The sequence below is a fragment of the Xenophilus azovorans DSM 13620 genome, assembly GCF_000745855.1.
Classification (GTDB): domain Bacteria; phylum Pseudomonadota; class Gammaproteobacteria; order Burkholderiales; family Burkholderiaceae_C; genus Xenophilus; species Xenophilus azovorans.
Genome location: NZ_KN050766.1, coordinates 217,567 through 438,036, shown reverse-complemented (window position 1 = coordinate 438,036; position 220,470 = coordinate 217,567). Strand labels below are relative to the sequence as shown.

The 220,470-nt window shown below is 70.9% G+C and carries 221 protein-coding genes (1 of these 221 only partly in view); 96 read left to right on the top strand and 125 right to left on the bottom strand.

Annotated elements, in window-relative coordinates; genetic code table 11:
- Nucleotides 1-59 carry the beginning of a membrane-bound PQQ-dependent dehydrogenase, glucose/quinate/shikimate family gene (locus Q392_RS28530; RefSeq protein WP_038216754.1) on the bottom strand. The gene continues 2,407 nt to the left of window position 1, outside the view, so 59 of the gene's 2,466 nt are visible here — the first part of the coding sequence; it begins with the start codon at nucleotides 57-59; its stop codon lies beyond the left edge, outside the window.
- Between the two features lie 309 nt (nucleotides 60-368).
- On the opposite strand from Q392_RS28530, the gene Q392_RS34100 reads away from it, so the two are divergent.
- Both Q392_RS34100 and Q392_RS28525 read left to right on the top strand, forming a co-directional pair.
- Complete coding sequence (locus tag Q392_RS34100; RefSeq protein WP_281173476.1) at nucleotides 369-494, top strand: hypothetical protein; 126 nt, start codon at nucleotides 369-371, stop codon at nucleotides 492-494.
- A 30-nt stretch (nucleotides 495-524) separates the two neighbouring features.
- Nucleotides 525-704 carry a hypothetical protein gene (locus Q392_RS28525; protein ID WP_038216751.1) on the top strand — a complete coding sequence of 60 codons (180 nt, stop codon included), beginning with the start codon at nucleotides 525-527 and terminating at the stop codon, nucleotides 702-704.
- A gap of 5 nt (nucleotides 705-709) precedes the next feature.
- On the opposite strand, the gene Q392_RS28520 is transcribed toward Q392_RS28525, so the two are convergent.
- The 4 genes from Q392_RS28520 to Q392_RS28505 are packed head-to-tail and all read right to left on the bottom strand — an operon-like array spanning nucleotide 710 to nucleotide 5,527.
- Entirely contained in the window at nucleotides 710-1,885 is a 1,176-nt protein-coding gene (locus Q392_RS28520; protein ID WP_051954047.1) for a CaiB/BaiF CoA transferase family protein, read from the bottom strand.
- Nucleotides 1,869-3,044: a mandelate racemase/muconate lactonizing enzyme family protein gene (locus Q392_RS28515; RefSeq protein WP_038216749.1), complete on the bottom strand. Its 1,176-nt coding sequence runs from the start codon at nucleotides 3,042-3,044 to the stop codon at nucleotides 1,869-1,871. Before Q392_RS28515 ends, Q392_RS28520 begins: the two co-directional genes overlap by 17 nt.
- A gap of 5 nt (nucleotides 3,045-3,049) precedes the next feature.
- On the bottom strand, nucleotides 3,050-4,033 hold the full coding sequence (locus Q392_RS28510; RefSeq protein WP_051954046.1) for a tripartite tricarboxylate transporter substrate-binding protein: 984 nt from the start codon (nucleotides 4,031-4,033) through the stop codon (nucleotides 3,050-3,052).
- Between the two features lie 30 nt (nucleotides 4,034-4,063).
- A complete protein-coding gene (locus tag Q392_RS28505; RefSeq protein ID WP_038216746.1) occupies nucleotides 4,064-5,527 on the bottom strand; it encodes a benzaldehyde dehydrogenase in 1,464 nt (487 codons plus the stop codon).
- 143 nt (nucleotides 5,528-5,670) lie between these two features.
- Here Q392_RS28505 and Q392_RS28500 point away from each other — a divergent pair, with 143 nt between their 5' ends.
- On the top strand, nucleotides 5,671-6,828 hold the full coding sequence (locus Q392_RS28500) for an acyl-CoA dehydrogenase family protein (protein WP_211260331.1): 1,158 nt from the start codon (nucleotides 5,671-5,673) through the stop codon (nucleotides 6,826-6,828).
- A 24-nt stretch (nucleotides 6,829-6,852) separates the two neighbouring features.
- Here Q392_RS28500 and Q392_RS28495 read toward each other — a convergent pair whose 3' ends face one another.
- Together Q392_RS28495 and Q392_RS28490 are read right to left on the bottom strand one after the other, a co-directional pair.
- On the bottom strand, nucleotides 6,853-7,533 hold the full coding sequence (locus Q392_RS28495) for a TetR/AcrR family transcriptional regulator (protein WP_051954044.1): 681 nt from the start codon (nucleotides 7,531-7,533) through the stop codon (nucleotides 6,853-6,855).
- A gap of 9 nt (nucleotides 7,534-7,542) precedes the next feature.
- Nucleotides 7,543-8,760 (bottom strand): CaiB/BaiF CoA transferase family protein, encoded by a 1,218-nt coding sequence (locus tag Q392_RS28490; RefSeq protein WP_084217479.1) that lies wholly within the window; start codon nucleotides 8,758-8,760, stop codon nucleotides 7,543-7,545.
- Nucleotides 8,761-9,038: 278 nt separating this feature from the next.
- Here Q392_RS28490 and Q392_RS28485 point away from each other — a divergent pair, with 278 nt between their 5' ends.
- The 10 genes from Q392_RS28485 to Q392_RS28440 all read left to right on the top strand — a co-directional run bounded on the left by Q392_RS28485 (nucleotide 9,039) and on the right by Q392_RS28440 (nucleotide 18,330).
- Nucleotides 9,039-10,172 (top strand): ABC transporter substrate-binding protein, encoded by a 1,134-nt coding sequence (locus Q392_RS28485; protein WP_084217464.1) that lies wholly within the window; start codon nucleotides 9,039-9,041, stop codon nucleotides 10,170-10,172.
- 34 nt (nucleotides 10,173-10,206) lie between these two features.
- Nucleotides 10,207-11,079: a branched-chain amino acid ABC transporter permease gene (locus Q392_RS28480; RefSeq protein WP_038216734.1), complete on the top strand. Its 873-nt coding sequence runs from the start codon at nucleotides 10,207-10,209 to the stop codon at nucleotides 11,077-11,079.
- Nucleotides 11,076-12,068: a branched-chain amino acid ABC transporter permease gene (locus tag Q392_RS28475; RefSeq protein WP_038216731.1), complete on the top strand. Its 993-nt coding sequence runs from the start codon at nucleotides 11,076-11,078 to the stop codon at nucleotides 12,066-12,068. The genes Q392_RS28480 and Q392_RS28475 overlap by 4 nt, the downstream gene beginning before the upstream one ends.
- Nucleotides 12,065-12,862: an ABC transporter ATP-binding protein gene (locus tag Q392_RS28470; RefSeq protein ID WP_051954043.1), complete on the top strand. Its 798-nt coding sequence runs from the start codon at nucleotides 12,065-12,067 to the stop codon at nucleotides 12,860-12,862. Before Q392_RS28475 ends, Q392_RS28470 begins: the two co-directional genes overlap by 4 nt.
- Entirely contained in the window at nucleotides 12,859-13,632 is a 774-nt protein-coding gene (locus Q392_RS28465) for an ABC transporter ATP-binding protein (RefSeq protein ID WP_084217463.1), read from the top strand. Before Q392_RS28470 ends, Q392_RS28465 begins: the two co-directional genes overlap by 4 nt.
- Nucleotides 13,633-13,747: 115 nt before the next feature.
- On the top strand, nucleotides 13,748-14,983 hold the full coding sequence (locus tag Q392_RS28460; protein ID WP_038216728.1) for an FAD-dependent monooxygenase: 1,236 nt from the start codon (nucleotides 13,748-13,750) through the stop codon (nucleotides 14,981-14,983).
- Between the two features lie 16 nt (nucleotides 14,984-14,999).
- Complete coding sequence (locus Q392_RS28455) at nucleotides 15,000-15,779, top strand: maleate cis-trans isomerase family protein (RefSeq protein ID WP_038217471.1); 780 nt, start codon at nucleotides 15,000-15,002, stop codon at nucleotides 15,777-15,779.
- A complete protein-coding gene (locus Q392_RS28450) occupies nucleotides 15,776-16,609 on the top strand; it encodes an alpha/beta fold hydrolase (RefSeq protein ID WP_038216726.1) in 834 nt (277 codons plus the stop codon). Before Q392_RS28455 ends, Q392_RS28450 begins: the two co-directional genes overlap by 4 nt.
- 25 nt (nucleotides 16,610-16,634) lie before the next feature.
- Nucleotides 16,635-17,717: a 2,5-dihydroxypyridine 5,6-dioxygenase NicX family protein gene (locus tag Q392_RS28445; protein WP_038216722.1), complete on the top strand. Its 1,083-nt coding sequence runs from the start codon at nucleotides 16,635-16,637 to the stop codon at nucleotides 17,715-17,717.
- Entirely contained in the window at nucleotides 17,710-18,330 is a 621-nt protein-coding gene (locus Q392_RS28440; protein WP_038216719.1) for an N-carbamoylsarcosine amidohydrolase, read from the top strand. Before Q392_RS28445 ends, Q392_RS28440 begins: the two co-directional genes overlap by 8 nt.
- A gap of 28 nt (nucleotides 18,331-18,358) precedes the next feature.
- On the opposite strand, the gene Q392_RS28435 is transcribed toward Q392_RS28440, so the two are convergent.
- Nucleotides 18,359-19,045, bottom strand: a complete 687-nt coding sequence (locus Q392_RS28435) for a TetR/AcrR family transcriptional regulator (RefSeq protein WP_038216716.1) — start codon at nucleotides 19,043-19,045, stop codon at nucleotides 18,359-18,361.
- Between the two features lie 191 nt (nucleotides 19,046-19,236).
- Between Q392_RS28435 and Q392_RS28430 the strand changes: the two genes are divergently transcribed.
- The 11 genes from Q392_RS28430 (at nucleotide 19,237) to Q392_RS28380 (ending at nucleotide 31,407) form a co-directional block, all read left to right on the top strand.
- Complete coding sequence (locus Q392_RS28430; RefSeq protein ID WP_038216713.1) at nucleotides 19,237-19,566, top strand: non-heme iron oxygenase ferredoxin subunit; 330 nt, start codon at nucleotides 19,237-19,239, stop codon at nucleotides 19,564-19,566.
- Between the two features lie 107 nt (nucleotides 19,567-19,673).
- Nucleotides 19,674-20,984: a sugar ABC transporter substrate-binding protein gene (locus Q392_RS28425; protein WP_051954042.1), complete on the top strand. Its 1,311-nt coding sequence runs from the start codon at nucleotides 19,674-19,676 to the stop codon at nucleotides 20,982-20,984.
- Between the two features lie 41 nt (nucleotides 20,985-21,025).
- Complete coding sequence (locus Q392_RS28420) at nucleotides 21,026-22,027, top strand: ABC transporter permease (RefSeq protein WP_051954041.1); 1,002 nt, start codon at nucleotides 21,026-21,028, stop codon at nucleotides 22,025-22,027.
- Nucleotides 22,024-23,058, top strand: a complete 1,035-nt coding sequence (locus Q392_RS28415; protein WP_051954040.1) for an ABC transporter permease — start codon at nucleotides 22,024-22,026, stop codon at nucleotides 23,056-23,058. The genes Q392_RS28420 and Q392_RS28415 overlap by 4 nt, the downstream gene beginning before the upstream one ends.
- Nucleotides 23,059-23,089: 31 nt before the next feature.
- On the top strand, nucleotides 23,090-24,649 hold the full coding sequence (locus Q392_RS28410) for a xylulokinase (RefSeq protein ID WP_038216710.1): 1,560 nt from the start codon (nucleotides 23,090-23,092) through the stop codon (nucleotides 24,647-24,649).
- A gap of 2 nt (nucleotides 24,650-24,651) precedes the next feature.
- Nucleotides 24,652-26,157 carry a sugar ABC transporter ATP-binding protein gene (locus Q392_RS28405; RefSeq protein WP_038216707.1) on the top strand — a complete coding sequence of 502 codons (1,506 nt, stop codon included), beginning with the start codon at nucleotides 24,652-24,654 and terminating at the stop codon, nucleotides 26,155-26,157.
- A gap of 166 nt (nucleotides 26,158-26,323) precedes the next feature.
- The gene (locus tag Q392_RS28400) at nucleotides 26,324-27,301 is read left to right on the top strand and encodes a fatty acid desaturase (protein WP_051954039.1); all 978 of its coding nucleotides are present in this window, start codon (nucleotides 26,324-26,326) and stop codon (nucleotides 27,299-27,301) included.
- A complete protein-coding gene (locus Q392_RS28395; protein WP_038216704.1) occupies nucleotides 27,298-28,512 on the top strand; it encodes an NAD(P)/FAD-dependent oxidoreductase in 1,215 nt (404 codons plus the stop codon). Before Q392_RS28400 ends, Q392_RS28395 begins: the two co-directional genes overlap by 4 nt.
- Nucleotides 28,512-29,618, top strand: coding sequence for an alcohol dehydrogenase catalytic domain-containing protein (locus tag Q392_RS28390; protein ID WP_051954072.1), 1,107 nt, complete (start codon nucleotides 28,512-28,514; stop codon nucleotides 29,616-29,618). Before Q392_RS28395 ends, Q392_RS28390 begins: the two co-directional genes overlap by 1 nt.
- Nucleotides 29,619-29,656: 38 nt before the next feature.
- The gene (locus Q392_RS28385; protein WP_038216702.1) at nucleotides 29,657-30,499 is read left to right on the top strand and encodes an alpha/beta hydrolase; all 843 of its coding nucleotides are present in this window, start codon (nucleotides 29,657-29,659) and stop codon (nucleotides 30,497-30,499) included.
- On the top strand, nucleotides 30,496-31,407 hold the full coding sequence (locus Q392_RS28380; RefSeq protein ID WP_157008403.1) for a LysR substrate-binding domain-containing protein: 912 nt from the start codon (nucleotides 30,496-30,498) through the stop codon (nucleotides 31,405-31,407). The genes Q392_RS28385 and Q392_RS28380 overlap by 4 nt, the downstream gene beginning before the upstream one ends.
- Before the next feature lie 66 nt (nucleotides 31,408-31,473).
- On the opposite strand, the gene Q392_RS28375 is transcribed toward Q392_RS28380, so the two are convergent.
- The 10 genes from Q392_RS28375 to Q392_RS28330 form a co-directional block, all read right to left on the bottom strand.
- Complete coding sequence (locus tag Q392_RS28375; protein ID WP_038216699.1) at nucleotides 31,474-31,668, bottom strand: hypothetical protein; 195 nt, start codon at nucleotides 31,666-31,668, stop codon at nucleotides 31,474-31,476.
- Entirely contained in the window at nucleotides 31,665-32,846 is a 1,182-nt protein-coding gene (locus tag Q392_RS28370) for a PepSY-associated TM helix domain-containing protein (RefSeq protein ID WP_051954037.1), read from the bottom strand. The genes Q392_RS28375 and Q392_RS28370 overlap by 4 nt, the downstream gene beginning before the upstream one ends.
- 10 nt (nucleotides 32,847-32,856) lie before the next feature.
- On the bottom strand, nucleotides 32,857-35,016 hold the full coding sequence (locus tag Q392_RS28365; protein ID WP_051954036.1) for a TonB-dependent receptor: 2,160 nt from the start codon (nucleotides 35,014-35,016) through the stop codon (nucleotides 32,857-32,859).
- A 167-nt stretch (nucleotides 35,017-35,183) separates the two neighbouring features.
- On the bottom strand, nucleotides 35,184-36,476 hold the full coding sequence (locus tag Q392_RS28360) for a TRAP transporter large permease (protein WP_038216697.1): 1,293 nt from the start codon (nucleotides 36,474-36,476) through the stop codon (nucleotides 35,184-35,186).
- A 13-nt stretch (nucleotides 36,477-36,489) separates the two neighbouring features.
- Nucleotides 36,490-36,984: a TRAP transporter small permease gene (locus Q392_RS28355; RefSeq protein WP_038216695.1), complete on the bottom strand. Its 495-nt coding sequence runs from the start codon at nucleotides 36,982-36,984 to the stop codon at nucleotides 36,490-36,492.
- Nucleotides 36,981-38,015, bottom strand: a complete 1,035-nt coding sequence (locus tag Q392_RS28350; RefSeq protein ID WP_038216694.1) for a DctP family TRAP transporter solute-binding subunit — start codon at nucleotides 38,013-38,015, stop codon at nucleotides 36,981-36,983. The genes Q392_RS28355 and Q392_RS28350 overlap by 4 nt, the downstream gene beginning before the upstream one ends.
- 33 nt (nucleotides 38,016-38,048) lie before the next feature.
- Nucleotides 38,049-39,041, bottom strand: a complete 993-nt coding sequence (locus Q392_RS28345; protein ID WP_038217426.1) for an alpha-ketoacid dehydrogenase subunit beta — start codon at nucleotides 39,039-39,041, stop codon at nucleotides 38,049-38,051.
- On the bottom strand, nucleotides 39,038-40,039 hold the full coding sequence (locus Q392_RS28340) for a thiamine pyrophosphate-dependent dehydrogenase E1 component subunit alpha (protein WP_038216693.1): 1,002 nt from the start codon (nucleotides 40,037-40,039) through the stop codon (nucleotides 39,038-39,040). Before Q392_RS28340 ends, Q392_RS28345 begins: the two co-directional genes overlap by 4 nt.
- A gap of 203 nt (nucleotides 40,040-40,242) precedes the next feature.
- Nucleotides 40,243-40,644, bottom strand: a complete 402-nt coding sequence (locus Q392_RS28335; RefSeq protein ID WP_038216690.1) for a SirB2 family protein — start codon at nucleotides 40,642-40,644, stop codon at nucleotides 40,243-40,245.
- 22 nt (nucleotides 40,645-40,666) lie between these two features.
- The gene (locus tag Q392_RS28330) at nucleotides 40,667-41,473 is read right to left on the bottom strand and encodes a cbb3-type cytochrome c oxidase subunit I (RefSeq protein WP_038216687.1); all 807 of its coding nucleotides are present in this window, start codon (nucleotides 41,471-41,473) and stop codon (nucleotides 40,667-40,669) included.
- Nucleotides 41,474-41,741: 268 nt separating this feature from the next.
- Here Q392_RS28330 and Q392_RS28325 point away from each other — a divergent pair, with 268 nt between their 5' ends.
- The 14 genes from Q392_RS28325 (at nucleotide 41,742) to Q392_RS28270 (ending at nucleotide 49,810) form a co-directional block, all read left to right on the top strand.
- Nucleotides 41,742-42,233, top strand: coding sequence for an RrF2 family transcriptional regulator (locus Q392_RS28325; RefSeq protein WP_084217459.1), 492 nt, complete (start codon nucleotides 41,742-41,744; stop codon nucleotides 42,231-42,233).
- Entirely contained in the window at nucleotides 42,199-42,639 is a 441-nt protein-coding gene (gene sdhC / locus Q392_RS28320; protein ID WP_084217458.1) for a succinate dehydrogenase, cytochrome b556 subunit, read from the top strand. The genes Q392_RS28325 and sdhC overlap by 35 nt, the downstream gene beginning before the upstream one ends.
- Nucleotides 42,636-42,977: a succinate dehydrogenase, hydrophobic membrane anchor protein gene (gene sdhD, locus Q392_RS28315; RefSeq protein WP_038216684.1), complete on the top strand. Its 342-nt coding sequence runs from the start codon at nucleotides 42,636-42,638 to the stop codon at nucleotides 42,975-42,977. The genes sdhC and sdhD overlap by 4 nt, the downstream gene beginning before the upstream one ends.
- 16 nt (nucleotides 42,978-42,993) lie before the next feature.
- Nucleotides 42,994-43,692 carry a succinate dehydrogenase iron-sulfur subunit gene (locus Q392_RS28310; RefSeq protein ID WP_211260335.1) on the top strand — a complete coding sequence of 233 codons (699 nt, stop codon included), beginning with the start codon at nucleotides 42,994-42,996 and terminating at the stop codon, nucleotides 43,690-43,692.
- A 552-nt stretch (nucleotides 43,693-44,244) separates the two neighbouring features.
- The gene (locus Q392_RS28300) at nucleotides 44,245-44,556 is read left to right on the top strand and encodes a single-stranded DNA-binding protein (RefSeq protein WP_038216675.1); all 312 of its coding nucleotides are present in this window, start codon (nucleotides 44,245-44,247) and stop codon (nucleotides 44,554-44,556) included.
- 11 nt (nucleotides 44,557-44,567) lie between these two features.
- Nucleotides 44,568-44,759 carry a hypothetical protein gene (locus tag Q392_RS28295; RefSeq protein WP_038216672.1) on the top strand — a complete coding sequence of 64 codons (192 nt, stop codon included), beginning with the start codon at nucleotides 44,568-44,570 and terminating at the stop codon, nucleotides 44,757-44,759.
- A gap of 175 nt (nucleotides 44,760-44,934) precedes the next feature.
- Nucleotides 44,935-45,159 (top strand): hypothetical protein, encoded by a 225-nt coding sequence (locus tag Q392_RS33250; protein ID WP_157008401.1) that lies wholly within the window; start codon nucleotides 44,935-44,937, stop codon nucleotides 45,157-45,159.
- Nucleotides 45,156-45,308, top strand: a complete 153-nt coding sequence (locus Q392_RS33245; protein WP_169748363.1) for a hypothetical protein — start codon at nucleotides 45,156-45,158, stop codon at nucleotides 45,306-45,308. The genes Q392_RS33250 and Q392_RS33245 overlap by 4 nt, the downstream gene beginning before the upstream one ends.
- A 99-nt stretch (nucleotides 45,309-45,407) precedes the next feature.
- Nucleotides 45,408-45,635, top strand: coding sequence for a hypothetical protein (locus Q392_RS28290; RefSeq protein ID WP_157008397.1), 228 nt, complete (start codon nucleotides 45,408-45,410; stop codon nucleotides 45,633-45,635).
- A complete protein-coding gene (locus Q392_RS32480; RefSeq protein ID WP_245610849.1) occupies nucleotides 45,632-46,531 on the top strand; it encodes a rolling circle replication-associated protein in 900 nt (299 codons plus the stop codon). Before Q392_RS28290 ends, Q392_RS32480 begins: the two co-directional genes overlap by 4 nt.
- Nucleotides 46,532-47,023: 492 nt before the next feature.
- Entirely contained in the window at nucleotides 47,024-47,263 is a 240-nt protein-coding gene (locus tag Q392_RS28285) for a hypothetical protein (protein ID WP_038216666.1), read from the top strand.
- A 2-nt stretch (nucleotides 47,264-47,265) separates the two neighbouring features.
- A complete protein-coding gene (locus tag Q392_RS33240; protein WP_157008395.1) occupies nucleotides 47,266-48,639 on the top strand; it encodes a hypothetical protein in 1,374 nt (457 codons plus the stop codon).
- Nucleotides 48,639-48,959, top strand: a complete 321-nt coding sequence (locus Q392_RS28275) for a hypothetical protein (protein ID WP_038216660.1) — start codon at nucleotides 48,639-48,641, stop codon at nucleotides 48,957-48,959. Before Q392_RS33240 ends, Q392_RS28275 begins: the two co-directional genes overlap by 1 nt.
- Nucleotides 48,959-49,810: a zonular occludens toxin domain-containing protein gene (locus Q392_RS28270; protein WP_051954035.1), complete on the top strand. Its 852-nt coding sequence runs from the start codon at nucleotides 48,959-48,961 to the stop codon at nucleotides 49,808-49,810. The genes Q392_RS28275 and Q392_RS28270 overlap by 1 nt, the downstream gene beginning before the upstream one ends.
- A gap of 321 nt (nucleotides 49,811-50,131) precedes the next feature.
- Here Q392_RS28270 and Q392_RS31565 read toward each other — a convergent pair whose 3' ends face one another.
- The 7 genes from Q392_RS31565 to mltG form a co-directional block, all read right to left on the bottom strand.
- On the bottom strand, nucleotides 50,132-50,581 hold the full coding sequence (locus Q392_RS31565; RefSeq protein WP_051954034.1) for a helix-turn-helix domain-containing protein: 450 nt from the start codon (nucleotides 50,579-50,581) through the stop codon (nucleotides 50,132-50,134).
- Nucleotides 50,582-50,681: 100 nt separating this feature from the next.
- Entirely contained in the window at nucleotides 50,682-51,362 is a 681-nt protein-coding gene (locus tag Q392_RS28260; RefSeq protein WP_038216657.1) for an ankyrin repeat domain-containing protein, read from the bottom strand.
- Nucleotides 51,359-52,165, bottom strand: coding sequence for a TatD family hydrolase (locus tag Q392_RS28255; protein WP_038216653.1), 807 nt, complete (start codon nucleotides 52,163-52,165; stop codon nucleotides 51,359-51,361). The genes Q392_RS28260 and Q392_RS28255 overlap by 4 nt, the downstream gene beginning before the upstream one ends.
- 96 nt (nucleotides 52,166-52,261) lie before the next feature.
- Entirely contained in the window at nucleotides 52,262-52,633 is a 372-nt protein-coding gene (locus Q392_RS28250) for a PilZ domain-containing protein (RefSeq protein WP_038216650.1), read from the bottom strand.
- Complete coding sequence (locus Q392_RS28245; protein ID WP_038217414.1) at nucleotides 52,630-53,649, bottom strand: DNA polymerase; 1,020 nt, start codon at nucleotides 53,647-53,649, stop codon at nucleotides 52,630-52,632. Before Q392_RS28245 ends, Q392_RS28250 begins: the two co-directional genes overlap by 4 nt.
- Nucleotides 53,646-54,287, bottom strand: coding sequence for a dTMP kinase (gene tmk / locus Q392_RS28240; protein WP_038216646.1), 642 nt, complete (start codon nucleotides 54,285-54,287; stop codon nucleotides 53,646-53,648). The genes Q392_RS28245 and tmk overlap by 4 nt, the downstream gene beginning before the upstream one ends.
- 2 nt (nucleotides 54,288-54,289) lie before the next feature.
- The gene (gene mltG, locus Q392_RS28235; protein WP_038216641.1) at nucleotides 54,290-55,285 is read right to left on the bottom strand and encodes an endolytic transglycosylase MltG; all 996 of its coding nucleotides are present in this window, start codon (nucleotides 55,283-55,285) and stop codon (nucleotides 54,290-54,292) included.
- Between the two features lie 82 nt (nucleotides 55,286-55,367).
- On the opposite strand from mltG, the gene ygfZ reads away from it, so the two are divergent.
- Both ygfZ and Q392_RS28225 read left to right on the top strand, forming a co-directional pair.
- The gene (gene ygfZ / locus Q392_RS28230) at nucleotides 55,368-56,309 is read left to right on the top strand and encodes a CAF17-like 4Fe-4S cluster assembly/insertion protein YgfZ (RefSeq protein WP_038216636.1); all 942 of its coding nucleotides are present in this window, start codon (nucleotides 55,368-55,370) and stop codon (nucleotides 56,307-56,309) included.
- A gap of 101 nt (nucleotides 56,310-56,410) precedes the next feature.
- A complete protein-coding gene (locus Q392_RS28225) occupies nucleotides 56,411-57,238 on the top strand; it encodes a hypothetical protein (RefSeq protein WP_038216633.1) in 828 nt (275 codons plus the stop codon).
- Between the two features lie 16 nt (nucleotides 57,239-57,254).
- Here Q392_RS28225 and Q392_RS28220 read toward each other — a convergent pair whose 3' ends face one another.
- The 3 genes from Q392_RS28220 to Q392_RS28210 are packed head-to-tail and all read right to left on the bottom strand — an operon-like array spanning nucleotide 57,255 to nucleotide 59,961.
- Entirely contained in the window at nucleotides 57,255-58,133 is an 879-nt protein-coding gene (locus tag Q392_RS28220) for a YbgC/FadM family acyl-CoA thioesterase (RefSeq protein ID WP_038216628.1), read from the bottom strand.
- Entirely contained in the window at nucleotides 58,130-59,047 is a 918-nt protein-coding gene (locus Q392_RS28215; RefSeq protein WP_084217475.1) for an alpha/beta hydrolase, read from the bottom strand. The genes Q392_RS28220 and Q392_RS28215 overlap by 4 nt, the downstream gene beginning before the upstream one ends.
- 26 nt (nucleotides 59,048-59,073) lie before the next feature.
- Nucleotides 59,074-59,961, bottom strand: a complete 888-nt coding sequence (locus tag Q392_RS28210; protein ID WP_038216608.1) for a 2-keto-4-pentenoate hydratase — start codon at nucleotides 59,959-59,961, stop codon at nucleotides 59,074-59,076.
- A 69-nt stretch (nucleotides 59,962-60,030) separates the two neighbouring features.
- Here Q392_RS28210 and Q392_RS28205 point away from each other — a divergent pair, with 69 nt between their 5' ends.
- A complete protein-coding gene (locus tag Q392_RS28205) occupies nucleotides 60,031-61,167 on the top strand; it encodes an iron-containing alcohol dehydrogenase (RefSeq protein WP_038216605.1) in 1,137 nt (378 codons plus the stop codon).
- Here Q392_RS28205 and Q392_RS28200 read toward each other — a convergent pair whose 3' ends face one another.
- The 9 genes from Q392_RS28200 to Q392_RS28160 form a co-directional block, all read right to left on the bottom strand.
- Nucleotides 61,168-62,574 (bottom strand): glycosyltransferase family protein, encoded by a 1,407-nt coding sequence (locus Q392_RS28200; protein WP_038216602.1) that lies wholly within the window; start codon nucleotides 62,572-62,574, stop codon nucleotides 61,168-61,170.
- A gap of 109 nt (nucleotides 62,575-62,683) precedes the next feature.
- Entirely contained in the window at nucleotides 62,684-63,364 is a 681-nt protein-coding gene (locus Q392_RS28195; RefSeq protein ID WP_038216600.1) for a hypothetical protein, read from the bottom strand.
- 33 nt (nucleotides 63,365-63,397) lie between these two features.
- Nucleotides 63,398-64,090 carry an EthD family reductase gene (locus Q392_RS28190; protein WP_038216597.1) on the bottom strand — a complete coding sequence of 231 codons (693 nt, stop codon included), beginning with the start codon at nucleotides 64,088-64,090 and terminating at the stop codon, nucleotides 63,398-63,400.
- Nucleotides 64,087-65,145, bottom strand: a complete 1,059-nt coding sequence (locus Q392_RS28185) for an SDR family oxidoreductase (RefSeq protein WP_038216583.1) — start codon at nucleotides 65,143-65,145, stop codon at nucleotides 64,087-64,089. The genes Q392_RS28190 and Q392_RS28185 overlap by 4 nt, the downstream gene beginning before the upstream one ends.
- Nucleotides 65,142-65,654 carry a nuclear transport factor 2 family protein gene (locus Q392_RS28180; RefSeq protein ID WP_051954033.1) on the bottom strand — a complete coding sequence of 171 codons (513 nt, stop codon included), beginning with the start codon at nucleotides 65,652-65,654 and terminating at the stop codon, nucleotides 65,142-65,144. Before Q392_RS28180 ends, Q392_RS28185 begins: the two co-directional genes overlap by 4 nt.
- The gene (locus Q392_RS28175; protein WP_038216581.1) at nucleotides 65,654-66,517 is read right to left on the bottom strand and encodes an IclR family transcriptional regulator; all 864 of its coding nucleotides are present in this window, start codon (nucleotides 66,515-66,517) and stop codon (nucleotides 65,654-65,656) included. The genes Q392_RS28180 and Q392_RS28175 overlap by 1 nt, the downstream gene beginning before the upstream one ends.
- 60 nt (nucleotides 66,518-66,577) lie before the next feature.
- A complete protein-coding gene (locus Q392_RS28170; RefSeq protein WP_038216579.1) occupies nucleotides 66,578-67,858 on the bottom strand; it encodes a TRAP transporter large permease in 1,281 nt (426 codons plus the stop codon).
- On the bottom strand, nucleotides 67,855-68,403 hold the full coding sequence (locus Q392_RS28165) for a TRAP transporter small permease (protein WP_038216576.1): 549 nt from the start codon (nucleotides 68,401-68,403) through the stop codon (nucleotides 67,855-67,857). The genes Q392_RS28170 and Q392_RS28165 overlap by 4 nt, the downstream gene beginning before the upstream one ends.
- Before the next feature lie 16 nt (nucleotides 68,404-68,419).
- Nucleotides 68,420-69,430 carry a TRAP transporter substrate-binding protein gene (locus tag Q392_RS28160; protein WP_038216573.1) on the bottom strand — a complete coding sequence of 337 codons (1,011 nt, stop codon included), beginning with the start codon at nucleotides 69,428-69,430 and terminating at the stop codon, nucleotides 68,420-68,422.
- 209 nt (nucleotides 69,431-69,639) lie between these two features.
- On the opposite strand from Q392_RS28160, the gene Q392_RS28155 reads away from it, so the two are divergent.
- Genes Q392_RS28155 through Q392_RS28135 form a run of 5 tightly spaced genes read left to right on the top strand, consistent with a single transcriptional unit; the run spans nucleotide 69,640 to nucleotide 72,950 of the window.
- Nucleotides 69,640-70,470 carry an SDR family NAD(P)-dependent oxidoreductase gene (locus Q392_RS28155; protein WP_051954032.1) on the top strand — a complete coding sequence of 277 codons (831 nt, stop codon included), beginning with the start codon at nucleotides 69,640-69,642 and terminating at the stop codon, nucleotides 70,468-70,470.
- A 31-nt stretch (nucleotides 70,471-70,501) separates the two neighbouring features.
- The gene (locus tag Q392_RS28150) at nucleotides 70,502-70,900 is read left to right on the top strand and encodes a cupin domain-containing protein (RefSeq protein ID WP_038216569.1); all 399 of its coding nucleotides are present in this window, start codon (nucleotides 70,502-70,504) and stop codon (nucleotides 70,898-70,900) included.
- Nucleotides 70,901-70,910: 10 nt separating this feature from the next.
- A complete protein-coding gene (locus tag Q392_RS28145; protein WP_038216566.1) occupies nucleotides 70,911-71,231 on the top strand; it encodes an NIPSNAP family protein in 321 nt (106 codons plus the stop codon).
- Nucleotides 71,232-71,256: 25 nt separating this feature from the next.
- Complete coding sequence (locus tag Q392_RS28140) at nucleotides 71,257-72,096, top strand: hypothetical protein (protein ID WP_038216563.1); 840 nt, start codon at nucleotides 71,257-71,259, stop codon at nucleotides 72,094-72,096.
- 5 nt (nucleotides 72,097-72,101) lie between these two features.
- Entirely contained in the window at nucleotides 72,102-72,950 is an 849-nt protein-coding gene (locus Q392_RS28135; RefSeq protein WP_051954071.1) for a fumarylacetoacetate hydrolase family protein, read from the top strand.
- Here the strand turns inward: Q392_RS28135 and Q392_RS28130 are convergent.
- The 6 genes from Q392_RS28130 to Q392_RS28105 form a co-directional block, all read right to left on the bottom strand.
- Nucleotides 72,947-73,168 (bottom strand): hypothetical protein, encoded by a 222-nt coding sequence (locus tag Q392_RS28130; RefSeq protein WP_038216560.1) that lies wholly within the window; start codon nucleotides 73,166-73,168, stop codon nucleotides 72,947-72,949. The genes Q392_RS28135 and Q392_RS28130 overlap by 4 nt on opposite strands.
- A gap of 65 nt (nucleotides 73,169-73,233) precedes the next feature.
- Nucleotides 73,234-74,304 carry a patatin-like phospholipase family protein gene (locus tag Q392_RS28125; RefSeq protein WP_038216557.1) on the bottom strand — a complete coding sequence of 357 codons (1,071 nt, stop codon included), beginning with the start codon at nucleotides 74,302-74,304 and terminating at the stop codon, nucleotides 73,234-73,236.
- Between the two features lie 14 nt (nucleotides 74,305-74,318).
- Nucleotides 74,319-75,707: a type II toxin-antitoxin system HipA family toxin YjjJ gene (gene yjjJ, locus Q392_RS28120; protein WP_084217455.1), complete on the bottom strand. Its 1,389-nt coding sequence runs from the start codon at nucleotides 75,705-75,707 to the stop codon at nucleotides 74,319-74,321.
- Nucleotides 75,708-75,810: 103 nt separating this feature from the next.
- A complete protein-coding gene (locus tag Q392_RS28115) occupies nucleotides 75,811-78,183 on the bottom strand; it encodes a Tex family protein (protein WP_038216551.1) in 2,373 nt (790 codons plus the stop codon).
- Between the two features lie 58 nt (nucleotides 78,184-78,241).
- Entirely contained in the window at nucleotides 78,242-78,931 is a 690-nt protein-coding gene (locus Q392_RS28110; protein ID WP_051954031.1) for a sensor histidine kinase, read from the bottom strand.
- Between the two features lie 20 nt (nucleotides 78,932-78,951).
- Nucleotides 78,952-79,725 carry a LuxR C-terminal-related transcriptional regulator gene (locus Q392_RS28105; RefSeq protein ID WP_084217454.1) on the bottom strand — a complete coding sequence of 258 codons (774 nt, stop codon included), beginning with the start codon at nucleotides 79,723-79,725 and terminating at the stop codon, nucleotides 78,952-78,954.
- Nucleotides 79,726-80,091: 366 nt separating this feature from the next.
- On the opposite strand from Q392_RS28105, the gene Q392_RS28100 reads away from it, so the two are divergent.
- The 4 genes from Q392_RS28100 (at nucleotide 80,092) to Q392_RS28085 (ending at nucleotide 83,885) form a co-directional block, all read left to right on the top strand.
- A complete protein-coding gene (locus tag Q392_RS28100) occupies nucleotides 80,092-80,568 on the top strand; it encodes a hypothetical protein (protein WP_051954030.1) in 477 nt (158 codons plus the stop codon).
- Nucleotides 80,569-80,645: 77 nt separating this feature from the next.
- Nucleotides 80,646-81,050 (top strand): hypothetical protein, encoded by a 405-nt coding sequence (locus Q392_RS28095; RefSeq protein ID WP_038216548.1) that lies wholly within the window; start codon nucleotides 80,646-80,648, stop codon nucleotides 81,048-81,050.
- A 38-nt stretch (nucleotides 81,051-81,088) separates the two neighbouring features.
- Complete coding sequence (locus Q392_RS28090; RefSeq protein ID WP_051954029.1) at nucleotides 81,089-82,780, top strand: DUF4384 domain-containing protein; 1,692 nt, start codon at nucleotides 81,089-81,091, stop codon at nucleotides 82,778-82,780.
- A 7-nt stretch (nucleotides 82,781-82,787) separates the two neighbouring features.
- A complete protein-coding gene (locus Q392_RS28085; RefSeq protein ID WP_051954028.1) occupies nucleotides 82,788-83,885 on the top strand; it encodes an SEL1-like repeat protein in 1,098 nt (365 codons plus the stop codon).
- A gap of 15 nt (nucleotides 83,886-83,900) precedes the next feature.
- Here Q392_RS28085 and Q392_RS28080 read toward each other — a convergent pair whose 3' ends face one another.
- From Q392_RS28080 to Q392_RS28065, 4 genes are read right to left on the bottom strand one after another with little or no spacing between them, the layout of a single operon-like run.
- Nucleotides 83,901-84,515: a PqiC family protein gene (locus Q392_RS28080; RefSeq protein WP_038216545.1), complete on the bottom strand. Its 615-nt coding sequence runs from the start codon at nucleotides 84,513-84,515 to the stop codon at nucleotides 83,901-83,903.
- Nucleotides 84,512-86,155: a PqiB family protein gene (locus tag Q392_RS28075; RefSeq protein WP_038216542.1), complete on the bottom strand. Its 1,644-nt coding sequence runs from the start codon at nucleotides 86,153-86,155 to the stop codon at nucleotides 84,512-84,514. The genes Q392_RS28080 and Q392_RS28075 overlap by 4 nt, the downstream gene beginning before the upstream one ends.
- Nucleotides 86,152-86,868: a paraquat-inducible protein A gene (locus Q392_RS28070; protein ID WP_245610848.1), complete on the bottom strand. Its 717-nt coding sequence runs from the start codon at nucleotides 86,866-86,868 to the stop codon at nucleotides 86,152-86,154. The genes Q392_RS28075 and Q392_RS28070 overlap by 4 nt, the downstream gene beginning before the upstream one ends.
- Nucleotides 86,865-87,488 carry a paraquat-inducible protein A gene (locus Q392_RS28065; RefSeq protein ID WP_038216527.1) on the bottom strand — a complete coding sequence of 208 codons (624 nt, stop codon included), beginning with the start codon at nucleotides 87,486-87,488 and terminating at the stop codon, nucleotides 86,865-86,867. Before Q392_RS28065 ends, Q392_RS28070 begins: the two co-directional genes overlap by 4 nt.
- A 66-nt stretch (nucleotides 87,489-87,554) precedes the next feature.
- Between Q392_RS28065 and Q392_RS28060 the strand changes: the two genes are divergently transcribed.
- The 5 genes from Q392_RS28060 to Q392_RS28045 all read left to right on the top strand — a co-directional run bounded on the left by Q392_RS28060 (nucleotide 87,555) and on the right by Q392_RS28045 (nucleotide 91,246).
- Nucleotides 87,555-88,106: a DUF2239 family protein gene (locus Q392_RS28060; RefSeq protein WP_051954027.1), complete on the top strand. Its 552-nt coding sequence runs from the start codon at nucleotides 87,555-87,557 to the stop codon at nucleotides 88,104-88,106.
- Nucleotides 88,107-88,310: 204 nt separating this feature from the next.
- The gene (locus tag Q392_RS28055) at nucleotides 88,311-89,609 is read left to right on the top strand and encodes an MATE family efflux transporter (protein WP_051954025.1); all 1,299 of its coding nucleotides are present in this window, start codon (nucleotides 88,311-88,313) and stop codon (nucleotides 89,607-89,609) included.
- 13 nt (nucleotides 89,610-89,622) lie between these two features.
- A complete protein-coding gene (locus Q392_RS34275; protein ID WP_245610847.1) occupies nucleotides 89,623-89,802 on the top strand; it encodes a cation:proton antiporter in 180 nt (59 codons plus the stop codon).
- A 27-nt stretch (nucleotides 89,803-89,829) separates the two neighbouring features.
- Nucleotides 89,830-90,888 (top strand): cation:proton antiporter, encoded by a 1,059-nt coding sequence (locus tag Q392_RS28050; protein WP_245610846.1) that lies wholly within the window; start codon nucleotides 89,830-89,832, stop codon nucleotides 90,886-90,888.
- A gap of 106 nt (nucleotides 90,889-90,994) precedes the next feature.
- A complete protein-coding gene (locus Q392_RS28045; RefSeq protein ID WP_157008389.1) occupies nucleotides 90,995-91,246 on the top strand; it encodes a hypothetical protein in 252 nt (83 codons plus the stop codon).
- A gap of 15 nt (nucleotides 91,247-91,261) precedes the next feature.
- On the opposite strand, the gene Q392_RS28040 is transcribed toward Q392_RS28045, so the two are convergent.
- The 4 genes from Q392_RS28040 to Q392_RS28025 all read right to left on the bottom strand — a co-directional run bounded on the left by Q392_RS28040 (nucleotide 91,262) and on the right by Q392_RS28025 (nucleotide 94,881).
- Entirely contained in the window at nucleotides 91,262-92,647 is a 1,386-nt protein-coding gene (locus Q392_RS28040; RefSeq protein WP_038217370.1) for an MFS transporter, read from the bottom strand.
- Nucleotides 92,648-92,802: 155 nt separating this feature from the next.
- Entirely contained in the window at nucleotides 92,803-93,210 is a 408-nt protein-coding gene (locus Q392_RS28035; RefSeq protein ID WP_038216520.1) for a BAR domain-containing protein, read from the bottom strand.
- A 142-nt stretch (nucleotides 93,211-93,352) separates the two neighbouring features.
- Nucleotides 93,353-93,928, bottom strand: coding sequence for a methylated-DNA--[protein]-cysteine S-methyltransferase (locus Q392_RS28030; RefSeq protein ID WP_245610845.1), 576 nt, complete (start codon nucleotides 93,926-93,928; stop codon nucleotides 93,353-93,355).
- A complete protein-coding gene (locus tag Q392_RS28025) occupies nucleotides 93,925-94,881 on the bottom strand; it encodes a LysR family transcriptional regulator (RefSeq protein ID WP_038216517.1) in 957 nt (318 codons plus the stop codon). Before Q392_RS28025 ends, Q392_RS28030 begins: the two co-directional genes overlap by 4 nt.
- A 92-nt stretch (nucleotides 94,882-94,973) precedes the next feature.
- On the opposite strand from Q392_RS28025, the gene Q392_RS28020 reads away from it, so the two are divergent.
- Together Q392_RS28020 and Q392_RS28015 are read left to right on the top strand one after the other, a co-directional pair.
- Nucleotides 94,974-96,164 (top strand): MFS transporter, encoded by a 1,191-nt coding sequence (locus Q392_RS28020; RefSeq protein WP_038216514.1) that lies wholly within the window; start codon nucleotides 94,974-94,976, stop codon nucleotides 96,162-96,164.
- A gap of 29 nt (nucleotides 96,165-96,193) precedes the next feature.
- Nucleotides 96,194-97,237, top strand: coding sequence for an aldo/keto reductase (locus Q392_RS28015; protein ID WP_038216511.1), 1,044 nt, complete (start codon nucleotides 96,194-96,196; stop codon nucleotides 97,235-97,237).
- On the opposite strand, the gene Q392_RS28010 is transcribed toward Q392_RS28015, so the two are convergent.
- Nucleotides 97,197-98,120 carry a LysR substrate-binding domain-containing protein gene (locus Q392_RS28010; RefSeq protein ID WP_038216508.1) on the bottom strand — a complete coding sequence of 308 codons (924 nt, stop codon included), beginning with the start codon at nucleotides 98,118-98,120 and terminating at the stop codon, nucleotides 97,197-97,199. The two genes, Q392_RS28015 and Q392_RS28010, sit on opposite strands and share 41 nt — an antisense overlap.
- A gap of 127 nt (nucleotides 98,121-98,247) precedes the next feature.
- Between Q392_RS28010 and Q392_RS28005 the strand changes: the two genes are divergently transcribed.
- Nucleotides 98,248-98,970, top strand: coding sequence for an FMN-dependent NADH-azoreductase (locus Q392_RS28005; RefSeq protein WP_038216505.1), 723 nt, complete (start codon nucleotides 98,248-98,250; stop codon nucleotides 98,968-98,970).
- A gap of 5 nt (nucleotides 98,971-98,975) precedes the next feature.
- Here Q392_RS28005 and Q392_RS28000 read toward each other — a convergent pair whose 3' ends face one another.
- The 5 genes from Q392_RS28000 to Q392_RS27980 all read right to left on the bottom strand — a co-directional run bounded on the left by Q392_RS28000 (nucleotide 98,976) and on the right by Q392_RS27980 (nucleotide 103,984).
- The gene (locus Q392_RS28000) at nucleotides 98,976-99,383 is read right to left on the bottom strand and encodes an SRPBCC family protein (protein ID WP_038216503.1); all 408 of its coding nucleotides are present in this window, start codon (nucleotides 99,381-99,383) and stop codon (nucleotides 98,976-98,978) included.
- 12 nt (nucleotides 99,384-99,395) lie between these two features.
- Nucleotides 99,396-100,310: an SDR family oxidoreductase gene (locus Q392_RS27995; protein ID WP_038216499.1), complete on the bottom strand. Its 915-nt coding sequence runs from the start codon at nucleotides 100,308-100,310 to the stop codon at nucleotides 99,396-99,398.
- 137 nt (nucleotides 100,311-100,447) lie between these two features.
- Nucleotides 100,448-102,238 carry an FAD-binding oxidoreductase gene (locus Q392_RS27990; RefSeq protein WP_038216498.1) on the bottom strand — a complete coding sequence of 597 codons (1,791 nt, stop codon included), beginning with the start codon at nucleotides 102,236-102,238 and terminating at the stop codon, nucleotides 100,448-100,450.
- 32 nt (nucleotides 102,239-102,270) lie between these two features.
- Nucleotides 102,271-103,209 carry a glutathione S-transferase family protein gene (locus Q392_RS27985; RefSeq protein WP_038216496.1) on the bottom strand — a complete coding sequence of 313 codons (939 nt, stop codon included), beginning with the start codon at nucleotides 103,207-103,209 and terminating at the stop codon, nucleotides 102,271-102,273.
- 43 nt (nucleotides 103,210-103,252) lie between these two features.
- Nucleotides 103,253-103,984, bottom strand: a complete 732-nt coding sequence (locus tag Q392_RS27980) for an FCD domain-containing protein (protein WP_051954024.1) — start codon at nucleotides 103,982-103,984, stop codon at nucleotides 103,253-103,255.
- Nucleotides 103,985-104,114: 130 nt separating this feature from the next.
- Here Q392_RS27980 and Q392_RS27975 point away from each other — a divergent pair, with 130 nt between their 5' ends.
- From Q392_RS27975 to Q392_RS27950, 6 genes are read left to right on the top strand one after another with little or no spacing between them, the layout of a single operon-like run.
- The gene (locus tag Q392_RS27975; protein ID WP_051954068.1) at nucleotides 104,115-105,164 is read left to right on the top strand and encodes a porin; all 1,050 of its coding nucleotides are present in this window, start codon (nucleotides 104,115-104,117) and stop codon (nucleotides 105,162-105,164) included.
- A 31-nt stretch (nucleotides 105,165-105,195) separates the two neighbouring features.
- The gene (locus Q392_RS27970; RefSeq protein ID WP_051954023.1) at nucleotides 105,196-106,185 is read left to right on the top strand and encodes a Bug family tripartite tricarboxylate transporter substrate binding protein; all 990 of its coding nucleotides are present in this window, start codon (nucleotides 105,196-105,198) and stop codon (nucleotides 106,183-106,185) included.
- A gap of 11 nt (nucleotides 106,186-106,196) precedes the next feature.
- Nucleotides 106,197-107,186: an NAD-dependent epimerase/dehydratase family protein gene (locus tag Q392_RS27965; protein WP_038216494.1), complete on the top strand. Its 990-nt coding sequence runs from the start codon at nucleotides 106,197-106,199 to the stop codon at nucleotides 107,184-107,186.
- Nucleotides 107,183-108,058, top strand: a complete 876-nt coding sequence (locus Q392_RS31555; protein ID WP_051954022.1) for an alpha/beta hydrolase — start codon at nucleotides 107,183-107,185, stop codon at nucleotides 108,056-108,058. Before Q392_RS27965 ends, Q392_RS31555 begins: the two co-directional genes overlap by 4 nt.
- 48 nt (nucleotides 108,059-108,106) lie before the next feature.
- The gene (locus tag Q392_RS27955) at nucleotides 108,107-108,838 is read left to right on the top strand and encodes an SDR family NAD(P)-dependent oxidoreductase (protein WP_038216491.1); all 732 of its coding nucleotides are present in this window, start codon (nucleotides 108,107-108,109) and stop codon (nucleotides 108,836-108,838) included.
- Nucleotides 108,835-109,182: a putative quinol monooxygenase gene (locus Q392_RS27950; RefSeq protein WP_038216488.1), complete on the top strand. Its 348-nt coding sequence runs from the start codon at nucleotides 108,835-108,837 to the stop codon at nucleotides 109,180-109,182. The genes Q392_RS27955 and Q392_RS27950 overlap by 4 nt, the downstream gene beginning before the upstream one ends.
- A 5-nt stretch (nucleotides 109,183-109,187) precedes the next feature.
- Here the strand turns inward: Q392_RS27950 and Q392_RS27945 are convergent, their stop codons facing one another.
- The 17 genes from Q392_RS27945 to Q392_RS27865 form a co-directional block, all read right to left on the bottom strand.
- Nucleotides 109,188-110,918, bottom strand: coding sequence for an acyl-CoA dehydrogenase family protein (locus Q392_RS27945; RefSeq protein ID WP_038216483.1), 1,731 nt, complete (start codon nucleotides 110,916-110,918; stop codon nucleotides 109,188-109,190).
- Between the two features lie 21 nt (nucleotides 110,919-110,939).
- The gene (locus Q392_RS27940) at nucleotides 110,940-111,956 is read right to left on the bottom strand and encodes an NADP-dependent oxidoreductase (protein ID WP_038216482.1); all 1,017 of its coding nucleotides are present in this window, start codon (nucleotides 111,954-111,956) and stop codon (nucleotides 110,940-110,942) included.
- Between the two features lie 15 nt (nucleotides 111,957-111,971).
- A complete protein-coding gene (locus Q392_RS27935) occupies nucleotides 111,972-112,406 on the bottom strand; it encodes a PaaI family thioesterase (protein ID WP_038216479.1) in 435 nt (144 codons plus the stop codon).
- Nucleotides 112,407-112,422: 16 nt separating this feature from the next.
- A complete protein-coding gene (locus Q392_RS27930) occupies nucleotides 112,423-113,217 on the bottom strand; it encodes an SDR family oxidoreductase (RefSeq protein WP_038216475.1) in 795 nt (264 codons plus the stop codon).
- Between the two features lie 30 nt (nucleotides 113,218-113,247).
- The gene (locus Q392_RS27925) at nucleotides 113,248-113,469 is read right to left on the bottom strand and encodes a hypothetical protein (protein ID WP_038216472.1); all 222 of its coding nucleotides are present in this window, start codon (nucleotides 113,467-113,469) and stop codon (nucleotides 113,248-113,250) included.
- Between the two features lie 85 nt (nucleotides 113,470-113,554).
- Nucleotides 113,555-115,384, bottom strand: a complete 1,830-nt coding sequence (locus Q392_RS27920; RefSeq protein ID WP_038216468.1) for an acyl-CoA dehydrogenase — start codon at nucleotides 115,382-115,384, stop codon at nucleotides 113,555-113,557.
- A complete protein-coding gene (locus Q392_RS27915; protein WP_038216466.1) occupies nucleotides 115,381-115,830 on the bottom strand; it encodes a PaaI family thioesterase in 450 nt (149 codons plus the stop codon). Before Q392_RS27915 ends, Q392_RS27920 begins: the two co-directional genes overlap by 4 nt.
- Before the next feature lie 31 nt (nucleotides 115,831-115,861).
- A complete protein-coding gene (locus tag Q392_RS27910; protein ID WP_038216462.1) occupies nucleotides 115,862-117,037 on the bottom strand; it encodes an acetyl-CoA C-acyltransferase in 1,176 nt (391 codons plus the stop codon).
- 35 nt (nucleotides 117,038-117,072) lie between these two features.
- Complete coding sequence (locus Q392_RS27905; protein WP_038216459.1) at nucleotides 117,073-118,542, bottom strand: M20 family peptidase; 1,470 nt, start codon at nucleotides 118,540-118,542, stop codon at nucleotides 117,073-117,075.
- A 16-nt stretch (nucleotides 118,543-118,558) separates the two neighbouring features.
- Nucleotides 118,559-120,673, bottom strand: a complete 2,115-nt coding sequence (locus Q392_RS27900; RefSeq protein ID WP_038216456.1) for a 3-hydroxyacyl-CoA dehydrogenase NAD-binding domain-containing protein — start codon at nucleotides 120,671-120,673, stop codon at nucleotides 118,559-118,561.
- A gap of 197 nt (nucleotides 120,674-120,870) precedes the next feature.
- The gene (locus tag Q392_RS27895) at nucleotides 120,871-121,566 is read right to left on the bottom strand and encodes an ABC transporter ATP-binding protein (protein WP_038216454.1); all 696 of its coding nucleotides are present in this window, start codon (nucleotides 121,564-121,566) and stop codon (nucleotides 120,871-120,873) included.
- Nucleotides 121,566-122,336, bottom strand: coding sequence for an ABC transporter ATP-binding protein (locus Q392_RS27890; RefSeq protein ID WP_038216451.1), 771 nt, complete (start codon nucleotides 122,334-122,336; stop codon nucleotides 121,566-121,568). The genes Q392_RS27895 and Q392_RS27890 overlap by 1 nt, the downstream gene beginning before the upstream one ends.
- Complete coding sequence (locus Q392_RS27885; RefSeq protein WP_038216448.1) at nucleotides 122,333-123,661, bottom strand: branched-chain amino acid ABC transporter permease; 1,329 nt, start codon at nucleotides 123,659-123,661, stop codon at nucleotides 122,333-122,335. Before Q392_RS27885 ends, Q392_RS27890 begins: the two co-directional genes overlap by 4 nt.
- A 4-nt stretch (nucleotides 123,662-123,665) precedes the next feature.
- Complete coding sequence (locus Q392_RS27880; RefSeq protein ID WP_211260329.1) at nucleotides 123,666-124,613, bottom strand: branched-chain amino acid ABC transporter permease; 948 nt, start codon at nucleotides 124,611-124,613, stop codon at nucleotides 123,666-123,668.
- A 171-nt stretch (nucleotides 124,614-124,784) separates the two neighbouring features.
- Nucleotides 124,785-126,017, bottom strand: a complete 1,233-nt coding sequence (locus tag Q392_RS27875; RefSeq protein WP_038216440.1) for a branched-chain amino acid ABC transporter substrate-binding protein — start codon at nucleotides 126,015-126,017, stop codon at nucleotides 124,785-124,787.
- Nucleotides 126,018-126,236: 219 nt separating this feature from the next.
- Nucleotides 126,237-127,883 carry a 3-(methylthio)propionyl-CoA ligase gene (locus Q392_RS27870; protein WP_038216437.1) on the bottom strand — a complete coding sequence of 549 codons (1,647 nt, stop codon included), beginning with the start codon at nucleotides 127,881-127,883 and terminating at the stop codon, nucleotides 126,237-126,239.
- Nucleotides 127,884-128,019: 136 nt separating this feature from the next.
- The gene (locus Q392_RS27865; protein ID WP_051954021.1) at nucleotides 128,020-129,798 is read right to left on the bottom strand and encodes a carboxylesterase/lipase family protein; all 1,779 of its coding nucleotides are present in this window, start codon (nucleotides 129,796-129,798) and stop codon (nucleotides 128,020-128,022) included.
- A gap of 193 nt (nucleotides 129,799-129,991) precedes the next feature.
- Here Q392_RS27865 and Q392_RS27860 point away from each other — a divergent pair, with 193 nt between their 5' ends.
- The 6 genes from Q392_RS27860 to Q392_RS27835 all read left to right on the top strand — a co-directional run bounded on the left by Q392_RS27860 (nucleotide 129,992) and on the right by Q392_RS27835 (nucleotide 134,766).
- Complete coding sequence (locus Q392_RS27860) at nucleotides 129,992-131,026, top strand: AraC family transcriptional regulator (RefSeq protein ID WP_038216434.1); 1,035 nt, start codon at nucleotides 129,992-129,994, stop codon at nucleotides 131,024-131,026.
- A 60-nt stretch (nucleotides 131,027-131,086) separates the two neighbouring features.
- Complete coding sequence (locus Q392_RS27855) at nucleotides 131,087-132,565, top strand: protein adenylyltransferase SelO (RefSeq protein WP_038216432.1); 1,479 nt, start codon at nucleotides 131,087-131,089, stop codon at nucleotides 132,563-132,565.
- Complete coding sequence (gene msrB / locus Q392_RS27850; RefSeq protein WP_038216429.1) at nucleotides 132,562-132,984, top strand: peptide-methionine (R)-S-oxide reductase MsrB; 423 nt, start codon at nucleotides 132,562-132,564, stop codon at nucleotides 132,982-132,984. Before Q392_RS27855 ends, msrB begins: the two co-directional genes overlap by 4 nt.
- 79 nt (nucleotides 132,985-133,063) lie before the next feature.
- Entirely contained in the window at nucleotides 133,064-133,603 is a 540-nt protein-coding gene (locus tag Q392_RS27845) for a septation protein A (RefSeq protein ID WP_038216426.1), read from the top strand.
- Nucleotides 133,600-133,884: a BolA family protein gene (locus tag Q392_RS27840; RefSeq protein ID WP_038216423.1), complete on the top strand. Its 285-nt coding sequence runs from the start codon at nucleotides 133,600-133,602 to the stop codon at nucleotides 133,882-133,884. The genes Q392_RS27845 and Q392_RS27840 overlap by 4 nt, the downstream gene beginning before the upstream one ends.
- 102 nt (nucleotides 133,885-133,986) lie before the next feature.
- A complete protein-coding gene (locus tag Q392_RS27835) occupies nucleotides 133,987-134,766 on the top strand; it encodes a peptidylprolyl isomerase (protein WP_038216419.1) in 780 nt (259 codons plus the stop codon).
- Between the two features lie 76 nt (nucleotides 134,767-134,842).
- Here Q392_RS27835 and Q392_RS27830 read toward each other — a convergent pair whose 3' ends face one another.
- Together Q392_RS27830 and purL are read right to left on the bottom strand one after the other, a co-directional pair.
- Nucleotides 134,843-135,766 (bottom strand): universal stress protein, encoded by a 924-nt coding sequence (locus Q392_RS27830; protein WP_038216417.1) that lies wholly within the window; start codon nucleotides 135,764-135,766, stop codon nucleotides 134,843-134,845.
- A gap of 332 nt (nucleotides 135,767-136,098) precedes the next feature.
- Nucleotides 136,099-140,118, bottom strand: coding sequence for a phosphoribosylformylglycinamidine synthase (gene purL / locus Q392_RS27825; RefSeq protein ID WP_245610844.1), 4,020 nt, complete (start codon nucleotides 140,116-140,118; stop codon nucleotides 136,099-136,101).
- 115 nt (nucleotides 140,119-140,233) lie between these two features.
- Between purL and map the strand changes: the two genes are divergently transcribed.
- From map to Q392_RS27810, 3 genes are all read left to right on the top strand, one after another.
- Nucleotides 140,234-141,052 (top strand): type I methionyl aminopeptidase, encoded by an 819-nt coding sequence (map, locus tag Q392_RS27820; RefSeq protein ID WP_038216414.1) that lies wholly within the window; start codon nucleotides 140,234-140,236, stop codon nucleotides 141,050-141,052.
- Between the two features lie 13 nt (nucleotides 141,053-141,065).
- Nucleotides 141,066-143,672, top strand: coding sequence for a [protein-PII] uridylyltransferase (locus Q392_RS27815; RefSeq protein WP_038216412.1), 2,607 nt, complete (start codon nucleotides 141,066-141,068; stop codon nucleotides 143,670-143,672).
- A gap of 86 nt (nucleotides 143,673-143,758) precedes the next feature.
- Complete coding sequence (locus tag Q392_RS27810) at nucleotides 143,759-144,154, top strand: DoxX family protein (RefSeq protein ID WP_038216409.1); 396 nt, start codon at nucleotides 143,759-143,761, stop codon at nucleotides 144,152-144,154.
- A gap of 6 nt (nucleotides 144,155-144,160) precedes the next feature.
- Here the strand turns inward: Q392_RS27810 and def are convergent, their stop codons facing one another.
- The 5 genes from def to smc form a co-directional block, all read right to left on the bottom strand.
- Nucleotides 144,161-144,700: a peptide deformylase gene (gene def / locus Q392_RS27805; protein WP_038216407.1), complete on the bottom strand. Its 540-nt coding sequence runs from the start codon at nucleotides 144,698-144,700 to the stop codon at nucleotides 144,161-144,163.
- Nucleotides 144,701-144,739: 39 nt separating this feature from the next.
- Complete coding sequence (locus Q392_RS27800) at nucleotides 144,740-145,174, bottom strand: hypothetical protein (protein WP_051954020.1); 435 nt, start codon at nucleotides 145,172-145,174, stop codon at nucleotides 144,740-144,742.
- Nucleotides 145,175-145,292: 118 nt separating this feature from the next.
- Complete coding sequence (gene ligA, locus Q392_RS27795) at nucleotides 145,293-147,320, bottom strand: NAD-dependent DNA ligase LigA (RefSeq protein ID WP_038216404.1); 2,028 nt, start codon at nucleotides 147,318-147,320, stop codon at nucleotides 145,293-145,295.
- Between the two features lie 89 nt (nucleotides 147,321-147,409).
- On the bottom strand, nucleotides 147,410-148,522 hold the full coding sequence (locus Q392_RS27790) for a cell division protein ZipA C-terminal FtsZ-binding domain-containing protein (RefSeq protein ID WP_038216401.1): 1,113 nt from the start codon (nucleotides 148,520-148,522) through the stop codon (nucleotides 147,410-147,412).
- A 7-nt stretch (nucleotides 148,523-148,529) separates the two neighbouring features.
- Nucleotides 148,530-152,048, bottom strand: coding sequence for a chromosome segregation protein SMC (gene smc, locus Q392_RS27785; protein WP_038216398.1), 3,519 nt, complete (start codon nucleotides 152,046-152,048; stop codon nucleotides 148,530-148,532).
- A 93-nt stretch (nucleotides 152,049-152,141) separates the two neighbouring features.
- On the opposite strand from smc, the gene Q392_RS27780 reads away from it, so the two are divergent.
- The 4 genes from Q392_RS27780 to Q392_RS27765 all read left to right on the top strand — a co-directional run bounded on the left by Q392_RS27780 (nucleotide 152,142) and on the right by Q392_RS27765 (nucleotide 155,363).
- Nucleotides 152,142-152,906, top strand: a complete 765-nt coding sequence (locus tag Q392_RS27780) for a hypothetical protein (protein WP_051954019.1) — start codon at nucleotides 152,142-152,144, stop codon at nucleotides 152,904-152,906.
- Between the two features lie 42 nt (nucleotides 152,907-152,948).
- On the top strand, nucleotides 152,949-153,272 hold the full coding sequence (locus tag Q392_RS27775; RefSeq protein ID WP_038216395.1) for a helix-turn-helix domain-containing protein: 324 nt from the start codon (nucleotides 152,949-152,951) through the stop codon (nucleotides 153,270-153,272).
- A complete protein-coding gene (locus tag Q392_RS27770; protein ID WP_038216393.1) occupies nucleotides 153,269-154,573 on the top strand; it encodes a type II toxin-antitoxin system HipA family toxin in 1,305 nt (434 codons plus the stop codon). The genes Q392_RS27775 and Q392_RS27770 overlap by 4 nt, the downstream gene beginning before the upstream one ends.
- 97 nt (nucleotides 154,574-154,670) lie before the next feature.
- Nucleotides 154,671-155,363 carry a P-loop NTPase family protein gene (locus Q392_RS27765; protein ID WP_038216390.1) on the top strand — a complete coding sequence of 231 codons (693 nt, stop codon included), beginning with the start codon at nucleotides 154,671-154,673 and terminating at the stop codon, nucleotides 155,361-155,363.
- Nucleotides 155,364-155,423: 60 nt separating this feature from the next.
- Here Q392_RS27765 and Q392_RS27760 read toward each other — a convergent pair whose 3' ends face one another.
- From Q392_RS27760 to Q392_RS27720, 9 genes are all read right to left on the bottom strand, one after another.
- Nucleotides 155,424-155,945: a disulfide bond formation protein B gene (locus Q392_RS27760; RefSeq protein WP_038216387.1), complete on the bottom strand. Its 522-nt coding sequence runs from the start codon at nucleotides 155,943-155,945 to the stop codon at nucleotides 155,424-155,426.
- Nucleotides 155,942-157,045 (bottom strand): sulfate/molybdate ABC transporter ATP-binding protein, encoded by a 1,104-nt coding sequence (locus Q392_RS27755; RefSeq protein WP_038216385.1) that lies wholly within the window; start codon nucleotides 157,043-157,045, stop codon nucleotides 155,942-155,944. The genes Q392_RS27760 and Q392_RS27755 overlap by 4 nt, the downstream gene beginning before the upstream one ends.
- On the bottom strand, nucleotides 157,042-157,941 hold the full coding sequence (cysW, locus tag Q392_RS27750; RefSeq protein ID WP_425425206.1) for a sulfate ABC transporter permease subunit CysW: 900 nt from the start codon (nucleotides 157,939-157,941) through the stop codon (nucleotides 157,042-157,044). The genes Q392_RS27755 and cysW overlap by 4 nt, the downstream gene beginning before the upstream one ends.
- Before the next feature lie 79 nt (nucleotides 157,942-158,020).
- Nucleotides 158,021-158,908 (bottom strand): sulfate ABC transporter permease subunit CysT, encoded by an 888-nt coding sequence (cysT, locus tag Q392_RS27745; protein WP_038216380.1) that lies wholly within the window; start codon nucleotides 158,906-158,908, stop codon nucleotides 158,021-158,023.
- A 4-nt stretch (nucleotides 158,909-158,912) separates the two neighbouring features.
- Nucleotides 158,913-159,926 (bottom strand): sulfate ABC transporter substrate-binding protein, encoded by a 1,014-nt coding sequence (locus Q392_RS27740; protein ID WP_038216377.1) that lies wholly within the window; start codon nucleotides 159,924-159,926, stop codon nucleotides 158,913-158,915.
- Nucleotides 159,923-160,498 carry an RBBP9/YdeN family alpha/beta hydrolase gene (locus tag Q392_RS27735; RefSeq protein ID WP_038216376.1) on the bottom strand — a complete coding sequence of 192 codons (576 nt, stop codon included), beginning with the start codon at nucleotides 160,496-160,498 and terminating at the stop codon, nucleotides 159,923-159,925. The genes Q392_RS27740 and Q392_RS27735 overlap by 4 nt, the downstream gene beginning before the upstream one ends.
- Nucleotides 160,499-160,514: 16 nt before the next feature.
- Nucleotides 160,515-161,156 (bottom strand): peroxiredoxin, encoded by a 642-nt coding sequence (locus Q392_RS27730; protein ID WP_038216372.1) that lies wholly within the window; start codon nucleotides 161,154-161,156, stop codon nucleotides 160,515-160,517.
- A 114-nt stretch (nucleotides 161,157-161,270) separates the two neighbouring features.
- The gene (locus Q392_RS27725) at nucleotides 161,271-163,745 is read right to left on the bottom strand and encodes an adenosylcobalamin-dependent ribonucleoside-diphosphate reductase (protein ID WP_038216370.1); all 2,475 of its coding nucleotides are present in this window, start codon (nucleotides 163,743-163,745) and stop codon (nucleotides 161,271-161,273) included.
- Nucleotides 163,746-163,906: 161 nt separating this feature from the next.
- Nucleotides 163,907-164,839 (bottom strand): LysR family transcriptional regulator, encoded by a 933-nt coding sequence (locus Q392_RS27720; RefSeq protein ID WP_051954065.1) that lies wholly within the window; start codon nucleotides 164,837-164,839, stop codon nucleotides 163,907-163,909.
- A 133-nt stretch (nucleotides 164,840-164,972) separates the two neighbouring features.
- On the opposite strand from Q392_RS27720, the gene Q392_RS27715 reads away from it, so the two are divergent.
- The gene (locus Q392_RS27715; protein WP_038216368.1) at nucleotides 164,973-165,623 is read left to right on the top strand and encodes an FMN-dependent NADH-azoreductase; all 651 of its coding nucleotides are present in this window, start codon (nucleotides 164,973-164,975) and stop codon (nucleotides 165,621-165,623) included.
- Nucleotides 165,624-165,632: 9 nt separating this feature from the next.
- On the opposite strand, the gene Q392_RS27710 is transcribed toward Q392_RS27715, so the two are convergent.
- From Q392_RS27710 to Q392_RS27685, 6 genes are all read right to left on the bottom strand, one after another.
- Entirely contained in the window at nucleotides 165,633-166,523 is an 891-nt protein-coding gene (locus Q392_RS27710) for an HpcH/HpaI aldolase/citrate lyase family protein (protein ID WP_425425205.1), read from the bottom strand.
- Entirely contained in the window at nucleotides 166,520-167,524 is a 1,005-nt protein-coding gene (locus Q392_RS27705; RefSeq protein ID WP_051954018.1) for a tripartite tricarboxylate transporter substrate-binding protein, read from the bottom strand. The genes Q392_RS27710 and Q392_RS27705 overlap by 4 nt, the downstream gene beginning before the upstream one ends.
- 111 nt (nucleotides 167,525-167,635) lie before the next feature.
- Entirely contained in the window at nucleotides 167,636-169,012 is a 1,377-nt protein-coding gene (locus tag Q392_RS27700) for an MmgE/PrpD family protein (RefSeq protein WP_038216367.1), read from the bottom strand.
- Complete coding sequence (locus Q392_RS27695) at nucleotides 169,009-170,214, bottom strand: CaiB/BaiF CoA transferase family protein (RefSeq protein ID WP_038216365.1); 1,206 nt, start codon at nucleotides 170,212-170,214, stop codon at nucleotides 169,009-169,011. Before Q392_RS27695 ends, Q392_RS27700 begins: the two co-directional genes overlap by 4 nt.
- A 183-nt stretch (nucleotides 170,215-170,397) precedes the next feature.
- The gene (locus tag Q392_RS27690) at nucleotides 170,398-171,564 is read right to left on the bottom strand and encodes an acyl-CoA dehydrogenase family protein (RefSeq protein ID WP_038216363.1); all 1,167 of its coding nucleotides are present in this window, start codon (nucleotides 171,562-171,564) and stop codon (nucleotides 170,398-170,400) included.
- Nucleotides 171,565-171,581: 17 nt separating this feature from the next.
- Nucleotides 171,582-172,487 carry an HTD2 family dehydratase gene (locus tag Q392_RS27685; RefSeq protein ID WP_038216362.1) on the bottom strand — a complete coding sequence of 302 codons (906 nt, stop codon included), beginning with the start codon at nucleotides 172,485-172,487 and terminating at the stop codon, nucleotides 171,582-171,584.
- Nucleotides 172,488-172,667: 180 nt separating this feature from the next.
- On the opposite strand from Q392_RS27685, the gene Q392_RS27680 reads away from it, so the two are divergent.
- From Q392_RS27680 to Q392_RS27650, 7 genes are all read left to right on the top strand, one after another.
- Nucleotides 172,668-173,588 (top strand): SDR family NAD(P)-dependent oxidoreductase, encoded by a 921-nt coding sequence (locus Q392_RS27680; protein ID WP_038216359.1) that lies wholly within the window; start codon nucleotides 172,668-172,670, stop codon nucleotides 173,586-173,588.
- Nucleotides 173,589-173,734: 146 nt separating this feature from the next.
- The gene (locus tag Q392_RS27675) at nucleotides 173,735-174,724 is read left to right on the top strand and encodes a Bug family tripartite tricarboxylate transporter substrate binding protein (protein ID WP_038216355.1); all 990 of its coding nucleotides are present in this window, start codon (nucleotides 173,735-173,737) and stop codon (nucleotides 174,722-174,724) included.
- A 10-nt stretch (nucleotides 174,725-174,734) separates the two neighbouring features.
- Entirely contained in the window at nucleotides 174,735-176,258 is a 1,524-nt protein-coding gene (locus Q392_RS27670) for a class I adenylate-forming enzyme family protein (protein ID WP_038216352.1), read from the top strand.
- 11 nt (nucleotides 176,259-176,269) lie between these two features.
- The gene (locus Q392_RS27665) at nucleotides 176,270-177,262 is read left to right on the top strand and encodes a tripartite tricarboxylate transporter substrate binding protein (protein WP_038217334.1); all 993 of its coding nucleotides are present in this window, start codon (nucleotides 176,270-176,272) and stop codon (nucleotides 177,260-177,262) included.
- 28 nt (nucleotides 177,263-177,290) lie between these two features.
- A complete protein-coding gene (locus Q392_RS27660; protein WP_038216349.1) occupies nucleotides 177,291-177,680 on the top strand; it encodes a Zn-ribbon domain-containing OB-fold protein in 390 nt (129 codons plus the stop codon).
- Nucleotides 177,677-178,879, top strand: coding sequence for an acetyl-CoA acetyltransferase (locus tag Q392_RS27655; protein WP_038216346.1), 1,203 nt, complete (start codon nucleotides 177,677-177,679; stop codon nucleotides 178,877-178,879). The genes Q392_RS27660 and Q392_RS27655 overlap by 4 nt, the downstream gene beginning before the upstream one ends.
- 12 nt (nucleotides 178,880-178,891) lie before the next feature.
- Nucleotides 178,892-180,049, top strand: a complete 1,158-nt coding sequence (locus Q392_RS27650) for an acyl-CoA dehydrogenase family protein (protein ID WP_038216343.1) — start codon at nucleotides 178,892-178,894, stop codon at nucleotides 180,047-180,049.
- 251 nt (nucleotides 180,050-180,300) lie between these two features.
- Here Q392_RS27650 and Q392_RS27645 read toward each other — a convergent pair whose 3' ends face one another.
- Together Q392_RS27645 and Q392_RS27640 are read right to left on the bottom strand one after the other, a co-directional pair.
- Nucleotides 180,301-181,215 carry a LysR substrate-binding domain-containing protein gene (locus Q392_RS27645; protein WP_038216341.1) on the bottom strand — a complete coding sequence of 305 codons (915 nt, stop codon included), beginning with the start codon at nucleotides 181,213-181,215 and terminating at the stop codon, nucleotides 180,301-180,303.
- 10 nt (nucleotides 181,216-181,225) lie between these two features.
- Nucleotides 181,226-182,569 (bottom strand): NAD(P)/FAD-dependent oxidoreductase, encoded by a 1,344-nt coding sequence (locus Q392_RS27640; RefSeq protein WP_038216338.1) that lies wholly within the window; start codon nucleotides 182,567-182,569, stop codon nucleotides 181,226-181,228.
- 72 nt (nucleotides 182,570-182,641) lie between these two features.
- On the opposite strand from Q392_RS27640, the gene Q392_RS27635 reads away from it, so the two are divergent.
- Complete coding sequence (locus tag Q392_RS27635) at nucleotides 182,642-184,474, top strand: hypothetical protein (RefSeq protein WP_038216335.1); 1,833 nt, start codon at nucleotides 182,642-182,644, stop codon at nucleotides 184,472-184,474.
- Between the two features lie 17 nt (nucleotides 184,475-184,491).
- On the opposite strand, the gene Q392_RS27630 is transcribed toward Q392_RS27635, so the two are convergent.
- The 3 genes from Q392_RS27630 to Q392_RS27620 form a co-directional block, all read right to left on the bottom strand.
- Nucleotides 184,492-185,046, bottom strand: coding sequence for an NADPH-dependent FMN reductase (locus Q392_RS27630; protein WP_038216332.1), 555 nt, complete (start codon nucleotides 185,044-185,046; stop codon nucleotides 184,492-184,494).
- Nucleotides 185,047-185,143: 97 nt separating this feature from the next.
- Entirely contained in the window at nucleotides 185,144-186,064 is a 921-nt protein-coding gene (epsC, locus tag Q392_RS27625) for a serine O-acetyltransferase EpsC (RefSeq protein ID WP_038216330.1), read from the bottom strand.
- Between the two features lie 63 nt (nucleotides 186,065-186,127).
- A complete protein-coding gene (locus tag Q392_RS27620) occupies nucleotides 186,128-187,027 on the bottom strand; it encodes an EamA family transporter (RefSeq protein WP_038216327.1) in 900 nt (299 codons plus the stop codon).
- 171 nt (nucleotides 187,028-187,198) lie between these two features.
- Between Q392_RS27620 and Q392_RS33980 the strand changes: the two genes are divergently transcribed.
- Genes Q392_RS33980 through Q392_RS27605 form a run of 3 tightly spaced genes read left to right on the top strand, consistent with a single transcriptional unit; the run spans nucleotide 187,199 to nucleotide 190,265 of the window.
- Nucleotides 187,199-188,236: an amino acid ABC transporter substrate-binding protein gene (locus Q392_RS33980; RefSeq protein WP_038217331.1), complete on the top strand. Its 1,038-nt coding sequence runs from the start codon at nucleotides 187,199-187,201 to the stop codon at nucleotides 188,234-188,236.
- Complete coding sequence (locus Q392_RS27610; RefSeq protein ID WP_245610843.1) at nucleotides 188,233-189,225, top strand: ABC transporter permease subunit; 993 nt, start codon at nucleotides 188,233-188,235, stop codon at nucleotides 189,223-189,225. Before Q392_RS33980 ends, Q392_RS27610 begins: the two co-directional genes overlap by 4 nt.
- Nucleotides 189,222-190,265, top strand: a complete 1,044-nt coding sequence (locus Q392_RS27605; RefSeq protein WP_245610842.1) for an amino acid ABC transporter permease — start codon at nucleotides 189,222-189,224, stop codon at nucleotides 190,263-190,265. Before Q392_RS27610 ends, Q392_RS27605 begins: the two co-directional genes overlap by 4 nt.
- 6 nt (nucleotides 190,266-190,271) lie before the next feature.
- Here Q392_RS27605 and Q392_RS27600 read toward each other — a convergent pair whose 3' ends face one another.
- The 18 genes from Q392_RS27600 to Q392_RS27515 form a co-directional block, all read right to left on the bottom strand.
- Complete coding sequence (locus Q392_RS27600) at nucleotides 190,272-191,360, bottom strand: RNA methyltransferase (RefSeq protein WP_051954017.1); 1,089 nt, start codon at nucleotides 191,358-191,360, stop codon at nucleotides 190,272-190,274.
- 53 nt (nucleotides 191,361-191,413) lie between these two features.
- Nucleotides 191,414-191,761, bottom strand: a complete 348-nt coding sequence (locus tag Q392_RS27595; RefSeq protein WP_084217446.1) for a DUF1090 family protein — start codon at nucleotides 191,759-191,761, stop codon at nucleotides 191,414-191,416.
- Between the two features lie 140 nt (nucleotides 191,762-191,901).
- A complete protein-coding gene (locus tag Q392_RS27590; RefSeq protein ID WP_245610857.1) occupies nucleotides 191,902-192,927 on the bottom strand; it encodes an alpha/beta hydrolase in 1,026 nt (341 codons plus the stop codon).
- Between the two features lie 70 nt (nucleotides 192,928-192,997).
- Nucleotides 192,998-194,167, bottom strand: a complete 1,170-nt coding sequence (locus tag Q392_RS27585; protein WP_245610841.1) for an aldo/keto reductase — start codon at nucleotides 194,165-194,167, stop codon at nucleotides 192,998-193,000.
- 25 nt (nucleotides 194,168-194,192) lie between these two features.
- Complete coding sequence (locus Q392_RS27580; protein WP_038216306.1) at nucleotides 194,193-195,257, bottom strand: alpha/beta hydrolase; 1,065 nt, start codon at nucleotides 195,255-195,257, stop codon at nucleotides 194,193-194,195.
- Nucleotides 195,258-195,259: 2 nt separating this feature from the next.
- Nucleotides 195,260-196,036: a carboxymuconolactone decarboxylase family protein gene (locus Q392_RS27575; RefSeq protein ID WP_038216304.1), complete on the bottom strand. Its 777-nt coding sequence runs from the start codon at nucleotides 196,034-196,036 to the stop codon at nucleotides 195,260-195,262.
- Nucleotides 196,014-196,484, bottom strand: a complete 471-nt coding sequence (locus Q392_RS27570) for a (R)-mandelonitrile lyase (RefSeq protein WP_038216302.1) — start codon at nucleotides 196,482-196,484, stop codon at nucleotides 196,014-196,016. The genes Q392_RS27575 and Q392_RS27570 overlap by 23 nt, the downstream gene beginning before the upstream one ends.
- A 165-nt stretch (nucleotides 196,485-196,649) precedes the next feature.
- Nucleotides 196,650-197,594, bottom strand: a complete 945-nt coding sequence (locus tag Q392_RS27565) for a LysR family transcriptional regulator (protein WP_038216301.1) — start codon at nucleotides 197,592-197,594, stop codon at nucleotides 196,650-196,652.
- Nucleotides 197,595-197,755: 161 nt separating this feature from the next.
- Nucleotides 197,756-197,971 carry a TOBE domain-containing protein gene (locus Q392_RS27560; RefSeq protein WP_038216298.1) on the bottom strand — a complete coding sequence of 72 codons (216 nt, stop codon included), beginning with the start codon at nucleotides 197,969-197,971 and terminating at the stop codon, nucleotides 197,756-197,758.
- Nucleotides 197,972-198,003: 32 nt separating this feature from the next.
- A complete protein-coding gene (locus Q392_RS27555) occupies nucleotides 198,004-198,822 on the bottom strand; it encodes an ATP-binding cassette domain-containing protein (protein ID WP_038216295.1) in 819 nt (272 codons plus the stop codon).
- Nucleotides 198,823-198,825: 3 nt separating this feature from the next.
- Nucleotides 198,826-199,803, bottom strand: coding sequence for an aliphatic sulfonate ABC transporter substrate-binding protein (locus Q392_RS27550; protein WP_245610840.1), 978 nt, complete (start codon nucleotides 199,801-199,803; stop codon nucleotides 198,826-198,828).
- Between the two features lie 8 nt (nucleotides 199,804-199,811).
- On the bottom strand, nucleotides 199,812-200,648 hold the full coding sequence (gene ssuC, locus Q392_RS27545) for an aliphatic sulfonate ABC transporter permease SsuC (protein ID WP_038216290.1): 837 nt from the start codon (nucleotides 200,646-200,648) through the stop codon (nucleotides 199,812-199,814).
- 9 nt (nucleotides 200,649-200,657) lie between these two features.
- The gene (ssuD, locus tag Q392_RS27540; RefSeq protein WP_038216287.1) at nucleotides 200,658-201,833 is read right to left on the bottom strand and encodes an FMNH2-dependent alkanesulfonate monooxygenase; all 1,176 of its coding nucleotides are present in this window, start codon (nucleotides 201,831-201,833) and stop codon (nucleotides 200,658-200,660) included.
- A gap of 14 nt (nucleotides 201,834-201,847) precedes the next feature.
- Nucleotides 201,848-202,063, bottom strand: coding sequence for a hypothetical protein (locus Q392_RS27535; protein WP_038216285.1), 216 nt, complete (start codon nucleotides 202,061-202,063; stop codon nucleotides 201,848-201,850).
- Between the two features lie 10 nt (nucleotides 202,064-202,073).
- Nucleotides 202,074-203,027 carry a sulfonate ABC transporter substrate-binding protein gene (locus tag Q392_RS27530; protein ID WP_038216283.1) on the bottom strand — a complete coding sequence of 318 codons (954 nt, stop codon included), beginning with the start codon at nucleotides 203,025-203,027 and terminating at the stop codon, nucleotides 202,074-202,076.
- An 18-nt stretch (nucleotides 203,028-203,045) separates the two neighbouring features.
- A complete protein-coding gene (locus tag Q392_RS27525; RefSeq protein ID WP_084217445.1) occupies nucleotides 203,046-204,095 on the bottom strand; it encodes a sulfonate ABC transporter substrate-binding protein in 1,050 nt (349 codons plus the stop codon).
- A 118-nt stretch (nucleotides 204,096-204,213) separates the two neighbouring features.
- Nucleotides 204,214-204,810 carry an NADPH-dependent FMN reductase gene (gene ssuE / locus Q392_RS27520; protein ID WP_038216266.1) on the bottom strand — a complete coding sequence of 199 codons (597 nt, stop codon included), beginning with the start codon at nucleotides 204,808-204,810 and terminating at the stop codon, nucleotides 204,214-204,216.
- Between the two features lie 14 nt (nucleotides 204,811-204,824).
- Nucleotides 204,825-205,871 carry a sulfate ABC transporter substrate-binding protein gene (locus tag Q392_RS27515; RefSeq protein WP_038216263.1) on the bottom strand — a complete coding sequence of 349 codons (1,047 nt, stop codon included), beginning with the start codon at nucleotides 205,869-205,871 and terminating at the stop codon, nucleotides 204,825-204,827.
- A gap of 177 nt (nucleotides 205,872-206,048) precedes the next feature.
- Between Q392_RS27515 and Q392_RS27510 the strand changes: the two genes are divergently transcribed.
- A complete protein-coding gene (locus Q392_RS27510; protein WP_038216260.1) occupies nucleotides 206,049-206,321 on the top strand; it encodes an oxidative damage protection protein in 273 nt (90 codons plus the stop codon).
- Between the two features lie 33 nt (nucleotides 206,322-206,354).
- Here Q392_RS27510 and Q392_RS27505 read toward each other — a convergent pair whose 3' ends face one another.
- Entirely contained in the window at nucleotides 206,355-206,912 is a 558-nt protein-coding gene (locus Q392_RS27505; protein ID WP_157008385.1) for a DUF4019 domain-containing protein, read from the bottom strand.
- Between the two features lie 72 nt (nucleotides 206,913-206,984).
- On the opposite strand from Q392_RS27505, the gene mnmC reads away from it, so the two are divergent.
- Nucleotides 206,985-208,835, top strand: coding sequence for a bifunctional tRNA (5-methylaminomethyl-2-thiouridine)(34)-methyltransferase MnmC2/FAD-dependent 5-carboxymethylaminomethyl-2-thiouridine(34) oxidoreductase MnmC1 (gene mnmC, locus Q392_RS27500; protein ID WP_038216259.1), 1,851 nt, complete (start codon nucleotides 206,985-206,987; stop codon nucleotides 208,833-208,835).
- 43 nt (nucleotides 208,836-208,878) lie between these two features.
- The gene (locus Q392_RS27495) at nucleotides 208,879-209,775 is read left to right on the top strand and encodes a transglutaminase family protein (RefSeq protein WP_038216257.1); all 897 of its coding nucleotides are present in this window, start codon (nucleotides 208,879-208,881) and stop codon (nucleotides 209,773-209,775) included.
- Here the strand turns inward: Q392_RS27495 and Q392_RS27490 are convergent.
- The 5 genes from Q392_RS27490 to Q392_RS27470 all read right to left on the bottom strand — a co-directional run bounded on the left by Q392_RS27490 (nucleotide 209,727) and on the right by Q392_RS27470 (nucleotide 215,460).
- On the bottom strand, nucleotides 209,727-210,713 hold the full coding sequence (locus tag Q392_RS27490; RefSeq protein ID WP_051954015.1) for a crotonase/enoyl-CoA hydratase family protein: 987 nt from the start codon (nucleotides 210,711-210,713) through the stop codon (nucleotides 209,727-209,729). The two genes, Q392_RS27495 and Q392_RS27490, sit on opposite strands and share 49 nt — an antisense overlap.
- A gap of 80 nt (nucleotides 210,714-210,793) precedes the next feature.
- Nucleotides 210,794-212,206: a serine/threonine-protein kinase gene (locus Q392_RS27485; RefSeq protein WP_038216254.1), complete on the bottom strand. Its 1,413-nt coding sequence runs from the start codon at nucleotides 212,204-212,206 to the stop codon at nucleotides 210,794-210,796.
- 4 nt (nucleotides 212,207-212,210) lie between these two features.
- Nucleotides 212,211-213,083: a Tll0287-like domain-containing protein gene (locus tag Q392_RS27480; protein WP_038216251.1), complete on the bottom strand. Its 873-nt coding sequence runs from the start codon at nucleotides 213,081-213,083 to the stop codon at nucleotides 212,211-212,213.
- A gap of 24 nt (nucleotides 213,084-213,107) precedes the next feature.
- Nucleotides 213,108-214,037 carry a FecR family protein gene (locus tag Q392_RS27475; protein WP_157008383.1) on the bottom strand — a complete coding sequence of 310 codons (930 nt, stop codon included), beginning with the start codon at nucleotides 214,035-214,037 and terminating at the stop codon, nucleotides 213,108-213,110.
- A 121-nt stretch (nucleotides 214,038-214,158) separates the two neighbouring features.
- Nucleotides 214,159-215,460 carry a D-amino acid dehydrogenase gene (locus tag Q392_RS27470; protein ID WP_038216243.1) on the bottom strand — a complete coding sequence of 434 codons (1,302 nt, stop codon included), beginning with the start codon at nucleotides 215,458-215,460 and terminating at the stop codon, nucleotides 214,159-214,161.
- A gap of 149 nt (nucleotides 215,461-215,609) precedes the next feature.
- Here Q392_RS27470 and Q392_RS27465 point away from each other — a divergent pair, with 149 nt between their 5' ends.
- The 4 genes from Q392_RS27465 to Q392_RS27450 all read left to right on the top strand — a co-directional run bounded on the left by Q392_RS27465 (nucleotide 215,610) and on the right by Q392_RS27450 (nucleotide 220,149).
- Nucleotides 215,610-216,083 (top strand): winged helix-turn-helix transcriptional regulator, encoded by a 474-nt coding sequence (locus tag Q392_RS27465; protein ID WP_038216240.1) that lies wholly within the window; start codon nucleotides 215,610-215,612, stop codon nucleotides 216,081-216,083.
- A gap of 60 nt (nucleotides 216,084-216,143) precedes the next feature.
- Nucleotides 216,144-217,751 carry an MFS transporter gene (locus Q392_RS27460; RefSeq protein WP_038216237.1) on the top strand — a complete coding sequence of 536 codons (1,608 nt, stop codon included), beginning with the start codon at nucleotides 216,144-216,146 and terminating at the stop codon, nucleotides 217,749-217,751.
- A 212-nt stretch (nucleotides 217,752-217,963) separates the two neighbouring features.
- The gene (locus Q392_RS27455; protein WP_038216234.1) at nucleotides 217,964-219,745 is read left to right on the top strand and encodes a nitrite/sulfite reductase; all 1,782 of its coding nucleotides are present in this window, start codon (nucleotides 217,964-217,966) and stop codon (nucleotides 219,743-219,745) included.
- Complete coding sequence (locus Q392_RS27450) at nucleotides 219,742-220,149, top strand: DUF934 domain-containing protein (RefSeq protein WP_211260327.1); 408 nt, start codon at nucleotides 219,742-219,744, stop codon at nucleotides 220,147-220,149. Before Q392_RS27455 ends, Q392_RS27450 begins: the two co-directional genes overlap by 4 nt.
- The last annotated feature ends 321 nt before the right edge of the window (nucleotides 220,150-220,470 follow it).

Genomic DNA, 220,470 nt, shown 5'->3' with positions numbered 1-220,470 from the left:
CCCGCCGCGGCCAGGATCAGGCCCAACAGGACGAGGATGCCGCCGGTGATGCGTGCCATGGAATGCTGCTCCGGTGAACTGCGCGCCCGCCCTCCGGCATGTGCGGCAGGGCGGAGGGATCGCAGCGGATGGCGAATGGCCACAGGCTGCGACCGGATCGGCCGCGCGAGCGTCAGCCGGCATCCTCCGGCGCTGTCAGCCGGCCGGGACCATCGCAGGGGCCATGCCCGGCGCGGGGGCTTCCTGCGCGCGGGGTGCGGCCGGTCCTACATCGCTGCGGCGCAGGAGGCGCAGCATGGATGAACGCCGTGCGGCCTTCGCTGAACGTGGGCCGTGCGGCCCGTCGAACCCCACAGGAGCAACCATCCATGAAGGCAATGAAGAAGGGCCCGGACGACAAGGAAGACCACCGCGTGATGCTGTGGGCCGCGCTGATCGCGGTCGTGGTCGCGCTCGGCGCCCTGGCGCTCAACGCCTATTTCCGTATCGGCTGACGCCGCCGGACCGACGAAGGAGTCCAAGCCATGTCCAATTCGCAGAACGGCCGTCCCGGCCACACCGAACACAACGCTGCGGGCCGCCAGCCGCCCACGCAGCGCAACGAGGCCCGGCGCACGCCGCGCAGCCGCAGCGACCGCGAGGACCATCGCGGCGGGTACAACCAGGGTCTGGCGCGCCGCGGTCCGCCGCCGCGCCAGCCCTGAGGGGATCAGGGAGAAGTTCGCCCGGAAGCCGAAGCGCCGGCTGCCAGATCGGCCAGCACGGCCGCCACGTCGCCGGTGCGCGGACGCACCGGGTGGCACGGCGCAGGAGGAAAGGCACTGAAGCGCGGCGCGGGCGCCGGCTGCACGATGCCGTCCACCTCGGCGAAGGCGCCGCGTGCGCGGTGGTGCGGATGCGTGGGTGCCTCGTCCAGGTCCAGCACCGGCGCGAAGCACACGTCCGTACCTTCCAGCAGCTCGCACCACGCCTCCCGGGTGCGCGTGCGGAAGACCTGCGCCACCTTCTCCTTGAGCGCCGGCCAGCGGGCCGCGTCCCACTGCGCGTCGAAGTCCGGGTCGTCCAGGCCGCACCTGGCGCGCAGCAGCGCGTAGAACTGGGGCTCCATCGAGCCGATGCTGATGTACCTGCCGTCCGCGCAGGCGTAGACGTCGTAGAAGTGCGCCCCGCCGTCGCCGTTGTTGGTGCCGGCCTCGGCCCGCCACAGGCCCGCCGAGCGCCAGCCGTAGATCAGGGAAGACAGCAGCGCCGCGCCTTCGCAGATAGACGCGTCGACGACCTGGCCCTGGCCCGTCCGCTGCGCGTGGGCCTGCGCCGCGAGCACGCCGAAGGCCAGCAGCATGCCGCCGCCGCCGAAGTCGCCGATGAGGCCCGGCGTCGGTGTCGGCGGCTGGCCGCGGCGGGCGCTGGAGTGCAGGGCGCCTGACAGCGCCACGTAGTTGATGTCGTGGCCCGCGGCGCGGGCCAGCGGCCCGTCCTGCCCCCAGCCCGTGACCCGGCCGTAGACCAGTGCCGGCCGGCGCGCCAGGCAGACCTCGGGCCCGAGGCCGAGCGACTCCATCACGCCGGGCCGGAAGCCCTCGATGAGCACGTCGGCATGGTCGATCAGCGCCAGCGCCGCCTGCCGGCCGGCGTCGGACTTCAGGTCCAGCGCCACGCACTCGCGCCCGCGCGCGAGCACGTCGCTGCGCCGGGCCGTCAGCGCGGCCATGCCGCCCTGCGCCCGGCCCGACGCGAAGCGCTCGATGCGGATGACGCGGGCGCCATGGTCGGCCAGCATCATCCCGGCGAAGGGCGCCGGGCCCAGCCCGGCGAACTCCACCACGGTCAGGTGGGCGAGCGGGCCCCGGCGGCCTTCGGCGGCCGGGTCAGAGCCCGACGACACGCGACAGCCTTTCCGGCGTGGCATGGCCGGCGATGAAGGCCTCGTTCAGCTCCACGCCGAAGCCCGGGCCCTCGTTGGGGTAGCACAGCCCGCCCTCGAATCGGGGGATGTTCAGGGCGATGTCGGTGCCGGGCGCGATGTCCCTGCTCTCCATCGTGCCGTGGATCATCAGCGGGCCGATCGACTCGTTGAGCCCCTGGGTCGCCCACTCGTTGCTGGTCCACAGGTGGGCCGAGGGGCTGTGCTCCAGGCCGGAGCCGATCATGCAGCCGCAGTGCACCGGCAGGCCGGCCAGGCGCGCCAGCGTCAGCCAGCGCTGCGACTTGACGATGCCGCCGGCCTTCTGCAGCTTGAGGAACAGGCCATCGGCCGCGCGGCGGTCGATGATCTCCTTCAGGTTGTGCAGCTCCTGCGCCGACTCGTCGGCGTAGATGGGCGTCTTCACGGCGGCGCGCAGGCGTGCCATGCCCTCGATGTCCCAGTGCGCCAGCGGCTGCTCGATCAGGTCCAGCCCGGCGGAGTCGATCCTGCGGATGATGTGCAGCGCCTTCTCGTAGCTCCAGAAGCCGTTGGCGTCGATGGTCAGGTAGGCGTCGGGGCCGACGGTCTCGCGCACGGCGTGCACCATGTCGATGTCGTCCTGCAGGCTGCCGTAGCCGATCTTCATCTTGAACAGGTGGAAGCCGACGTCCTTGGCCTTCTTCGCTTCCGCCGCCACGTCGTCGGGCCTGCCGGCAGACAGCACCCAGCCCTGGCGCGCGGCCTCCAGCGTGCGCCCGCCCAGCAGCTCGTACACCGGCACGCCCAGCAGCTTGCCCTTGAGGTCGTGCAGCGCGAAGTCGACCGTGGCCTTGGCCTGGTTGTTGTCGCGCACCAGCAGGTCCATCTTCGCCACGATCTTCTCGATGTGGCGCGGGTCCTCGCCCAGCAGGATGCGCGGCGCGATCACGTTGGCGATCATGGCGATGATCGATTCCTGCAGCTCGCCGCGGTACCACGAGGAGGTGTCGCCGGAGTCGGAGAAGCCCACCGTGCCGTCGTCCGCGGTGATCTTCAGGACCACGCTGTCGATCGAGGTGATCCGCGTGTTGGGCATGATCACCGGCTTCTTCAGCGGCGTGGAGACGGGCAGGCATTCCACCTGGATGATCTTGGTCATGATGACTACTGGGCCTGGAAGTTGGATTTGCGGACCTGCTCCGACCAGAAGGCGGTGGCGGTGTCGACGAAGCGGGCCAGCTCCTCGGGGCCGGCGTAGGCCGGCTCCATGTTGGTCGAGGCGAAGCGGGCGACCAGCTTCGGGTCGTCGAACATGCCGCGCGTCGCGTCGGTGATGCGCTGGCGCAGCTCGGGCCGGAGGGTGGTGGAGGCGTAGACGCCGAGGAAGGCGTCGGCGGGCATCTGCAGCCCCATCTCGGCGAAGGTGGGCACGTCGGGCATGGCGCCGTAGCGCTTGGCGGCGGCCATCGCCAGCACCCGGACCTTGCCCGCCTTGCGGTACTCGATGAGGCCGTCGCACGGCACGATGGCGGCCGGCACCTGGCCGCCGACCAGGTCGGTGATGGCGGGGGCCGCCCCGCGGTAGGCCACCGGCGTCATCGTGACCTTGTAGTGCTGGCCCATCACGTAGCCGACGAACTGCGCCTGCGAACCCGGCGCGGGGATGCCGAAGCCGCCCTGGTCGGGGCTCCTGCGCACCAGCTCCAGGTACTCCTGGAAGCTCTTCGCCGGCGAGGCCGAAGGCACGGCCAGGCAGGTGTAGAAGTTGACGATGCGCGCCACCGGCAGCATGTCCTTCTTCACGTCGAAGCCGGGCGTCTTGTTGATCAGCGGCACCATGACCACCTGGTGGTCCACCACGAACATGATGGAGTTGCTCTCCGGCGTGGCCTGCTTGAGCGCCTGCGCGGCGATCTGGCCGCCGGCGCCGGGCTTGTTGTCGACCACCACGGTGGCGTTCAGCCGCTCGCCCAGCGCCTCGGCGTAGATGCGGGCCAGCGTGTCGGTGCCGGCGCCGGGCGGGAAGCCCACCAGCACGCGGATGACGGGCTTGTCCTGCGCGGCCAGGGGGAGGGCGGTGCCGGCCAGCACGGCCGCCGCCAGCCCCAGCCCGCAGGCGCGGGACAGCAGTGTGCGGATCGATGTCATGTCGTGTCTCCTGTCGGAAGGTGCTGAGGATCAGAGCGGATAGGCCGGCGGCGTGGCGCGTACCGTCATCCACTGCCATTGCGTGAATTCGTCCCAGTTGGCGGGCCCGCCGTGGCGCGAGCCGTTGCCCGAGGCGCCGCGGCCGCCCATGGGCATGGTCCCGTCGTCGTTGACGGTCTGGTCGTTGACGTGCACCAGGCCCACGTGCAGCTGCTGCGCGAGTTCCATGGCGCGGCCGACGTCGCGGGCGTAGATGCCGGCGGACAGGCCGTACTCGGTGTCGTTGGCCAGGGCGACGGCCTCGGCGTCGCTGCCGAAGCGCGTGATCGAGACCACCGGGCCGAAGATCTCCTCGCGGAAGGCGGGCATCTGCGGCGTGACGTCGGCCAGCACGGTGGCGGCGTAGAAGGGCCCCTCGTGCGTGCCGCCGGCCAGCAGCCGCGCGCCCATGGCCACCGATTCGTCGACGATGCGCTTCACCCGCTGCAGCTGCGCCTCGGTGATGACGGGGCCCAGCGCCACCTGCTGGCGGTGCGGGTCGCCGGCGGGCAGCGCACGGGCCTTGGCGGCCATGCGCTGCGCGTAGTCCTCGGCGATGGATTCGTGCACCAGGTGCCGCCCGGCGCTCATGCAGATCTGCCCCTGGTGCAGCCACGAGGCCCAGGCGCCGCCCATGACGGCCGCGTCCAGGTCGGCGTCGGCCAGGAGGATCAGGGCGTTCTTGCCGCCCAGTTCCAGCGCCACCTTCTTGAGGTGCCTGCCGGCGAGCTCGCCCACGCGGCAGCCGACGGCGGTGGAGCCGGTGAAGGAGACCATCGCGACGTCGGGATCGGTCGCCAGCGCCTCGCCGGCCTCGGCCCCACCCGGCAGCATGTGCAGCACCGACGGAGGCAGCCCGGCGGCCTGCAGCAGCACCGCCAGCAGCACGCCGCCGCTGACGGGCGTGCGCGGGTCGGGCTTGAGCACCACGGCGTTGCCCGCAGCCAGCGCCGGCAGCACGGCCCGGCTCGACAGCAGGAAGGGGAAGTTGAACGGAGAGATCACGCCGACCACGCCATGCGGCACCCGGCGCGCGATGCTGGACACGCCCGGCTGGCTGGGCAGCACCAGGCCGGAAGGCTGGGTCAGCATGGCGGCCGCCTCGTGGCACAGGTGCAGCACGGAGTCGATCTCGAACATCGCCTTGGGGGGAATGCCGCCGGTCTCGCGCACGATCCATTCGGCGTATTCGGCGCGGTGCGCTTCCAGCAGCGCCGCGGCCCGGCGGAAGACCCCGGCCCGCTCGCCGTAGGGCGCCCGGGCCCAGGCGCCCTGGGCCTGGCGCGCCGCCGCGGCGCTGGCCCTGACGTCCGGGGCGAGCGCGCAGGAAACTCTACTCATCGGTTGGCCCGTCGCGGGCTCGACCACGTCGATCGTTCCGCCGGAAAGCGGTTTCCAGCTTTCGGCCAGTCCGCAGCCTGTCCATTCGTAATCTGCCAGCAAGCTCACACTCATGTCGTCTCCGTGGAGGGGGTTGGGGGGCGTTGAGGCGGACTTTATTTCGCCATCCTAAAAAAGTCAACCAAACGGTGGGTTGACTTTTTGAAGGGTCGTTTCCACAATCGCCGCATTCCGCTTCAAGCATGGAGATGACCCCCGTGAACGTTCCCTACCGATCCCCCTGGATGACCGACGAGCTGGACATGCTCCGGTCCACGGCCAGACGCTTCTTCGAAGACGAGGTGGCACCCAAGGCCGACAAGTTCCGCAGCCAGCACTGCATCGACCGCGAGGTGTGGGAGCGCGCCGGCGAGCTGGGCCTGCTGTGCATGAGCATTCCCGAGGAGTTCGGCGGGCAGGGGGCCAGCTTCGCGCACGAAGTGGTCATGATCGAAGAGCAGGCGCGCATCTGCGACACGACCTTCCCGTTCATCCCCGGCGCGCTCAACAGCCCCGGCTTCTTCCACGGCACGGCCTCGCCCGAGCAGCTGCGCAAGTGGATGCCCGACATCGCCGCCGGCAGGAAGATGATCGCCGTGGCCATCACCGAGCCGGACGCCGGCACCGACGTGAAGGCGCTGCGCACCACCGCCCGCCGCGAGGGCGACGAGTACGTGCTCAACGGCAACAAGATCTTCTGCACCCTGGGCCAGCAGGCCGATCTGGTGCTGGTGGCGGCGCGCACCGGCGGCGCCGGTTCGGGGGCGCGCGGCATTTCGCTGTTCCTGGTCGAGAAGGCCGACTGCCCGGGCTTCAAGGTCAACAAGATCATCGACAAGATCGGCCAGAACGCGCTGAACACGGCGGAGATCTTCCTGGAAGACGCACGCGTGCCGGCCGGGAACCTGATCGGCGGCGAGGAGGGCAAGGGCTTCTTCCAGTTGATGGACGTGTTCACGCGTGAGCGGCTGTCCATCGGGCTGGTCGGCATCAGCTGCGCCGAGCGCGCCATCGAGCTGACGCTGGCGCACGCCAAGGACCGCAGGATGCTGGGCCAGACGCTGTGGGACTTCCAGAACACCAGGTTCACGCTGGCCGAATGCCTGACCGAAGCGCGCATCGGCCGCGTCTTCCTGGACCAGATCGTCAAGGACATCGTCGACGGCAAGCCCCTGCAGCCCAACGACGCCCTGATGGCCAAGTGGTGGGGCAGCGAGAAGCAGTGCCAGATCATCGACCGCTGCCTGCAGCTGTTCGGCGGCTACGGCTACTGCACCGAGTACCCGATCGCCCAGCTCTACATGGACGCCCGCGTGGCGAAGATCTACGGCGGGTCGAACGAGACGCTCAAGGACGTGATCGCGCGCTCGATGTGAGCGGGCAGGGCGGCCGGCAGGCGCTCAGCGCCGCTGGGCCGCGATGCCGTCGATCAGCGTGTCCATGAAGTTGTCGGCCACCTGCGGGATCGACAGCTTGCCGCTCTCGCTGTACCAGCGCGGCACCCAGTTCAGGGCGCCGAACAGCAGCGCAGAGAACATCCCCGGATCGCAGGGGCGGACGCTGCCGTCGGCGATGCCCTCGGTGACGAGGGCGCGCACGGTACTGTCCAGCCGGCGCTGGAACTGGCGGATGTCGCCGTCGCTGCCGCTGCTCATCTCCAGCGGCCGCTGGCCGACCAGCACCAGGCAGCGGCCGAAGTCGCTGTTCTGCGCCACCGCCAGGCTGCGCACGAAGTCGCGCAGGCGCTGCAGCACGGGCACGCTGCGGTCGCGGGTCTTCTCGATCACGTTGTCCAGGTCGCTGAACGAGAGCATCTGGCACTGGTAGAGGATGCTCTCCTTGTTGGCGACGTAGTGGTAGAGCGTCGCCTTGTGCATGCCGAGCCGTTCGGCGATGTTGTCCAGCGAGGTCGACTCGTAGCCTCTCTCGGCGAACAGTTGCGCCGCCGTGCGCAGGATGGCGATCCGCTTGTCGTCGTGCTTGGTGCCCATCCCCGTCTTCTTGCGGCCCGTGGCGGGGCGCGCGCTGGCGGGCGTGCGGCTGGCGGCCGCCGGGGGCAGGCTGAGGGCCTTCGATTTCATGGCCTGCGATTATCCGGAAACCACCCGTGCCGCCACGAGTTCGTCGATCTTCGCCGCCGACAGCCCGATCCGGCCGAGGATCTCGCGCGTGTGCTCGCCCAGCAGCGGTGCGCGGTGGCGCACCGCGCCGGGCGTGGACGAGAGCTTGACCGGCACGCCCGGCACCACGGCGGGGCGTGCGCTGCCGGGCTGCTCGACCTCGGGCAGCATCTGGCGGGCCGCGAAGTGCGGGTCGGCGAAGATGTCCTCGGCCGTGTAGATCGGGCTGAAGGGGATGCGGTTGCCGAACAGCTCGCGCAGCTCGGCCTTGGTGCGCGCGGTGGTGAAGCGCTCGATCTCCTCCATCAGCGCGGCGCGGTGCGTCCAGCGCGATTCCTCGTCGGCGAAGCGCGGGTCCTGCGGCAGCTCGGGCCGGCCGATGAGCGCGGCCAGTTCGCGGAACTGCGGATCGTGCGGCGCGGCCAGCGCGATCACGCCGTCCTTGACGCGGACGGTGTCGAAGGGCGCCATGCCGGGGATGCCGTTGCCGACGGGCACGGGCGACACGCCGCGGAAGCTGTACTGGCTCACGACCAGCTCGGACAGGGCGAGGATGCTGTCGGTCATGGCCACGTCGACGTACTGGCCCTGGCCGGTCGCGCGGGCGTGCCACAGCGCGGCCATGGTGCCGAAGGCCGCGAACAGGCCCGAGACGGTGTCGCCGGCGCCGCCGCCCACCTTGACCGGGTGCTCGGGGTCGGTGCCCGTGATGCCCATCCATCCGCCCATCGCCTGCGCGACGATGTCGAAGGCGGGCCAGTCCATGTAGGGGCTGGCGCCGCCCACGCGGTCGCCGAAGCCGCGCACGGAGGTATAGACCAGGGCCGGGTTGATGCTGCGCAGCTGCTCGTAGCCCAGCCCCAGCTTCTCCAGCACGCCGGCGCGGTAGTTCTCCACCAGGGCGTCCGCCGTACCGGCCAACTGCCTGAGCAGCGCCTGGCCTTCCGGGTGCTTGAGGTTCAGCGCCAGGGACTGCTTGTTGCGGTTGCATGCCTGGAACAGGCCGCCGAGTTGCCGCTGGCGGTCGTCGTCCCGGAAAGGGCCCATCCTGCGGAAGAAGTCGCCGTCCAGCGGCTCGACCTTGATGACGTCGGCACCGTGGTCGGCCAGGACCTGCGAGCAGAAGGGCCCGGCGAGCGCGTGTGTGAGATCGAGGACTCGCAGACCTTTGAGGGCACCAGTGGGCATCATGCTTTTCAAAATATCAACCAAACGGTGGGTTGATTATTCCACTGGGCGGCGGCGAGGTAAAGCGGCGCGGAGGAGGGGCAATCGCGCGCCGCGCTGGCATCGAAGTTGCTTATCAGTCGATCAATTAATTTCTCAAGGGTTAACCCCAGCGTGTGATCGAAGTCAAGGCACTATTCTTTCGCTAGAAATTAATTGATCGTTTAATTTATTAGAGCCGACGCGCAGCGCCCACGGTGGCCGCGCCTCGGGTGGGTCTCGTTCAACTGGAGAATGAAATGCACAAGTGGTCCCAAGTGATGTCCCTGGCCGGCCTGTTCGCCGTGTCGGCGCTGGCAAGCGCACAGGAGACGGTGAAGATCGGCGTGATCGAGCCGCTGACCGGCTCGGTCGCCTACAACGGCCTGGCCTCGGTCAACGGCGCCAAGCTGGCGGTGGAGCAGCGCAACGCCGCCGGCGGCGTGCTCGGCCGCAAGGTCGAGCTGGTGATCGAGGACGGCCAGTGCCGGCCCGCCAACTCGGTGAACGCCGCCGAGAAGCTGGTCCAGCGCGACAAGGTGGTGGCGCTGTCGGGCGCCTTCTGCAGCTCGGCCACCGCGGCGGTGATGCCGGTGGCGGAGAAGTACAAGGTGCCGTTCCTGAGCGGCGTGTCGTCCAAGGCCGACCTCACGGAGAAGGGCATGCAGTACTTCTTCCGCTCGGCCGAGACCGACCGGCTCATGTCCAGGACCTTCAGCAAGATCCTCGCGGACAAGCTGCAGCTCAAGTCGGTGGCCTACATCGGCGTCAACGACGACTGGGGCCGCGGCGGCGTGGAGGACTTCTCCAAGGACCTGGAGGCGCTCGGCGTGAAGACCGTGATGAAGGAGTATTTCGACCACGGCGCCACCGACTTCTACACGCTGCTGACCAAGCTGCGCGCGAGCAAGGCCGACGGCGTGTTCGTGGCCGCCGAGACGCAGGACGGCTCCATCCTGGTCAAGCAGTTCAAGGAGTTCGGCCTGAAGACCAAGATCTTCGGGGTGGGTTCCTGGGCCACCGCCGACTTCATCGGCCTGACCGGCGACGCCTCGGAAGGCATCTACGCCGCCGTGCCCTATGCCTCCAGCCTGCCCAGCGAGCGCAACAAGGCCTTCGTCGAGCTCTACAGCAAGGCCTACAAGGAGAAGCCGGGCAAGTACGGCGCCGCCGGCTACAACGCCATGAACATCCTGCTCGACGCCGTCGCGCGGGCCGGCAAGGCCGAGCCGGAGGCCATCCGCGACGCGCTGCGCAAGACCGACTACGCCGCGCCCAACGGCCGCTACCGCTTCACCGACAAGGGCGAGGGCTACGGCTTCGACGTGGTGCTGGTGCAGATCAGCAACCGCGAGCCGAACGTGGTCGCGCAGTCGGCCACCGAGAAGCCCTGAGCCACGGAGCCACTGAAAAACGGGACATCCGACGATGGAACTACTCCCACAGTACCTCGCCAACGGCCTGGTGACCGGTTCGTTCTATGCGCTCTCGGCGCTGGGGCTGACCCTCATCCTCGGCCTGATGCGCGTGGTCAACTTCGCCCACGGCGAGCTCTACATGCTCGGCGGCGTGATGGGCTGGTGGGCCACCACCCGGCTCGGCCTGGACTTCTTCACCGGCCTGGTGCTGGTGGCCGTGGTCATGGGCGCCTTCGGCTGGCTGGTCGACCGCTTCCTGATCGAGCGCATCCGCCACCAGGGCGAGGAGCCCGGCATCCTGCTGACCATCGGCCTGTCGATCTTCCTGGCCAACACGGCCCTGCTGGCCGTGGGCACCGCGCCGCTGAAGGTGGAGGCGCCGATCTCCGCCGGCCCGATGTTCCTCGGCCCGGTGGTGCTCACCAAGCTGCGCGTGTTCGCGGTGCTGGTGTGCGCGCTGCTGATCGTGGCGGCCTGGGTGGTCATCCACAAGACGCGCCTGGGCCGCGCGATGCGCGCGACCTTCCAGGACCCGATGGCGGCGCAGCTGGCGGGCGTGCGCACCGCCAACGTGTACGCGGCGACCTTCGCCATGGGCACGGTGATCGCCTCGATGGCCGGCATGCTGCTCGGCTCCATCTACTCGGCGCAGGTCGCCATCGGCGGCCTGGTCAGCATGAAGGCCTTCGTGGTGGTGATCCTCGGCGGCATGGGCAGCTTCGCCGGCGCCGTCGCGGGCGGCCTGCTGCTGGGCGTGGTCGAGGCGCTGTGGGGCGGCTACGTGGCCACCGGGTGGGTGGACATCATCGGCTTCGCGCTGGTGATCCTCACGCTGGTCTTCCGGCCCTACGGGCTCTTTTCGAAGCGGGCGGAGCGGGCATGAAGTTCGAGAAACACTGTCTCTGGGGCCTGATGGCGCTGGCCGCGCTGCTCCCCCTGCTGGTGCGCGACCAGTACGTGCTGCACATCGCCATCATGGTGCTGTTCTACGCGGTGCTGGCGAGCAGCCTGAACCTGGTGGTCGGCTACGTGGGCGAGTTCTCGCTGGGGCACACGGCCTTCCTCGGCACCGGCGCCTACACGGCGGCGATCCTTTCCACGCAGTACGGCTGGCCGATGTGGGCCACCGTGCCGGCGGCGGGGCTGCTGGCCATGCTCGTGGGCGTGGTGATCGGCGGCATCACGCTGCGGCTGCAGGGCCCGTTCTTCGTGATCGTGACGCTCTCGTTCGCCGAGGTGCTGCGCCTGGCGGCCGACAACTGGATCGCCCTGACCAACGGCCCGATGGGCATCGCAGGCGTCCCGCAGCCTGCGCTGCTGGCCGAGGCGGGCAACCTGGGCGCCAAGCAGTTCTACTACACGGTGGCGTGGCTGCTGCTGGCGCTCACGCTCTACCTGAGCTTCCGCTTCGTGTACTCGAACGCCGGCCGCGCGGCGGTGGCGGTGCGCGAGAACCGCTACGTGGCGCAGTCCATCGGCATCCAGCCGCTGCACTACTCGATGCTCGCGCTGGTGCTGGGCGCCCTGTTGTCGGGCATGGCCGGCGGCTTCTATGCCCACTACATCTCCTTCGTCGGGCCCGAAGTGTTCCGCTTCGCCTTCATGGTGAGCATGATCATCATGGTGCTCGTCGGCGGCAAGGGCACGCTGGTGGGGCCGCTGATCGGCGCGCTGCTGGTGACCTTCCTGGAGGAATACCTGCGCGAGGCCAAGGAGCTGCGCCTGTCGATCTTCGGCCTGGCCGTGATCGCGATCGTGCTGTTCCTGCCGCGCGGGCTGATGGGCTTCGTCGTCCAGTGGCGCGCGTCGCGCAGGGCCGACGCGCCCAAGGTCGCGGTGGCGCCTTCGCAGGCCGAGAGGAGGGTGGCATGAACGCGATCCAGGCCAGGAAGACGCCGCGCGCGCTCGAAGTGCGCGGCCTGGGCAAGTCCTTCGGCGGCATCCATGCGGTCAGGGACATCAGCTTCGAGGTGCAGCCCGGCGAGATCGTCGGCCTGATCGGCCCCAACGGCGCCGGCAAGACCACCTGCTTCAACCTGATCACCGGCTTCTACGCGCCCAGCGCCGGCCGCGTGCGCTTCGGCGGCACGGACGTGACGGGCCGCAAGCCCTACCACATGGCCCGGATGGGCATCGTGCGCAGCTTCCAGAAGACCAACATCCTGAAGTCGCTCACGGTGTTCGAGAACGTGCTCACCGGGCACTACATGGAGGCGCGCCAGCCGCTGTGGCGCACCTTCTTCCCGGGCCGCGCGGTGCGCGCCGCGGAAGCGGCGGCGCGCGAGAGCGCCGAGCACATCGTGCGCACCATGGGCCTGGCGCACCGCATGGACGCGCCGGCCTCGGTGCTGTCGTGCGGCGAGCTGCGCCTGCTCGAGGTGGCGCTGGCGCTGGCCGCCAAACCCGAGATCCTGATGCTCGACGAGCCGGCGGCCGGCCTGAACAGCCAGGAGGCGCGCCTGTTCGGCGAGATCCTGAAGACGGTGCGCGGCACGCTGGTGGAGTCGATCCTGATCGTGGAGCACAACATGGGGCTGGTGATGGGCGTGTCGGACCGGGTGGTGGTGATGCATTTCGGCCAGAAGCTGGCCGAGGGAACGCCGGCCCAGGTGCAGTCCGACAGCAAGGTGGTCGAGGCGTATCTCGGCGGAGGAAGGAAGGCATGAACGCGGTCCTCGAGCAACGTGAAGCGCACGTCAGCAACTTGACGGCCGGCGAGCCGGGATCGCCCGTGCTGGAGTTGCGCGACCTGCACGTGAGCTACGGCAGGACCGCGGCGCTGCACGGCGTGAACCTGCGCGTGATGCCCGGCGAGGTGGTGGCCCTGATCGGCGCCAACGGCGCCGGCAAGAGCACCACGCTGAGGGCCATCTCGGGCCTGCTCAAGCCCACGCGCGGCGAGATCGTGTTCCAGGGCCGCAGCATCGGCGGCCTGGCCGCCGACCGCGTGGTGGCGCAGGGCATTGCCCAGTCTCCGGAGGAGCGGCACGTGTGGCCGGCCATGACGGTGGACGAGAACCTCTCGATGGGCGCCTACCTGTGCAAGGGCAAGGCGGAGGTCCAGCGGCGCATGGGCCTGGTCTACGAGCGCTTTCCGCGCCTGAAGGAGCGCCACAGGCAGCTGGCGGGGACCCTCAGCGGCGGCGAGCAGCAGATGCTGGCCATCGGCCGCGCGCTCATGTCCGAGCCGCGCCTGCTGCTGCTGGACGAGCCCAGCCTGGGCCTGAGCCCGCGCATGGCCGAGGAGGTGTTCGAGTTCGTGCGCGAGATCAACGCCCACGGCGTGACGGTGATGCTGGTGGAGCAGAACGTGCACAACGCGCTGTCGGTCGCCACGCGCGCCTACGTCTACGAGACCGGCCGCGTGGTGGCCGAGCGCGAGGCCTCGCGCCTGCTGGAAGACCCTGAACTGCTCAGTGCCTACCTGGGCGGCTGAGCGATGGAGGAGGGTGCTTGTGCACCCTTTTCCTGAGCCTCTCAATTAATTGAACAGTTATTTAACAAACAGGCCGAGCGAACTGCCGGCCCCCGAATCAAGGAGTAGCAAGGACATGACCAAGACAATGCGAGTGGGGATCGTCGGCGGCGGCATCGGCGGCGTGGCCCTGGCGCGCGCGCTGCGCCTGCGCGGCATCGACGCCTGGGTGTTCGAGCGTGCGGGCGCCTTCGGCGAGATCGGTGCGGGCGTGCAGATGACGCCCAATGCCGCCAAGGTGTTGCGGGCACTGGGCCTGGGCGACGCGCTGGCGCGCATCGGCTTCCTGCCCGAGGCCATGGTCGGCCGCAACTGGGACGACGCGCGCGAGCTGTTCCGCACGCCGCTGCGCGAGGTGTGCCCGAACCTGTTCGGCGCCGACTTCTGGCACGTGCACCGCGCGGACCTGCATGCCATCCTCTGCGAGGGCATCCCGGCCGACCGTGTGCGCTTCGATGTGTCGTGCACCGGCGTGACGCAGGACGCCGGCAAGGCCGTGGCGCACTTCGACGACGGCACGCGCTTCGAGGCCGACCTCATCGTGGGCGCCGACGGCATCCACTCGGCGGTGCGCGACGCGCTGTGGGGCAGGACGGCGTCGCAGTACACCGGCCACATGTGCTGGCGCGCGCTGGTGCCGGTCGAGCAGCATCCCTTGCCCTTCGTGAGCCCCGACGCCTCGTTCTGGATGGGCCCCAAGGCGCACATCGTCACCTACTACGTGAAAGGCGGCGCCGCGGTGAACATCGTCGCCGTCAACGAGAGCGCCGACTGGGTGACCGAGTCGTGGACCGAGCCCAGCACGCGCGAGGAGCTGCTGGCCGCCTACGAGGGCTGGCACGAGAACATCGTGCGCCTGTTCGAGAAGACCGACGCGCAGCAGATCTTCAAGTGGGGCCTGTTCGACCGCGACCCGATGGCGCAGTGGTCGCAGGGCCGCGTCACGCTGCTGGGCGACGCCGCGCACCCGATGCTGCCCTTCCTGTCGCAGGGCGCCGCCATGGCCATCGAGGACGCCTACGTGCTGGCCGCCGCGCTGTCGCACTTCGGCGGCGACCTGGACGGCGCCCTGCGCGCCTACGAGTCCGAGCGCCGCCCCCGCACCGCCCGCGTGCAGCTGGAGGCGCGCGAGCGCGGCCGCACCTACCACCTCTCGACGCCGGAGGAGCAGAAGAAGCGCGACGAGGAATTCCAGAAAGCCCAGGCCAAGGACCCGAACGCGGTCGGCATCAAGGCCGAATGGGTCTATTCCTACGACGCCACCCGCTGCATCGAGCGCTTCGACGAAAGCGCGGAACCGGCGGTGGCCTGAGCCCGGGAGCATGGACATGACGAGCAGGACCTACTTCCGCATCGGGCAGATCGTGCCCAGTTCCAACACGACGATGGAGACCGAGATTCCCGCCATGCTGCGCCTGCGCGAGCAGGTGCGGCCCGAGCGCTTCACCTTCCACTCGGCGCGCATGCGCATGAAGCACGTCAACAAGGAGGAGCTGGCGGCGATGGACGCCGAGTCCGACCGCTGCGCGCTGGAACTGAGCGACGCGCGCGTGGACGTGCTGGGCTACGCCTGCCTGGTGGCCATCATGGCCATGGGCCGGGGCTACCACCGCCAGTCGCAGTCGCGCCTGAGCGCCGCCACCGCGGGCAACCAGGGCGAGGCGCCGGTCATCACCAGCGCCGGCGCGCTGGTCGATGCGCTCAAGGCGATGGGCGTGAAGCGCATCGCGCTGGTGGCGCCCTACATGGTGCCGCTGACCCGGCTGGTGATCGACTACATCGAGCACGAGGGCTTCGAGGTGGCCGACTGGCGCGCGCTGGAGATCCCCGACAACCTGGAGGTCGGCCGCCACGACCCGGCGAAGCTGCCCGGCATCGTCGCCGGGATGAAGACCGGCGACGTGGACGCCATCGTGCTGTCGGCCTGCGTGCAGATGCCCTCGCTGCCGGCCATCGCGCAGGTCGAGGCGGCCACCGGCAAGCCGGTCGTCACCGCGGCGGTGGCCACCACCTACGCCATGCTCACCGCCCTGGGGCTCGAGCCGGTGGTGCCAGGCGCCGGCGCACTGCTGTCGGGCGCGTATCCGAAGAAAGGAGGCACGGCATGAGCGGTGCCAGCACTTTCCTCTACGGCGCGCACGTGCATGCCAACGGTATCCGCCAGCACTACCTGCGCTTCTGCCCCGGCGAGGCGGCGGTGCCGGGCCGCGACGCCATCGTCCTGATCCCGGGCATCACCAGCCCGGCGGTCACCTGGGGCTTCGTGGCCGAGCGCTTCGGGCGCCACTTCGACACCTACGTGCTCGACATCCGCGGCCGCGGGCTGAGCGAGGCCTCCGACGCGCTGGACTACAGCCTCGACGCGCAGGCAGCCGACCTCAACGCCTTCGCCGGCGCGCTGGGCCTTCACCGCTACGCCTTCGTCGGCCACTCGATGGGCGGGCGCATCGCGATCCGCGCGGCATCGAGGCAGCCGGCCGGCCTGACCCGGCTGGTGGCGGTCGACCCGCCGGTCTCCGGCCCGGGCCGCCGCCCCTACCCGGCACAACTGCCGTGGTACGTGGACTCGATCCGCCAGGCCCGCCGCGGCATCAGCCTGGAGCAGATGCGCGCGTTCTGCCCCACCTGGACCGAGGCGCAACTGCGCCTGCGCGCCCAGTGGCTGCACACCTGCGACGAACGCGCCATCGTCACCAGCTTCGATGCCTTCCAGACGGACGACATCCATGCCGACCTGCCGCGCATCGCGGTGCCGCTGATGCTGATGAGCGCCGAGCGCGGCGATGTGGTCCGCGAGGAGGACGTGCGCGAGATCCGCGCCCTGGTGCCCGGCCTGCACGAGCACCGCGTGGCCGGCGCCGGCCACATGATTCCCTGGGACAACGAGGAGGGCTTCTACCGGGCCTTCGGCGACTTCCTCGGCGCCCCCCTGACCTGAACCCGTCACGCTGGAGATTTTTGCCATGGCCATCTGCGATACCGAACTGATCCGCGCCTGGACCCAGGTGCTCACGCTGTCCAGGCTCGAGGCCGGCGACGCCGTCACCGTGCTGACCAGCGACCACACGCACCCGCAGACGCTGCGCTGCGCGATCACCGCCGCCACCATGATGGGCGCCTGCGTGAGCCGGCTGGACCTGCCGCCGGTCAACGGCGAGAAGGCGCTCAGCCGCGACACGCTCGCCTACCTGGGCACCACGCCGCTCACCGGCAACCGCGCCGCCATCGCGGCGCTCAAGGCCAGCGACCTGGTGCTGGACCTGATGACGCTGCTGTTCTCGCCCGAGCAGCACGAGATCCTGGCCTCCGGCACCAGGATCCTGCTGGCGATGGAGCCGCCCGAGGTGCTGGCGCGCATGGTGCCCACCATGGAGGACTATCACCGCGTGCAGGCCGGCGTCGCGCTGCTCGAGGGCAGGCGCGAGATGCACGTGACCTCCGCCGCCGGCACCGACCTGCGCCTGCCGCTGGGCGAGTACCCGGTGACGGCCGAGTACGGCTTCGTCGACCAGCCGGGCCGATGGGACCACTGGCCCAGCGGTTTCGCCTTCACCTGGCCGAACGAGGGCGGGGCGCAGGGCCGCATCGTGCTGGCCAAGGGCGACGTGCTGCTGCCGATGAAGAACTACGTGGGCGAGCCCATCACGCTCACGGTGAAGGACGGCTTCGTCACCGCCATCGAGGGCGACGCCGAGGCCGAGCTGCTGCGCGAGTACATCGAGTCCTTCGCCGACCCCGAGGCCTATGCCATCTCGCACGTGGGCTGGGGCCTGCAGAAGCGCGCCTTCTGGTCCACCCTCGGCCTGTACGACCGCGAGGCCACGCTGGGCATGGACGCGCGCGCCGTCAGCGGCAACTTCCTGTTCTCGCTCGGCCCCAACAACGAGGCCGGCGGCAGCCGCACCACGGCGTGCCACATCGACATCCCGATGCGGCGTTGCAACGTCTTCGTCGACGGCCTGCAGGTGGTGAACGACGGCAAGGTGGTGGAGTCGCTGATGCAGCCGCAGAAGGCGCCGGCGCAGGAGGAGCCCGCCCATGCGTGACGAGTCGCAGGTCTACCGGCGCCAGGGCTTCGGCGCCGGGCTGGGCGTGCAGCCGCCCATCGGCCTCCTGGTCGTGGACTTCGTGAACGGCTTCACCGACCCCGGCACCTTCGGCGGCGGCAACATCCCGGCCGCGATCGACCGCACCGTGGGCCTGCTGGCGACCGCGCGCGAGCGCGGGTGGCCGGTGGCGCACAGCCGCATCGTCTACGCCGACGACGACAGCGACGCCAACATCTTCAGCGCCAAGGTGCCCGGCATGCTGGGCCTGAAGGAGCATTCGCCCGCGAGCGCCATCGTCGATGCGCTCGCGCCCGCGGCGGGCGAGCGGGTGGTGCGCAAGAACGTGCCCTCGGCCTTCTTCGGCACCGACCTGGCGCCCTGGCTCACGCAGCGCGGCGTGCGCACGCTGCTGGTGGCGGGCTGCGTCACCAGCGGCTGCGTGCGCGCCAGCGTGGTCGACGCCATGTGCTGGGGCTTCCGCCCGGTGGTGGTGGAGGACTGCGTGGGCGACCGCGCCATCGGCCCGCACGAGGCCAGCCTGTTCGACATGCGGCAGAAGTACGCGGACGTGCTGGGCCTGGAGGCGCTGCGCGGGCTGCTGCCCGCCTAGCTGCGCGGCAGGGGGCGGGGAGGGTGCCTCAGCGCGCCTGGAAGCCGCCCACCACGAAGCGGCTCACCTGGTCGATCAGCGCCTCGGTGTCCTCGGGGTCGTACAGCCCCTTGGGCGTCATCTCCTCCATGCGATGCGTGTCCGAGAAGGCGTAGAGGTAGGTGCCGACCATCAGCGTCACGCGCCAGTAGGCGTCCAGCTCGCCCAGTTGCGGCAGCGCCAGCCGGAAGGCATCCACGTAGCGCTGCGTCGACGAGCCGTAGGCGTGCGTGCGCAGCTTGTACGAGATCTCCGGCGGCTCGGTGTGCAGCCGGGCCTGCAGGCGCAGGAAGGCCCGGCCCTGCGGCGTGGAGCGCAGGGCCAGCGTGGGCGAGAGGAAGGCGTGCACGATCTCGCGCACCGTGGGCTTGCCCTTGCGGGCCAGCAGCGCCTCCAGCAGCTCGGTCCGCTGACGCGAGATGACCTGGCCGCGGCGCAGGAAGGTTTCCTCGAACAGCCCGTACTTCGAGCCGAAGTAGTAGCTGATCAGCGCCTGCGTCACGTTGGTGGCCGCGGCGACCTCGCGCAGCGTGGTGCCGGCATAGCCCAGCTCCGCGAACTGCGCCTCGGCGGCGTCCATGATCTCGTCGCGGACGGCGCTCGTTCCCCCCGGCCGGCCCGGTCCTCTTTGCTTGACGCGCGTTGCGCGGTTGGGAGTGTCCGTCGTCGTCGCCATGAAATTAATCGGTTGACCAATAACAACGAGTATATGGCTGCCCCACGGCAGCGGGCGGCCGGGCACCAGCATGGGTAGAAACCCTCGATCTTTCGCGGCCGTGTCAATGCGGGCATTGAAACAATGAAATCGACCCCGCCGATGCGGCTTCCTACGATCGGTCCATCGCATCAATCAATGCATGGAGACACATGTCGAAGCCGGAGACCCAACGCTGGATCGCGATCGCGCGCACAGGTGACGTGGAGCCGTCTGACGTGCGTCGCTGCGAGGTGGAGGACCGGTGCATCGCGCTCTTCAACCTCGACGGCCGGCTGTACGCGACGGCCGACATCTGCACGCACGCCCACGCCCACCTGTCGGACGGCTACGTCGACGGCGACACGGTCGAGTGCCCGCTGCACCAGGGCCTGTTCCACATCCCCACCGGCCGCGCCATGTCGCCGCCCGTGACGGAGGACCTGAAGACCTATCCGTTGCGCATCGAGGACGGACAGGTGCTGATCGCGCTCGACGCATAGCGTTAACAGGCCCCAGCCTGCGGCCGGGCGCGGCCCGGCCTTTCCCGAGCGTGCGCCGCCGCATCTTCGCGGCGGCGTGAATGCAAGCCCATCAACCGGAGACAAGAATGAACCTCAAGCCCATGGTGCGCATGGCCAGCCTCGTCCATGCGTTGTCCGCCGCCGCCCTGGCCGGCGTGGCGGCCGGCGCAGCCGCGCAGACTTCCGTGCACGAGCAGCTCAACACGGTGATCGCCAAGTACGCGAAGGTCGACGAGAAGTCGATGACCAATCCCGCCGTCAAGGCCATCTTCGCCAAGGACGGCTTCGCGCAGGAGCTCGAGGCCTACCCGGTGGGCAAGCTCGCCGACGGCTTCGTGTGGAAGCCCGGCATGGGCGCTTCCTTCGTCGGGCCCTACAGCAAGCTGCCGATCAAGGCACCGTTCACCGACTACCTGCCGCTGCCGGACGGCCCGGTGCTCGATCCGAAGAAGACCTACCGCATCGGCTTCGTCTTCCACGGCTTCAACCACTCGTGGCTGGTCAGTCTCGCCGACACCGCCGCGTGGGAGGCCGCGCGCCACCCCAACGTGCAGATCGACGTCATCGACGCCCAGTACGACGACAACAAGATGGCGCAGGTCATCGACACCTGGGTCACCAAGAAGTACGACGGCATCGTCCTGTGGCCGCAGCGCGAGGCGCCGATGGGGCCGCCGGTGGACCGCGCGATCGCGGCCGGCATCCCGGTGGTGAGCGTCGACCGCCGCACCTCCTCCGACAAGGTCAGCTCCGAGGTCACGGGCAACTTCTACGCCAACGGCGTGCAGCAGGGCATGTACCTGAACGAGGTGCTGAAGGGGCAGGGCAACCTGGTGCTGACGCGCAAGGACCTGGGCAGCACCGCCGACTCGATCCGCGCCGGCGGCTTCCTGCAGGTGATCGGCGGCAGCCCCGGCTACAAGATCCTGGGCTCCTACCACGTCAACAGCGACCGCACGCTGACCTTCAAGACCACGGCCGACGCGATGCAGGCCTTCAAGGAGGTCAGCGCGGTCTACACGGCGGGCGGCGAGGAGGCGATGGGCGCGCTCGACGCCATCCGCGAGGCCAAGCGCCTGAACAGCGCGCCCGGCGGCAAGAAGATCGTGATCGTCGCGGACGACGATTCCAAGGAGATCATGCGCGAGGTCAAGGCCGGCAACATCGACATGGTGGCGCCCTACACGCCGCTGATCGGCGACCTCGGCGTGCGCGCGGTCATCCGCCACATCGGCTTCAAGGCCGGCCTGCTGAAGGAGGCGCCGCCGAAGCTGATCCTCACGCCCAACCTGCCGATGATTACGAAGACGAAGATGACGATCGAGGGCGTGCAGACGCTGACGCCGGACGAGTGGCCCTACGCCTTCGGCCCGGACAAGCCCGCGGCCGGACAGTAAGCGGGTCCGTGTTCCACCCAGCCACACCGGAAGAAGCCAGGATGGAAACCACCGTACCGGCCGACCGCCTGCCCGCCGCCGCGGCGCAGGCCGGGGCATCGCCCCGGCAGCGCCTGAGCCTCGATGCCGTCGCGGGCCGCGTCGCGCTGCTGGTCCTGCTCGTCGCGGCCGCCTCGGTGTTCCAGCCGGCGTTCGCGACGGCCGAGAACGCCCGCACCGTGCTGCTCGCCGTCTCGACGGTGGGCGTGATGGCGCTCGGCATGGCGCTGGTCCTGCTGGCCGGCGAGCTGGACCTGTCGATCGGCGGCGTCGCGGTGATCTCGGGCGTGGTCGGCGGCATGCTGCTGCCGAGCGGCTCGGTGGCGCTGGTCGTCGCCGGCGTGCTGGCGACCGGCGTGGCGTGCGGCCTGGTCAACGGGCTGCTCGTGACCCGGCTGCGCGTGCCTTCGCTGATCGTCACCCTGGGCATGCTCGGCGTGCTGCGCGCGCTGGCCAACATCCTGTCCGGCGGGCAGGCGATCTACCCGGAGGGCAGCGCGGGCTACCTGTGGTTCGGCCGCGGCGCGGTGCTGGGCATCCCGGTGCCGGTGTGGGTGTTCTCGATCGCCGCCGCGGCGGCGATCGTGCTGACCCGCCACGCGCGGTTCGGCCGCGCGCTGTACGCGGTCGGCGGCAACGCCACGGCGGCGGGGCTGTCGGGCATCCGTGTCGACCGCGTGCGGCTGCTGGTGTTCGTCGCCAGCGGCGTGGCGGCCGCGCTGGCCGGGCTGCTGGAGACGGCGCGCCTGGCCTACATCGGGCCGGCCGGCTTCACCGGCATCGAACTCAGCGTGATCGCGGTGGCGACGCTCGGCGGCGTGTCGCTCGCCGGCGGGCGCGGCACCATCGAGGGGACCCTGCTCGCGGCGCTGATCATCGGCGTGGTGAACAACGCGCTGAACATCGCCGGCGTGAGCAGCTACGTCCAGCAGATCGTCACCGCCGCCGTGATCCTGCTCGTGGTGCTGCCCGACAGCCTGCAGCGCAAGGAGCGGGAAGCATGAGCGCACTGCCGTTGACCCGGCCCGAATCCGGCAGCGACGCGCATGCGGGCTCCGCGGCCGCCGCGGTGCTGCGCCAGCCGATGCTGTGGCTGCTCGTCGCGTTGCTGGCTGCCGGCGCGCTCAGCTCGCCGTACTTCCTGAGCGCCGACAACATGGCGAACCTGCTGCGGCAGGTGGCGGTGTTCGGCCTGCTCGCGCTGGGCATGAACCTCGTCATGCTGACGGGCCGCATCGACCTGTCGGTCGGCGCGACGATGGTCTTCAGCGTGATCGCCGCGGTGGAGATCATGGTCGTGGCCGGCGGCATGCTCGACGTGCGCATGATGGGCCGCGGCAACACCTACGTCGGCCCCGTGGCGCCGGTGGCGGCGCTGACGCTGGCCGTCGGCGCGCTGGTGGGGCTGTTCAACGGGCTGGGTGTGGCCTGCGGGCGCGTCGCGCCGTTCATCATGACGCTGGTGACGCTCAGCGCGCTGCGCGGCCTGAGCTACGTGCTCTCCAACGGCCGCCCGTACTACCTGCGCAGCGACGCCTACCGCTGGCTCGGCGAGGCCCGGGTCGGACCGGTGCCGGTGGCGGCGCTCGTGCTGCTCGCGGTGTTCGTGGTGTTCGCCTGGCTGCTGCATGCCCATCTCGCCGGCAAGCGGATCTACGCCATCGGCGGCGACGAGAAGACGGCGCGCTTCGCGGGCGTGCGCGTGGGCCGGTGGCTGGTGGCCGTCTACGTCGCGAGCGGGCTGTGCGCCGCGCTGGCCGGGCTGATCCTGACCTCGCGCGCCAACTCGGTCGATGCGCCCATGGCCACCGGCTACGAGCTCAGCGCGATCGCCATCGCGGTGCTCGGCGGCACCAGCCTGATGGGCGGGCACGGGTCGCCCTGGCGGACGCTGTGCGCCGCGTTCGTCTTCGCGGCCGGCCTGAACCTGCTGACGCTGCACGATGTGAGCGCGTGGTACCAGGACCTGATCATCGGCGTCGTGCTGATCGCCGCCGTCGCGGCGGCCTCGGCGATGCAGCGCCGCGGCGCATGAAGAGAAAACCCCCATCCAAGGAGACGAAGACATGGCCCGCACCCTGATGCTCGGCATCGACATCGGCACCACCAACGTGAAGGCGGTGGTGCTGGACACGCAGACGAACAAGGTGGTCGCCACCGGTTCGCGCGAGCACCCGCTCTTCCACCCGCAGCCGGGCTGGGCCGAGCAGGACCCGAACAACTACTGGAAGGCGGTGGTCGCGTCGATCCGCCAGTGCCTGGACAAGGGCCAGTTCGCCGATGCGATCGGCGGCGTGGCGATCTCGGGCCTGGTGGGCGTGACGCTGCCGGTGGATCAGGCGGGCCGGCCGCTGCGCGACGCGATGATCTGGATGGACGCGCGTTCCGAGCGCGAGTGCACCGAGATCCGCGAGCGCGTGGGGGAAGACACGATCAACCGCATCAACGGCAACCGCGTCGCGCCCTGGTTCATCGAGCCGAAGGCGCTGTGGATCAAGAACCACCAGCCGCACGTCTTCAACGCGACGCACAAGTTCCTCTCGCCCGCGGGGTACTGCACCTTCCGCATGACGGGGACCTTCTCGATCAACACCGGCGACGCCGGCCTGTTCTATCCCTACGAGTACAAGAAGTACCGCTGGAACGAGACCGTGGCCGACGCCATCGGCGTGCCCATCGACAAGTACCCGCGCATCTACCAGTCGCACGAGGTGGTCGGCGAGATCACGCGCCTGGCCTCGGAGGAGACGGGGCTGCCGGTCGGCATCCCGGTGGTTGCGGGCGGCACCGACATCAGCTCGGCGGCGCTGGGCGCCGGCGTCACCCAGGCGGGGCAGGCCTACTATTCGATGGGCACCGGCTCCAACCTCGGGATCATGATCCCGACCGAGCAGGACGTGGACGAGTTCCGCATCCTGAAGTGGCCGCACGTGCTGCCCGGCCTCACGATGTTCGATGCCCCGATGGCCTTCACCGGCGCCTCGCTCAAGTGGTTCCGCGACAACTTCGGCTCCGTCGAGTGGCAGGTGGCCGAACGCGTCGGCCAGAACGTGTTCGACCTGTTCACCGCCGAGGCGGAGCGGGTCGCGCCCAACGCCGACGGCCTGCTGTACCTGCCGTACCTCGGCAATTCGCTGGCGCCCAACTGGAACTCGAACGCCTGCGGCACCTTCTTCGGCGTGCGCGCCGGCACCACGCGGGCGCACTTCATCCGCGCGCTGGTCGAGGGCGTGGCCTTCGACCTCTATTCGAACGTCCGCATCGCCCAGTCGGCGGGCGTGAAGCTCGACCGGCTGATCCTCAACGGCGGCCCGACCAAGAGCCGCTTCTGGAACCAGATCACCGCCAACGTGGTGAACCTGCCGCTGGACATCCCCGACGTCAACGAGGCGGCGCCGCTGGGCGACGCGATCCTCGCCGGCGTGGGCGCGGGCATCTACCGTGACCCCTGCGAGCCGGTGCCGCAGATCGCGACCATCAAGCAGACCATCGAGCCCGACGCAGCGATGCACCAGCGCTACGCCGAGTTCTTCGCGCTGTGGCAGGCGGTGTTCCAGGACCTGCAGGGCGCGATGGACCGGCAGCACGCGCTGCTCGACCGCTACCGCCTGGGCCAGGGCGCCTGACGATGACGGCCATCGGGGCGGCGACCCCGCTGCTGGAGGTGCGCGGCATCGGCAAGCGCTTCGGCGCCGTGGCCGCGCTGCAGGACGTGAGCTTCGACGTGCGGCCCGGCGAGGTGCATGCGCTGGTGGGCGAGAACGGCGCCGGCAAGTCGACGCTGCTGGCCATCGTCAACGGCCTGCAGCAGCCCGACGAGGGCGAGCTCTTCCTGCTCGGGCGGCCGACCCGGCTGGCCCGCCCGCTGCAGGCGCGCCGCAGCGGCCTCGCGCTGGTGCACCAGGAGTTGGCCCTGTGCCCGAACATGACGGTGGCCGAGAACCTGTTCCTCGGCCAGGAGCCGCGCAACGCGCTCGGCCGCGTCGACGGCGCGCTGATGCACCGGCGCAGCGCGGAGCTGCTGCAGCGCCTCGGCGCGCGGATCTCGCCGCAGCAGCGCGCCGCGACGCTGTCGCTCAGCGAACGGCAGCTCGTCGAGATCGGCAAGGCGCTGGCCAGCCAGCCGCGGGTGCTGGTGCTCGACGAGCCCACCGCCTCGCTGACCGACGAGCACGTCGCGCTGCTGCTGCAGACGGTGGAGCGGCTGCGCGCCGAAGGCCTCGGCATCGTCTACGTCTCGCACCGGCTGGAGGAGGTGCTTCGCATCGCCGACCGCATCACGGTGCTGCGCGACGGCCGGGTCGCCGCGCGCTTCGGCGCCGGCGAGGCGAACGAGCAGAAGCTGATCCGCGCGATGGTGGGGCGCGAGCTGGGCGAGCGCTTCCCGCCGCGCCAGGCGCCGGTGCGCGGCGCGAAGCTCATCGAGGCCGTGGGCCTCGGGCTGCGCGGCCGCTACCGCGGCATCGACCTGGCCGTGCATGCCGGCGAGATCGTCGGCATCGCGGGTCTGATGGGCTGCGAGCGCGAGAGCGTGATCCGCACGCTGTTCGGGCTGCACGCGCCCGACGAGGGCGAGCTGCGGGTGCGCGGGCGGCCGATGCGCTTCGCCGGCGTGGGCGATGCCATCGAGGCCGGCATCGCCTACCTGCCGGCCGACCGCAAGGCCGAGGGGCTGGTGCTCGGCATGTCGGTGTACGACAACCTCACGCTCGGCACGCTGGCGCCGCTCTCGCGCCTGGGCCTGGTGTCCCGGCAGCGGCAGCAGCGCCGGGGCGGGGCGCTGATCGAGCAGTTGCGGATCAAGGCGCCGGCGCCGCACCGCGGCGTGGTCAACCTGTCGGGCGGCAACCAGCAGAAGGTGGTGCTCGGCAAGTGGATGGCGCGCGGCGCCGACGTCTGGATCGTCGAGGAGCCGACGCGCGGCGTCGACGTCGGCGGCAAGCAGCACATCTGGGAGGCGCTGCACGGGCTCTCGGCCGAAGGCAAGGCGATCCTGGTGGTCTCCAGCGAGCTGCCCGAGCTGATGGGGCTGTGCGACCGCATCGCGGTCATGAGCCGCGGCCGGATCACGGGCGAGTTCGAGCGCGCGGCCTTCGACGCCGACGCCATCGCCCGCTGCGCCGTGGCGGCCTGACAGGGCAGGGCGGCCGGCGAGGCGCCGCCGATCAATGGGCACGTTCACACAATGAATTGGCCGCCGGCGGGCGCGCCTCCTAGCATCGATCCAGTCTGCCGGCGAGGCGCCGCGCAGGGCCATGGCGCCCCGGAAGACGAGTCCACCACTTTGAGGAAGACATTCGATGAGCGACACCACGTTCGGCCGCATGGGGACACAGGAATGGTCCCTGACCGGGCCGGAGAAGATTCCCCGCCAGACGCTCAAGGCGCTGCGGGAGCGCAGCAACGGCCCGGGCCTCGCGCACCTGGCGATCCACGCGCTGGCGCTGCTGGCCACCGGCACGCTCGTGTACCTGGCGAAGGACGTCTGGTGGACCTGGCTGCTGGCGTCCTTCGTGCACGGCACGGTGATCGTGCTGCTGTTCGCGCCGCTGCACGAGTGCTCGCACGGCACGGCCTTCCGCACGCGCTGGCTGAACACCGCCGTCGGCATGCTGGCCGGCCTGATCAGCATGCGGCCCTTCCTGTACTTCAAGTACCGCCACACGGCCCACCACACCTACACCCAGCACGACGCGCTGGACCCGGACATCGTGCCCTTCCCGGACTCGATGCGCGCCTACTTCGCGATGATCCTCGGCGCCTCGTTCTGGCCGAAGATGCTGGGCACCCTCTGGCGCGGGACGACGGGGCGCTTCAGCGCGCTGGAGCTGTCGTTCATCCCGGCCAGCGACGTGCGCCGCGTGAGCTGGGAGATCCGGGGTGCGGTGCTGGTGTACCTGCTGGTCGCGGCCGCTTCGATCGCGCTGCATTCGTGGGCGGCGGTGCTCTACTGGCTCTTCCCGCGCTTCATCGGCGAGCCGGTGCTGCGCGCCATCCGCATGGCCGAGCACACGGGTGCCGAGGAAAGCCCGAACCTGCTCGCCAACACGCGCACCACGCTGGCCAACCCCGTGTTCAGGACGCTGTACTGGAACATGCCCTACCACGCGGAGCATCACGTCGCGTCGTCGGTGCCCTTCCATGCGCTCGGCCGCCTGCACCGCGAGCTGAGGCCGCACCTGGGCTGCCTTTCGACGAGCTATTGGCAGGTGCACCGCGAGATCGTCGGCCAGGTGCTGCGCGGCCGGCGCGGGCAACGCGAGGCCGTGCGGCCGTGAACGGGCGCGTGCTCATCGTCGGCGCCGGCCAGGCGGGCGGGCGCACCGCGCAGGCGCTGCGGCGGCTCGGCCATGCCGGTCCGGTCATGCTCGTGGGCGACGAGGCGCTGCCGCCCTACGAGCGGCCGCCGCTGTCGAAGGAAGTGCTGCTCGGCCGCGCCGAGCCCGCATCGCTGCTGCTGATGCAGGAGGCGGGCTGGAGCGAGCTCGGCGTCGAACTGCGCCGTTCGGCGCGAGCCGTGGCGATCGAGCGCGGGGCGCGCCGGGTGCGGCTGGACGACGGCAGCACGCTGGACTACGACCACCTCGTCCTGGCGACCGGCGCGCGGCCGCGCGTGTTCCCGGGGCCGGTCGAGCCGGGCGCCGAACTGCTGTACCTGCGCACCGTCGACGATGCCCTGCGGCTCGCGCCGCGCCTGTCGCCGGGGCAGCGCGTCGGCATCGTCGGCGCGGGGTTCATCGGGCTGGAACTCGCCGCCACGGCGCGCACGCTCGGCGCCGAGGTGACGCTGGTCGAGGCGGCGCCGCGGCCGCTGGCGCGGCTGCTGCCCGCGGCCTTCGCGTTCGAGCAGATCGAGCTGCACCGCGCGCGGGGCGTGCAGGTGCTGCTCGGCCACGCGGTCGAGCGCATCGCTCCCGGCCGCATCCGCCTCGCGGATGGCGGCTGCATCGACGTCGACACGATCGTCGTCGGCATCGGCGCATGCGCCAACGACGAACTGGCCGCCGCCGCGGGGCTGGCGGTGCGCGACGGCATCGTCGTCGATGCCGCGGGCCGCAGCAGCGACCCGGCGATCCATGCCGTCGGCGACGCGGCCCGGCACGTGGACGCCGGCGCGGGGCTCGACCACCGCCTCGAATCCTGGCGCAACGCCGAGGACGGCGCCCAGGCGGCGGCGGCCTCGATCCTGGGCCTGCCGCCGCCGCGCCCGCCGGTGCCCTGGTTCTGGACGGACCAGTACGGCCGCAACATCCAGATCGCCGGCCGGCCGGACGACGGCCACCGCTGCGTCGTCCTGGACACGCCGGACGACGGCCCGCGCCTGGCCTGCTACCTGGACGGATCGGCGCGCCTGCGCGGCGCGATCGGCATCGACTGCGCCCGCGAGCTGCGCCGCGCGATGAAGCTGATCGAGCGCGGCGAGCCGGTGGAGGACGGCGCGCTGCCCGTGCCGCGTGCGCGTGCCCTGTCCGAGGCGGTGGCCACGTGATCGCGAGCCGAGCCGCCATCCTCACGGCGCCGGGCAACCCCTTCGTCGTCGACACGGTCGAGGTCGCGCCGCCGCGCCCCGGCGAGGTGCTGGTGGAGATCGCCGCGAGCGGCCTGTGCCACACCGACCTGACCGCGATCGAGGGCAGCAACGCGAGCTGCGTCTACCCGGCGATCCTCGGCCACGAGGGCGCGGGCCGCGTGGTCGAGGTCGGCCCCGAGGTGCGCGGCCTCGCGGTGGGCGACCACGTGATCCCGCTCTACGGGCCGGAGTGCGGCGCCTGCCGCATGTGCCTGAGCCGGCGCACCAACCTCTGCTGGTCGATCAAGCCCACGCGCGACCGCGGCGTGATGCCCGACGGCACCTCGCGCTTCCGCTGGCGCGGCGAGGTGGCGCACCACTTCATGGGCACCTCGACCTTCTCGCGCTACACCGTGGTGCCCGAGATCGCGCTGGCGAAGATCCGCCAGGACGCGCCGCTCGACCGCGTCTGCCTGCTCGGCTGCGGCGTGACCACCGGCGTCGGCGCGGCGCTCGACGACGTGCGCGAGGGCGACACGGTGGTGATCTTCGGGCTCGGCGGCATCGGCGTGAACATCGTCCAGGGCGCCCGCATCGCCGGCGCCGGCCGCATCATCGGCGTGGACCTGCATGCCTCGAAGGAGCTTCTGGCGCGGCGCTTCGGGCTGACCGACTTCATCGACGCCTCGCGCGAGCCGGGGCGCGTGACCGAGCAGGTCCGCGCGCTCGGCGGGGGCGGCGTGGACGTGGCCTTCGAGTGCACCGGCCACACCGGCGTGATGCGCCAGGCGCTGGACGTGTGCCAGGTGGGCTGGGGCACCTGCGTGCTGCTCGGCGTGGAGCCCGCGGGGGCGGAGATGGCGGTGCCGCCGGTCGCGGTGCGCTACGGCCGGACCTTGAAGGGCAGTTACTTCGGCGGCGTGAAGGGGCGCAGCGGCCTGGGCCGCTTTGTCGACCTCTACATGGATGGCAAACTCGAACTCGACCCGTTGATCACGCACCGGCTCGACCTGGCCGACATCGACGAGGGCTTCCGCCGCATGCAGGACGGCAGCGCGCTGCGCAGCGTCATCCACTTCGAATAGCTGCGGGGCCACGACAAGACAAGCAAGGAGACGACACGATGGAGATCGATCCGCCGATCGAGCGGCAGTATGTGTTTTCGGATCGGTACCCGTCGCGCACGGCGGTCTATGCCGAGATCGCCGCGGCCAGCGCGGCCGCCCGCGCGCAGCCGCCGGCATGGCTGGACCAGCCCTACGGCCCGCACCCGCGCGAATGCATCGACCTCTTCCCGGGGCGCGACGGGTGCCCGCTGCTGGTCTTCGTGCACGGCGGCTACTGGCGCAGCCAGCGCAAGGACGACTACGCCTTCGTCGTCGGCGCGCTCCGGCAGCACGGCTTCTCGGTGGCGGTGATCGGCTATCCGCTGGCGCCGCAATGTCCGATGCCGGACATCGTGCAGAGCCTGCGTGCGGCGATGGGCTGGCTGCACGGGCCGGGCAGCACGCTGCTGCCGGCCTGGCGCGGCACCGTCGTCGCGGGCCATTCGGCCGGCGGCCATCTGGCGGCGATGCTCGCCTCGGACCCGGACTGGCGCGATCGGATCGCCGGCTGCCTGGCGCTGAGCGGCCTGTTCGACCTCGCGCCGCTGGCGCGCACCTCGATCGGCGCGGACGTGGGCATCGACGATGCACTCGCCGGCCGGCTGAGCCCCCTGGCGCGGCCCGCGGGCGCCGGCTGGCTCCTCGCCGCCGTCGGCGCCGAGGAGACGCCCGCGTTCCACGACCAGGCGCGCCGCTACGTGGCGCACTGGTCGGCGGGAGAGGGCGGCGCCGACGCGGCGCAGATGCTCGTCGTGCCCGGGGCGGACCACTACTCGATCCTGCGCCAGATGGCCGGCCCGGACGGGCCCGTCATGCGCGCGCTGCTGGCCCGGACCCGCGCCACGGTGGAGGCGTCGTGAAAGTGGTGGAGCGGGACATCGAACGCAGCCTGCCCTTCGTCAACTTCAACCAGCTGCGTTCCTTCTACGCGGTGGCGCAGGAGATGAGCTTCACGAAGGCGGCGAAGCTGCTGCACGTCGGCCAGCCGACGCTGACCGTGCAGGTGCGCGCGCTCGAGGAGCGCTACGGGGTCGAGCTGTTCCTGCGCTCGGCGCGGGGCCTGCAGATGAGCACCACCGGCGAGGCGCTGTTCGCCATCGCCAAGCAGATCTTCCTGCACGAGGAGCAGGCGGTCGAGCTGCTGCGCTCGGTCAACGGCGAGGTCGCCGGGCAGCTTCGCGTCGGCACGGTGGGCCCCAGCTTCGTGATGAAGCTGGTGTCGCAGTTCCGGCAGGCCTTTCCGCTCGTCCAGGTGCGGCTGGACAGCGACAACTCGCAGGGCGTGATGCGCAAGATCCTCGACGCCGTCACCGACGTCGCGATCACCGGCAACCCCGGCGACGACCCCCGGCTCTATTCGGTGCGCCTCGGCTCCCACGAGGTCCAGATCTTCGTGAACCGCGATCACCCATGGGCGCAGTTCGAATCGGTGAAGCTGCGCCAGCTCGACGGCCAGCCGATGATCATGCGGGAGGCCGGATCGATGACGCGCGATGCGATCGAGGCGACGATGGCCGAGCACGGCGTGCGCCCGCTGGTGGTCATGGACGTGCCGCGCGAAGCGGTGCGCGAGGCCGTGCGCGAGGGGCTGGGCATCGGCATCGTGTCGGAGGCCGAGATCCGGGAGCACCCGGACCTGCATCCGCTGCGCATCTCGGACTTCCCGAGCTACACGCAAAGCCACGTGATCTGCCTGCGCGCGCGGCAGTTCTCGCGGCCGATCGCCGCCTTCCTCGACCTCGCGGAAGCGCAGGCGCGCGGCCGCTGAGACGTGGGGAAGCGTCCCGCGGCTGCCCGTCGCCCCGGGGATGTGCCCGATCGACGAAAGGCGGCTTCAGCTGCGCCGCCGCCAGGCCAGGGCCACCGCGGCGATCGGTGCCAGGATGGCGAGCCAGGACAGCGCATCCCACGGACCGTCGCCCAGCAGTGCCGACACCAGGCCGACGACCGTGGCCAGGCCCAGCAGCACGGGCACGCGGAATACCTCGCCGGCCGACTGCGGGTGGGCCGTGCGGGGCGAGCGGTTCACGACGTCACCTCGCTCGCGCCGCCGTGGCGCAGCGCGTGGGCCGGCACCGGGCCCGCGTCGGCCAGGTCGTCGGAAGCGGGGTCCGGCGCCGTGGCGCCCTTGGGCTTGCGCAGCCACAGGTACAGCCCGCTGCCCAGCACGGCGATGGCGAACAGGTCGAGCAGCGCCCACAGCAGTTTCAGCGGCAGGCCGCCGTAGTCGCCGAAGTGCAGCGGCTGCGACAGGAACAGCGTCTTCACGTACCACGGCATGTCGCGCGAATCGGTGAGCCGGCCGGTGCCGGCATCGACCAGCGCGGGCTTGAGCAGGCGCGAGGTGACCGGCGTGCCGCCCCTCAGGAAGAAGGTGTAGTGGTGCGGACTGGAGAACATCGTGCCCGGGAAGGCCACCAGCCGCACCTCCATGTCGGGCACGGCCTCGCGCGCGGCGCGGATGGACGCCTCCAGATGCGCCGGCCGGGTGACCGGCGGCAGGCCCTTGTACGGCGCCGTCATCTCGGCCATCTGGTCCATCTGCCAGATGCCCAGGATGATGCGGTTGAGCGTGTTGATGGTGCCCGTCAGGCCGACGATGCAAAGCCAGACGACGGTGACGATGCCCAGCAGGTTGTGCCAGTCGAGCCACTTGATGCGTGCGCTGCGCTGCGTGCGCAGCGCGCCGAACTTCAGCCGCCGCATGAAGGGGTGGTAGAGCACCACGCCCGACACGATCGCCACCACCATCAGCAGCCCCATGAAGCCCAGGAACAGCATGCCCGGCAGGCCGGCGAACATGTCCACGTGGAGCTTGAGCATGACGTACATGAAGCCCTCGTTCGTCTTCGGCTCGTCCAGCACCCTGGCGGTGCGCGAGTCGACGATGACGGCGTTGTTCTCCTCCGGCGGCGCGTCGACCGAGCGGGCCATCGACACGTAGGTGATGTCGGGGTGCTCGTCCTGCTCCCAGAACATGTAGCGGATCACCTCGCCGGGGCGCCGCTCCAGCGCCGCCTGCGCGATCCGGTCGAGGCTGGCGTTTGGCGTGCCCTCGGACATGGGCGGCGCCTCGACCACGCCGCTCAGGTGCTCGATCTCCTCGTGGAAGATCAGCGGCAGCCCCGTCAGGCACAGCAGCAGCATGAACAGCGTGCAGACCAGGCTGCTCCACTTGTGGACCCAGGTCCAGGCGCGGGTGGACATCGCCTTCGCCTCAGAGATCGACGCTGGCCGACAGGCTGAAGGTGCGCGGCGAACCCACGAACAGGTAGCCTGCCGTCGCGGTGCCCCAGTAGTTCTTGTCCAGCAGGTTCTCCACGTTCAGGCGCAGGGTGACGGGCTTGCCGCCGACCTTCATCGCATAGCGCACCCCGGCGTCGATCCGGTTCCAGGCCGGGATCGACAGCGTGTTGGTCGCGTTCACGGCGGTGCTGGCGGTGTGGATCACGCGCCCCGTCAGCGTCAGGCCGGGCACGAACGGCGTGTCCCATTCCGCGCCCAGGTTCAGTTGCCACTCCGGCACGCCGATCGGCTTCTTGCCTTCGAGCTGCGCGGTCGCGGCCTTGGTGATCTTGCCGTCCATGTAGGTGACGCCGCCCAGCAGGCGCACGCCGCGCGCGACCTCGCCGGCCAGGGTGGCCTCGACGCCGCGGTTGCGCTGCTCGCCGAACACGCCGAAGGTCGAGCCGGAGATGCCGGCGCTGGGCTTGGTCAGCTCGAACAGGCTGACCGTCGCCATCATGCGGTTGTCCAGGTCGAACTTGGCGCCGATCTCCTTCTGCTTGGAGATGTACGGCGGCAGGACCTCGCCCGGGTTGGTGATGGCCGCGCTGGTGGGCGCGGTCTCGCCTTGCGACAGGCCCTCGACATAGCTGGCGTAGAGCGAGATGTCGGGTCGCAGCTTGAACACGACGCCGGCGAAGGGCGTGGTCTCGCTCTCGTCGTAACGCGCCCCGCTGGGCAGGCCGGTGGTGAAGTTGTAGCTCTGCCCCTCCACCTTCTGGCGGCGCAGGCCCAGGGTCACCAGCAACCGGTCGTTCATGAACGACAGGGTGTCCGCCAGCGCCACGCTGCTCAGCTTGCTGTCGTTCATCGGGCGCAGCGGGTTGTGGATGCCGGCGATCGAGGGGGTGACGGGCAGCAGGCCTGCGTACAGGTTGGACGTGCCGGGCGGGAAGCCGGTGTAGAAGCCCAGTTGCTGCTCCAGGTCGAGCCGGGTGACGCCGAGCGCGAGGCTGTGGCCCACCGGGCCGGTCGAGAAGGCGGCGCGCAGCCCCGCGTCCAGCGACTCGCTTTCCACCGTCATCCGCTGCCAGCCGCCGAAGTACGAATAGTCCCCGGCCGTGTTCAGGATGACCGGGTTGGCCGCCACCGCGCCCCAGTTCAGCTTGCGCCGGCCGTAGGCAGCGTAGGCGGTGACGTGGTCGGTGATGTCGTATTCGACCTTGGCCAGGGCCGAGCCGTGGCGCCCGTCGGACCAGCCGTAGCCGGGGTAGGGCAGGGTGTTGTCCGGCGCGCGGGGGATGGCGGTGAGCGTCGGGCCCGCCTGGAACTGGCGCACCACGTTGTCGATGCGCTCCTTCTGCCACAGCAGGTCCAGCGAGGCGCGCAGCGCCCGCCCGCGGTAGTCCAGCCCGACGGAGCCCAGGCTCTCGCGCGTCGACTGGCCCCTGATCCGCGTGTCGCCCTCCCGGTGCATCGCGTTCACCCGTATGCCGAAGGCGTCGTCCGGCCCGAAGCGCCGGCCGATGTCGACATGCCCGCCGAGGACGGACTTCGACGACATGCTGGCCGTGATGCGCGTGACCGGTTCGCTGCCCGTGCGCTTGGGCACGAGGTTGACCACGCCGCCGACGCTGCCGGACGGCGTCATGCCGAACAGGGCCGCGGAAGGGCCCTTGATGATCTCCACCCGCTCCACCGCCTCCAGCGGCGCGCGCCAGTAGGGCGTCAGGCCGAACACGCCGTTCAGCGCGAAGTCGCCGCTGGGCACCTGGAAGCCGCGGATGATGATGTCCTCGTTGATGTTGGAGCGTGCGCTGGCCATGCGCACGGAAGGGTCCATAGCCACCACGTCGGCCACCGAGCGGGCCTGGTCGTTCTCGATGGCCTGGGCGGTGTAGCTGGTCACGCTGAAGGGCGTGTCCATGACCGGGGCGTTGCCCAGGATGCCCATGCGCGCGCCGCTGCCCACCTGGCCGCCCGGGGCAGGGGGCGGCGCCTCGTCCACGGCGCCGCGGTGGTCGGTGACGGTGACCGAGGGCAGCGTCTCGGCAGCCGCGGGCTCGCCGGGCGCCGTCGCCGCGCCGTTCGCGGCCTGCGCCAGCGCCGCGCCGCCGTACATCGCCGCGCTGGCGGCGAACGCCAGTTCCATCGCGGTCGCCAGGCGCGATCTCGCGCGCTTTCCGTGTCCGTTGCCAAATGCCCTGCGCGTCATAAACCCTCTTTCAATGAACAGCACATGATAATGATTTGCATTTAATTCGTGAAGAGATCGTGTCCAAATGAACTCGGGCTGCCCCTGCCCGGAAGGGCACGGCGTCAATAGCCCAGTGCCCGCGGCAGCCACAGCACCACCTGCGGCGCAAAAGTGCACAGCAGCAGCACCGCGAGCATGGCCAGCACCAGCGCGAAGGCCCAGTAGGTGGTCGACTCGATCGAGGTGCCGGCGAGCCGGCAGGTGACCACCAGGTTCAGGCCCACCGGCGGATGGAACTGGCCCACCGCGATGTTCAGCGTCATCAGCACGCCGAACCACACCGGGTCCCACTGGTAGTGCTGCATGATGGGCAGGAACAGCGGCAGGAACACGAAGATGAGGGAGATGCCGTCCACGAACATGCCGGCCACCAGCATGATGAGGTTGAGCACCAGCAGCATCAGCGCCTCGGAGGACACGGACGACACCATCCACTGCGCCATGTGCTCGAAGGTGCCCAGCGCATTGCTGGCGACGGCGAACACCGAGGCCAGCGCCAGGATGGTCAGGATCACGGCGGAGATCTGGCAGGCCTCGACCAGCACCTCGTACATGACGCGCAGCGTCAGCGTCCGGTAGACCAGGACGCCGACCACGAATCCGTAGGCAACGGCCAGCACGGCGGCTTCCGTCGGCGTGACCACCCCGGTGCGCAGGCTGCCGAGGATCACCACCGGCGCCATCAAGGCCCATACCGCCTCGCGCAGGCTGGACCAGAAGGGCGGCCGCGGATCGTCGGCCTCGTTGCCCACGCGGTGGCGGCGTGCAAGCCAGACGGCGCCGCCGATCAGCGCCAAGCCGGCCAGGACGCCCGGCACCATGCCGGCGGCGAACAGGGCAGGGACGCTGGCGGCCGGCACCAGCATGCTGTAGACCACGAAGGCGATGGACGGCGGGATCAGGATGTCGGTGGAGCCCCCCGCTGCCACCACGCTGGCGGCGAAGCCGCGCGGGTAGCCTGCCTTGAGCATCTGCGGGATCATCACCGCGCCCACTGCCGAGGAGGCCGCCGGGCCCGAGCCGGAGATGCCGCCCAGAATCATGGCCACCACGATGGCAGTGGCCGCCAGGCCGCCGCGGCGCGGCCCCACGATCGAGGCGGCGAAGCGCACCATCGAGCCGGCGATGCCGGCACGCTCGAACACCACGCCGGCCAGCACGAACATCGGGATGGCCAGCAGGGGGTACTTGGTGATGCTGTTGTACACGTTCATCGGCACCGACGGCATGCCGAGGTCGGCCGACACCACGACGGCCGTTCCGGCCAGCCCGAGGGTCACGGCCAGCGGGACGCCGGCGGCGAGCAGGGCGACGAACAGGAACAGCAGCACGCCGCCGAGGGCGTCATAGCTCATGCGGCGCTCCCCGTCAGCCGCCGGGGCGGGCGATGCGCTGCAGCAGCCGCACGACGATCAGCGCCGAGAGCACGGGCACCGCGGCGGTGTACCACCACTGCGGCACGCCGAGGCCCGGCGAGGTCAGGCCGCTCTGGAAGTCGTCCCACCACATCAGCCCGCCCCACCAGACGAGCACGCCGAACATGACGACGCCGCAGCCGAGCGCGAACACCCGCTGGACGGCGCGGCCGCGCGCCGGCAGCCGGTCGACCAGGAAGGTGATGGCCAGGTGATGGCCCCGCGCGAAGGCGCCGGCCGCACCGACGAAGGTCATCACCACCACGAGGTAGACCGACACTTCCTCGGTGAAGGCGAAGGATGCGTTGGTGAAATAGCGCGTGAGCACGTTGACCAGCGTGATCACGCACAGCACGGCCATGATCAGCGCCGCCAGTGCGTCCTCCAGCCGCAGCGCGGGGCGCTCCACCCGCGGCGGCGGCGCGGCGCCACCCTCCGGCGCGCTCATTTGCGGCGGCTGGCCGCCACCTCGGCCTCGGCCTTCTTCACCAGCGCGGAGCCGATGGAGGCGGCCCATTTGTCCACCACCGGCCGCGTGGCGACGGCGAACGCATGCTGCTCCGCGGGGGTGAGCACGGTCACCTTGGTGCCCGCCGCCTCGGCCTGTCTGATCAGGGCGTCATCGCCGGGCGAAACGCCCTTGCGCGTGTCGGCGATCTCGGCACCGGCGGCCTCGATCGCAGCCTGGCGCACGATCTCCCGGTCCGCCGGCGTCCAGCTTTCCCAGGCCTTGGCGGAGACCGCGAACACCAGCGGGTCGTTCACGTAGTTCCACTTGGTGAGGTATTTCTGGTTGAGCGTCCACATCTTGGCGCCCACGAACAGGGAGATCGGGTTCTCCTGCCCGTCCACCGCGCCGCTCTGCAGGGCAGGCTGTGCGTCGGCAAAGGTCATCTGCGTGGGGTTGGCGCCCAGCGCGGAGTAGATGTCGTTGAAGATGGGCGAGCCCACCACGCGGAACTTCAGGCCCTTGAGGTCCTCGGGCCTGCGGATCTCGTGCTTGGAATTGCTGATCTCGCGCGCCCCGTTTTCGCCCCAGGCGAGCGGGACAACGCCCCGCTTCTCGACGATGGCGAACAGTTCCTTGCCGACCTCGCCGCGGATCAGCGCGTCGAAGGCGGCCTCGTCGGGCACCAGGAAGGGCAGCAGGAACAGGTTCAGCTCCTTCACGTGCGGCGACCAGTTGATGACCGAGGAGACGTTGAAGTCGATCGTTCCCTGGCGCAGCGCGGTGAACTCGCGCGTGGTCTCGCCGCCGACCAGCGACGAGCCGGGATACCACTTCACGTTGATGCGGCCCTGCGTGCGCTCCTTCACCAGGCGGGCCCATGCCTCGGCGCCGCGGCCCAGGGGAAAGGCATTGTTGACGTTGGTCGAGAGGCGGTACTCCGGCTTGTACGCAGCCTGGGCGAAGGCAGCGCCGCCGGCGGCCAGGCCGAGGACGAGGGGGAGGAGGGAGGTGAGCAGGTTCTTCTTCATGATGCGTGTGCGTGCGTTGTGCGGATCGGGATTTCAGCGTTGCAGGAGCCTGCGTGCGGCGTCTACCACCTTGCCGGCGGTGATGCGGGCTTCGTCTTCGAGGACGGCGGCGTAGCCCACCGGGATGCGCGGCGCGCCGAGCCGCGCCACGCGGGCCGGGCTGTGCTCGGCCACCGTGGCGGCGACTTCGGCGCCGAAGCCAGCCACCTGCACAGCCTCGTGCACCACCAGCACTCGGCGGGTGCGCTCGGCCGAGCCCAGTACCGCCTCCCGATCCCAGGGCCACAGCGTGCGCAGGTCGATCACCTCGGCGCCGATGCTTTCGCGCGCCAGTGCTTCGGCGGCGGCCACGCAGGCATGCACCTGCCGGGACCAGGAGACGATGGTCAGGTCGTTGCCCGGATGGGCCAGGCGTGCCTTGCCCAGCGGGACGTGCGCACCCGGTGCCACAGCGCCGGCCACACCCCACAGTTCCTTGTGCTCCATGTAGATCACCGGATCGCCGCAGGCGAGCGCGGCATGCAGCAGCCCGTAGTTGTCCGCCGGCGTGGCGGGAGCGGCCACCACCAGGCCGGGGATGTGCGCGAACCAGGCTTCCAGGGACTGAGAGTGCTGCGCCGCGGAGTTGCCCCACAGCCCGATCGGCATGCGCGCCACCAGCGGCACCCGTCCCTGGCCACCGAACATGAAGCGGTTCTTGGCGGCCTGGTTCACCAGCTCGTCGATGGCGCACAGCGCGAAGTCCACCACGCGCAGTTCCACCACCGGCCGCACGCCCGCCAGGGCCATGCCCACGGCAGCCCCGACGATGGTGGATTCGGAGATCGGCGTGTCGACGATGCGGTGCCCGCCGAAGCGCCGGGCCAGCGGCGCGCCGTCGGGATCGCGGTATTGCCCGAACACGCCACCACGTCCCAGGTCCTCGCCGAGGGCCACGACGTTCGGATCGGCTTCCATCGCCTCGGCCAGAGCCAGCGCAGCCGCCTGCGCGTAGCTCAGGTCCAGGGTGTCCACCACGCGGTTCATGCCCACACTCCCGCTCCGGTGTCGATCACGTCCTCGTAGGCGTCGGCAGCGGTGGGCGCAGGCGCCTGCTCGGCGGCGTGCAGCGCCGCCTGGATCTCCGCCTCCGCCTCGCGCTCCACGGCGTCGGCTTCGGCCGCACGGCCCTGGTTGTCCAGCCTCGCGCGGGCGCGCGGAATCGGATCGCGCAGCAACGCCAGGCGCACGTCCTCGGGATCGCGATAGGCCGCCGGGTCCACGGACACGTGCCCCTTGTGGCGGTAGGTCAGCGCGTGCAGCAGGCGCGGCCCCTGGCCGGCGCGCACCTGCGCCACCAGCGCGGCCGCGGCGGCGTCGACCGCCTCGACGTCGTTGCCATCCACCTGCGTGGCCGGGATGTCCAGCGCCTCGGCGCGCACGCTCGCGCCGGCGCCGGCCGTCATCGGGCCCGACGCGGTGGTGGCCGAGATCAGGTTGTCCTCGCACACGAAGAGGACCGGCAGCCCGTACACGACGGCCCAGTTCAGCGACTCGAAGAAAGGGCCGCGATTGATCGCGCCGTCGCCGAAGAAGGCCACGGCGATCGCTGCCTCGCCGCGCAGGCGCAGCGCATGGGCCGCGCCGACCGCGATCGGCAGGCCAGCTGCGACCACGCCGTTGGCGCCCAGCATGCCGACGGAGAAGTCGGCGATGTGCATCGAACCGCCCTTGCCCTTGTTGTAGCCCGTCGCGCGTCCGAACAGCTCGCACATCATGCGCGTGCTGTCGGCACCCTTGGCCAGCGTGTGTCCGTGGCCGCGATGGGTGGAGGTGAGCAGGTCCGCCGGCCGCAGGTGGGCGCACACGCCAGCCGGAATGGCCTCCTGGCCTGTGGACAGGTGCAGCGGGCCGCGCACCAGCGCCGGCTTGGTGGAGGCAGACAGTCCCCAGGCCTGCACGCCTCCCTGGCTCGCGGTCTCGGCCGCGTTCTCGAAGGCCCTGATCCGGACCATGGTCCGGTAGAGCGACAGAAGATCGGTCATGGATGTCGGCGGGGCGGCCTGGGCAACCGGGTTGAACTGGTCGCCCGGCGCGCTTGTGTGCCGTGGATGCGATGAAGAGCGGCGAGCGTAGTCGCTGGCCGGGCCGGCTCCAACGACCCTTTTCGCATTTGCTTACTGCGCAAAGAGCTGAAGCGGCGCAGCGCTCCGTGGCGGCCAATGCGCCTGCGTGCCGCCGGTGCCCGTCAGCCCCACCACCTGGCCAGCAGGCCGAGCGGATGGTGCGCACGCGCGATGCTGTAGACCATGCCGAACGCCAGCAGTGCCGCCAGGTAGCACCATGCCCGTGCACGCCGGCTGCGGGCGCGCCGCAGCGCCAGTACGCCCAGGACGATGTACAGCGCGAGGAACGCCAGCTTGCTGTAGAGCCAGCCGTTCGCGAACATGGCGCCGGGGAGCATCGAGGCCAGCATCAGCGCAGCGGTGAGCAGGGCGGTGTCGATGCCGTAGCTCGCGATGCGCACGGCGGCGTGGCGGGGCCAGCCCATGCCGGCCAGCACGCCGGCGCCGCGCGCCGCGAACAGGGTGCCGCTGGCCAGGGCCAGCCCGATGTGGATCAGCTTGATCTGGGGATAGAACTCGAACATCCGCTGCCCGGTCGCTCGCCGTTCAGCGGCTTGCCGCACCCGCGCCGGATGCCACGGGCTGGCGGGAGCGTGGGTGCACCCACAGCCTCAGCACGAACCAGGCAAGCGCCAGCGCGCCGATGCTGAAGACGACGTCGCCCGGCACGCGCATCCAGACCAGCAGGTCGACGATGGGCTTCTGCATGAACTCCGCCGAGCGCGCATACCAGTAGCCGTGCTCGATGGCGGCCAGCAGCTGCAGCGTGCCCAGCGGGAGCAGCGTGAGCACGGCCATCAGCGCCAGCCCGATGTTCAGCGCCCAGAAGCTCAGGCGCAGGGTCTTCTCGTTCCAGGCCTCCTGCGGCCGCAGGCCGCGCACGCAGAACAGCACGAGCGCGATGCCCAGCATGCCGTAGACGCCGAACAGCGCCGTGTGCCCGTGCAGCGGCGTCAGGTTCAGGCCCTGCATGTAGTACAGCGACAGCGGCGGGTTGATCAGGAAGCCGAACAGCCCGGCGCCGACCAGGTTCCAGAACGACACGGCCAGGAAGAAGTAGATCGGCCAGCGGTAGCGCTGCATCCACGGCGTCGAATGCCCGAGCCGGTAGGTGTGGTAGGCCTCGAAGCCGAGGTAGGCCAGCGGCACCACCTCCAGGGCGCTGAAGCTCGCGCCCAGCGCCACCACGGCCGTGGGGCTGCCGACGAAGTACAGGTGGTGCAGGGTGCCGAGCACGCCGCCCGTCATGAGTGCGGCGTTGCGCTGGATCTGCGCGCCGGACCACAGCAGCACGGAGAACGAGACGATGAGCAGCGCGCCGAGAGCCACCCACAACCTGCGGGTGTTGTTCACGGCAAGTCTCCTTGGGATGTCGATGGCAGGCTGTCCGCCTGGATGCGCACCACGGTCACCAGAAGGGTGCAGGCTTCATGTGCGCGCACGGCATGGGGTTCGGCAGCCGGCAGTGCGACGAGCTGGCCGGGCGCCAGGACAGCGCCTTGGTCATCGTGGGCGCGCGGAATAAAATGGATCCTAAATACATCTTATAAACAATGGAAGCCGGCGCAGGTCCCATGGAGCCGCCGGCTTGCGCCGACGCGAGGCAGCCGGGAAGAGTGCGATGCAATTGACGCGTATGACGGATCTGGCGATGCGGCTGCTGGTCTATGTGGCGAGGCATCCGCGGCGCCTGTGCACGATCAAGGAGGTCGCGGACGCCTATGGCGTCTCCGGGGCGCACCTGATGAAAGTCACGCACCAGCTCGGCCGGCACGGATGGATCGAGACCACGCGCGGCAAGGGCGGCGGCATGCGCCTTGCACATGCGCCGCGCGAGATCAACCTGGGCGCCGTGGTGCGCTCGATCGAACCCGACTTCAACCTCGTGGAGTGCTTCGCGGGCGGCAGCGACTGCACGCTGAGCGGGCGCTGCGGCCTGGCGGGCATCCTCGAAGGGGCGCTGCGCAGTTTTCTCGAGCACCTCGACCGGTTCACGCTGGAAGATGCGCTGGCAGGCATGAGCGCGCGCGCGGACCGCGACTGGAAGCCGCTCGCCTGGCTGGTCCTGGGAGAAGGCATTGGACGCACAAACACGCTGGCGCAGCAAGGATGACCGGGCTGCCGCCTCGCATCGCGCCGGCACGGCCGGGCGACCGCGGTTCCTGAACCTGGCGGCGATCCGCTTTCCGATCGGGGCGATCGTGTCCATCGGGCACCGGCTGTCCGGCCTGGCGCTGGCGGCGCTGCTGCCCTTCGTGCCGGCCGCGCTGGCCACTTCGCTGCGCAGCGAGCAGGGCTACGAGGCCCTGTGGTCCGCCTGGAACTCGCCGTGGGCGCTGCCGGCCGAGTTCATCGTCGTGTGGGCATTCCTGCACCACGTGCTGGCCGGCATGCGCCATCTGCTGATGGACATCGGCATCGGCGCGCGACTGCCGCAGGCGCGCGCCAGTGCCTTCGGCGTCCTGTCCACCGCCTTCCTTCTGGCACTGGCCCTGGTCGCGCTGCGGAGGCTCGGATGAGGCAGTGGAGCGGCCAGCGGGCGTGGCTGCTGCAGCGCATCAGCGCGCTCGTGCTGCTGGCGGCCGTGCTTGCGGGCGGCTGCTGGCTGCTGCTCGGCGGCGCCCGGCCCGGCTGGCCGTCGTGGCGTGCGTTCGCGGCCCATCCTGCGGGCGCGTCCGTGCTGCTTCTGGTGGCGGGTGCGCTCGTGGTCCACGCCTGGGTCGGCGTGCGCGACGTGCTGCTCGACTACGTGCACCGGCCAGGGTTGCGCCTGTCGCTGCTCGCGCTGCTCGGCGTGGGGCTGGCGTTCGTGTGGGTGCGCACGCTGCTCGTCCTCGCCGTGCCGATGTGGAGATGACCGAGGAGGAGGGCGCATCGTGAAGTTCCAGATCTACCGTTTCGATCCGGACGCGGGCCTTCGCCCCAGGATGCAGGATTACGAGCTGGAGGCCAGCCCCGCGGACCGCATGCTGCTGGATGCACTCATGCGGCTCAAGCAGCAGGACCCGACGCTGTCCTTCCGGCGCTCGTGCCGCGAAGGGGTGTGCGGTTCCGACGCCATGAACATCAACGGGCGCAACGGGCTGGCCTGCATCCAGCCGCTGCGCGACCTGAAGGAGCCGGTCGTGCTGCGGCCGCTGCCGGGCTTTCCCGTGATCCGCGACCTGATCGTCGATATGACGCAGTTCTTCGCCCACTACCGGGAGGTGCGGCCGTACCTGATCAACGACGCGCCGCCGCCCGAGCGCGAGCGGCTGCAGTCGCCGCAGGAGCGGGACACGTTGAACGGGCTGTACGAATGCATCCTGTGCGCCTGCTGCAGCGGCTTCTGTCCGTCCTACTGGTGGAACCCCGACAAGTTCATCGGTCCCGCGGGGCTGCTGCAGGCCTACCGCTTCATCGCCGACAGCAGGGACACCGCCACGGCAGAGCGGCTGGACTACCTGGACGACGTCTACCGGCTCTATCGCTGCCGCACGATCATGAACTGCACCGAGGTGTGCCCGAAGGGGCTCAGCCCGTCGCGGGCCATCGAGAAGATCCGTCTGTCGTTGGCGCGGCACTCGGTGTGAGCTGAGCGGCAGGGCGAGGGAGCGGCCCCGGGAGCCGGGCCGAGGATCGCGTCAGGTTTTGACCAATCTTTGATTTGACATAATACACAGGCTGTCCGGGGTCAATAGGGGCAAACCCGGCAGCAGCAGGGGAGGGGGCAATCAGGCTCACCGCCCCCACGGCGCCGACCACACAGGCCGCTGCCGCGCGCCCGATGAAGCGCCGCACCATGCGCGTCTTGCACGCGCTCTCCCGCTCCGATTCGAGCGCCGCCAGGACGATCCACGGCTGTGGGTCTTCGCCCATTTCCTCGGCCAGGGCGCCCGCGATGGCCGGGCTGATGTGGCCGCGCATGCGAGCGGTGTGGAGGGCATTCCGGCTCAGGTTCAACCGCTCGTGCCAGTAGGGCGCAGGCTGCTTTGACAGCGCGCGGTCTAGCAGGTCCATCGTGCTTTTGATAGCCATGTTCGATTAGACTCCTTGCACACATAGTGTTTGCACAATTGCAAACACACTGAATGCATCATATGGTGCGCTCCGCAAACAAGGTGTTTGCATTCATAGGAGCCACCATGATCCGAGTCAGCATCACCAGCACCGCCGTCCGCGAGCAAAGCGGCACGTCCAAAGTCAACGGCAAGCCCTACCACATGGCGTTCCAGACCGCGTGGTTCTGGCTGACCGACCGTGACGGCAAGCCCGACCCGCACCCGACGAAGGTCGAAATCATCCTGCCCAAGGATAAGAGCGACGGCGCGGCCGTGTTCTACCCCGAGGGCGAATACCAGTTGGCCCCTTCCAGCATCTACGTGGACTCGCGCGGAAACGTTGCGGTGGCTCCGCGTCTGGTGCCGCTCCGAGCGCCTGCGAAGTCTGCTGCGTAAGGGGCCATCCCATGCTGTCGCTTGAAGCGAGGCGGGCGGCGAAGCTGGCGCTCTTGGAGGGCGCCATCGCCGGGCTGTTGCGCGATGCCGATGAGATCGGCGTCGATGGCCTGACCATCAACGCCGAGGCCGACGCGGGGCAGATCGTCATCGATCTGACCTACACGTCGAAGGGTATGCCGGTGTCGGGAGAGTCGCTGTGAGGCGCGGCACGTTCCTTTGCCTGCTGCCGCGTGTGGCGGGTCATCCGCCCGCGTGGTTCCGTCTGTGCCGCGCGCAGCCGCTGCATGTCTGCCGGACGCTCGAAGGTGCGAGCGCACGCGCGAACCAGCCGGAGGCCTGGCTGTGACCGCCGCGCAGCACACGCCAGGCCGCGTCATGAGCATTGACGACGCCATGACCGCATTGACTTGTGCCCTCACATCCAAGGATCGGCTTTTGGCGGCGGAGGCCCTTGCCGCCGCAGCTAATCGTGAAGCCGAGCGGATTCGCGCCGCCATGAATGTCTCGCTCTATTGCTGCTATCAGTGCTTCCGCTCTGTGCCGTATCTGTTCGACGATTCCAGGTGCTCTCGTTGCACGCGAGTTTTGCCGGAGGCGTGACTGTGACTGTCGCGCCCGTGTTCCGTGTGTGGCCGGATCGAGCAGGGCAGGGCGCCGACAAGCGCACCGGCCCGCGCGTGGTGCCCTACCGCGCCATCATCTTCCGCCGCTCGTTCTGGCTGGAACGCCAGTTGGAGTTGCCGCTGTGAAGGGCGATGCTGTGTTCGGCGTCTTGCTGCTGCTGTTCATCGTCGGCGTGACTGCGGCTGTGCTGTGGTTGGAGTGGTCGCTGTGATTGGCGTGCTGCTGTGGCTGTTCTGCACGGCGATTGCGTTTGCGTCGTGGTTGGGGTGGCCGCTGTGATCCGCCTGACAAAGTGGATCGCGCTGCTGTTCGCGTGGTTCGCGTCCTTCCTGGCGCTGGGCGCGCTCAGTGAGTGGCGTTGGTGGATGTTCGTCGGCCCCGTCCTCGCGGCGGTTGTGCTGCTGCTGGTGTCGGTGACGGCGGCGGCTGTTGAAGCGGAGCGCAAGGCATGAACGTCGCCGCCGTCGCCACCCTTCGGGCCTCATCGCAGGCCCGTTTCCTCGCGGCCTGGGAGTCGCACGAGGCGCGCGCAGCGCGCGGGCTTGTCTCAGTATCAACAAGTGGTCTTGCGGCCCTTCCGACCGCGATGCAGTGGGCGGAAGGGTGCATCACTATCGACCGCGCGGCAGCGCGCGTTACCCGTCTGCGCAAGGCGGTCGGCGTTGCGAGCAAGTGCCACCTGAATCTCAGCGAGGGCACCGGCGAAAACAACGTCATGGTGACCCTCACCTACCGGGGCAATAACGACGACTGGCAACCGCGCCACGTCAGCGACTACATCCGCAAGGTGCGGCTGTGGTTCAAGGATCGGTGCCCCGGCCAGAAGCTGCGCTACGTGTGGGTGGCCGAGTTGCAGCAGCGCGGCGTCATCCACTACCACGCCGTGTTCTTCCTCCCCGCTGGCGTGCGCATGCCCCATGCCGACCGCAAAGGCTGGTGGCCCCACGGCAGCACGAACACGCTCAAGGCGACGGCGCCCGTCGCCTATCTCATGAAGTACGCCTCGAAGGTCCAGACGAAGAACGTAGGAGGGTTCCCCCGTGGAGCACGCATACACGGTTGCGGCGGGCTTGATGCTGTGGGCGCTGCTATTCGGCGCTGGTGTCTGTGGCCTGCGTATGTGCAGGGCAATGCTGCGGTGGGAGACGCCTTCAAGCCTGCGCAGGGAGGCGGCTATCTCAATGCTGACACCGGGGAGCTTCTCCGGTCTGAGTGGGCGCCAACGGGTGGCGGTTACAGCTGCTTTATTCGAGTCCGTGAATGCCCGCGACGTGTTGACGCATCGGGGCCTTTTTCGTGGCTCCCGGGTGTAGGGGAGGGCGATGCATGCGCACGCGTCCTTCACTGATCGACTGGCCCGACGCGCGCGCGCTGCGCACGCGTAGCGGGTGCTGCGCGTGGAAGGAGGGCAGGGCATGAGCGGTCAGGGCTGGTGGGCATTCGCGTTCTTCATCGCGGCGCTGTGGGGTTGCTCGCAAACGCCCCCCGTTGCGTCAGCGCAGTGGTGGCATGACCGGAACTTGGAGGCTGCGAAGTGGCCTCCGCACGAATGGAGGCCGCGATGAGCATGGATTGGAGCAACGCGGCAGACGTGGTGCAAGCCATCTACTGGACGGTGCTTTTCATCGTCTTCTGCGTCGGTTACGGCCAAGGCAACAGGATGGTGTGATGTTCGACGTTGCTGTGATTCTCAAGTTAATCGGCGCTGCTGCCGGCATGTATGTCACGGGCTTTGCGGCTGGCAAGGCTGCAGCGTGGGTGCGTGCCATCGGCAACGTCCTCTGAGTCGGCATATCGCCGCACCGTGGCCGGGTCGGTTCACCCGGTAGGAGAAGTGAAGATGATCGAGAAGACCCGCGCCGTTGTGCGCAAGTATGGCCCGCAGGTGACCACGGCTGTGATGACCCTGCCGTTGGCCCTGGCGGCGCGCGCCCAGGCCACCGATCCTTTCGATGCGGCGGTGGACACCATCACGACGAAGGTGGAAGCCTACGGCGGCGCCCTGGTCGGCCTCGCCGCCGTCGCCGTGGTGTTCTTGGTGGGCGTGAAGTACGTCAAGAAGATTCCGCGCGCGAGCTAAGCATGCGGGCCACCGAACAGCACATCCGCGCCCTGCTGCGCATCGTCGCGGCGGTGCTGTTCGTGTGGGCGATGCCGGCGCATGCGTTGATCCCTCCGTTGACGAATGCCTACTATGTAGATCAGCACACGTTTTTGGGGCTCACGTCGCCCCGCACGGGCTACCACTCCACGAACGTTGACGCCTGTAGTGAGTGGATGGATATCGCTCAAGGCACGTGGAGCGGCTATCCGACGCGGGACGGTGTTGTTGGTGGCGGCAACTATGGGACGTGTCGGATATCTACGGTTGGTGGATCGAGCGTCTATAAGGTCATCAGCCGCGCGTCGTCGGTATGCCCGGCGAACAGCACGGCGGTATCGGGCGGCTGTCAGTGCAACGCCGGCTATGCAGAGCAGGGCGGGCAGTGCGTGGCGAGTCAATGCAATTCGACCATTGGGAAGACCATTGAGATAACGTCAACCACGGGGTGGACGCGGACGCCCAACGATAACGATTTCAATTGGATTGGCGGGGGTCCTGAATATTCATTCGGCAAGACGTTGTGTGAGGCTGGGTGCGGCTATGAGGTCGGCTATGACGTTGTGGACGCGTCCATTTCGCAGACACCGAATGCGCAGGGCCTGTATAGGAATTCGACCACGTACAAAGCTACGGGTAACGGTGCGGCTTGTACGCTGGGGCCGGAAGATGCGAATAACCCAGCGGCACCCGAGCCTGATTGTCCGGGCTATGTAGGTGAGGTGGGCGGCGTTGCTGGATGCTACGGGACTGCTCAGAAGCCGGTTGATACGGTGAGTGTGCCGAGGAGCGATGGCACGCCGAGGGCGGGCAATCCGCCTTCTGGCAAAGTGCCGGATCAGGATGTGGGCAAGTCGCCTGGGGAGCGTACGCCGTCAACAGGCAACGGCGGTAACGCGGGCGGACCATCGGGTGCCGCCCAGGGCGGTCGCGGCGGCGGCGCTGGCGGCGCGTCGAGCGGCACCGGCAACACGAACAAGCCCGGCGAGGGCGAAGAACAGGAAGCATGCGGAGCGCCGGGTCAGCCCGAGTGCACGGTGAAGATCAACGAGAAAGGCACGCCCGGCGATCCGAAGAACAAGCAACTCGAAGACGGCGTGAACGAGTTAAAGCAAGCGCAGCAGGATGCACTCAACAATGCCGAGAACACGGCCAAGGGCTGGTTCAGCGGCTGGGGCTTCGGCTTCTCGCTGCCGTCAGGCTGCACGCCGCTCGATATGGACGGCTACGAGTTCTCGGTCAACTTCTGCCGGTGGCAGAGTGTCATCCACGACATCATGAGCATTGTGTGGCTCATGGTCACTGCCTGGGCCTGTATCGGCATGGTCGGGCGCACGGTGAGAGGAGGTAGCTGATGCCGTTACTCGCGCAACTGTTCATGGGCCTGTTCGGCTCGCTGCTCGGCGGGCTGGCGAAGGACGCCACGCGCAAAGCCGTCACGTTGGCCGCGACGATCACATCATTCGGGGTTGCGGCTGCTACGCTGATGCTGGCGTTTCAGAGCATCGTGTCGCCCATGCTCTCGGCGATGTTCTCCACCGGCTACGGTCAGGCGCTCGGGCTGGCATTCCCGCCTGTCGCGGGCGATTGCCTTGCGAGCTACGTCCTATGCTGGCTGGCGTGTGCCGCGTATCGCGCGCACCTGCGCATCACCGAAGCCACCGCGAGCGCCTGATGCCCGTCTACAGCGTCGAGGGCAAGTTGGGCACCGGGAAGACCAAATTCGCCGTGTGGCGCGCGCAGCAAGCCCTATTCGAGGGCCGCAGGGTCGCCAGCAACGTCGATCTGAAATGCGAGGTGCTGAACCCGTTCGGTCGCAGCAACTACGTTCGCATCCCGGACAAGCCGTCATCGCTGGACCTCGAAGCCATCGGCCACGGCAACCCGGACAGCTACGATGAAGACCGTAACGGGGTGCTCATCCTCGATGAGTTGGGCACTTGGCTCAACGCGCGCAGCTTTCAGGACAAGGACCGCGCGCACGTGCTGGACTGGCTTATCCATGCGCGTAAGCTGGGGTGGGACGTCTACCTGATCGTGCAGGACGCCGGCATGATCGACAAGCAGGTGCGCGAAGCCCTGATCGAGTATCAGGTCCGGTGCATGCGTGGCGACCGCATCAAAATCCCGATCCTCGGCCACGTCCTGGGCGTGTTCAACAAGCGATGGGCCTACCTGCCCAAGTTCCACATGGCGACGGCGCGTGTCGGCTACGGGGCCGGGGCCATCGTCGCGGAGCGGTGGCAGTATGTGGGCAAGGGCCTGCACGCGGCCTATGACACGCGGCAGGTGTTCTCACCCAGCTACCCGCACGGCGCGCACTGCGTCCTGCCGCCGTGGGACTGGAAGCCCATCGAAGCCGGCTGGATGGCGGGCCTCCGGCGCATCCTGGGTGTCAAGAAGCCCGAACCCAGGCCCAGGCCCCAGCCGCTGCCCAAGAAGCCGCTGGCGGTGATTCTGGCGCGTCTGCCGGCCCATGAATCGGTGCGCTGGACGCGGTACTGCATCGCGCGGGGCTTCCTGTAGGCCGGGGTTCGGGGTATGGGGCAGCGCCCCATGCTGGCCGGTCCAAGATGGCGAGTCTCCCGGTTAGTGGCTGGAAGCTTCGACCGGTAGGCAAGGCGAAAGCTGGACATGCAGGCCGGGCGCATCGAGGCCGATGCAAGCCAGGATGAATCACCGCGAGGCAGGACAGCGGCAAGCCACGGAAGGCGATTCGTGCTTGCAGAACAGACCGCCGAAGGCGCGGGGGCCTCGCATACCATCGCCGCATGCGATGGCTCCCGCTCGTTCTCTCCCTGGCCCCGGTCCTGGCGTCCGCGCAGTCCTACATGGGGCAGGACCGGATCAACCAGCTTTGCGCGGAAAAGGCAGTGAATACGTGTACGGGCAGGCGCTTCGGCCCGTGCCCTGGGGAGCCTGGATATCGGCCGAGTCCGAATCATCCCAGCGAGGTTCGTCCCCCAGGAACGGAGAGTTGGCCGCAGGGTCCGATCGTTCTGCCTCCATCAAAGCGATCATGCGCCAAGCTTGATGCAGCTCGCGCTGCCGCATCGCAGCGAGCGCGTGATAGTGCGCGATGAGGTTGCCGCGCTCGGCCTCGAGCGCCGACATGCCGAACCGTGATTCCCAGTACAGGGCCAGATGTGCCGCCCGGGGCGCGCCTCGATGCCGCCAGCGCCGTAGCGTGCGCTCGGTGACGCCGAGGTAGCGGGCGATCTTGGCGGGCGGCAGGCCCAGGTCCTGGCACATCAGGTCAAAGGGCGGCAGGTGTGCCGGCGAGGGGGCGCGGAACATGGCACAAAGCCGCCATGATCGCGCGGCGCAGGCGTCTCAGCCATTTGACATAATACACATTGTATTTCTCATCGATGTGTATTCGTCAGCCCGGCAGCCGCTACCAGCGGCCACCGCCTGCCGGCTTCGCCGCCCTCGGCGCCCTGGCCGCCGCGGCACTCAGCAGCTCGATCGCGTCGGGCCGGTTGCCGCGCCGGGCGAAGTCCAGCGCCGTCATGCCTTGCTGGTTCTTCATCGTGATGTCCGCGCCTTCGTCCAGCAGCAGCTTCACGGCCTCGGCCGAGCCGTACATGGCGGCCATCATCAGCGGCGTGGTGCCGTTGGGCGACTGGGCGTCGATGAAGGCGTAGCGCTCCAGCAGCAGTTTCATGATCTCGACCTGGCCGGAGGTCGCCGCGTAGTGCAGCGGCGCCCAGCCGGTCTTGTTGACGGCCGCATCGCGCGCCAGCAGCTGGTCGACGAACTCCTTGCGGCCTTTCAGCGCAGCCATCATCAGCGGCGTCTCGTCGCTGCCGTTGGCGGCATCGACGTCGGTCTTCGGCGAGGCGATCAGCACCTTGGCCACGCGCGGCGACGGCTCCCGCAGGGCAATGACCAGGCCGCGCTGCTGCTTGGCGTCCGGCGTGTTGGGGTCGAATCCGCGCTCGATCAGGCGCTCGACGGCGCCCGGGTTGTCGCTGATCACGGCACGGAAGAAGTCGTCCGCCGGTGTGGCATGAGCCGAGAGATAAATTCCTGATGCCAGAATGAGATATGCGAATTTCTTGAAGTGAATTCTCATGAATGGATGTCCCTGAAGAGCGTCTCGAAGTTGAGGCTGGTGGCCTCGGCCACGGCCTCCACCGGCATGCCGCGCAGCGTGGCGATCTGCGCGGCGACGTAGGGCACGTAGGCCGGCGTGTTGGTCTTGCCGCGGTACGGCACGGGAGCCAGGTAGGGGCTGTCGGTCTCGATCAGGATGCGGTCCATGGGCACGAAGGCCGCCACCTGACGCAGTTCCTCGGCCTTCTTGAAGGTCAGGATGCCGGAAAAGGAGATGTAGAAGCCCAGGTCCAGCGCCGCCCGCGCCACCTCGGCCGTCTCGGTGAAGCAGTGGAACACCCCGCCGGCCGCCCTGCTCCCGCCGTCCTCGCCCTCCTCGCGCAGGATGCGCAGCGTGTCGGCGGAGGCTTCGCGCGTATGGATCACCAGCGGCTTGCGCACCTGCTGCGCGGCGCGGATGTGGGTGCGGAAGCGCTCGCGCTGCCACTCGAGGTCGGCGACGCTGCGGCCGCCCTTGCGCTCGTCCATCTGGTAGTAGTCCAAACCGGTCTCGCCGATGGCGATCACCTTGGGCCGGGCAGCGCGCTCGACCAGGTCGTCGATGGTCGGCTCCTGAACGCCCTCGTTGTCCGGATGGACGCCAATGGAGGCCCAGAAGTTGTCGTAATCGGACGCCAACCGATGGACGTCGTCGAATTCCTCGAGCGTGGTGCAGATGCACAGGGCCCGGTCGACGCCGGCGGCGGCCATGTCGGCGCGGATGCGTGGCAGGTCCTGCAGCAACTCGGGAAAGCTCAGGTGGCAGTGGGAGTCGGTGAACATCGGAGGAGGAATGGCAGGCGGCCGGCGCACCAGGCCGGCGCCGGCGGCATGAGCGTCATTGTCGAGGCGCCGCGGCCGGGCCGCGTGCCGGCGGGCTCAGATGGTCTGTGTCGGCCGGTCGGAGGCCATGCTGCCGCCCAGCGCCTCCTCGATGCGCGCCTTGAGCTGACGCGACTTCTCGTCGGAGGGGAAGCGGATGCCGACGCCCGGCGACCGGTTGCCCGCGGCGCGCTGCGGCGTGATCCAGGCGACCTTGCCGGCCACCGGATAACGCTGCGGATCGTCCGGCAGCGTGATCAGCACGTAGACGTCGTCGCCCAGCCGGTACTCGCGCGAGGTCGGGATGAACACGCCGCCCTCGGCGAACAGCGGGATGTAGGCCGCGTAGAGCGCGCCCTTCTCCTTGATCGCCAACTGGATGACGCTGGGACGGGGGGGATGGGCTGCGGGGGCGGCGGGCGTGTTCATGGTCTGGGGCGTGCGGCGCGCGCCGAGTTTAGGGCGGCCTGGGCCTCGCTCACAAGGAACTCCGTCATGAGACCGGCGTTGAATGGATGCTCTGCCGTGCGCGCCGCGCGCGCCAGCGACTGCCACCAGCGCGCCAACGGCGCCGCCGGCGGAGCGGGCGGCAGGTCCTGAAGGTCGAAGAAGCGCGGCACCGCGCCGGCGCGCACGGCCATCAGGTCGTGGCAAAGCTTCTGCAGCACCTCGATGGCGGCGGACGGTGCCTGGCCGGCCAGCGCCGCGGCCTCGCCGCGCAGCAGGGCCTTGGGCAGCAGCCGCCACGCCTGGGGCGCCGGGCCGTTGCGGGCCAGGCGCAGGGCGGCATCGGGGCGGCCGCCGGCGGCGCGCAGCAGGGCCTCGGCCTCGCCGGCCGCGATGCCCTGCCCCTCCAGCCAGGTGCGCGCCTCGTCGGGCGCGGGCCAGGCCAGCGCGTAGCCCAGGCAGCGGCTGCGGATCGTCGGCAGCAACTGCCAGGCGGCCTCGCTGGCCAGCACGAAGCGCACGTCGCCGGCCGGCTCCTCCAGCGTCTTGAGCAGGGCGTTGGCGGTGACGGCGTTCATCCGCTCGGCCGGATAGACCAGCACCGCCTTGCCGCGCCCGCGCGCACTGGTGCGCTGGGCGAAGCCGACCGCATCGCGCATCGCCTCGACGCGGATCTCGCGGCTGGGCTTGCGCTTCTTGTCGTCGATGTCGGCCTGGGCCTTCTCGCCCAGCGGCCAGCCCAGCTCGAGCATGTCGACCTCGGGCATCAGCACCGCCAGGTCGGCATGGGTGCGCACGGCGATGGCGTGGCAGCTCGGGCAGTGGCCGCAGGCGCCGTGCGGCGCGGGCTGCTCGCACAGCCAGGCGGCCGCCAGGGCCAGTCCCAGTTCGTACTGGCCGAGGCCGGAAGGACCGTGCAGCAGCCAGGCATGGCCGCGCTGGCGCAGCAGTTCGTCGCAGGCGCGGGCCAGCCAGGGGGCCAGGGGCGCAACGCTCACGCCAGCCACCCGCGGCGGCGCACGGCCGCTGCTACCTGCGTGCGGACCGCCTCGCGCGGCGCGTCGGCGCCGATGCGCTCGAAGCGCGCCGCATCGGCCGCGGCGCGGTCGGCATAGCCCCGGGCCACGCGGCGGAAGAACTCGACCGGCTGCGCCTCGAACTTGTCCGGCAGCCGCGCGCCGGCCAGCCGCTCGGCGGCGATCTCCGGCGCCAGGTCGAACCACAGCGTCAGGTCGGGCTGCAGCAGGGCGCCGCCCTGCCCTTGCCCGCCCTGCACCCAGCCCTCCAGCGTCGCCAGTACGCCGGTGTCGAAGCCGCGCCCCGCGCCCTGGTAGGCGAAGGTGGCGTCGGTGAAGCGGTCGCACAGCACCACCTCGCCGCGCGCCAGGGCCGGTGCGATCACCTGCACCACATGCTCGCGCCGCGCCGCGAAGACGAGCAGCGACTCGGTCAGCGGGTCCATCGGTTCCGACAGCACCAGCGTGCGCAGCGTCTCGGCCAGCGGCGTGCCGCCGGGTTCGCGCGTGCGGCGCACGGTGCGGCCGGCGGCCTCGAACAGGCCGGCCAGCGCGTCGATGTGGCTGGACTTGCCGGCGCCGTCGATGCCTTCGAGCGATATGAACAGGCCGCGCGTCATCCTCATTGCCCCCGCTGGTACTTGTTGACGGCCCGGTTGTGCTGGTCCAGCGACTCGCTGAAGTGGCTGGTGCCGTCGCCGCGCGCCACGAAGTACAGCGAGCGGTGGCGCGCCGGCTGCACAGCGGCCAGCAGCGCCGCCTTGCCCGGCATGGCGATCGGCGTGGGCGGCAGGCCGGGCCGGGTGTAGGTGTTCCAGGGCGTGTCGGCCTGCAGGTCGCGCCGGCGCAGGTTGCCGTCGAACTTCTCGCCCAGGCCGTAGATGACGCTGGGGTCAGTCTGCAGCGGCATGCCGATGCGCAGGCGGTTGGCGAAGACGCCGGCGATCTCGGCGCGGTCGGCGGCGCGGCCGGTCTCCTTCTCGACGATGCTGGCCAGGATCAGCGCCTCGTCGGCGGACTTCAGCGGCAGGTCGTCGGCCCGGGCGGCCCAGGCCGCCTCCAGCTTGCGGTCCATGGCGCGCATGGCGCGCTGCAGCAGGGCGACGTCGCTGGAGTTCTTGGAGTAGGTGTAGGTGTCGGGGAAGAAGCGGCCCTCGGGCGCGACGCCGGGCCGGCCGAGCTGCTGCATGAGCTGCTCGTCCGGGAGGCCGGCGCTGTCGGGTCGCAGCATCTCGGCCTTGGCGAGCGCGGCGCGCACCTGGCGGAAGTTCCAGCCCTCCACCAGCACGATGCTGCGCGTGGCCTCCTCGCCGCGCACCAGCACGGCCAGCAGGGTGCGCGGGGTCAGGCCGGCTTCGAGTTCGTAGCTGCCGGCGCGGATCTGCCGGTCCTGGCCCGAGAAGCGGAACCACCAGTACAGCAGTTGCGGATGCACGCCGGCGCCCGTCGCGGCCACGGCCTGCGCCACGCCGCGCGGCGTGGTGCCGGGCTCGATCGAGAGATCGACCTGCGGCGCCGGCAGCGCGATCGGCCGGTGCACCCACCACAGCGCCGCCGCGCCGGCGGCGAGCACGGCCAGCGAGGCGAGCAGGAACAGGGTGAGGAAGAAGCGGCGCACGGCAGGCGGGTCGGCGATCGGCAGGCAGCCCGGGAAGGCCCTGCGGCGCCTGCTGGAAGGAGCCGGTCATGATAATTCAGCGATGACCGCCGCCTCCCCGAACCCCGTGATGCTGCAGGGTGTGACGCCTCCCCTCGACACCCTGGGCGTGATCCGCGCCGAGGGCCCCGATGCCGCCGGCTTCCTGCATGGCCAGCTGACCCAGGACTTCGTGCTGCTCAAGCCCGGCGAGGCCCGCCTGGCCGCCTTGTGCAGCCCCAAGGGCCGCATGCTGGCCAGCTTCATCGGCATCAGGCCGGTGCCGGAGCAGGTGCTGCTGGTGTGCAGCCGCGACCTGCTCGCGCCGACGCTCAAGCGCCTGTCGATGTACGTGCTGCGCGCCAAGGCCAGGCTCAGCGACGCCAGCGCCGAATTCGCCGTGCGCGGGCTGGCCGGCGCCGCCATCTCTTCGGCCGGCGCCGATCCGCTGGCCGCGCCGGGCACCTGCACAGCCGCCGGCCCGGCCCACGTCATCGCCCTGTACCCGGCCGACGGCGTGCCGCGCGCGCTGTGGCTCGCGCCCGAGGGCACGCCCGCCCCGCAGGCGCCGGCGCTCGACGCAGGCCTGTGGGCCTGGAGCGAGGTGCGCAGCGGCGTGGCCACGCTGAGCGCGCCGGTGGTCGAGGCCTTCGTGCCGCAGATGCTCAACTACGAATCGGTCGGCGGCGTGAACTTCAAGAAGGGCTGCTACCCCGGCCAGGAGGTGGTGGCGCGCAGCCAGTTCCGCGGCACGCTCAAGCGCCGCGCCTACCTGGTCGAGGCCGATGCGCCGCTGGCCGCCGGGCAGGAGGTGTTCGCCGAGGCGGACCCGCAGCAGCCCGTGGGCACCGTGGTCCAGGCCGCGGCCGGCCCGGGCGGCGGCTGGTCGGCGCTGGTGTCGATGCAGACCTCGGCGCTGGAGGCCGGCGCGCTGCATGCCGCGTCGCCGCAGGGCCCGGTGCTCCGGCTGGAGCCGCTGCCCTATCCGTTGCTGCAGGACATCTGACCCGGCAGGCGGCGGCGCACTTTTTTCGACGATCCCGAACCCCTTTCGCAGGGCTGCGCCGTGCAAGGCACATCCCTCCCTCAACGCGAAAGGACCGTTCCATGCATCGCCGCCTTCTTCTCGGCACCCTGGCGCTGGCCGCCGGCGCCGCCGCCCTGCCCGCCCACGCCCTGCGCATGCCGGCGCCGGACACCCGCGCCGGCCGGTGGCTGCAGATGAGCGTGGTCGACCGCGCCACCGGGCGCGAACTTCCCCTTTACCGCCACGGCGGCGAGCTATGGGTGGCCGGCCGGCCCGGCGTCCGCTATGCGATCCGCGTGCACAACCGCCAGGGCGAGCGCCTGATGGCCGTGATATCGGTCGACGGCGTGAACATCCTCAGCGGCGAGACGGCCGGCGTGCAGCAGACGGGCTACGTCCTCGACGCCGGGCAGCGCGCCGACATCGTCGGCTGGCGCAAGAGCGACTCGGAGATCGCCGCCTTCGAGTTCACCGCCGTCGCGCGCTCCTATGCCAGTCGCACCGGCCGGCCGGACCACGTGGGGGTGATCGGCGTCGCCGTGTTCCGCGAACGGCCGCAGCCGGTGGCCGTGCCGGCCCCGCCGCCCGCGCTGCAGCGCGAGCAGCGTGCCGAAGCCGAGGCGCCGCCTGCGCCGGAAGCCGGCGCGGCGGCCGATGCGATGGCCTCGCGCAAGGCGGCGCCCGGCCTGGGCACCGGCCACGGCCGGCGCGAGACGTCGTGGGTGACGCACACGGAATTCGAGCGCCGCAGCGACCGGCCCGACGAGCTGCTGCGCATCCGCTACGACAGCCGGGGGAACCTGGTGGCGGCGGGCATCATCCCGGCGCCGGTGCCGCGCCCTTCGCCGACGCCCTTGCCTTTTCCTGCATCCCCGGCCGGCTACGTGCCGGACCCGCCGCGATACTGATGACGGCCGGCGGCGCTCACAGCGCCTTGCGCATCTCGATGTGCGGGATGCCCACTTCCTCGAAGGGCTCGCCCGCCGGCGCGTAGCCCGAGCGCGCATAGAAGCGCTCGGCGTCGCGCTGGGCGCTCAGGGTGACGGCGCGGTCGCCGCGGGCGCGGGCGGCGTTCTCCAGCGCGTGCAGCACCGCCTCGCCGTGGCCGCCGTTGCGCAGCACGCGGTGCACGGCCATGCGGCCGACGCGGCCCACGCCGTCCTCGGCCGGCAGCAGGCGCCCGGTGGCGATCGCCTGGCCGAGCCGGTTGCGCGCCACGGCGTGCACGGCCGTGGCGTCCGCGGCGTCCCACTCCTCGGCCGCCGGGATGCCCTGCTCCTCGATGAAGACCTGCCGGCGCAGCGCCGAGGCGCCCTCGCCCAGCGCGGCCCAGTCGCCGGTCAGCACCTCGGTCATCGGCTCGCCGGCCTCGTAGCCCTGCAGCACAGCGCGCAGCGCATCCGGCACGGGCCGGGAGGTCTGCGTCGCCGGGTCGGCGAAGACGTACAGCAGCTCGCAGCCCACCAGGTACTGGTTGCGCCGGAACAGCACGCCCTCGAACAGCATCGACGAGTTGCCGATGCGCGCGCACTTCATCCCCACGTCCAGCACCTCGTCCAGCCGGGCCGAGGCGCGGAAGTCCACGGTCGCCTTGCGCACGAAGATATCGCCGCCGAGCTGGTGCATGGCCTCCTCGTAGGGCATTGCCAGCGCGCGCCAGTAGTCGGCCACCGCGGTGTCGAAGTACATCAGGTAGTGGGCGTTGAAGACGATCTTCTGCATGTCCACCTCGGCCCAGCGCACGCGCAGGCGGTGGAAGAAGCGGAAGTCGGCGCGGGTGGGGTCGGGTCGTGGGTCGGTCATGGGTGAAGAAGAGCGGATTGCAGTGCGCGCGCGGCGTCGGCCTGCGCGCTCAGGGCCTCGGGAACGGCGCGGCCCATCTTGAGGAACTCGTGGATCACGCCGCGGTAGATCTCCAGGTCGACCGGCACGCCGGCCAGGCGCAGCTTGTCGGCGTAGGCGATGCCCTCGTCGACCACCGGGTCGCACTCGGCCAGGCCGATCCAGGCCGGCGCTACGCCTTCCACGTCGTCGGCCAGCAGCGGCGCGAAGCGCCAGTCCTCGCGCTGGGCGTCGTCGATGTACTGCGCGAAGAACCAGTCGACCAGGCGGCGGGTGAGCACCGGCCCGTCGGCGAAGCGGCGGTACGAGTCGGTGTCGGCCCAGGCGCCGGTGCCGGGATAGAACAGCAGCTGCAGCGCGACGGGCAGGCCGGCGTCGCGGGCCAGGATGGCGCACACCGCCGCCAGCGTGCCGCCGGCGCTGTCGCCGCCGAAGGCCAGCCGTGCGGTGTCCAGGCCCAGCGTGCTGCCGCCCTGCCCCGCGATGAACTGCACGGCGTCCCAGGCGTCGTGCACGGCGGTCGGGAAGCGGTGCGCCGGCGCCAGTCGGTAGTCCACCGACGCCACCGCGCAGCCGGACTGCGCGGCCAGCACGCGGCACAGCGTGTCGTGCGTGGCGATGCTGCCGACGGTGAAGCCGCCGCCGTGGAAGTACAGCAGCAGCGGCAGGCGCCCGGCCGACGGTGCATACAGGCGCGCCGGCAGCGCGGCGCCGTCGCGGGCGGGGATGGCGAAGTCCTCGACGCGCGCCAGCGGCGGCTTCGGCACTTCGAGCACGCCGGCGCCTTTCTCGTAGGCCCGCTTGGCCTCGTCGGGCGACAGCGCATCCAGCGGCGGGTGGCCGGCGCGCGCCATGCGCTCGACCACGCCGGCCATGCGGGCCGTGAGCCCGGCGCCCGCGCTCACGGCCGGGCAGGCGCGAAGTTCACGACCACCGGCTGCGCGCCGGGCAGCCCGTCGTAGGTGGCCAGCACGCTCAGGCCCGGCTGGGGCGGCAGCAGCGGCGAGAAGGAGCCCAGGCTGATCAGGTCGCCCGGCTTCATCGAGAGGCCTTCCCTGCCCAGCGCCTCGGCCAGCCAGGCCACGGCGTTGAGCGGGTGGTCGAGGATGTCGCTGCCCTTGCCGCGGGCCAGTTCCTTGCCGTCCCGGCCGTCGTTCAGGCGCACGGTCATGCCCTGCAGCGCATCGAGCATGGCGGCGCGGCCGGCCTCGTCCTGCGGCACCGCCACCGGCACGCCCTTGACGCCCAGCCGCGCGCCGACGTTGATGGCCGCCACGCCGGGCCCGTTGAGCTTGGGCGGCGCCTGCACCGCGAGGTCCGGCAGCTCGATGAAGGGGATGACCTGGTCGATGGCCGACAGCACCTCGGCCGGCGTCCTGGCCTGGTTGACGGCCTCGCTCTTCACGCGCACCAGCATGTCGGCCTCGTACAGCGGGCGGGCGCCGAAGGCCGGATCGACCACCGCGCCCGTGTCCAGCAGCATGTCCTGGTAGAGCACGCCCCACACCGGCTTGTCGTAGTTGAAGCGCTTCTGCACGGCGGCATTGGTCAGGCCCGCCTTGTAGCCGGCGACGGCGCCGTGGCGCGCGGCCAGGCGCCGGTTCAGCGCGGCACGGGTGCAGGCGGCGTCGGCCTCCGAGAGGCCCTCGGGCGTGTCGGCGGGCGTCTTCGCGGCGATGGCCCCGGCCAGCGCGTCGACTTCCGCGTCGCTCAGGCAGGCCGCGGCGGCCGGCAGTGCGGCGAAGGCTGTAGCCAGCGCGACAACGGCGAGGGTTTGGGCGGGGCGCATGGAAAGCTCCTCTTTGTTAGATTGGGCGGCTCGCATCGTATCGCCTCATCTTTTCGACCGCCCTGCCCCATGGCCCTCATCAACTACCTCACCCAGATCCAGTTCGAGTTCGGCGCGCTGCGCCTGCTGGCCGACGAATGCCGGCGCGTGGGCATCGCGCGCCCGCTGGTGGTCACCGACGCCGGCGTGCGCGCCGCCGGGCTGCTCGACAGGACGCTCGCGGCCCTCGGCGGGCTCGAAGCGGCCGTGTTCGACCAGACGCCCTCCAACCCCACCGAGGCGGCCGTGCGCGCCGCAGTGGAGGTCTACCGCGGCGGCCGCTGCGACGGCCTGATCGCCGTGGGCGGCGGCTCGGCCATCGACTGCGCCAAGGGCGTGGCCATCGCCGCCACGCACGAGGGGCCGCTCAAGACCTACGCCACCATCGAGGGCGGCTCGCCGAAGATCACCGACCGCGTCGCGCCGCTGATCGCCGTGCCCACCACCGCCGGCACCGGCAGCGAGGTGGCGCGCGGCGCCATCGTCATCGTGGACGACCACCGCAAGCTGGGCTTCCATAGCTGGTTCCTGATGCCCAAGGCCGCCATCTGCGACCCGGAGCTCACGCTGGGCCTGCCGCCGCGGCTGACGGCCGCCACCGGCATGGACGCCATCGCGCACTGCATGGAGACCTTCATGTCGGCCGCCTTCAACCCACCGGCCGACGGCATCGCGCTCGACGGCCTGGAGCGCGCCTGGGGCCACATCGAGCGGGCGACCCAGGACGGCAGCGACCGCGAGGCGCGCCTGAACCTGATGAGCGCCAGCATGCAGGGCGCGATGGCTTTCCAGAAGGGGCTGGGCTGCGTGCACAGCCTGAGCCACAGCCTGGGCGGCATCGATCCGCGGCTGCACCACGGCACGCTCAACGCCCTGTTCCTGCCGGCGGTGGTGCGCTTCAACGCGGGCGCCGAGTCGGTGCAGAAGGAGCAGCGCCTGCAGCGCATGGCGCGCGCCATGCACCTGGACCAGCCGGGCGACATCGCCGAGGCGATCCGCGACATGAACGCCCGCCTGGGCCTGCCCCGCGGCCTGGCGGAAGTGGGCGTGACCGACGCCATGTTCGAGAAGATCATCGACGGCGCGATGGCCGACCACTGCCACACGACCAACCCGCGGCTGGCCTCGCGCGAGGACTACCGGGAGATGCTGGCCAGCTCGATGTGATCAGGCGGCGGCGGGGCCGTCGCCGCAGGCGCGCGTGCTCCAGCGGTCCCACACGGCCATGGTGACGGCGCGGTAGTGGTTGAGCTGCGCCGGGAAGTGCACGAAGCGGTGCGAGCGCGTCGCGTAGATCGGCGACACGCCCAGCGTCATCGCGTCGACGACATGGCGCGCGTCGATCATGCTGAACTCCATCAGGGTCTCCATGATCAACTGCTGGTCGCCGCCGCTGGCATAGACCGAGGAACGGTCCGGCGTCGATTCGATGCGCTCGCACATCCTGTCGGCCAGATGCTGCATCGCCGGCGTGCGGCGCAGGCCGAACATGCAGCTGTTGACGGGCCAGGCGCAGTGGTCCGTGCCGATGATGAACTCGCGGTCCGCGACGAGCGGCTCGACCGGCTGGGCCTGGTCGACGGCCAGGATGTCGGCGTCGATCCAGAACACGAACTCGTGCTGCGGCAGGTGGTGCCGCACGAGGTGCGCCTTGGCCCAGTTGCCGGCGCTGGCGCGCAGGTCGCCGGGCAGGAAGCCGGGCGCTTCCCGATAGGCGTGGTACGCGTACCCGTGCCGGCGGCAGTAGGCCGACAGGCTGCGCTCGTGCAGGTCGGCGTAGCCCGCGATGTGGTGCGTGTGCAGGGTCACGAAGGCGATTTGCGCACCCTCGTTGAGGTGCAGCGCGGGCGCGCGTTCGGCACGGGCAGCCGCCTCCGACGCCTGGGCCGGACGCAGCGGGGTGCCGCTGGCACGCGCCGAAGCCTCTTCCAGCAGCGCCTGCACGTAGCGGAAGTCGTAGCTCGGCGAGGGGCGCCACAGCCCGTCGCGCCGTTCCCACTCGGGTGCGTTGTGCGCGACCAGGGGCGCGGCGTCGTGCAGGCTGTCCAGGGCGCTGCCGTTCTGCCAGACGGTCTGCACCGAGGCGAAGTGCCCGCTGCGCAGCCGCTCGTGGAATGGGTGGACCGGGAACGCCTGGCCGAGCAGTTCGACCTCGGCCATGGCGGTGCAATCGGGCAGGTACATCGCCCAGCGCGACAGGCGCAGCACCAGTGCGCGCACCCGTTCGCGGATCTCCGGCGTGGCGCGCAGGATCATCCCGCTGGGCGTCGGCAGCGCGACTTCCTGGCCCTGGCTGCTGACGACTGCGTCGTGGCCCTGCGCCACGGCCGCCAGGTCGTGCGGGGCGTACACGACCGAGAACGCGTCGAGCACCAGCAGCAGGCCGCCGTCGGGCAGGCGCAGGAGTTGCTGGTAGATGGCGTGATAGCGGTGCAGCACGCCCTGCCGCTCGCCGAAGACGCCCGTGCCGTCGACGACCACGTGCTCGTAGCCGTGGGCCTGCGCATAGCCGGCATGGTTGCGCTCCAGGCCCTCGACGGGCCGCGTCGAGAAGAAGGACAGGACGATGTGCATGGATCTTCCGGTGCCCATGCCGGCAGGCGTGGCCGGTCAGTGCGATGTTGCGGAAAAGGCTTGCATCGATTCTGCATGACCTCCGTGCGCAGGCCTGCCCGCTTCCCGGCTACGTCATCTCCGGCGGCGTGGCGGCCTGTGCCAGCGTGTACAGCGCCCGCACCGCGCCGGCGGCCGCGCCGATCTCCGCAAGCGCCTGCTCCGACAGCCTCGACGCGGACAGCGCCTCGAGGGCCTGCGCGTCGTAGCCGCACGTCACCAGCACCCAGTCGGCCACGGCGTCGCCACCGCGGATCTTCTGCTCCTGCGTCGCCGCGATGGCCGGCGCCTCGTGCCGCAGCAGGTGCATGCCGACGATGCCTGGCGCCAGCATGGCCTCGCCCGCCAGCAGCGCGAGGGCCGGGCGCAGGCGGTCGGCCTGCCCGGCGGCGGGCGACAGGCGGATCGTGAGCGCGTGCCGCGCCACGGCGCCGCCGCGGCTTTCCAGCACGTGGCACTGGCTGCGCACCATGTCACGGTGGTGCGGCATCAGCCGCGTGGACCAGGGCGTGGGTGCGTTGAGCCGCTCGAGGTACGGCGCCGACGACAGCACGTCATGGTCGCGCAGTTCGTACATCACGAAGATGCCTTCGCCGCCGTCGGCCGCGGTCCAGCGCGCGGCGCGCAGGAAGCCGGGGATGCCCAGCCGCTCCGGGAAATGCTCGTGCGCGTGCCAGTGCTCGAACTCCGCACGCATCTCCGGCGCCATGCTCCACCACATGGCCAGCGCCGCTCGACCCAGAACCGACATGGATGTGTCTCCTTGCCCCGGCTGCGCCGGGCTTCAAATGATGTGGATTTCCTCGATGCGGTAGACCGCGATCGGTGCCAGCAGCGGGTCGGCGTGGACCAGGCGCTGACCGGCCGGCGAGGCCAGCCCGGCGCGCAGCGCTTCGACGTCGTCGAACCACAGCTCCGAGAGCGCTTCCACCGCGTCGGCGCTGCCGGCGGGCACGCCCGCGTGCACCGGGTGGCTGCGGTCTACCACGAAGTTCTGCACCTGGCGGCGCGCGCCGGGCACGGCCACGCCGGCCGCCGCCGACTCGCGCAGCCAGCGCGCCTGCAGGCCGTCGGCCGGCACGCCCGCTCGGCGGGTGGACAGCCACAGCAGCTTGGCCGGGTGCTGGCCGCGCTCGAGGCGCTCGCTGCCGAACAGCCGCTCGGCCTGCAGCACGAGGATGGTGATGCCGCCCTGGAACAGCGGAATGTCGGCCTTCACCCTGGCGTACTCTGGCGAGGCGTCGGAGACCTCCATCGCCGCGATGCTGCCGAAGGCGAGCTGCGAAATGCCGTCGATGGCTTGCACCGGCACGTCGCCGGCCTCGTGGAAGCGCTCGGCGATGTGGTTCTGGCGGTAGGTGCCGACGCCGGGCAGATGCGAGGCGAGTTCGCCGTGGATGCGGATCCAGTGGTCGCGGAACCGAGCTTCGCTCAGGCCCTCGCGGCGGCTGATCAGGGCGCTGCGGTAGATCGTCATCGGGACCGGGGGATGAGGCGCTGCTGCCGCAATTCCTCGAAGCGGCCCAGCAGTGCCGCCTCGGAGTCGAGGCAGCCGCCGAAGCCGGCGCGGCGGATCTTGCCGAGCTCGAACAGCACGTCATTGGAGAAGGCGGTCTTGAACATGTAGTCGGCCCATTGCCAGTCGACCAAGGCATGCAGGTCGGGCTGGCGCAGGTCCTCGCGTTCGGCGATGCGCCGCCACAGCGGCGCGAGTTCCGCCGCCACCTGCGTCAGCGGCACGGGCATCGGCTCGCCCGCCGCCAGGTCGAAGTGGCCCGCGACCACAGGCCAGCTGTTGCGCCAGCGGCCGGGGTCGCCGTTGGCGATGTTGAAGATTTCGTTGGCCGCCGTCGCACCGGTGGCGCACCACGCGGCGGCAGCGGCGATCTGGTCCGCGTCGGCCAGGTGGTGCAGTGCGTTCCACGAAGCCGCGGGGCCGGGAAAGCGCAGCGGCAGGCCCTGCTCGCGCGACAGCGTCGCCAGCACCCCGATCGCCATCACCAGGTTCATGGGCGCGCGTTCGGAGAAGCCCGTGACGTAGGGTGGAATCAGGTGCGACCAGGTCCAGCCCGCGGCCGCCGCGCGCTCGGCCAGGTGGTCCTGCTGCGCGTAGTAGAAGTTGGGCCCCAGGTGGCGCGGGTCCGTCTCGCGGGCCGGCGTCTTGATGGCGCCCCACTGCAGGCCGTAGTACTTGCCGCCTGTGACGAGCACGAAGCGCTGCAGGGCGCCGGGCTGCGCTTCGCCGAGGTCGATGGCGTGGCGCAGCATGGCCAGGTTGGGCGCCACCTCCTCGGTGCGCGTGGGCCGGTGCTGGTAGGCCGCGTAGAACACGTGCGTGACCGGCGCCAGCGCCGCGGCCGCCGAGCGCACCGAGGCAGGGTCGAGCAGATCGACCGCGAGGCCCTGGGCGCCGGCGGGCGCCGAACCGCCCCGGGTGGCGCAGGTGACGCGCCAGTCGCCGGCGCGCGCAAGGTGGCGGGCGATGGCGCCGCCGATCACGCCGGTCGAGCCGACGACGAGGGCGTGCTTCATGCCCGGGCGTCCAGCCAGTCGGGCGCGGCGCGACGCAGCCCGGCGGTGTCCGGGAAGGCGCCGCCGACGGGCAGCGGGTCGATGCGCAGGCGTGTGAGCCGCAGGAAGTCCATCTTCCAGGCGCCGTCCTCGCGGACATACGCTTCCTCGTAGTGGCCCCAGCCGGTGAAGCCCCGGGCCTCGGGCGCCTCCTTCAGGCGGATCGGCTGCGGCCATTCGAGGTGGTCCTGCATGGCCCAGACAGCGCGGGCGCGCTCCGGCGACAGGAACACGATCTCCGGCGTGTGGCAGTGGTGGACGGAAACGGCATCGGCCAGGCGCGCGGACACGCCGGCCACGAAGGCGTCGGCGTCCGCGCCCTCGGGCGCCGAGCCGAAGCCTTCGAAGCGCGCACCGGCGCTGAACAGCCCGCGCAGGCGCTCCCACTGCTTGGTGTCGATGTAGCGGCAGTACCGCGCCTTCAGCGACCGGATGTCCTCCAGCGCCTCGAACTTCTCTCGCATGTCCATCACGTCTGCGTGTCCTTCTTCTTTCTTGACGCGGCCCGGCGGCGGGCCGCGGGTGCCGGCTTGTCGGCCGGCGGGGGATCGGCCTTTGCCGGCATCTCCCCGCCCTCGCCGCCCGACTTCTGCCGGGCGATGGTCTCGGTGATCTGCTGCGCGGTCTCCACGATCGAGCGGCGCAGGCGGTCGAAGTCGGTGGCCTCCCAGCGGCTTTCCGCCACCACGAAGGTGATGCTGCCCAGCACCTTGCCCTCGGGGTCGAAGATCGGCGCCGAGATGCCGCCGGTGCCAGCCACCATCTCGGCGCGGGTGATGGCGTAGCCCTGGCGCGCCAGCTGCGCCATCTGGGTGCGGAACTCGGCCCAGTTGTTGCCCAGCCCGGCGGCGCGGATCTCGTCCGCGTGGTGCAGCGCCATGTTGCGCAACTGGTAGGGCGAGAGGTGCGCCAGGATGATCTTGGCCATGGCGCCGCGGAACAGCGACATGGGCCGCCCGCGCTCGAAGTGCCTGGCGATGGAGGCATCGGGCCAGGCGATGTCCACGCACATGATGCTGTCGCGGTAGAAGCTCGCCAGCATCATGTTGAGCTTGCGCCGCGCGGCCACCTCGTGCATGAGCTTGCTGCTGGCGGTGAGCAGCGGGTCGCTGATGCGCATCAGGCGGTCCAGCTCGACGATGCGCGGCCCCAGCACGTACACCCCGCCCGCCATGGATGCCAGTAGCCCGGCATCGCACAGCGTGCCGAGGTAGCGGTAGGTGGTCGCGCGCGATGTGCCGAGCGCCTCGACGAGGTCGTCGAGGTGCGCGCTGATGCGTCCTTCCCGGAAGTAGTCCAGGATACTCAGGCCTTTGGCGAAGCTGCTGTTCACGGTCTGCTCACGTCCGGTTCATGGGGAGGGCGAAGAGGCCGGGCATGGGGCTCCGGCGCCTCATCCGCCGAACCAGCGCGCCGGCACCGTCACCAGCCACGGGCAGAACACGAGCAGCAGCAGCAGTCCGAACTGGGCGATCATGAAGGGCATCACCCCCATGGTGATCCTGTCCATGGACATGCGCCCCACCCCGGCCACGACGTTGAGCACTGTACCAACAGGCGGCGTGACCAGGCCGATGGCGTTGTTCATGATGAACAGCACGCCGAAGTACACCGGGTCGATGCCGGCGGCGTTGACCACGGGCATGAGCACGGGCGTGAGGATCAGCACCGTCGGCGTCATGTCCATGGCGGTGCCCACCGCCATCACCAGCAGCATCATGGCCAGCATCAGCAGCGTCGGATGCTGCAGCAGCGGCTCCAGCATGCGCGTGACCTCGCCCGGGATGTCGGCGACGGTAATCAGCCAGGCCGAGACCATGGCGGCGGCGATGAGGAACATCACCACGGCGGTCGTCTTGGCCGCCGACACGAACACCCGGTACAGCGCGCGCAGGTCGAGCTCGCGGTAGACCACGGTCGCCACGAACAGCGAGTACACCGCCGCCACGGCCGCGGCCTCGGTCGGCGTGAAGACGCCCATCTTCAGGCCCACGAGCACGATGAGCGGCAGCGCCAGCGCCCACAGCGAACCGCGCAGCGCGCGAAGCTGGTCGGCGCGCGAGGCGCGCGGCGGCAAGGTGACCTGCTCGCGGCGGCTGACCCACGCCCAGGTGCCGGCCACCGCCACCCCCATCAGCAGGCCGGGCACGATGCCGGCCATGAACAGCTTGCCGATGGACACGTTGCCGGCGACGCCGAAGATGATGAAGGCGATCGACGGCGGGATGACGGGCGCGATGACGCTGGAGGCCGAGATGAGCCCGCCGGCGCGCGCCGGGTCGTGCCCCGCGCGCACCATCATGGGCAGCAGCAGCGCCGACAGCGCCGCCGCGTCGGCGACGGCGGAGCCCGAGAGCGCCGCCATCAGGCACGCGGCGATGACGGTGACATAGCCCAGGCCGCCGCGCTTGTGCCCCACCAGGGTCATGGCCAGGTTGACGATGCGCTGCGACAGGCCGCCCACGTTCATGATCTCGCCGGCCAGCATGAACAGCGGCACCGCCAGCAGCGGGAAGCTGTCGGCACCGTTGATCACGTTCTGCGCCAGGATCTGGGCGTCGAACATGTCCAGGTGCCACATGAGTGCGACACCGGAAGCCAGCAGCGAATAGGCGATCGGGATGCCGATGGCCATGGCGGCCAGCAGCGCGCCGAGGAAGATGACGACGGTCATCGGGAAGACTCCGCAGGGGCGCTTTGGTAGGTGTGGGGCTCGTCTTCGGACTCGCGCACCATGACGGTCTCGGCGTCGCTGAGCCGGCCGCCGAGCAGGCGCAACAGCGCGTAGGCCAGCAAGGCGATGGCCGACATGCCGAAGACGATGCCCGAGGCGTAGAACACCGCCACCGGGATGCCGCTCACGGGCGCGCTCACGTCCAGGTTGAGTTCGGCCTGGGTGTAGCTGCCGGACAGCAGCAGCCAGGACACGTACAGCATGATCACGTGCGCGACGCCGAAGCAGGCCAGCCGCGCCGGCCGGGCCAGCCGGCTGACCACCATGTCGGTGCCCAGGTGCGCACGCTCGTGCAACGCCACGATGGCGCCGAGGAAGGTGAGCCAGACGAAAAGCCAGCGCGACAGTTCCTCGGAGATCAGGATGCCGGCGTTGAAGCCGTAGCGCAGCACCACGTTGCCGAACACGAGCACGAGGATGGCGGCCAGCAGCGCGGCGTTGAGCACGTCGAGCAGCCGGCAGTACAGGTCGATCAGGCGCTTCATCCGGTCGTCCCGGCGATCAGTGCACCGTCTCGTGGATCTTCTTCATCTCGGCGCGATACAGCTCCACCAGCGCCGGGTCGTAGGTGGCGGCGAACTTGTCGGCCACCGGCTTGGTGACCTCGCGCATCCTGGCGATGGTTTCCTTGGGCACGTCGTTGATCTGCATGCCCTTGGCCAGCAGGGCCTTGCGGTCCTTCTCGGCGGCCTCGCGGCTGAGCGCGCGGTGGTAGGCCCCGGCCTCGCGGGCGGCATCGCGCAGGATCTTCTGCTCGGCGGGCGACAGCCGGTCCCAGAACTTCTTGCTCACCAGCACGGGGTTGGCGGTGTACACGTGGTTGGTCACGCTCATGTACTTCTGCACCTCGTAGAACTTGCTGGTCAGCACGATGCTGTAGGGGTTCTCCTGTGCGTCGAGCGCATGCGACTCCAGCGCGCCGTAGAGCTCGCCGAAGGCCATGGGGACGGGGTTGGTGCCCAGTGCCGAGAAGGACTCCAGGAACAGCGGGTTGCCCATCACGCGGATCTTCAGGCCCTTGACGTCCTCGGGGGTCGTCACCGGCTTGCGGCTGTTGGTGACGTTGCGAAAGCCCGTCTCCCAGTAGTCCAGGCCGACCAGGCCCTTGTCTTCCAGCTTCTTCAGCATGGCCTGGCCGAAGGGACCCTGCAGCAGGGCGTCCACCTGCTTTGCATTGCTGAAGGAGAACGGCGTGTCGATGAGGCTCATCTCCTTGACCAGCGAGGCCACGGAGGTGGTGGCCGGGGCGAACATCTCCTGCACCCCGCCCTGGAGCGCACCGACCTGCTGGGTCTCGCTGCCCAGCACGGAGGCGCCGTACTCGCGCACCTTCATCTTGCCGCCGCTCTTGCTGGCCACCAGCTCGGCGAACTTCTCGGTGCCCAGGGCGATGGGGTGGCCCGGCTGCACGAGGTGGCCGAACTTGATCACGCGGTCGCGCACGTCCTGCGCCAGTGCGCCGGCGGATGCCGCGACCAGGGTGGCGACGAGTGCGAGATGACGAAGCTTCATGGGGGAGTCTCCTGTGTCGGGGTGAGTGGATGGGCGCGGGCTCGCCATGCGGGCCTGAACGGGGCCGGAGGATAGTCGCGACGAGCATGTCGAAGTCTAGTGAATTTCCCGTATTAGTATAAAAATCAAAAGTCGCATATGATGGTATTTATCTTTTAGTGAGACTTGATTCCATCCACGCCCGGCCGTTTCCGGGAAGGGAGACAGCCATGAACGACCACACGGACGCGCCCGCGGAGCGCCACCGTCTCGACGGCCGCGTCGCGGTCGTGACCGGCGCCGCCGGCGGCATCGGCACCGCCATCGCGCAGCGGCTCGCCGCGCTGGGCGCCGCCGTCGCGCTGCTCGATCTGCCGCGCGCGGCGGCCGAGCTGGAGTACCTGCGCCGGAGCCTGCCGACGCGCGGCCTGGCCGGCGTCTGCGACATCGCCGACCCGGACTCGGTGGCGGCCGCGGCGGAACGGGTGCACGCGCAGCTCGGCGGCTGCGACATCCTGGTGAACAACGCGGGCGTGCTGGGCCGGCATGCCGCGCTCGACGGCATGGACCTGGCGGACTGGGACCGCCTGATGGCCGTCAACCTGCGCGGCCCCTTCCTCTGCACACGCGCGTTCGGCGCGCTGATGCTGGCGCGCGGGCGCGGCAGCATCGTCAACATCGGCTCCATCGCCGCCGGCAAGCCCAACGCCTCGCCCGCCTACAGCGTGAGCAAGGCCGGCGTGCTGGCGCTCACGCGGCACACCGCCGTGGAATGGGGCCCGCGCGGCATACGCGCCAACGCGGTCAGCCCCGGCTTCATCCGCACGCCGCTGTCGGCCGTGCACTACGCCAGCGACGAGATGCTGCAATGGCGCACCGGCCTGGTCCCGGTGCGTCGGCTCGGCACGACCGGCGACATCGCCGACGCGGTGGCCTACCTGGCGAGCGACGCCGCCGGCTTCGTCAACGGCCAGGACCTGGTCGTCGACGGCGGCTTCCTCGAGACCCCGCTCATGCACGCCCAGCCGAAGGCCGACCAGTACGGCGGCCACGGGCACTGACTCCCCTCTCACACAAAGAAAGGTGCACACCATGGCCACCACCCCCGGCCTCGCCGGCGAGCAGGCGCTCGCCCCCCTCGATTCGCGCTACGTCAATGTGGACGCGCTGCCCTGGAAGCCCACGCCCACGCCCGGCATCGACATGAAGGTGCTGATGGAGGACGTGCAGAGCGGCCTGCTCACCGCGCTGTTCCGCTGGCAGCCGGGCACGGCGCTGCCGCTGCACGAGCACGTGGAGATCGAGCAGACCTACGTGATCTCCGGCAGCATCGTCGACGACGAGGGCGAGGTGCGCGAGGGCGACTACGTCTGGCGGCCCAAGGGCAACCGCCACGTCGCGCGTTCGCCCGGAGGTGCATTGGTGCTCTCCTTCTTTCTCAAGCCCAACAGGTTTCTCGTGGGCGAATTGGCGGGTCAGGAATTGAAGTGACCACGTGACCATGCTGATCGAAGAACGCTGCTACGTGCTGCACGCAGAGCACACTCCCGCCATGTACCTGGATCTCTATCGCCGCAGCGGCGCCCTGGACCTGCAGGTGAAGACCCTGGGCAGGCTCCTGGGCTACTTCGTCACGGAGATCGGTGAGCTCAACGCCGTCGTGCACCTGTGGGGCTACGACAGCTTCGAGGAGCGCGTGCGCCGCCGCGCCGCGCTCGCTGGCGAGCCCCTGTGGCAGGACTACCTGGTGAAGATCCGCCCCATGCTCAAGTCGATGAACAACCGGCTGCTCGTGCCGGCCGACTTCTCCCCCATCCGCTGACCTCCTCTTCAACGACCGCACACCCATGGCACTGCACCTTCCCACCCTGCACGAAACCGCCGCCGGCCGCACGCTGGTGTTCGACTCGGCCACGCACGTCGAGGCCTACGTGGCCGCGCACCCCTGCCAGGGCGACGTGGTGGTCAACGCGTCCTACTCCGGCGTGCTCTGCGCGCGCATGGTGATGTCGGCGCGGCCGCGCGCCGTGGTCGGCCTGGACTGCGCCATCGGCAAGGACGGCGCGGGCATCGCCGGCCTGTGGTACTACGAGGCCCTGGGCGTGCCCGCCGCCGCGACCGACACCATGACCGCCGAGATGGGCAACGGCCGGGACCTGTACGAGAACGGCGTCATCAGCCGCGTGAACGACAGCGCGCAGCGCCTGGGCATCGCGCCGGGCATGCAGGTGCGCGAGGTGGCCGAGGCCTTCAAGACCGGTGCGCTCAAGCCCGCCTCCTTCGATCCCGCGCGCCGCCTCGTGGTCCACACCGGCGAGCACGGCCGCAGCATCGTCTGCACGGACTCCATCGCCTTCGCGCTGCCCGAGGACCGCGAGCGCAACGTGCTGTGCACCGCCGGGCACACCGGCCGCAGCGTGGTCGAGTACTTCCGCCAGTTCCGCCCCTGGGCCTTCATCTGCTCCGACGGCGGCATCGGCAAGAACCAGTCGGGCATCTCCGCGCTGCAGGACGTGGAGGCCGACGGCATCGCCGGTGCCTCGGTCGACGCGCTGACCGCGCGCATGGGCGACGGCCAGAGCACCTACTTCGACGGCGTGATCAGCGCCGCCAACAGCGTGGCGCAGGCCAAGGGCGTGCGCGTCGGCCAGACGGCGCGCGAGGCGGCGGCCCTGCTGCTGAAGTGAGCGCCGTGGCATTCGTCAACCTCATCCACGAAGGCGCCGCGCGCGCGGCCGTCACCGACGGCGACCACTACCGCCTGCTGCCGGCCGCCGACGATCCGTCGGCCGAACTTGGCGAGCGCATCATGCGCGGCGAGGACCTGGCGCAGCGCGCCCGCTCGCCCGGCGAACGCATCCCCGCCGAGACCGCGCGCTTCGCGCCGCTGCTGACGCGGCCGGGCAAGATCATCTGCCTGGGCCTGAACTATTTCGATCACGCCAAGGAAGGGGGCCGCGAGAGGCCCACATACCCCTGGTTCTTCCTGCGCGCGCCGAGCTCGCTGCTGGCGCACGGCGAACCGGCGCCGCTGCCCGCGGTGTCGTCGCAGTACGACTACGAGGCCGAGCTGGCGGTGGTCATCGGCCGGCGCGGCAAGCAGGTGCCGCGCGAGCGGGCGCTGGACCTGGTGCTGGGCTACACCTGCTTCAACGACCTGTCGGTGCGCGACTACCAGAAGAAGACGCCGCAGTGGACCATCGGCAAGAACTTCGACGCCAGCGGACCCTTCGGCCCGGCGCTGGTGCTGGCGAGCGAACTGCCGCCCGGCGGACGCGATCTGCGCATCCAGTGCCGCGTCAACGGCCGGGTCATGCAGGACGCCAACACCTCCTCGATGATCTTCGGCGTGGCCGAGACCATCGAGATCCTCACGCAGTGCATGACCCTGGAGCCCGGCGACGTCATCGTCATGGGCACGCCGGCCGGCGTGGGCTTCGCGCGGCAGCCTCCCGTGTGGCTCAGGGAGGGGGATCAGGTGGACGTCGAGATCGAGCGGATCGGCTGCCTGTCGAACCGCATCGGCCGCCTGCCGGGCTAACCCCGCTTGCCGCCCAGCAGCACCAGCGCGCCGCCGACCACGATGGCCGCCACGCCGGCCCAGGTCGGCACGTTGACCGTCTCCTTCTCCTTCACCGACAGCTCGAGCGGGCCGATCTTGGCCTGGTGCGTCTCCTTGGTGAAGCTGAAGCCGCCGAGGGACAGCGCGACGATGCCGGCGACGATGAGCACGATGCCGATGATGCGGGTGGCGTTCATGGTGGGATTCCGTCCGTCCGTGAAGTGGTCGAGGGCCCGAGTATCCACGCCGGCCGTGCCGTGCATCACAGCGGCCGCACGGCCGCCGGATCGGGCCGGCGCAGCCACTCGGCCCATTCGTCCGCCAGGCGCTGCGCCTCGCGCGTGGCCCTTGCCCAGGCGGCGATGCGTGCCTCGGTGTCGCCGCCGTAGCCGGTGAAGTCGGTGCGGTCCGGCAGCTTGCCGCCGGGCAGCGTGCGCACCCATTCCGGATCCGGCGCCAGGACCACCATGCGGTCGAGGAAGGGCGTGGCCCGGTGCCGCCACTTCAGGCCCTTGTCGAGCCAGCCGGGCACCACGCTTTGCTGGAAGTGTGGGTAGAGCACGATGCCCTCGGCGGCGCGGTACTGCAGGTGCAGGTGGTAGTCGGTGATGCCGCCGTCCCAGTAGGCGCCGGGCGGCGCGCCCGGGATGTCGTGCACCGCCTGCAGCACGAAGGGGATGGAGCACGAGGCCTGCAGCGCCGGCTGGAAGTTGGCCTCATCCAGCGCCACGCGGCGCGTGCGGAAGTCCAGCGTGTCGAAGGGCAGCGCCGCGCCGGGCACGGAGAACACGCAGCGCTCCAGCCAGGCGCCCAGGCTGCGCCGACTCAGGCTGTTGCTGGCGAAGGCGCCCAGGTAGCCGGCGACGGTGCGCGCCCTGCCCTCGCGCCCGAGGATGTGCCGCCCGCGTGCCGTGACGACGTGCAGCCGATAGCGCGGATGCGAAAGCACCTCACCGGCGCGGCCGCCGAAGAAGCCCTGCAGGTTGCGGCTGAAATCGGCGCTCACCTGCGCGGCCGTCAGGCGCTTCTGGCCGGCCGGGATGTCGAAGCGCTGGTGCACGTAGTCGTGCTCGAAGCGGGCGAAGGCCCCGGCCGGGTCGCGCAGGCAGGCCGTGGCGAGCCGCCAGGCGCCGATCGAGGCGCCCACCAGGTCGATGGGCTGCGACGACTGCGGCAGCCATTCGCCGAACAGGAAGCGGTCCAGCGGCCCGAGGATCAGCCCCTTGGGCCCGCCGGCGGCGCCCGGGATGACCTTCACGTGGGCGGGCGCGAGCCCGTGCCCGGCGATGTGGGCCCGGGCCGCCGGGCCGGCGTGGATGCGGAGCGCTTTCATGTTGCGTCGGCAGGTCAGGCCCGTTCGCGCAACCGCTCGAGTGCGTCCCGTTGCGCCAGGCACACGGCGCGGAAGCCGCTGCTGATGCGCGCGTCGGTTGCCGCACTGTCCCAGAACGCCAGCGCGACGGCACAGGCCTCGAACCAGGCGGTCCGCTGATCGGGCAGAGGAAGCGCGAACTCGGGTTCCGGTGTCGGCACTTCTCCTCCTGCCAGCGGTGCATAGCGCATGGGCAGCATGTCATAGGCAGGTGCCAGGGAGAACCGCCCGCCTCCATCGGGTTCGAGCGCGAGATTGCCCAGATGCATGTCGGTGTTGGCGATCAGCCGGCCGTACCACCAGAGCCGGGTGGCTGCGGACAGCAAGGCGCCGTCCACGACATCGAGCTCCAGCAGGCCCGCAACGACCTTGGTCCAGTCGGTCGAGCCGCTTCCGACAAATGCGGCGTCCACCACATCCAAGGCGCACAGCGGGCTGCGTCCGGCATCTCCATGCCGGTCGAAGCGTTCCACTTCCAGAAAGACGCGCCCACCGCCATGCAGGATCCGGCTGCGTGCCGCCTTGATGCCCGGCAAGGCGGTGATGTGCTGAAGCGCCAGATGCTCGCACACCAGCAGGTCCGACCAGCGCTGCACGCTGGCGGATTCATCAGCCCCCGAGAATTTGACGATGACGTGGGGCGTCGAGGCGCCGTCCAGGGCGCGACGCGCCGTGAACTTCGGAAACTCGCCTGCCGCACTGGAGCCGGGAACGCCTGCGGCCACCGCGCGCTGCGCCAACTGCTCGTAGTGCAGCACCGTCTCATTCGCGCTGACGGGGCCGGCCTCCTGCGCCCGCTCCCGCAGCCACAACTCGCACGCCGGCTCTCCCACGATGAGGTCGCCGCTGAGGTCGCTGCCGGCCTGGCACATGGCAAACAGGACATCGTCATCGCTCCAGGCCGATACGTCCTGGGGCAAGGCGAGCCGCAGATGCTCGGCGCGCGCAAACTGCCGGCCCATGTAGCCCTGGGGACGCATCTGATAGAGCGGATAGGGAAGCCCAGGCCACCAGCCATCCCGGGCGTCCTCCGGAACGGGCCATCCGAGCGGCGCCAGCGGCATCCAGCTTCCCGTCAGATGCAGCAGTGCCAGAGACCCTGCGTTCTCAAGCCTTCCATTCCTGTCCACACGAAAGGCCGGGAACACCGCACTTCCGCCGCGCAGGGTCCGGCTCAGCGCATAGCGTGCACGGCGAGCCTTGCCGGCAGTGACCAACTCGCCCGCAGGCAGGCGAGCCAGCAACCGGTGCACCGTGGGAACGCTTACCCCCAGCGTGCGGGCCAGCTCGGCCGCTGCTGCCACCGGCCGTATGGCCAACAGGCGGCGCAACTGCTCAACGCTTGCGAGAGCCGGAGGAGGCATGTTTCAGAGAAGATTCTCAGAGTGATTTTTCCGAATAAAATTCAATGAAATCAATGAGTTGAATATTTTATCCGGCACTCTATCGATCAGATAGTTTGAAGGATTATCGACGCAATCCCTGCAGCTTGGCAAAGGCCGCCGCCATCTGGCCGCCGGGCTGCGGCGCGCTGTCGCGGCGGCCGCCCTGCCCGCGCGGCGCGCCCTCGAAGCGGTTCTCGCGCGGGCCGTCGCGCCGTGCGCCGGTGGGCGCGTCCAGCTTCATGGTCAGGCCGATGCGCTTGCGCGCCACGTCCACTTCCATCACCTTGACCTTCACGATGTCGCCGGTCTTCACGACCTCGCGCGCGTCGTTGACGAACTTGTAGGAGAGCTGGCTCACGTGCACCAGCCCGTCCTGGTGCACGCCCAGGTCCACGAAGGCGCCGAACTGTGCGACGTTGCTCACCGTGCCTTCGAGCACCATGCCTTCCTTCAGGTCGGCGATGTCCTCCACACCCTCGTTGAAGCGCGCCACCTTGAAGTCGGGGCGCGGGTCGCGGCCGGGCTTCTCCAGCTCGGTCAGGATGTCCTTGACGGTGATGACGCCGAACTGCCCGCCCGCGAACAGTTCGGGCTTGAGCGTCTTGAGCATCTCGGCGCGGCCCATCAGCTCGGCCACCGGCTTGCCGGTCTTCTCGATGATCTTCTCGACCAGCGGGTAGGTCTCGGGGTGCACGCCGGTCATGTCCAGCGGGTCGGCGCCGCCGCGGATGCGCAGGAAGCCCGCGCTCTGCTCGAAAGCCTTGGGGCCGAAGCCCGTCACCTCCATCAGCTGGCGGCGGGTGGAGAAGGCGCCGTGCGACTCGCGCCAGCGCACCACGGCCTTGGCCACGCTGGGCGTGAGGCCCGACACGCGGCTGAGCAGCGGCACGCTGGCGGTGTTCAGGTCCACGCCGACGGCGTTCACGCAGTCCTCCACCACCGCGCCCAGGGTGCGTGCCAGCTCGCTCTGGTTCACGTCGTGCTGGTACTGGCCGACGCCGATGCTCTTGGGGTCGATCTTCACCAGCTCGGCCAGCGGGTCCTGCACGCGGCGCGCGATGCTGGCGGCGCCGCGCAGGCTGACGTCCACGTCGGGCATCTCCTGGCTGGCGTACTCGCTGGCGCTGTAGACCGAGGCGCCGGCCTCGCTGACCACCACCTTCTCGACCTTCGGCGCGGGCGCGCCGGCCTGCTCGCTCATCTTCGCCAGCAGCTTGATGAGGTCGGCCGCCAGCTTGTCGGTCTCGCGGCTGGCGGTGCCGTTGCCGATGGCGATGAGGTTGACGCCGTGCTTGGCGGCGAGCTTGCCCAGGGTGTGCAGCGAGCCTTCCCAGTCCTTGCGCGGCTCGTGCGGATAGACGGTGGCGGTGTCGACCAGCTTGCCGGTGGCGTCCACCACGGCCACCTTCACGCCGGTGCGGATGCCGGGGTCCAGGCCCATCACCACGCGCTCGCCGGCGGGCGCGGCCAGCAGCAGGTCGCGCAGGTTGTCGGCGAAGACCTTGATGGCGACCTTCTCGGCGTCTTCGCGCAGGCGGGTGAACAGGTCGCGCTCGCTCGACAGGCTGAGCTTGACGCGCCACGTCCAGGCCACGCACTTGCGGATCAGGTCGTCGGCCTTGCGGCCCTGGTGGCTCCAGCCCAGGTGCAGCGCGATGCGGCCTTCGGCGATGCTGGGCTTGCCCGGCTCGGGCTCGACCGGCAGCACCAGCTTGGCATCCAGCACTTCCAGCTGCCGCCCGCGGAACACCGCCAGCGCGCGGTGCGAGGGCACGCGGCCGATCGGCTCGTCGTAGTCGAAGTAGTCGCGGAACTTGGCGACCTCGGGGTCGTTCTCGTTCTTGCCGGCCACCAGCGAGGACTTGAGCAGCCCCTCGGCCCACAGCCATTCGCGCAGCGACTGCACCAGCGCCGCGTCCTCGGCCCAGCGCTCGGAGAGGATGTCGCGCACGCCGTCGAGCACGGCCTGCACGGTGGAGAAGTCCGGGCCGGGCTTGCCGTCATCGAGCGTGGTGGCCGGCTTCAGGAAGGCCTGCGCTTCCACCGCCGGGTCCAGCGTCGGATCAGCCAGCAACTTGTCCGCCAAGGGCTCGATGCCGAACTCGCGCGCGATCTGCCCCTTGGTGCGCCGCTTCTGCTTGTAGGGCAGGTAGATGTCCTCCAGCTCCTGCTTGGTCGGCGCCGTGGCGATGGCGACGCGCAGCGCGTCCGTCAGCTTGCCCTGCTCGTCGATGGCCTTGAGCACCACCGCGCGGCGTTCCTCCAGCTCGCGCAGGTAGGTCAGGCGCACTTCCAGCTCGCGCAACTGCGCATCGTCCAGGCCGCCGGTGGCCTCCTTGCGGTAGCGGGCGATGAACGGCACCGTGGCGCCGCCGTCCAGCAGGTCGGTCGCGGCCTGGACCTGGTGCTCGCCCACCTTCAGTTCGGCGGCGATCTGGCGAATGATCTTCTGCATCTTTTGCGGGTCTGCCCTGGGGGAAAAGCGCGGGAGTTTGCCATAGGGCCCGCGCCGCTCAGCCGGGGCCGGCGGGCAGCCGCAGCAGCACCGCGGTGCCGTGCGGCGCCAGCGGCATCGCCTGCAGTTCGCCGCCGATGCGCTGTGCGCGGCGGCCCATGCCGGCCAGCCCGCGGCCGGGCGCCCGGGCGGGCGGCGCCAGGCCGACGCCGTCGTCCACCACCTGCAGCGTGGGACGGCCGCGCGCGTCCGCGCCCCAGCGGAACGCCACCTTGGTGGCCTGCGCGTGGCGCAGCACGTTCGACAGCGCCTCCTGCGCGATGCGTCCCACCTCGCGCGCCCGCACGCCGCCCACGCCCAGGCCGTCGGGCGAGACCTGCCACTCCAGCCGGATGCCCAGGCGGTCCAGCGCCGGCTGCATGCGGTGGCGCAGCCGGCCCAGGCGCTCGGGCACGGCCTCGCCGTCGAAGACGTCGATGTCGTCCACCGCCATCTGCAGCTCCAGCAGGCAGTCGTGCAGCGCCAGGCACAGCGGCCGCTGCGCGGCGTCGTGCGGATCGAGCGCGGCCAGCAGCGCGCCGAGCCGGGCGCCCACGCCGTCGTGCAGGTCGGCCGCCAGGCGCTGCAGGGCCGCCTCGTCGTCGTCGACCTCCGGGCGGGGCGCCCGCAGCGCCCGCGCGCCGATCAGTGCGGCGGCGAGCAGCGCACCCGCGGCAAGCCAACGCCGCCGTCCCGCCGAGCAAGGCATGGCGCGCGTCCGGTCCGGGCTCAGAGCAGCCCGCGCTGGCCTGCCAGGCCGACGGCCTGGGCGCGCGTGTGCACGCGCAGCTTGCGGTAGATGCTCTTGAGGTGCGAGTGCACCGTCTGCGCGCTGATGTCCAGTTCCCTCGCCACCTCGTCGTTGACGTGGCCGGCCGCCACCAGCCGCAGGATCTCGCACTCGCGCGACGACAGCGTGCCCGACGGCGCCGGCGGCGGCGCCAGGGCGCCGGTGCGCGGCTCGGCTCGCGGCAGCCGCGACAGCAGGCGCCGCGCCAGGCTGGGCGTGATCGCCGCGCCGCCGTTGGCCACCTCCAGCACGGCCCGCGCGTAGTCCTGGAACCAGCAGTGCTTGAGCAGGTAGCCGGTGGCGCCCAGCTCGAAGGCGCGCAGCACCCGGCGCTCGTCCTCCAGCGCCGAGACGACGATGCACTCGGCCTCGCTGCGGCCGCGCTGCACCGCCTCGACCAGCTCCAGCCCGCAGCCGTCGCCCAGGCGCAGGTCGATCAGCGCGACGTCGAAGGCGCAGCGCGCCAGCAGGCGCCGCCCCTCCGCCAGGCTGGCGGCCTCGCCTTCCAGCGACACGCGTTCGTCGCGCACCAGCGACTGGGCGATGAGCCGGCGCGCGCCGGCGTCGTCGTCGACCACCACCACGCGCACCGGCCGGGCCGCCTGGCCCGTCAGGTGCGCCGGCCAGGCCGGGCCCGCCCTGCGCGGGTCCTCATCGATCACGATGCCGCGGCAAAGGACGGCGGCGGCATCCTGCTGAGCCCATGCATCCACTCCGGTCTCCTTCTCGACCGCCGTCGGGCGGCCGTCTCCAGGCCGTGCCGGCCGCTTTTCGATTGCTCGCGGCACTTGCACTTCGTAACTCCCCCGTTTCGCCAAGTATTTCCTTGACGACACCTTTTTTCTACGCCTGGCACTTCACTCTGTAAATCGTTCGTTCATCGAAGATGCTGACCTGCGGGGGGTAGTCCGTCGGCCATACCCACGGACTGCCCCGGCCAGGGCATTTGCGCCCCCGCGGCGGCTGCCCAGACTCGGTCCCGGTGCTGCAAGGACATGGGCCTTGCGGCGCTGGCGACCGGGGTGGCAGCCACGCCTGCCGGGCGTCTTCATCCAACTCTTTCCTTCGAGGGAACGATCATGAAGAAGCTTCTTGTCATTGCCGCCGTGCTGGCCTCCGGGACGGCACTCGCCACCGGCCCGTCCACCGGCATCAACATCGACGGCACGTCGACCCAGATCGCGGTGCTGAAGAACACGTCGGTGTCGAACAAGTCGAACGCCGACACCTTCGCCAACCAGAACCTGGCCAGCAACGCGGGCAACGTGCAGGTCGAGAGCCGCGCCCAGTCGCTGCAGGTCGTGGCGACCAAGAACAGCTCGTTCACGAACGAAGCCAAGGGCCACGACGCCATCGCCAGCCAGAACGTCTCGTCCAACCTGGGCGACGTGACGATCGCCGGCAAGTCCACGCAGATCACGCTGGGCGACGGCGCGCATGTGAGCAACCTGGCCGACGGCGCCAAGTCGCTGGCGATCCAGAACATCGCCTCCAACAACGCCTGCGTGACCTGCACGGGCGTGTACGAGCGCCGCGCCGACAAGCACGGCCGCTGACGAGCCCGCTCCGGCCCGCGCGCCCCGGCGTGCGCGCGGCCGGGGCCCCTTCCTCCCGCGCCCCCGAGGAGTCCGTCATGAGAGCCTCCCGCCTTCCCGCCGCCTGGCTGGCCCTGGCCGCACCCGCCCTCGCCTGGGCCGCTCCCGGCGAGGACCCCGTCGTCCTGACGCAGAAGCAGAACGTGAACATGCTGCCGACCGCGCCGGCGCCGCGCTCGTCCGACGCCGTGCTCACCGACGGCATGCCGAGCTGGCTGCGCGCCCGCGTGGTGCGCTTCGAGTCCAAGGCCATGGGCAACCCGGCCGGCATGCGCACCGACAAGGACCTGACGACGCAGGCCGCCAGCGAAGGCATGAACAAGACCTGCATCCAGGACCTGGGCGCCGCCGCGCCGGCCGGCAACGGCTTCAGCCAGTACGGCCCCAAGGGCCAGGACCAGGTCGTCGTGCTGCGCGGCGACGTGGTCAACGTCTGCCGCTAGCAGGCAGCCACCTTTTTCCTGCCGCAGGGAGACATGCCATGAACCACCGACCACCGCGTCCGGCGGGCCTCGCGCACCTGGGCGTACTGGGCCTGGCCGCCGTCGTCCTGCTGGCGGGCTGCGCCATGCCGATGGATGCGCGGCGCGACAAGGCCTTCCAGTCGCACGCGCACGTCGCCGACCGGCCCAACAACCGGCCGGTGCGCTCGGTGTCCAGCTTCTCCGAGTCGCTGGCCTGCATGGACCGCATGCTGCGCGCCGCCGAGCTGCCGACCACGCTGGTCACCAGCAAGCAGATCCCCGACTACTCCGGCAAGATGCCGGTGGCGACCAAGGACATGATCATCACGGCCCTGTCGCAGATGTCGCGCACCAGCAATGCCTTCCGCTACGTCGACTACGAGGTCGAGCTGGCGCGCCAGGACACGGTGCAGACGCTGACCACCATCCTGCTGAACAACAACCAGCTCCAGCTCCAGCGCCCGGGCCTGTACTTCTCGGGCGCGATCTCCTACCTCGACCAGAACGTGCTCAGCGGCCATGCCGACTTCGGCACCTCGGCCTCGCGGCTGGAGACCGGCTACAGCCGCAGCCGCAACGCGGCGCTGGTGGCGCTGGAGCTGCACCTGGGCGACTTCCGCACGCGCACGCTGATCCCCGGCCTGGACTCGGCCAACGAGGTCATCATCGGCACTGGCGGCGAAGGGCTGGACCTGGCCGGGCGCATCGGCTCGTACGGGGTGCAGTTCACCATCGGGCGCGACTACACCCAGGGCGCCGGCGCCGCCATGCGCACGCTGGTCGAGCTGGCCACCATCGAGCTGGTGGGCAAGTGGGCGCGCGTGCCCTACTGGCAGTGCCTCACGCTGGACCAGGCGCACCCCGAGTTCCAGCGCACCATGCGCGACTGGTACGAGGAAGGCGCGGCGCAGACGCGCTCGGCCCTGGTGCAGCAGTCGCTGGTGATGCAGGGCTACCTGCCCGCGCAGGCGCAGCCGCTGCCGCTGCAGTCGCCGCAACTGCGCGAGGCGCTGGCGCGCTTCCAGACCGACCGCGGCATGCCGGCCAGCGGCGAGCTGAACTTCCCCACCTACGAGAAGGCGCTGGGCGGCTTCGTCGGCCTGGACGCGCAGGGCCACCTGGCGCGCATCGGCTGGGCGCCCACCAGCAGCACGCCGCTGCCGGTGCCGCCGGCCTCGGAGGTCGCGTCCGCGCACCCGGTGCAGCCGCTGGGCAGCCCGCCCGAGCCGCGCCGCATCGACATGCAGATCGAGAACGTCATGACGGGCCGCGACGCCTTCGAGGCCGGCGAGCAGATCTTCCTGTCGGCCACCGTCTCGCGCGCCTCCTTCCTGTACTGCTACATGTGGGAGGAGCGCGGCGTGGTCATGCGCCTGACGCCGAACGACGTGAACTCGGCCAGCGCCGTGCCGGCCGGCATCGCGGCCCGGCTGCCGGACTGGATGAGTCCCTCGCCGGCCTTCGTGCTCGACGGCGGCGGCCCAGGCCGCCAGGGCGTGGTCTGCTACGCCACCGAGGACGAGGTGACGGACCAGTTGCCCGAGGCCCTGCGCGGCCCGGCGCTGGAGCCGATCGCCAGCGTGCGGAGCGCCGCCGCGGTCGACGATGCCTTCACCCAGGCGCTGGGCGCCGAGGGCTTCGGCCGCGCCGCGCTGCAGTGGACGGTGGCGCCGCCCCGCCCGGCCGCCGCCGCGGCCCCTCGCCGGTGAGGCGGCGATGGCTGCGCGATGCCCCACGCACCGGCGCGGCCCGGCGCTGGCGGTGCTGCTGGCCGCCGCCGCGCTCGGCGCCTCCGCGCGCGTCCAGCCGCTGCCGCCGCCCGCGCCGGGGGTCGACCCCGCCCAGATCGAGCGCACGGCGCCGCGGCTGGCCGGGCCGGACGACCCGGCCCTGGCGGCCGAGCTGCAGCACCTGCGCGCGCTGGCGGCCGGCGGCGGCACGGCCAGCCGCCAGGCCGCCTGGCGGCTGGCCCTGCTCCACCTCAACGGCATCGTGCCCGGCACCCGCCCGGGCGAGGCGCGCCGCTGGATGACGCAGGCCTACACGCAGGGCGAGACGATGGCCGCCGCCGGGCTGGCCTGGTGCGCCATCGAGGCATGCGACGGCGGCGCCGCCGACCCGGCCGCGGCGCGGCGCTGGATCGCCGCGCTGCGCGCCGTCGATGCGCCGCGCGCGCAGTACCTGGAGTGGCTGCTGGGCGAACGGCTGGCGCCGCCCTCGGCCGCGCCGCACGCCGGCAGCGACGCGGCGGCGCACCGCCAGGAGGCCCGCCAGCAGGCGCTGCTGGCCCGTGCCGCGCGCGGCGGCAATGCGGCGGCCCGGATCGAGCAGGGCTTCGCCCAGCTCGCCGAAGACCGGCCGGAAGACGCGGCGCGCAGCTTCGAGTCGGCGGCAGCGCGCTCGCCTGCCGCGGCGGCCAACGTGCAACTGCTTCGCCAGCGCCTCGCACCCCTGCCCGCGCCGCGCTCGCGCGCCGCCTCGGCCGGCGAGCAGTGGCTGGCGATGGCGCAGCGCTTCCATCGCGGCGAGGGCGTGCCCGCCAACTTCGCGGAGGCGATCCGGCTCTACCAGCTGGCGGCGCAGGCGGGCAACGTGCAGGCGCAGCGCATGCTGGCGCTCATCACCTCGCGGCCGGCGCCGGGCGGACAGATCGACGTGGCCTGGATGCGCGAGCTGGCGGCGCTGGACATCGCATCCGCCTGGCCGCGGCCGGACGTCGCCGCCCCGGCCGCCCTGCCCCTGCAGCGCGACCGCACGCCGCTGTTCGACCTGCTGCCGCCGCGCTGGCGCCAGGAGCCCCCGCTGCTGCGCTGAGGAGCGCGCGGTGCCTCAGCCCGCGCAGTCGGCGGCCGTGCCGGCCTGCATCGCACGCAGGTGCTGCGCGATGGCCTGCGCCGCGCCGGCGACGAGCCGCCGCGCGCTCTGCGCCAGCGCGTCGATGCCGGCGCCCGCCGGCTCGCTGGCCGACCAGCGGCAGGCGGCGCTGCGCGTGTCGTCGCTGCGGCGGATCGTCCAGCTCATCGCGGCATCGACGCGGCTGTCCTCCACCGCGTCGAACTGGCGCAGCTGCACCGCGACGCGCCAGGCCGGCGCGCCGTTCGCGCGGCCGCCCTTCGTCACGTCGACCGCGCCCAGGCGCGCGGCGACGCCGGCGGCCAGCGCGTCGCGCAGCTCGCTCTCGAAGGAGGAGGCCCAGCGGTGCTGCTCCAGCACCTCCACCTGCGCGCTGGCGTCGGCGCCGCTGCGCACCACCATCTGCGGGCGCGCCAGGCGCTCGGGCAGCGCCAGGGGCGCCAGCTCGATGAAGACCGGCGGCGCGGCCTGCGGCGCCGGCGCGGCGGCCAGCGGCTCGGCCAGCGAGTAGTAGCGCGTCACCGGCGTGCCGCAGGCCGCGAGCAGGCCCGCGGCCAGGGCGAGGATCGGGAGGAGGAACAGGCGTTTCATGGCTTCTTGTCGTCCTGGGGCTTGCCGCGCAGCAGCGACTCGGGATGGCGTTCGAGGTAATCGGTCAGCACGCGGATCGAGCCCGCGGCGCGCGTGAGTTCCTGCAGCGTCTGCCGCAGGTCCTGCTGCAGCGGCGAGTCCTCCGCCAGCGTGCGGCCGGCGCTGTCGATGGTGCGGCGCGCGTCCTTCATCGCGGCGGCCAGCTCCGGCGTCACGTCATTGTTGATGCGCGCCACCGTCGCCTCGGCCGTGCCGAGCGTCCGGTCGAGCGACTTCATCGTGCGCCGCAGGTCGGCCGAGATCTCCTCGAACGGGATCTTGTTGATCTTGGATGCGATCTCCTGCACCTGCGACTGGATCTCGTCCAGGCTGTTCTGCACGGTGGGCAGTTCGATCGGGTTCTGCGCGGTGTCCACCTTCACCGGCTTCTCCTTGGGGAAGAAGTCCAGCGCCACGTAGGCCTGGCCGGTGAGCAGGTTCCCGGTGCGAAGCTGCGCGCGCAGGCCGCGGCCGATGAGGAAGCGCAGGCGCTCCTCCTGCGTGTACTTCGACTCCGTCGGCGCCACACCCTGCACCACGCTGGCGCGGCGCAGCCGGTCCGGGTAGACGGTGGCCAGCACCGGCATCAGGAACTGGCGCTCGTCGCGGTCGAACTGCACGCCGATCGACTTGACCTCGCCGATCACCACGCCGCGGAAGTCCACCGGCGCGCCCGGCGACAGGCCGCGCACCGACTGGTTGAAGTACATCAGCAGCGTCTGCGAGGGGCCGTCGGGCTCCTTCATCGCCGCCGTCTCGTCGTCGGCCAGGGCGAAGGTCGCGTTCTCGGGCGCGACCGGGCCGTTCGCGTCGTCGGGCGCGGCGAAGGCCACCCCGCCGAGCAGGATGGTGGCCAGCGACTGGGTGCGCAGCGTCACGCCCGAGGCGCCGAGCTGCACGTCCAGCCCGCTGGCGTGCCAGAAGCGCGTGTTGACGCCGACGAACTTGTCGTAGGGCGCGTTGACGAAGACGCGCAGCGTCACGCCCCGGCCGTCGCCGTCCAGTTCGTAGGAGGCGATCTGCCCCACCTTGATGCGCCGGAAGTACACCGGCGAGCCGATGTCCAGCGAACCGACGTCCCTGGCGCGCAGCGTGTACTGGCGCCCGCTCAGGTCGCGCGTGACGATGGGCGGCGCCTCCAGGCCGGTGAATTCATGAGCCTTCTCTTCCGCGGTGCCGGCGTCGGCGCCGATGTAGGCGCCCGACAGCAGCGTGCCCAGGCCCGAAATGCCGGAGGTGTCCAGGCGCGGGCGCACCACCCAGTAGCGCGCGTCCCGCGCGGTGAAGCCCTCGGCCGCGTCCTTGTCGAGCTGCACCGACACCCGCACGTGCGAGCGGTCGCGCGCCAGGCGGATCTCGTGCACGGTGCCGATCTGCACGTCCTTGTATTTCACGGCGGTCTTGCCCGCTTCCAGGCCCTCGGCCGTGTTGAAGCTCAAGACGATCTCGGGGCCGCGGTTCCAGAGGATCTTCGCCACCAGGGAGATGCCCACCAGCGCCGCCACGATGGGGATCAGCCAGATCAGCGAGGGCAGCCAGTCGCGCCGCCGCACCACTTCCGGCGTGGCGGCCGCGGCTTCGTGCTTGTCGTCGTCGTTCATGTCGTCGTCTTGTCGTCTTGCGTTGGGCCGGTGTCCCAGGTCAGGCGCGGGTCGAAGCTGAGCGAGGCCAGCATGGTCAGCACCACCACCGCGCCGAAGGCGGCGATGCCCACGCCGGCGGTGATCTCCGCCAGCCCCTGCATGCGTACCAGGCCCGACAGCAGCGCCACCACGAACACGTCGAGCATGGACCAGCGGCCGATGATCTCCAGCAACTGGTACAGGCGCGCCCGCTCGCGCCGGCGCCACGGGCTGCGCCGCTGCGCCATGACCACCAGCACGAACAGTGCCGACAGCTTGAACAGCGGCACCAGGAAGCTGGCCGTGAAGATCAGCGCCGCCAGGCCGTAGGAGCCGGAGACCCAGAAGAAGATGACGCCCGAGAGGATGGTGTCCTGCTGGGTGCCGAACAGGCTGCGCGTGATCATCACCGGCAGCAGGTTGGCGGGCAGGTACATGATGGCCGCCGCCACCAGCAGCGCCCAGGTCAGCGCGATGCTCTGGCGCTTGCGCCGGTGCAGCCGCGCGCCGCAGCGCCCGCAGGCGGCGCCCTCGGGCGCGTCCTGCCACACGGCGCTGCAGCGGTGGCACTCGATCAGGCCCTGCTGCGCGGCGGTGGCGGGTTCACCCTCGCCCGCACGCACCGGCAGGTGCGGCGTGGCGGCGTGCGCCGCCAGCGCGGCCATGCGGCGGGCGCGCGCCGTAGTGCTCAAGCGGCCGCCTCCGCGTCCGCGGGGAAAGCCAGGTCCCACAGCCCGCGCGGGTCGAAGGACACCACCACCGTCAGCAGCACGGTGAGCGCGACGAAGGCCCACAGCGCCGGGCCGGCGATCACCGTCGCCATGCCCGAGAGCTTGATCGTCGCCACCAGCACGCCGAGCAGGAAGACCTCCACCATGCCCCAGGGGCGCAGCGACTGCAGCAGCGCCAGCATCCAGCCGAAGCCGCGCGCGCGCCGGCCGCGGGCCAGCGGCACCAGCACCCAGCACAGGATCAGCAGTTGGACCAGCGGGAACAGCAGCGTCGTCGCCAGCACCAGCATCGCCACCAGCGACATGCCCTCGCCCGACAGCACCACCACCGCGCCCACCAGCGTCGTCTGGCTGTGCAGCCCGCGCAGTTCGATCTCCACGATCGGGAACAGGTTGGCGATCGCGAAGAGAATGAGGCTGGCGACAGCCAGGGGCAGAATGCGCTGCTGCTGCAGGCCGTGGTGGCGGGCCAGTTCGGTGCCGCAGCGCGGGCAGCGGGCGACTTCCCTGCGGCCCAGCGCAGGCCGCCGGAAGACCGCATCGCAGCCTTCGCACACCATCAGGCCGCGGACTCGTTTCATGGCGGCGATTCTGAACCACCCGTCCGGCTGGATTGCACGGCAATTTAATCCGGGTACAATGAATTCATGTCCGACGCACCTTCTTTTCTGACCGCGTTCCTCGATTTCGACCGCATCGCCTCCGGCGACGCCGCGCAGGTGATGGCCAGCGTGCGCCAGCGCCCCGACGCCGCCTCGGTGTTCGTGTTCGACGACCGCACCGGCGAGCGCCTCGACCTGGACCTGCGCCCCGACTCGTCCGATGCCGCAGCGCCGGCCGAGGAGGCGCCGCGCGGCGTCGGCCGGCCGCGCCTGGGCGTGGTCGCGCGCGAGGTGACGCTGCTGCCGCGCCACTGGGACTGGCTCAGCCGCCAGCCGGGCGGCGCCTCGGTCGCGCTGCGCAGGCTGATCGACGAGGCCCGCCGCAACTATGCCGAGCGCGACAGCGTGCGCGCCGCCCGCGAGGCCGCCTACCGCTTCATGACCGTGATGGCGGGCGACCTGCCCGGCTTCGAGGAAGCCGCGCGCGCCCTCTTCGCCGGCGAGCGAGAGCGCTTCCAGGCGCAGATCGAGGGCTGGCCCGAAGACGTGGCCGCCTACGCGCAGAAACTGGCGGCGCCGAGCTGGGCCGCGGCCTGACCGCCCGCACATCTCCACAACAACAACCACACCCACAGGGCGCAGCCGGCGCACCGCCGCCGGCCGCGCATCGCATCCGTGACCCAGCCCTCCTCTCCGGGCGCAGGGGCCAGCAGCCCCGCCGCCCCGCCCTCCGGCGCCCGCGCGCCGGCCATCACCGGCAGCCGGCCCCTGTGGAAGACCTTCCTGGTCTTCCTGGTGCCGATGCTCGCCTCCAACATCCTGCAGTCGCTCTCGGGCACGCTGAACAACATCTACCTGGGCCAGATGATCGGCGTGAAGGCGCTGGCGGCGGTCTCGGGCTTCTTCCCGCTGCTGTTCTTCTTCATCGCCTTCATCATCGGCCTGGGCGCCGGCGCCTCGGTGCTGATCGGCCAGGCCTGGGGCGCGCGCGACGTGGCCAAGGCGCGCGCCATCGCCGGCACGGCGCTGGCGGTGGTGCTGGTGTTCGGGCTGCTGGTGGCGGTCTTCGGCGGCGCCTTCACCACGCCGCTGCTCAAGGCGCTGGGCACGCCGCCGGACATCCTGCCGGACGCCACCGGCTACGCGCGCATCATGCTGGTGGCGATGCCGGGCCTGTTCGTGTTCCTGCTGTCCACCGCGATGCTGCGCGGCGTAGGCGACACCATCGCGCCGATGCTCACGCTGATGATCTCGACCACGGTCGGCCTGGTGCTCACGCCGGCGCTGATCCGCGGCTGGGCCGGGCTGCCGCAGCTCGGCGTGGCCAGCGGCGCCTGGGCCTCGGTGGTGGCCTTCGTGGTCGCCACGCTGTGGCTGGGCTGGCACCTGCGGCGCAAGAAGAGCCCGCTCGCGCCGGACGCGGCGTTCCTGAAGGAGATCCGCATCCGCCCGGCGCTGCTGGTGGCGGTGCTGCGCCTGGGCGTGCCCACCGGCGTGCAGATGATCGTGGTGTCGCTGGCCGAGCTGGCGCTGCTGTCGCTGGTCAACGGCTTCGGCTCCGACGCCACGGCCGCCTACGGCGCGGTGAACCAGGTGGTGGCCTACGTGCAGTTCCCGGCCATCTCCATCGCCATCACCGCCTCGATCCTCGGCGCGCAGGCCATCGGCGCGGGGCATGCCGACCGCCTGGGCGCCATCACGCGCACGGCGCTGCTGATGAACCTGCTGCTCACCGGCGCGCTGGTGCTGCTGGGCTACCTGTTCTCGCGGCCGCTGATGGGCCTGTTCATCACCCGTCCGGAGGTGATCGAGGTGGCGCAGACGCTGCTGCACGTGATGCTGTGGAGCACGGTGATCTTCGGCATGGGCTCGGCGCTGGCCGGCATCATGCGCGCCAGCGGCTCCGTGCTGGTGCCCACGCTGATCTCGATCTTGTGCCTGGCGCTGGTCGAGGTGCCGGTGGCCTGGGTGATGAGCCGGCGCATCGGGCTGGAGGGCGTCTGGTACGCCTACCCGGCGGCCTTCCTCGCCATCTTCGCGCTGCAGGCGGCCTACTACCGGCTGGTGTGGCGCCACAAGCGCATCCAGCGGCTGGTCTGAGACACTTCCCGCCATGCCCATCGCCCAGCTCTCGGTGCACTTCTTCCTCCAGGCGGCGGTGATCCTGCTGGCATGCCGGGCGGTCGGGCGGCTCGCCCAGCGCCTGGGGCAGCCGCAGGTGGTGGGCGAGATGATCGCCGGCGTCATGCTCGGCCCGTCGCTCTTCGGGCTGCTGCTGCCCGCTGCGCAGTAGGCCCTCTTCCCCAAGCCGACACTGGGCATGCTGTACGTCTGCGGGCAGCTCGGCGTGGGCCTGTACATGTTCCTCGTGGGCACGGAGTTCAACGCGGCGCATTTCCGCCAGCGCGCGCGCAGCGCCCTGGCGGTGTCGGCGGCCGGCATCGCGGTGCCCTTCGCGCTGGCCTTCGCCATGGCGCCGTGGCTGCTCGGGACGCCGGGGCTGTTCGCCGCCAAGGCGCGGCCGCTGGAGGCCTCGCTGTTCCTGGGCGCGGCCATCGCCATCACCGCCTTCCCGATGCTGGCGCGCATCATCCACGAGCGCGGCATCGCCGGCACCTCGCTCGGCACGCTCGCGCTGACGGCCGGCGCGGCGGACGATGCCGCCGCCTGGTGCATCCTGGCCGTGGTGCTGGCCAGCTTCGGCGGCACCTGGGGCGGCGCCTGGCTGGCCATCGGCGGCGGCGCGGCCTTCGCGCTGCTGATGCTGCTGCTCGGCCGCCGGCTGCTGGCCGGGCTGGCCATGCAAACCCGGCCGGGCGAGCCGCTGGCGGCCGGCACCCTCGCGATCGTGCTGGCGCTGTTCTGCCTGAGCGCCTGGGCCATGGACGCGATCGGCATCCACGCCGTCTTCGGCGGCTTCGTGCTGGGCGTGTGCCTGCCGCGCGAGCGCGACTTCGCCGCAAAAGTGCGTGCGCAATTGCAACCGTTCGTGGTGGTGTTCCTGCTGCCGATGTTCTTCACCTACTCCGGCCTGAACACGCGGCTGGACATGGTGATGCAGCCGGGCCTGCTGCTGGCGGCGCTGGCGATCCTGCTGGCCTCCTTCGCGGGCAAGGGGCTGGCCTGCTGGGGCGCGGCCCGCCTGTCGGGCGAGGGGCCGCGCGACGCCATGGCCATCGGCGCGCTGATGAACGCGCGCGGACTGATGGAGCTGATCATCATCAACATCGGCCTGCAGGCCGGCGTGATCGAGCCGGGGCTGTTCGCCATCCTGGTCGTCATGGCGGTGACGAGCACGCTGATGGCCACGCCGCTGTTCAACCGCGCCATGCGCGGCGCGCCGGCGCTGCCCGCCCAGCCGGCCGGCGGCGCGGGCTGAGCGGCACCAGGCCGTCAACAGTTTGTTGCCGCCGGGCCCACCCGGCATGTTCAGATCAGGCGCTGCCCGATCGTCTTGCGATCGGTGCATCTCGCAGGAGCAGGACATGCCGACTCTCAGGACCATGGCCATCACCGTCGAACAGCGCGGCGAGGCCTGCTTCCACTGGGTGGTGCTGCAGGCCGATGACAACCCGGCGCAGGACGTGCCGCTCTTTCACCGCATCGAATCCTCCGCCCGCCCGCTGCGCAGTCACGCCGAGGCGGTGGCGGCCGGCCGCGCCGTGGTGCGCCGGCTGGCCGAGGCCGAGGAGGCGCTCGACCGCATCGTCGCCGGCAGCCGTTCGATGAGCGCCTGAGCCGGCCGGCCGCGCTCAGTGCGTGGCCGCCGCGGCGCGCAGCCGCAGCGTGCTGCACACCCCCGCCAGCGCCGCGCACGCCGCTGCCGCGGCCAGCGCCACCGACGGGCCCTGCCCGTCGTGCGGGTTCCAGATGCTGAAGATGATCGCCAGCAGCACGGCGCCCAGCGTCTGCCCCGTGAGGCGCGCGGTGCCCAGCATGCCGCTGGCGGCGCCGCTGCGGTGCCGCGGCGGCGAGGTGACGATGGTGTGGTTGTTGGGCGACTGGAATAGGCCGAAGCCCAGCCCGCACAGCGCCATGCGCCACACGACCGAGGCGTCCGGCGCGTTGTGCGGCAGCGCCGCCAGCAGGGCCAGCCCGAGCGCCATCAGGCCCAGCCCGATGCCGCCCAGCAGCCCGTCGGGCACGCGGCCGATCAGCCTTCCGGCCAGCGGCGCCATGGCCACGATGGCCAGCGGCCAGGCGGTGATCAACAGCCCCGCCTCCAGGTGGCTGCGGCCCCAGGCGTCGAGCAGCAGGAAGGGCAGTGCGATGTAGGCCAGCATCTGCGCGCAGAAGGCGCTCACCGAGGTGCCCATCGACAGCGCGAACACCGGGATGCGCAGCAGGTCCACCGGGAAGAGCGGCGCCACGCGGCCGCGCTGCCGGCGCAGGTAGAGCACGCCCACGCCGATGCCCGCGGCCAGCAGCAGCACGGCGTCGAAGGGGAAGCCCGCGGCGCGGCCCTCGCGCGCGCCCAGCCGGTCGGCGCCGATGAACACCAGCGCGAACATCAGCGCGTTGAGCAGCACGTCCACCGGATCGATGCGCGCGCCGGCGGCCGGGGGCTCGCGGTTGGCCGGCAGCGCGGAGCGGCCGAGCGTCAGCACCAGGGCGGCCAGCGGCAGGTTCAGCGCGAACAGCCAGGGCCACGAGGCCACCGAGAGCACCGCCGCCGCCACCGACGGCCCTGCCACCGAGGAGGCGGCGACCGTCATGGAGTTGATGGCCACGCCGCGCCCGATCTGGCTGCGCGGGTAGATCAGCCGCACCAGCGCCGCGTTCACGCTCATGATGCCGGCCGCTGCCATGCCCTGCGCCGCGCGCGCCGCGATCAGCAGCGGCAGCGACGGCGCCAGCATGGCGCCCACCGAGGCCAGCGCGAACAGCGCCATGCCCCACAGGTACACGCGCCGGTAGCCCACCAGGTCGCCCAGCGTGGCCAGCGGCAGCAGCAGCACCAGCGTGGCGATCTGGTAGGCGTTGACCACCCACACCACCTGCGTGGGCGTGGCCTGCAGTTCGGTGGCGATGCCCGGCAGGGCCAGGTTCAGCAGGGTGCCGTCGAGCACCGCCAGGGCGATGCCGAGGACCAGCACGACCATGGCGCGCCGGCGTTCGGCCAACGGCAGGCCGTCCATGCAGGTGCTGCCGGCCGGCGGGCGGGCAGGCGCCAGCGAATCCTCCGCGAGGCGCGGCGATGAGGAAAAAGGCATCGGGGCATTGTCGGCGCGGCGGCCCTGCGGCACCGGCGGCGGCGCCGATGCCCTTGCGCCGGCGGCCCGCCCGCCGGGTTTCAGGCGCCGTCGTCGTCGGCGGGCGCCAGGCCCAGGGCGCGGCGCAGCCGCTCCAGCGCGTCGCCCATGCGCCGCAGGGCCGATTCGACGGCGGCGGCGCTGGCCTTGTCGCGGGCCTGCGCCTGCACCGCCGGCAGCAGCCGGTGGGCGCGCCAGCTTCCCGCGTCGAGCACCTTGGCGATGCGCTTGGCCTGCTCAGGCGTGGTCGGGGGCGTGCGTGCCGCGGCCAGCACCGAGAGCCGGTCCGCCTGCTCCGCCAGGTCCGCCAGATGGTCCGCGTCCTCCAGCGACCACTGCTGCACGACGTCGAGCATCGACAGCAGCTGCAGCGCGGACGATGCCAGCTGCCATGCGGTTTCGACCGCGGCAGCGGCGTGGTCCTGGGGGGCCGGCGGAGAACTGTCCATGGGGAGGGCGCAAGAATGCGGCAAAAGTCTGTCTCGTGACAATGCGTGCCACTTGTAACGGCATTATTGATCCATTCGCCACTTTTTGAACACGAAAGTTTCCAATACACACTCGGCCGCGGCAGTGTGTTGCGGTGACGGGTCAATATGGAAAGAGCGAGGGCGTGCCGCCGGGGCAGGCGCCTTCGATGGTCAGCATGCGCATCTTGGTCAGCGCGCCGCCGTGCGCCGAGAAGCCGCCGCTCCAGCCGCCCGCCCCCAGGATGCGGTGGCAGGGCACCACCGGCGCGAAGGGGTTGTGGCCCAGCGCCTGGCCCACGGCGCGCGACAGGGCCTTGTCGCCCAGCTCCAGCGCCAGGTCGCCGTAGGTGCGGGTCTGGCCGGGCAGGATGCGGCGGGCCAGCGCATAGACGCGCTGGTTGAATTCGGGCACGCCGCGCAGGTCCAGCGGGATCTCCAGCAGGTCGCGCGGTTCGCCGGCCATCAGCGCGGCGATGCCCTCCATCGCCTGCGCCGCCGCGCTGCCCAGGCGCGCCGCATCGACCTGCGGCAGCGCCGGATAGCGCCGCGCCATGCGCGCCCGGGTGGCGGCCTCGTCGGCCTCGGGCAACTGGGCGCCGAGCAGCCCGGCCTCGCTCCAGGCCAGGCCGACGTGGCCGATGGCGGTCGGGAAGACCGTCCAGGCCGCGTCGGAGGGTTGTGTCGATGGCTGCATCATGCGGGGCGGCCCGCGGCGGCGGGCGGCGCGCGCCGATTCTGCGCCGAAAGCGCGGGCAGCCGCACCTCGGCCGCGAGGAAGTCCAGCACCGCACGCACGCGCGCCGGCAGCCGCCCTGCCCGGCCCAGATAGACCGCGTGGATCGGCTCCAGCTCGCGCGGGTTGAAGTCCTCCATCACCGGCACCAGCCGGCCGGCCGCGATGTCCGCCTGCACGTGGTAGACCGACAGCCGCGCCAGCCCCGCGTCGTGCAGCACCAGCGTGCGCAGGGCCGAACCGTCGGAGGCGCGCACGCTGCCGGCGATGGGCACCTCGACGATGCGTCCGTCCACCTTGAGCGGCCAGTCCGGCACGTTGCGGCGGTAGGTGTTGCCCAGGCGGTTGTGGCGCAGCAGCTCGTCGGGGGTGCGCGGCGTGCCGTGGCGCGCCAGGTAGTCGGGCGTGCCGACGATCACCTGCTCGGTCTGGCCCAGCAGGCGCGCCACCAGCTCCGAGTCGGCCAGCCGGCCCCAGCGGATGGCGATGTCGGCGCGCTCGTCCATCAGGTCCACGACGCGGTCGGTCAGGCTCAGGTCCAGCGTGAGTTCGGGGTGGGCGGCCAGCAGCCGCGGCACCAGCGGCAGCAGCACGTGCTGGCCGAAGGGCACGCTGACGCTGAGGCTGACCCGCCCGCGCGGCGCGGCGCCGGCGGCGCAACGTTCGGCCTCGTCCATGTCGGCCAGCACGCGCACGCTGCGCTCGTAGAAGTGGCGCCCTTCGGCGGTGAGCTGCAGCTTGCGGGTGGAGCGGTGCACCAGTTGCACGGCCAGGCGCGCTTCGAGCCGGGCGACGAGCTTGCTGACGGCCGAGGGCGTCATCCCCAGCACGCGCGCGGCGGCCGAAAAGCCGCCCCGGTCGACCACCTGGACGAAGGCTTCCATCTCGCCGGAACGGTTGACCTCGATGCGCGGCACGAGCTTCCTTTTTCTGTGAATTCAACTCACAGCTTCTTGTCGATGCGGCATTCTATTCATCGAAGGCGCCGGCCCGCACAGTACGAAGCATCATGCCTCTCGCACTTCTCGCCCTCACTGCCGGCGCCTTCGGCATCGGCACCACCGAGTTCGTCATCATGGGCCTGCTGCTGCAGGTCTCGGCGGACCTCCATGTCTCCATCCCCTCGGCCGGCCTGCTGATCTCGGGCTACGCCATCGGCGTGGCTGTCGGCGCCCCGTTGCTGACCCTGGCCACCCGGCGCCTGCCGCGCAGGACGGTGCTGCTGGCACTGATGGCCATCTTCACGCTCGGCAACCTGGCCTGCGCGCTGGCGCCGGACTACGGCACGCTGATGGCCGCCCGCGTGCTCACCTCGCTGGCGCACGGCACCTTCTTCGGCGTCGGCTCCGTGGTGGCGACCGGACTGGTGCCGCCGGAGCGGCGCGCCTCGGCCATCGCGCTGATGTTCACCGGCCTGACGGCGGCCACGCTGCTGGGCGTGCCGGCGGGCGCGTGGATCGGCCTGCACTTCGGCTGGCGTTCGGCGTTCTGGGCGGTCACGGCCATCGGCATCGTGGCGCTGGCGGTGCTGTGGCGCTTCGTGCCGCGCGACGGCGGCCACGCCGAGCCCGCGCCGCTGCGCGAGGAACTGGCCGTGCTGCGCCGCCCGCAGGTCTGGCTGGGGCTGGCGATGACGGTATTGGGCTTTGCCGGCGTGTTCGCCTTCTACACCTACGTGCAGCCGCTGCTGACGCGGGTGAGCGGCCTGCCCGAATCGGCGGTCTCGCCGGTGCTGCTGCTCTTCGGCGGCGGGCTGGCGGTGGGCAACCTGCTCGGCGGCCGGCTTGCGGACCGCGGCGCGATGCGCGCCGCCGTCGGCACCCTGCTCGCCCTGGCGCTGGTGCTGGCCGCGGCGCGCTGGGCGATGCCGCATGCCGCCCTGGCCGTGGCCTTCATCGCCGTGCTCGGGGTGGCGGCCTTCGCCACCGTGGCGCCGTTGCAGATGCGCGTGCTGGAGCAGGCCGCCGGCGCCGGGCAGAACCTGGCCTCCAGCCTGAACATCGCCGCCTTCAACCTCGGCAACGCGCTGGGCGCGTGGGTGGGCGGCGCGGTCATCGCGCACCAGCCGGGCCGGCCGGGCCTGATGAACCTGGGCCTGGCCGCCGCGGCGCTGACGCTGGCCGGGCTGGTGCTGGCGCTCGGCAGCCAGGTGCTGGAGCGGCGCCAGCGGCCGGTGCGCTGCGAAGCGCTGGGCACCTGAAACCTCCACTTTTTTCTAGGAATCGACACATGGAATATCGACTGCTCGGCCGCTCCGGCTTCCGCGTGCCGGTGCTGGGCTTCGGCGCCGGCACCTTCGGCGGGCGCGGGCCGCTCTTCAGCGCCTGGGGAAACGCCGGCCTGGAGGAAGCGCGGCGGATGATCGACCTGTGCCTGGAGCACGGCGTGAGCCTCTTCGACACCGCGGACGTGTACTCCGACGGCGCATCGGAGGAGATCCTCGGCGCCGCGCTGGCCGGCCGGCGCCATCGCGCGATCATTTCCACCAAGCTGACGCTGCGCGCGGGCGACGGCCCCAACGACGCCGGCTGGTCGCGCCACCACCTCGTCGAAGCGACCGAGGCGGCACTGCGGCGGCTGCAAACCGACCACATCGACATCCTGCAACTGCACGCCTTCGATGCCGCCACGCCGGTGGAGCAGATGCTGCGCACCCTCGACGACCTGGTGCGCGCGGGCAAGGTGCGGGCCATCGGCGCCTCCAACTTCGCCGGCTGGCAACTGATGAAGGCGCTGGCCGCGGCCGACCGGCTGGGCACCGAGCGCTTCGTCGCCAACCAGGCGTACTACTCGCTCGTCGGCCGCGACTACGAGTGGGACCTGATGCCGCTGGGCCTGGACCAGGGCCTGGGCGCGCTGGTGTGGAGCCCGCTGGGCTGGGGCCGCCTGACCGGGAAGATCCGGCGCGGCCAGCCGCTGCCGCCCGGCAGCCGCCTGCACGACACCGCGGGCTCCGCGCCGCCGGTGGAGGAAGAGCGCCTGTACCGCGTGGTCGACGCGCTCGACGCGGTCGCGGAAGAAACCGGCCGCAGCGTGCCGCAGATTGCCCTGAACTGGCTGCTGCAGCGGCCCACCGTGAGCAGCGTGCTGATCGGCGCGCGCGACGAGGCGCAGCTGCGCCAGAACCTGGGCGCCATCGGCTGGCAGCTCACGCCGGCGCAGATGGCCCGCCTGGACGCGGCCAGCGCCGTCACGCCGCCCTACCCCCACTACCCCTACTGGAACGGCCAGTTCACCGAACTGGCGCCGCCGGCGGTGCCGATGCATCGCTGAGCGCGCCCTCCAGCACCCAGTCGCGCACCGCGCGCAGCGATGGGTCGTCGCGCCGCTGCACCGGGTACACCAGGTGGAAGGGCTGGCCCTGCAGCCCGGGGCCGAAGGGCTGGACCAGGGTGCCCCTGCGCAGTTCGTCCTCCACCAGCACGCGGCCCATCAGCGCCACGCCCTGCCCGCTCAGCGCGGCGGAGACCGTGAGGGTTTCGTCGGAGAACGCCGGCCCGGCCTGCACGTCCAGCCCGGGCACGCGGGCACGCTTCTGCCACGCGGCCCAGCCGATCTCGGCGCTCTTCGCGCCGAGCGGCTCGAAGTGCAGCAGCGTGTGGCGCACCAGGTCGGCACGCCGGCGCAGGCCCAGCGCCGGGCTGCACGCCGGCACGAACAGCGTGTCGAACAGCTTCTCGGCCACCAGGCCCGGCCACCGGCCGCGGCCGTAGCGGATGGCCATGTCGGCCGTCACACCGTCGAGCGGCACCGGTGCGTGGGAGACGTGGAAGCGCAGGCAAAGCTGCGGATGGCGGGCCACCAGTTGCGGCACCCGCGGCAGCAGCCAGCGCGCGACCACCGCGGGCGTGGCCGAGAGCGTGACCGTCTGGCGCGCCGGCGCCGCATGCAGGCCTGCCACCGCCTGCGCCATCGCGTCGAAGGACTCGGTGAGCGCCTTCTGCAGCACCTGCCCCTGCGCGGTGAGCACCAGCTGGCGCGGCGTGCGCACGAACAGCGCCAGGCCCAGCGTGTCCTCGAGCTGGCGTACCTGGTGGCTGATCGCCGTGGGCGTGACCGACAGCTCCTGCGCGGCGAGCTTGGCGCTGCGGTGCCGCGCCGCAGCCTCGAAGGCACGCAGCGCCGAGAGGGAGGGCAGCGAGCGTGGGTGATCCATGGATGAATTCTATTTTCCAATTGCCGCCAGAAATCGTCGTTTGTCACGAGGCACAGCGGCTCCTAGATTCGATCTGCCAGCTCCAAGCTGCTGAGCAGTTCTCATCCATCCATCGAGGAATCCCGCCATGACCCATCTTCTGCACCTGGACGCCAGCGCCCGCCCCGGCCGCGCCGGCGAACACCCGCACGGCTCGCTCACCCGCGCGCTGAGCCACCGCTTCGTCGCGCGCTGGACGCGCGCCCGCCCGCAGGACGCGGTGAGCTACCGCGACGTCGGGCTGCAGCCGCCCCCTGCGCTGTCCGGCGAATGGATCCATGCCGCCTTCACGCCCGAGGCCAACCGGTCGCCGGCGCAGCGCACGGTGCTGGCGCACAGCGACGCCCTGGTGAACGAACTGCTGCGCGCCGACCTGCTGGTGCTGGGCGTGCCGATGTACAACTTCGGCCCGCCGGCCGCCTTCAAGGCCTGGCTGGACCACATCGTGCGCATCGGCCGCACCTTCGACTTCGACCCGGCGCGCGGCGACGATCCCTACGTGCCCCTGCTGGCCGACCGGCCGCGCCAGGCCGTCCTGCTCAGTTCGCGCGGCGGCCACGGCTTCGACGATGGGGGCGCGATGGCCGCGATGAACCACCTGGACCCTGCCGTGCGCACGGTGCTGGGCTTCATCGGCATCACCGAGGTGCACGGCATCGCCATCGAGCACGAGGAGCACGGAGGCGAGCGCCTTGCGCGGTCGGTGGCGCTGGCGCATGCGCGCATCGATGCGCTGGTGGACCGGTGGCTTGCGCCGGCGCCGGCCGTCCATCGGGCCGCCGGCATGCAGAAGGCGGCCCTGGCTGCCTGATGCGGCTACGCCGCCAGCGCGGCCAGCGTCTTCTGCATCGCCGGCATGCCCACGGCCATCATGGCGCCGATGGGGCCGGCCGCCGCGTCGGGCAGCACGTCGGTGATCCAGACGAAGCGCGAGCGGCCGTCGGGCTCGGCCAGCACCTGCGCGCTGGCGTGGTGGTGCTCGGCCCGTCCGCCCACCACGGTGTAGGCCAGGCGCCGCGCCTGCTCGTCGATGCCGACCAGCCGCTCGCGCACCTCGTAGCCGTTGGCGAAGCGGATGCGGCGCACCTGGCCGCCCTCCTCCAGCACGCAGTCGGCGACGAAGCCGGGCGCCAGGCGCGTGTGCACGGCGCCGAAGTCGCGCAGCACGTCCCACACCAGCGCCGGCGCGGCGTCGACGACGAATTCCTGGCGCAGCGTGGCCATGCCCGAGCCCCCTCAGCCGGCGCGCAGCTGCGCACGCAGCCTGGCGCCGATCTCCGGCTGCGCCAGGAACGGGTCGGCCGGATTGCGCATGGCGACGATGTTCTCCATACGGCTGGTGATGTTGCCCAGCGCCTTGGGGCTCTCGTGGCTGAACACGTAGAACTGGTCGTCGCTGATCGCCTGGAAGACCTTGTGCGCCACCTCGGCGGCGGTGATCTTGCCGCTGGTGACGGCCTTCTCCGTCATCGCCTGGCCGATCAACTGGCTCTTGGTGAGCTGGCTCTGCGCCGGCGCGCCGCCCGGTCGGTTGCGCTCGCTGTGGGTGATGCCGGTGGGCACGAAGTACGGGCACAGCAGGCTGGCGCCGATCTGGTCGGTCACCAGGCGCAGGTCCTGGTACATGGTCTCGGTCAGGCTCACCACCGCGGCCTTGGCCGCGTTGTAGATGCCCATGTTGGGCGGCGTGAGCAGGCCGGCCATGCTGGCGGTGTTGGTCACGTGGCCGCGGTACGACGGGTCCTTCGCCGCGGCCTCCAGCATCATCGGCACGAACAGGCGCACGCCGTGGATCACGCCCCACAGGTCCACGCCCAGCACCCATTCCCAGTCGGCGACGGTGTTCTCCCACACCAGGCCGCCGGCGCCCACGCCGGCGTTGTTGAAGACGAAGTGCGGCGCGCCGAAGCGCTCCTTCACGGCGGCGGCCAGGGCCTCCATCTGGCCGGCGTCGGCCACGTCGACCTTGCGCGCGAGCACCTGCGCGCCCGCGGCCTTCATCTCGGCCTCGGCCTGGTCCAGTGCGTCCTGCTGCACGTCCACCAGCACCAGGTTCATGCCGCGGGCGGCGCCGATGCGCGCGCATTCGAGGCCGAAGCCGGAGCCGGCGCCGGTGAGCACGGCCGTCTTGCCTTGGAAGTCCTGGATCATGGAGAAACGCCTTTCAGTCGGAAGGAAGAGGTGGATGTCTCGACCGCTGCCGGCCTGCATGCATGGCGGCAGCGACGCGGACGCCATTGAAGCGCGAACGGCGCCCGGCTGTCAGTCCTTCCCGCGACGGCGGCCCTTCAACCGACGCCCGGCTCGCTGCCAACCCCGTGGTGCACGGTGAACAGGCCGTCGGGATCGTAGCGACGCTTGGCGGCCAGCAGCCGCGCATGGTGGCCGCCCCAGAAGGCGCGCGGCCAGTCGGGCTGGAAGTAATCGCTCTCGGACAGGTAGGCGCCGCCGTCGGGCACCACCTGCCGCAGCGCCGCCATGCCGCGGCGGATGGCGGCGGCGCGTGCGCGGCCCCGCTCGACCTGCGGTTCGTGGCCCGGCAGGCCCGGATAGGCCGGCTGCTCGCCGGCGCCCATGATGAGCAGGGCGAAGGCGTCCAGCACGGCCGGGTTCATGGCTGTGTCGCGGGCCGCGGCCAGCACTTCGGGCGGGGCGCCGGCGAGCCCCTTGTTGAAGTGCAGCGACAGGCCGCTCTCGCGGCTGGCGGCGAACAGCGCGTCGGCCAGCGCGCCCGGCGCCTCGCCGTGCAGCAGGGCGGCCGGCAGCCAGGTGGACGCGTAGCCGTGCAGCACCTGCCCGGCCTGGCCCTGATCGCCGGGCCAGAAGACGTTGGTGGCCGGCGCGCCGGGGCGCTCGTCGCGGGCCTGGAAGCCTAGGCTGCGCTTGATCCACGACGGCGCCCAGAAGTCGCGCGCCGAGGTGCCGACCACCAGCGGCGAGGACAGGAAGCGCACTTCCTCCGGCGCCGCTTGCACCGCATCGATGAAGGGCTGCCAGACGGCGCCCGCCTCGGCCCGGTTCAGGCCCTGGAAGACCATGCTCACCTGCAGCCGCTCCCCGGGCAGCAGGCGGATCTGCTCGCCCCAGTGCGGGCTGAGCAGCGCCGTGCGCGCGAAGCCGAGCGTTTGCGCGATCAAGCGGCGGAAGGCCTCGGGCGAGGCGGCCTGCACCGTCATCTCGATCGCGCCGAAGGTGCGCGGCAGCGGGTGCACCTTCAGCGTCAGCCGCGTGACGACGCCGAAGCTGCCGCCGCCACCGCCCTTGAGGGCCCAGAACAGTTCGGGATCGCGGCAGGCGTTGACGGTGCGCACCGCCCCGTCGGCCGTCACCACCTCGGCCTGCAGCAGGCTGGCCGAGGCCAGGCCGAAGGCCTTGGAGAAGCTGCCGAAGCCGCCGCTTTGCACCAGCCCGGCCACGCCCACCGTCATGCAGCCGCCGCCCTGCACGTAGCCGCCGGCGCGGGTGGTGACGGCGTCGTAAGCCTCGCCCCAGACGGCGCCCGCGCCCAGGGTGACGGCGCGCTGCGGCGGCAGGCGGCCGGCGCAGCCCTCGGGCACGAAGTCCTCGTGCACGGCGGCGTCGTTCATGCGGCGCGTCCACACCAGCAGCGAGCCGGCCGCGTTCGAGGTGCCCTGGTAGGCATGGCCGCCGCCCTTCACCGCCAGCCGGACGCGCCGCGTGCGCGCGAAGTCCACCGCCGCCGCCACCTCCTGCGCGTTGCGCGCGGCCACCGCCCAGGCGCTGGGCTGCGAGGTCCATGCGTCGACGTAGCCCAGCGTCTGCGTCAGCGCCACGCTGTCGCGCGTGAAGTACGGGTTCTTCAGCGCGCGCAGCAGGCGCTCGGCTTCGGCGGGGTCCTGCCGCGCCGCTGGCCAGGGTGACTCGACACGCATCAGCGCACCGCCGGTGGCGACCCCCAGGCGCTGCCAGTCGGCCTCGTCGGGCCAGCCCGGCTCGCCAGGGCGAACCGTGGGCGCCGCGGCGCGGGCGGCGGGCAGGCGGCCGAGCCAGGGCATCGCCGCGGCCGCCGACAGCAGCAGCCGCCGCGGCCGTGAAAAGAGGGAGGCCCGTGTCCGCATCGCCGTGCCGCGTGCCTGCGTGCGGCCGCCGATCAGTCGCGCGCCGCCCTCAGCACGTAGCCGATGCGCGGGAAGTGCACATGCACCGTGCCGGCGCCGTCCGCCTGTCGCGCCAGCGTGTAGTGCGTGCGCGTGGCCGCGACCAGCGTGCCGGCGGTCTCTTCCGGGCCGAAGCTCTCGGCGCGCACGGTGACGGCGCTGCCCAGCGGGATGCCGTGCTCGTCCTGGAAGGTGCTGTCGGCCAGCAGCGTGTGCGGCGTGGCGGCCTGCGCGGCGGCGATGGCGTCGGCGGCCGTGATCTTCTCGAAGCTGCCGTGGCCGATCGCCTGGATGCCGTCCATCCAGTCCAGCACGGCGGGCGTGAGCTGGAGGATGTCCTTCACCGCATGCACGCGGCGGGTGTACCAGAGCCCGTGGTAGGCGGCGAAGTCGGCGATGCAGGGCACTTCGCCGAGCAGGAAGGGCTTGTCGTCCAGCATGTCCGACAGGCGCCGCAGGTAGGACTTGTAGGCCGCGGCGGCGTCGCCCGGCCGCAGCCGCGCCATGTTGCCGGCGCTCATCTTCGCGCGGTCTTCCGCGAAGGCCTTGGCCGCCTCGGGCGGCGCGCCGGCGAAGACCTCGGCCGCGCCCTTGGGCTGCAGGCTGTAGGCCATGGCGGCCCAGAAGAGCTGGCTGTCGGCCCACTGGGCGAGGATGCGCGAGAGGCCCTTTTCCGGCTCGGGGTACAGCGGCGGTTCGGGCTGCAGGTGCTCCAGCACGTCGGCGACGAGGGCGGTGTCGCAGTAGATGTCGGCGCCGATCTGCAGCACCGGCGCACGCCGGTAGCCGCCGGTGAGGGCCACGAGCTGCGGCTTGGGCATCACCGGCGGGATGATCACCGACTTCCAGGCCAGCTTCTTGTGGCCCAGCAGCAGGCGGGCCTTCTCGGAAAAGGGCGAACTGGCGTAGTGGTGGAGGATCAGGTCGGGCATGTGTGGGGTCGGGTCGACGCGCTACGGCAGCGAGGCCCTCACCCTACCCGCTCGCGCCGCGTTTGTCGAAGCCCGGCGTGCCGTTCGCGGCGGCGTGCAGCACGGCACGCTCGGTCTCCGACAGGTGCCGCTCCATCAGCGACACGGCGGCCTGGGTGTCGCGCGCCAGCACGGCATCGACGATGGCCTGGTGCTCGGCATTGACGTCGCGCGCAACCAGGTGCGTGCTCTCCAGGCGGATCTTGCGATAGCGCTGCGAGTGGTCGGTCAGCTGGTTCCAGAAGCGCAACAGCCACTGCGAGCGGCAGGCGCCGACCAGTGCTGCATGGAACTGGCGATGCCGGTCTTCCCACTCCGATGCCAGCGCATCCGGCCGGGAGAAATCCGGCAGCGGCGTGCGCTGCAGCACATGCAGCGCCGCCACCACCCCCGCTTCCCAGCGCGCGTCGCCGTGCTCGATGGCGTCCGACAGGCAGAGCCGCTCGATCTCCCGCCGCGCCTTCATCAGGTCGGTGAACTCGGCGATGGACGACTCCACCACGCGCGCCCCGCGGTGGGCCTCGACCGCGACCAGCCCTTCGCTGCCCAGCCTCGCCAGCGCCTCGCGGATGGGCGTGAGGCCTAGATGAAAGCGCTTGTCGAGATCCGCCGCGCGCAGCCGTTCGTTGGGCGCGAGCTCACCCCGAAGGATTTCCTGGCGCAGGCGCTCGTAGGCGCGCTCGGTCCGGGAACTGGAGGACTCCGAAGGTCGCTCATCTAGCACGAAAGTCTCCATGAAGTATATGCGTCATTATACGGACGACCATATTTCATGAAATCCGTATATTTCATGAAATTAATCGACTCACATGAATTCCATCGGCCGGTACCGCGCATTTCGATCCACTTCCGAGAACGCCTTCAACATGCCCACCTCACGCTTTCGCACACTCCCCTTCGTCTGCATCGCACTCGGCGCCGCGGCGGCGCCGGCCATGGCCCAGAGCAGCACCACAGTCTATGGCCTGGTCGACCTCGGCTTCGTGCGGGAGAGCGGCGGCCCCGGCGGCGCACGCAACCAAAAACTCACCAGCGGCATCAGCGCCGGGTCGCGCCTGGGCTTCCGCGGCACGGAAGACCTGGGCGGCGGCCTGTCGGCGGTCTACCGCCTGGAGATGGGGCTCAATTCCGACACGGGCACGCTCGGCCAGGGCGGCCGGGCCTTCGGCCGCGAGTCCTGGGTGGGCCTGCAGGGCGGCTTCGGCCGGATCCTGCTGGGGCGCCAGTACACGCCGGTGGCCTTCCTTCAGGTGGAAACCGACCCCTTCAACACCGGCCTGGCCGGTACATCGGCCAACCTGATCAGCGCAGGCGGGGCGGGCGGCAGCAACCGCATGGACAACACGGTCCGCTACGCGGTGGAAACGAAACAGGGCCTCACCCTCGACCTGGCCTACGCCTTCGGCGAGAAGGCCGACGACGCCAGCGCCTCCCGCGAGTACGGGCTGGCCGTCGGCTATGTCTCCGGGCCGGTGTACGTCAAGCTGGGGCACCACAACGTCAACGACGCCAAGGGCGTGCCGGGCAAGGTGACGCTGCTGGGCGCCAAGTACGACTTCGGCGTGGCAACGGCGCACTTCAACTACGCCGTGAACCGGGGTTCGGCGGTCTTCGGGCTGATCAACAAGGACTCGCGCGACCTGATGCTGGGCATCTCGGTGCCGTACGGCGCAGGCAGGTTCATGGCCTCCTACATCCGCAAGGACGACCGCACCCTCGACAACAACGACGCCAACCAGTGGGCGGTCGGCTACATGCACAACCTGTCGCGCCGCACCGCGCTGTATGCGTCCATCGCGCGCATCCACAACAACGCCCGCGCCGGAGCCGCCACCGGCTTCTACCGCGTGGGCAACGCCACCGAACAGGGCCTGGGCAGCCGCGCCCTCAACTTCGGCATGCGCCATGCCTTCTGATTTCCAATCTCTTCCGGACAAGGACCATCCCATGAACCGACGAAACCTCTGCCAATACATCCTGGGCTGCGCCGCAGTGACGCTGGCGGCCGGAACCGCCACGGCCCAGCCTGCGGCAGACTACCCGGCCAAGCCCATCACCATCGTCGTGGGCTACCCCGCGGGCGGCGACACCGACGTCATCGCCCGCGTGATCGGCGAGAAGCTGTCGGCCCGGCTGGGCCAGCCGGTGGTGGTGGACAACCGCACCGGCGCCGGCGGCACCATCGCCTCCAGCATGGTCTCCAAGGCCGCGCCCGATGGCTACACGCTGCTACTGGCCCCGAACACGGTCGCCATCACGCCGCACGTGCTGCAGGCATCCAAGACTGCCCAGATCGACCCCGCCAGCGACCTGACGCCGATCATCCAGTTGGCCAGCCAGTCGCTGTTCGTCGTCGCGGCGGCCGACACCGGCGTGAAGACCATGAAGGACCTCGTGGCCTCCGTGAAGGCGGGGAAGATCCGGTCCTACGCGAGCCCGGGCTACGGCTCGCCGATGCACGTGCTGGCAGAGCTGGTCGACAAGTCCGCCGGCATCAAGATCACGCAGGTGCCCTACCGCGGCAGCGTGCCGGCGGTGGCGGACATGGTGGCCGGGCAGGTGCCCATGATGTATTCGTCGCTCGGCCCCGTCCTGCCCTTCGTCGAGAACGGCAAGCTGGTGGTGCTGGCCGTGGCGGACCCGGCCCGCTCGGCTTTCCTGCCCGACGTGCCCACGCTGGCCGAGGCCGGCTATCCCAATGCGGACGTGGGGGCGTGGCAGGCCCTGATGGGTCCGAAGGACATGCCGCCGGCACTGGTGGCGCTGCTGAACCGGCACGTCAACGAGGTGCTCAGGATGCCCGACGTGGCGGCGCGCATGAAGAAGATCTCGCTGCAGCCGGAAGGCGGGTCGCCCGAGAAGATGAAGAAGCTGGCGCAGGAGGACTATCTTCGCTACGGCCGGCTCGTCAAGGAATTCGGCATCCGCGCCGAATAGGCCCTGCCGCGATGACGACACTCATCACCGGCGCCGGCGTCATCGGATGCCATACCGCGCGCATGCTGGCGCAGCGCGGCGAAGAGGTGCTGCTGCTGGACCTGCAGCCGGCCGCGGCCGCCGTCGCCTCCATCGTCGACTCCCCCCGCGTGCGGCTGGTGCAGGGCGACGTGTCCGACTTCGACAGCCTGTCGCAGCGGGTGCGCGGCGAGGGCGTACGCCGCATCGTGCACACGGCGGCCATGCTGTCCACTGCCATCCGCGCCCATCCGCTGCGCGGCATCGCCGTCAACGTCATGGGCACGGCGAACGTGCTCGAATGCGGTCGCCTGCACGCGCTGGAGCGCGTGGTGGTGGCCAGTTCGACCACGGTGGGCTACAGCACCTTCGGCGAATTCGACGGCGCCGCCTTTCCGGACGACTTCCCCCTGCGCTCGATCTCCCACCGGCCCGGATCGATCTACGCGGCCACCAAGGTCAGCGCCGAGCACCTCGCGCTGCTGTACCGCGATCTCTACGGCTTGAGTACCGTCACGCTGCGCTATGCGGCGGTGATCAGTGCCTGGCCCGGCCCCGGCACCTCGGTGCCGGGAAGGGTGCTGTCCGCCCTCGCCGGCCCTGCCAGCCGGCGGGCCGCATCGGTCATCGACGATCCCTACATCGTGTGGCGAGGCGGGGAGGAGTTCGTCGACGCCCGCGATTGCGCGCTGGCGAACGTCGCCGCGCTGGATGCGCCCGCGCCCGTTCAAGGCGTCTACAGCGTCGGCATGGGGCGCCTGCACAGCTTCGAGGACTTCGAGCAGGCGGTGCGGCACCTCCATCCGGCCCTGCAGGTCGAGCGGCGGGTGGCGCCGGCAGGCGGCTTCGCGGGATTCCCGCACGTGCGCAACGCGGCGTCCGATCTGGCGCCCATCGACCGCGAACTCGGCTGGCGGCCGAGTTTCTCGCTGGATGACGCCGTGGCGCACTTCGCGCCCTACACGATGGAACTCGCGACGTGACAACGATCGATATCGACGGGCTGCCGCCGCAGCCTCCCCTGCCCTTCAAGGCCGCGGCGGACTATGCCGAGACCGTGCTCGCCTGGGCACGAACGGTGCCGTCGGGCCTCCAGTTGGCGCGCAACGTGGCCTACGGCCCCGATGCCTCCCACCGCTACGACGTCTACGGTGCGCCCGATCAGAGCGTCCTGCCTGTGCTGGTGTTCTGGCATGGCGGCGGATGGACGCACGGCCACAAGGAGTGGAGCGCCTTCATGGCCGAGCCCGTGGCCAGGCTCGGCCTGCGACTGGTGACGCCGGGCTACCGGCTCGCGCCTGCGCACCGGCTGCCTGCCGCCTTCGATGACAGCCTGGCGGCGCTGCGTCACATCGCGGCGCATGCGCGTGACTTCGGCGGCGATCCGCAGCGCATCTACCTGGCCGGCCATTCGGCCGGAGGACACCTGGCCGCGCTCGCTGCATTGCGCACGGCGGATGCGCGGCAGGCCGGCGTACCGGTGGAGGCCCTGCGCGGCTGCCTGCCGCTGAGCGCGATCCTGGATCTGCATCATCCCCAGCCGCCGGCGGAAAGTCTGGAAGAACGCGTCTACAGCCATGTGCTGCAGCGGCCCGATGACGACGCGCCGATGAGTCCCCTCTGCTGGACGGCCGGCAACCGCATGCCCTTCTGCCTGGGCTACGGCGAGATGGACAGCGAACGCGTGGCACGCTCCAACCAGCGCACCGCCGCCTTGCTGGCGCTGCAGCCCGGCCCCGTCCGGCTGGACCGCGAGGCCGGCCTGGATCACTTCGGCACGCACACCCGCCTGCGCGACGGCTCGGCGCCCTGGTACGCAAGGCTCACCGACATGGTGCGCGGCGAGGACCAGTAGCTTCATCGCAGGCCGAGTCTTCCCCCATTCACCGAGCAAGCTGCATCCATGACGAACAGACAGACCGCTTTCATCACCGGCGCCGCCTCCGGCATCGGCCATGCCACCGCCGTGCGCCTGGCCGCCGACGGCTTCCGTGTGGTCATTCTCGACCGGGACCACGAGAAGGTCGAACGCAGCGTGGCCGCGCTGCGGGCCTCGGGCCACGATGCCGCCGGGCACGCGCTCGACGTGCGCGACCGCGCCGCCATCGCACAGGCACTGGACTCGCAGCCGCGCGTCGACGTGCTGGTCTGCGCCGCCGGGATCGGGCCGATGCGGGCCTTCGACGAGATCACCGACGACGACTTCCGGCAGGTGCTGGAGGTCAACCTGATCGGCCTGTTCGCCTGCTGCCAGGAGGCAGCACGCCGCATGCAGGCCGGCGGGCGCATCGTCACCGTCTCGTCGCGGGCGGCGCTCGGCGCCGGCAGCTTCGCGCACTACGCCGCGTCGAAGGCCGGGGTGATCGGCCTGACGCGCGCGATGGCGATCGACCTGCGCCCGAAGGGCATCGCCGTGAATTCGATCGCGCCGGGGTTCACCGACACCGGCATGACACGCGCGCTCACCCCGCAGCAACACGCCGCCGCCAGCGCACTGGAGCCGGCCGGCAAGCCGGCCGATCCGTCCGAGATCGCCAACGCGATCGCCTTCTTCGCCTCGCCGCGCACCACCTTCGTCACGGGGCAGACGCTCTTCGTCGACGGCGGCAAGTCACTCGGAGGTCTCGGCGCATGAAGGCCAGGATCGTGCGCTCGGCCTGCCTCGAAGGCCGCGTCAAGCCTGGCCATGCCGACCAGTTCGACGCCTTTATCCTGGAGCAGATCGCACCGCTGATGAAGCGCTTCCCGGGCGTGCGGGCCACGCGCATCCTGAGATCACTGGAAGTGGAGGACGACGGGCCGCCGCTATACATGGTCTTCGAGTCGGTCTACGACTCGGTGGATGCCATGCGCGCCGCGTTCGCCGACCCCGTCCGCCAGGAACTGAGGCAGCGGCTCGGCGAGGTGATGCCCCTCTTCGAGGGCCGCATGTTCCACATCACGCAGATGCTGAGCGCCGACGAGCCCCTTCGGGACTGAGCGATCTACGCCACCGGCATGGCGCGCTCGATGATGGCGCCGGCATCGACGCCCGCGCCCAGCGTGCCGAAGGCGTAGCCCCAGTCCCCGCCCAGGCGCGAGGCGGCGAAGGCGGCGTGCACCGCCTCGGGGGCGGTCTGCACCAGCAGCGCGGCCTGCACGGCCAGCGCCACGTCCTGCGCCAGGCGGCGCGCCTCCACTTCCGTGGCCATGGCCTCGACGCGCGCCGGCAGCGCGGCCACCAGGCGGTCCAGCGCCGCGTGCACGCCGCGTGCCGGGGCCAGTTCGCGTTCCAGCGCTGCCGCCGCATCGCCCTTGCGCAGCGCGCGCAGCAGGTCGATGGCCATGATGTTGCCGGCGCCCTCCCAGATGGAGTTCAGCGGCATCTCGCGGTAGATGCGCGCCATCACGCCCTGGCCGCCCTCTTCCACGTAGCCATTGCCGCCCAGGCATTCCATCGCCTCCTGCGCCAGGTGGCTGCCGCGCTTGCAGATCCAGAACTTGGCAACAGGGGTGAGCAGGCGCGCCATCAGGCGTTCGTGCGCATCGTCCTGCCGGTCGAAGCTGCGCGCCAGGCGGATCGCCAGCGCGGTGGCGGCCTCGCTTTCCAGCGCCAGGTCGGCCAGCACGTTGCGCATCAGCGGCTGCTCGATCAGCGGCTTGCCGAAGGCGCTGCGCTGGCGGGTGTGGTTGAGCGCCAGCGCCACCGCCTGGCGCATCAGGCCGCTGGTGCCCAGCGAGCAGTCCAGGCGGGTCATGGTGCCCATCTCCAGGATCTGCGGCACGCCGCGGCCCTCCTCGCCCACCAGCCACGCGGCGGCGCCGTGGAACTCGACCTCGGAGCTGGCGTTGGCCTTGTTGCCCAGCTTGTCCTTCAGGCGCTGGATGCGGATGGCGTTGCGCGTGCCGTCGGGCAGCACGCGCGGCAGGAAGAAGCACGAGAGGCCCGCCGGCGCCTGCGCCAGCACCAGGAAGGCGTCACACATCGGCGCCGAGAAGAACCACTTGTGGCCAGTGATCGCGTAGCGCTCGCCCCAGGCGTCGCTGCCGTCGCGCACGGCCTGCGTGGTGTTGGCGCGCACGTCGGAGCCGCCCTGCTTCTCGGTCATGCCCATGCCCATGGTCACGCCGGGCTTGTCGCGGTAGACCTTCAGCGCCGGGTCGTACGCGCGGCTTTGCAGCAGGGGCGACCACTCGGCATGGATGGCCGGGTTGTCGCGCAGGGCCGGCGCCACCGCGTAGGTCATCGAGATCGGGCACAGGATCGAGGGCTCCAGCTCGGTGAAGAGCATGAAGCCCGCCGCGCGCTGCACGTGGGGCGAGCGCCCGAGCGGCGACGGACCGCCCCGAGCCGCGGGAGCCCCCTCGGGGGGCAGCGCAGCAGGCGAAGCCGCAGGCGTGGGGGCCTCGTTCTCGGCCCACGGCGTGCCATGCAGCCCGGCGCCGACGGCCGTCTGCATCAGCGCGTGGTAGCTGGGATGGAACTCCACCTCGTCGATGCGGCGGCCGAAGCGGTCGTGCGTGCGCAGCTCGGGCGTGTGGACGTTGGCCAGGCGCGCATGGGCCTGCATCCCGGCGCTGCCCAGCTCGCGGCCCAGCGCCTGCAGCGGCCCAAGCTGCAGGTCCGGCGCGTTGAAGCGCAGCGCGTCCTGCAGCGCGCGGTTGGTGGCGAACAGGTCGTAGTCCACCAGCGGCTCGGGCTGGTTGAAGACCTCATGGGTGATGACGCTGTCCATGTCCGCCTCCTGTGTCTCGGGTCAGATGAGCTTGACCAGCTGCTTGCCGAAGTTGCGGCCCTTGAGCAGGCCGAGGAAAGCCTCGGGCGCGGCCTCGATGCCCTGCGCGATCGACTCGCGCGGCCGCAGCTTGCCGGTGGCCACCAGCGTGCCCAGCTCCTTCAGCGCCTCGGGCCACACCTCCATGTGCTCGCTGACGATGAAGCCTTCCAGCTTCACGCGGTTGATGAGCAGCAGCGCCGGGTTGGCCAGCGGCAGCGGCTGGCCGTCGTAGCCGGCGATCATGCCGCACAGCGCGATGCGGGCGAAGGCGTTCAGGCGCGACAGCACGGCGTCGAGGATGTAGCCGCCGACGTTCTCGAAGTAGCCGTCGATGCCCTGCGGGCAAGCTTCCTTGAGCGCCGCGCTCATGCTCTTGGCGTCCGGGTGCTGGCGGTAGTCGATGCAGGCGTCGAAACCCAGCTCGTCGGTGACGTATTTGCACTTGTCGGGGCCGCCGGCGATGCCCACCACGCGGCAGCCGCGCGCCTTGGCCAGCGCACCGAAGGCGCTGCCGACGGCGCCCGAGGCGGCGCTGACCACCAGCGTCTCGCCGGCCTTGGGCGCGATGATCTTCACCAGGCCGTACCAGGCGGTGACGCCCGGCATGCCCACGGCGCCCAGGTAGTGCGACAGCGGCACGTGCGCGGTGTCCACCTTGCGCAGCATGCCGGGCTGGTTGCCGTCGACCACGCTGTACTCCTGCCAGCCGCCGAAGCCGACCACCTTGTCGCCCACGGCGTACTTGGGGTTGCGGCTCTCGACCACCTCGCCGACCGTGCCGCCCTGGAAGACCTGCCCCACGGGCTGCGGCTGGGCGTAGCTCTTGGATTCGTTCATGCGCCCGCGCATGTACGGGTCCAGGCTCAGGTAGTGGTGGCGCACCAGCACCTGGCCGTCGGCCAGCGGCGGCGTCTCGGCCGTCACAAGCCGGAAGTTGCTGGCCTGGGCCTCGCCCTCGGGGCGGCTGGCCAGGTGGATCTGCTTGTTGGTGGGCATGGATAGCCTCCTTGCTTAGTCTGTGGCGGGGGGTTGCAGGTCGTGGATCGTCTTGCCGGCCACCGGCAGGCGCTTGACGTACTTGAAGGTGCCGGTGCCGTGGGTGCAGGCGCGGCCCTGGCTGTCGTGGATCGTCGCCTCGACGAAGGCCAGCGTGGCGGTGCGGTGCATCAGCCGCCCCCGGGCGATCAGCGGGCCGGTGGCGGGCAGCATGAAGCTGGTCTTCATCTCGACGGTGACCACGCCCATCTCGGGCTGCACGCTGCGCGCGGCGGTGGCCATGGCCACGTCCAGCAGCGTCATGCAGGCGCCGCCGTGGGCGACGGCGAAGCTGTTGGTGTGCTCCGGCGCCGGCGTGTAGCGCAGCTCCGATTCGCCGCCCTCGAAGCGCTCCAGCGTGAAGCCCAGGTGGTCGACGAAGGGGATCGTGACACCGAAGGAAAGGCTCATGCGAGGCGTCCCGCCGTCAGGCGGCTCCCAGCACCACGCTGGTGCCGCCGTCCACCGCCAGCCACTGGCCGGTGATGTGCTTGCCGGCATCGCTGGCGTACAGCAGCGTGATGCCCTTCAGGTCCTCGTCGTCGCCCAGGCGGTGCAGCGGCGCCGCGGCCTTCATGTTGTCCTCGCCCAGGTGGTCGATCAGGCCGGAGGCCATCTTGGTGCGGAAGAAGCCCGGGCAGATGGCGTTGACGTTGATGCCGTACTTGCCCCATTCGGCCGCCAGCGTGCGGGTGAAGCCGATCACCGCCGTCTTGGAGGTGTTGTAGGCCAGGGTCTGCATGCCGGGCGGGTTGCCGTTCAGGCCGGCGATGGAGGCGATGTTGATGATGCGGCCGGTCTTCTTCGGGATCATGTAGCCGTTGGCGACCTGCTGGCTGAGGATGAAGTAGCCGCGCACGTTGAGGTTCATCACCTTGTCCCAGGCCTCGACCGGGTGCTGCTCGGCCGGGGCGCCCCAGCTCGCGCCGGCGTTGTTGACGAGGATGTCCACCGCGCCCAGGCGCTGCAGCGTCTCGTCGGCCAGGCGGCGGGTGTCCTCCTCCTTGCTGCAGTCGGCGGCGACCCAGCGCGCGTCGATGCCGGCGGCCTGCAGTTCGGCGGCGGCCTGCTCCAGGTCGTCGGCCTTGCGCGAGCTGAGCATGACCTTGGCGCCGGCCTCGCCCAGCGCGTGGGCCATCTGCAGCCCCAGGCCGCGCGAGCCGCCGGTGACGAGGGCGACCTTGCCTTTCAGGTCGAAGAGTTGCTGGACGGTGCGGGTCATCGGTGTCTCCTGGGATGAAGGGGGATCGGGTCAGGGCTTCATGCGCGAGCGCACGTAGATCAGCGCCACGCCTACGGTCGCCGCGACGGCGCCCGGCACGGCCAGGCCCCAGCCCGCGGCTTCGTTGCCGCGGCCGATGGCGATGCCGAGGATGAGTACCAGCAGGCCGCCGTAGATGAGCACCCAGGTCAGGTGCTCGATCCAGTGGCGCTTCTTGCCGGAGGCGGTGGGGACGGGGATCGGTTCGGTCATGTCAGTGCCGCCCGGCCGCCCGAAGGCGCTGACGCGCCCCCTCGGGGGGCAGCGATACGCGAAGCGATGAGCGTGGGGGCCATCATCAGAAGGCCTCTTCGGGCAATTGGGCGCACACGGGGTCGCGGCTTTCGACGACGTTCAGCCAGGCGCCGATCCGGGGCAGCTCGTAGTGGAAGAAGTAGGTCATGGCACCGATTCTGCCCAGCGTGGCCGCCCCCTTCGAAGGGTCGGTCTTCAGCGCGCAGAGCGCGACCTGCAGCCACATCCAGGCGATGACGGTGTGGCCGAAGGCCTGCATGTACGGCACCGCGTTGGCCAGCGCCTCGGCCGGGTTGCCGGTGGCCCACGCCGCCTTCGTGGCGCGGTCGATCTGCGTCAGCGCGCCGGCCAGCGCCTTGGCGTGCGGCGCCAGTTCGTCCACGCCCAGCGCGGCGTCCACGGTGGCGGCGATGCGCTCGCCCAGCAGCTTCAGGCCGCGGCCTTCCTCCATCAGCACCTTGCGGCCCAGCAGGTCGGCCGCCTGGATGCCGTGGGTGCCCTCGTGGATCATGTTCAGGCGGTTGTCGCGCCAGTACTGCTCGACCGGGAAGTCGCGCGTGTAGCCGTAGCCGCCGTGCACCTGGATCGCCAGCGAGTTGGCCTCCAGGCACCATTCGCTGGGGAAGCTCTTGGCGATGGGCGTGAGCACCTCCAGCAGCAGCCGGGCATCGTCGGCCGCCTGGGGCGCGCCGGTCTTCTGCTCGTCGACCAGGCGCGCGCAGTACAGCTCCAGCGCCAGCGCGCCCTCGCAGTACGACTTCTGCGCCAGCAGCATGCGGCGCACGTCGGCGTGCTCGATGATGCGAACCTGCGGCTTGCTCGCGTCCTTGCCGGCCGGGCCGACCGGGCGGCCCTGCGGGCGGTTCTTCGCGTAGTCCAGCGAGGCGTAGTAGCCGGCCAGCCCCAGCATCACCGCGGCGGTGCCGACGCCGATGCGCGCCTCGTTCATCATGTGGAACATGCAGGCCAGGCCCTGGCCCGGCTTGCCGACGAGGTAGCCCACGGCGCCGGCCTGGCCGTCGACCGGGTACTTGCCCTCGCCGAAGTTCAGCAGCGTGTTGGTGGTGCCGCGCCAGCCAAGCTTGTGGTTCAGGCCGGCCAGCGCCACGTCGTTGCGCACGCCGGTCAGGTTGCCCTCGGTGTCGACCAGCTTCTTGGGCACGATGAACAGCGAGATGCCCTTCACGCCCGGGATCAGTCTGCCCTCGGCATCGGGGATCTTCGCCAGCACGATGTGCACGATGTTCTCGGTCAGCTCGTGGTCGCCCGAGGAGATCCACATCTTGTTGCCGGTGAGGCGGTAGCGCGGCCCCAGCGGGTCGTTCTCGAAGCCCTCGCCGTCGGGCACGGCGCGCGTAGCCACGTCCGACAGCGACGAGCCGGCCTGCGGCTCCGACAGGCACATGGTGCCGGCCCAGCGGCCCGAGAACTCGTTCAGCGCGAAGACCTTCTTCTGCATCTCGGTGCCGTGCACCATCAGCAGGTTGGCATTGCCGCTGGTGAGCATGTTCGAGCCGATGCTCACCGAGGCCAGGCCGAAGAAGGCGTTGGCCGCCGCCTGCACCGTGTAGGGAAGCTGCATGCCCCCGATCTCGTAGTCCTGCGCGGCGGCCAGCATGCCGCTCTCGACGAAGGCGGCATGCGCGTCGTGCGTGGCCTGCGGGAGGATCACCTTCTCGCCGTCGAACTGCGGCTCCTGCGTGTCCACCAGGCGGTTGAAGGGCGCGTACTTCTCGCGCGCGATGCGCTCGCAGGTGTCGAGCACCGCATCGAAGGTCTCGCGCGAGTGGTCGGCGAAGCGCCCGCGCTCGTTCAGCCGGTCGGCGGCGAGCCAGTCATAGAGGAGGAAGTCGAGGGTGGGACGAAGGCTCATGATGATGATGCGGAATCGTTGGAAGGCGCGCGCGTCAGCGCCATGGTGCCGGCCGCCTTGACGACCAGCGTGCGCCGGCCGTCCTGCGCCACCGCATGGACCTCGGCCTCGGTGAAGCTGATCTGGCGGCCGGGCTTGACCACCCAGGCCTCGCACTCCAGCCAGTCGCCGCGCGCGCCGCGCAGCAGGTTCACCTTGAACTCGGCGGTCAGCACCAGCAGCCCCTCCGGCGCCCGGACCTGCGCCGCCGCACCCATGCTGTGGTCGGCCATCGAGGCCATCACGCCGGCGTGCACCACGCCGCTGTGCTGGCGGTGGCGCGGCTGCAGGTCGATGCGGGTGTGCACGCGGCCGTCGTCGCCCAGGCCGGTCGCCTGCACGCCCAGGTCGACCATGAAGGGGGCGCTGGCGAAGAAGCGCTGCAGGGTCGGCAGGTCGATCTTCACGGACGCGCTCCCTTCCTGGCCTGTCGCGATCTCAGAGCACCTCGAACACGCCGGCCGCGCCCATGCCGCCGCCGATGCACATCGTCACCACCGCCTTCTTCGCGCCGCGGCGCTTGCCTTCGATGAGCGCATGGCCGGTCAGGCGCTGGCCGCTCACGCCGTAGGGATGGCCCACCGCGATGGCGCCGCCGTTCACGTTCAGCCGGTCCGCCGGGATGCCCAGCTTGTCGCGGCAGTAGAGCACCTGCACGGCGAAGGCCTCGTTCAGCTCCCACAGGTCGATGTCGCCGACCTTCAGGCCCAGGTTCTTGAGCACCTTGGGCACCGCGAAGACGGGGCCGATGCCCATCTCGTCCGGCTCGCAGCCGGCCACGGCGAAGCCCAGGAAGCGGCCCAGGGGCTTCAGGCCCTTGCGCTCGGCGTACTTCTCGTGCACCACCACGCAGGCGCCGCCGCCGTCGGAGAACTGGCTGGCGTTGCCGGCCGCGATCAGGCCGCCGGGCAGCGCGGGCTTGATGCCGCTGATGCCGTCCTTGGTGGTGCCGGGGCGGATGCCCTCGTCGTTCTCCACCGTCACCTCCTTGGTGATCAGGCCGAGCTGCGCGTCGGCCACGCCGGCCAGCACGGTGATGGGGGCGATCTCGTCCTTGAACAGGCCGGCCTTCAGGGCGGCCTCGGCCTTCTGCTGGCTGGCGGCGCCGTACTCGTCCATGGCGTCGCGGCCGATGCCGTAGCGCTTGGCCACCTGCTCGGCGGTCTGCAGCATGCTCCAGTAGATCTCGGGCTTGTGCTTGACCAGCCAGGGGTCGGCCAGCATGTGCTTGTTCATCTCGTTCTGCACGCAGGAGATGCTCTCCACGCCGCCGGCCACGTAGACCTCGCCCTCGCCCGCGATGACGCGCTGCGAGGCCATGGCGATGGTCTGCAGGCCCGAGGAGCAGAAGCGGTTGACCGTCATGCCCGAGGTGGTGACGGGCAGGCCGGCGCGCAGCGCGATCTGGCGCGCGATGTTGGCGCCGGTGGCGCCCTCGGGGTTGGCGCAGCCCATGATCACGTCGTCGACCTCGGCGCCGTCGATGCCGGCGCGCTGCACCGCGTGCTGCACCGCATGGCCGCCCAGCGTGGCGCCGTGGGTCATGTTGAAGGCGCCCTTCCAGCTCTTGGCGAGCGGGGTGCGGGCGGTGGAAACGATCACGGCGCTGGTCATGGTGTCTTCCTCTGGAAAAAGTCGGGGGATGCGGGTTACTGGGGCTGCGCGGTGCCGCGCAGCAGTTGCTGGTAGAAGCGGATCATGTCGCCGTAGCCGGCGATGGACAGGCGCTCGTCGGTGCCGTGGAAGCGCCCCAGGTCCTCGCCCTTCACGCGGATCGGCGAGAAGCGGTAGACCGCGTCGCTCACCAGCGTCATGTGGCGCGAGTCGGTGGCGGCGGTCATCAGGCCGGGCGCCACGGCGGCGTCCGGGAAGACCTCGCGTACGGTGCGCTCGATGGCCCTGTAGCCGGCGCTGTCGGTCGGCGAGACGGGCGACGGCTCGGAGTTGCCCGGGTAGCGCTTGACCTGGATGGCCTCGTTGCCGAGCGCTTTCTTCAGGTGCGCCTCGACGCCGTCGATGGTGTCGCCGGGCAGCACGCGGAAGTTCACCGCGGCCTCGGCGCGGCCGGGCAGCACGTTGTCCTTGTTGCCGGCGCGCACGATGGTCAGCGCGGTGGTGGTGCGCAGCATGGCGTTGCTGCTGGGGCTCTTCTCCAGTTGCGACTGCACCAGCGGGCCGGTGAGCCACAGGTTGGACAGCATCACGCGGTTGAAGGGGTTCATCTCCGGCGCCAGCGTGCCGAACATGTCGGCCGCGATGCCGCGGATGCCGCCCGGCATGGGCGTGGCCTCCAGGCGCGCGAGCGCGGCGCTCATCTGGCCGATGGCACTGTGGCGCGGCGGCATCGACGAATGGCCGGGCGCGGCGTCGAGCGAGAGGAAGAAGGTGGCGTAGCCCTTCTCGGCCAGGCCGATCAGCGCCGCCGGCTTCGTCAGGCCGGGCAGCACGCCGTCGAGCACCAGCAGGCCCTCGTCGAGCACCCAGGCCAGCTTCACGCCGCGCGACTTGAGCAGCTCGGCGATGGGCTGGGCGCCGCGCAGGCCGCTCACCTCCTCGTCGTCGCCGAACACGAAGTAGACAGTCTGGCGCGGCCGGAAGCCCTCGGCCAGCAGCGACTCCACGGCCTCGAGCTGAGCCATCAGGTTGCCCTTGTCGTCCATCGTGCCGCGGCCCCAGATGAAGCCGTCCCGGATGACGCCGGCGAAGGGGTCCACGCTCCAGGCCTTCTCGGTGCCGGGCGCGATGGGCACCATGTCCTGGTGCGCCATCAGCGCCACGGGCGCCGCCGCCGGATCGCTGCCGGCCCAGGTGTAGAGCAGCGCGTGGCGGCCCACCACCTCGCGCTGGAGCGTGGCATGGACCTTGGGAAACTGCTGCGCCAGGTAGGCGTGCAGCTTCTCGAACTCGGCGCCGTTGGCGGCCGGGTCGTCCAGCGCCGAGACCGTGCGCAAGCGGATCGCGCCGGCCAGCCGCTCGGCGGCGGCCTGCACGTCCAGCCGCAGCGGCGGCGCCGGCGCCACGGCCACCTGCCGCGAAGGCTGGCGCCAGGTGTTCACCGCCAGCGCCGCGGCCAGCGCCACGAGCACCAGCAGCAGGCCGAGGAAGATGCGCTTGATCACGGCGGGGCTTCGATGCTCAGGAGAAGCTCTTGCCTTCAGCCACCAGTTTCTGGATGAGCGGCGCCGGCTCCCAGAACTTCGCGTCGTCGTGCGGGTTGCGCGCGAAGCGCTTCATCGCCTCGGCCACGTTGTACAGCCCCACCTGGCTGGCGTAGTGCATCGGGCCGCCGCGGTGCATCGGGAAGCCGTAGCCCGTGAGGTACACCATGTCGATGTCGCCCGCCTTGCTGGCGATGCCGTCTTCCAGGATGTGCGCGCCTTCGTTGACCAGCGAGAACACCAGGCGCTGCACGATCTCCTCGTCGCTGATCTTGCGCGGGGTGATGCCCAGCTCCTTGCGGTGCTCCTCGATCATCTTGTCGACCAGCTCGCTCGGGATGGCGTCGCGCTTGCCGGCCTGGTAGTCGTACCACCCTGCCCCGGTCTTCTGGCCGAAGCGGCCCAGCTCGCACAGCTTGTCGGCCGTGCGGCTGTACTTCATGTCGGGCTGCTCCACCGCGCGGCGCTTGCGGATGGCCCAGCCGATGTCGTTGCCGGCCAGGTCGCCCATGCGGAACGGGCCCATCGCGAAGCCGAACTTCTCGATCGCCTTGTCCACCTGCTGCGGCGTGGCGCCCTCGTCCAGCAGGAAGCCGGCCTGGCGGCTGTACTGCTCGATCATGCGGTTGCCGATGAAGCCGTCGCACACGCCGGAGACCACCGCCGTCTTCTTGATCTTCTTGGCGAGTTGCATCACGGTGGCCAGCACGTCCTTGGCGGTGGCCTTGCCGCGCACCACCTCCAGCAGCTTCATCACGTTGGCCGGGCTGAAGAAGTGCATGCCGACCACGTCCTGCGGACGCTGGGTGAAGGCGGCGATCTTGTCCACGTCCAGCGTGGAGGTGTTGGAGGCCAGGATGGCGCCCTGCTTGGCCACCGCGTCCAGTTGCTTGAACACCTTCTCCTTGACGCCCAGCTCCTCGAACACGGCCTCGATGATGAGGTCGCAGTCCTTCAGGTCGTCGTAGCTCAGGGTGGTCTTCAGCAGCGCCATGCGCTCTTCGTACTTGTCCTGCTTGAGCTTGCCCTTCTTGACCTGGGCCTCGTAGTTCTTGCGGATGGTGGCCACGCCGCGGTCGACGGCCTCCTGCTTCATCTCAAGGATGGTCACCGGGATGCCGGCGTTCAGGAAGTTCATGCTGATGCCGCCGCCCATGGTGCCGGCGCCGATCACGCCCACCGTCTTGATGGCGCGCACGGGCGTGTCTTCCGGCACGTCGGGGATCTTGCTGGCGGCGCGCTCGGCCATGAACAGGTGGCGCAGCGCGGCCGACTCGGGGGTCACCATCAGCGCCAGGAAGATCTCGCGCTCCTTCGCCAGCCCCAAGTCGAACTTCAGCTGCGTGGCGGCCTGCACCGCCTCCACGCACTTGAGCGGCGCCGGGAAGTTCTTCGACATGCCGCCCACCATGTTCCTGGCGAACTGGAAGTAGGCATCGCCCTGCGGGTGCCTGCACGGCAGGTTGCGCACCAGCGGCAGGTCGCCGCCACCCTGTCCATGTTTTGCCGCCACCTCGCGGGCGAAGGCCAGGGCCTCGTCCATCAGCGATTCGGGCGAGGCCGCGAGCTTGTCGAACAGCTTCTGGCCCGGCGCCTTGGCCAGCAGTTCGCTCTTGACCGGCTGGCCGCTGACGATCAGGTTCAGCGCCGCCTCCACGCCCAGCACGCGCGGCAGGCGCTGCGTGCCGCCGGCGCCGGGGATCAGGCCCAGCTTGACCTCGGGCAGCGCGACGCTGGTGCCCGGCGCGGCCACGCGGTAGTGGCAGCCCAGCGCCAGTTCCAGCCCGCCGCCCATGCAGATGGAGTGGACGGCCGCCACGATCGGCTTGGTAGACGCCTCCAGCGCCAGGATGACCGACAGCAGGTTCGGGTCCTGCAGCGCCTTGGGCGAGCCGAACTCCTTGATGTCGGCGCCGCCCGAGAAGGCCTTGCCCGCACCTGTGAGCACGATGGCCTTCACCGCGGCATCCGCCAGCGCCTTCGACAGGCCGTCAGTGATGCCGACGCGCGTCGAGAGGCCCAGCCCGTTGACCGGCGGGTTGCTCATGGTGATCACGGCCACGTCGCCGTGCACTTTGTATTCAGCGGTCATGCTGCGTTCCTTTGGAAGATGGAAGAAAGATGGCGGAAAACCGGGGCCCGGCGACATGCCGGCGGCGCCTTCTGGCGCCGCTGCAGTCTCCAAAAAAGCACGAGTGTTCTTTTTCTGGGCATTCTAGGCATTTCGCCCGTGCCCACAATGCCGGCGCAGTCGCTGGAGGGACAAGCGCCCGCGGGCGCTGCCGTGGATCAGACCTCCAGCCACTCCTTGCGCGTGGCGGCATCGGCGCGCAGGCCGTCGGGCGTGCCGTCGAAGACGATGCTGCCGTGGCCCATCACCAGCGCGCGGTCGGAGATGTGCATGGCGATGGTCAGCTTCTGCTCGATCAGCAGCACCGAGATGCCCCTGTTCTTCAGCGCCTTGAGGTACTCGCCCACCAGTTCCACGATCTTGGGCGCCAGGCCCTCGGTCGGCTCGTCGATGATGATCAGGTCCGGGTCGCCCATCAGCGTGCGGCACAGCGTCAGCATCTGCTGCTCGCCGCCGGAGAGCACGCCGGCCTCGGTGTGCTGGCGCTCCTTCAGGCGCGGGAACATCGCGTACATGTCGTCGAAGCCCCAGCGGCTGCCCTTGCCGCTGCCCTTCTGGCCGAGCAGCAGGTTCTGGTGCACCGTCAGTCGCGGGAAGACCTCGCGGTTCTCGGGCACGTAGCCTAGCCCCAAGTGGGCGATCTCGTAGGCCTTGCGGCGCAGGATGTCCTGGCCCTTCCAGTGCACGTCGCCCTCGGCATGCACCAGGCCCATGATGGCCTTGGCGGTGGTCGAGCGGCCCGAGCCGTTGCGCCCGAGCAGCGCCACGATCTCGCCCGGGTTGACGGCGAACGACACGCCGTGCAGCACGTGGCTCTTGCCGTAGTAGGCGTGCAGGTCCTGGATCTTCAGCATCAGTGTCCCCCTCCTTGCGCGTCGGCCACCGGCGAGCCGAGATACGCCTCCTGCACGCGCGCGTTGGCGCGCACGGCGTCCGGCGTGTCGAAGGCGATCACTTCGCCGTAGACCACCACCGCGATCTTGTCGGCCAGGCCGAACACCACGCCCATGTCGTGCTCCACCGTCAGCAGCGTCTTGCCCACCGTCACCTCGCGGATCAGGTTGATGAAGTGCGCCGTCTCCGTCTTGCTCATGCCGGCGGTCGGCTCGTCCAGCAGGATCACGTTGGCGCCGCCGGCGATGGTGATGCCGATCTCCAGCGCGCGCTGCTCGGCGTAGGTGAGGTTCATCGCCAGCACGTCGCGCTTGCGCGCCAGGCCGACCTGCTGCAGCAGCGTCTCGGCCCGCTCGTTGGCGTCGTGCAGCCGCGAGAGGAAGCGCAGGAAGGTGTAGCGGTAGCCCAGGCTCCACAGCACGCCGCAGCGCAGGTTCTCGAACACGCTCAGCTTGGGGAAGATGTTGGTGATCTGGAAGCTGCGCGACAGGCCCTTGCGGTTGATCTCGTAGGGCGGCAGGCCGTCGATGCGCTCGCCGCCCAGCAGCACCTCTCCGCTGGAGGGATGCAGGCGCCCGCTGATGAGGTTGAACAGCGTGGACTTGCCGGCGCCGTTCGGGCCGATCACGGCGATGCGCTCCCCCTGCTGCACCGCCAGGTTGGCGCCGCGGATGATCTCGGTGCGCCCGAAGCTCTTGCGCAGGTCCTTCAGTTCGAGGGCGTAGGTCATGCCGTCATCTCCTTGCGCTTGATCTCGGCCTCGATCTCCTCCTGCGCCCGGCCCCAGACGCGCACGAAGCGGCGGCGCACCATTTCCATCAGCGCCCCGCCCACCACGGCCAGCGCGACGGCGCCGACCCAGGTGGCGGTGGAGGACGTGTCCAGTTCGCCGCCGAAGAAATGCACCTTCGGCCCCAGCGCCGCATTGAGCTGGATGTGGTAGATCATCTCGACGATGGCGGCCAGGCCCACGACCATCAGCGCGCCCGTCGCCAGCAGACCGCCGTACAGGCCCCACAGGCGCTTGAACTTGCCGAAGGCGGCCACCCGCACGTTCATCATGATCAGGCTGGCGATGCCGCCCGGCGCGAACATCACCATGAACAGGAACACCAGGCCCAGGTACAGCAGCCAGGCCTTGCTCAGCTCCGACAGCAGGATCGACGCGAAGACCAGCAGCGCCGCGCCGATGATCGGGCCGAAGAACAGCGTCGCGCCGCCCAGGAAGGTGAACAGCAGGTAGCCGCCCGAGCGGATGGTGCTCAGGCTGTCGGCCGCGTTCACGATCTCGAAGTTGATCGCCGCCAGCCCGCCGCCGATGCCGGCGAAGAAGCCGGCGATGATGAAGGCGAAGTAGCGCACCCGCTGCGTGTTGTAGCCGATGAACTCCACCCGCTCCGGGTTGTCGCGCACGGCGTTCAGGATGCGGCCCAGCGGCGTGCCGGTGAAGGCGAACATCAGCGCCGTGCAGACGAAGCAGTAGACGGCGATGAGGTAGTACACCTGGATCTGCGGGCCGAAGTCCCACCAGAGGAACTTGCCGTAGACGCGGTTGGTGGTGATGCCGCCCTCGCCTCCGAAGAAGCTCGGGAACATCAGCGCCATGGCCGCCACCAGCTCGCCCAGGCCCAGCGTGATCATGGCGAAGGTGGTGCCGGACTTCTTGGTCGTCACGTAGCCGAACAGCACCGCGAAGAAGGCGCCCGCCAGGCCGGCCACCACCGGGATCAGCACCAGCGGCACCGGCAGGCGGCCGTCGCTGGCCATGTTCATCGCGTGCACGGCGATGAAGGAGCCCAGCCCGGTGTAGACCGCGTGGCCGAAGCTCAGCATGCCGCCCTGCCCCAGCAGGATGTTGTAGGACAGGCAGATGATGATGAGGTAGCCGATCTGCGAGAGCATGGTCATCGCCAGGCTGCTGGTGAACACCAGCGGGGCGACGAGCAGCGCGACCGCGAACAGGGACCAGACGACGATCCGGCCGACGTTCATCGGCTTGAATCGGTACAGCTCGACGGAAGTCGCGGCGGGCGTCATGGATGGGTTGGTGCTCATGGTTTCAGTCCTCCCGGGTTCCGAGCAGGCCGCGCGGCCGGAAGATCAGGATCAGCACCAGAAACAGGTACGGGAGGATGGGCGCGACCTGCGAGATGGTGAGCTTGAGCAGTTCGTAGCCGAAGGTCTGCTCGGTGACGGTGATGCCCAGGGCCTGCAGGCCCGTGGCGGCCGACTGGTCCATGGCGACGGCGAAGGTCTGGATCACGCCGATCAGCAGCGAGGCCAGGAAGGCGCCGCCCAGCGAGCCCATGCCGCCGACCACCACCACCACGAAGATGATGGAGCCGACCGAGGCGGCCATCGCCGGCTCGGTGACGTAGGTGTTGCCGCCGATCACGCCGGCCAGCCCGGCCAGCGCGGCGCCGCCGCCGAACACCAGCATGAACACGCGCGGTACGTTGTGGCCCAGCGCCTCCACCATCTCCGGGTGCTTGAGCGCCGCCTGGATCACCAGCCCGACGCGGGTGCGGGTGAGCAGCAGCCACACCGAGATGAGCATCAGCACCGCCACCAGCATGATGAAGGAGCGGGAGCGGGGGAACTGGGTGCCGTAGATGGTGAACAGCGGGCCCTGCAGTTGCGCCGGCAGGCCGTAGGGCACGGTCGAACGGCCCCAGACCAGCTGCACCAGCTCCAGGATGAGGTAGGACAGGCCGAAGGTGACCAGCAGCTCGGGCACGTGGCCGAACTTGTGCACGCGCCGCAGGCTGTAGCGCTCGAAGGCCGCGCCCAGCAGGCCCACCAGCAGCGGCGCGACGATCAGGGCCGGCCAGAAGCCGACCACGTTGGAAACGGCGTAGGCGAAATACGCGCCCAGCATGTAGAAGCTGGCGTGCGCGAAGTTGAGCACGCCCATCATGCTGAAGATCAGCGTCAGCCCCGAACTGAGCATGAACAGCAGCAGCCCGTAGCTGATGCCGTTGAGCAGCGAGATGAGAAAGAATTCCACGATACCTTCGTACTTGGAAAGAAAGATGGCCCCTCGGCCAACCGCTTCGCGCCTGTCCGATCCCCGAGGGGATTCTTCTTCATCCCGGGGCAGCCCCGGCGATGAAAAAAAGGCCCGCCAGGGGCGGCGGGCCTGTTGTACTCAAGCCTTGTGGTGCAACGATCCGCCGGATCAGGACGGCCGCTTCATCTGGCAGCTCGTCGGCGTGCTGGCCACGTAGGCGTCGTAGAACTTCACCGGCGCCAGCGTGTAGCCCGTGTTCTCGGGGCTGTAGGGGTACTTGGCGCTGGCCTTCTCCCAGCGCGTGATGTACAGGCCCTGCTGCAGCTGGTGGTCGGCCTTGCGCAGTTCCACGTCGCCGTTGAAGCTCTTGAACTTCATGCCCTCCAGCGTGGCGGCCACCTTGACCGGATCGGTCGTCTTGGCCTTGGCGAAGGCTTCCGACAGCGCCTGATACACCGTGTAGATGTCCAGCGTGTACATGTCGTCGTTGAAGCGCTTCTTGAACTCGTCGGCGTACTTCTGCATCTCGCCGCCCATGTTGTAGTGACCGTAGGCGACCTGATAGACCTTGCCGTCGGATGCCGCGCCCATCGCGGTGGGCGTGCCGGTGGTCACGGCGTAGTAGGTGAACCACTTGACGTTCAGGCCCGCATCGTTGCCGGCCTTGATCAAGAGCGCCAGGTCGGAGCCCCAGTTGCCGGTGATGACCGTGTCGGCGCCCGACTGCTTGATCTTGGCGATGTAGGGCGCGAAGTCGCGCACCTGTGCCAGCGGGTGCAGGTCGTCGCCGACGATCTGGACGTCGGGGCGCTTGGTCTTGAGGTTCTCCTTGGCGAACTTGCTGACCTGCTGGCCGTGCGAGTAGTTCTGGTTGATCAGGTAGACCTTCTTGATCTCCTGCTGCTCCTTCATGTAGGTGGTCAGCGCCTCCATCTTCATGGAGGTGTCGGCATCGAAGCGGTACTGCCAGTAGCTGCACTTGCTGTTGGTCAGATCCGGGTCCACGGCGGCGTAGTTCAGGTAGAGCACTTCCTTGCCCGGGTTGCGGGCGTTGTGCTTTTCCAGCGCGTCGATGATCGCCAGCGCCGGGCCGGAGCCGTTGCCCTGCACGACGTAGCGCGCGCCCTGGTCCATGGCCGAGCGCAGTGCGGCAGTGGTTTCCTGCGGGCTGAGCTTGTTGTCGATGCCGATGACCTCGAACTTCACGCCGGCGGCATTCTTGATGTTGAACTTCTCGGCGAAGAACTGGAAGGTCTTGAGCTGGTTGGTGCCGACGGCGGCCATCAGGCCCGACAGCGGGTCGAGCCAGGCGATCTTGACGGTTTCACCCTTCTGAGCGAAGGCACCGGTGCCGGTGGCGGCGACGAGGGCTGCGACGGTGAGTTTCAGAGCGAATTTCAAGCTGTGTCTCCTGTTCTTGAGGGCGATCGAAAAGCCGAATGAGCGTACAAGTCTTTGAGGGTCGAACGCTCAGGGAATGCCCGTACGCTGCGCCGCAGCAAGGCCGTTTCTATCACTCTGGCGACAGCACGAGCGGCGGTTGCTACCCACGGGTAGGAAGCGCCCGCCGGAGCGGGCGAAAAAAAGGCCGCGGATGCGGCTCTGGGTGCCCTGCCCGGCTCAGGCCAGGGAGGGCAGCTTGTAGTCCTTGAGCAGTTCACGCAGCCTGGTCTTGAGGATCTTGCCGGTGGCGCCCAGCGGGATGGCCTCGACGAACACCACGTCGTCCGGGATCTGCCACTTGGCGGTCTTGCCTTCGTAGAACTTGAGCAGCTCCTCGCGCGTGACCTCGGCGCCGGGCTTCTTGACCACGGCGACGATCGGCCGCTCGTCCCACTTGGGGTGGAACACCCCGATGCAGGCGGCCATCGCCACGGCCGGATGCGCCACCGCGATGTTCTCGATGTCGATGGAGCTGATCCACTCGCCGCCGGACTTGATGACGTCCTTGCTGCGGTCGGTGATCTGCATGAAGCCGTCGGCGTCGATGGTGGCCACGTCGCCGGTGGGGAACCAGCCGTCGCCCTTCTCGTCCCTGACCAGCGGGTCGCCGCCCTCGCCCTTGAAGTACTCCTTGACGATCCAGGGGCCCTTGACCAGCAGGTCGCCGTAGGTCTTGCCGTCCCAGGCCAGCTCCTTGCCGTCGCCGCCCACGATCTTCATGTCCACGCCGAAGATCGCCCGGCCCTGCTTCAGGCGCAGCGCGAGTTGTTCCTCGGCGGGCAGCGACAGGTGCTTGTTCTTCAGCGTGCACAGGGTGCCCAGCGGACTCATCTCCGTCATGCCCCAGGCGTGCAGCACGTCCACCCCGTACTGGTCGCGGAAGGCGTTGATCATGGCCGGCGGGCAGGCCGAGCCGCCGATCACGGTGCGGTTGAGGGTGTTGAACTTCAGGCCGTTGGCCTGCAGGTGGCCCAGCAGCATCTGCCAGACGGTGGGCACGCCGGCGGCGAAGGTGACCTTCTCGGCCTCGATCAGCTCGTAGACCGACTTGCCGTCCATCGCCGGGCCGGGGAACACCAGCTTGCAGCCCACCAGCGCGGCCGAGTACGGGATGCCCCAGGCGTTGACGTGGAACATCGGCACCACCGGCAGCACCGAGTCGCGCGCCGACAGGCACATCACGTCGGGCAGCGCGGCGGCGTAGGCATGCAGCGTGGTGGAGCGGTGGCTGTACAGCGCGGCCTTGGGGTTGCCGGTGGTGCCGCTCGTGTAGCACATGCTCGAGGCCGAGTTCTCGTCGAACACCGGCCAGTCGTAGCTGGTCGGCCGGCCGCCGATCCAGTCCTCGTAGCTGACCAGGCCGGGCACGCCGCTGTCGGCCGGCAGCTTGTCGGCGTCGCACAGGGCGACCCACTTCTTCACCGTGCCGCAGCGGGCATGCACCGCCTGCACCAGCGGCAGGAAGGTGAGGTCGAAGCACAGGACCTGGTCCTCGGCGTGGTTGGCGATCCAGGCGATCTGGTCGGGGTGCAGGCGCGGGTTGATGGTGTGCAGCACGCGGCCCGAGCCCGAGACGCCGTAGTACAGCTCCAGGTGGCGGTAGCCGTTCCAGGCCAGGGTGGCGACGCGGTCGGAGAAGGCCAGCTTCTCGGCATCCAGCGCATGGGCCACCTGCCGCGCGCGCGCCGCGCAGTCGCGCCATGTGTAGCGGTGGATGTCGCCCTCCACCCGGCGCGAGACGATCTCGCCGTCGCCGTTGTGGCGGTCGACGAACTCGATCAGGTTGGAAATCAACAGCGGGCGGTCTTGCATCAAACCCAGCATCTACAGGCTCCTTTTCTCCATCATACAGCGGTTTGCAGTCATCGGCGATTCACGCAATCTTCGTGCGTTCGCACAATGACAGAAACCCGCAGTATCAGGGCAGCGATCTGTCGCCTGGAAGACGGCTGGGCGGCGCTCACGGCACGCTGTTCTGCAACTGCGTCTGGCTCGCATCGAAGACGATCTGCCGCGGCCAGTTGGGCCAGATCACGCCGAGGCCGGGGTGGTTCGGGTCGCCCGTGCGCGCGAAGGCGGCCAGGCTGCCGATCATGGCGTCCGACAGCGCCTCGCGCCCCGGCCGGTTCGCCGTGCTGTAGGCGAACGAGAACACGTTGGTGCCGAAGTTGTGGAAGAAGAACACCGTGTCCATCCCGTGCGTGGCGCCGTAGACGGTGTTGAAGGGCACCGGCTCCTGGCTCCAGTCGAAGCGGTAGTACCAGGTCTTCGTCGGCAGCTGCGCGGCGATCGAGTCGATCTGCGCCGGCAGGCCGTTGAGGAAGATCAGGCTGGTGAGCTGGTCCGTCCTGGCCTTCCACCCGGTCGCCGGCGTGTCCACCGGCAGGAAGGCCGGGTTGATCAGCTCGGCCTCCGAGAGGCTGCCGGGCGCGTCGGGGTCGAAGTTGTACTGCAGGCCGAAGCGGTCGTAGTCGTTGGGCTTGAAGCCGCCGATCACGCCGCCGAAGAGCGTGCCCTCGTCGCGGGTGTTGCCGACGATCATGGGCACCTTGTTGAAGGTGCCGCCCGCCACCACGGCGCGCGAGTCCACGGGGAGGATGTTGCCGTCCTCGATCGGCGCCGGCGAATTGCCCAGCAGCGGGTTCGCCAGCATGATCTCCACGAGCCTGTCGGCAGGCAGGCTGCGCAGGTAGTCCGCCACCTGGGCGTCCGTCCGGCTCGCGAGCCAGTTGTCCGCCGCCGTGTCGTCGGCGGCCTGTCCTTCGGCGATCAGGATGGCGCGCACCAGCCCCTGCGCATAGGTCTGCGCCGTGGCGCGCGGCGAGAAGGCGATGCCGCCGCTCAGCGCCACCGCCTTGTGCAGCAGCCCGGCCGACGCGGGCGAGGTGACCAGGGCCCAGGTGTTGACGGCGCCGGCCGACTGCCCCATCACCGTGACGCTGCCCGGATCCCCGCCGAAGGCCGCGATGTTGCCCTGGATGAACTTCAGCGCCTGCATCTGGTCGAGCAGCGCGAAGTTGCCGGAGTCGTTGTGCGCGTCGCCCGTCTTGAGCTGGGGCAGGTCGAACCACCCGAGGAAGCCGAGGCGGTAGTTGACGGTGACGACGACGGCGTTGGCCCGTTTCGCCAGCTGCGCGCCGTCGTAGCTCGGATCGGCCGTGTAGCCCGAGATGTTGCTGCCGCCGTAGATGAACACGATCACCGGCAGCTTGTCGTCGGCGCCGGCCGGCCGCCAGATGTTGAGCGTCAGGCAGTCCTCGTCGCCCACCGGCTTGCCGAAGCCTTCGCGCACCGCCATGCCGTAGGGCGCGCCGCCGGGCGCGGGGCTGAAATAGCGCCCGCCCTGCGCGCAGCTGTGGCCGAACTGCGTCGCGTCGCGCACGCCGTCCCAGGGCTGCGGGTCGGCCGGCGGCGCCCAGCGCAGCGCGCCGACGGGCGGCTGCGCGAAGGGCACGCCCTTCCAGAACCAGGTGCCGGAGCCGGCGCTGTCGTCCACGCCCTCGATCTTCCCGGCCGCCGTCTGGCGCACCATCGGGCCGTCCTGGGCGGGAGGCGGAGGCGCCGGCGGCGGGGGAGCCGGTGGCGGCGGCGCGGGCGGCACCGGCAGGAACACGGCGGGCGGCCCGGAAGACCCGCCGCCGCAGCTCGCAAGCGCGGCGCAGGCGGCAACGGCCAAAACCTTGAGTACGGCTGCGGCCGGGCCGGCCAGGTCCCGGCCCTGGCGCGGGGCTGTTGTCATGTCTCGCATCTGGCTTGTCTCCACACCGGGTTAATCGGAATTCACGCGTCGGCGTCCGGCGCCCACACTCACAGCTTCGCCGGCAGTCGACGATCCTAGGATTCGCTCCCGTTTCCACCGCTATCCCAAGCGCGCCAATTCAGTGACTTCCGCAGCCCTCCTCCCCCACCGGCCACGGCGCCGCCCGGGCTGCGTGCCGCAGCCCGAGGAACGCACCAGTTCGGCGGCGTGGCTCACAGGGCTGCTCTCGATGTTCGAGGCCGAGGGGCTCGACGTGCCCTCCCTGCTGCGCGACGCCGGCTTCGACCCCGATTCGCTGCATCGCCAGAACGCCCGCATTCCGGTGGACGAGATCACCGTGCTCTGGCAACTGGCGGTCGCGCGCGCCGGCAAGCCCACGCTGGGGCTGCAGCGCGAGCTGGCCGACACGCACAGCAACACCAGCACCGTGGGCCACGCGATGGCGTGCAGCCCCGACCTGCGCGGCGGGCTGGAGCGGCTGGTGCGCTACATGCCCGTCATCTCCGACGCCACGGCTTTTTCCATGCAGCCCGATCCGCGCGGCTGCTGGCTGGTGATGGAGCACACCGGCGGGCGCCTGCCGATCCCGCGCCAGCGGCTCGAGCACGCCCTGCTCACGGTGCTCATGCAGTGCCGCTGGCTGACCCGGCGCGGCGTCGAGCCGCTGGCCATGGAATTCGTCTACCCGCCCCCGGCCGACGACCGCGAGCATCGCGCGGCCTACCGCTGCGAGCTGCGCTTCAACGCCGACGCCAACCGCATGCTGATTTCCGCGGCCGCGCTCTCGCTGCCGCTGCCCACGCACCACCCCGAACTGGGCAAGATGCACGACCGCCTGCTGGACGAGCAGTTGGAGCTGCTGGGCCAGACCACCACCAGCACGCTGGTGTGCGCCGAGATCGCCCGCCGCCTGCCGCACGGCGAGCCGCGCCGGCAGGACGTGGCCGCCGGGCTGGGCCTGGCCGACCGCACGCTGCAGCGGCGGCTGCAGGAGGAATCGGTGTCGTTCCAGGCCCTGCTCGACCGCACGCGGCGCGAGCTGGCCCAGCAGTACCTGGCCGAACAGCGCCACACCCTGGCCGACGTGGCCGACCGGCTCGGCTTCGTCGACACCAGCAATTTCTTCCGCGCCTGCAAGCGCTGGTTCGGGCTGCCGCCCGCCCAGTACCGCGCCCGCATCCGGGCCACGCTCGCCGCCGTGCCCTGACCCGCGGGCCGCGATGGCCCGCCGCGCGAGGGGTTTCACCCGCTGGCGGACAATCTCCCCATGAGCCTGCTCGCCCAAGACGCCGAGGTCGCCGACCTGGGCCTGCGCTGGCAGCCCGGCTTCGCGCAGTTGGGCCCCGCCTTCTTCACCCGGTTGCAGCCGACGCCGCTGCCCGTCCCCTACTGGGTCGGGCACAGCGACGCGGTGGCGCGCCTGCTCGGCCTGCCGGCGGCCTGGCGCACCGGCGCGGCCCTGGAAGCCCTCACCGGCAACCTGCCCGTCGCCGGAACCGATCCGCTGGCGACCGTGTACAGCGGCCATCAGTTCGGCGTGTGGGCCGGGCAGTTGGGCGACGGCCGCGCGATCCTGCTGGGCGAGACGGCCGGCAGGCAGGAGATCCAGCTCAAGGGCGCCGGCCGCACGCCCTACTCCCGCATGGGCGACGGGCGCGCCGTGCTGCGCTCCAGCATCCGCGAGTTCCTGGCCAGCGAGGCGCTGCATGCGCTGGGCGTGCCGACCACCCGCGCCCTGTGCGTCACCGGCTCCGACGCGCCGGTGTACCGCGAGACCGTCGAGACCGCCGCCGTCACGACCCGCGTGGCGCCCAGCTTCATCCGCTTCGGCCACTTCGAGCACTTCGCCGCCGCCGGCCGCGTGGACGAGCTGCGCGCGCTGGCCGACTTCGTCATCGACCGCTTCTACCCGGACTGCCGCGAGGCCGCCGCCTTCGACGGCAACGCCTACGCCAGCCTGCTGCACGCGGTGAGCAAGCGCACCGCCGACCTCATCGCCCGGTGGCAGGCCGTCGGCTTCTGCCACGGCGTGATGAACACCGACAACATGAGCATCCTGGGGCTGACCATCGACTACGGTCCCTTCCAGTTCATGGACGGCTTCAACCCTGCCCACATCTGCAACCACAGCGACTCCGCCGGGCGCTACGCCTACAACCAGCAGCCGCAAGTGGCGTACTGGAACCTGTTCTGCCTGGCGCAGGCGCTGCTGCCGCTGATCGGCGAGGAAGAACATGCCGTGGCCGCGGTCGGCGTGTACCGGGTGCGCTTCCCGGCCGCCTTCCTGGACCGGATGCGCGAGAAGCTCGGGCTGCCCGATGCGCGCGAGGACGACGGCGCCCTGCTCGACGCCCTGCTGCGCCTGATGGCCTCGGAACGCACCGACTGGCCCATCTTCTGGCGCCGCTGGGCCGAGCACCGCGCCGGCGCGGACGCGGCGCCGGTGCGCGACCTGTTCGTCGACCGGGCCGCCTTCGACGCCTGGTCGCTACAATTTTCGGAGCGTCTTGCGCAGGCACCGCAGGCTGCCGCCCCTGATGCGGCGCTGCGCGCCAACCCGCGCTTCGTGCTGCGGAACCACCTGGCGCAGCAGGCCATCGAACGCGCCCAGTCCAAGGACTTCGGCGGCGTCGCCGACTTGCTCGCCCTGCTGCAATCCCCATGTGAAGAACACCCCGGCATGGACGCCCATGCCGGCTTCCCGCCCGACTGGGCCTCCACGATCGAGATCAGTTGCTCCTCATGACCAACCCCCGCATCCAGAAAAGCGACGCCGAGTGGAAGGCGCTGCTGGCCGAGAAAGGCGCCGAGCCGGCCGCCTTCGAGGTCACCCGCCATGCCGCGACCGAGCGCCCCTTCACCGGCAAGTACGAAGCGCATTGGGCCGACGGCAGCTACCACTGCGTCTGCTGCGGCGCCAAGCTCTTCGATTCCGGCACCAAGTTCGACGCAGGCTGCGGCTGGCCCAGCTTCTCCCAGGCCGTGCCCGGCGCCATCACGGAGCACGTGGACCGCTCGCACGGCATGGTGCGCACCGAGACCGTGTGCTCCAACTGCGGCGCGCACCTGGGCCATGTCTTCCCCGACGGGCCGGCGCCCACCGGGCTGCGCTACTGCATGAACTCCGCGTCGCTGGACTTCGCGCCGGAGGACGGCCAGGCATGAAGCTTGACCCCCACGCTCCCCACTTCGTGTGGTTCGCTGCTCCCCAAGGGAGTGCATTTCATCTTGGGGCGGTCCTGCGATGAAACTGCTGCTGGACTTCCTGCCCATCCTCCTGTTCTTCGTCGCCTTCAAGGTCGCGGGCATCTACGCGGCCACCGGCGTGCTGATGGCCGCCACCGCGGTGCAGATGGCCTATATCTACGCCACCCAGCGCAAGCTGGAGACGATGCAGAAGGCCACGCTGGTGCTGATCCTGCTGTTCGGCTCGCTCACCCTGCTGCTGCACGACGACCGCTTCATCAAGTGGAAGCCCACCGTGCTCTACGGCGCGATGGCGCTGGCCCTGGCGGTGGCGCTGTGGGGCTTCCGGCGCAACTTCCTGAAGATGCTGCTGGGCGGCCAGCTCGCGCTGCCGGAGCGCATCTGGACGCACCTGAACGTCGCCTGGGTGCTGTACTGCGCCTTCATGGCCGCCCTCAACGCCTACGTGGCGGTGTACTTCAGTACCGAGGCCTGGGTGGACTTCAAGCTCTGGGGCTACGTGTTCCCGGTGGCCTTCCTGGTCGCGCAGGGCCTGTACATCGCGCCGCACCTGAAGTCGGACGAGCCCGCGCCATGAATGCACCCACGCTGCCCACCGCGGCCGAACTGGAAGCCGCCCTGCGCGCCGCGCTGGCGCCGGTGCAATTGGAAGTGATCGACGAAAGCGGCGCCCATGCCGGCCACGCCGGCGCGCGGGCGGAGGGCTACGGCACGCACTTCCGGGTGCGCATCGCCTCGCCGCGCTTCGCCGGCCTGTCGCGCGTGGCGCAACACCGCCTTGTGTATGATGCCGCGCAGGTTTTCGTCCCCCGGGGCCTGCACGCCCTCGCCATCGAGACGCTTCAGCTCCCCACCTAGGTCCGCGCCCGGCACACCCTCCGGGACCGCACCCCTTCCCTCCCCTCTACCCCTTTGTCTTCCGTCATCGCGCGCGACGCGCATTCCGTTCGAGAAATGCCCATGAGAAAACATCGCCTGCAAGCTGTCACCGCCGCCCTCCTGCTGGCCGCCGCGCCGGCCTTCGCCCAGAACGCCGCCATCGTCAACGGCAAGCCCGTGCCCAAGGCGCGCATGGAGGCGCTGGCCCAGCAGCTGGCCGCCGCCGGCCGGCCCGTCACGCCCGAGATGCAGGAACAGCTGCGCGAGGAAGTGGTCACGCGCGAGGTCTTCATGCAGGAAGCGCAGAAGAAGGGCCTGGACGCGACCGACGACTTCAAGGCGCAGATGGAGCTGGCGCGCCAGGCCGTGCTGATCCGAACCCTGTTCGACGACTACCGCAAGGCCAACCCCGTCAGCGACGAGGAGGTCAAGACCGCCTACGACAAGCTGGTCGCCGCCAACAGCGGCAAGGAGTACAAGGCCCGCCACATCCTGGTGCCCACCGAGGACGAGGCCAAGAAGGTGATGGCCGAGCTCAAGAAGGGCGGCAAGTTCGAGGACCTGGCCAAGAAGTTCTCCAAGGACCCCGGCTCCGCGGCCAACGGCGGCGACCTGGACTGGACCAACCCCGCCGGCCTGGTGCCCGAGTTCTCGCAGGCCATGATCAAGCTGAAGAAGGGCGAGACCACCACCGCCCCGGTCAAGTCGGACTTCGGCTGGCACATCATCCGCCTGGACGACGTGCGCGAGATGAGCTTCCCCAAGCTGGAAGAGATCAAGCCCCAGCTGAGCCAGCAGCTCATGCAGCAGAAGCTGCAGGCTTACCAGCAGGAGCTGCGGGAAAAGGCGAAGGTGGAATAAGGCATCGGCAGGCGCCGACCGGCGCCCGGCCCATGCAGGGAAGGCGGCTTCGGCCGCCTTCGTCGTTTCCAGCCCCTCAGCGCAGCGCCGGCCGCACCGGCGCCAGGCGCTGGCGTGCGACCGGCGCGCTGCGCCCGGGCGAAGGCACCCACAGCACGTCGCAGCGCACCCGCTGCGCCAGCCGCCGGGCCAGGCCGGGCCGCAACAGGTCGACCCACCAGGCGCGCCGCGGCTTGCCCACCACCAGCAGCGATGCCTCGGTGCGCGCCTGCTCCAGCGCCAGCCGCGACACCGGCTCGCCGTGAACCACCACGCCCCGCGCCCGCGGCAGCCCGGCATGCGCCAGCTGCTCGGACACGGCCACCTGTGCCCGCACGCGGGCGGTCTCCAGCCAGGCCTGGACGGCCGGCAGCGGCAGGTCGGCGGCGTGCAGGTGACGCTCGGTGTCGGTGCTCATCACGTGGCAGGCGCTGATCTCGTGCTCCTCGCAGAACCAGCGCGCCATGTGCAGCAGCGCCGGCGCGGTGCGCTGCTCGGCCGGGTCGAAGGCCACCAGCGCATGGCGGTACGGCACGCCGGAAGGACGCCGGCAGATCAGCACCGGCACGCCCGCCGCGCGCAGCAGGCGCTCGGCCCATGCGCCCTGCAGCCGTCCGCGCAGGCCCGGCACCGCCGCCTCGGCCGGCACGACGACCAGGTCGGCGGCACGCGCCGCGCGATGCAGGGCCTCCTGCGCGTCGGTGCCGGCACCGACGGACACGGCGGTGCGCACGCCCAGCGCGGCGCCGATCTCCTCGGCCAGGAAGGACAGGTCGGCATGCGCCCGCACCGGCGGCGCGCCGGGGCCGAAGCGCGAGGCGGGATGCGAATCGAGCGGCTCGACCAGGGTGATCAGGCGCAGCTCGGCACCATGCGACCAGGCCAGGCGGGCGGCCCGCCAGGCGGCATGGATGCCCGGAACGGAAAAATCGACGACGGCCAGGATCTGGCGCAGCACCATGGGACTCTCCTTGCTGGCCCGCGGCGAGGCGGGCAGGAACACCGCCCCGCGGCGTGCGCGGACGCTGCGGGGCATCGGGCGTGGAGGGCCCGGCGATCAGCAGGAGATGGAAAGCGGGAAGGGCTTCGACTCGCGGACCGCCGGGCTCAGGCCGGACCGGCGGTTCGCCGCGGACACCCTGGCGGGGTGGCGACAGACGCCATCCGCGCCGGACACCGGCGGTGCATGGATGCGAGGAAAGCGGAAGACATGCGCCGAGTCTAGGCCGGCGTGCGCGAAAAGCCCACGATGGCCCCAGGGGTCATGCCAGATTGCGGGATGGCAGGACGCGCTCAGCCCACCCAGCGCCGCGCGTTGCGCCACAGGCGCATCCAGGGGCTGAAGGCGCTCCGGTCGCCCGCGGTCCAGCTCATCTGGATGTTGCGGAACACGCGCTCGGGGTGCGGCATCAGCGCCGTGAAGCGGCCGTCGGCCGTGGTCACGGCCGTCAGGCCGCCGGGGCTTCCGTTGGGGTTGAACGGGTAGCGCTCGGTGGGCTGGCCCGCGTGGTCGACGAAGCGCATCGCGGCGATGGCCTTCGCCGCGTCGCCGCGATGGCGGAAATCGGCATAGCCCTCGCCGTGCGCCACCGCGATGGGCAGGCGGCTGCCGGCCATGCCGGCGAGGAACAGGCTGGGCGAATCGAGCACTTCCACCAGCGCCAGGCGGGCCTCGAAACGCTCGCTCTGGTTGGTGGTGAAGCGCGGCCACGCCTCGGCGCCCGGGATGATGTCGGCCAGCTCGGCGAACATCTGGCAGCCGTTGCACACGCCCAGGCCGAAGGTGTCGGTGCGGGCGAAGAAGCGCCGGAACTGCTCCGCGAGCTTCGGGTTGAAGGTGATGCTGCGCGCCCAGCCGATGCCCGCGCCCAGCGTGTCGCCATAGCTGAAGCCGCCGCAGGCGACGATGCCCTTGAAGCCGGCCAGGTCGGCGCGGCCGGTTTGCAGGTCGGTCATGTGCACGTCGAAGGCTTCGAAGCCCGCCTCGGTGAAGGCGTAGGCCATCTCGACGTGCGAGTTCACGCCCTGCTCGCGCAGGATGGCGACGCGGGGGCGCGCCAGGTTGATGAAGGGTGCGGCGACGTCCTCCTCCACGCCCTCGGCCAGCACCATGTGCAGGCCCGGATCGTCGGGCGCGCCGGCGGCGGCATGCTCGCTGTCGGCGCATGCGGGGTTGTCGCGCTCGCGGCAGATCTTCCAGCTCACGCTGTCCCACACCTGGTGCAGGTCGGCCAGGCCGGCGCTGAAGACGGCCTTGGTGTCGCGCCAGACCTCCAGCTTGCCCTTGCCCACGTCGATGGGCGAGCTCTGCGGCCGCGTCTTGCCGACGAAGTGGCTGAAGGCCGAGAGGCCGTGCGCACGCAGGGTCTGCATCACGGCGTTGCGCTCGGCCGTCTTCACCTGCAGCAGCAGGCCCAGCTCCTCGCTGAACAGGGCCTTGAGCGTCAGCTCCTCGCGCCGCGCGCTGACCTGCTGGGCCCAGTTCTTGGCGTCGCCGGTCTCCATGCGGCTGTCGGAGATGCCGTCGCCTTCCGTCACCAGCAGGTCGACGTTGAGGGACACGCCGACGTGGCCGGCGAAGGCCATCTCGGCGGCGGTCACGAACAGGCCGCCGTCGCTGCGGTCGTGCATGGCGAGGATCCTGCCTTCGGCGCGCAGCTGGTTGACGGCATCGACCAGCTTCACCAGCAGTTGCGGGTCGTCGAGGTCGGGCACCGCGTCGCCGGTCTGGCCCAGCACCTGTGCCAGGATGCTGCCGCCCATGCGGTGCTGGCCAAGGCCCAGGTCGATGAGGACCAGCGTCGTGTCCTCCTCCTGCGCATCGAGTTGCGGCGTGAGGGTGCCGCGCACGTCGTCGAGGCTGGCGAAGGCGCTGACGATCAGGCTGACGGGCGAGCTGACCTTCTTCTTCTGGCCGCCTTCCTCCCACTGCGTGCGCATCGAGAGGGAATCCTTGCCCACGGGAATGGACACGCCCAGCGCCGGGCACAGTTCCATGCCGACGGCTTTCACGGTCTCGTACAGTGCGGCGTCCTCACCCGGTTCGCCGCAGGCGGCCATCCAGTTGGCGGAGAGCTTGACGCGCTTCAGGTCGATCGGCGCCGCCAGCAGATTGGTCAGCGCCTCGGCCACCGCCATGCGGCCCGAAGCCGGTGCATCCATGGCTGCCAGCGGCGTGCGCTCGCCCATGCTCATCGCCTCGCCGGCAAAGCCGCGGTAGTCGGCCAGCGTCACGGCACAGTCCGCCACCGGCACCTGCCAGGGGCCGACCATCTGGTCGCGGTGCGACAGGCCGCCGACGGTGCGGTCGCCGATGGTGACGAGGAAGCGCTTGGAGGCGACGGTGGGATGCGAGAGCACGCCGATGGCGGCCTGCTGCAGGTCGACGCCGGTGAGGTCCAGCGGCTTGAACCGGCGGGCGATGGACTTCACGTCGCGGTGCATCTTCGGCGGCTTGCCGAGCAGCACGTCCATCGGCATGTCGACGGGCTGGTTCGCTGCATCGGCCGTCTCGTCGGCCACCACCAGCTCACGCGCCTCGGTCGCCACGCCGACCACGGCGAAGGGGCAGCGCTCGCGCTCGCAGAAGCCCTTGAACAGTTCGAGCGACTCCGGCGCGATGGCCAGCACGTAGCGCTCCTGGCTCTCGTTGCACCAGATCTCCTTGGGCGCCAGGCCGGACTCCTCCAGCGGCACCGCGCGCAGGTCGAAGCGCGCGCCGCGGCCGGCATCGTTGGTCAGCTCGGGGAAGGCATTCGACAGCCCGCCCGCGCCCACGTCGTGGATCGCCAGGATCGGGTTGGCCTCGCCCTGCTGCCAGCAGTGGTTGATGACCTCCTGCGCGCGGCGCTCGATCTCGGGGTTGCCGCGCTGCACGGAATCGAAGTCCAGCTCGGCCGCGTTGGCGCCGGTGGCCATCGAGCTGGCCGCGCCGCCGCCCATGCCGATGCGCATGCCCGGCCCGCCGAGCTGGATCAGCAGCGTGCCGGCGGGGAACGGGATCTTTTTCGTCTGGATGGCGTCGATCTGCCCCAGGCCGCCGGCGATCATGATCGGCTTGTGGTAGCCGCGCTGCAGCGCGTCCACATCGCTTTCCACGCGCTGCTCGTACTCGCGGAAGTAGCCCAGCAGGTTGGGCCGGCCGAACTCGTTGTTGAAGGCCGCGCCGCCCAGCGGGCCCTCGGTCATGATCTGCAGCGGGCTGGCGATGTGCCCGGGCTTGCCGTAGCTGCCTTCCTCGGGCCACAGCCTCGAGACGGTGAAGCCCGTCAGCCCGGCCTTGGGCTTGGAGCCGCGGCCGGTGGCACCCTCGTCGCGGATCTCGCCGCCGGCGCCGGTCGAGGCGCCCGGGAAGGGCGAGATCGCCGTCGGATGGTTGTGCGTCTCCACCTTCATCAGAACGTGATGCGTGGCGCGGTCCTTGGCGTAGGCCTGCCCCTCGCGCGGCACGAAGCGCTCGATCTCGTGCCCTTCCATCACCGAGGCGTTGTCGGCATAGGCGATCACCGTGTGCTGCGGGTTCGTCTGGTGCGTGTGGCGGATCATGCCGAACAGGCTCCTGTCCTGCCGCACGCCGTCGATGGTGAAGTCGGCGTTGAAGATCTTGTGCCGGCAGTGCTCGCTGTTGGCCTGGGCGAACATCATCAATTCGACGTCGGTCGGGTTGCGGCCCAGCTTCGTGAAGGCGTCCACCAGGTAGTCGATCTCGTCCTCGGCCAGCGCCAGGCCGAAGCCGGTGTTGGCCTGCTCCAGCGCCGCCCTGCCCCCGCCCAGCACGTCCACATGCGCCATCGGCTGCGGCGGCAATTCGGCGAACAGCGCGGCGGCGCCGTCCAGCGCGGGCAGCACCGATTCGGTCATCCGGTCGTGCAGCAGCGCGGCGACGGCGGCGAGCTGGCCGGCGTCCAGCGCCGGCGCCTTGCCGATGAGCGGCGCCTTGAGGCTCAGGAAGTACTGCGTCACCCGCTCCACCCGCCGCAGCGCCAGGCCGCAGTTGTGGGCGATGTCGGTGGCCTTGGAGGCCCAGGGCGAGACCGTGCCCAGCCGCGGCGTGACCACCAGCGTGGACGCCGCGCCCGCCGGCGCCTCGAAGGGTTCGCCGTAGGTCAGCAGCGCAGCGAGGCGCTCGCGTGCCGCAGCGTCCGGCGCCGCCTCGGTGAGCACCAGGTGGACGAATCGCGCCGAGATGCCCTCGACCTTCGGCGCCACCGCCTGCAGCCGCGGCAGCAGCTGGCGCGCGCGGAAGTCGCTGAGCGCCGCGCCCCCCTCGAAAACGGTCACGACGGGGGTGGCGGAGGGAGCGGGCTGCGTCACGGTGGTGGGGCCTGGGCGGCCGGTGAACTTTTGAGGGAATCCGGACCCGGCGACCGCTGACTGGGGCCGCTCGGGGGAACCCGGCATTTTATGGCCCGAATGGGATAATCCGGGGATGAGCATCACCTACCACGATCCGGCCAGCCTGGGCGACATGCGCACCGCCTGCCGGCTCGCCTCCGAGGTCCTGGACTACCTCACGCCCTTCGTCAAGCCGGGCGTCACCACCAACGAGATCGACCGCCTGGCCGCCGAGTACATGGTCAAGCAGGGCACCACCTCCGCCACGGTGGGCTACCTGGGCGCCAGCAGCGTGCCCTTCCCGAAATCGCTGTGCACTTCCGTCAACCACGTGGTGTGCCACGGCATCCCGGACGACAAGCCGCTGAAGAAGGGCGACATCATGAACATCGATGTCACCGTCATCTACAAGGGCTGGTTCGGCGACAACAGCCGCATGTTCGTCGTGGGCGACGCCTCCATCGCCGCCAAGCGGCTGTGCCACGTCACCTACGAGGCGATGTGGCACGGGATCATGCAGGTGCGGCCCGGCAACCACCTGGGCGACGTGGGCCACGCGATCCAGAAGTTCGCCGAGGGCAACGGCTACTCGGTGGTGCGCGAGTTCTGCGGCCACGGCGTGGGCCGCACCTTCCACGCCGAGCCGCAGGTGCTTCACTATGGCCGCCCCGGCACCATGGAAGAGCTCAAGCCCGGCATGATCTTCACCGTCGAACCGATGATCAACGCCGGCAAGCGCGACATCAAGGAAGACCACAAGGCCGGCAAGTACGACGGCTGGACCATCGTGACGCGCGACCGCTCGCTGTCGGCCCAATGGGAGCACACCGTGCTGGTCACCGAGACCGGCTACGAGGTGCTCACCCTCTCGGCCGGCAGCCCGCCGCCGCCGGCCTTCGTCACCGGCGGCTGAGGCGCCGCGCCCGATGGCGTTCTCGGTCGTCGTCGACCTGCCCGCCGCGCTGCGCGACGACCTGCGCACTCGCAAGAGCGCGCTGTTCGAGCGCCTGCGCACGCCCACGGGCGCGCGCAACGTGCACGCCGCGCTGCGCGAACTGGCACGCGCGACGGACCGCGCCCTGCGCGAACTGTGGCGCGACGCGGCGCCGGGCTCGTCGATCGCGCTCGTGGCGGTGGGCGGCTACGGCCGCGGCGAGCTGTTCCCCTGCTCCGACGTGGACGTGCTGGTGCTGCTGCCCGGGCGCGATGCCGAGGCCGTGCCGGCCGAACGGCTCGAGGCCTTCATCGGCCGATGCTGGGACGCGGGGCTGGAGATCGGCTCCAGCGTGCGCAGCATCGACGAGTGCCTGGCCGAGGCGGCCAAGGACGTGACGGTGCAGACCTCTCTGCTCGAATCGCGCCTGATCACCGGCAGCCGCAGGCTCTACGAACAGTTCCGCGAGCGCTTCGAGGCCAGCATCGACCCGCGCGCCTTCTTCGCCGCCAAGTCGCAGGAGATGCGGCACCGGCACCAGAAGTACGAGAACACGCCCTACGCGCTGGAGCCCAACTGCAAGGAATCGCCCGGCGGCCTGCGCGACCTGCAGACGATGCTCTGGGTGGCGCAGGCCGCCGGCTTCGGCCGCAGTTGGGACGACCTGGCCAGGAACGGCCTGGCCACGGCCTTCGAGGTGCAGCAGCTCAAGCGCAACGAGTCGCTGCTCTCCCTCATCCGCGCGCGGCTGCACGTGGTGGCGGGCCGGCGCGAGGACCGCCTGGTGTTCGACCTGCAGACCGCCGTGGCCGCCACCTTCGGCTACGAGGGCGAATCCGGGCGCAAGGCCAGCGAGGCGCTGATGCGCCGCTACTACTGGGCCGCCAAGGCGGTGTCGCAGCTCACCGAGATCCTGCTGCTGAACATCGCCGAGCGCCTAGACCCGCAGCCGGCCGCGCTCACCCGCCTGAACGACCGCTTCTTCGAGAAGGCCGGCAAGATCGAGGTCGCCGGCGACGACCTGTACCTGCGCGAGCCGCACGCCATCCTGGAGACCTTCCTGCTGTTCCAGAAGACCGTGGGCGTCACCGGCCTGTCGGCGCGCACGCTGCGCGCGCTGTACAACGCGCGGCACGCGATGGACACCCGCTTCAGCAACGATCCGGTGAACCACGCGACCTTCATGCGCATGCTGATGGAGCCGCGCGGCATCACGCACGCCATGCGGCTGATGAATCAGACCTCGGTGCTGGGGCGCTATCTGCGCGTGTTCCGCCGCATCGTCGGGCAGATGCAGCACGACTTGTTCCACGTCTACACGGTGGACCAGCACATCCTGATGGTGCTGCGCAACGTGCGGCGCTTCTTCATCGCCGAGCACGCGCACGAGTACCCCTTCTGCTCGCAACTGGCGGCCGGCTGGGACAAGCCCTGGATCCTCTACGTCGCGGCCCTCTTCCACGACATCGCCAAGGGCCGCGGCGGCGATCACTCCGAACTGGGTGCGCGCGACGTCGCCCGCTTCTGCAGGCGCCACGGCATCGAGCGCGAAGACGCGAAGCTGATCGAGTTCCTGGTGGCCGAGCACCTGGTGATGAGCAACGTGGCGCAGAAGCAGGACCTGTCCGACCCGGAGGTCATCGCCGCCTTCGCCAGGCGCGTGGGCAGCGAACGCTACCTGACGGCGCTGTACCTGCTGACGGTGGCCGACATCCGCGGCACCTCGCCGCGCGTGTGGAACGCCTGGAAGGGCAAGCTGCTGGAAGACCTCTACCACGCCACCTCGCGCGCCCTGGGCGGCCACATGCCCGACCCCGACGCCGAGGTCGAGGCCCGCAAGCGCGAGGCGCTGGCCGAGATCAAGCTGCACGCCCTGCCCTTCGACGCCCACAAGGCGCTGTGGGACACGCTGGACGTGGGCTACTTCATGCGCCATGACGCGAACGAAATCGCTTGGCATGCCAAGAAGCTGTCGCGCTTCGTGCCCGCCAGGGGCGTGCCGGTCGATCCCGGCGCCCGGCCCGTCGTGCGCGCCCGGCTGTCGCCCGTGGGCGAGGGGCTGCAGGTGGTGGTCTACACGCCCGACGCGCCCGACCTGTTCGCGCGCATCTGCGGCTACTTCGACCAGGCTTCCTTCAGCATCCTGGATGCGCGCGTGCACACCGCCAGCAACGGCTATGCGCTCGACACCTTCCAGGTCGTGACCACCTTCCTGCCCGAGCACTACCGGGAGCTGATCAGCCAGGTCGAGACCGACCTGGCCCGCACGCTGGCCGCCGCCGGCGAACTGCCCGCGCCCAGCCGCGGCCGCGTCTCGCGCCGCGTCAGGAGCTTCCCCGTCGCGCCGCGCGTGAGCCTCACGCCGGACGAGAAGGCGCAGCGCTGGCTGCTCAGCATCTCGGCCAGCGACCGGGTGGGCCTGCTGTACTCCGTCGCCCGGGTGCTGGCGCGGCACCACCTCAACCTGCAACTGGCCAAGGTGACGACGCTGGGCGAGCGGGTGGAGGACAGCTTCCTCATCAGCGGACCGGAGCTGCAGGGCCAGCGCGCGCAGCTGGCGATCGAGACGGAACTGCTGGACGCGCTGCAAGAGGTCTGACGCGGCCGTGGGGCATGGGACACGGAACGCCCCGCCTTCACTAACATGCGCGCCGTGATCCACCCTTCTTCGAGGAAAGCATCTCCATGACCAAATCCGACGATCTCGGCAAGCTCATCCTGCGCGTGGCGCTGGGCGTTCTCATCCTGCTGCACGGCATCGCCAAGCTGAGCAAGGGGGTGGACGGCATCGGCGGCATGCTGTCCTCGCACGGCCTGCCGGCCATCCTGGCCTACCTGGTGTACGTGGGCGAGGTCGTCGCGCCGGTGCTGCTGATCGTCGGCCTGTTCACCCGCCCGGCGGCATGGGTGGTGGCGGCCAACATGCTGGTCGCCATCTGGCTGGTCCACATGAAGGACCTCGGCGCGCTGAACAACCAGGGCGGCTGGGCGCTGGAACTGCAGGGCATGTTCCTGTTCTCGGCCATCGCGGTCGCCTTCCTCGGCGGCGGGCGGCTCGGCATCGGCGGCCGCTTCAACTGAGCTTCTTCAATCGTCCTCGGCCGCATCCAGGCCGGGGAACAGCACCTCGGTGAAGCCGAAGCGGCTGAAGTCGCGCACGCGCATCGGGTAGAGCTTGCCCAGCAGGTGGTCCACCTCGTGCTGCACCACCCGGGCATGGAAGCCCTCGGCCTCGCGCTCGATCGGGTCGCCGTACGGATCGAAGCCGCTGTAGCGGATGCGCGCGAAGCGCGGCACCACGCCGCGCAGGCCGGGCACCGACAGGCATCCCTCCCAGTCCTCTTCCTCCTCGTCGCCCAGCGGCGTGACGACGGGGTTGACCAGCACGGTGCGCGGCACCGGCGGGGCGTCCGGGTAGCGGGGATTGGGTGCGCCGGTGCCGAAGATGACGACCTGCCGGTCCACGCCGATCTGCGGCGCGGCCAGCCCGGCGCCGTTCACGGCCTGCATGGTCTCGAACATGTCGCGCACCAGCAGGTGCAGTTCGTCGGTGTCGAAGGCGTCCACCGGCTGCGCCACGCGCAGCAGCCGGGGATCGCCCATCTTCAGGATCTCGCGGATGGCCATGCGTGGATTGTCATCGAGCCGTCCGCGGTGCCGCGCCCGTCAGGGCCGGTCGCCCAGCGGCGTGTTCTGGCCCGCGCTGGGCCGGGCGGAACCGCGCGGCACCCCCGGCACCACGGGGCGGCCCGGCGGCTGGCCGACCACCGGCGGGCGGCCGGGGGACGGGACGCCGACCGCCGGCGGCCGCCCGGGCGGCATCACGCCGGGCCGCGGCACCGGCGGGCGGCCACCCCAGCCCGGACGCACGCCGTGGTAGGGATAAGGCCGGCCGCCCCAGTAGCGCGGGCGGTTGTAGACGTCGATGTCCACGTAGGCCGGGACGCCGATCACGGCCGGGCCGGGATCGTAGTAGCCCGGCCCGTAGCCATAGCCGTCGTAGTAATTGGGGTCGCCGTACACGGCACAGCCGCCCAGCAAGGCCGCAGCGCCCAGCAGGCCTGCGCCGGCCAGCCACCGTCTCGTCGAATGGGTCTTCATCGGGCCACTCCTTCCGGGTCGTTCAGATTGACAAGACGATTGGAGCGCCAGTGCCTGAAGAAGGCTCCAGCGATCCGGTAACGACGGGTAAAGTCAAGGTAAAGAAACGCCCGGATCGTCAAATCTGTCGCAGCAGATCCAGCATGCCGGCCTCGTCCAGCACCTCGATGCCGAGTTCCTGCGCCTTGTCCAGCTTGCTGCCGGCCGCCTCGCCGGCGACCACGTAGCTGGTCTTCTTGCTGACGGAGCCGGCGACCTTGGCGCCGGCGGCCTCCAGCCGCTCCTTGGCCTCCTCGCGCGAGAGTGTCGGCAGCGTGCCGGTGATGACGAAGGTCTTGCCCGCCAGCGGCAGCACCGCGCGGGGCGCGGGCTCGCCCTCCTCCCAGTGCACGCCGGCAGCGCGCAGCTGCTCCACCACCTCGCGGTTGTGCGGCTGCTGGAAGAAGGTGTGGATGCTCTGCGCCACCACCGGGCCGACGTCGTCCACTTCCAATAGCGCTTCCTCACTGGCGTCCATCACGGCGTCGAGCCCGCCGAAGTGGCGGGCCAGCTCCTTGGCCGTGCTCTCGCCCACGTGGCGGATGCCCAGCGCGAAGAGGAAACGCGGCAGCGTGGTGGACTTGGAGTGTTCCAGCGCCGCCACCAGGTTGGCCGCCGACTTCTCGGCCATGCGGTCCAGCGCCGCCAGCGTGCTCAGGCCCAGCTTGTACAGGTCGGGCAGCGTGCGGATGGCCCCGCCGTCCACGAGCTGCTCCACCAGCTTGTCGCCCAGGCCCTCGATGTCCATGGCGCGCCGGCTCGCGAAATGCAGCAGCGCCTGCTTGCGCTGCGCCGGGCAGAACAGCCCGCCGGAGCAGCGGTGGTCCATGCCGCCGCGCTCGCGCACCACGTCGCTGCCGCACACCGGGCAGTGACGCGGCATGCGGAAGTTGGGCACGTAGCCGGTACGCGGCTCCGGCACCACGCCCACCACTTCCGGGATCACGTCGCCGGCGCGGCGCACGATCACGCGGTCGCCGACACGCACGCGCTTGCGCCGGATCTCGAACAGGTTGTGCAGCGTGGCGTTGCTGACGGTGGTGCCGCCGACGAACACCGGCTCCAGCTTCGCCACCGGCGTCAGGCGGCCGGTGCGGCCGACCTGGATCTCGATGCCCAGCAGCCGCGTCATCTGCTCCTGCGCCGGGTACTTGTGCGCCACGGCCCAGCGCGGCTCGCGCGACTTGAAGCCGAGCTGGCGCTGCAGCGCGAGGTCGTCGACCTTGTAGACCACGCCGTCGATGTCGAAAGGCAGGCTGTCGCGCGCGGCGGCGATGCGCGCGTGGAATGCCGCCAGCCCCTCGGCGCCCTGGGCGACCGCCCGGTCCTCGTTGACCGGGATGCCGAGCGCGGCCAGCGCATCCAGCGTGGCCGAGTGGGTCGCGGGCATGTCCCAGCCCTGCACTTCGCCCAGCCCGTAGGCGAAGAAGCTCAGCGGGCGCTGGCGCGCGATGCCCGCGTCGAGCTGGCGCACCACGCCGGCCGCCGCATTGCGGGGGTTGACGAAGGTCTTGGCGCCGGCCGCGCGCTGGCGCTCGTTCAGCGCCTCGAAGTCGTCGCGCCGCATGAACACCTCGCCGCGCACCTCCAGCACCGGCGCACTCACCCGCTTGAGGTAGTTCGGGATGGCGCCGATGGTGCGGATGGTGTGCGTCACGTCCTCGCCGGTCTCGCCGTCGCCGCGCGTGGCGGCCTGCACCAGTTCGCCCTGCTCGTAGCGCAGGTTGATGGCCAGCCCGTCGAACTTGAGCTCCACCGCGTAGGCCAGCGGCGGCGCATCGGCGGGCAGCTTGAGCGCATTGCGCACGCCCAAGTCGAACTTGGCGGCGCCGGCGGGCGTGGTGTCGGTCTCGGTCTTGATCGACAGCATCGGCACCGCGTGGCGCACGGGCGTCAGGCCTTCGAGCACGGCACCGATCACCCGCTGCGTGGGCGAATCGGGCACGACCAGCTCGGGATGCGCGGCCTCCAGCGCCTCGAGTTGCTGATAGAGGCGGTCGTACTCCGCGTCCGGCACTTCCGGATCGTCCAGCACGTAGTAGCGGTGGGCGTAGCGGCGCAGCAGCGCCCGCAGTTCGCGGGCCTGCGCGGTGAGGTCCTGGGTCATGTCAGTGGCGCCCGGCCGCCCGAAGGCACTGACGCGCCCCCTCGGGGGGCAGCGATACGCGAAGCGATGAGCGTGGGGGCAATTTCATTTCAACTGAAAAGACGCCGCGCCAGGGCGGAGCCCGCGGCCAGGTCGCGCTGCTGGAGCGTGTCGTAGAGCTGTTCGAGGTCGGCGCCGATGGCGTCCATGGTCTCCGTGCGCAGCAACTGGCCGTCACCGTCGGTCACCACGCCGTCCATCTCGCGCGCCAGCGCCTCGGCGATCTCGCGCATGCGGGCGAAGGGCTCGGCGCCGCGGTCCACCTGCGGTACGTCCAGGCTCAGCGTCAGTTCGCGGATGGCCGACTGCGCCGGGTCGTCGGCCAGCGCTGCCTGCGTGTCGAAGGCCAGGCCGAGCACCGGCGGTGCGCCGGCATCGCCGCCGGGCAGCACCATGCGGCCGGGGATCAGGCCGGCGACGAAGCCGTGGCGGGCCGCATTCTGCTGCACGTAGCCCGGGCTCCAGGCCGCGTGCCGGGCGCGCAGCACGAAGGCGAGCTGCGCGTCGTGCGCGCCGGCGAACTGGTCGAGCTCGCGCGCGCGGGCCACCTCGTCGAGCATCTCCGGGAACTCGGGCGCGCCGTTGACGGCGTCGGCGAAGGCCTGCGCCTTGACGACGAACTCGGAGTACTCGATCTCGTTGAGCGCACCGGTGCGGTTGGCGAGTTGCACGCCGGCCTGGAAGGCGCCGTAGCGCTGCCCGGCGGCCGGCGGCTCCCACTGGCCGGTGGCGGCGTTCAGGCCCTCGATGGCGATGGGCTTGCTGCCGGCGCGCCGCGTGGGCGGCAGCGCGGCCAGCGCGGCGGCGCCGGACACGGGGGCATCCAGCGCGACCAGTGCGATCACGTCGATCAGCGGATCGAGCCCGCCGCGGCGCTCGACCAGCACGCCCGGCGACTGTGCGGTGGGCGGCGGCAGGTCGGGGTCGAACAGGGGCTCGTGGCGGTCGGCGCCTGCGGCGTCGCCGGGATCGACCCGCAGCACCGGCTCCTCGGGGTCCGCTTCCGTTCCGCTGCCGTCGCCTTCCGGCGCGGCCGTCGGCGGCACGCCCGGCAGATCGGGCTGCCGGGGCGCATTGCGGCGCGAGGTCCAGGTGTTGTAGGCGATCACGGCGGCCAGCACGAGGCCGCCCAGGATGGCGAGTGCGACAGTCAGGCTGCTCATGGCGGATTCAGACTTCCGCCATGGACACGGCCGATTCCATGTCGACCGCCACGATGCGCGAGACCCCCTGCTCCTGCATGGTCACGCCGATGAGCTGTTCCGCCATTTCCATCGCGATCTTGTTGTGGCTGATGAAGAGGAACTGCGTTTCCTTGCTCATCGCGGTGACGAGCTTGGCGTAGCGCTCGGTGTTGGCGTCGTCCAGCGGCGCGTCCACCTCGTCCAGCAAACAGAAAGGCGCGGGGTTGAGCTGGAAGATGGCGAACACCAGCGCGATGGCGGTGAGCGCCTTCTCGCCGCCCGAGAGCAGGTGGATGGTCTGGTTCTTCTTGCCGGGCGGCTGCGCCATCACCTGCACGCCGGAGTCGAGGATCTCGTCGCCGGTCATGATGAGCTTGGCATTGCCGCCGCCGAACAGCTCGGGGAACATGCGGCTGAAGTGCTCGTTGACGGTGTTGAAGGTGCCGCCGAGCAGTTCGCGCGTCTCGCCGTCGATCTTGCGGATGGCGTCTTCCAGCGTGGTGATCGCCTCGTTCAGGTCGGCCGACTGCGCGTCGAGGAAGGTCTTGCGCTCGCGCGCGCTGGTCAGCTCGTCCAGCGCCGCCAGGTTGACGGCGCCCAGCGAGGCCACCTCGCGGTGCAGGCGGTCGATCTCGCCCGAGAGGCCGGCCAGCCGCACCTTCTCTTCCTCTACCGAGGCAGCCACCGCCGCCACGTCGGCCTGCGCGTCGGCCAGCAGTTGCTCGTACTGCTCGAAGCCCAGGCGCGCGGCCTGCTCCTTGAGCTGCACCTCGGTGATGCGCTGGCGCAGCGGGTCGAGCGCGCGCTCCAGTTGCAGGCGCCGCTCGTCGCTGGCGCGCAGCTTGGCGGTGAGGTCGTCGTACTGGCTGCGCATGGCGCCCAGGGCCTGCTCGCGCTCCAGCTTGAGGGCCAGCGCGTCCTGCAGGCCGGCCTGCGCGGCGGCGTCCGACAGGCGCCCGAGCTCGGCCTCGGCACGCTCTCGCTCGTCGGCCAGCGCGGTGGCCTGCTGCGCCGCCGTCTCGATGGCGCGCTGCAGTTCGGCGCGGCGCGCCTCCAGCGTGCGCTGCGAGAAAGCGGCTTCCTGCACCTGCCGCTCCAGGCCGCGGTGCTGCTCGCGCGCGGCGGCGAGGACGCGGCCGGTCTCGATCACTTTCTCTTCGAGCTGGGCATGGCGTTCCTGGCTGTCGGCCAGTTGCATGTCCAGCTCCTCGAAGCGGGCCTCGGCGGCGATGCGGCGCTCCTGCAGGTCCTCGAGCTGGGCATCCACCTCGCCCAGGTCCGCATCGAGCTGCTGGCTGCGGGCACGGGTCTGCTCCGCCAACTGGCCCAGGCGCAGGGTCTCGACCTGCAGTTCGTGCGCGCGCGACTGCGTGTCGGCCGCTTCACGCCGCGCCGTGACGAGACGCGAAGCCGCATCGGCATACGACGCCTCGGCGCGGACCAGCGAAGTGCGCGCCTCGTCATTGATCAGCGCCTGCGCCTTGAGCTGCCGCTCCAGGTTCTCGATCTCCTGCTGGCGCGCCAGCAGGCCCGACTGCTCCGAGTCCTGCGCGAAGAAGCCGACGCTGTGGGCGGTGACGGCATGCCCATCGCGGACGTAGATCGTCTCGCCCGGCGCCAGGCGCTCGCGCTGGGCCAGGGCCTCTTCGAGGCTGTCGGCGGTGCGGCAGCCGTGCAGCCAGTGGGCCAGCACGGCCTGCAGGCCGGCGTCGTTGATGCGCAGCAGATCGGCCAGCCTCGGCAGGCCGCTGCTGCCGCCGGCCGCCGGGGCGGCCGCGGACGGCGGGCTGTAGAAGGCCAGCTTGGCCGGCGGCGCGTCGTTGCCGAAGGCGCGCGCCATGTCCAGGCGCGAGATCTCCAGCGCGCCCATGCGCTCGCGCAGCGCCGCTTCCAGCGCGTTCTCCCAGCCCGTCTCGATGTGGATGCGGCTCCACAGGCCCTGCAGGCCGTCGAGGCCGTGCTTGGCCAGCCAGGGCGCGAGCTTGCCGTCGGTGCGGACTTTTTCCTGCAGCGCCTTCAGCGCCTCCATCCGGGCCGACAGCTCGGCCAGTCGCGCGCCCTCGGTGTTGACGGCCTGCTGCCGCTCGCGGCGGGCTTCGTCCAACTGGGGCACGCTCTCCTGCAGCTCGTGCAGGCGCGCGTCAGCCTCCTCGGCCGCCTGCTGCGCCTCGGCGAGCTGCTGCTGCAACTCGGCCAGCCGGGCCTCGTCCGGCTCGGCCAGCGCGTTGCGGTCGGCCCGCAGGCGCTCGCTGCGCTGGCCGAGCTGGCGCGACTGCTCCTCGATGTTGCGCTGGTCGGCGGCCAGCACCTGGATCTGCTGCTGCACCTGCACGACCGAACTGCGCTGTTCGTTCGCCTCCTCCTGCGCGCGCTGCAGCGCTTCTTCCAACTCGGGCAGGCGGGCGTCGTGCTCCTCCAGCTGGGCGGCCAGGATCGCCGCCTGCTCCTCGGCGTCGACGCCCTGCCCGGCCAGCGTCTCGATCTCGGCCTCCGCGTCGGCGCGGCGGGTCTCCCACTGCTGGATCTGCTCGGCCAGTTGCACCAGGCGCTGCTCGACGCGCTGGCGGCCCTCGACGACGAAACGGATCTCGCCCTCCAGCTTGCCGACCTCGGCGCTGGCCTCGTAGAGGCGTCCCTGCGCCTGGTTGACCTGGTCGCCGGCGGCGTAGTGCGCCTGGCGGATGGTCTCCAGCTCGGCCTCGACATGGCGCAGGTCGGCAGTGCGCGACTCGAGGTCGTTCAGCGCCTTGTCGGCGTCGGCCTTCAGCCGCGCCTGGTCGGCCTCGGCCTCGCTGCGCTTGAGGAACCACAACTGGTGCTGCTTCTTCGTCGCCTCGGCCTGCAGCGCGTTGTAGCGGGCGGCGACCTCGGCCTGCTTCTCCAGCTTGTCGAGGTTGGCGTTCAGCTCGCGCAGGATGTCTTCCACGCGCGTGAGGTTCTCGCGCGTGTCCGAGAGGCGGTTCTCCGTCTCGCGCCGGCGCTCTTTGTACTTGGAGACGCCCGCCGCCTCCTCCAGGAACAGGCGCAGCTCTTCGGGCTTGGACTCGATGATCCGGCTGATCGTGCCCTGGCCGATGATGGCGTAGGCGCGCGGGCCCAGGCCGGTGCCGAGGAACACGTCCTGCACGTCGCGCCGGCGCACCGGCTGGTTGTTGATGTAGTAGCTGCTGGTGCCGTCGCGCGTGAGCACGCGCTTGACGGCGATCTCGGTGAACTGGCTCCACTGGCCGCCGGCGCGGTGGTCGGCGTTGTCGAACACCAGCTCCACGCTGGAGCGGCTGGCCGGCTTGCGGCTGGTGGTGCCGTTGAAGATCACGTCCTGCATCGACTCGCCGCGCAGCTCGCTGGCACGCGACTCGCCCAGCACCCAGCGCACCGCATCCATGATGTTGGACTTGCCACAGCCGTTGGGGCCCACCACGCCGACCAGTTGGCCCGGCAGCATGAAGTTGGTGGGCTCCGCGAAGGACTTGAAGCCGGAGAGCTTGATGGAGTTGAGACGCACGGCGGGAGCCCTGATGCCAAGGCGTTGATTTGCAAGGAAAAATGCACGGAGCGGTGCGCTGCCGCCCGGGCCGGGAATGATAACGTGCGGCCCATGCGCTCCCTGCCCGCTTCCGTGACCTTTCCCCCGCGCCGCGCGCTCGTGTTGGCCGGCCTGGGCAGCCTGCTCGGGCTCGGCGGCTGCGGCGCCTTCAGCAACACCGAGCGGGCCGAATCCTATTCCGGGCAGGAGTGGCTCGAATCCGGCGCCAACCGCATCGCCAACCTGGCGCTGCGCGACAACCTCCAGTCGATCCGCCGGGTGCAACTCTCGCTGTACCGGCGCAACCCGCGCGAGTGGCGCAAGTGGGCCGCCAGCGCCGACGACGCCATCGCCCGCACCTGGGAGGCCGTCGAGCAGGACCGCCCCCTGCCCGAGCTGCGCGGCGCCACCAGCATCGACGCCGTGCGCCTGGCCTTCGAGACCGGCCCCGCGCCCGCCTACCAGGGCGACCGGGTGGCGGCGCTGGTGATCGGCTGGGCCGCCATGCTCAAGCAGGCCAACGGCGACACCTGGCGGCAGACCATGATCGACGGCGTGAGCGCCGAGAACGCCTTCCGGGCGGCGCGCAACTTCGAGATATCGCTGTGGCTGCTGGCCTCCAAGGCCGGGCCGGACGGCCAGCCGCTGCTGCTGTCGACCGAGATCAGCGGCCGCGGCCGCAACCTGGTCGTCGACCGGGAGCTGTCCAAGGTGGTGGCCCGCCTCGACCTGCTGGCCGCCCAGGCCGACGAGAAATACCGCCGCGCCGCGCTGGACTTCAGCCAGAGCTGGCTGCTGGGCAACCTGGGGCCCTTCTTCGCGATGGTATCCCGCTAGGAAATATCTTTCTCTTTTCTTTTTATTCGGTATTATGTTTCCGTGAACAAACGGAAACTCATCGAACAGCTCGCGCGCCGGCGCGAGGCACTGGGCCTGACGGCGGCCCAGCTCGCCGAACGCTCGGGTCTGACGGAGCGCTCCATCCGCAATGCGCTGGGCAGCCAGGGCAACCCGCAGCTGTCCTCGCTGCTGGCGCTGGTGGGCGCGCTGGACATGGAGCTGCAGCTCGTACCGCGCGGCTTCGGCCCGGCGCTGGCCGAGGGTGCCGAGCCGGGCTACCGGCCGGTGGCCACGCGCATCGGCCAGGCGGTGGCCGAGGCCCTGCCGCCGCCCCCACCCCCCGCGCCCCGGTCCAAGCCATGAACGTCAAGATCCTCGAAATCGCCCTGGCCGGCCGCCGCTGGGGCAAGCTGTTCCAGTACGGCGACCTGTGCCGCTTCGTCGCCGAGCCCGGCGTGGCGGCCGAGCCTCCGCCGCAGGTGCTCTCGCTGTCCATGCTGGCGAGCGATGCCGCGGCGCAGTCCGCCCTCTGGGCCGACGTGCGCAACCCGCTCTTCAACGCCCAGGGCGGGCGCCTGCCCGCCTGGTTCCAGAACCTGCTGCCCGAGGGCGTGCTGCGCACCCACATCGCGCAACTGCGCGGCTGCCGCGAGGACGACCACTTCGAACTGCTGGCCGCCTGCGGCGGCGACCTGCCCGGCGCCGTCACGGCACGGCCGGTCGAGGTGGACCGCGCCACGCTCCAGCGGCTGGTGACGCAGGACCAGGACGCGCTGGAGATGTCCGTGCTGGCCGATCCGCTGCCGCAAGGCATCTCCGTCTCGGGCGTGCAGCCCAAGCTGGTGCTGGCCCGGCAGGGCCGGCGCTACACCGCCCGCGTGCGCACCGGCCGCGGCGTGCGCGTCATCGCCAAGCTGCCGGTGGCGGGGCGGCCGCACATGCCGCGGCTGGAGATGCTCTCGCTGCAGCTGGCGCGCGCGGCCGGCGCCGACGTGTGCCATGCCGAACTGGCGCCGCTCTCGGCCATCGACGCCGAGCACGGCTACGCCCTGCCCGACGAGCCCGAGTTCCTGGCCGTCACCCGCTTCGACCGCACCGGCGCGAAGCGCATCCACTTCGAGGACTTCGCGCAGATCCTCGCCGTCGACCCGCAGGACAAGTACGCCGGCAGCTACCTGGCCATGGCGCTGGCGATGCGCGCCTTCCCCACGCTGGGCGAGGAGGCGATGCTGGAGCTGCTGCGCCGCCTGGCGGTCAACGACCTCCTCGGCAACCCCGACGCGCACCTGAAGAACTTCGGCGTGCTCTACCCCGACGGCCTCGCGCCCAGGCTGGCCCCCGCCTACGACATCGTGGCCTACGCGGCCATGCAGGGCGCGGAAGGCCATGCGCTGCCCCTCATGCCGCCCGCGCCCGGCACGACCGCCGCCGCCGCGCGTCGAAGCAGCCTGTTCACCCCGGCCAGCGTGCGCGACTTCTGCTTCGCCACCGGCCTGCACGAGCCGCGCGTGCGCCGGCTGGTGGCCGACACCGTGCGCTTGGCGCGCGAGCACTGGCCGGCGCTGATCGAGGCCGCCGCCCTGCCCGCCGAATGGAAGGCGCGGCTTTCGCGGCGGCTGGCCTCGCACCCGCTGCTGGACGGCATGGCGCGGCGCGGGCGATGACGCGCGCTCCTCCTAGAATGAACCGCACCTCCTCCAACGCCGCACGGCGTGCGCGCGGCGGCCCTTCCTCCACCGTTTTTCCTTCCCGGGTCCATCCATGAGCTCCCTGAACTTCATCGGCGGCGAAAAAGGCGGCGTCGGCAAGTCGGTCACCTCGCGCCTGCTGGCGCAGTACTTCATCGACCACAGCCGGCCCTTCGTCGGCTTCGACACCGACCGCTCGCACAACTCCTTCACCCGCTTCTACGAGGGCTTCGCCTCGCCGATCGTGGTGGACAGCTTCGAGGGGCTGGACAAGGTGGTCAACGGCTTCGAGCACAACCCGGCGCAGAGCGTCATCGTCGACATGGCGGCGCAGACGCTGGCGCCGCTGTCCCGATGGATCGGCGAGTCGGACCTGTTCACCGTCTTCAAGGAGCTGGGCGTCAACGTCAACTTCTGGCACGTGATGGACGACGGCCGCGATTCCAGCGACCTGCTGGGCAAGCTGGTCGACACCTTCGGCGACCGCGCCCACTACATCGTGGTGCAGAACTACGGCCGCGGCAGCGACTTCGCGATGATGCTCGGCTCGCAGTCGCTCGCCAAGGCGACGGCGCTGGGCGCGCAGGTCATCTCGCTGCCGCGCCTGCAGGAGGCGAGCATGCGCAAGATCGACGCGCACAACAGCAGCTTCTGGAAGGCCGTGAACGACAAGGAAGGCCCCGACGCCCTGGGCCTGCTGGAGCGCCAGCGCGTCAAGAGCTGGCTGGCGACGGCCTATGCGTCCTTCGACACGCTGCCGCTCTGAGCGGCCCGGCGCAGGAAAAGAGAAGCCGCCCGAGGGCGGCTTTCTTCATGGTGCGCCGCTTCAGGCTGCGGCGAAGGACGGGCCCGAACGGCCCCTGCGGCTGACCAGCAGGCCCAGGATCGCCACGCCGAAGACGGCGAAGCAGATGAAGGACCAGTTGGCGATCGACAGGCCGAGGAAGGTCCAGTCGATCTGGCTGCAGTCGCCGCTGCCGCGGAAGATCATCGGGATGGCCCGCTGCAGCGGGAAGGATTCGATCATCCCGTAGATGTCGCGCCCGCAGCTCACGAACTCCGGCGGGTGCCATTGCAGCCAGCTCTGGCGGGCCGCCGTGTAGGCGCCGCCGACGGACGCGACGAGGGCCAGCAGCCCCCAGGTCTTCTGCAGGCCGGTGCGGCCCGTGGCGCCGGCCAGGCCGGCGAAGACGGCCACCAGCACGAGCGCGTAGCGCTGCACCACGCACATCGGGCAGGGCTCGAGCCCGACCACGTGCTGCAGGTACATGCCGAAGGCCAGCATCGCCACGCAGGCGGCGCAGATGAGGGCGTAGGTACGGCGAGGAATGCCAAAGAGGAAGTTCAAATCCCGAGTCCTTGATCGACGAACACACGTGCCCTGCGCGGGTTGGCGACCACCGTGTCGCCCTCGCGCAGGCCCAGCTCCCGGAACTGCTGCGCAGGGATCTGCGCCTCGATGATGTTCCCGGAACCCGGATTGTCAGGATTCGTTTCGACCGGCTCCAGTTCCATCCGCGCGATGGGACCGACCACGATCGCCCGGCCGATGGTCGCCACGATGCCCTGCGGCTTGCTGCCGCCGGCCGCGAAGCGGGCGATGTCGAAGTCGTGCGGGCGCACGTAGGCCAGCGCCTTGGCGCCGTCGGCGTCCTGCGCGTCGGCCGAGGGGAAGCGCACGCCCTGCACTTCCACCTCGCCCTCGTGGGCGCGGCCGTGGAAGAGGTTCACGTCGCCCAGGAAGCCGTAGACGAAGGGGCTGGCAGGGTGGTCCCAGACCTCCTGCGGCGAGCCCACCTGCTCGATGCGGCCGGCGTTCATCAGCACCACGCGGTCGGCCACCTCCAGCGCCTCCTCCTGGTCGTGGGTGACGAAGATGGAGGTGACGTGCAGCTCGTCGTGCAGGCGGCGCAGCCAGCGGCGCAGCTCCTTGCGCACCTTGGCATCCAGCGCGCCGAAGGGTTCGTCCAGCAGCAGCACCTTGGGCTCCACCGCCAGCGCGCGCGCCAGGGCGATGCGCTGGCGCTGGCCGCCCGAGAGCTGGGCCGGGTAGCGCTCGGCCAGCCAGTCGAGCTGCACCAGCTTGAGCAGGTCCATCACCTTGGCCTTGATCTGCGCCTCGCTCGGGCGCTGGCCGCGCGGCTTGACGCGCAGCCCGAAGGCCACGTTGTCGAACACGCTCATGTGGCGGAACAGCGCGTAGTGCTGGAACACGAAGCCCACCTGCCGCTCGCGCACGTGCACGTCGGTGGTGTCCTCGCCGCTGAACAGGATGCTGCCGCTGTCGGCCGTCTCCAGCCCCGCGATGATGCGCAGCAGCGTGGTCTTGCCGCAGCCCGAGGGGCCCAACAGGGCGAACAGCTCGCCCGAATCGATGTTCAGGCTGACGTCGCGCAGCGCGTGGAAGTCGCCGAAGCGCTTGCTGACGTTGCGGATCTCGATGCTCATGCGCTTGCTCCCGATGCCGGCTGCGGCCGCTCGGGCGGCAGCTCGGCGATGGCTTTCATTTCACGTTCGTGGCGCCATTCGGCGACCGTCTTGATGACCAGCGTGACCAGCGCCAGGATGGCCAGCAGCGAGGCCACCGCGAAGGCCGCGACCGACTGGTATTCGTTGTAGAGCACCTCCACGTGCAGCGGCATGGTGTTGGTCTGGCCGCGGATGTGGCCCGAGACGACCGACACCGCGCCGAACTCGCCCATCGCCCGCGCGTTGCAAAGGATGACGCCGTACAGCAGGCCCCACTTGATGTTGGGCAGCGTCACGTGCCGGAAGGTCTGCCAGCCGGTGGCGCCCAGCACGATGGCGGCCTGCTCCTCGTCGGTGCCCTGCGCCTGCATCAGCGGGATCAGCTCGCGCGCGATGAAGGGGAAGGTCACGAACACGGTGGCCAGCACGATGCCCGGCACGGCGAAGATGATCTTGATGTCGTGCGCCGCCAGCCAGGGCCCCAGCCAGCCCTGCGCGCCGAAGACCAGCACGTAGATCAGGCCGGCCACCACCGGCGACACGGCGAAGGGCAGATCGACCAGCGTGGTGAGGAAGGCCTTGCCCTTGAACTCGAACTTGGCGATGGCCCAGGCCGCCGCCACGCCGAACACCAGGTTCAGCGGCACCGAGATGGCGGCGGTGATCAGCGTCAGGCGGATCGCGCTCCAGGCGTCGGGCTCCTTCAGCGCCTCGACGTAGGCGTCCCAGCCCTTGCGCAGCGCCTCCGTCGCCACCGCGGCCAACGGCAGCACCAGGAAGAAGAACATGAACAGCAGCGCCGCGCCGATCAGCGTCCAGCGCACGGCGGCCGATTCGGTGGTACCTGCCTGGGCGCGGCCCAGGTTGGCGCGCATTCCCGCCCCCCCGCTCATCGGAAAACCTCCGCGCTGCGCGCTGCGGTGCGAGCGCCCTTCGGGGCGGCCGTGCGGGCGCTCATGCCGACGCCCCCCGCTTGCGCTGCCAGCCCTGCAGCGCGTTGATGACCAGCAGCATCAGGAAGGAGAACACCAGCATCACCAGCGCCACCGCGGTGGCACCCTGGTAGTCGTACTGTTCCAGCTTGCCGATGATGACCAGCGGCGTGATCTCCGAGACCATGGGCATGTTGCCGGCGATGAAGATGACCGAGCCGTACTCGCCGATGGCGCGCGCGAAGGCCATCGCGAAGCCGGTGAGCAGCGCCGGCATGATGGACGGCAGGATCACCAGCCGGAAGGTCTGCCAGCGCGTGGCGCCCAGCGAGGTGGCGGCCTCCTCCAGCTCCTTCTCGGTGTCTTCCAGCACGGGCTGCACGGTACGCACCACGAAGGGCAGCCCGATGAAGATCAGCGCCACCACCACGCCGGCGGGCGTGAAGGCCAGCTTGATGCCCATCGGCTCCAGGTACTGGCCGATCCAGCCGTTGCCGGCCAGCAGCGCCGTCAGCGAGATGCCGGCCACGGCGGTGGGCAGCGCGAAGGGCAGGTCCACCAGCGCGTCGACGATCTTCTTGCCGGGGAACTTGTAGCGCACCAGCACCCAGGCCACCAGCAGGCCGAAGAACAGGTTGGCCAGCGCCGCCAGGAAGGAGGCGCCGAAGGTCAGGCGGTACGAGGCCAGCACGCGCGGCGCCGTCACCGCCTCCCAGAACTGCTCCCAGCTCATGGTGAAGGTCTTGAAGACCAGCGTGGTGAGCGGGATGAGGACGATCAGGCACAGGTACAGCAGCGTGTACCCGAGCGTGAGATGGAAGCCCGGCAGCACCCGCTTGGCGCCGCCGGAGCGGGAACGTGAAACCGGCGCTGCCGCGGACGGCAGCGCCGGCGAGGCGGCACTGGTCATCGGGTTACTTGGCGCCGGGCGTGTAGATCTTGTCGAACTGGGCGCCGTCGTTGAAGTGCACCTTCTGCGCTTCGCTCAGGCTGCCGAACAGCTCCTGCACGGTGAACAGCTGCAGCGGCTTGAAGGTGTCGGCGTGCTTCTTCAGCACCGTCGGCGAGCGCGGGCGCAGCGCATGCTTGGCGGCGATCTCCTGCGCTTCTTCCGAGTAGAGGTAGTCAAGGTAGGCCTTGGCCAGTTCGCCCGTACCCTTCTTGGCGGTGGTGCGCTCGACCACGGCCACCGGGTTCTCGGCCAGGATGCTGATGCTCGGGTACACGGCGTCGACCTTGCCGGCGCCGAAGTCGCGGTCGATGGAGACCACTTCCGACTCGAAGGTGATCAGCGCATCGCCGATGTTGCGCTGCAGGAAGGCGGTGGTCGCGTCGCGGCCGCCGCGCGCCAGCACCGGCACGTTCTTGAACAGCTTGCCCACGAACTCGGCGGCCTGCGCGTCGGTGCCGCCCTTCTTCTTCACGTAGCCCCAGGCGGCCAGGTAGGCGTAGCGGCCGTTGCCGCCGGTCTTGGGGTTGACGATCACGACCTGCGTGCCGGGCTTGACCAGGTCGTCCCAGTCCTTGATGCCCTTGGGGTTGCCCTTGCGCACGAGGATCAGCATGGTCGAGGTGGTGGGCGCCGCGTTGTCGGGGAAGCGCTTGGCCCAGTCCTTGGCCACCACGCCCTTGTCCGCCAGGAACTCGATGTCGGTGGTGGTGTTCATCGTCACCACGTCGGCGTCCAGGCCGTCGGCCACGGCGCGCGCCTGGGCGCTGGAGCCGGCGTGCGACTGGTCGACCTTCACGTCCTTGCCCGTGGTCTTCTTGTAGTGGGCGACGAAGGCGGTGTTGTAGTCCTTGTAGAACTCGCGCGCCACGTCATAGGAGACGTTGAGCAGCTGGTTGGCCTGCGCGAAGGCGTTGCCGGCCAGGGCCGAGGAAGCCACGGCCAGCGCGGCGGCGATGTTCTTGATCTTCGAAGTCATAGGGTTGCCAGGTTGTCAAAGGTCTCGCGCCGCACGCTCGGGCGCACGGGCGCATCCGTCAGCGATCCGAGCAGGGCCAGGCCCAGGGGCCAGTCGCCGTGTCCGGATTCGACGTTGATATGGCCCGCATTCTGCATGCGGACGAATTCGCTGCCCCACGAACGGGCATAGGCGCCGGCGCGGCGCACCGGGCAGAAGGGGTCGTTGCTGCTGGCCACGACGATGCTGCGGTACGGCAGCGGCGTGCTGGGAACCGGCGCGAAGTCGTGCAGCACGGCACGGCGCTCCGGGTCGGCCGGCGCCACCAGCAGCGCCCCGGCCACGCGCGCGGCCGCGGCCGGACCCAGGTGCACTGTCGTGATGCAGCCCAGGCTGTGGGCGGCGATCACCACCGGGCCGGGCTGGGCCAGGACGAGCTTTTCCAGCGCGCCGACCCAGGGCGCGCGGTGCGGCGAGTCCCAGTCGTCCTGCACCACGCGCACCGCGCCCTGCATGCGCTCCGCCCACAGGCTCTGCCAGTGGCCGGGGCCGGAGTCGCGCCAGCCGGGGACGATGACGAGGGTGGGCTGCACGCCGGGACCGCCCTGCTTACTTGTTCGGCTGCGGCGTGATGCGCAGGTAGGGGCGCACCGCGTTCCAGCCCTTGGGGAAGCGCGTCTTCAGCTCTTCCGGGTCCTGGATGCTCGGCACGATGACCACGTCGTCGCCGTCCTGCCAGTTCACCGGCGTGGCGACCTTGTGGCTGTCGGTGAGCTGCAGCGAGTCGATCACGCGCAGGATCTCGTCGAAGTTGCGGCCCGTGCTTGCCGGGTAGGTGATCGTGGCGCGGACGGTCTTCTTGCCGTCGATGATGAACACGCTGCGCACGGTGGCCGTGGTGGAGGCGTTGGGGTGGATCAGGTCGTACAGCTCCGACACCTTGCGATCGGCGTCGGCCAGGATCGGGAAGTCGACCGTCGTGTTCTGCGTCTCGTTGATGTCGCCGATCCACTTCTGGTGGCTGTCCACCGGGTCGACGCTGATGGCGATGGTCTTGACGCCGCGCTTGGCGAACTCGCCGCCCAGCGCCGCCGTCTTGCCCAGTTCGGTGGTGCACACCGGCGTGAAGTCGGCCGGGTGGGAGAACAGCACCACCCACGAGTCGCCCGCCCACTCGTGGAAGCGGATCGGACCCTTGGAGGAGTCCTGGGTGAAGTCGGGGGCGGTGTCGCCCAGTCGCAGCGTGGCCATGGCGGTTCCTTTCAGCAATCGGAAACGGGATTGTCGGAAGCCCGCCACGGATAACAAACGAATATCTTCTTGTTTGAATATACCGGCCGGGGAATAAGCCGAATGGCTGCAGCCTCAGCCGCAACTGCCCATGTAGCCGCACTGCGTGCAGTAGTCGCAGCCGTCCTTGCGGATCATGGCGTGCGCGCCGCACTCGACGCATTTCTTGCCCGCCATGACGCCCGGCATCGGGACAGCGGCCGACTCCGTCACCGCCGCCGGCGCCGGGGCGGCAGGCAGCTCGTCAGGCTCGAACAGCGAGCCCTGGGCCGCCTGCTGCCGGCGCGCGATCAGGTTCTGGATGGCATAAGCGATGGCCGCCACCTCGCTGTCGTGCCAGCGCGGCACCTGGCCGCCGTCGGCCTTCTCGTAGGTGCCCAGGCGCACCGGGCCGCGGTCCCAGGTGACCTTGCGCATGTCCGACAGGGCGCGGTCCAGGAAGCCGCCGCGCGCGGCCAGCGACAGCATGCGCATGGTGGCGGTGATCCACTGCTGCGACTCGCCGCTCTGCCCCACCGGCATGAAGAACTCGATGGCGCGTTCCACGTGGCGCCCGTCGTCGGTGACGATGGGCAGGAAGGACACCACCAGGTACAGCCGCTGCTGCCCCTCCTGCGTCCAGTACTCGACCTTCTCGGCCACCGCGTTCAGCGCGCCATTGGGCCGGCTCTCGATGACGGTGCGCATGGGATCGACCGGCACCGGCGGGGCCGCGGGCGGCGGCGCCTCCTTCGCGGCCGGCGCCGTGGTTTCCAGCACCGCGCCGAGGATGCTGTTCGGGCGGTAGGTGGCCAGGCCCTTCAACCCCGCTTCCCAGGCCGCGCGGTACAGGGTCTTGAAGTCCTCGTAGGGGTAGTCCTCGGGGATGTTGACCGTCTTGGAGATGGAGGTGTCCACGAAGGGCTGCACCGCCTGCATCATGGCCACGTGGTCGGCGGCGCTCATCTGCAGCGCGTTCACGAAGTAGTCGGGCAGCGCGCCATCGGTGGTCGCATCGGCGTCGACCAGCGCGCGGTACAGGCGGAAGGCGTGGTCCTCCACGGTGTAGCTGCTGCGGCTGCCGTCGGCCTCGCGCTTGTTGCGCGTGTAGCCCCAACTGAACGCGGGCTCGATGCCGTTGCTGGCGTTGTCGGCGAAGGCCAGGCTGACGGTGCCGGTCGGCGCGATCGACAGCAGGTGGCTGTTGCGGATGCCGTGCTGGCGGATGGCGGCCTTGAGTTCCGCCGGCAGCCGGCTGGCGAAGCTGCCTTCGGCCAGGTAGCCCTCGGCCTGGAACTTCGGGAAGGCGCCCTTCTCCCGCGCCAGCTCGACCGAGGCGGCATAGGCGGCATCGCGCAGGGTGCGCGCGATGCGCGCCGCCATGTCACGGCCCTCCTGGCGGTCGTAGCGCAGCCGCAGCATGGTCAGGGCGTTGCCCAGGCCGGTGAAGCCCACGCCGATGCGGCGCTTGGCCGCGCTCTCCTCGCGCTGCTGGGGCAGCGGCCAGAAGGTCAGGTCCAGCACGTTGTCCAGCGCCCGCACCTGGGTGGCGACCACCTGCGCGAAGGCGTCGAAGTCGAAGGCCGGCTCGCCGCCCTCGCCGAAGGGGTGGCGCACGAAGTTCGTCAGGATGACCGGGCCGAGGTCGCAGCAGCCGTAGGGGGGCAGCGGCTGTTCGCCGCAGGGGTTGGTCGCCTCGATGCGCTCGCAGTAGCTGAGGTTGTTGTCCCTGCCGATCTGGTCCAGGAACAGGATGCCCGGCTCGGCGAAGTCGTAGGCTGACTTCATGATCGTGTCCCACAGCTCGCGCGCCGGCAGCCTGCGGTACACCCACTGGCCGTCGGCGCGCTGGCAGGCGCCCTTCGCCATCAGCTTGGGGCCGGGCGCGGCCTTGTGCGCCAGTTCCCAGTCGGCGCCGTCGATCACCGCCTGCATGAAGGCGTCGGATACGCCGACCGAGACGTTGAAGTTGTTCCAGCGTCCCGGCGTGCGCTTGGCGGTGATGAACTCCAGCACGTCCGGGTGGTCGATGCGCAGCACCCCCATCTGCGCGCCGCGCCGGCTGCCCGCGCTCTCGACCGTGGAGCAGGACTGGTCGAACACGTTCATGTAGCTGCACGGGCCGCTGGCGATGGAGTGCGTGCCCCGGACGTCGGCGCCCTTGGGGCGGATGCGGCTGAAGTCGTAGCCCACGCCGCCGCCGCGGCGCATGGTCTCGGCAGCCTCGCGCAGCGCCTCGTAGATGCCGGGGTAGCCGTCCGCGTCGCGGCCCTGGATCGCGTCGCCCACCGGCTGCACGAAGCAGTTGATGAGCGTGGCCTGGATGTCGGTGCCGGCGGCGCTCATGATGCGGCCGGCGCCGATGGCGCCCGCGCGCAGGTTGTCCAGGAAGCGGCGCTCCCATTCGGCGCGCAGTGCCGGCTGCTCCACCGAGGCCAGGGCGCGGGCCACGCGGGCGTAGAGCTGGTCGGCCGAGGTCTCGCCCGCCTTGAGGTACTTCTCGGCCAGCACGTCCTGGCTGATGGGCTGGGTGGCGAGCCGGACGGGGCCGGGCAACTGATCTCTTTTCATGCAATGGACTCCAGGGCAGCCGAGCCGGTGCGGACGCCGACCCGGCATTGTCCGCCTCCCGGCCGGGCCCACGACGCCGGCGCGGGCATCGGTGTGTCGCGAGACGCTACCGGTGCGCCGCCGCACGGCCCTTGCCGCGGATCAAGAGGCCGGGCATGCGCTCAGCCGGCGCCGCGTTCGTGCGGGTCGCGCAGCGGGTCGGCCTCCGCCAGGTGTTCGGACAGGAAGTCCAGCAGCGCCCGCACCGCCGGCACCCGCGCGCGGCGCGGCGGGAACATCGCGTGCACGATGCCGCCCGGCGGCGCCCAGCCCGGCAGGGCCTGCACCAGCCGGCCGTCGCGCAGGTCGTCGCGGCACAGGTAGTCGGGCAGCATGCCCGCGCCGACGCCGGCCAGCACCGCGTAGCGCAGCGTCGCCAGGTCGCCGGCCATGTAGCGCGGTGCCTGGACGTAGTGGAAGGTGGCGCCGCCGGGGCCGTGCAGCGTCATGCCCGCGCGGCCGTCGGCCGCCGTCATCGCCACGCTGTCGAGCCGTGCCAGGTCCTCAGGCCGCGCCGGCGCCCCGCTGCGCGCCAGCAGTTCGGGGGCGGCCAGCAGCAGGCCGCGGCTGTGCCCGAACACCCGCGCGGCCAGGCTGGCGCTGTTCTCGACCTGCGCGCGCACCCGCAGGGCCAGGTCCATGCCCTCCTCGACCGGGTCCACCGGCCGGTTGACCACCAGCATCTCCACCCGCACCTGCGGATGGCGCCGCATGAAGCGCGGCAGCAGCGCGCCGAGGCTGCTCTGCGCCAGCGTCACCGGGCAGCTCAGGCGCACCGTGCCGCGGGGCTCCTTCTGGTCGCGGGCCACGGCCTCCACCGCGGCGCCGGCCGCCTCGCGCACGTCCACGCAGTGGCGCAGGAAGGTCTCTCCCGCCGGCGTGAGCGACAGGCGCCGCGTGCTGCGCTGGAGCAACTGCACGCCCAGCGACGCCTCCAGTTCCGCCACCCGCCGCGACAGGCGCGACTTGGGCACGCCCAGCGCCCGGCTGGCGGCGCTGAAACCGCCACGCTCGGCCACCTCCGCGAAGAAAAGCATGTCGTTGAGGTCCTGCATGGCGCCCATTGTCCTGAATTTGGGACAAGTCGTCGCATTTTCGGTGGCTTATCGAGCGATTGATCCATCCATAGACTATCCCCATCGCCGCCGCTTCCCACTCCTGCGGCAGCCCCCAACCGAGGATTCCGACATGAAACTGCTCCACATCGATTCCAGCGTCCTGGGCGTCAACTCCGCATCCCGCCAGCTCACGGCCGGCATCGTGGCCCAGTGGCAGGCCGCCCATCCCGGCACCAGCGTCGACTACCTCGACCTGGCCGCGGATGCGCCGAGCCACTTCGGCCCCGACGCGCTGGGCATCAAGGTCGGCCAGCCGGCCGAGCCCACCGAGGCGCAGCAGCGCGAGAACGAGGTCTCCGAGCGGCTGATCAGCCAGTTCCTCGCGGCGGATGTGATCGTGGTCGGCGCCCCGCTCTACAACTTCTCGATCCCGACCCAGCTCAAGGCCTGGATCGACCGGCTGGCGCAGGTGGGCCGCACCTTCAAGTACACAGACAAGGGCCCCGTCGGCCTGGCCGGCGGCAAGACGGTGATCGTCGCCTCGACCCGCGGCGGGATGTACTCGACCACCGAGGCCGGCCAGGCGGCCGAGCACCAGGAGAGCTACCTGAAGGTGATCTTCGGTTTCTTCGGCATCACCGACGTGCGCTTCGTGCGCGCCGAGGGGCTGGCGATGGGCGACGAGGCGCGCAAGGCGGCCTTCGACGACGCCCGGGCGCAGATCACCGCCGCCACCCGCGAGGCCGCGGCGAACCAGGACCGCGCGGCGCTCGCCGCCTGACGGGCACCTTCAGCAGGCCGGCGCGGCCCGCTGCCCGCGCGCCAGTGCCCGCGCGTGCCGCGCCAGGACCTGCTCCGCGCGCTTGAGCACGGGCGTATCGACCATGCGCCCGTCCACCACGCACACACCGCCGCCGGCCTCGTGCAGCGCCTGGCGCACCCGCCGCGCATGTTCCACGGCGGCCGGCTCGGGATCGAACACGCCGTGCAGCACCGGCACCTGCGCCGGGTGGATGCACAGCTTGCCGCCGAAGCCCATGCGCCGGGCCCGCCGGGCGTCGGCGGCCAGCCGCGCGGCGTCGCGCGTGTCCACCGTCACGCCGTCCACCGGCGCCGCCAGCCCGGCGCGGCGCGAGGCCAGCACCAGCGCCATGCGCATGGGCAGCAGTTCCGCCTCGCCCGCGCCGCAGTCGATGCCGGCGTCCACCTGGAAGTCCAGGTGCCCGAACACCAGCCGCGCCACCTGAGGCGCGGCGGCCAGGGCGTCCAGCGCATCGAGCCCGGCCACGCTCTCCACCAGGGGCAGCAGCGCCGCCTGCGGCCCGGCGGCCCGCGCCGCCGCGTGCAGCGTCCACGCCCGCTCGGCCTTGGGCACGACCACGCCGGCGATGCCCTGGGCCGCCAGCGGGCCGAGCGCCGCCAGGTCCTCCGCATGCCAGGGCGTGCCCGCGGCGTTGATGCGCACCAGCACACGCGGCCGATCGGCCGCCTCCAGCGCGCCCACCGCCAGCGCCAGCGCCGCGCGTGCCGCGCCCTTGTCGGCCGGCGCGACGGCGTCCTCCCAGTCGGCGATCACCATGTCGGCGCCGCCGACCAGGGCCTTGGCCAGCCGCTCCGGCCGGTTGGCGGGCACGAAGAGGAAGGAGCAGGCCTGCCGCGGCAGCTCGGGCACGGCGGTCATTCCGCGGTGACGCCTGCCGCCTTGATGAGCTTGCCCCAGCGCGCCACCTCGGCCTCCAGGTGCCTGCGCAGGCCCTCCGGCGTGGCCTTGTCGGGCGCGGCCAGCTCCGAACTCAGCTCGGCGATGCGCTGCTTCACCGTCGCATCCTGCAGCGCCACGTTCAGCGCCCGGGTGAGCGCGGCGATCGCCTCCGGCGGCGTGCCCCTGGGTGCGTACATGCCGTGCCACACCTTCACGTCGAAGCCCTTGAGGCCCTGTTCGTCCAGCGTCGGAATGTCGGGCAGCGTCGGCTGCCGGCGCAGCGTGGTCACGCCGAAGACCTTGGCGCGCGTGCCGTCCTGGATGACGGGCACGGTCTGCGTGGTCTGGTCGCACAGCAGGTCCACCTGGCCGCCCATCAGGTCGTTCATGGCCGGGCCGGAGCCCTTGTAGGGCACGGTGGTCAGCTTCACGCCGGCCTGATGCATGAACAGCATGCCGCACAGCTGCGACACCGCCCCGATGCCCGCGTTGGCCAGCGAGACCTGGTCCTGGTGCTTCCTCACGTAGTCGAGCAGTTCGGGGAAGGTGCGGGCCGGGAAGTCCTTGCGCGAGAGCAGCGTCATCGGCACGTCCAGCACCTGGCCGATGTAGTCGAAGTCCTTGAGCGGGTCGTAGGGCAGCTTCCTGTAGAGCGCCGGCGCGGTCGCCATGCCCATGTGGTGGATCAGGATGGTGTGGCCGTCGGCCCTGGCGCGGGCCACGCGCGCCGGCGCGATGGTGCCGCCGGCGCCCACGGTGTTCTCCACCACCACGGTCTGGCCGAGCGACCGGCCCATCGGCACGGCCAGCAGGCGCGCCACCACGTCGGTGGGGCCGCCGGCCGAGTACGGCACCACCAGCGTCACCGGCTTGTCGGGCCAGCCGGCCGCCTGCGCGGCGCCGCCGGCGCCCAGGGCCAGCGCGAAGGCCGCTGCGCAGCGCAAGCGGGAAGCGAGGCGCGATCGGAAATGGAAAGTCACGGGGGTCTCCTTGAAGGTAGTGGGCGCTCGAACGCCTCTGGTTGGACACACGACGGCCCCGCGGACGGCGTCCGCGCCCAGGCTGCCGGATGGGAAAACCGGGCCGGCCCGTCAGGCCAGCAGCCGCTGCACGCGCGGCCACTGCGCGACGTGCCACAGGCGGTCCACCGCCTGGGCCACGCGCGCGGCGGGCAGGCCGGGGCTGCCATAGGCCGCCAGGCGCAGCGCCTTGGCGGTGATCTCCTCGCGCGTGAGGGTGTTGCCGGGGTCGCCCTTGGGCTCCTCGACGCGGCCCTGCAGCGTGCGGCCGTCGGCGGTCTGCACCGTCACCTTGCCGATCCAGCGCTGCGGGTAGGCGGCGTCCACCTCGGCGTCGAGCACCATGCGCACCTTCTCGCGCAGCGCCACCGTCTCGGGCGCGAGGTACTGCGCGTCGAACTCGGCCAGCCCGGCATGGCCGAAGCGCGCGGCCAGGCCGAGCACGGTGCCCATCGAGAACTTGCTCTGGTGCACGGTGACGGGCGAGACCACCGGGCCCAGCACGTCGATGGCGCCCTGGTGCACGTGGCAGGTCACCTGCGCGATGTCGCCGGGCCGCAGGCCGTGCGCCTGCATCACCTGCAGCAGCGCGTCGGCTGCAGGGTGCGTGTGGCGGCACGAGGCATGCCACTTGAAGGAGGTCTCGGCGGTGGCCCAGCGGGTGCCGAGGCCGTCGGTCAGCTTCGCGGGATCGGCGTCGGTGGACATGCCCGCCGCCAGCCCCTGCGCGCCGGTGAAGATGTCCTGCGCGCCGGTGAAGCCGTCCTGCGCCAGGTAGGCCGCCACCAGCCCGGCGGCGGCGGCGTGTGCGGTGTGGAGCTGCTTGCTGTCGGCGCCGCTGCGCAGGAACTCCCACAGCCCGGCCGACTGCGTGCCGGCCGAGCCGAAGGCGTGCTGCATCTGCGCGGGCGTCAGGCCCAGCAGGCGCCCCGCCGCCGCAGCGGCGGCCAGCGTGCCGGCGGTGGCCGTGGTGTGGAACACCTTGTAATGGCTGCGGCCCAGGAACTCGCCGACGCGGATGCCCACCTCGTAGCCGGCCACGCAGGCGGCCATCAGCTGCTCGCCACTGGCGCCCAGGCTCTGCGCCACCGCCACCGCGGGCGGGAACACCACCGCCGCCGGATGGAACACCGAGCCGTTGTGCACGTCGTCCTGCTCGGCCACGTGCGATGCCGCCGCATTCGCCAGCGCGGCCATCATGGGCGAGGTGACGACGTCCTGGCCGATCACCTCGCTCGGCCCGTCGGCCGGCCCCTGCGGTCCCTGAGATATCGCGAAGCGCGCGATGCTGCGCACCGGCCGCGCGTCCTGCCCGGCCAGCACGGAGCCGAACCAGTCCACCCACAGGTCTTCGGCGCGGCGCTGCACGGGCGCCGGCACGTCCTGCCAGCGCAGCGTGGCGGCGAACTGCGCCAGGGGATGGACGGCGGCGTGGCTTTCCTGCTTCATGGGGCCTGCTCCTTGGCGGCGTCGTTCTGCAACCCGGCGATGCGCTCGGCCGTCCAGCCCAGCTCGGCCAGGATGGCGGCGGTGTGCTCGCCGACGGCGGGAACCGGGTCCATGCGGTAGTCGAAGGCGCTGCTCACGCCGGGCGGCAGCAGCGCGGGCACCTCGCCGGCCGGCGTGCCCACGGTGCGCCAGCGCTCGCGGGCCTTGAGCTGCGGATGCGCCCACAGGTCGGCCATGTCGCTGACGCGGGCGTTGGCGATGCCGGCCTCATCCAGGCGGCGCACCACCTCTTCGGTGGCCAGCGTGCCGAAAATCGCCAGGATCCGCGCGCGCAGCGCTTCACGGTGTTCGTTGCGGCGCGCGTTGCTGTCGAAGCGCGGTTCGGCGGCCAGCGCGGCGTCGCGCAGCACGCCCTCGCAGAAGGCCTTCCACTCGCGCTCGTTCTGCAGGCCCAGCATCACCGTGCCGCCGTCGCCGGCGGCGAAGGGGCCGTAGGGGTAGATGCTGGCGTGCGAGGCGCCGGTGCGCGGCGGCGGCGGCGCGCCGTCGAAGGCGTAGTACATCGGGTAGCCCATCCACTCGCCCATCGCCTCGAGCATCGACACGTCGATGTGGCTGCCCTCGCCCGTGCGGCCGCGCAGCAGCAGGGCCGACAGGATGCTGGTGTAGGCGTACATGCCGGCGGCGATGTCGGCCACCGAGATGCCGGCCTTGGCGGGCGTTTCCGGCGTGCCGGTGATCGAGAGGAAGCCGGCCTCGCTCTGGATCAGCAGGTCGTAGGCCTTCTTGTCGCGGTAGGGGCCGTCGGCGCCGTAGCCGCTGATGTCGCAGACGACCAGGCGCGGAAACGCCTCGCGCAGCGATTCGTAGCCCAGGCCCATGCGCGCCGCGGCGCCCGGCGCGAGGTTCTGCACCAGCACGTCGGCGCGGCCGAGCAGTTCCATCAGCGCGGCCCGCGCCTCGGGCCGCTTCAGGTCCAGCGCCAGGCTCTCCTTGCTGCGGTTGATCCAGGTGAAGTGCGAGGACTGGCCCCTCACGCGCTGGTCGTAGCCGCGCGCGAAGTCGCCGCCGCCGGGGCGCTCGACCTTGACGACGCGCGCGCCCAGGTCGGCGAGCTGGCGCGTGCAGAAGGGCGCGGCCACCGCGTGTTCGAGCGAGACGACGGTGATGCCGTCCAGCGGACGGGGGCGTGAAGTGACCATGACGACCTCAGCCCCCCATACCGGTTCGAGTCGCCGGTGACGTTTGTACTTCAACCCTGCCGAAGGCCGCGCAGCAGGCCATGCGGGAACATCCGCGGAACTGGCTCTGCCAGGCCGCAGGATGTGCCCCCTGCAAGGGGGTTGGCGAAGCGGAACGAAGTCCGCGAAGACTGGGGGTGTGCATCAGAACGAGCGCGGCAGGCCCAGCACGTGCTCGGCCACGAAGGAATAGATCAGGTTGGTGGAGATCGGCGCCACCTGGTACAGCCGCGTCTCGCGGAACTTGCGCTCCACGTCGTATTCGCAGGCGAAGCCGAAGCCGCCGTGGAACTGCAGGCAGGCGTTGGCCGCCTCCCAGCTCGCCTTGGCCGCCAGGTGCTTGGCCATGTTGGCCTGCGCGCCCATGGGCTGGTGCGCATCGAACAGCTCGCAGGCCTTCCAGCGCATCAGGTTGGCGGCCTCGACCTCGATGAAGGCGTCGGCGATGGGGAACTGCACCCCCTGGTTCTGCCCGATGGGACGGCCGAAGACCTGGCGGTCCTTCACGTAGTGGGTCACGCGGTCGATGAACCAGTAGCCATCGCCGATGCATTCGGCCGCGATCAGCGTGCGCTCGGCGTTCAGGCCGTCGAGGATGTACCTGAAGCCCTGGCTCTCCTCTCCGATCAGGTTCTCCTCGGGGATCTCCAGGTCCTCGAAGAACAGCTCGTTGGTCTCGTGGTTGACCATGTTGGGGATGGGGCGCACGGTCAGGCCCTTCTTCTGTGCCTCGGCCAGATCCACCATGAAGATGGACATGCCCTCGCTCTTCCTCTTCACCTCGGCCAGCGGCGTGGTGCGCGCCAGCAGGATCATCCAGTCGGAGTGCTGCACGCGGCTGATCCACACCTTCTGGCCGTTGACCACGTAGCGGTCGCCCTTCTTCACGGCGCTGGTCTTGATCTTCGTGGTGTCGGTGCCGGTGGTCGGCTCGGTCACGCCCATCGACTGCAGGCGCCATTCGCCCGACGCGATCCGGGGCAGGTACTTCTCCTTCTGCGCCTTCGAGCCGTGGCGCAGCAGCGTGCCCATGTTGTACATCTGGCCGTGGCAGGCGCCGGAGTTGCCGCCGCAGCGGTTGATCTCCTCCATGATGACGCTGGCCTCGGTCAGGCCCAGGCCCGAGCCGCCGTACTCCTGCGGGATCAGCGCGGCCAGCCAGCCGGCTTTGGTAAGCGCATCGACGAAGGCCGCGGGATAGGCGCGCTGCTCGTCGACCTGGCGGAAGTACTCGTCGGGGAATTCGGCGCACAGGGCGCGGATGGCGTCGCGGATCTCGTGGAAGTTGTTCGACAGGGTGTGCTCGATCATGGGTTCTCGCTTTTTCTTCAGGCCAGCGTGGCGGCGGCCTGCATGGTCAGCCAGCCCTCGTGATCCTGCGCCCACAGATTGACGCGCCGGCCGTCGGCCGAGGGCCGGCCGTGCACGCTGAAGGGGTTCAGATCGAAGATGGGACGCAGGGCCCTGAACTCGAAGGCGGCGACCTGCGCGCCGGGCAACTCGCGCCGCAGCAGGTCCAGCAGCAGCGTGGCGATCAGCGGGCCGTGCACCACCAGGCCCGGGTAGCCCTCGGCCTCGGTGACGTACCTGCGGTCGTAGTGGATGCGGTGGCCGTTGAAGGTGAGCGCGGAATAGCGGAACAGCAGCACGTCGTCGGGCACGACGGTGCGCGACCAGGCGGCCTGGCCCTCCAACGGCGGCCTTTGAGGCGCAGGGGCAGGATCGCCGGGGCGCGCCGCGCTGCGGTAGACGATGTCGTGCTCCTCGGTCAGCGCCAGGCCGGCCTCGTTGGCGATGCTGTGCTCGACCAGCACGAACAGCAGCTCGCCGGTGCGCCCGCTCTTGTGCGTGACCGAGCGGATGGTGGAGGTGCGCTCGACGCGCTGGCCGACCTGCAGCGGGTTGGCCGGCTCCCAGCGCAGCCGCCCGCCGGCCCACATGCGGCGCGGCAGCGGCACCGGCGGCAGGAAGCCGCCGCGCTTCGGATGCCCGTCGGCGCCGATCTCGCTGTGCCGCGCGTGCGGCAGGAAGTACAGCCAGTGCCACAGCGGCGGCAGCGGCGTGCCCTCGTCCGGCGCCGGGTCGTCGCGGTCCAGCGTGGCCGACAGCGCAGCCACCGGCGCGGCGGTGACGGTGTCGCGCAGGCGCTCGCTGCGGCCCTGCCAGCCCTGCAGGTGCGCCAGCGTGGCGGCGTCGAGGCGGTCGCTGCGGGTTTCGGTCGTCATGGCCGCCATCCTCGGCGCAGCCGCGCGCCGGCGCAATCCGCGTTTGTGAAAGCATGCCTTCGGCGCCGGTGAAGCCCGTGCTTTCACGTTGCCGAAGACCGCCCTAGCCATTGCCGAATGGCGCCGGGCGGGCTTTGCCGCCATGCTCGGTCCCGCTTTCCCTTCCAACCGACACGAGGACGACGAGACATGGCGCAGCCAGGGATGATGCAGGACAAGGTGGTGGTGGTGACGGGCGCCGGCGGCGGCATCGGGCGCGACATCGCGCTGGCGCTGGCCGCCGAGGGCGCGAAGGTGGTGGTCAACGACATCGGCACCTCCACCAGCGGCGAAGGCACCGACGCCGGCCCCGCGCAGAAGGTGGTGCAGGAGATCCAGGCCGCCGGCGGCCAGGCGGCGGCCAGCACCGACAGCGTGTCCGAGGCCGCCGGCGCCGCACGCATCGTCCAGAGCGCGCTCGACCACTTCGGCCGCATCGACGGCGTGGTCAACAACGCCGGCATCCTGCGCGACCGCTTCTTCCACAAGATGAGCCTGGACGAGTGGGACGCGGTCATCAAGGTGCACCTGTACGGCAGCTACCACATGAGCCGCGCGGCGGCCAACCATTTCAAGGAGCAGGAGCGCGGCGCCTTCGTGCACATGACCTCCACCTCGGGCCTGATCGGCAACTTCGGCCAGGCCAACTACAGCGCGGCCAAGCTGGGGCTGGTGGCGCTGTCCAAGAGCATCGCGCTGGACATGCACAAGTTCAACGTGCGCTCCAACTGCATCGCGCCCTTCGCGTGGAGCCGCATGATCGGCTCGATCCCCACCGATACGCCCGAGCAGCAGGCGCGCGTGGCGAAGATCCAGCAGATGACGCCGAGCAAGATCGCGCCGCTGGCCGTGTACCTGCTGTCCGACGCGGCGAGCGAAGTCAACGCGCAGGTCTTCGCGGTGCGCAACAACGAGATCTTCCTGATGAGCCAGCCGCGCCCCTTGCGCTCGGTGCACCGCGGCGAGGGCTGGTCGCCGCAGTTCATCGCCGAGCACGGCATGCCGGCGCTGAAGGCCGCCTTCGTGCCGCTGGACCGCTCGGCCGACGTGTTCAGCTGGGACCCCATCTGACGGCGGCCCTGCGCCGGTGCCGCCGGCGCATCTCCGGGCAAACCCCTGCTAAGCAGGCCCGAACCCCGCCTTTGGCAAAAGCAGATTCCGCCGGCAAAGGCAACGCCGCACCATCGGCCTCACGCACAAACACAGGAGACACATCCATGCTCGACACCCGACGCCGCCTTGCCGTGGCCGCCCTGGCATGGGCGCCACTCGCCCTGGCCGCCCTCCCCGCCGCCGCGCAGGACGCGCAGCAGCAACAGCCCGTGCGCCTGCTGGTGGGCTATTCCGCCGGCGGCCCGGTGGACCAGGGCGCGCGCCTGCTCGGCGTGGCGCTGGCCCGCGAACTGGGCGCCCCGGTGGTGGTGGAGAACAAGCCCGGCGCCAACGCCACCCTGGCCGCCGGCGAGGTGTCGCGCGCCAAGGCGGACGGCCTGACGCTGTGGTTCGCGGCGAGCCCCACCGTCACCATCAGCCCCAACGTGATGAGCAGGATGCCCTTCGACCCGGCCACGGACCTCACCCCGGTGGCGCCCGTGCTCAGCTACTACAACGTGCTGGTGGTCAACAACAACGAGCCCTACCGCAGCGCGCAGGAACTCGTGGCCCATGCCAAGGCCCATCCCGGCACGCTCAGCTACGGTTCGGCCGGCGTGGGCGGCTCCAACCACCTGGGGACGCTGCTGTTCTCCAGGCGCAGCGGCATCCAGATGAACCACATCCCCTACAAGGGCAACGCCCCGGCGATGACCGACGTGATCGGCGGCCAGATCAGCATGATGATGGACATCATCAGCACCGCCAGCAGCTACATCCAGGCCGGCAAGGTGCGTTCCATCGCCGTCACCTCGCCGCAGCGCAACGCCTTGCTGCCCGAGGTGCCCACGCTGGCCGAGTCGGGCATCGAGGGCCTGAAGGGCTTCGACGTGGGCGGCTGGTACGGCGTGTACGGCCCCAAGGGCATGGCGCCGGAACTGGTGGCGAAGCTCAACAAGGCCATCAACGCCGCGCTGGCCCAGCCCGAGCTGCAGAAGCGCTTCAAGGACCTGGGCTACGACGAATGGACCGGGTCGCCGCAGAAGCTGGCCGAGCGCGCGGCGCAGGAACGCACCATGTGGGCCACGGTGACGCAGGGCATCGTCGTGGATTGAGCAGGGGCCAATGACCGAGCGCATCCATCACCTGCTGGACCGCTGGCTGGCCGACGCGCCGCAGCGGCCCTTCATCCACCTGCCGGACGGCCGGAGCCTGAGCTTCGCCGAGCTGGGCGCGCTCACCGACACGGCCGAGGCCGAACTGCGAGAACTCGGCGTACGGCCCGGCGACCGCGTGCTGGTGGTGGCCGAGAACTGCCCCGAGCACGCGGCGCTGATTCTGGCCTGCAGCCGCGTGGGTGCCTGGTCCTGCGGCGTGAACGCGCGCATGGCGCCGGGCGAGGTCGACGCCTTCGACGCCCGGGCCGATGCGCGGGTGGTGTACTTCACCGCCGCCGCCTCCGGCAGCGCTGCCGCGCATTCCCGGCGCTTCGCCGCTGTGCCGTCGGCGCTGGCCGGCATGCAGCATTCCGCGGTGCGCGAAGCCGCCCGGCCCGAGCCGGACCCGCGCCCGGGCCCGCGCGGCGCCGTCGCCTCGCTGATCTTCACCTCCGGCACCACCGGCCAGCCCAAGGGCGTGATGCTCACGCACGATGCGCTGATCCACTTCGCGCGCGAGTCCGGCGCCTCGCGCGACCTGGGGCCATCCGACCGCTGCTACGCCTTCGTGCCGATGACGCACATCTTCGGCCTGGGCACGGTGCTGATGAGTTCGCTGCTGGCCGGCGCGCAGCTGGTGATGCGCCCGCAGTTCGATCCGGCCGACCTGGTCGACGCGCTGGCGCAGCACGGCGTCTCGCAGCTTCAGGGGCCGCCCGCCCTCTTCTCGCGGCTGCTGGCCTGGCTGCAGGAACAGGGCATCGCGCGGCCCGAAGCACCGGCGCTGCGCTACCTCTACACCGGCGCCGGCCCGCTGGACCTGGCGCTCAAGCAGCGCGTGGAAGCGGTGTTCGGCCAGACGCTGCACCACGGCTACGGCCTCTCCGAGTACGCCGGTTCGATGCACGTCACCCGCCTGGGCGAGTGTCGCACCGACACCAGCGCCGGCCATGCCGTGGCCGAGGCCGAGGTGCAGGTCACCGAACCCCTCACCGGCCGGCGGCTGCCGCAGGGCGAGCGCGGCGAGCTGTGGCTGCGCGGCCGCGGCCTGATGCCCGGCTACTTCCGAGACCCCGACGCCACCGCCGCCGTGATGCGCGAGGGCGGCTGGTACGCCAGCGGCGACCTGGGCGAGATAGACGCCGGCGGCGCGCTCTTCGTGGTCGGCCGGCTCAAGGAAATGATCATCCGCTCCGGCTTCAACGTGTACCCGGCCGAGGTGGAGACGGCGCTGAACACGCACCCCAGCGTGCAGCGCTCGGCCGTGGTCGGCCGCCGCGAGGACGACGGCAACGAGGAGATCGTCGCCTTCGTCGAGCTGCGCCCCGGCGCCGCGCTGGACGCCGCCGCCGTGCAGGCCCACCTGCGCGGCCTGCTGGCGCCCTACAAGCGGCCGGCCCGCATCGTGGCCCTGGCCGAGCTGCCCACCAACACCAACGGCAAGGTCCTCAAGCGCGTGCTGCAGGAACAGGCCGGTGCGCTGACCTCGTGAGGACGCCCTTCATGCCTTCCATCCGTTCATCCGCCTTGCGCCGGCGCCTGCTCGCCGGCGGCCTGCTTGCCGCGGCGGCGCGCCCATTCGCGGCATCGGCATCGCAGCCGTGGCCGGAGCGGCCCGTCCGCTTCGTGGTGCCCTTCCCGCCCGGCGGGCCGGTGGACACCACCGCCCGCGTCTTCACCCACAAGCTGTCCGAACTCTGGAAGACGCCCACCGTGATCGACAACCGCGCGGGCGCCGGCGGCGTGGTCGGCGCGACGGCGGCGGCCCGCGAGGCGCCGGACGGCTACACGCTCTTCGTGGCGTCCATCCACCATGCGGTCAACCCGTCGCTGATGGGCAGACTGCCCTACGACATCGAGAACGACTTCGCGCCCGTCAGCTTCGCCGCGATGTTCCCGGTGTTCGTGGTGGCGCACCCCTCGGTGCCCGCCAACAGCATCGGGGAGCTGGTCGCCCTGGCAAGGAAGGACGGCAGCGCGCTGAGCTACGGCTCCTCCGGCAACGGCGGCGGCACGCACTTGGCGGGCGAGCTGTTCAACATGGACGCCGGAACGAAGCTGCAGCACGTGCCCTACAAGGGCAGCGCGCCGGCGATGAACGACCTGCTGGGCGGCCAGGTGCAGCTCATGTTCAGCGATGCGCCCACGGCACTGCAGCACATCCGCACGGGCCGCATCAAGGTGCTGGGCGTGGCCAGCCGCCACCGCTCGGCCATGCTGCCCGAGGTGCCGACCGTCGCCGAGTCCGGCCTGCCCGGCTACGAGGCGTACTCCTGGGCGGCGCTGTTCGCCCCGGCGCGCACGCCGCCGGCCGTGCTGGCGCGCATCAACGCCGACTTCAACGCCGCGATGAACGATGCCGGCGTACGCCAGCGGCTGCTGGAGGCCGGTGCCGAGGCCGACCCGGGCACGCAGGAACAACTGCGCCAGCGCCTGCGCGGCGAGCTGGCAAAGTGGAGCAAGGTCATCAGGGCGGCGGGCATCACCGCCGGCTGAGGACACGAGCGAACGAGGACGACCGACCATGCACATGAGCGCACAGACCCACTACCAGGCCGAGTTGGACGCCGGCCGCTTCTGCATCCAGCGCTGCCCGCAGTGCGAGCGGCACGTGTTCGCACCGCGCGAGCTGTGCCCGCACTGCGGCGCCGGCCCGCTGCGCTGGGTGAAGGCCAGCGGCCTGGGTACCGTCTATTCGGCCAGCACCATCCACCGCAAGAACGATGCCGGCGGCAACTACAACGTGGCGCTGATCGACCTGGACGAGGGCGTGCGCATGATGAGCCGCGTCGAGGGTGTGGCACCGGAGGCGGTGCGCATCGGCCATCGGGTGCAGGCGCACGTCGCGCAGCAGGACGGGCGCGGCCTGGTGCTGTTCCGGCCCGTGCAGCCGCAGCAAGGGGGTGCCGCATGATCCCCCGCTCGGCCCTCGACGCCGCCGCCGTCAACCGCCCGCTGCGCGGGCGAGCGGCCATCGCCGGCGCCGCCACCTACGGCTGCGGCGAGGCGCCCGGCATGGACGACATGACGCTGCTGGCGCGCGCCGCGCAGGCGGCGGTGGCCGATGCCGGCCTGACGATGCAGGACATCGACGGCATCGCCACCTGCAGCGTCGCCTCCAGCATGTGGGTGATGCCGGTGATCGAGCACCTCGGCATCAACCCGACGTACGTCGACGGCACGATGGTCGGCGGCAGCAGCTTCGTCGCCCACCTGCTGCCGGCGCTGCGCGCGCTCGAAGCCGGCCAGTGCCGCGCGGTGCTGGTCTGCTACGGCAGCGCTCAGCGCTCGGCCACCTTCGGACGCCGGGAAACCCAGGCCGCACGCCGCGTCCTGGACCCGCAGCCCTATGAATTCCCCTACGAGCCGGTGCTGCCCGTCACCGCCTACGCACTGGCAGCGGCGCGGCACATGCACGAGTTCGGCACCACCCGCGAGCAGCTCGCCGAGGTGGCGGTGGCCGCGCGCGCCTGGGCGCAGAAGAACCCCGAGGCCTTCATGCGCGACCCGCTCACCATCGACGACGTGCTCGCCGCCCGCCCCGTCGCCAGCCCGCTGGGCGTGCGCGACTGCTGCCTGGTCACCGACGGCGGCGGCGCCATCGTGCTGGTGCGCGCCGACCGCGCGCGCGACCTGCCGCAGCTGCCCGTCTACGTGCTGGGCAACGCCACAGCGGTCTGGCACCGCCAGATCTCATGCATGCCCGACCTGACGACCACCGCCGCCGCGCAGTCGGGGGCCCAGGCCTTCGCCATGGCAGGCATGGCGGCAGCCGACATGGACATGGCGCAGGTCTACGACGCCTTCACCATCAACACCCTGCTGTTCCTGGAAGACCTCGGCTTCTGCGCCAAGGGCGAAGGCGGCGCCTTCGTGCAGGGCGGCGGCATCGCGCCGGGCGGGCGGCTGGCCGTCAACACCAACGGCGGCGGCCTGTCGTGCGTGCACCCGGGCATGTACGGCATCTTCGCGCTGATCGAGGCGGTGCGGCAGCTGCGCGGCCAGGCCGGGCAGCGCCAGCTCGCGCGCCACCGCACGGCCGTGGTCCACGGCAACGGCGGCACGCTGTCGAGCCAGTCCACCGCCGTCCTCGGCACCGCCGACGCCCTCTGAGGAGACACAGCCATGATCCGCGACCCGCAGATCCTCGACGCCCTGCTCGACAGCGTGCGCCGCTTCGTGCGCGAGCGCCTGGTACCGGCCGAGAACGAGGTGGCCGAGACCGACGAGATCCCCGAATCGATCGTGCAGGAGATGCGCGCGCTGGGCCTGTTCGGCATGACCATTCCCGAGCAGCACGGCGGGCTGGAACTGACGATGGAGGAAGAGGTGCGCGTGCTCTTCGAGCTGTGCCAGACCTCGCCCGCCTTCCGCTCCGTCATCGGCACCACGGTGGGCATCGGCTCGCAGGGCATCCTGATGGACGGCACGCCCGAGCAGCAGCGCGACTGGCTGCCGCGCCTGGCCACCGGCGAGGTCATCGCCTCCTTCGCGCTCACCGAGCCCGAGGCCGGCTCCGACGCGGCCTCGCTGCGCACCACCGCCGTGCGCGACGGCGACCACTACGTCGTCAACGGCAGCAAGCGCTTCATCACCAACGCGCCGCATGCCGGCATGTTCACGCTGATGGCGCGCACCGACCCGGCCAGCAAGGGCGCCGGCGGCGTCTCGGCCTTCATCGTCGACGCGAAGAGTCCCGGCATCAGCTTCGGCAGGAACGACGTGAAGATGGGCCAGCGCGGCGCCCACACCTGCGACGTGTTCTTCGACAACGTGCGCGTGCCGGCGGCCAACCTGATCGGCGGCAAGGAAGGCCGGGGTTTCAAGACAGCGATGAAGGTGCTCGACAAGGGCCGCATCCACATCGCGGCGGTGAGCGTGGGCGTGGCCCGGCGCATCCTGCGCGACGCGCTGGCCTACGCACTGGAGCGCAAACAGTTCGGCCAGCCGATCTGCGAGTTCCAGCTGGTGCAGGCGATGCTGGCCGACAGCCAGGCCGAGCTGTACGCTGCGGAGTGCATGGTGGTCGACGCCGCGCGCCGGCGCGACGAGGGCCTCAACGTCTCGACCGAGGCCTCGTGCTGCAAGATGTTCGCCACCGAGATGGCGGGCCGCGTGGCCGACCGCGCGGTGCAGATCCTGGGCGGCTCGGGCTACCTGGCGGAGTTCGGCATCGAGCGCTTCTACCGCGACGTGCGGCTGTTCAGGCTGTATGAGGGGACGACGCAGATCCAGCAGGTGATCATCGCGCGCAACATGGTGCGGGAGGCGCGCGGGGGCTGAGCTTCACCGGCACCGTCTCATCGCCCACCCACCGTTCAGGCTGATGCCCACACCCACCGTTCGGGCTGAGCCTGTCGAAGCCGGGTGACGCGCTTCGACAAGCTCAGCGTGAACGGTTTGGGGATCTTGAATGCGGCAACGGGCCGCTACAAAAAGGTGAGCACCTTGCGCCCACCCAGGGGCCGTTTCAAATGAAAAACGCCTGAAACCCTTGCGTGACGGGCGCTAGGCGCTCTCTTTTTTGAAGCACTTCACTCCAGCTTCAACCGCCCCTGCGCGTCGGCCACCAGCAGGTCGACCAGCTCCTGCGCGAAGGACGGCAGCGCCTCCAGGCTGCGCACGCAGATCTGCATCTCGCGCATCGACCAGGCGTCGGACAGCGGCACGAGGCCGATGTCCATCGCGTGCGCGTGGCGGCTGGCAGCCGACTCGGGCAGCACGCCCACGCCGACGCCGGACTCGATCATCCGGCAGGCGGTCTCGAAGTTGCCGACCTGGATGCGCTGCTTGATCGGCCTGTGCAGCTGGTCGCTGGCGTGGCGCAGGAAGGCGTGGATCGCGCTGGACTCGTGCAGCCCCACGTGGTCCAGCTCCAGCGTGTCGGCGAAATCGACCTGCGCCTGCCCGTCCAGCGCATGGCCGCTCGGCACCACCAGCACCAGGCGGTCGCGCCGGTAGGGCAGCGTCTCCAGGTTCTCGGTGCGCACCAGGCCGGCGACGATGCCGATGTCGGTCTGCCCCTCGGTCACGGCGCGCACGATGTCGTGCGACAGGCGCTCGCGCAGGTCGATGTTCACGTCCGGGTTGCCGCGCAGGAAGTGCCGCAGCACCGGCGGCAGGTACTCGCTCAGCGAGGTGGTGTTGGCGAACACCCGCACGTGGCCCTTGATGCCCCGCACGTACTCCTGCATGTCGCCGCGCAGGTGCTCGATCTGGCCGAGCACCGCGCGCGCGTGGGTCACGAAGGCCTGGCCCGGCGGCGTGAGCGTCACGCCCTGGCTGGTGCGGTAGAGCAGCTTGGTGCCGATGCTCTCCTCGAGGTTCTTGATGCGGGTGCTGGCCGCGGGCAGCGAGATGAAGGAGAGCTCCGCGCCGCGCGTCATGCTGTTGGCATCGGCGATGTGGACCATCAGGCGAAGGTCCACGAGGTCGAAGTGCATGGCCATCGGGCGCCGCTCACTCCGCCTTCATCACCGTCTCGCCCCGCAGCGGCCCGTGGTCGGCGGCGTTCAGGCCGCGCCGCCTCCAGCCGGCGTAGGTGCGGCGCCAGTTCGTCACCGAGATGAAGTAGTAGACGAGCTTGAACATGAACACCGAGCGGGCGAAGCCGGGCTTGGGTGCCAGGTCGGCCGCCAGCAGCGAGAGCAGGCCGCGCTTGATGTTGAACACGTTGCGCGGGTGCATGAACATGTCGCGGATGGTCGGGTTGGTCACGCGGTAGATGAACCACGAGTACTTGCCCGGCACCTTGCGCATCATCTTCTCGTAGCGCGCCCGCACGGCCGGCAGCTCGGCCGGCCGGTCCAGCGCGGCGGCCACCACCTCGGCGCCCTCCAGCGCGCTGCGCATCGCCAGGTACACGCCGGTGGAGAACATCGGGTCGATGAAGGTGAAGGCATCGCCCACCATCAGGTAGCGCTCGCCGGTGGCGTGGGTGGCGGCGTACGAGAAGTTGCCGGTGGCGTGCACCATGTCGTCGACCAGCTCGGCGTCCTTCAGGCGCTCCTCCAGCAGCGGCACCAGCGCGATGGTGTCGAAGAAGAAGTCCTTCATCGGCTTGTCGCGGCCCTTGAGGTAGTACGACCAGCACACCGCGCCCACGCTGGTGGTGCCGTCGGCCAGGGGGATGAACCAGAACCAGCCGTGCTCGAACCAGCAGATGGTGATGTGGCCCTCCTGCCGGCCTTCCAGCCGGCGCGCATTGCGGAAGTGGCCGAAGATGGCCGTGCTGTTGTGCTTCGGGTTCTTGTTCTTGGCCTTGAGCTTGTTGGCCAGCAGCGTGTCGCGCCCGCTGGCGTCGACCACGAAGCGCGTGCGCCAGGTGCGCCGGCTGCCGTCGTCCAGCACGGCGCGCACGGTGGCGCCCTCGGCGTCGAAGTCCACCTCGCGCACCCGCGCGCCTTCCAGCGCGACGGCGCCCTCGCGCTGGGCGTGGCGGAACAGCAGTTCGTCCAGCTCGGAGCGGCGCACCTGCCAGGCCTCGCCCTTGCTCGGGTCCAGTCCATCGCCGAACTCGACCACGCTGTTGTAGGGCAGGTCCGGCGGCACGAACTCGATGCCGTACTTCGGCATGCCGATGCGGTCCACCGCCTCGCGCACGCCGAGCCGGTCGAACAGCTCGCCGTTGCCGGGCAGCAGCGATTCGCCGATGTGAAAGCGCGGGTGGTGGTCCTTTTCCAGCACCACCACCTGGCGGCCCTGCCGCGCCAGCATGGTGGCGATGGTCGAGCCGCCCGGCCCGCCGCCGATCACCAGCACATCACACTGTTGGACTTGCGCGTCTTCCTGTTCAGACAACATGGCACCTCGTTCGACACAATTGCTGCCGCGGCATTGTGCCCCCGCCGCCCGCCCATGCGCCCTGCCCGCTCCATGAGATTCGCCGCATCCCTCCGCCGCCGGCTCGCCGCCGCCGTGCTCGGCTGCCTCGGCGCCGCCGCCGCGCACGCGGCGGCGCAGCCCCTGCTGCTGCTGACCGACCCCGCCGCGCTGCAGGCCGCCGAGCGCGAAGGCGCCGGCTTCGCGCGCTGGTTCGGCGTGGCGCCCGGCGCCGACGGCGTGCGCGACAACCGGGCGCTGGCCACCTCGCGCGCGTGGAACGACCTGCGCCGCCCGCTGGCCGAGGCCGTGCACACCACCGGCCGGGGCGATCCGCAGGCGGGCGTGGGCGTGGCGCGCTACACGCACCGGCTGTTCGACGTGCGCTGGCTGGAAAGCCCCGACGCCTACTTCGAGCTGGTAGGCGTCGCCAACCGCATGGACCGCCGCCCCTTCCACGACGGCGCCTGCGGCGAGGCGCGCCTGGTCTACCGCCTCGCCTACCGCACGCCGGCCATGCAGTCGCGCCTGCCGATGACGCTGAGCGTGGAACTGCGCGGCGACGCGCCGGACGCCGCCGGCAGCTGCGCCGCGGCGGCCCGCCGCTGGACGCCGCCGCCCGGCCTCGCGGGCGCTGCCCTGGGCCGCTGGCTGCTCTCCGCCGACGGGCCGCTCGCCCCGCCGCGGCTGGCGCGCGAGCGCATCGCGCAGGTCGCGGTGAACCTGCAGAGCGTGCGCTGGCCCTCGGGCGTGCGGCCCGACCTGGGCGGCCATGCCGAATACGTGCTGCGCGCCTTCCGCTGGGACGCCGGCGCCGGCCGCTACGTGGCCGGGCCGCTGGAGAACACGCCCGACGTGAAGCGCCTGCGTGCGGATCCGGCCCTGCGCGCCGAACTGCTGCGCTGGCTCGGGCAGCCCGCGCAGCGGCAGGCCCTGGATGCGGGCACGCTGCGCATCCCCGAGCGCTTCCTCGCCACCGAGGTCCGCTCGGTGACGCCGCGCGGGCTGGCGCGGCGGGGCAACCGCCCCTTCGCGCAGGTCTTCCGGCCCACGGAGTGGCAGGCCGTGCCGGGTTCGCACACCCTCGGATCGCCGGCCGCCGTGCTGCGCCGCCTCGACGACCTGAGTTGCGCGGGCTGCCACCAGAGCCGCGCCGTGGCCGGCTTCCACCTGCTCGGCGAGGACCGGCCCGGCCTCACCCGCGGCTTCACGGCCGGCAATGCGCTGGCGGTGGCGCATTCGCCCCACGTGCAGGACGAACTGGCACGCCGCGCCGTCTACCTGCGGCGCACGCTGGCCGAGGGCACGGCGGACGCCTTCCGGCCGCCGGCCGAAGGCGGCGGCCCGGAAGGCGCCTTCGGCGCCGCCTGCGGCCTGGGCGACCCGGGCTTCGCAGGCTGGCGCTGTGCCGGCGGCCTGCGCTGCCAGGCCGAGGGCGGGCCCAGCCACGACGGCACCGTGGGGGTATGCATGCCCGAGGCGCCGGCGGTGGGCGGCCTGTGCGAGCCGTCGCGCATCGCGCCGCGCGCCGACCCGCGCGAGGACCGCGCCCTGCTCTCGCCGCGCCGGTCCTGCGGCGCGGACGCGGTGTGCGAGCGCACGTCGGTGGGTTTCCCGGGCGGCATGTGCTCCGGCCGCTGCGAGCCGGGCGCGGCCGACGGCGTGTGCGGCCGGATCGCCGTGCTGGACGACTTCAACCGCTGCCTGGCGCAGCGGCAGCCCTTCGCGCAGTGCCTGTCGCATACGCGCCCGGGGCAGTTGCGGCGCTGCTCGGCCACGCAGGCCTGCCGCGACGACTATGTCTGCGCGCAGTCAGGGGAAGACGCGGCGGGCGCCTGCATTCCGCCCTACTTCCTCTTCCAGATGCGGGTGGACGGCCACCCCTGACCAGGGGCGGGCGGCGCTCAGCCGTTGTGCCGCTTGACCCAGGCGACGTACTTGTCGACCCAGGCCTGCAGGAACTTCTTCGTCGCCTCGTTGCCGATGTGGCCCTTGTCGTCGAACAGGTCGTCCTTGTTCTGGATGAAGGCCTCGGGCTGGCCCATCGTGGGCACGTCGAGGTAGGCCAGGATGTTGCGCAGGTGCTGCTGCGCCAGCGCCGTGCCGATGGCGCCGACCGACACGCCGATCACGCCCGCCGGCTTGCCGGCCCAGGCGCTCTGGCCGTAGGGGCGCGAGCCCTGGTCGATGGCGTTCTTCAGCACGCCGGGGAGCGAGCGGTTGTACTCGGGCGTGACGAACAGCAGGCCCTGCGCCTTGGCGATCTCGCCCTTGAACGCCTGCACCACCGCCGGCTGCTTGCCGTCCAGATCCTGGTTGTACAGGGGCAGGTCGTCGATGCGCAGGTGCTCGAAGGTGAAGTCCTCGGGCGCCAGGTGCGCCAGCGCGAGGGCGAGCTTGCGGTTGAAGGACTCCTGGCGGATGCTGCCCACGAGGACGGCGATGCGGTACTGGCTCATGGCGGATTCAACTCCTGATCGGGTGGGAACGGAAAACCCCGCCAGCATCCGGGGCCCGGAGCGGGCCGTCTGTCAGCCGGCGGCGCGGATGGAAGCTTCAGCAGTCGCCGGGGCGGCCGCCTTTCGCCTTCTGCAGGCTGGCCTGCGTGATGCTGGCGCCGGGCGGCACGTCGTCGGTGATCCACACATTGCCGCCGATGGTGGCGCCCTTGCCCAGCGTCACGCGCCCGAGGATGGTGGCGCCGGCGTAGATCACCACGTCGTCCTCCACCACCGGGTGGCGCGGCAGGCCCTTCTGCAGGTTGCCGTCGGCGTCGGTCGGGAAGCGCTTGGCGCCCAGCGTCACCTGCTGGTACAGGCGCACGCGCTGGCCGATCACGGCCGTCTCGCCGATCACGATGCCGGTGCCGTGGTCCATGAAGAAGCCGGGGCCGATGGTGGCGCCGGGGTGGATGTCGATGCCGGTCTGCGCATGCGCGCGCTCGGCCACCATGCGCGCCAGCAGCGTCAGGCCCAGCTCGTACAGCGGGTGCGCGATGCGGTGGTGGATCATCGCCTGCACGCCGGGGTAGCACAGCAGCACCTCGTCCACGCTGCGCGCGGCCGGGTCGCCCTGGTAGGCGGCCATCACGTCGGTGTCCAGCAGCGTGCGCACGGCCGGCAGCCGGGCCGCGAACTCGCGCACGCGGCGCGCGGCCTCCTCCTCGATCTGCGCCAGGTCCACCGTCTCGTGGCGCCGCTCGTGCCGCAGCTCCAGCACGGCCTGCGTGTGCAGCTGGTGGAGCACGGTGTCGAGGGTGTGGGCGACGTAGAAGTCCTCGCTCTCCTGGCGCAGGTCGGACGGGCCGAGCCGCATCGGGAACAGGGCTCCGGTCAGCGCCTCGACCATGCCGGCCACCACCTCCCGGGAGGGAAGCTGCCGCTCCCCTTCCGTCAGCGCCCGCTGCTGCGAGTGGCGCCATCCGTGGCGCACCTCGCGCAGCGCCGCCACGATCTCGTCGACTTGGAATTTGCTCATGCGGGAATTGTCCATGGGCGTGGGGGCGCGAGCATCGCACGCTTTGCGAACCCATGCCGGCGGTCAGGCCGCCACCCCCTCGGCCGCCGAGGGCCGGCGCCGCGCCGTGGCGGCGCAACCCACCGAGGCGCCCATCACCAGCGCGATCGCCAGCCACTGCGAGAAGCTCAGCCGCTCGCCCAGCAGGCCCAGTGCCAGCAGCGCGGCCACGGCGGGCTCCATGCTGATCATGATGCCGAAGGCCTCCTTGGGCAGACGCTTGAGCGCGACCATCTCGAGCGAGATCGGGATCGCGCTGGAGATGGCCGCCACGCACAGGCCCATCAGCAGCACGCCCGGCGCCAGCAGCGCCGCGCCCGCATGCGCCACGCCCACCGGCAGCACCACCAGCGCCGCCACGCTCAGGCCCAGCGCCACCGAATGGCCCGCATGCAGGTGGCCCAGCCGCTTGCCGAACACGATGTACAGCCCCCAGCAGGTGGCGGCCGCCAGCGCCCACAGCACGCCCACCGGGTCGAGCGTGCTGCCGCCCAGCCCCTGCCCGACCGGCAGCAGCAGCGACAGGCCCGCGACGGCCAGCGCCACCCAGACGAAATCGAGCGCGCGGCGCGACGAGAGCACCGCCACCGCGAGCGGCCCCGCGAACTCGATCGCCACCGCCAGGCCGAAGGGGATGGTGCGCAGCGCCATGTAGAAGCTCAGGTTCATCAGCCCCAGCGTGGCGCCGTACAGCACGACAGCCCGCGCGTCGCCGCGCCGCAGCGGCCAGCGCCAGGGCCGCCAGATCGCGAGGAGCAGCAGCGCCGAGAAGCCCACGCGCAAGGCGGTGGTGCCCTGCGCGCCGACGGCCGGGAACAGCGCGTGCTTGGCCCAGGAGGTGCCCAGGCCCAGCGCCGTGACGGCGCCCAGCACGGCCAGGAAGGGAATCAGTGTGGCCGGCGCGCGGCTCGGTTGGGGGGACATCGGGTGAAGTATCGCCCGCGGCCCCTTGCGACCGCGGCGCTTGCGTCGCGGCGCCCGACGCCGCGCCACCGAGTCGAGCACAATGCGCCGACCACGCGGTGTCCGCACCGCGCCTGGTCACCGACGTTCACGCAGCCGCCTGTGCGCGGCTTTCCGGATGAGGACTACGACATGCAGAAAACCAAGCCACTGGCCCTGGCCGCAGCGGCCTTCGCCCTTGCCGGCCTCCTGGCCCCGGCAGGCGCCCATGCCGGCAAGACGCTGGACGCCGTCAAGCAGCGCGGCAGCGTCAAGTGCGGCGTCACCAACGGCGTGGCCGGCTTCTCCGCGCCCGACACCCAGGGCCGCTGGTCGGGGCTGGACGTGGACAGCTGCCGCGCCATCGCCGCCGCCGTGCTGGGCGACCCGCAGAAGGTCGAATTCGTGCCGCTGAACGCGCAGCAGCGCTTTGCCGCGCTGCAGGCCGGCGAGATCGACATCCTGGCGCGCAACACCACGTGGAACCTCACGCGCGATGCCTCGCTGGGCGTGTCCTTCACCACCATCAACTACTACGACGGCCAGGGCTTCCTGGTGCCGAAGAAGCTGAAGATCAGCAGCGCCAAGCAACTCAAGGGCGCGACCATCTGCACCCAGTCCGGCACCACCAACGAGAAGAACGTGGCCGAGTGGTCCAAGGCCCAGGGCCTGCCGGTCAAGACGGTGGTGTTCGAGAGCTTCGAGGCCTCGTTCAAGGCCTTCTTCTCCGGCCGCTGCCAGGCTTTCACCACCGACACCTCGGCGCTGGCGGGGCTGCGCAACAAGGAAGCGCCCAACCCCGACGACTACGTGATCCTGCCCGAGCTGATCTCCAAGGAGCCCCTGGCGCCGGCCGTCAAGCGCGGCGACGACGAATGGTTCGCCATCGCCAAGTGGGTGCCCAACGCGCTGATCGAGGCCGAGGAACTGGGCATCACCCAGGCCAACGTCGACCAGCTCCGCGCCGACAGCAAGGACCCGGCCCAGCAGCGCCTGCTGGGCACCGGCGACGACCTCGGCAAGCTGCTGGGCCTGGACAAGGACTGGTCCTTCCGCGCGATCAAGGCCGTCGGCAACTACGGCGAGATGTTCGAGCGCAACGTCGGCGCCAAGTCCGCGCTGAAGCTGCCCCGCGGCGCCAACAACCTCTGGAACAAGGGCGGCCTGCTCTACGCCTTGCCGGTGAAGTGAGCCCCCGGGGCGCCGTCAGCCGCGTGCCGGCCGCGCTGTGGGTGCTGCTGGCGGCGGCCGCGTCGGCGGCGGCGCTGTGGCTGCTGCGGGGCGTGCCCGGCCTGGAGGCGCCGAGGGACTGGCTGCAGGCGCACTTCGGCTTTCTGGAACAGCCGGCCGGCTTCGGCATCTCGGAAGGCTGGCTGGACTTCGACTCCGGCCACTCCTATGCGCGCGCCTTCGCCACAGGGGTGACGAACACGCTGCGCGCCGCCGTGCCGGCCGCCCTGCTGGCCGTGGCCCTGGGCACGATGCTGGGCATCGGCCGCCTCGCGCCGCACCTGCTGGTGCGCGCCGTCTGCACCGCGTACGTCGAGACGCTGCGCAACGTGCCCCTGCTGGTGCAGTTGCTGATGCTGTATTTCGCGCTCACGCACCTGCTGCCCGACGCCGACGCGCCGCTGCGCATCGGCCCCGACGTGTGGCTGGACAAGGGCGGCCTGGCGATGCCCTGGCCCGTGTGGGACGGCGGCTGGTGGCCCGCCCGGCTGGAGCGGCCGGAGCAGACCGCCTTCGGCGTCGCCGGCGGGGCCGCGCTGAGCCCGGAATACCTGGCGATCACGCTGGGCCTGGGCCTGTACAGCGCGGCCTTCGTGGCCGAGATCGTGCGCGCAGGCATCCAGTCGGTGTCGGCCGGCCAGAAGCTCGCGGCCCAGGCGCTGGGCATGCGCGGCGGCCAGCAGCTGCGCCTGGTCGTGCTGCCGCAGGCGCTGCGCCTGATCGTGCCGGCGCTGACCAACCAGTTGCTGAGCCTGACCAAGAACTCCTCGCTGGCGGTGGCCGTGGGCTACCCCGAGGTGGTGTCGGTAGCCAACACCTCGCTGAACGCCACCGGCCGCGCCTTCGAATGCCTTGCCATCGTGATGGCGGTGTACCTGCTGCTGTCGCTGCTGACCTCGGCCGCGATGGGCATCTACAACGCGCGCGTGGCGCTGCGGGGGTGGCAGTGAGCGCAACACCCTGGCGCACCGAGCTGTTCGGCTCGCCGCTGCGTGCCCTGGTCTCGCTGGCGCTGGCCGCGCTGCTGGGCTGGGCCCTGTGGCATGCGCTGGACTGGGCGCTGCTGCGGGCCGTGTTCCAGCCCGACGCCCAGGCCTGCCGCGCGTCCGCGCACGGCGCCTGCTGGGGCGTGGTCGCGGAGAAATGGCGCCCGCTCCTGTTCGGCCGCTACCCCTATGCCGAGCAATGGCGGCCGGCACTGGCGGTCACCCTCCTCTCGGCCGCCACGCTGGCCAGCGCCTGGCCGTCCTGCTGGCGCTGGTGGCTGGCCCCGCTGTGGGCCGCCGCGCTGGCGGCGTGCATCGCGCTGATGCGCGGCGGCGTGGCCGGGCTGAGCGTCGTCCCCACGAGCCAGTGGGGCGGGCTGCCGCTGACCATCGCCCTGGCCGTGGTCGGCCTGGCGCTGGCCTTTCCGCTGGCCCTGGTGCTGGCGCTGGCGCGCCGTTCCACCTGGCCGGCGGCGCGGGCGCTGGCCGCGGGCTACGTGGAACTGGTGCGCGGGGTGCCGCTGATCACGGTGCTGTTCATGGCCTCGTACCTGGTGCCGCTGCTGTGGCCCACCGGCCATCGACCGGACGTGCTGCTGCGCGTGCTGGCCGGCCTGGCGCTGTTCGTCGCGGCCTACCTGGCCGAGATCATCCGCGGCGGGCTGCAGGCGGTGCCGCGCGGCCAGGTCGAGGCGGCCACGGCGCTGGGCTTCGGCCGCTGGGCGGTGCAGCGCGACATCGTCCTGCCGCAGGCGCTGCGCATGGTGGTGCCGGCGCTGACCAACAGCGTGGTCGGCACGCTGAAGGACACCTCCCTCGTCACCGTGGTCGGCCTGTTCGAGCTGACCGGCGCGCTCGGCCTAGCGCTGGGCGGCGACCCCGTCTGGCGCCCCTTCTACCTGGAGGGCTACCTGTTCATCGCGCTGATCTACTGGTGCCTGTGCTTCGGCCTGTCGCGTTACAGCCGCTGGCTGGAGCGGCGGCTGCGGGCGGACGCGGGCTGAAGCGGATCATCCCGGCGCGGTGCGCGCAGTCGACGATCTCGTCGCTCTCGCCCACGTGCTGTCAGCCCCGGTTGCCTTCACCAAGGGACGCACCAGCCCCTGGGCGGCGCGCGCCCTCAGTTGCCCGCAGCCGCCATCGACGTCCTGGCCCGCCGAATCGCGCAGCTTGGTCAGGATGCCCCGCTGGTGCAGGGTGCGGGCCATCTGCTGGCAGTGCGCCCATGCGGGCCGGCTGAAGGCGGCCCCGTCCACGGCATTGAAGGGAATGAGGTTGAGCACGCCGTACCGGCCCGACAGCAGCCGCACCAGGCCCTCGACCTCCTCGGGGCCGTCGTTCACGCCTTCGAGCAGCGTCCACTGGTACTGCACGGGATGGCCGGTGGCGCGCGCGTAGCGCTCGGCCTCGGCCACCAGTTCCTCGGGCGCGAGCCGGGGCGCGCGCGGGAGAAGCTGGCTGCGCAGCGCGGCGCGCGTGCTGTGCAGCGACAGGGCCAGCGCGGGCCGCACGCGCGCCTGGTGCAGCCGCTCGAAGGCGCGCCGGTCGCCCACGGTGGAGAAGACGAGGTTCTTGTGCCCCACATTGCCCACGGTGCCGAGGAACTCGATGGCGTCGAGCACGTTGTCCAGGTTGTGGGCCGGCTCGCCCATGCCCATGAACACCACCTTGCGCACCGGCCGGCGCGCGCGCGCGAGGGCCACCTGGGCAACGATCTCGGCGCTGCCCACCTGGCGCAGCAGGCCGTCGCGGCCGGTCATGCAGAAGCGGCAGCCGACGGCGCAGCCCACCTGCGACGAGACGCACAGGCCGTCGCGCGGCAGCAGCACGCTTTCCACCGTCTGGCCGTCCGCCAGCGCCACCAGCAGCCGTTCGGAGCCGTCGGCGCCGGGATGGACCGCCTGCAGGCGCGCCAGCGCGGCCAGTTCGGCTTCGATGGCCGGCAGGGCCGCCAGCAGCGGCGCGGGAAAGAAGCGCTGCGGCGGGCGCCTGCCGCTGTCGCTGTGCAGCGCGTGTGACCACACGCGCAGGATCCGCTGCGCGTGGCTGGGGCCGGCGCCCGCGTCGCGCAGCCGCTGCTTCAGTTCGTCGATGCGCATGCAGGGCCTCGGCCCCGGGGGAGGGACGGATGCCGGCGCCGCCGCGGTGGATGTCATGGCGCTTCGCTCCTGAGCTGGCGCAATTGCTCCGTCGCGAGGTCGAGCGCCTTTTGCAGCGCCTCGATCTCCTGCTCCAGCTTCCGGATGTGCGCCGCGCGGCTCTGTGGCTGCGGCGCGGTCAGCGTATCGCAGCGCGCATTCAGCGCTGCCAGCGTATCGGCCAGTTGCCGCCGGCGCAGCATCTGGCCGCGGGAACGCGCGAGCTGCATGTCGCGCTCCAGCGCGGCCCGCTCGGCGACGCAGGCCGCGGCATCGTTCGCCGCTTCCCCGCCGGCCTGCGCGAACGCCAGCGGCGCGGCCAAGGCCAGCGCGGCGGCCCAGCCTGAAGCCATCGCACGCATACAAGGTTCCCCGGGGTTTGGACGTGCCGCATGCCTGTGTGCCGGCGACGATGGGCGATGGTATCCGAGGGAATGCGCCGGGCTGTGGTGAAGGGGCCGGTCCTACCGGGGCGCCGATGGCAGGGGGGCACGCGCCCGAATCAGAGGGTCTTGGCGTAGAAGGCGGTCAGCTTGGCCATCGCGGCGTCCACGTACCTGGGCACCCAGTAGGTCTCGATGTGCGTGGCCCCCTCGATCCTGAACAGCTCCTTGTCCTTCGTACCGCCGGCCTTCACGAAAGCATCCTCGCTCATGTACAGGCTGTCGGCCTTGCTGCCGGCGATCATCAGGAGCGGCCTGTCGATCAGCTCGACCCGGTCGGTGGCGTCCCAGCGCATCAGATCCAGCAGGCTGCTGGTGGTGTACCTGAAGGTCGAGCCGGAGTGCGCATGCGTGCGCCAGTAGTACTCGTAGCCCTGGCGGTACATCTCGAACGGCAGCGCGGCGATCTGCTCGTCCGTCATGTCGGCGTCGCCCGAATAGAGCACCTTGCCGCCAGCGGCTTCCTGGGCGCGCGCGTCGGACGCTTGCTGCAGCCGCTCCTGGATGGTGTTCAGCTGCGAGTCGGCGAAGCCGTTGCGGCGGACCCGGCCGGAGTTGAACATGCTCAGCGTGGCGACCGCCTTGAAGCGCTTGTCGCTCTGCGCGGCGGCCAGCGTGTAGCCGCCGCCGCCGCAGATGCCCAGCACGCCCAGGCGGTCCTTGTCCACCCCCGCATACCGGGTGATGAAGTCCGCCGCGCCGTGGAGGTCCTCGATGCGATGCGCGGGCTTGTCCACGTTGCGCGGCTCGCCGCCGCTGCCGCCCTGGTACGCCGCATCCATCGCGATGGTGATGTAGCCCAGTTCCGCCAGGCGCTGCGCATACAGGCCCGCCACCTGCTCCTTCACGCCGCCATTCGGGTGGGCCACAACGATCGTGGGATATTTTTTCTTCGGATCGTGGTTGGCCGGCGTATAGACGTTGGCCGCAATGTCCAGGCCATTGAGCTTGTACTTGACCGGATGGATGTTGACCTTGCCCGGCTGGTTCTTCGTGATGGCACCGCCATAGGTCAAGGTGAACGGGTTCTTCCTGTAGTCCTCGGCGAGGGCTGCGCCGCCGGAGGCACCGGCAATAGCTGCCATGAGGGTGGCCTTCATTGCGGTGCGCTTCATGGGTGGTTCCTTGCAAGTGGGGTGAATGTCGCGGGGCGCTTCAGCGCTTGGGCGGCGCTTCCACGCCCGTGGCATCCAGCACGGGTTTCGAAAGGCGCGCGCCCCGGATCGGAATGGCTGCCACGGCCGCGTTCAATTCCTTCAACTCGGCGGTGCTGAAGGTGATCGCGGCGGCGGCGACGTTCTCCTCCAGGTGGGCCACGTTCGTGGTGCCCGGGATGGGCACGATCCACGGCTTCTGCGCCGTCAGCCAGGCCAGCGAAAGCTGAACCGGCGTGACGTTCTTGCGTGCCGCCCAGGTCTTGACCAGATCGGCAAGCGCCATGTTGGCCGGCAGCGCATCGGGCGCGAAGCGCGGGACGGCCGCGCGGAAGTCCTGCTGCCCGAAGCGGCTCGTGGCGCTGACGTTGCCGGCCAGGAAGCCCATGCCCAGCGGGCTCCACGGCACGAAGCCGATGCCCAGTTCCTCGCACAGCGGCAGCACCTGGGCCTCGGGGCCACGGTACAGCATCGAGTACTCGTTCTGGATCACGGCCACCGGGTGTTCCCGGTGCGCGCGGCGGACCGTCTGCAGGCCCGGCTCGGACAGGCCGTAGTGCAGCACCTTGCCTTGCCGGATCAGGCCCTTGATGGTGCCGACCACGTCCTCGATTGGTACGGCCGGATCGACCCGGTGCTGGTACAGCAGGTCGATGCGGTCGGTGCGCAGGCGCCGCAACTGGCCCTCGACGGCTCGCCGGACGTGCTCGGGTCGGCTGTTCACCCCCGGACGCCGCTGGCCCGTCGCCAGATCCATGTTGAATCCGAACTTGGTGGAGATGACGGCGCGCTCGCGCCGGCTGCCCTGCAGCGCCTCGCCGAGCAGTTCCTCCGACATGAAGGGGCCGTAGACCTCGGCGGTGTCGAAGAAGTTGACCCCCAGATCCGTCGCGCGTTGAATGAGCGCGACGCCGCCTTGGCGGGTGGTGCGGCTCTGGTACAGGTCAACCACGCCTTGCGGGCCGCTGGGATGCCACTGCACGCCCAGGCCGATGGGAAACACCTCGAGGGGACCCAGGCGGCGGCGGACAGCGGATGTGGATCTGCCTGCCGTGGCAGCAGGAGCGCCGGCTGTCCGGGCGCAGGCGGACAGCAGCCACGGGGCAACGCCCAGCGTGGTGGCCGCAGCCAGCAGGCGGCGACGGGTCGAGTCGGTGGGAATTGTGCTCATGGCAAGTTCTTTCATGGCTTGGCTGTCAGTCCAGCTTTTTCTCGGCCAGAAACGTCGACACCAGGTCGGCGATCTGGACGTTGTTGAGGTCCGACATCAGGAAGTGCGTGTTGCCCCGGATGCCGATCTGCGGCAGATGCACCAGTTGCGCATCGCCACCGTGCTTGTTGATGGCCGCAACCCAGCGCCGGGCCATGGCCAGGCGCACGCGCCAGTTGTCCTGGCCGCGCTCGGTGGTCGGCTCGACGGGGAAGTTGTCGCCGTAGAAGATGGCGATGGGGATGCGGGTGAGCTTCTGGAAATCCGCCAGCGGCACCGCCTCGGGCGACAAGGTGCCGGCAGCACTCGTCATCGCCGGGGGCAGTTCGCCTTCCGGGAAGATGAATCCACTGCCCGGTTCGAGCGCGACGATTCCTTTGACGTTCCGGCTCTTGATCGCCGTCAGCCAACCCGGCCCGCCTGCCTGCGAGTGCGAGAACAGGATGCCGGGCCCGGTCTTGTCGAACAGCGCGGCCATGGCATCCGAGATCACGCCCGCGTCGTAGGGGCCGGTGTTGGGCGTGACCGAACGGAAGAACTGATCCAGCGTCTCCGGCTTGCGGTCGAACTGGACGTTGCCGAAGTAATTCGGCCACTTCCCGAGCCGGAATTGGTCGAAGAAGAGCTGATCGAAGGGCGTAGGCTCGACCGTCGCCGCGGCGGTGCTGTTGCCTGCGCGGCCGCGACGCGGCTGGTCGACGAGATAGACCGGAAAGCCGCGGCGCAGGAAGAGGGTCTGAAACCCTTCGCGGCCGTCCGCAGTGGTCTCCCAACTGCGCGCCGACTGGTACGCGCCATGCAGCATGACGATGGGCAGCGGCCTGGGGTTCTGCGGGACTTGGTAGAAGGCGTAGAGGTGGTCGCCGTGGAAGGTTTGCCCTGCGGAGGTCGGGGCGTTGTTGTTGTAGGTGCCGGGCGTGCTCACCACCTTCCCGCCGACAGCGAAGCTGCCTTGTTCCTGGATCACCAGGGGTGAGCCACCGGGAAGGGCCGTGCAGGCGGCAAGCGAGGTCAGCGTCATGGCGGCCAGCGCGGTCTTGACGGCTGCCATGCTCAGCCTCCCGACGCGGCGGCAAGCGCCTGTGTCAGCGCCTCGCCGGCACGCTTGGCCGCCTGCGCATCGCCGCGCTCGGCCAGGACCTGCGTCAACTGGCGCAACTGCGCGGCCGTCAGGCCCACGCGCAGGCTGGCAGCCATGTGCGAGCGCAACTGCGGCTCCACGCCCGGCATGGCCGCCAGCGCGCCGACCGTGGCCAGTTCGCGGCTTGGCCAGTCGAGGTTGTCGCGCTCGAAGATGTCGCCGAACAGATGGGCCTGGAGGAACTGGTTGATGACAGGGGCGAAGTCCGTCACGGCGTTCTTGACCGGCGCGCCGGAAATCTTCGTCTGGTTGGCGGTGCCGGCCGCGAGCAGTTCGTCGCCCGTGGGAATGGTGCGGCTGGGCTCGCGCCCCGGCGCGTCCTGGATGCCGCGCTGCTTGCGCGCCTCCGCCACCTTCAGCAACTCACCCAGCGCGTTCAGGCTCTTGGGGAAGCCGGCGTAGGCGTAGAGCTGCACCAGGATTTCCTTGGCCTCGCTGATGGTCAGGCCCGCGTCCAGGCCCTGGTTCAGGGCGGCATGGAGCCTGGGCATGTCGCTCGCGGCCATGAAGGACGCGATCAGGGGTATGGCCTGCTGCCTGGCGGACAGCATGTCCGAGGCAGGCTGGGTGGTCGTCATGGCATGCGGCTCCTGGGCGCTTCGGGTCTGTGCGGCGGCGGGACCGGGCAGCGTGGCCAGGGCGAGCGCGAGCGCGACGGCGCCGCACCTAGCGGGCGCCGTATTGCTCATCGCTCACCAGATCCTTCCAGTCCGCACTCCTGCCGTCCTTCACGTAGGCGATGGCCAGGTGGCGCATGCCGTTGGCCTGTGCCGCGCCGTGCCAGTGCCTGACGCCGGCCCCGATCCAGACCACGTCGCCGGCACCGATCCCGCGCCGGGGCTGGCCCTCTTCCTGCACCCAGCCCGTGCCTTCGGTGATGACGAGCAACTGGCCGACCGGGTGCGTGTGCCAGGCGGTGCGCGCGCCGGGCGCGAAGTCGACCATGCCCACGCTGCCGTGCCTGCCGCTGTCGCCGGCGGCCTTGATGTCCACGGCGACGTGGCCACTGAAGTTCTGCGCCGCGCCCAGGGTGGTGGGGGTGGTGCCCGCAGGGGTGATCTGGATGCCTTGGGCGTGTGCGGACGACGCGCCCATCATCACGAGCGACGTGCCCGCCGCGACGAGGTTCTTTTTCATGGGGTTTCCTTCCTGGCCCTGGCGCGGACGCCGCTTGCCGCACGGGCATGCGGGCGGGTCTGCGCCGATCCGGCTCAGCGAAGGAAATCGTAGGGGGCGGGACTGTTTCGATTAAGCCCCTGAATCCGCATTCGGTCTTGAGCGGAATTCAGCAATGCGCCCGGGCTACGACGCGGGACTGCGCTTCGACGCGGCTGGCCTGCCTGCCTTCCGGGCCGGCTCCCGATACCGCAGCGCTTCCACGATGACGGCCAGTGCGCCGGATGACTGCCGGCGGCTCGGATAGTAGAGGTGGTAGCCCGTGTAGGGCTGGCACCAGTCGTCCAGCACGCGCACCAATCGGCCCTGGGCAATATGCTGCGCCACCGCGTCGTCCGGCAGGAACCCCAGGCCCTGCCCCGCCAGCGCGGCGCGCACGATGGGCGAGATGCTGTTGTAGATCCACTGCCCGGTCACGCGCACCTTCAGCTCGCGCTTGCCCTTGCGGAAGTCCCAGACCATGAGGCCGCCGTGGGTCGGCAGGCGCAGGTTGATGCAGTTGTGTTCGGCCAGGTCCTGCGGGGTACTGGGTTTCGCCCGGCCGCTGAAGTAGGCGGGCGAGCCGACCACCGCGATGCGCATGTCCGGGCTGATGCGCACCGCGATCATGTCCTTGGCCAGCTCGTCGCCCAGGCGCACGCCGGCGTCGTAGCGGTCGGACACGATGTCCGAGCGGTTGTAGTCCACGGTGACTTCCACCGTGATGTCGGGGTAGTCGGGCAGGACCTCCGACAGCCTGGGCCAGAGGATGGTGTTGGCCGCGTGCTCGGCGGTGGTGATGCGCACCGTGCCCGCCGGCTTCCTGCGCTGCTCGGCGGTGGCCAGCAGTTCGGCGTCGATCTCCTCGAAGCGCGGCGCCGTGCGCTCGTACAGGCGCGCACCTGCCTGCGTCACCGAGACGCTGCGCGTGGTGCGGGTCAGCAGCCGCACGTCCATGCGCGCCTCCAGCGCCCGTACCGAATGGCTGAGCGCGGACGGCGACACCCCCAGCTGCGCGGCGGCGCGGGTGAAGCTGCCCTCGCGCGCCACGTGGATGAAGGCCAGCAGGTCGCTGTAGCCGTCTCTGGGCATTGTTGAATCCAGCTCAGGTCCGTATGTCGATGGCCCGAGCTTATCAACGAAGCGCTCCGCCGCTCACCTGAAAAGGACATGGCCGGCGCAGCCGCCCAGGCGCTGGGCGAGCTGGCGGCCTGGCTCCGAGGCGCCGCTTCTTCTTTGCGTCGCCCCGCGCGTCACAGCTTGGCGATCGACACCTCCGTCGACTTGACCAGCGCCACCACATCCGAGCCGATCTTGAGCTGAAGCTCGTCCACCGAGCGGGTGGTGATGACGGAGGTGACGATGCCCCAGGGCGTCTCGACATCGACCTCGGAGACGACGTCGCCGCGGATGATCTCGCGCACCTTGCCCTTGAACTGGTTGCGCACGTTGATGGCCTGGATGGACATGGAAGACTCCTGTGAGAAAAAAAGTAAGACGATCAGATGGCCCAGCGCACACCGTGGGCCGGCACGGCCGGCCAGCCGCCGGCGGCCTCCTCCGCTGCCGGCTTCTGCAGCACGCGGTCGAGGATGCGTTTCTCCAGCGCGGCGAAGGCGGCCTCGCCGTGCGAGCGCGGGCGCGGCAGGTCCACCCGCACGTCCAGCGCGATGCGGCCCTCCTCGATCAGGATCACGCGGTCGGCCAGCGCCACCGCCTCCTGCACGTCGTGCGTGACCAGCAGCGCCGTGAAGCGGTGGCGTTGCCACAGCCGTTCGATGAGCCGGTGCATCTCGATGCGGGTGAGCGCATCGAGCGCGCCCAGCGGCTCGTCCAGCAGCAGCAGGTGCGGGTGGTGCACCAGGGCACGCGCCAGTGCCACGCGCTGGCGCTGGCCGCCCGACAGGCGCGCCGGCCACTCGTTCTCGCGTTCGGCCAGGCCGACCTGCGCCAGCACCTCGCGCCCGCGCGGCCGCGCCTGCGGCGCCAGGCCCAGCGTCACGTTGTCGAGCACCCGGCGCCAGGGCAGCAGGCGCGCCTCCTGGAACATGATGCGGGTGTCGTCGTGCAGGCCCTCGACCGCGCGGCCGTCGATGGCCAGGCGCCCGGACGAGGCCGGCTCCAGCCCCGCCACCAGCCGCAGCAGCGTGCTCTTGCCGCAGCCGCTGCGGCCCACGATGGCGATGAACTCGCCGGGCTCGGCGTGCAGCGTCAGTTGGCGCAGCACCTCGCGCGCGCCGTAGCGCTTGCCGAGCTGGACGGCGTCCAGCGTCACGCCGGGCCGCGCGGCGCCAGTCACTTCTTCGGGCAGTGCGCTCATGGATCAGGCTCCCGTGGGCTTGTAGAGATCGACGTCGAGCGCATCGACGCGGCGGGGCAGCAGCTTCTCGGCCAGGAAGGCATCGGCGATGCGCTGCTGCTCCGACAGCCGCTCGCGCGTGGCCTCGCGCACCGCGTAGCTGCGCCGGCTGTTGGCCTGCTCGACGATGGCCGCGTCCAGACCCCAGAAGGGCGCCAGCAGCGCGGCCGCCTCCTTCGGATGGGCCTTCACCCAGCGGCCGGTCTTCTCCAGCTCGGCGTACAGCACGCCGAGCACTTCCGGGTGGGCCTTCGCGAAGCCGGTGCCGGCAAGGTAATAGCGCTGGTACGAGGCCAGCCCCGTGCCGTCGGCCAGCACCCGCGCGCCGGACTGGCGCTGCGCGGCCGCGAGGAACGGGTCCCATACCACCCAGGCGTCGATGGCGCCGCGCTCGAAGGCGGCGCGGCCGTCAGCCGGCGCCAGGTAGGCCGGCTCGATGTCCCGGAACGACAGCCCGACCTGGTCCAGCGCCGCGATCAGCAGGTAGTGCACGCCGGCCGCCTTGGCGAAGCCGACGCGGCGGCCCTTCAGGTCGGCCACGCTGCGCAGCGGCGAATCGGCCCGCACCAGGATGGCCTGCGCCGACGGCGAAGGCGCCTCCTGCGCCACGAAGGTCAGCCGCGCGCCGGCCGCCTGCGCGAACACGGGCACGGTGTCGGCCACGTCGGCGCTCAGGTCGATGTTGTCCAGGTTGAGCGCTTCCAGCAGCGGCAGGCCGCTGGTGAACTCGTGCCAGCTCGGCGCCAGTCCCAGCGGCGCGAAGGCCCGCTCCAGCGCGCCCTGCAGCTTGAGCACGGCGATGAGCGTGGAGGACTTCTGGTAGCCGATGCGCACGGCCGCCGGCCGCGCCTGTGCCAGCGCGCCGCCGGCGGCCAGCGAGGCGAGCGCCGCCAGCGCGGTACGGCGGCCGGGCATGAAGGGGGAAGAAGAAAAAGTCTTCATGGCCGTGCTCACTTCTGATAACCGGGGTGCCAGCGCAGCCACCAGTGCTCCAGCGCCCGCGCCAGCAGGTCGGCCAGCTTGCCCAGCAGCGCATACAGCAGGATGCCCACCAGCACCACGTCGGTCTGCAGGAACTCGCGCGCGTTCATCGTCAGGTAGCCGATGCCCGACTGCGCCGAGATCGTCTCGGCCACGATCAGGATCACCCACATCAGCCCGAGCGAGAAGCGCAGCCCCACGAGGATGGACGACAGCGCGCCGGGCAGGATCACCTGCCGGTAGAGCTGCCAGCGCGTCAGCCCATAGGTGCGGCCCATCTCGATGAGCTGCGGATCGACGTTGCGGATGCCGTGGAAGGTGTTCAGGTAGATCGGGAAGAACACCGACACGGCGATCAGGAAGAGCTTGGCCGACTCGTCGATGCCGAACCACAGGATCACCAGCGGGATCAGCGCCAGCGCCGGGATGTTGCGCACCATCTGCAGGGTCGAGTCCAGCAGCGTCTCGAAAAGCTTTACCGAGCCGGTGAGCAGCCCCAGTGCGAGGCCCAGGCCGCCGCCGATGGCCAGCCCCAGCAGCGCGCGGCCGGCGCTGATCTTCACGTGCGTCCACAGCTCGCCCGAGGCCGTGAGCTGCCAGGCCGCCTTGACCACATCCACTGGCGCCGGCAGCACCCGCGTCGACAGCCAGCCCAGCGTGGACGCCGCCTGCCACGCCACCAGCAGCGCCAGGGGCAGCAGCCAGGGCAGCAGGCGCACGCCCACGCCGGCCGCGAAGCCGCGCAGCGCCGCCGCGGACGGCCGCAGCACCGGCGCGGCGGGAAGGGATCGGACCTGTTCCGTCATGCGCCCTCCTCAGCTCTGCGACAGCAGCCGCGAGGGCGCGTCCACGTTGGCCACCACCTCGCCGAAGGGGCCGGTGAGCGAGCCGCCGCCCAGGCGCTCGCGCACCTGACGCGGCAGCAGCGGGAACACCAGCTCGGCGAAGCGGTAAGCCTCCTCCAAGTGCGGGTAGCCCGAGAGGATGAAGGCGTCGATGCCCAGCGCTGCGTACTCGTTGATGCGCTCGGCCACCTGACGCGGATCGCCGACCAGCGCCGTGCCCGCGCCACCGCGCACCAGGCCGACGCCGGCCCACAGATTGGGGCTGATCTCCAGCGCCTCGCGGCTGCGGCTGGCGCCCTTGCGGTGCAGCGCGGCCATGCGGCGCTGGCCTTCGGAGTCCATGCGCGCGAAGGCCTCCTGCGCGCGCAGCACGGTGGCGTCGTCCACCCGGCTGATGAGCGCGTCGGCGGCGCGCCAGGCCTCCTCCTCCGTTTCGCGCACGATCACGTGCAGCCGGATGCCGAACTCGACGCGCCGGCCCTTGCGCTCGGCGCGGGCGCGCACGTCGGCCAGCTTCTTCGCCACCTCGTCGGGCGTCTCGCCCCAGGTCAGGTAGCGCTCCACCTGCTCGGCGGCCAGTTCGTGCGCCGCCTCGGACGAGCCGCCGAACCACACCGGCGGATGCGGCCGCTGTACCGGCGGGAAGAGCAGCTTCGCGCCCTTGACCTGCAGGTGCGCGCCGTCGTAGTCGAAGCCCTGCCCTTCGTGGCTGCGCGCGATGAGTTCGCGCCAGATGCGGATGAACTCCGCCGACTGTTCGTAGCGCGCCGCGTGGTCGAGGAACACGCCGTCGCCCTCCAGCTCCGCGCGGTCGCCGCCAGTGACCAGGTTGACCAGCAGGCGTCCGCCGGAGAGCCGGTCGAAGGTGGCGGCCATGCGCGCCGCCAGCGACGGCTGGTGCAGGCCCGGACGCACCGCGACCAGGAACTTCAGCCGCTTCGTCGCGCCGATCAGACTGGAGGCGACGACCCACGGGTCCTCGCACGAGCGGCCGGTGGGAATCAGCACGCCCTCGTAGCCGAGCGCGTCGGCCGCCCCGGCCACCTGCTGCAGGTAGGCCAGATCGACGGCGCGCGCGCCCTCTGCGCTGCCGAGGTAGCGGCTGTCGCCGTGCGTGGGAAGGAACCAGAACACCTGGACGGCCATGTGGGAAACCTCGCTCACCAGGAATGCGCCAGCACGGGCGCGGGACGGATGGGCTGCACGGCGGCGCTCAGCCGCCGGCGCAGGATGCGTGCCGGCACGTAGCCGTGCGGTGCGCGGCGCGCCAGCGCGTGGGCCGAGGGCAGGCGCACGCTCCAGGCCACCGCCGTCACGCCGACGACCCGCAGCGCCTGCTGCGACAGGGAAGGAGCCGGACGATCGATCGAAGCCATGTCCCGCTCCTCAGGCCAGGCCGGCCGGCGCCGCGTCCAGCACGTCGATGCGCTTCGGGATCAGCTTGAGCGCGAGGAAGGTGTCGGCCACCTGCTGCTGCTCGGCCAGGATCGCGCGGGTGACGGGCCCGGTGCCGAACTGCGTGCGGCCGGTGGACAGGTCCACCACCGGCTTGGGGATGCCCCACAGCGCCGACAGCTCGGTCGCCAGCGCGTCGCGGTTCGCCTTGCCCCACTGGTCGACCTTGTCGATCTCCTCGATCAGCACCCGGATCACGTCGGCGTTGCGGTTGGCGTAGTCGAGCGACGAGAAGTAGTAGGCCCGGTTGCCCACCACGCCCGTGGCGTCGGCCAGCACGCGCGCACCCAGCGTCTTCTCGGCCGCGGCGAGGAACGGGTCCCAGATCACCCATGCATCGATCGAGCCCTTCTCGAAGGCGGCGCGCGCGTCGGCCGGCGGCAGGTACACCAGTTGCAGGTCGCCGTAGGCCAGGCCGTGCTTCTCGAACAGCTTGACGATGAAGTAGTGGACGTTGCTGCCCTTGTTGAGCGCGATGCGCTTGCCCTTGAGGTCGGCGACGGAGCGGATGGCCGAGCCGCCCGGCACCAGCACCGCCTCCGACTGCGGGCGCGGCACCGTGGCCGCCACGTAGGCCAGCGGCGCACCGGCGGCCTGCGCGAAGATGGGCGGCGCCTCGCCCACGTCGCCGAAGTCGATCGAGCCGACGTTCAGCGCCTCCAGCTGCACCGGGCCGGCGGTGAACTCCGTCCAGCTCAGCTTCACGCCCAGCGGCGCCAGGCGCTGCGCCAGCGTGCCGCGGCCCTTGAGCAGGCTGAGGTAGCCCTTCTGGTGGCCGATGCGCAGTTCGCGCGTCGCGCCCTGTGCGAAGGCAGGCAGCGGCAGCGCGGCGGCCGAGGCCTGCAGCAGGCGGCGGCGGGTGAACGTGCGGGGTTGCGTCGTCATGGTCCTGTCGCTCCTCGTTCAGGGCTGGGCGGCCAGCACGGCGTCGCTGACCTTGATGGGCTTGGGGATCAGCCTGAGTTCATGGAAGGTGTCGGCGATGCGCTGCTGGCCGGCCGCCACTTCGCCGGTGATCGGCTTGACGTTGAACTCGTAGCGGCGCAGCGCCAGCTCCACCACCTCCGTCGGCAGGCCCTGCAGCGGCGCGATGATGGCCGCGGCCTGGGCGATGTTCTTCTTGAGCCAGATGCCCTGCTCCACCGAGTCCTCGAACAGCGCCTGGATCACCTTCGGGTGCTTCTGCGCATAGCCGCGCTCGGCCAGGTAGAACTGATAGTTGTTCACCACGTCGGGCGAGCCCGGCGCGGCCGTTCCGTCCGCCAGCACGCGCGCGCCGATGCTCTTCTCGGCGGCCGCCTGGAACGGGTCCCAGATCACCCACGCGTCCACGGCCTTACTCTCGAAGGCGGCGCGGCCATCGGCCGGCGCCAGGTACACGGGCTGGATGTCGGCGAATTTCAGGCCGTGCTTCTCCAGTTGGCGCACCAGCAGGTAGTGCACGTTGCTGCCCTTGTTGAGCGCGACCTTGCGGCCCTTGAGTTCGGCCACCGAGCGGATGGGCGAGTCCTTGGGCACGAGGATGGCCTCGGCGCGCGGCGCCGCCGGGTCGTAGCCGATGTAGACGAACTTCGCGCCGGCCGCCTGGGCGAAGATGGGCGGCGCCTCGCCGACGTAGCCCACGTCCACGGCGCCCACGTTCAGCCCTTCCAGCAGTTGCGGGCCGGCCGGGAACTCGACCCACTTCACGCGGGTGCCCAGCGGCGCCAGCTTCTTCTCCAGCGTGCCCTGCGCCTTCTGCAGCACGAACAGGCTGGCGGACTTCTGGTAGCCGATGCGCAGTTCGGGCGCGGCCTGCTGCGCGTGCGCCGGCGCCGTGGCCAGGAAGGAGGTGACGAGCGCGATGGCCGTCACCACGAGGACGCCGATGGCCACGTCCAGCAGCGTCTGCCAGCGGTTGCGCGGGCGGGCCGAAGGGAAGGCGTCGGTCAGGAGCGGAGGCAGGTCGTTCATGGCGTGTGTGTCTGCAAGATCGGATCGAGGGCGCGCGCCGGCCCATGCCGCCGGCGGCGGCCGCGTCGCGCGAAGGAGGAAGAAGGCGAAGGAGACGGCGCAGGGGCCGCCGGCGTCGTCAGACGCTACATCGCACGCTGGCGAAGGGCACCGGCGCGAAGCCGGGCCCGGCCGGCATTCGCTGCTGCTGCAGGCCCTCGGCGGCCAGCGTGTGCACTGCGTCGGCCAGGCGGCCGGCCAGTTCGGCCTGCAACTGGTACGCCCCCTCGGGCGTCAGCGCCACCTGCGCGTCGCTGGCATAGACGCCGGGCAGGATGTGCCGCGCCCCCAGCGACTGCAGCACCGGGCGCAGCGCATAGTCCAGCGCCAGCATGTGGTGCGGGCTGCCGCCGGTGGCCAGCGGCAGCACCGCCTTGCCCTTGAGCGCGCCGTGCGGCAGCAGGTCGAGGAAGGCCTTGAGCAGCCCGCTGTAGGCCGCCTTGTAGACCGGCGTGGCGACCACCACCGCCGGCGCCGCCGCCAGCGCGTCCACGGCCCGCGAGATGGCGGGCTGCGAGACGTCGGCCGCCAGCAGCGCGTCCGCGGGCAGTTCGCGCACCGCCAGCGGCAGCGTCTCGATGTCGCGCCGCGCCAGGCGGACGGCCACCTCATCGAGCAGCGCGGTGGAGCGCGAGGGCGCCGAGGGGCTGCCGGCGATCAACAGGACGGGAGGCATCGGTGCGCGGCAGCCTACTTCTGCTTGTGCGTGTAGATCTGGTCGAAGCTCGCGCCGTCGGCGAAGTGCGCCTTGTCGGCCTTCGTCCAGCCGCCGAAGGCCTCGTCGATGGTGAACAGGGCCAGCTTCGGGAACTGGCCGGCGTACTTCGCCTTGGCCTTGTCCGAGGTGGGCCGGTAGAAGTTCTTGCCGGCGATGTCCTGGCCCTCGTCGGTGTACCAGTACTTCAGGTACGCCTCGGCCACGGCGCGCGTGCCGCGCCGCTCCACCACCTTGTCCACCACCGTCACCGCCGGCTCGGCCAGGATCGACAGCGACGGCACCACGATGTCGAACTTGTCGGGGCCGAACTCCTTGATCGCCAGGAAGGCCTCGTTCTCCCAGGCCAGCAGCACGTCGCCCACGCCGCGCTGCACGAAGGTGATGGTGCTGCCGCGCGCGCCCGTGTCGAGCACCGGCACGTTCTGGTAGAGCTTGCCCACGAAGTCCTTGGCCTGTGCATCGCCGCCGTACTTGCGCTTGGCGTACTCCCACGCCGCCAGGTAGTTCCAGCGCGCGCCGCCGGAGGTCTTGGGGTTGGGCGTGATCACCTGCACGCCGGGCCTGGCCAGGTCGTCCCAGTCCTTCAGGCCCTTGGGGTTGCCCTTCTTCACCAGGAACACGATGGTCGAGGTGTAGGGCGAGCTGTTGTGCGGCAGGCGCTTCTGCCAGTCGGCCTTGACCAGGCCGCCGTGCGTCACCAGCGCGTCGGTGTCGCCGGCCAGGGCCAGGGTCGCCACGTCGGCCTCCAGCCCGTCGATGATGGAGCGGGCCTGCTTGCCCGAGCCGCCGTGCGACTGCTTGACGGTCACCTCCTGCCCCGTCGTGTCCTTCCAGTGCTTCGCGAAGGCCTTGTTGAAGTCGACGTACAGCTCGCGCGTCGGGTCATAGGACACGTTCAGCAGCGTCACCGGCCCGGCGGGCGCGGCCTGCTGCGCGAACGCACTCGCCGACGGCAGGGCCATGGCGGCCGAGGCGGCGGCCAGGAGGGAAAGCTTGATAAAGTCGCGGCGCTGTTTCATTTCTTGCGATCCAGAAGTGCATGAAGTCGATGAATTGCATTCTGGATAGCGCATAAGGAAAGTGGAACGACGGAGTTTTCACTTCCAAATAGCGAACTCAGCTAAGGCGCACGCCAACCGACGGCGGCGCATCCTGGCGCCCCACCCGCAGACAGACACCCCCAAAGAGGCATCCGCATGGCACGCATGGTCCAGTGCATCAAGCTCGGCAAGGAAGCCGAAGGACTCGATTTCCCTCCCTATCCCGGCGAACTCGGCAAGCGCATCTGGGAGAACGTGAGCAAGGAGGCCTGGGCCGCCTGGCTCACGCACCAGACCATGCTGGTCAACGAGAACCGGCTGAACCTGGCCGATGCCCGCGCCCGCGACTACCTCCGGCGCCAGATGGAGAAACACTTCTTCGGCGACGGCGCCGACATGGCGCAGGGCTACGTGCCGCCGGCCCAGTGAAGCGAGGCGGCGCGCAGCCGCCTGCCGCGCTACCTACTGCGCGTTCCGCGTCTCGTAGCCCACGAAGCGCCAGCCGTCCTGCTCCTGGCGGAAGCTGAGCTTCTCGATCACCCTGCGCCCGTTGGCCAACTGGCTGAGGTACTCCACGTTGGCATATTGGCCCGGCGGTGGCATCTTCGACTCGGGTCCGACGCGCACGCCCTGCACGCCTGCGCGGCTGCGGCCGTTCACCGTGCCCAGCCCGCCGCGGACGCTGCGCAGGCCGGCGACGAACTGCCCGCGCTCGCGCGTGCCGGCCACGAAGGGGGCCAGCGAGGCCCACACGGCGTCCATGCGGTCCTCGTCGATCATGCGCAGCGTGGCGTCGCTGCGTTCGAGCAGGGCCTGCACCGCGGCCTGCTGCTGGGCCTGCGCCGGTGCCTGTGGCTGCGCCGGTGCCGGCTTCGGCGCGGCGACGGCCGGCGGCGCGGGCGGCGCCGGCTGTTTCTGCGGTGCGGAGCAGGCGCCGAGCGCAAGCGCGGCACAGGCGGCCAGCGTCATGCCGGCGCGGCGCCGGGCGGACGGCGGGATCAGGGAAAAGCGCGTGTTCAAGAAAATCACTCCCATGGCATTTTTGAAAGAAAAGGGATGGGCGTCGCGCGGACGCCATCTCCAGGCGGGACCATGACCGAAGCCGTCGAGTGGCACAAGGGCGGGCAGCCCTTCAGCACCCGCTTCGGTGACGTTTATCACTCCGAGAGTGGCGCCGAGGCCCAGGCCCGGCACGTGTTCCTGGGCGGCTGCGGCCTGCCCGGAGCCTGGGCCGATGCGCCGCAATGGCGCATCCTCGAAACCGGCTTCGGCCTGGGCCTCAATTTCCTGACAGCCTGGCGGGCCTGGCGCGACGATCCGCGCCGGCCGGGCCGGCTGCACTTCGTCTCGGTCGAAGCCTATCCCGTGGCCGCCGCGGACATCGAGCGCGCCGCGGCCGCGCAGGGCCCGGCCATCGGCGCGCTCGGCCGCGAGTTGGCGGCGCAATGGCACGGGCTGCTGCCCGGCTGCCACCGGCTGGCCTTCGACGACGGCCGCGTGCTGCTGACGCTGGGCATCGGCGAGGCGCGCCCGATGCTGCGCGGCCTGGCGCGCTTCGAGGCCGACAGCCTCTTCCTCGACGGCTTCAGCCCGCAGAAGAACCCCGGGATGTGGTCGCCCGAACTGCTGCGCACGCTGGCGCGCTTCGCCCGCCGCGGCACGCGCATCGCCACCTGGAGCGTGGCGCGCGGCGTGCGCGACGCGCTGGCGCCGCTGGGCTTCGTGCTGGAGATGGCGCCGGGCCTGCCGCCCAAGCGCGACTGCCTGCGCGGCGAATTCGCGCCCGCCTGGCCGCTGCGCGCGCGGGCGCCCGAGCCCGAGCGGGTGGACGCGCCGGGCCGCTGCGTGGTTGTGGGCGCCGGGCTGGCCGGCGCGGCGGTCGCCGCCAGCCTGGCGCGGCGCGGCTGGCAGGTGACGGTGCTGGAGGCCGCGGCGCACGCGGCGGCCGGCGCCTCCGGCGCGCCAGCGGGCGTGTTCGCCCCCCACGTCTCGCCCGACGACGCCCTGCTCTCGCGCCTGACGCGCGCCGGCGTGCGCGCCACGCTGGCGGAACTGCGCCGCATCGGCGGCGCCGAGGGCGACGGCTGGGCGGCGCCGGGCGTGCTGGAACGGCGCGCGCCCCACGCGCTGCGCCTGCCGCCCGGCTGGACGGCCGGGGGCCCGAACGAGAGCTGGACTGCCACGCCGGCACAGGCGGCCGGCGCCGGCCTGGCAGCGGACACCGCCGCGCTGTGGCACGCCCACGCCGGCTGGGCGAGCCCCGCCCGGCTGGTCGAGGGCTGGCTGGCGACGCCGGGCGTCACCCTGCGCACCGGCAGCGCCGTGGCGCACGTGGCCCCGCTGCCGGACGGCCGCTGGGCCGCGCTCGACGCCGATGGCCGCCCGCTGGCCGACGGCGACCGCGTGGTGCTGGCCGCCGGCGCCGCCACCCGCGCGCTCGCCGGCGCCCTGCCGCTGCAGCCGGTGCGCGGCCAGCTGGCCTGGGGCGATTGGCCGGCCGGTGCCGAGCCGCCGTCCTGCGTGCCGGTCAACGGCGACGGCCACTGCATCCCGGCCGTCTCGGCCCACGGCCAGGCGGCGCGCTGGCTCAGCGGCGCCACCTACGCTCCCGGCGACGACGGCACCGACCTGCGCGACGCCGACACGCAGGCCAACCTGGACCGCCTCGCCGGCCTGCACCCGGGCCTCGCGGCCGCCGTGCGCGGCAGCGGCGTGCAGGCCTGGGCCGGCGTGCGCTGCGCCTCGCACGACCGCCGGCCGCTGGTCGGCCCCGTGCCGGGTGCGCCGGATGCCGGCCTGTGGGCATGCACCGCGCTCGGCTCGCGCGGCCTGAGCTTCGCGGCGCTGTGCGCCGAGCTGCTGGCCGCCCGCTGGCACGGCGAGCCGCTGCCGGTGTCGGCGGCGCTGGCGCGCGGCCTCGATACCGCGCGCCTGCGTGCCTGATTTCCTCCCCCGCGCGTTCGCCCGCGCGGACAATCCGCCCGCCATGTCCACGCGCTACGACATCCTCCACACCACCACCTACCGCTACCGCGAGCCGGTGCGCTTCGGCCTGCACCGCGTGATGTTCCGCCCGCGCGACAGCCACGACCTGCGCGTGCTGGCCACCGACCTGCGGGTCTCGCCCGAGGCCGACGTGCGGCTGATCCACGACCCGCACTCCAACTCCGTCGCCCTGGTGCAGCCGCGCGGCGAGGCGCGCGAGCTGGGCATCGCCTGCGCCTTCACCATCGAGCACGTGCCGGGCCCCGAGGACGAGCTGCCGCTGGACCCGGCCGCCGAGTACCTGCCCTTCGCCTACTCGGTGCAGGAGCGCATGGACCTGGAGGCCTACCTGCGCCCGCACCACGACGACCCCGAGGGCGCGCTGATCCGCTGGGCGCACCACTTCCTGCACAGCGACCAGCCCAACAGCACGCGCGAGACGCTGCGCCGCATGAACGCGCACATCGCGCAGAGCCTGACCTACCAGGCGCGCGAGGAGGAAGGCACGCAGACGCCCCTGGAGACGCTGGCCCTGGGCAGCGGAAGCTGCCGCGACTACGCCCTGCTGATGATGGAGGCCGCGCGGCGCCTGGGCATCGCCACCCGCTTCGTCTCGGGCTACCTGTACGACCCGATGCTCGACACCGGCGAGCAGGCGCCCGGCGAGACCACCGTGGGCGCCGGCACCACGCACGCCTGGCTGGAGGCCTACCTGCCCGGCGCCGGCTGGATCGCCTTCGACCCGACCAACAACCTGACGCGCAGCGGCCGGCTGATCCGGGTGGGCGTGGCGCGCGACCCGGCGCTGGCCCAGCCTATCAGCGGAAGCTGGTTCGGCCCGGCCGAGGCCTACGAGGGCATGGACGTGGTGGTGCGGGTGACCAAGCGGCGCGAGTGAGCCTGTCCGCCCGGCGGCGCCGGGCTCAGCCCTGCCCCGCGGCGGCGCGCCTCCAGCTGCGCGATCAGCGCCCTCGCCTCGTCCCCCTCGGGAATCGGCCGCCCGCTGTCGCGCCATTCGACCGCGCTCTTGAACCCTTCCACCTCCGCCTGCCGGCGGAACCACAGGCCCTCCGGGTTGTGGCGGGTGATGCCGTCGAACAGCGTGGCGAACATCTGCGTCTGCTCCAGCCCCATCGACAGCCACACCTGGTTGACCACCATCTTGTGCATCGCCAGGTGGCTGCGCGGCACGCCGGCGATGCGCGCGGCCAGCCGCATCGTGGCGGCCTCCAGCTCGGCCGCCGGCACCGCGAGGTTGGCCAGGCCCCATTCGGCCGCCTGCGCGCCGGTGAGCGTGTCGCCGGTGAACATGAGCTGCTTGGCGCGCGCGGCGCCCAGGCGGTAGGTCCACATCGCGGTGGTCGGGCAGCCCCACACGCGCGTGGGCATGTAGCCGATGCGCGCGTCGTCGGCCATCACCAGCAGGTCGCAGCTCAGGGCGATGTCGCTGCCGCCGGCGACCGCGTGGCCGTGCACCTTGGCGATGGTGGGCTTGGGGCAGCGCCACAGGGCCATGAAGTCCTCGGTGTTCTTCTTCATGGCGGCGTAGTCGAGCATCGGGTCCCAGGGCGTCTTCTCCTGCCGGCACGGGTGTTCGCCGGCCCGGCCCTCGGCGTAGTCCACCAGGTCGTAGCCGGCGCAGAAGGCGCGGCCCGCGCCCTCGACCACGATGACGTGCACCTCGTCCTCGGCCTGGGCCCATTCGACGGCGCGGCGGATCTCGCCGGGCGTGCTCTCGGCGATGGCGTTGAGCCGCTCGGGACGGTTCAGCACGAGGCGCGCGATGCGCGGCTGCGCGGGGTCCTGGGCGATGTGGAGGGTGTCGAAGGCGGGCACGGGCGTCTCCTGGCGCGGATGGTCGGAGCCGCCAGCATGGTGCGCCGCCGCCGCGAGGGCAAGCCCCGCCCGCCGGTGCTTCAGCCCGGCTTGCGCCGCAGCGCGTCCAGCAGCCGCGCGCGCTGGGCCGGGTCGTCGAGCTGCTGCGCGAGCAGCTCGTGCAGGTGCTGCGGCGAGCGGGCCTGCGCCAGCGCCTTCTTCAGCACCACCTTGGCGATGGGCCCCAGCTCGCGCGAGAGCACCAGCCGCGCGTGCTCGGCCGCCTCCGGCGTGATGGGCACCTCGACCGCCGCACCGGTGGCGACGGCGGCACCGCCGCTGCCGGCCGTGCCTCCGCCGGTGGCGCGCGCCGCGCTGCCGAAGCCGCTCAGCAGCGTGATGAAGCGGGCCCGGTCGCCGGCATCGGGCAGGTGCTGACACAGCGCGTCGCGCAGCGCGTCCAGGTCGGTCGCGGTGCGCGCGGCTTCCCGCACCAGCACGCGGGCCATGGGGCCCATGAAGCGGGTCAGCGCGGCCTCCATCGGCGCCAGACTGGCGGCGTCCCAGCGCGAGGGCGGCGCCGAGCCGGGCCGGCTCGCGGCGCCGGAGGCCGACTGGCCGTCGGCACGCCGCAACGGCAGGTGCAGCGAGGCCACGACGGTCGCGTCGTCGGCGGCGCTGCCGGCGTGCAGCGCGCTGCGCTCGGCCAGCGCATCGCGGAACTCCCGTGCGCTGGCGAAGCGCTGCTGCGCCGCCTTGGCCAGGGCGCGGGCGACGATCGGATCGAAGGAGGACGGCAGCGCCAGGCCCGGCAGCTGCGAGAGCGGTTCCGGGTCCTTGTTGAGCACCTGGTACATCACGGCCTCGGCCGAGTCGGCGGCGAAGGGCGAGCGCCCGGCCAGCATGCGGTACAGCAGCACGCCGGCCGCGAAGATGTCGACGCGGTGGTCGATCGCCTCGCCCATGTACTGCTCGGGCGCCATGTAGCCGGGCGTGCCGATGGTGGCGGCCATCTGCGTGAGCGCGGCCGACTCGATGCGCGCGATGCCGAAGTCCGTCACCTTCAGCAGGCCGTCGGTGGTGACGATCAGGTTGGCGGGCTTGATGTCGCGGTGCCACACGCCGGCGCGGTGGGCGCAGTCCAGCGCGTCCAGCAGCTGCTGCATGAAGCGGATGACGGTGCCTTCGGGCAGGCGCGGCGTGGCGCCCAGGATCTGCGCCAGGTCGCGGCCCTGCACGTACTCCATGGCGATGAAGGCGGTGGCGTCGTCCTCGCCGTACTCGTAGATGGCGACGATGCCCGGGTGCGACAGGCGCCCCACCGCCTTGGCCTCGTTGCGGAAGCGCGCCGCCAGGTCGATGCCGGCGTCGGCCTCCATCAGCGCCTTGCGGATCGTCTTGATGGCGACCGGCCGGTCGATGCCCGGGTCGTGGCCCTTGTAGACCACGCCCATGGCGCCCTCGCCCAGCACCTGGACGATGTCGTATTTGCCGAGGCGCTTGGGGTGCTCCATGTCTTCAGGTGTCGAGCAGCTTCATGGCGTGGACCAGGCTCTTGCGCATGCGCGCGAAGGACTCGGACAGCACGCCGATCTCGTCCTTCGAGCGCACGGCGAACTCCGGCGCGTCCAGCTCGCCCATGCTCACGCGGTCCGTCAGCGCCGACAGGCGCGTCACCGGCTGGATCACCAGCTTCCACAGCATCAGGTTGAGCGTCAGGCCGATCAGCACGAACACGCCCGCCAGCGCGCCCATGACGACGCCGAAGGCCTTGTCGGCCCGCTCGAAGGGCACCGACATGGGCACCGACACCACCTGCGCGCCCAGCACCTCGTTGAGCTTCCAGCCGAAGCCGTTGGAGGGGCCGTACTTCTCGACCATCGGCGCTGGCGCGATGCCCGGCGTGGTGTGGCAGCTCAGGCAGACGGGGTTGGTGATGCGGATCGGCCGGGCGATGTACAGGGCCGGGCCGGAAGCGGTCTCGCGCCGGCCGACGAACTCGGTCAGCTCCGACTGCTGGGCGAACCGGGCGATCACGTCCTCCTCCCAGTCCTGCGCGCGGTCGCGCGGGTTGGTGGGGTTGAGCATGGCCGGCTTGTACGAGTACTCCGGGTGCTTGGTGCGTAGCGCGTTGATCATCTCGGTGGACGAGTACGCCGGCACCGACTGCGGCAGGAAGGTGTACTTCATCTGCGTCTGCAGCAGCGGCTGGATCTGCGTGGCCGTGTAGGTGCTGACGGCGGCGGCGCTCTCCATGATGAGGCGGGCGCGGTCGAGCACCTCGTCGTGCGCGCCCTGTTGCAGCATGCTGCGCGCCAGGTAGGCGGCCGCGCCCAGGCCGAGGGCGAAGACCAGCAGGAAGGCCAGGTTGAACTTGAGGAGGAGCTTCATCGTGGTCGCGCTCGCGGGCGCTCGTCAGTAGGTGCGGACGCCCGCCGGCCGCGGGGGTGCGGCGGGGGCCTGCGCCGGGGGCTTGGGGCGGTACTTCTCGGGAAAGACGATGCGGTCCCATTCGGGGTGCTCGCGCATGTGCTCGACCAGGCCGGCACGGAAGTCGGGCCGCCGCGCCAGCGCGCGCCAGCGGATGGCGAAGTGGCTGCGCAGCATCGGCTCGGCCACCAGCCAGGCCGCGGCGTCGGTGTAGGCCAGGTCGCCCAGGCGCCTGGGTGCCACCTCGCGGCCCTTGAACAGCGCGGCGCGGGTCGGCAGCGGGTCGAGGAAGCTGCGCGGCACGGACTGGATGAAGGCCGGCGTGGGGCGCGGTGCGACGGCCGCCTTGCCGCTGCCGCGGCGGGCGAAGAACTCGCCGGCCTTCAGCCGCACGGGCGGTGGCGCGGGCCTGGCGGCCCGGTCCTGCAGGGCGACGGCGCCGGCCTCGCAGAAGAGCTGGAAGCCGCCGTCGGCATCGACCGCGGCGACCTGCTGGCCGGCAGGCTCGCCCAGCGCGTAGGCCGGCGTCAGCACACCGGCCGGCACGGGCGCGCCGCCCGCGGGCTGGATGAGCTTGAACCACCCCTGCAGCACGTACACGTGCGCCGCCGCAGCCTGCCCGCGCATGCCCAGGCGCGGCGCCACGAACGCGCGCGTGGACGGACCCAGGTCGACGATCGCGCCGTCGGTGAATTCGAGGCGCAGCAGGCGCGTCTGCGGGCCGGTCTCCAGCAGGTCGCCCGCGGCCAGGCGCACGCCTTCGGCCGCGCCGAAGCGGCCGCTGTCACGCAGCAGCGCCGCCTCGCCGTCCAGGATGGAGACGAGGGCCGGCGGCTGCGCCGCAGGGGCCGCGTGGGCGGCTGCGCCCACCAGCAGCAGCAACACCGTCGCCAGGACGTTCCTGATCCGTTTCACCGTCCTCGCACCGAAGAGCTCCGATGCGCGCATGGTGCCTCGTAACGAGGTGTAATGGCATAGGCATCAAGGCATATGCCGGCGGCCCGCCCCGTTGCGGGCATGGCCGCCGAGCGGCGCGTCAGGAGGCCGCGTGCGCGGGCCGCAGGCCCGGATGGCGTGCCGCGGGCTGGCGGCCGTAGCGGTCCACGCCCAGGCCGTCGGTGCGGATCTCGGGCCGCTGGCCCATGACGAGGTCGGACACCAGCTTGCCGCTGCCGCAGGCCATGGTCCAGCCCAGCGTGCCGTGGCCGGTGTTGAGGAACAGGTTGGCCAGCGGCGTGGCGCCGACGATGGGCGTGCTGTCGGGCGTCATCGGGCGCAGGCCGGTCCAGAAGCTGGCGGCCGGCAGGTCGCCGCCGGGGAACAGTTCGCCGACCACCTTCTCCAGCGTGGCGCGGCGGCGCGGGTCCAGGCGCAGGTCGAAGCCGCCCAGCTCCGCCATGCCGCCCACGCGGATGCGGTCGTCGAATCGTGTGACAGCGATCTTGTAGGTCTCGTCCAGCACGGTGGACTGCGGCGCCAGGCTGGCATCGACCAGCGGCACGGTGAGCGAGTAGCCCTTGACCGGGTAGACCGGAAGATGAAGCCCGAGCTGCGCGGCCAGGGCGCGCGAGTAGCTGCCGAGGGCCAGCACGTAGCGGTCGGCGGTCAGCACCTCGCCATCGACGCGCACGCCGGTGATGCGGCCGCCTTCGGCCAGCACCTGCTCCACCGTCGCGCCGAAACGGAACTCCACGCCCAGGCCGCGGGCCACGTCGGCCAGGCGGTTGGTGAAGAGATGGCAGTCGCCCGTCTCGTCGTTGGGCAGGCGCAGGCCGCCGACCAACGCGCCGCCGGTGCGCGCCAGCGCCGGCTCCACGCGGGCCAGGCCCTCGTGGTCCAGCAGTTCGTAGGGCACGCCGCATTCCTGCAGCACGGCGATGTCGCGCTGCACGGCGTCCATCTGCTGCGCGGTGCGGAAGACCTGCAGCGTGCCGCCGGTGCGCTGCTCGTACTGCAGGCCCGTCTCGGCGCGCAGCGCGCGCAGGCAGTCGCGGCTGTACTCGGCCACGCGCATCATGCGTTCCTTGTTCACCGCGTAGCGCGCCGGCGAGCAGTTGCGCAGCATCTGCGCCATCCAGCGCAACTGGAACAGCGAGCCGTCGGCGCGGATGGCCAGCGGCGCATGCTGCTGGAACATCCACTTCAGTGCCTTCAGCGGGATGCCCGGGGCGGCCCAGGGCGTGGAGTAGCCGGGCGAGACCTGCCCGGCGTTGCCGAAGCTCGTTTCCTGCGCCACGCCGGCCTGCCGGTCGAGCACCGTGACGCTCGCGCCGGACCGGGCCAGGTAGTAGGCCGTGGTGGTACCGATGACGCCGCCGCCGAGAACGATCACTTTCATGGGTGGACCTGCTGGAAATGAAGGCGTGGAAAGGACGATTGCCGGAATCTAGGCCCTCCAAACCGGCAAATGTCATGGTTATTTCTTCGATATCCAGCAAAATCCACTGATCCAGGCGCCCAAACGGCCGCGCGCCCGAAGGAATCACCATGTCCACCGCCCCGCTCGACCGCATCGACCGCAAGATCCTCGACATCCTCCAGCGCGAGGGCCGCATCGCCATCACCGAGCTGGCGCAGCGGGTGGGCCTGTCGACCTCGCCCTGCTCGGAGCGCGTCAAGCGCCTGGAGCGCAGCGGCGTCATCACCGGCTACCACGCCCGCGTGGCGCCCGAGGCGGTGGGCAAGACGCTGCTGGTGTTCGTGGAGATCAAGCTCTCGTCCAAGTCCGGCGAGGTGTTCGACAAGGTGAAGAAGGAACTGCTGCACATGCCCGAGGTGCAGGAATGCCACCTCGTCTCGGGCGGCTTCGACTACCTGGTGAAGGCGCGCCTGCGCGGCATGGGCGAGTACCGCCACCTGCTGGGCGACATTCTCAAGAAGCTGCCGGTGCCGGCCGAGTCGCACAGCTACGTGGTGATGGAGGAAGTCAAGGAGACGCTGGCGCTGCCGCTGGACCGGTGACGGCGGCGCCGCCCATCGCTGCGGCTAGGATGGGCGCCCTCCTCCACCTGCCGCCCCATCTTGTCCTCCCCGCGCGACTTCTCCCTGCACCATCCGCTGGCCTTCTGGCTGGGCTGCATCGCCATCATCGGCGGCGTGCTCGCGCACGCGCCCATGTTCCTGATGGGCCGCTACACCGGCTGGCAGATGGTCGGCATGGAAATGGACGCGCCGATGCTGGCCGGCATGGCGGCGATCCCGCTGGGCGTGCTGCTCGCGGCCTACGGCCTCATGCCGCGCATCGCGCAGCTGCGCCGCAGCCTCCACCCTGCGCAGCCGCTGCAGTTCCACCTGGCCGACAGCGTGCCGCTGAACGCCGAGCACTGGAAGCTGGTGGCCGTGCTGGTCGTCGCGCTGGCCGTGGACGTGCTCAAGCCGGCCACGCTGGGCTTCGTGATGCCGGGCATGACGCAGGAGTACGGCATCAGCAAGGAGACGGCCGGCGTGCTGGCGCTGGTGGCGCTCACCGGCACCACCGTCGGCTCCATCGTCTGGGGCCGGCTGGCGGACGTGTTCGGGCGCCGCTCGGCGATCCTGCTGTCGGCGCTGATGTTCATCGGCACCGCCATCTGCGGCGCCATGCCGGCCTTCGGCTGGAACCTCGCGATGTGCTTCCTGATGGGCGCCTCCGCCGGCGGCCTGCTGCCCATCGCCTTCACGCTGATGGCCGAGACGGTGCCCGCCGCGCACCGCGGCTGGCTGCTGGTGGCGCTGGGCGGCGTGGGCACCTCGGCGGGCTACCTGCTGGCCGCGGGCGCGGCCGACCTGCTGGTGCCGCTGTTCAGCTGGCGCTCGCTGTGGCTGCTGGGCCTGCCGACGGGGCTGCTCATCATCCTCCTCGGGCGCTACATCCCCGAGTCGCCGCGCTTCCTGGCGAACGCCGGGCTGTTCGACGCCGCGCGCGCGGTGCTGGCGCGCTTTTCGGGCAGCGACGCGTCGGGTGCCGGTGCCGACACCGTGGTCGCCGAGCCGGAGGCCGCGCCGGCAGGGCTGGGCTCGCTGCTGCGCGGCCCGCATGCCCGCATCACCTGGGGCCTGGTCGTCTCGGGCCTGGCCTGGGGGCTGGTGAACTTCGGCTTCCTGCTGTGGCTGCCGACCAACCTGGGCGCGATGGGCATGGACCCGGGCGCGGCCAACGCCCTGCTGGCGCGCTCGGCCCTGCTGGCGCTGCCGGGCACGCTGGTCGTCATCGGGCTCTACCACCGCTGGAGCAGCGTCAAGGCGCTGGTGCTCTTCCTCGCGCTCACCGCCGCCGCGCTGCTGCTGTTCATGGCGCTGGGCATGCTCCAGGTGCACTCGGCGGCGGCGATGGTGACGGCCACCGCGCTGCTGCTGTTCAGCTCGAGCGGCGTGATCGCCATGCTCATCCCCTACGCCGCCGAGATCTATCCGGTGCACCTGCGCGGCACGGGCTCGGGGGTGATCGCCGCCAGCTCGAAGGCCGGCGGCATCCTCGGCGCGGGCTTCGGCGTGCTGGGGGTGTTCGGGCACTTCGCGCTGTCGGCGCTGGTCATCGCCGTGCCGACGGCCCTGGCCGCGGCGCTGCTGCTGCGCGGCGGCGTCGAGACGCGCGGCCGGCGGCTGGAGGACATCCAGGCCGCGCTGGCGCCCGGGAAGACCGGGGCGTAGGCGGGCCGGACCGCCGCCGGCCGCCCTTATCCGGAAATGCGCCCCGGCGGCCCCGAAACCCGCATGGCGCCTTGCGAATATGCATATCCGGATAAGGCTCGAACCAGAAAATCGTTTGTTTTCATAAGGGCCGCCTCTACAGTCCGCCCTTCGCGCCCGCGAGCCCTTCCACGGGGCCGTGCCGACGCCGTTCCAGTTCCCTCCAGCACACGATGTACCAGTACACAGATTTCGATCGCCAGTTCGTCCGCCTGCGCGCGGAGCAGTTCCGGGACCAGCTCGAGCGCTGGCAGCGCGGCGAGCTCTCCGATGATGAGCTGCTGCCGCTGCGGCTGCAGAACGGCTGGTACATCCAGCGCTACGCCCCCATGGCGCGCATCGCCGTGCCCTACGGCGAGATCAGCAGCGCGCAACTGCGCATGCTGGCGCACATCGCCCGCGAGTACGACAAGCCCGACCCGGCGCTGCTGGCCCACGCCCAGGCCACGCAGGACGAGCTGCAGGCGGCCCAGCCGGGCCTGACGCTGGCGGCCCCGCCGCTGCGCTACGGCTACGGCCACTTCACCACCCGCACCAACGTGCAGTTCAACTGGATCCCCATCACCAAGGCCGCCGACGTGATGGACCTGCTGGCCAGCGTGTGCATGCACGGCATCCAGACCAGCGGCAACGACATCCGCAACATCACCTGCGAGGCCTACGAGGGCATTGCCGAAGACAACATCGTCGATACCCGCCCCTTCGCCGAGATCACCCGGCAGTGGAGTTCGCTGCATCCGGAATTCACGTTCCTGCCGCGCAAGTTCAAGATCGCCTACAACGGCTCGGCCGAGGACCGCGCCGCCACCGGCTGGTACGACATCGGCGTGCAGGCGGTGCGCAACGACGCCGGCGAGGTGGGCTTCACCGTCAAGGCCGGCGGCGGCATGGGCCGCACGCCGATCATCGGCACCGTGGTGCGCGAGTTCCTGCCCTGGGACCAGCTGCTCAACTACATCGAGGCCATCGTGCGCGTGTACAACCGCTATGGCCGGCGCGACAACAAGTGGAAGGCGCGCATCAAGATCCTGGTCAAGGCCGAGGGCCAGAAGTTCATCGACGACGTGGAGGCCGAGTACAAGGACATCGTCGAGCTGGACGGCGCCCCGCACACCATCACCCAGGCCGAGCTGGACCGCGTGCAGGCCAGCTTCGTGGTGCCCGAGCTCAAGCCCGCCAACCTGCCTTCCAGCGTGAACACCGGCGGCCAGCTCTACCAGCGCTGGCTCAAGCAGAACGTGCGCGGCCACCGCCTGCCGCACCTGCGCGCCGTCACGCTGTCGTTCAAGCGCGTGGGCTTCGCGCCCGGCGACGCCGATGCCGACACGATGGAGGCGCTGGCGCAGCTCGCCGAACAGTTCTCCGCCTCCGAGGCGCGCCTGACGCACGAGCAGAACCTGATGCTGCCCTGGGTGCACGAGAGCGACCTGCCCGCGCTGTACGAGGCGGCGCGCGCGCTGGGCCTGGCGCAGCCCAACATCGGCCTGCTGACCGACATGATCGCCTGCCCGGGCGGCGACTTCTGTTCGCTGGCCAACGCGCGCTCGCTGCCCATCGCGGCGGCGATCACCGAGCGCTACCAGGACCTGGACGAGGTGTTCGACCTCGGCCCGATCGACCTGCACATGAGCGGCTGCATCAACTCCTGCGGCCACCACCACAGCGGGCACATCGGCATCCTGGGCGTCGACAAGGACGGCAAGGAGTGGTACCAGATCACGCTGGGCGGCTCCGACGGCACCGAGCTGTCGGGCCCGGCGCTGGGCGGCAAGGTGGTCGGCCCGTCGTTCTCGGCGGCCGAGGTGCCGGAAGTGATCGAGGCGCTGCTCGGCACCTACCGCGCGCTGCGCAAGCCGGGCGAGTTCTTCATCGACACGCTGCGGCGCGTGGGCCACGACCCGTTCAAGGCCGCCGCCAACGGCGCGCGCTTCAAGGCCGAGGAGGTGGCGGCATGAAGCAGACGCTGCGCATCCTCAGCGCCGAGCAACATGCCGGCGAGAGCGGCGCGGACGCGGGCCTGAAGGTCCTGCAGCTGTCCAACGACGCCGACCCGCTGGCCGCCGAGCTGGACCTGGAAGGCGTCGACCGCATCGAGCTGCAGTTTCCGAAGTTCACCGACGGCCGCGCATACAGCCAGGCCATCATGCTGCGCCGCCGCCGGCGCTTCGCCGGCGACATCCGCGCCACGGGCGATGTGATCATCGACCTGCTGGTGCACATGCAGCGCAGCGGCTTCAGCAGCGCCGTGCTGCGCGAGGGGGTGGACGCCTCCGCGGCGCAGCGCCAGTTCGAGCGCTACGCCGGCTTTTACCAGGGCGACGTGGAGCAGAAAGAGCCTCTGTTCGCGCGCGAGCACTGAGTCGTTCCGTAGTCCGGCCCCTGCCCCGTTCAATTCCCCTCACCCGTTCACGCTGAGCCTGTCGAAGCGCGTCACCCGGCTTCGACAGGCTCAGCCCGAACGGTGGTTGGGGGTATCAGCTTCCCCGTTGGATGCTCTACCAACGGTTCCACGCGCCGTGGCCGGGGGCCTGGGGCGCGGGCGATTTGTGGGGCGGCGAGGAGCGCAGGACAGGGGCGGGCGTGCCTGCCGAAGGACAGGCACGCTTCAACATCTGACTTGCCGCAGCTGTTCGAGCGCAGTGAACGAAGTGAACGCAGCGAGTTCTGCGGCACCGCCCCC

Coding starts and splice junctions, on each gene's coding strand:
- Q392_RS34100 (WP_281173476.1), top strand. CDS start 369: ATGAAGGCAATGAAGAAGGGCCCGGACGACAAGGAAGACCACCGCGTG.
- Q392_RS28525 (WP_038216751.1), top strand. CDS start 525: ATGTCCAATTCGCAGAACGGCCGTCCCGGCCACACCGAACACAACGCT.
- Q392_RS28515 (WP_038216749.1), bottom strand. CDS start 3,044: ATGACCAAGATCATCCAGGTGGAATGCCTGCCCGTCTCCACGCCGCTG.
- Q392_RS28510 (WP_051954046.1), bottom strand. CDS start 4,033: ATGACATCGATCCGCACACTGCTGTCCCGCGCCTGCGGGCTGGGGCTG.
- Q392_RS28505 (WP_038216746.1), bottom strand. CDS start 5,527: ATGAGTGTGAGCTTGCTGGCAGATTACGAATGGACAGGCTGCGGACTG.
- Q392_RS28495 (WP_051954044.1), bottom strand. CDS start 7,533: ATGAAATCGAAGGCCCTCAGCCTGCCCCCGGCGGCCGCCAGCCGCACG.
- Q392_RS28490 (WP_084217479.1), bottom strand. CDS start 8,760: ATGCCCACTGGTGCCCTCAAAGGTCTGCGAGTCCTCGATCTCACACAC.
- Q392_RS28485 (WP_084217464.1), top strand. CDS start 9,039: ATGCACAAGTGGTCCCAAGTGATGTCCCTGGCCGGCCTGTTCGCCGTG.
- Q392_RS28480 (WP_038216734.1), top strand. CDS start 10,207: ATGGAACTACTCCCACAGTACCTCGCCAACGGCCTGGTGACCGGTTCG.
- Q392_RS28475 (WP_038216731.1), top strand. CDS start 11,076: ATGAAGTTCGAGAAACACTGTCTCTGGGGCCTGATGGCGCTGGCCGCG.
- Q392_RS28470 (WP_051954043.1), top strand. CDS start 12,065: ATGAACGCGATCCAGGCCAGGAAGACGCCGCGCGCGCTCGAAGTGCGC.
- Q392_RS28465 (WP_084217463.1), top strand. CDS start 12,859: ATGAACGCGGTCCTCGAGCAACGTGAAGCGCACGTCAGCAACTTGACG.
- Q392_RS28460 (WP_038216728.1), top strand. CDS start 13,748: ATGACCAAGACAATGCGAGTGGGGATCGTCGGCGGCGGCATCGGCGGC.
- Q392_RS28455 (WP_038217471.1), top strand. CDS start 15,000: ATGACGAGCAGGACCTACTTCCGCATCGGGCAGATCGTGCCCAGTTCC.
- Q392_RS28450 (WP_038216726.1), top strand. CDS start 15,776: ATGAGCGGTGCCAGCACTTTCCTCTACGGCGCGCACGTGCATGCCAAC.
- Q392_RS28445 (WP_038216722.1), top strand. CDS start 16,635: ATGGCCATCTGCGATACCGAACTGATCCGCGCCTGGACCCAGGTGCTC.
- Q392_RS28440 (WP_038216719.1), top strand. CDS start 17,710: ATGCGTGACGAGTCGCAGGTCTACCGGCGCCAGGGCTTCGGCGCCGGG.
- Q392_RS28435 (WP_038216716.1), bottom strand. CDS start 19,045: ATGGCGACGACGACGGACACTCCCAACCGCGCAACGCGCGTCAAGCAA.
- Q392_RS28430 (WP_038216713.1), top strand. CDS start 19,237: ATGTCGAAGCCGGAGACCCAACGCTGGATCGCGATCGCGCGCACAGGT.
- Q392_RS28425 (WP_051954042.1), top strand. CDS start 19,674: ATGAACCTCAAGCCCATGGTGCGCATGGCCAGCCTCGTCCATGCGTTG.
- Q392_RS28420 (WP_051954041.1), top strand. CDS start 21,026: ATGGAAACCACCGTACCGGCCGACCGCCTGCCCGCCGCCGCGGCGCAG.
- Q392_RS28415 (WP_051954040.1), top strand. CDS start 22,024: ATGAGCGCACTGCCGTTGACCCGGCCCGAATCCGGCAGCGACGCGCAT.
- Q392_RS28410 (WP_038216710.1), top strand. CDS start 23,090: ATGGCCCGCACCCTGATGCTCGGCATCGACATCGGCACCACCAACGTG.
- Q392_RS28405 (WP_038216707.1), top strand. CDS start 24,652: ATGACGGCCATCGGGGCGGCGACCCCGCTGCTGGAGGTGCGCGGCATC.
- Q392_RS28400 (WP_051954039.1), top strand. CDS start 26,324: ATGAGCGACACCACGTTCGGCCGCATGGGGACACAGGAATGGTCCCTG.
- Q392_RS28385 (WP_038216702.1), top strand. CDS start 29,657: ATGGAGATCGATCCGCCGATCGAGCGGCAGTATGTGTTTTCGGATCGG.
- Q392_RS28370 (WP_051954037.1), bottom strand. CDS start 32,846: ATGTCCACCCGCGCCTGGACCTGGGTCCACAAGTGGAGCAGCCTGGTC.
- Q392_RS28365 (WP_051954036.1), bottom strand. CDS start 35,016: ATGGAACTGGCGTTCGCCGCCAGCGCGGCGATGTACGGCGGCGCGGCG.
- Q392_RS28360 (WP_038216697.1), bottom strand. CDS start 36,476: ATGAGCTATGACGCCCTCGGCGGCGTGCTGCTGTTCCTGTTCGTCGCC.
- Q392_RS28355 (WP_038216695.1), bottom strand. CDS start 36,984: ATGAGCGCGCCGGAGGGTGGCGCCGCGCCGCCGCCGCGGGTGGAGCGC.
- Q392_RS28350 (WP_038216694.1), bottom strand. CDS start 38,015: ATGAAGAAGAACCTGCTCACCTCCCTCCTCCCCCTCGTCCTCGGCCTG.
- Q392_RS28345 (WP_038217426.1), bottom strand. CDS start 39,041: ATGAACCGCGTGGTGGACACCCTGGACCTGAGCTACGCGCAGGCGGCT.
- Q392_RS28340 (WP_038216693.1), bottom strand. CDS start 40,039: ATGACCGATCTTCTGTCGCTCTACCGGACCATGGTCCGGATCAGGGCC.
- Q392_RS28335 (WP_038216690.1), bottom strand. CDS start 40,644: ATGTTCGAGTTCTATCCCCAGATCAAGCTGATCCACATCGGGCTGGCC.
- Q392_RS28325 (WP_084217459.1), top strand. CDS start 41,742: ATGCAATTGACGCGTATGACGGATCTGGCGATGCGGCTGCTGGTCTAT.
- sdhD (WP_038216684.1), top strand. CDS start 42,636: ATGAGGCAGTGGAGCGGCCAGCGGGCGTGGCTGCTGCAGCGCATCAGC.
- Q392_RS28300 (WP_038216675.1), top strand. CDS start 44,245: ATGATCCGAGTCAGCATCACCAGCACCGCCGTCCGCGAGCAAAGCGGC.
- Q392_RS28295 (WP_038216672.1), top strand. CDS start 44,568: ATGCTGTCGCTTGAAGCGAGGCGGGCGGCGAAGCTGGCGCTCTTGGAG.
- Q392_RS33250 (WP_157008401.1), top strand. CDS start 44,935: ATGAGCATTGACGACGCCATGACCGCATTGACTTGTGCCCTCACATCC.
- Q392_RS32480 (WP_245610849.1), top strand. CDS start 45,632: ATGAACGTCGCCGCCGTCGCCACCCTTCGGGCCTCATCGCAGGCCCGT.
- Q392_RS28285 (WP_038216666.1), top strand. CDS start 47,024: ATGATCGAGAAGACCCGCGCCGTTGTGCGCAAGTATGGCCCGCAGGTG.
- Q392_RS33240 (WP_157008395.1), top strand. CDS start 47,266: ATGCGGGCCACCGAACAGCACATCCGCGCCCTGCTGCGCATCGTCGCG.
- Q392_RS28275 (WP_038216660.1), top strand. CDS start 48,639: ATGCCGTTACTCGCGCAACTGTTCATGGGCCTGTTCGGCTCGCTGCTC.
- Q392_RS28270 (WP_051954035.1), top strand. CDS start 48,959: ATGCCCGTCTACAGCGTCGAGGGCAAGTTGGGCACCGGGAAGACCAAA.
- Q392_RS31565 (WP_051954034.1), bottom strand. CDS start 50,581: ATGTTCCGCGCCCCCTCGCCGGCACACCTGCCGCCCTTTGACCTGATG.
- Q392_RS28260 (WP_038216657.1), bottom strand. CDS start 51,362: ATGAGAATTCACTTCAAGAAATTCGCATATCTCATTCTGGCATCAGGA.
- Q392_RS28255 (WP_038216653.1), bottom strand. CDS start 52,165: ATGTTCACCGACTCCCACTGCCACCTGAGCTTTCCCGAGTTGCTGCAG.
- Q392_RS28250 (WP_038216650.1), bottom strand. CDS start 52,633: ATGAACACGCCCGCCGCCCCCGCAGCCCATCCCCCCCGTCCCAGCGTC.
- tmk (WP_038216646.1), bottom strand. CDS start 54,287: ATGACGCGCGGCCTGTTCATATCGCTCGAAGGCATCGACGGCGCCGGC.
- ygfZ (WP_038216636.1), top strand. CDS start 55,368: ATGACCGCCGCCTCCCCGAACCCCGTGATGCTGCAGGGTGTGACGCCT.
- Q392_RS28225 (WP_038216633.1), top strand. CDS start 56,411: ATGCATCGCCGCCTTCTTCTCGGCACCCTGGCGCTGGCCGCCGGCGCC.
- Q392_RS28220 (WP_038216628.1), bottom strand. CDS start 58,133: ATGACCGACCCACGACCCGACCCCACCCGCGCCGACTTCCGCTTCTTC.
- Q392_RS28215 (WP_084217475.1), bottom strand. CDS start 59,047: ATGGCCGGCGTGGTCGAGCGCATGGCGCGCGCCGGCCACCCGCCGCTG.
- Q392_RS28210 (WP_038216608.1), bottom strand. CDS start 59,961: ATGCGCCCCGCCCAAACCCTCGCCGTTGTCGCGCTGGCTACAGCCTTC.
- Q392_RS28205 (WP_038216605.1), top strand. CDS start 60,031: ATGGCCCTCATCAACTACCTCACCCAGATCCAGTTCGAGTTCGGCGCG.
- Q392_RS28200 (WP_038216602.1), bottom strand. CDS start 62,574: ATGCACATCGTCCTGTCCTTCTTCTCGACGCGGCCCGTCGAGGGCCTG.
- Q392_RS28195 (WP_038216600.1), bottom strand. CDS start 63,364: ATGTCGGTTCTGGGTCGAGCGGCGCTGGCCATGTGGTGGAGCATGGCG.
- Q392_RS28190 (WP_038216597.1), bottom strand. CDS start 64,090: ATGACGATCTACCGCAGCGCCCTGATCAGCCGCCGCGAGGGCCTGAGC.
- Q392_RS28185 (WP_038216583.1), bottom strand. CDS start 65,145: ATGAAGCACGCCCTCGTCGTCGGCTCGACCGGCGTGATCGGCGGCGCC.
- Q392_RS28180 (WP_051954033.1), bottom strand. CDS start 65,654: ATGGACATGCGAGAGAAGTTCGAGGCGCTGGAGGACATCCGGTCGCTG.
- Q392_RS28170 (WP_038216579.1), bottom strand. CDS start 67,858: ATGACCGTCGTCATCTTCCTCGGCGCGCTGCTGGCCGCCATGGCCATC.
- Q392_RS28165 (WP_038216576.1), bottom strand. CDS start 68,403: ATGAAGCGCCTGATCGACCTGTACTGCCGGCTGCTCGACGTGCTCAAC.
- Q392_RS28160 (WP_038216573.1), bottom strand. CDS start 69,430: ATGAAGCTTCGTCATCTCGCACTCGTCGCCACCCTGGTCGCGGCATCC.
- Q392_RS28155 (WP_051954032.1), top strand. CDS start 69,640: ATGAACGACCACACGGACGCGCCCGCGGAGCGCCACCGTCTCGACGGC.
- Q392_RS28150 (WP_038216569.1), top strand. CDS start 70,502: ATGGCCACCACCCCCGGCCTCGCCGGCGAGCAGGCGCTCGCCCCCCTC.
- Q392_RS28145 (WP_038216566.1), top strand. CDS start 70,911: ATGCTGATCGAAGAACGCTGCTACGTGCTGCACGCAGAGCACACTCCC.
- Q392_RS28140 (WP_038216563.1), top strand. CDS start 71,257: ATGGCACTGCACCTTCCCACCCTGCACGAAACCGCCGCCGGCCGCACG.
- Q392_RS28130 (WP_038216560.1), bottom strand. CDS start 73,168: ATGAACGCCACCCGCATCATCGGCATCGTGCTCATCGTCGCCGGCATC.
- Q392_RS28125 (WP_038216557.1), bottom strand. CDS start 74,304: ATGAAAGCGCTCCGCATCCACGCCGGCCCGGCGGCCCGGGCCCACATC.
- yjjJ (WP_084217455.1), bottom strand. CDS start 75,707: ATGCCTCCTCCGGCTCTCGCAAGCGTTGAGCAGTTGCGCCGCCTGTTG.
- Q392_RS28115 (WP_038216551.1), bottom strand. CDS start 78,183: ATGCAGAAGATCATTCGCCAGATCGCCGCCGAACTGAAGGTGGGCGAG.
- Q392_RS28110 (WP_051954031.1), bottom strand. CDS start 78,931: ATGCCTTGCTCGGCGGGACGGCGGCGTTGGCTTGCCGCGGGTGCGCTG.
- Q392_RS28100 (WP_051954030.1), top strand. CDS start 80,092: ATGAAGAAGCTTCTTGTCATTGCCGCCGTGCTGGCCTCCGGGACGGCA.
- Q392_RS28095 (WP_038216548.1), top strand. CDS start 80,646: ATGAGAGCCTCCCGCCTTCCCGCCGCCTGGCTGGCCCTGGCCGCACCC.
- Q392_RS28090 (WP_051954029.1), top strand. CDS start 81,089: ATGAACCACCGACCACCGCGTCCGGCGGGCCTCGCGCACCTGGGCGTA.
- Q392_RS28085 (WP_051954028.1), top strand. CDS start 82,788: ATGGCTGCGCGATGCCCCACGCACCGGCGCGGCCCGGCGCTGGCGGTG.
- Q392_RS28080 (WP_038216545.1), bottom strand. CDS start 84,515: ATGAAACGCCTGTTCCTCCTCCCGATCCTCGCCCTGGCCGCGGGCCTG.
- Q392_RS28075 (WP_038216542.1), bottom strand. CDS start 86,155: ATGAACGACGACGACAAGCACGAAGCCGCGGCCGCCACGCCGGAAGTG.
- Q392_RS28065 (WP_038216527.1), bottom strand. CDS start 87,488: ATGAAACGAGTCCGCGGCCTGATGGTGTGCGAAGGCTGCGATGCGGTC.
- Q392_RS28060 (WP_051954027.1), top strand. CDS start 87,555: ATGTCCGACGCACCTTCTTTTCTGACCGCGTTCCTCGATTTCGACCGC.
- Q392_RS28055 (WP_051954025.1), top strand. CDS start 88,311: ATGCTCGCCTCCAACATCCTGCAGTCGCTCTCGGGCACGCTGAACAAC.
- Q392_RS34275 (WP_245610847.1), top strand. CDS start 89,623: ATGCCCATCGCCCAGCTCTCGGTGCACTTCTTCCTCCAGGCGGCGGTG.
- Q392_RS28050 (WP_245610846.1), top strand. CDS start 89,830: ATGCTGTACGTCTGCGGGCAGCTCGGCGTGGGCCTGTACATGTTCCTC.
- Q392_RS28045 (WP_157008389.1), top strand. CDS start 90,995: ATGCCGACTCTCAGGACCATGGCCATCACCGTCGAACAGCGCGGCGAG.
- Q392_RS28040 (WP_038217370.1), bottom strand. CDS start 92,647: ATGGACGGCCTGCCGTTGGCCGAACGCCGGCGCGCCATGGTCGTGCTG.
- Q392_RS28035 (WP_038216520.1), bottom strand. CDS start 93,210: ATGGACAGTTCTCCGCCGGCCCCCCAGGACCACGCCGCTGCCGCGGTC.
- Q392_RS28030 (WP_245610845.1), bottom strand. CDS start 93,928: ATGATGCAGCCATCGACACAACCCTCCGACGCGGCCTGGACGGTCTTC.
- Q392_RS28020 (WP_038216514.1), top strand. CDS start 94,974: ATGCCTCTCGCACTTCTCGCCCTCACTGCCGGCGCCTTCGGCATCGGC.
- Q392_RS28015 (WP_038216511.1), top strand. CDS start 96,194: ATGGAATATCGACTGCTCGGCCGCTCCGGCTTCCGCGTGCCGGTGCTG.
- Q392_RS28010 (WP_038216508.1), bottom strand. CDS start 98,120: ATGGATCACCCACGCTCGCTGCCCTCCCTCTCGGCGCTGCGTGCCTTC.
- Q392_RS28005 (WP_038216505.1), top strand. CDS start 98,248: ATGACCCATCTTCTGCACCTGGACGCCAGCGCCCGCCCCGGCCGCGCC.
- Q392_RS28000 (WP_038216503.1), bottom strand. CDS start 99,383: ATGGCCACGCTGCGCCAGGAATTCGTCGTCGACGCCGCGCCGGCGCTG.
- Q392_RS27995 (WP_038216499.1), bottom strand. CDS start 100,310: ATGATCCAGGACTTCCAAGGCAAGACGGCCGTGCTCACCGGCGCCGGC.
- Q392_RS27990 (WP_038216498.1), bottom strand. CDS start 102,238: ATGCGGACACGGGCCTCCCTCTTTTCACGGCCGCGGCGGCTGCTGCTG.
- Q392_RS27985 (WP_038216496.1), bottom strand. CDS start 103,209: ATGCCCGACCTGATCCTCCACCACTACGCCAGTTCGCCCTTTTCCGAG.
- Q392_RS27980 (WP_051954024.1), bottom strand. CDS start 103,984: ATGGAGACTTTCGTGCTAGATGAGCGACCTTCGGAGTCCTCCAGTTCC.
- Q392_RS27975 (WP_051954068.1), top strand. CDS start 104,115: ATGCCCACCTCACGCTTTCGCACACTCCCCTTCGTCTGCATCGCACTC.
- Q392_RS27970 (WP_051954023.1), top strand. CDS start 105,196: ATGAACCGACGAAACCTCTGCCAATACATCCTGGGCTGCGCCGCAGTG.
- Q392_RS27965 (WP_038216494.1), top strand. CDS start 106,197: ATGACGACACTCATCACCGGCGCCGGCGTCATCGGATGCCATACCGCG.
- Q392_RS27955 (WP_038216491.1), top strand. CDS start 108,107: ATGACGAACAGACAGACCGCTTTCATCACCGGCGCCGCCTCCGGCATC.
- Q392_RS27950 (WP_038216488.1), top strand. CDS start 108,835: ATGAAGGCCAGGATCGTGCGCTCGGCCTGCCTCGAAGGCCGCGTCAAG.
- Q392_RS27945 (WP_038216483.1), bottom strand. CDS start 110,918: ATGGACAGCGTCATCACCCATGAGGTCTTCAACCAGCCCGAGCCGCTG.
- Q392_RS27940 (WP_038216482.1), bottom strand. CDS start 111,956: ATGCCCACCAACAAGCAGATCCACCTGGCCAGCCGCCCCGAGGGCGAG.
- Q392_RS27935 (WP_038216479.1), bottom strand. CDS start 112,406: ATGAGCCTTTCCTTCGGTGTCACGATCCCCTTCGTCGACCACCTGGGC.
- Q392_RS27930 (WP_038216475.1), bottom strand. CDS start 113,217: ATGACCCGCACCGTCCAGCAACTCTTCGACCTGAAAGGCAAGGTCGCC.
- Q392_RS27925 (WP_038216472.1), bottom strand. CDS start 113,469: ATGACCGAACCGATCCCCGTCCCCACCGCCTCCGGCAAGAAGCGCCAC.
- Q392_RS27920 (WP_038216468.1), bottom strand. CDS start 115,384: ATGAGCCTTCGTCCCACCCTCGACTTCCTCCTCTATGACTGGCTCGCC.
- Q392_RS27910 (WP_038216462.1), bottom strand. CDS start 117,037: ATGACCAGCGCCGTGATCGTTTCCACCGCCCGCACCCCGCTCGCCAAG.
- Q392_RS27900 (WP_038216456.1), bottom strand. CDS start 120,673: ATGACCGCTGAATACAAAGTGCACGGCGACGTGGCCGTGATCACCATG.
- Q392_RS27895 (WP_038216454.1), bottom strand. CDS start 121,566: ATGCTGAAGATCCAGGACCTGCACGCCTACTACGGCAAGAGCCACGTG.
- Q392_RS27890 (WP_038216451.1), bottom strand. CDS start 122,336: ATGACCTACGCCCTCGAACTGAAGGACCTGCGCAAGAGCTTCGGGCGC.
- Q392_RS27885 (WP_038216448.1), bottom strand. CDS start 123,661: ATGAGCACCAACCCATCCATGACGCCCGCCGCGACTTCCGTCGAGCTG.
- Q392_RS27870 (WP_038216437.1), bottom strand. CDS start 127,883: ATGCTGGGTTTGATGCAAGACCGCCCGCTGTTGATTTCCAACCTGATC.
- Q392_RS27865 (WP_051954021.1), bottom strand. CDS start 129,798: ATGACAACAGCCCCGCGCCAGGGCCGGGACCTGGCCGGCCCGGCCGCA.
- Q392_RS27855 (WP_038216432.1), top strand. CDS start 131,087: ATGAGCCTGCTCGCCCAAGACGCCGAGGTCGCCGACCTGGGCCTGCGC.
- msrB (WP_038216429.1), top strand. CDS start 132,562: ATGACCAACCCCCGCATCCAGAAAAGCGACGCCGAGTGGAAGGCGCTG.
- Q392_RS27845 (WP_038216426.1), top strand. CDS start 133,064: ATGAAACTGCTGCTGGACTTCCTGCCCATCCTCCTGTTCTTCGTCGCC.
- Q392_RS27840 (WP_038216423.1), top strand. CDS start 133,600: ATGAATGCACCCACGCTGCCCACCGCGGCCGAACTGGAAGCCGCCCTG.
- Q392_RS27835 (WP_038216419.1), top strand. CDS start 133,987: ATGAGAAAACATCGCCTGCAAGCTGTCACCGCCGCCCTCCTGCTGGCC.
- Q392_RS27830 (WP_038216417.1), bottom strand. CDS start 135,766: ATGGTGCTGCGCCAGATCCTGGCCGTCGTCGATTTTTCCGTTCCGGGC.
- map (WP_038216414.1), top strand. CDS start 140,234: ATGAGCATCACCTACCACGATCCGGCCAGCCTGGGCGACATGCGCACC.
- Q392_RS27815 (WP_038216412.1), top strand. CDS start 141,066: ATGGCGTTCTCGGTCGTCGTCGACCTGCCCGCCGCGCTGCGCGACGAC.
- Q392_RS27810 (WP_038216409.1), top strand. CDS start 143,759: ATGACCAAATCCGACGATCTCGGCAAGCTCATCCTGCGCGTGGCGCTG.
- def (WP_038216407.1), bottom strand. CDS start 144,700: ATGGCCATCCGCGAGATCCTGAAGATGGGCGATCCCCGGCTGCTGCGC.
- Q392_RS27800 (WP_051954020.1), bottom strand. CDS start 145,174: ATGAAGACCCATTCGACGAGACGGTGGCTGGCCGGCGCAGGCCTGCTG.
- ligA (WP_038216404.1), bottom strand. CDS start 147,320: ATGACCCAGGACCTCACCGCGCAGGCCCGCGAACTGCGGGCGCTGCTG.
- Q392_RS27790 (WP_038216401.1), bottom strand. CDS start 148,522: ATGAGCAGCCTGACTGTCGCACTCGCCATCCTGGGCGGCCTCGTGCTG.
- Q392_RS27780 (WP_051954019.1), top strand. CDS start 152,142: ATGCGCTCCCTGCCCGCTTCCGTGACCTTTCCCCCGCGCCGCGCGCTC.
- Q392_RS27770 (WP_038216393.1), top strand. CDS start 153,269: ATGAACGTCAAGATCCTCGAAATCGCCCTGGCCGGCCGCCGCTGGGGC.
- Q392_RS27765 (WP_038216390.1), top strand. CDS start 154,671: ATGAGCTCCCTGAACTTCATCGGCGGCGAAAAAGGCGGCGTCGGCAAG.
- Q392_RS27755 (WP_038216385.1), bottom strand. CDS start 157,045: ATGAGCATCGAGATCCGCAACGTCAGCAAGCGCTTCGGCGACTTCCAC.
- cysW (WP_425425206.1), bottom strand. CDS start 157,941: ATGCGCGCCAACCTGGGCCGCGCCCAGGCAGGTACCACCGAATCGGCC.
- cysT (WP_038216380.1), bottom strand. CDS start 158,908: ATGACCAGTGCCGCCTCGCCGGCGCTGCCGTCCGCGGCAGCGCCGGTT.
- Q392_RS27740 (WP_038216377.1), bottom strand. CDS start 159,926: ATGACTTCGAAGATCAAGAACATCGCCGCCGCGCTGGCCGTGGCTTCC.
- Q392_RS27730 (WP_038216372.1), bottom strand. CDS start 161,156: ATGGCCACGCTGCGACTGGGCGACACCGCCCCCGACTTCACCCAGGAC.
- Q392_RS27725 (WP_038216370.1), bottom strand. CDS start 163,745: ATGAAAAGAGATCAGTTGCCCGGCCCCGTCCGGCTCGCCACCCAGCCC.
- Q392_RS27720 (WP_051954065.1), bottom strand. CDS start 164,839: ATGCAGGACCTCAACGACATGCTTTTCTTCGCGGAGGTGGCCGAGCGT.
- Q392_RS27715 (WP_038216368.1), top strand. CDS start 164,973: ATGAAACTGCTCCACATCGATTCCAGCGTCCTGGGCGTCAACTCCGCA.
- Q392_RS27710 (WP_425425205.1), bottom strand. CDS start 166,523: ATGACCGCCGTGCCCGAGCTGCCGCGGCAGGCCTGCTCCTTCCTCTTC.
- Q392_RS27700 (WP_038216367.1), bottom strand. CDS start 169,012: ATGAAGCAGGAAAGCCACGCCGCCGTCCATCCCCTGGCGCAGTTCGCC.
- Q392_RS27695 (WP_038216365.1), bottom strand. CDS start 170,214: ATGGTCACTTCACGCCCCCGTCCGCTGGACGGCATCACCGTCGTCTCG.
- Q392_RS27690 (WP_038216363.1), bottom strand. CDS start 171,564: ATGATCGAGCACACCCTGTCGAACAACTTCCACGAGATCCGCGACGCC.
- Q392_RS27685 (WP_038216362.1), bottom strand. CDS start 172,487: ATGGCGGCCATGACGACCGAAACCCGCAGCGACCGCCTCGACGCCGCC.
- Q392_RS27680 (WP_038216359.1), top strand. CDS start 172,668: ATGGCGCAGCCAGGGATGATGCAGGACAAGGTGGTGGTGGTGACGGGC.
- Q392_RS27675 (WP_038216355.1), top strand. CDS start 173,735: ATGCTCGACACCCGACGCCGCCTTGCCGTGGCCGCCCTGGCATGGGCG.
- Q392_RS27670 (WP_038216352.1), top strand. CDS start 174,735: ATGACCGAGCGCATCCATCACCTGCTGGACCGCTGGCTGGCCGACGCG.
- Q392_RS27665 (WP_038217334.1), top strand. CDS start 176,270: ATGCCTTCCATCCGTTCATCCGCCTTGCGCCGGCGCCTGCTCGCCGGC.
- Q392_RS27660 (WP_038216349.1), top strand. CDS start 177,291: ATGCACATGAGCGCACAGACCCACTACCAGGCCGAGTTGGACGCCGGC.
- Q392_RS27655 (WP_038216346.1), top strand. CDS start 177,677: ATGATCCCCCGCTCGGCCCTCGACGCCGCCGCCGTCAACCGCCCGCTG.
- Q392_RS27650 (WP_038216343.1), top strand. CDS start 178,892: ATGATCCGCGACCCGCAGATCCTCGACGCCCTGCTCGACAGCGTGCGC.
- Q392_RS27645 (WP_038216341.1), bottom strand. CDS start 181,215: ATGGCCATGCACTTCGACCTCGTGGACCTTCGCCTGATGGTCCACATC.
- Q392_RS27640 (WP_038216338.1), bottom strand. CDS start 182,569: ATGTTGTCTGAACAGGAAGACGCGCAAGTCCAACAGTGTGATGTGCTG.
- Q392_RS27635 (WP_038216335.1), top strand. CDS start 182,642: ATGAGATTCGCCGCATCCCTCCGCCGCCGGCTCGCCGCCGCCGTGCTC.
- Q392_RS27630 (WP_038216332.1), bottom strand. CDS start 185,046: ATGAGCCAGTACCGCATCGCCGTCCTCGTGGGCAGCATCCGCCAGGAG.
- epsC (WP_038216330.1), bottom strand. CDS start 186,064: ATGAGCAAATTCCAAGTCGACGAGATCGTGGCGGCGCTGCGCGAGGTG.
- Q392_RS27620 (WP_038216327.1), bottom strand. CDS start 187,027: ATGTCCCCCCAACCGAGCCGCGCGCCGGCCACACTGATTCCCTTCCTG.
- Q392_RS33980 (WP_038217331.1), top strand. CDS start 187,199: ATGCAGAAAACCAAGCCACTGGCCCTGGCCGCAGCGGCCTTCGCCCTT.
- Q392_RS27600 (WP_051954017.1), bottom strand. CDS start 191,360: ATGCGCATCGACGAACTGAAGCAGCGGCTGCGCGACGCGGGCGCCGGC.
- Q392_RS27595 (WP_084217446.1), bottom strand. CDS start 191,761: ATGCGTGCGATGGCTTCAGGCTGGGCCGCCGCGCTGGCCTTGGCCGCG.
- Q392_RS27590 (WP_245610857.1), bottom strand. CDS start 192,927: ATGGCAGCTATTGCCGGTGCCTCCGGCGGCGCAGCCCTCGCCGAGGAC.
- Q392_RS27585 (WP_245610841.1), bottom strand. CDS start 194,167: ATGAGCACAATTCCCACCGACTCGACCCGTCGCCGCCTGCTGGCTGCG.
- Q392_RS27580 (WP_038216306.1), bottom strand. CDS start 195,257: ATGGCAGCCGTCAAGACCGCGCTGGCCGCCATGACGCTGACCTCGCTT.
- Q392_RS27575 (WP_038216304.1), bottom strand. CDS start 196,036: ATGAGCAATACGGCGCCCGCTAGGTGCGGCGCCGTCGCGCTCGCGCTC.
- Q392_RS27570 (WP_038216302.1), bottom strand. CDS start 196,484: ATGAAAAAGAACCTCGTCGCGGCGGGCACGTCGCTCGTGATGATGGGC.
- Q392_RS27565 (WP_038216301.1), bottom strand. CDS start 197,594: ATGCCCAGAGACGGCTACAGCGACCTGCTGGCCTTCATCCACGTGGCG.
- Q392_RS27560 (WP_038216298.1), bottom strand. CDS start 197,971: ATGTCCATCCAGGCCATCAACGTGCGCAACCAGTTCAAGGGCAAGGTG.
- Q392_RS27555 (WP_038216295.1), bottom strand. CDS start 198,822: ATGAGCGCACTGCCCGAAGAAGTGACTGGCGCCGCGCGGCCCGGCGTG.
- Q392_RS27550 (WP_245610840.1), bottom strand. CDS start 199,803: ATGAAGACTTTTTCTTCTTCCCCCTTCATGCCCGGCCGCCGTACCGCG.
- ssuC (WP_038216290.1), bottom strand. CDS start 200,648: ATGACGGAACAGGTCCGATCCCTTCCCGCCGCGCCGGTGCTGCGGCCG.
- ssuD (WP_038216287.1), bottom strand. CDS start 201,833: ATGGCCGTCCAGGTGTTCTGGTTCCTTCCCACGCACGGCGACAGCCGC.
- Q392_RS27535 (WP_038216285.1), bottom strand. CDS start 202,063: ATGGCTTCGATCGATCGTCCGGCTCCTTCCCTGTCGCAGCAGGCGCTG.
- Q392_RS27530 (WP_038216283.1), bottom strand. CDS start 203,027: ATGACGACGCAACCCCGCACGTTCACCCGCCGCCGCCTGCTGCAGGCC.
- Q392_RS27525 (WP_084217445.1), bottom strand. CDS start 204,095: ATGAACGACCTGCCTCCGCTCCTGACCGACGCCTTCCCTTCGGCCCGC.
- ssuE (WP_038216266.1), bottom strand. CDS start 204,810: ATGCCTCCCGTCCTGTTGATCGCCGGCAGCCCCTCGGCGCCCTCGCGC.
- Q392_RS27515 (WP_038216263.1), bottom strand. CDS start 205,871: ATGAAACAGCGCCGCGACTTTATCAAGCTTTCCCTCCTGGCCGCCGCC.
- Q392_RS27510 (WP_038216260.1), top strand. CDS start 206,049: ATGGCACGCATGGTCCAGTGCATCAAGCTCGGCAAGGAAGCCGAAGGA.
- mnmC (WP_038216259.1), top strand. CDS start 206,985: ATGACCGAAGCCGTCGAGTGGCACAAGGGCGGGCAGCCCTTCAGCACC.
- Q392_RS27495 (WP_038216257.1), top strand. CDS start 208,879: ATGTCCACGCGCTACGACATCCTCCACACCACCACCTACCGCTACCGC.
- Q392_RS27485 (WP_038216254.1), bottom strand. CDS start 212,206: ATGGAGCACCCCAAGCGCCTCGGCAAATACGACATCGTCCAGGTGCTG.
- Q392_RS27480 (WP_038216251.1), bottom strand. CDS start 213,083: ATGAAGCTCCTCCTCAAGTTCAACCTGGCCTTCCTGCTGGTCTTCGCC.
- Q392_RS27470 (WP_038216243.1), bottom strand. CDS start 215,460: ATGAAAGTGATCGTTCTCGGCGGCGGCGTCATCGGTACCACCACGGCC.
- Q392_RS27465 (WP_038216240.1), top strand. CDS start 215,610: ATGTCCACCGCCCCGCTCGACCGCATCGACCGCAAGATCCTCGACATC.
- Q392_RS27455 (WP_038216234.1), top strand. CDS start 217,964: ATGTACCAGTACACAGATTTCGATCGCCAGTTCGTCCGCCTGCGCGCG.
- Q392_RS27450 (WP_211260327.1), top strand. CDS start 219,742: ATGAAGCAGACGCTGCGCATCCTCAGCGCCGAGCAACATGCCGGCGAG.